Raw genomic sequence first — 213,043 nt, 5'->3', positions numbered from 1 at the left:
CATGCCAATGGCATTGCCCGGTAGCTAAATGCGGAAAAGATAAGTGCTGAAAGCATCTAAGCACGAAACTTGCCCCGAGATGAGTTCTCCCTGACTCCTTGAGAGTCCTGAAGGAACGTTGAAGACTACGACGTTGATAGGCTGGGTGTGTAAGTGCAGCGATGTATTGAGCTAACCAGTACTAATGAACCGTGAGGCTTAACCTTACAACGCCGAAGATGTTTTGGCGAAGCAGAGACAGTCGATTTTCAGCTGATACAGATTAATTAATGCGCAGAGATGCGTGTTGATACAGAATTTGCCTGGCGGCTTTAGCGCGGTGGTCCCACCTGACCCCATGCCGAACTCAGAAGTGAAACGCCGTAGCGCCGATGGTAGTGTGGGGTCTCCCCATGTGAGAGTAGGGAACTGCCAGGCATCAAATTTAGCGTGCTGATATGGCTCAGTTGGTAGAGCGCACCCTTGGTAAGGGTGAGGTCCCCAGTTCGACTCTGGGTATCAGCACCACTTTATACGTGGTTGAAGTTCGGCAATAGTAAAAGAATTTGTCTGGCGGCTTTAGCGCGGTGGTCCCACCTGACCCCATGCCGAACTCAGAAGTGAAACGCCGTAGCGCCGATGGTAGTGTGGGGTCTCCCCATGTGAGAGTAGGGAACTGCCAGACATCAAATAAGTGAAAAGGCCATCCGCAAGGATGGCCTTTTTGCGTTTATACATCGAAATATCAGACGAGAACGTTGCCAGACAACTTTTGCCCGGCAACCAAATGCCACCGGGCAACTATCATTGATTAATGAATCACCTGGGACAGAAATGCTCGCGTTCTTTCAGATTTCGGATGGGCAAAAAACTCTTCCGGTGCAGCCTGTTCGACAATTTCCCCGCGATCCATGAAGATCACCCTGTCTGCCACTGTTCTGGCAAAGCCCATTTCATGCGTGACACAGAGCATTGTCATTCCCGATTGTGCCAGACCAATCATCGTATCCAGCACCTCTTTAACCATCTCTGGATCGAGCGCTGAAGTCGGTTCATCGAACAGCATAATTTTAGGTTTCATGCACAAGGATCGCGCGATAGCGACACGCTGCTGCTGCCCCCCCGATATCTGTCCGGGGAACTTATTCGCATGTTCAGCAATGCGCACCCGTTCCAGATAATGCATCGCCAGCGCCTCAGCTTCTTTTTTAGGCATCTTTCTAACCCAAATAGGCGCCAGTGTGCAATTCTGTAATACCGTCAAATGGGGGAACAGATTGAAATGCTGGAATACCATACCCACTTCCTGGCGGACTCGTTCGATATTGCGAATATCTTCATCCAGCTCAATTCCATCAACAACGATGCGCCCTTGTTGATGCTCTTCAAGATGGTTAATACAGCGAATCGTCGTAGATTTACCTGAACCTGACGGGCCGCACAGGACGATACGTTCACCTTGCTTTACCTTCAGATTGATATCTTTCAGAACATGAAACTGCCCGTACCATTTATTAACGTTTTCCAGCGTAATCATCGCGTCAGCGGGGGTCATCGTTATTTTGCTCATAAATTCCTCAATGCGGCGTACGCCCGGTATTAAAGCGCTTTTCCAGATGCTGGCTATAGCGCGACATACTGAAACAGAAAATCCAGTAAACAAGTGCAGCGAAAACATAGCCTTCGGTAGACATTCCCAGCCAGGCCGGGTCGACTGTGGCCTGCTGAACACTACTGAAAAGATCAAACAATCCAATGATGATCACGAGGCTGGTATCTTTAAACAGGGCGATAATAGTGTTCACCAGCCCCGGAATAACCAGCTTGAGCGCCTGGGGTAAGATCACGAGTCCCTGGGTTTTCCAGTAACCAAGTGCCAGCGATTCAGCAGCCTCATACTGACCTTTTGGCAGCGCCTGAAGCCCGCCGCGAACCACTTCTGCAACATATGCTGACTGGAATAACACCACCCCCACCAGGGCGCGGATCAGTTTGTCGATCGTGGTGCCTTCCGCCATAAACAGCGGCAGCATCACCGAGGACATAAACAGAACGGTAATCAGCGGTACACCGCGCCAGAACTCGATAAAGATCACCGACAGAATGCGTACCACTGGCATCGTTGAACGACGGCCAAGTGCCAGCAAAATACCCAACGGCAGCGCCCCGGCGATCCCAACAGAAGCGATGATCAGGGTTAACGTCAGCCCACCCCACTGGCGTGTCTCAACACGCTCCAGCCCTAGTATTCCCCCGTACAGTAGCAACCAGACAATCAGCGGATACACCACTGCCCAGCAGGCAATATAGCGACCACGACGCGGCAGACCTTTAAAGAACATCGGTGCGATCGACAGCAGGCCGATAACTAGCGCAAGATTGATGCGCCAGCGTTGATCGTGTGGATAGAGACCATACATAAACTGGCCGAAACGCTCATGGATAAACACCCAACAGGCACCGGCCTTGGTGCAGTCAGCTCGTGTTGAGCCTACCCAGTTTGCTTGTAAAAACGCCCAGTTCAGCAGGGGGGGAATCAGCTCCCAAATCAACCATAAACTGACGATCGTAAGGAGACTGTTACTCCATGAGGAGAACAGATTCTTGCGTGCCCAGGCGATGAAACGCCAGCTTCCGGCGCTGGACGGGCGCGAGGGCTGTGACAATACGGCTTTTGTCATCATGGTTCCTTAGCGCTCAACCAGGGCGATGCGACGGTTATAGATATTCATCAGCAGTGAGATCGTCAGGCTGATAATCAGATAGACGGACATGGTGATGGCGATAGTCTCGATAGCTTGCCCGGTCTGGTTAAGCACGGTTCCGGCGAAAAGGGAAACCATGTCGGGATAACCAATGGCAGCCGCCAGCGAGGAGTTTTTGGCAATATTAAGATACTGACTGGTCAGCGGCGGGATGATCACGCGCAAGGCTTGCGGGATGATCACCTGACGCAGTGTCACCGGATTTGGTAATCCGAGTGATCGCGCGGCTTCATGCTGCCCATAGGGTACTGCTTGGATACCAGAACGAATGATTTCGGCAATAAATGCGGAGGTATAAATCGACAGCGCCAGCGTCAGCGCCGCAAGCTCTGGGATCAGCACCATCCCACCCCGGAAATTAAAACCACGCAGCTGTGGAATATCCCAGTGCAACGCAGCACCGAAAGTCCAGTGTGCGAGCAGCGGTAATCCCACGATCAATGCAACGCCTGCTGGCCATGTTCTGCGAAGTTGCCCGGTTTTAATCTGAAGTGTGCGGTTGTAGCGAAACAGCCCAATCGTAATGGTGAGAGCAACAACAATGGCTGCCATGAACGCGTACAGCCCTTCGCCCGCCAGCGGCGAGGGAATATAGAGACCGCGATTACTCAGAAAAAACAGATCCCAGGCATCAACAGCCTGGCGCGGGCCGGGTAAATTGCGCAGTACGGCGAAATACCAGAAGAAGATCTGCAAGAGCGGCGGAATATTGCGAAACGTCTCAATATAAATCGTCGAGAGTTTGCGTAATAACCAGTTCTCCGAAAGGCGCGCAAGTCCGAGGAAAAAGCCCAGAAACGAAGCAAACACAATACACAGCGCAGAGACCAGAAGCGTGTTCAGCAGGCCGACCAGAAACACTCTTCCGTATGTGTCTCCTTCTTGATAATCAATCAAGTGCTGCACAATGCCAAAACCAGCGCTGCGATCCAGGAAGGCAAAGCCCGAAGTAATGCCGCGATTGCTCAGATTGGTAACAGTGTTATGAATTAAATAAATCGCGACGACCACGACGGCGACAACAGCAATTATCTGGAATAGCCAGGCGCGGACCGCGGGATGAGAAAAGGAAAGTTTTCCTTTTACGGCTAAGCGGCGATGGGACATAAAGAAACCTCGGTAACCATGACTCTGGACTGGGCACCACAGATGCGGTGCCCGTTACAGCTAAAAACTTAACGTACCGGCGGAGCGTACTGAATGCCGCCGTTGTTCCAGAGGTTGTTCTGGCCACGTTTGATCTTCAATGCACTTTCCGATCCCACGTTGCGCTCGAAGATCTCTGAATAGTTACCGACGTGTTTAATGATGTTATATGCCCACTTGTTATCCAGTTTTAGATCTTTACCGAAATCACCCTCTTTACCGAGAAGGTGCGCCATATCCGGCGTTGATGGATTAGCGGCTTTTTCATCGACATTTTTCGAGTCGATGCCCATCTCTTCGGCGTTCAGCATAGCGAACAGCGTCCAGCGAACGATGGAGAACCAGTCTTCATCGCCACGGCGTACGACCGGGCCGAGAGGTTCTTTCGAGATGACTTCTGGCAGAACAATCCATTCCGCCGGGTTGCTCAGCTTGATGCGCAGGGCATACAGCTGAGACTGGTCTGACGCCAGCGTATCGCAACGGCCAGACTCCAGCGCTTTAGCGGATTCATCAGAGCGGTCGAAGGTGACTGGCGTGTATTTCATGTTGTTGGCTTTGAAATAGTCGGCGACATTCAGCTCGGTGTCAGTGCCTGCCTGAATACAAACAGTCGCGCCGTCGAGCTCTTTGGCGCTCTTCAGTCCCGCCTTGTTGTGGGTCAGGAAGCCGATACCGTCATAATAGGTAACGCCGGTGAAGGACATTCCCATGCCTGCGTCACGCGATGAAGTCCAGGTGGTATTACGAGAAAGCATGTCCACTTCGCCCGACTGCAGAGCGGTAAAGCGCTCTTTCGCCGTCAGAGGGGTGTATTTTACTTTGGTGTCATCCCCGAAGAGGGCTGCTGCAACGCCACGGCATACATCGACATCAATACCGGTGAACTTTCCGTTCGCATCGGCATAAGAGAAGCCCGGTAACCCATCACTGATACCGCACTGTACAAAGCCTTTCTTTTTAACGGCATCCAGCGTTGTGCCGGCATGAGCTTGTCCCGCTACAGCAAACAACATGCCCGCTGCGGCCAGGCTGGCTAACATCGTCTTTTTCATAATGCATCCTGTGTGGCGAAATTTATCGTTATAGAAAGTCGTTTTAAAACGCTTTTACCTGTCTGTGGCGTTGGCCGACGTTTATAAAGCAAACGTAATGCCAGTTTTGCGTTCGGCTGAAAAAGAGAGAATTGAACGCATAATGCAGAGTGTAGACAGGGATAAATAAATCGAGCGCCCCGAAATGGTGCGAAATCACAACCTACGCCACAAATCAGAGCAAAAGTTGTTAGCTAGTGGGTTAATTCAGGATGGTAGTTTCTGGCGTGAATATTGGCAGGATAGTTAATGTAATTGAATTGTGAAAAGTATCACGCTGGGAAATGAAATTAAAAAGACGCGACAAAAAAGATGTGAGAAGAATCAGATATTAATAAGGAGAGGCAGTTGGAAAAGGGGAGTTTTTTTAACTTATCAGGAAATCATTGCACCGGTTTGAAGCAAAAGCGCGGATGCACCGCGCTTTTGCAGGAAAGCATTATTTCGTTAATGCGACGATACCCAGCGTCAGACCAGCGACAGCGGCGGCACCACCGGCGATTGCCCCTGCGGTTTCCCAGTTATCCTGGGTCGTGCCTTTCATACAGGTGTTGGTATGAACCAGACGGCCTTGATCGTCATACACCGGCACACACGGAGAGTCGTGCGCACAACCGGCAAGAAGCGCAGCGAGAGTTGCAACGCAAATGAATCTTTTCATGATGTTACCTCAGAATTAAAACTGGCTCGCTATAAAACCAATAGGGTATTTATCGAGCTGATGGTCATTTTACCACTACACCTATCCACAACAGCAGGGTGAATAATCTCAAATTATGTGGATTGTAAAAATCATGGAGAAAAAAACAGAACGGCATGAATTTATGGAGGAAGTATGGAACGAATAATAGATTTTACGCCGGGAGGAAGTTAACGATTATTCGCAGGCATAATAATACAATGATAATTTGCGTGCTAATGTTCTGTGTAAAAGAATAAGAAAAGGCGCCGGATGACGCCTTTATCTTTGTTTTACTTCTTGATTCGATTAAACCGTCGTCTGACGACCACGAAAAATACGGGAACGAAGAAGATAGCCAGAAGCGTTGCCGAGAGCATGCCGCCCATGACCCCTGTGCCCACGGCGTTTTGCGCGCCACTGCCCGCACCACGGCTAATTACCAGCGGCAGTACACCGAGAACAAACGCCAGTGACGTCATCAGGATGGGGCGCAAACGCATACGGGATGCCTCAAGGGTGGCTTCGATAACCCCTTTACCTTCTTTCTCCATCAGGTCTTTCGCGAACTCTACAATCAGAATGGCGTTCTTCGCGGAGAGCCCGATGGTGGTGAGAAGCCCAACCTGGAAATAGACGTCATTGTTCAGCCCGCTTAACGAGGCGCCAAGCAGCGCACCAATCACCCCCAGTGGCACGACTAACATAACGGAGAACGGAATCGACCAGCTCTCATAGAGCGCAGCCAGACACAGGAACACCACAATCAGCGAAATGGCGTATAGCGCAGGTGCCTGGTTGCCAGAGAGACGTTCCTGATATGACATTCCCGTCCAGTCGTAACCGATACCGGAAGGCAGTTTTTGCGCCATACTTTCCATCATCGCCATCGCTTCACCCGAGCTCTTACCCCGCACGGATTCACCCACAATTTCCATCGAAGGCATACCGTTGTAGCGCTCAAGGCGCGGTGAACCTGAAATCCAGCGCGAGGTGCTAAACGCGGAAAAAGGCACCATTTCGCCGTTGATGCTGCGAACGTACAGGTTATTGATATCACCCGGCAACATACGGAACGGAGCATCGGCCTGCGCATAGACTTTCTTCACACGCCCATGATCGATAAAGTCATTCACATAAGTCCCGCCGAGCGCGGTCGAAATCGTCTGGTTGATATCAGATAGACTGACTCCCAGCGCCTGCGCTTTCTCCTGGTCCACATCCAGTTTGAACTGCGGGGTATCTTCCAGCCCGTTAGGGCGCACACGTTCGAGCAGGTCTGGGTGCTCTTTCGCCATACCAAGCAGCTGATTACGCGCTTTTGTCAGCTCGATATGCCCAAGGTTTGCCTGATCGATAAGTTCGAAGTCAAACCCGGTAGCCGTGCCCAGTTCGATGATTGCAGGCAGGTTAAACGGGTAGACCATCCCATCCTTAATGTGACTGAAGGCTTTCGATGCGCGACCGACAATCGCGGCGACCCCGTTTTCAGCCCCCGGGCGTTCATCCCACGGTTTCAGGCTGATAAATGCCATGCCGGAGTTTTGCCCCTGGCCGCTGTAGCTAAAACCGTTAACCGTAAAGACCGATTCGACGTTGGCCTTCTCTTTGGTCAGATAGTACTGCTGCACCTGATCCAGTATCTGCTGCGTACGGGTTTGCGTGGCTCCCGCGGGCAGCTGGACCATGGTCATGAATACGCCCTGATCCTCGTCGGGTAAGAAGGAGGTTGGTAAACGTAGGAACAACACCGCCATACCAGCAACAATCAGCACATAAATCACCAGATAGCGCCCGGTTTTGCGTAAAATGCCGCTCACGCTGTTACTGTAATGATCCACGCTCTTATCGAAGACGTTATTGAACCAGCCAAAGAAACCGCCTTTCGCGTGGTGCTCTTCCGCTGCGGGTTTCAGGAGCGTGGCGCAGAGGGCAGGGGTCAGAATCAAGGCAACAAGGACGGAAAGCGCCATTGCCGAAACGATGGTCAGGGAGAACTGACGATAGATAGCACCGGTGGAACCACCAAAGAAGGCCATCGGCACGAACACCGCTGAAAGCACCATCGCGATACCAACCAGCGCGCCCTGAATCTGCTCCATCGACTTCTGCGTTGCTTCTTTCGGCGGCAGCTTATCTTCCGCCATCACGCGTTCGACGTTTTCCACGACGACGATGGCGTCATCGACCAGCAAACCTATTGCCAGCACCATGCCAAACATTGTCAGGGTATTGATGGAAAACCCAAATGCGCCCAACACCGCAAAGGTACCCAGCAACACCACCGGCACAGCAATGGTTGGGATCAGCGTGGCGCGCAGGTTCTGCAGGAACAGATACATCACCAGGAAGACGAGAATAATCGCTTCGAACAGTGTTTTGACCACTTCATGAATCGAGATTGTCACGAACGGCGTGGTGTCGTAAGGGTAGACAACCTTCAGCCCCTGCGGGAAGAAGGCCTGCAGTTCGGCCAGTTTTGATTTAATGGCAGCGGCAGTGTCCAGCGCGTTGGCGCCTGTCGCCAGCTTGATACCCAGACCAGTAGCCGCCTGGCCGTTAATCTTGGTCACCATATTGTAGTTTTCGCCGCCAAGCTCAATACGGGCCACATCTTTCAAATGCACCATTGAGCCGTCCTGGTTCACTTTCAGTGTAACCTTGCCAAACTCTTCCGGTGTTTTCAGGCGCGTTTGCGCAATGATGGAGGCGTTAAGCTGCTGGCCTGGAATCGACGGCGTTCCGCCTAACTGACCGGCCGCAATCTGGTTGTTCTGGGTTTTGAGCTGATTAATTACATCCAGCGGTGTCAGCTGATACTTATTCAGGGCATTGCTGTCGAGCCAGATACGCATCGCGTACTGTGCGCCAAACATCTGAACATCGCCCACACCGGAAGTTCGGCTGATGGTGTCTTTCACGTTAGACGCAACGTAATCGGAAATATCATCCTGGGTCAGGTTTTTGTTATCAGACACAAAACCCGCGACCAGAAGGAAGCTGCTGCTGGATTTTTTCACGCCGATCCCTTGCTGCTGAACTTCCTGCGGCAGCAGCGGCATCGCCAGCTGAAGTTTGTTCTGAACCTGTACCTGCGCGATATCAGGATCGGTGCCTGACTGGAAGGTCAGGGTAATCGTCACGTTTCCCGCGGAATCACTGGTGGAGGACATGTACATCAGATTATCGACACCGTTCATGTTCTGTTCGATAACCTGCGTCACCGTATCCTGCACCGTTTGTGCGTCCGCACCAGGGTAAACGGCTGTGACGGCAACAGCGGGTGGCGCAATCGTAGGATACTGTGCCACCGGCAGTTTGAGAATCGCCAGCCCACCCGCAATCATCAGAATGATGGCAAGCACCCAGGCGAAAATCGGCCTTTGAATAAAGAAGTTAGCCATTGATTATTCCCTTAACTGGCTTTCGTCGCGGCGGAATCAGGCGTGGCAACTACCGTGGCCCCAGGATGCACTTTTTGCAGGCCGCTGATGATGACGCGATCGCCCTCCTTCAACCCGTTCGTGATTAGCCAACGATCGCCAATGGCCTGAGGTGCCACCACGCTACGCGTTTCAACCTGTTCTTTGGCGTTCACGACCAGTACGGTGGCATCGCCACGAGGAGTACGCGTGACGCCTTGCTGTGGAACGAGAATGGCATTCGGCTGGACGCCTTCATCAATGCGGGCTCGCACAAACATGCCAGGTAGCAGCATATGTTTAGGATTCGGGAAAACCGCACGCAGGGTAATGGAGCCGGTGCTTTCGTCCACCGTGACATCAGAGAACTGCAGCGTACCTTTCTCGGCGTAAGGCTGGCCGTTTTCCATCAACAGCTGCACGCTGCTGGTGCCGTCACCTTTTTGCAGGCTGGACTGCTTCAGCTGCATAAAGTCATTGCTCGACTGGGTGACATCCACATAGATCGGATCGAGTTGCTGCACGGTTGCCAGTGCGGAAGCCTGGCCGTTTGTCACCAGAGCGCCTTCGGTGACGCTGGATTTCCCAATTCGTCCATTAATAGGGGATGACACTTTGGTATAGGCGAGATTGATACGTGCTGTTTCGACGCCCGCTTGCGCAGCCGTTACGCTGGCATCGGCCTGTCTGGCGTTGGCGACTGCCTGGTCATACTCTTGTCGGCTGACATATTGTGTGCCCACCAGAGGGACATAACGTTTCACGGTCAAATGGGCAATGTTTGCCGCCGCTTCAGCTTTCACCAGCTCGCCTTTCGCACTGTCATAGGCGGCCTGATAGGACGCCGGATCGATCTGATACAGGGAATCGCCCGCTTTCACATCGCTGCCTTCGACAAAGTTACGGCGCAAGATAATACCGCTCACCTGCGGGCGGACTTCAGCGACGCGAAACGCATCCGTGCGCCCTGGCAGCTCCGTGGTGACTGCCAGTGGCGCGCTTTTCACGACAAAGACAGTGACCTGGGGCACCTGCGCGCCTTGCTGCGCATTATCAGAACCATCACAGCCAGCAAGCAGTGCGGAGCAGACAATAAAACCGGATAAGGGTAAAAGCCTGAAGTGTTTCTTCATTACTGTTCCTTTAAAAACAATAAACTGATATTTGCCGTGAGGTTGTGAAAAGGATCGCGGGGCAAAGAGTCAGAAATCCAGCGCACATCATAATGAGGTACGTTGATGCTTTTTAATTTATAAGTGCGGCGAACAGGTTATTCAGATAAAAACCAGAGTCTGGCGTGGCGAATCAACGATATAGTAATGGTGCGAAGCACTCAGGTTTAAATATCATCCAGCGTTACTTATATAGTTTATGAATTTAATGATCTTAATTCATTCGTTGTAATTATTGATTAACGCAATTGACTTTTTTTGATCAGAATAAAATCCCCCGTTAGGGAATACTTCCGCGACGAGGTATTTCTGGTTACGTGGCAAACTGTTCAGGTAATGGGTAAGAGGCGATGGCGCGTAAAACGAAAGAAGATGCACAGAAAACGAGACAGCAGCTGATCGAAGCCGCCATTACCCAGTTTTCGACGCGCGGTGTGGCGAGCACCACGCTGACTGATATCGCAGATGCCGCAGGCGTAACCCGTGGCGCGGTTTACTGGCACTTCTCCAGCAAAGCGGAAATCTTCAATGCGGTCTGGGAGCAGCAAATACCCTTATGCGATTTAATTCATGATCAGCTTTCCTTGTCAGGGAATGACGACCCTTTATGTGTTCTGCGCGAAAAGTTTGTCGCGGCGTTGCAATATATTTCCCGAAGCCCCCGACAGCGTGCACTCTTACAAATTCTGTATCACAAATGTGAATTTAATAATGAAATGACATCAGAGTGCGAAATTCGTCAGCGCATTGGTTTTAATTATGAAAACGTCCGCGTGCTGCTGGAGAAAGGGATGGCGAATGGCATCATCTCTCCACTTATAAATATCGATATGACATTGATTGTTTTTCACGGTTTTTTTAGCGGATTAATTAAAAACTGGTTAATGAACAGTGAGAATTTCAATCTTTACCAGCAAGCTCCGGCGCTGGTGGACAATATTCTGGCGACACTCAATATGACTCGCACGTTACCGGAAAATTATTCTGTTGCCTCATGAAGGCAGGTAGTTTTTGACTTCATCGGCGTTGTTGCACAGATCCTCGACGGTCTGCGCCGTCACAGGTTTGCCTAACAGATATCCCTGAAGCGTATTACAGCCAAGCTCGGTGAGGAATTGCTGCTGGGCTTCCGTTTCCACGCCTTCAGCGACCACTTTCAGATTCAGCGTTTTCGCCAGCGCGACAATGGCGGAGACGATAGTGGCATCATCGCTTTTCCCGCTGAGATCTTTCACAAATGCGCGATCGATTTTCAGCTCGCAGGCGGGAAGCTGCTTCAGATAGAGCAGGCTCGAATAGCCGGTACCAAAATCATCGATAGAGGCTTTCACGCCTGCATTCGTCAGTTCCGTTAAGATCCTGACGCTCTCTTGCGGATTGTGCATCGCGGTGGTTTCTGTCACTTCCAGAATCAATGATTCTGGCGGCAAATGGTGCTGCGCCAGGCAGTCGAGCACGGTTTTAACCAGCGTGGGTTGTTCGAATTGAAGTGTAGACAGATTGACTGCCATAGACCACGCCTTATGCCCCTGAAGGTGCCACTCGCGCAGTTGACGGCAGGCTTCGTTGATCACCCAGTTTCCAATCGGGATGATAAGCCCGGTCTTTTCGGCCAGTGGCAGAAACATGTCGGGACTCAGCAGCCCCTGTTTCGGATGCTCCCAGCGCAGGAGGGCCTCAAAGCCCAGAATCGGCCCGGCCGGCGCGTGGAATTTCGGCTGATAGTGCAGGCGCAGCTCATCGCGATCGATCGCCAGCCACAGATCGTTCATCAGCTGTAAATGCGTCTGCGCCAGTGTGTTCATCGACGGCTGGAAAAAGTGATAACCGTTACGGCCCATATGTTTGGTGTGATACATCGCCGCGTCAGCGTTGAACATCAGCTCACGATCGGATTTTCCGTCGTGCGGATAGAGTGCAATACCGATACTGACGGTCACCACCAGCTCATAAGGATCGACGTTGAAAGGGCTGTCAATGGCGCGAACCAGCGCACTGGCAAGCGAAGCGGCATCATCCGGGCCACCGACTTCTGCGAGCAAAACAAACTCGTCGCCGCCGATGCGGGCGAGGGTGAACTGGCCTTTCAGCGGAAGCAGCAGCCGCTCGGTGACTGCGACTAATAGCTTATCACCCGTGTCATGGCCATAGGCATCGTTCACCGCTTTAAAACCATCCAGGTCCATAAACATCAGTGCGAAATGGGTCCCTTCGCGGTCGGCCTTGCTGATTGCCTGATCGAGACGGTCTTCCAGCAAAACGCGATTCGGTAAACGGGTCAGCGTATCGTGAAGCGCCAGTTGGGCCAGCTCACGATTGGCTTCTGCCAGGGATGAGGCCAGCAGAGCGGTTCGGGCCTGCAGGCGAGCATCGAGCATGGACACCAGCAACGTGATCCCAAGGATAGAGAGCGCAACTACGCTGACCAGCACGGCCAGCCAGCTGCCGTTTATTCCGTGGTGATGCATCTCAGTGGAGAGCGGGAATTGCGCCGCTTTCATTCCCGCGTAGTGCATACCCGCGATGGCAATGCCCATCGTTATCGCTGCACCCAGGCGCATCAGCGCGACCTGCGCGGCTTCATGGCGCAGCCGGAAGGTCAGCCACAGCGCCGCAAGTGAGGCCGCCAGCGCAATCACTACCGAGATCGCAATCCAGGTCTTGTCCCAGATAATGCCTGGGGTGACTTCCAGCGCGGCCATACCGGTGTAATGCATCGCCACGATGCCTGTGCCCATCACTAAAGCGCCCGGCAGCAGACGGCGTAACCGCAGCTGCTCGCCGCTGACCAGCCAAAGTGCAAACATCGACGAGCCGATAGCAATGAGCATTGAGAGCACCGTTAGCGTCGGGCTATAGCTCATGCGCATGGAGAGATCCATCGCCAGCATGCCAATGAAATGCATTGCCCACACGCCGATTCCCATCGCCACGCCGCCGCCCGCCAGCCACACGCGTGCAGCGATACCCTGGCTGCCCGCAACGCGTGCGGCCATGTTGAGCGCGGTATAGGCAGCAAGGATGGCAACAACGAAGGAGACGACAACGAGGATTTGGTTGTATTGGCTAACCAGCATGGTGGGTTTAACTCATTCTCAGTGAGAGGTTATGCGAAAGCGCCTGAAAGGGCAGTGACATTATCACCGGAACGGAATGACGAAAAGGGATTTAAATCCCCGTTTTTAATAGGTGATAAGGCGCTTTTTGATGATATTCGCAGCTTATTCCAGCTCTGAGCAGTTCACCAGTTTAAGCGGATTCACGGAATTCATATTGCGACACTTGTCGGTTTCGGTGCTCAGCAATTCGATCCACTGAATCAGCAGTGTATCAAAGAGGAAAACCGTGACAGCAAAGACAACCAGCCACCAGTATTTACGAATCATTGTGTCGTTCCGTGTTCAAGAAGAGGTCCAGTGAGGTGGGGGAAATATACACGAAAAGCGGGCGTTTAAAAGCGGGGTCACGCAAGGTTTACAAAGCCTTGACGGTTCAGATTGCGGCAATAAAAAAGGCGCATCCCCATGCCGAGTAGCGCCTTTTTAAACAAGCATTTAGCTAATCGAAATTAGTTCATGCCGTACTTTTTCAGCTTCTTACGAAGAGTACCACGGTTGATACCCATCATCAGGGCTGCGCGGGTTTGGTTACCGCGGGTGTATTGCATCACCATGTCCAACAGTGGCTGTTCAACTTCAGCCAATACCAGCTCATACAGATCATTAACATCTTGACCATTCAGTTGAGCAAAATAGTTCTTCAGTGCCTGTTTTACCGAGTCACGGAGGGGTTTTTGAGTTACCTGATCCTGAGAGTTAACGGTAGAAACGGTCAGTACGTCAGAATTTACGCGTTGTTCGAACATAGTTCTGTCAGCTCTTTATTTCTGTTTACGCAAAATTTTCGAAGTATGCCTCCAACGCCTCCAGCTGTACGCTGGCATCCTCTATGGCGTTGAATGTGCGCCGAAACTGGTCATTTGGAGCGTGCTCCTGGAGATACCAGGATACGTGTTTACGCGCAATTCGGTACCCTTTTGCCTGACCGTAAAAGTCATGCAGTTCCCGAATATGCGAACAAAGCAAGCGCTTAATCTCTGCCAGAGGCAGGGGAGCAAGCAACTCTCCAGTGTCCAGATAATGCTGGATTTCCCGAAAGATCCAGGGTCTTCCCTGAGCCGCACGTCCTATCATCAGAGCATCTGCCCCTGTATAGTCGAGCACAGCCCTGGCTTTAAGCGGGTCAGTTATGTCGCCATTCGCGATAATCGGAATGGAAACTTTCTGCTTAACTGCCCGAATGCTGTCATATTCCGCATTGCCGTTGAACAAACAGGCGCGAGTGCGTCCATGAATGGTCAGGGCCTGGATACCACAGTCTTCGGCCAGTTGGGCAATTTCTACACAGTTACGGTGTTCCGGCGCCCAACCAGTGCGAATTTTCAGCGTAACGGGAACGTCCACTGCGTTAACCACCCCCAACAAGATCGACTTCACCTGATCGGGGTATTGCAGAAGAGCTGAACCTGCCAGCTTGCGATTCACCTTCTTTGCCGGGCAACCCATATTGATATCAATAATTTGGGCGCCACTTTCAACGTTAATACGCGCGGCTTCCGCCATTTCTTCAGGATCGCTTCCGGCAATTTGCACGGTTCGAATACCTGGCTCGTCAATATGCACCATCCGAAGACGGGACTTGTCGCTTTCCCAAACCTGCGGGTTAGACGACATCATCTCGGAAACGGTTAATCCTGCTCCCATCTCGTAGCACAGCGTCCTGAAAGGCCGGTCAGTAATACCTGCCATAGGGGCTGCGATCAGGCGATTTCTAAGCTGGTAGTGTCCGATGCGCATGAGTTAAGAAATGACCATACTGTGACTGCAAGGCGGCGTATATTACGCATTTTTTGCACGAGATGAAAGGCCAAACTTTGAACAATCCGCTGTTACAGATCAAGGAATTGCTGCTCAGCAGGGTTGAAGGGAATTATTAATCATTTAAATCATTACGTTATGCCGTTACGGTTATTTTATGGGCGCTTACAATTTCCCGTAACTTCTCATCATTTCTGAATAAATGAATCACTTAATCGGGATAATCTGCTGTTTTAAGCAGCAGATTATCGGCCTTCTTTGCGATCTGCGTCTCATTTTAGAACATGATCGCAGTTTACCTGCAGAACATAATTTAACCGCAATGCGACCGTTGAGCGACTGTACCGGATGGGTATTTTCGTGATGCTCGTATGAGTGAACTTCAGCTACGTTGCTTAAGACGCCAGCAGGTGTGGTTCTTCGACAGAAGTTTATGCAGGTAAGTGTAGAAGCCCCATTTCACCGCTGACATGTCACCGGCTAACCACTGTAATGCTGGGGGGAGAGAGAGCGCAGAAACGGCGTGGGAAGAGACCCACGCCGGAAAGGCAGAATTACTTTTTGCTGCCAGTGATGCGGCACCACTCTTCTTTCTCGACGACAGGATCAAGAGTAAAGAGATCGGCGTAGGCTTCGCATACGCTTTCAGCCTGGCTTGCCAGAATACCGGACAGACCCAGCAGACCGCCCTCAACGGGCAGCACGCTGATTAACGGTGCCAGTTCACGTAACGGGCCTGCCAGGATGTTCGCGACCACCACATCGGCTTTCATGACCTCTGGCTGGCTATCCGGTAGATACAGCTCCAGACGATCGGAAACACCATTGCGCTGCGCGTTATCGCGGCTGGCCTGGATCGCCTGCGGATCGATGTCGATCCCGATAGCTTTGGCAGCGCCCAGCTTCAGTGCCGCAATCGCCAGGATCCCGGAGCCACAACCGAAGTCGATCACGGTTTTGCCTTCCAGATCCAGCCCATCAAGCCATTGCAGGCACAGGGAGGTGGTCGGGTGGGTGCCGGTACCAAACGCCAGGCCCGGGTCGAGCATTACGTTCACGGCGTTCGCGTCAGGCACATCGCGCCAGCTAGGGCAGATCCACAGACGTTTACCGAACTGCATCGGGTGGAAGTTATCCATCCACTCGCGCTCCCAGTCTTTATCTTCCAGCTGCTCGATTTTATGCACAAACCCAACGCCCAGCAGCGGGTGATTTTCCAGGATCGCCACGACCTCTTTCATGTCAGTTTCGGCATCGAACAGACCAATGACATCGGTATCGCCCCACAGACGGGTTTCGCCTGGCAGCGGCTCAAACACCGGCGTGTCATGCGTGTCCTGGAAAGTAATGGAAACTGAACCCGCTTCCATTAACGCGTCGCTCAGTTCTTCGGCATTGGCACCGGTTGTGTTCAGTTTTAGTTGGATCCACGGCATGGCAAAACTCTTTATTTATCAGTAGAAATGACGGCGGCCTGTGGGACGGGCTGACCAAAACGGTTCCCCACCACAAACGCCAGCAAACTTAACAGTAACGAAGGCACAATCGGATGGAAGCCCAGGTACTGAATCTTAAAGGTGGCGAGTACCGCGTAGAGTACGCCACCGACAATCATCCCGCTCAGCGCGCCCGCAGCATTCGCGCGCTCCCAGTACAAGCCCAGCACCAGCGGCCACAGGAACACCGCTTCCAGCCCGCCGAATGCCAGCAGGTTCAGCCAGATGATCATCTCCGGTGGACGCCAGGCGGCCAGCATCATCAGAATGCCGAGTACCAGCGTGGTCCAGGTCGAAATGCGCTTCAGGCGATGCTCATTACGCATTTTAGTCGGCGTCGCGCTGAGCCACAGATCTTTGATGATTGTTGCCGAGGCCTGCAGCAGGTGCGCATTAACGTTCGACATGATCGCTGCCATCGGCGCGGCAAGGAACAGCCCGGCAGCCCATGGCGGCAAGACCTGCACCATTAATGTCGGAATGACCTGATCCGGCACGGTCAGATGCGGAAGAATGGCGCGGCCTAAAGCCCCCGCCAGATGCATTCCCAGCATTAACAGCGACACCACGATTGTGCCGATTATAATCCCGCGATGCACCGCTTTGCTGTCTTTATAGGAGATACAACGCACCGCCGTGTGGGGCAGACCGATGACGCCAAAGCAGACCAGTACCCAGAACGAGGTCATAAACGCCGGGGTCAGAATATCGTCGGCCCCGTGCGGGCTGACCAGTTTAGGGTCAATCTGCTCCAGGGTTTCAACGGCATTGTGCAAACCGCCCGCTGCATAGATCACACCAACCAGCAGCACCAGGGTGCCAATCAGCATCACCATGCCTTGCATGGTGTCATTCAGCACGCTGGCACGGAAGCCGCCAAACGCGGTATAGAGCGCGATGGTAATTCCGAAGATCAACAGGCCATTTTCATATTTGATTCCCGCCGCCGTTTCCAGCAACCGCGCGCCGCCAATAAACTGCACGGCGATCGCACCGACGAAGGCGACCAGCAAACTGACGCTGGCGATCCAGACTACAGCCCGGTTCTGATACCGCGCCTGGAGCATATCATTGAGGGTAATGGCGTTATAGCGTCGGGCGAGAATGGCGAATTTCTTGCCCAGAATCCCGAGCGACAGCCAGATCGTCGGCACCTGAATCATCGCCAGCAGCACCCAGCCGAGACCATATTTGTACGCCGCACCTGGCCCGCCGATAAATGAGCTGGCACTGACATAGGTGGCGGTCAGCGTCATCGCCAGGACAAAACCGCCCATCGAGCGGCTTCCCAGGAAATATTCACTGAGGAACGAACCGGTGCTGCGCTTGCGCATGGCGTAGGCGGAGAGGCCAAACACAATAAAGAGATAGATAACCAGAACGGCGATGATTTCAGTTTGCATCGCTATCCTCCAGAGAGATATCGCGGAAGATAAAACGCACCATCAGCCAGCACAGCAGCGTAAATACCAGAGGCAACAGCAGACAGGCCATTTCAAACCAGTGCGGCAGGCCGGTAATTCCGGGAGCCGAACCAGGTAAGTAAGCAGTTACTAACCATGCAGCGAGATAGAGAAGGGTCAGCCACAGCGCCCAGCGCGCTTCTTTATGGGCTTGAACAAAACGCTTGTCCATTTTAAGTCCCTTGTGGATGAAGAAAGCGGGGATTGTACATGATGGGACACAGGCGATCCCCAGAAATAAAAAAGGCCGGAATATCCGGCCTTTTAACGCGTATGCGGTCTTACTTTTCGTGAAGGCCGAGTTTTTTCTCCAGATAGTGGATGTTCGTTCCACCATTCTGGAAGTTCTCGTCGTTCATGATACGAACCTGCAGATCAACGTTGGTTTTGATACCGTCGATGATCAGTTCCTGCAGGGCGTTCTTCATGCGGGCAATCGCCACGTCACGGTTTTCGCCGTAGCAGATCAGTTTGCCGATCATTGAGTCATAGTACGGCGGTACAGTGTAGCCCGCGTAGATATGAGATTCCCAACGCACACCAAAGCCACCCGGCGCGTGGAAACGCGTGATTTTACCCGGGCTCGGCAGGAAGGTGTTCGGGTCTTCGGCGTTAATACGGCACTCGACCGCATGGCCTTTCACCACAACTTCTTCCTGCTTAATGGACAGCGGTTGACCCGCAGCGATACGCAGCTGCTCTTTGATCAGGTCAACGCCGGTAATCATTTCGGTAACCGGGTGTTCAACCTGAATACGGGTGTTCATTTCGATGAAATAGAACTCGCCGTTTTCGAACAGGAATTCGAACGTACCTGCACCGCGATAGCCGATATCGACACACGCCTTGGCGCAACGCTCACCGATGTAGCGACGCAGTTCCGGAGTAATGCCCGGTGCTGGTGCTTCTTCGACGACTTTCTGGTGACGACGCTGCATGGAGCAGTCACGTTCAGCCAGATAGATTGCGTTACCCTGACCGTCAGCCAGCACCTGAATTTCGATGTGGCGTGGGTTTTCCAGGTATTTTTCCATGTAAACCATGTCATTGCTGAACGCAGCTTTCGCTTCAGCTTTGGTCATGGAGATGGATTGTGCCAGGTCTGCATCGCTGCGTACAACGCGCATACCACGACCGCCGCCGCCGCCGGACGCTTTGATGATAACCGGATAGCCAATGCGTTTAGCATGTGCACGGTTAGCATCCATATCGTCGCCCAGAGGGCCGTCGGAGCCTGGTACCGTTGGAACGCCTGCTTTCTTCATGGCGGTGATTGCGGACACTTTGTCGCCCATCAGGCGAATAGTGTCAGCTTTCGGGCCGATAAAGATAAAGCCAGAGCGCTCAACCTGCTCAGCAAAGTTGGCGTTCTCAGAGAGGAAGCCATAACCCGGATGGATTGCCACCGCGCCGGTGATTTCAGCGGCGCTGATGATTGCCGGGATATTCAGATAACTTTTTACGGACGGAGCCGGGCCAATACAGACCGTCTCATCCGCCAGTAATACGTGTTTTAAATCGCGATCCGCGCTTGAGTGCACAGCGACGGTCTTGATGCCCAGTTCTTTACAGGCACGAAGGATACGCAGTGCAATCTCGCCACGGTTGGCGATGACAATTTTATCCAGCATGTTCGCCTCGTTACTCGATGACGACCAGCGGCTCGTCAAATTCTACCGGCTGACCACTTTCGACCAGAATCGCTTTAACAACGCCTGACTTGTCGGCTTCGATCTGGTTCATCATTTTCATGGCTTCAACGATACACAGGGTATCGCCTGCATTGACTTTCTGACCCACTTCGCAGAACGCTTTAGCGTCCGGGCTTGGCGTGCGGTAGAAAGTACCAACCATCGGGGAACGTACGATGTGACCACTGATTTCTGCGGCTGCTGCAGCCGGCGCTTCTGCTGCCGGGGCAACTGCGTTAGACAGAGCAGGCTGCTGCTGCATCACAGGTGCAGCATAAGCCTGCTGCATGACCGGGAAGCTAGCGGCTGGCGCTGCACGGCTGATGCGTACAGACTCTTCGCCTTCAGAAATTTCCAGTTCGGAGATGCCTGATTCTTCAACCAGCTCGATCAGTTTTTTAATCTTACGAATATCCATGAGTGGGTTCCGTACTCTTGTTTAGTGTGATTGTGACAGGCGTTTTACCGCTGTCTGTAAAGCGTATGAATAACCGTCAGCACCCAGTCCGCAGATAACGCCAGCAGCGATATCCGACAGATACGAATGGTGGCGGAACGGCTCTCGGGCATGCACATTGCTCAGGTGGATCTCGATAAACGGGATGCTTACCGCAAGCAGTGCGTCGCGGATAGCAACACTGGTGTGCGTAAACGCGGCCGGATTAATCAGGATATAGTCCACAGTGTCTTTAGCCTGATGAATACGGTCGATGAGTGCGTACTCCGCATTAGACTGAAAATGGTCAAGACTCACGTTAAGCGCAGCTGCTTCCGTCCCAAGACGGTTAACAATTTCGCTTAATGTCAGCGTGCCGTACTTCTCGGGTTCGCGGGTACCGAGCATGTTCAGGTTCGGTCCGTTCAAAACTAAGATGTGCAACTTTCCAGTCATTGTGCCGCTATCTCCTGCGATTCTCGGGTAAAAAACAAAATATACCTTCGATGCGCAATTGTCACCCTTTCAGGGGATGAAAAACCCCTCCAGGAAAACCAAGGTCGCACATTATAACGATTTCGTAGCATTTAGCAGCTAAATACTGGTCTTATCAGGGAAGATTATCAACCGCAATTGATAAAAGAAGCGCGGTTGATAAGTAATCTGCGGGAATACGCACAGTTTCGCGAACTATCGCCACCACTGGCGGAACTTCTTGTAGCGCCATATCAGCAGCGCCAGAGCCAGCAGCGCGTAGATAATAGGCTGAGGGGATAAAATCTTCACCGACCACAGATAATGTATCGGGGCCAGGATCGCCACAAGATAGACGAAGTTATGCAAAAGTTGCCAGCGTCGACCCAGTTTTCGCTGTGCGTACTGCGTCGACGTGAGCGTCAGCGCCAGTAAAATCACCCAGCTGATAATCCCTAACGTCAGATACGGACGCGATACCAGCTCGCTGCCTAACAATGCCAGATTATTAATGCCCAGCTCCAGCAACGTGTAGCTGGTGAGATGGACCGTCGCCCAGGCAAAACACCATAGCCCCAAAAGGCGTCGTGTTCGTATCAATAATGGCTGTTTAGCGTAGCGCGCCAGTGGGGAAACCAGCAAGGTTGCCAGCAAAAATTTCAGAGCCATCCTACCGGTAAAGTGTTGAATATCTTTGGCCGGATCGGCGCTGAAATAGCCCTGACTGGCTGCCCAGAACAGCCATATAAAAGGAAGCAAACCGGCCAGATGCAACAGCACTTTTAGCCAGGTGATCTGTTTTACGGTTAAGCGCACTTAAAAATTCTCCCGCAAGTCCAGCCCGCGATAGAGTGAGGCCACTTCGTCGGCATAGCCATTGAACAGCAGCGTTGGCTGGCGTTTCACGTCCAGCGCGCCGCCGGAACCGATAAAGCGCTCGGTCGCTTGCGACCAGCGCGGATGATCGACGTGCGGGTTAACGTTCGCGAAAAAGCCATATTCGCCCGGCGCGGCAAGGTTCCAGGTGGTCGGCGGGCGCTCTTTGGTGAGCTTAATGCTGACAATCGATTTAATCCCTTTAAAGCCATATTTCCATGGCACCGTTAAACGGATGGGGGCACCGTTTTGCGGCGGCAGCGCTTTGCCATATACCCCGACGGTCAGCAGCGTCAGCGGATGCATGGCCTCGTCGAGGCGCAGCCCTTCAACATACGGATACTCCAGCCCGCCACCGATAAAGCGGTCTTTTTGCCCTGGCATTTGCTCTGGTGAGTAAAGCGTCTGGAAAGCGACATATTTGGCATCGCTAGTGGGCTCGGCCATCGCCAGCAGTTTGTGCAGCGGGAAACCGATCCACGGCACCACCATCGACCACGCCTCAACGCAACGCATCCGGTAAATGCGCTCCTCAAGGGGGAAACGGGTCGTGAGATCGTGATGGTCAAAAGTGAGCGGTTTGGCGACTTCGCCCTCAATTTTGAAGGTCCAGGGATCGGTTTTCATGCTCCCGGCATTGGCGGCGGGATCGGCTTTATCGAGGCCAAACTCATAGAAATTGTTATAGCCCGTCACTTTATCTTCCGGCGTCAGCGCGAGTTTATTCTGCCACTGTGCGGGTTTGGTAAAAGTTAGCGGCTGGCCAGAGGGGGCTTTTGGACGATCGTTACCCTTGAACCAGTCAAGCAGGTCGGCATGGGCGTTGGGGGTGAGGGTTAGGGCGGTAGCGCTGATACCGAGCATCTTCAGGATCTGGCGGCGCTGTAGCATAAAGACAGATTCGGCCGTTACATCGGCTTCCGTCAGTTTTCTGTTTTTCATGGCATCCTCCGGCATGCATTTTTCTAAGCATGACGGAGGAGTCGGGTTATCGCGAATATGTCACGAAAATTTGAAGATTAAGCAATTTTCACCAGCGCCCGGCCCTGGAAATGGTTGCTAATGATTTTTTCGGCATACTCCGGTGCCTGATCAAGCGTAATTTCGGTGGCGCTCTGGCTGAAGAAGGACTCCGGCAAATCACGCACCAGACGTTCCCATGCCTGCGTGCGGCGCGCCGCTGGCGTCATCACGGAATCCACGCCCTGCAGACGCACATTACGTAAAATAAATGGCATCACGGTTGTTGGCAGCGCAAAACCACCCGCCAGACCGCAGGCCGCCACGCATCCGCCGTAATTCATCTGTGCCAGCAGTTTTGCCAGCACTTTATCGCCCACGGTATCCACCGCACCCGCCCAGACCTGTTTTTCCAGTGGACGGGTTTCGCTGAACTCTTCGCGTCCCAGAATACGGTTTGCGCCCAGTGAACGCAGGTAATCATGTGTGCTTTCGCGCCCGGTAACAGCAGCAACCTGATATCCGAGTTTGTGCAGCAGGGTCACTGCGGTACTGCCCACGCCACCGCTGGCGCCGGTCACGACCACTTCACCGGAGTCCGGGCGAACGCCAGCCTCTTCCAGCGCCATCACGCACAGCATCGCGGTGAAACCGGCGGTGCCGATGATCATCGCTTTGCGGCCATCGAGACCTTTTGGCATCGGCACCAGCCAGTCGCCGTTGACGCGCGCCTGCGTGGAGAGGCCGCCCCAGTGGTTTTCCCCCACGCCCCAGCCGGTCAACAGCACCTGCTGTCCTGGGTGAAAGCGCGGATCTTCGCTGGAATGCACGTGGCCTGCGAAATCAATTCCCGGAATCATCGGAAAATTGCGGATAATTTTCCCGGTGCCCGTGATGGCGAGAGCATCCTTATAGTTCAGGCTGGACCAGTCGATATCCACAGTCACGTTCCCCTCCGGGAGACGGTTTTCCTCAACGGATTGAACCGACGCCAGAGTTTTGCCGTCTTGCTGTTCTAAGATCAAAGCCTGCATACAGATGTCCTCACTAAGCATGATGATTGGAAAATAATTTCTGAAGACTATACTCGCTCATTGAAACGCTATGCCGATTTAACGCAATAAATTGCCAGATAGACCAGGTTTGGTAGTATCCCCCTGCTAAACGCAAGTTAGCACTTACTTGCACTTTAACTGCCTCCCCATCAACCAACGGAGTGATCTCAAGGATGCGATTAACGACGAAATTTTCAGCTTTTATTACGCTGCTGACGGGGCTGACTATCTTCGTCACCCTGATGGGGTGCTCGCTAAGCTTTTATAATGCCATTCAGGACAAACTGACCAACCGCGTGCAGTCCGTGGCTTCGGTCATTGATTCGCGACTGGTCACGTCAACATTGCCCGCGCTGTCTCAGCAACTGGATGAGCTGATGGTGCCGGTGGATATTGTACACATCGACATTCTACAGGGTAGCAAAGTCCTCCTGAGCCACGCGCGTCAGAGCAGCTATCGCCCAGCCGGGACGCTGGCACAATACCGCGAGATGACGATTCACTCCCTGAAAAGCCCAGGTGTGACCATCAGGCTGGTCTATCAGGACCCGATGGCGAACTATTTCCGTTCGCTGATGACCACTGCACCGCTCACCGTTGCGGTGGGTTTTATTGTTGTGCTGATTTTTCTGGCGGTGCGCTGGCTTCGACGCCAGCTTTCCGGACAGGAACTCCTGGAATCGCGATCTGTACGTATTTTAAACGGTGAACGAGGTGCTAAGGTGCGCGGGTCTGTTTATGAATGGCCGTCGCGGACCAGCAGTGCGCTGGATGTGTTGCTTTCAGAAATCCAGTTCGCCAGCGATCAGCGCAGCCGTATGGATACGCTGATTCGGTCCTACGCCGCCCAGGACAATAAAACCGGGCTGAATAACCGCCTTTTCTTTGATAATCAACTGGCCACGCTGCTGGAAGATACCGAAAAGGTGGGTACTCACGGGGTGGTGATGGTTATCCGTCTGCCCGATTTCGATCTGTTACGCGATACCTGGGGCCGCTCGGTGGCGGAAGAGCATCTCTTTACGCTCATCAATTTGTTATCGACCTTTATTATGCGTTATCCCGGTGCGCTGCTGGCGCGCTACCACCGCAGTGATTTTGCCGTGTTGCTGCCGCACCGGACGCTGAAAGAATCGGAAAGCATCGCCAGTCAGTTGCTGAAAGCGGTCGATGCGCTGCCGCCAACCAAAATGCTCGACCGGGATGACATGGTTCATATCGGCATTTGCGCCTGGCGAGGCGGCCAGCAAACTCAACAGGTGATGGAACATGCCGAAGCGGCCACGCGTAACGCGGTGCTGCAGGGGGCGAATGGCTGGGCGGTTTACGATGATTCTCTGCCGGAAAAAGGGCGCGGCAACGTGCGCTGGCGTACGCTCATTGAACAGATGCTGAGCCGCGGCGGGCCACGAATTTATCAAAAACCTGCCGTGCTGCGTAACGGCCAGGTGCATCACCGCGAGTTACTTTGCCGTATCTTCGACGGCTCGGAAGAGGTTGTCTCCGCCGAATATCTGCCGATGGTGCTGCAGTTTGGTCTGTCGGAAGAGTACGACCGGCAGCAAATTACGCGTCTTATTCCATTTTTATCTTTCTGGCCGGAGGAAAATCTGGCATTACAGGTAACGGTAGAATCGCTGATTCGCCCGCGTTTTCAGCGCTGGCTGCGTGATGTGCTGATGCAATGTGAAAAATCGCAGCGGAAACGTATTATTTTTGAACTTGCAGAGGCAGATGTTTGTCAACATATCAGCCGTTTACAGCCGGTCGTCCGTTTGATGAATGCACTCGGTGCTCGCGTGGCAGTCACTCAGGCGGGTTTAACGCTGGTCAGTACCAGTTGGATCAAGGAGCTGGATGTGGAGCTGTTAAAGCTGCATCCGGGGCTGGTCAGGAATATTGAAAAGCGCACGGAAAACCAGCTGCTGGTACAGAGTCTGGTGGAAGCGTGCAAGGGAACGCAAACGCAAGTCTTCGCCACTGGCATACGTTCACGCAGCGAATGGCAGATGTTGACGGAGCGCGGTGTCGCGGGTGGTCAGGGGGATTTTATTGCTACCTCTCAGCCGCTTGACAGCAATGTGAAAAAATATTTGCAAAGATACTCTGTTTGACCTGCCGTTTAATTTGTTTTCACGTAGAATATCGCGCCTGTAGCTTTGAGTATGACGAGCAAAACGCCAGTCGTTTACCTGGACGGGTTACAAATGAAAGCGAGTGACGCAGCTGTTAACTCAGCCCTGATGGAGTCAGGAAATAAATTTGTAACATAAGGAAACGTGCTGCACTAATTTTCACCGTAGCAGATGATTTTTGCGCCTTGTCGCTGCTACGTGTGGTTGGTAAAGTAAGCGGATTTTAATTTTTCCGCCCCAGCTTTCAGGATTATCCCTTAGTATGTTGAAAAAATTTCGTGGCATGTTTTCCAATGACCTGTCCATTGACCTGGGTACCGCGAATACCCTGATTTATGTAAAAGGACAAGGCATCGTATTGAATGAGCCTTCCGTTGTGGCCATTCGTCAGGATCGTGCCGGCTCCCCGAAAAGCGTGGCAGCCGTAGGACACGATGCGAAGCAGATGCTGGGTCGTACCCCTGGCAACATCGCCGCGATCCGCCCAATGAAAGACGGCGTTATCGCTGACTTCTTCGTGACTGAAAAAATGCTTCAGCACTTCATCAAGCAGGTTCACAGCAACAGCTTCATGCGCCCAAGTCCGCGCGTGCTGGTCTGTGTGCCAGTCGGTGCAACTCAGGTTGAACGCCGTGCGATCCGTGAATCCGCTCAGGGCGCAGGTGCGCGCGAAGTCTTCCTGATCGAAGAGCCGATGGCTGCTGCAATTGGTGCGGGTCTGCCGGTTTCTGAAGCAACAGGTTCCATGGTGGTGGATATCGGTGGTGGTACCACTGAAGTGGCCGTCATCTCTCTGAACGGTGTGGTTTACTCCTCTTCCGTGCGTATCGGCGGTGACCGTTTTGATGAAGCCATCATTAATTATGTGCGCCGTAACTACGGCTCTCTGATCGGTGAAGCCACCGCAGAGCGTATTAAGCACGAGATCGGTTCTGCTTACCCTGGCGACGAAGTCCGCGAAATCGAAGTTCGTGGCCGTAACCTGGCTGAAGGCGTTCCGCGTGGCTTTACCCTGAACTCCAACGAAATCCTCGAAGCGCTGCAAGAGCCGCTGACCGGTATCGTGAGCGCGGTGATGGTTGCGCTGGAACAGTGCCCACCAGAACTGGCTTCCGACATCTCAGAGCGCGGTATGGTTCTGACCGGTGGTGGCGCGCTGCTGCGTAACCTCGACCGCCTGTTAATGGAAGAGACAGGTATTCCTGTCGTAGTTGCAGAAGATCCACTGACTTGCGTAGCCCGTGGTGGCGGCAAGGCGCTGGAAATGATCGACATGCACGGCGGCGACTTGTTCAGCGAAGAGTAGTCGGTTTGAGAGGGTAGCGAAGGCTACCCTTTCTCTCTGACACGAGAATACGCATAGCCTATGAAGCCAATTTTTAGCCGTGGCCCGTCGCTGCAGTTTCGCCTGATCCTGGGGGTGCTGGTAGCGCTTGGAGTCATCATCGCCGATAGCCGCCTCGGTATGTTCAGCCAGATCCGAACATACATGGATACCGCCGTCAGTCCTTTCTACTTTGTATCAAATGGTCCCCGTGAATTACTCGACAGTGTTTCTCAAACCTTGTCATCACGCGACCAACTCGAGCTTGAAAACCGTGCATTGCGCCAGGAATTGCTGCTGAAAAACAGCGAGCTGCTGATGCTGGGTCAGTATCGCCAGGAAAACGCCCGTCTGCGTGAGCTGCTGGGATCGCCGCTGCGTCAGGACGAGCAGAAAATGGTGACTCAGGTGATCTCCACCGTTAACGATCCGTACAGCGATCAGGTGGTCATCGACAAAGGCAGCGTGAACGGTGTTTACGAAGGCCAGCCGGTCATCAGTGATAAAGGCGTTGTGGGCCAGGTGGTTGCTGTTGCTAAGCTCACCAGCCGCGTTTTATTGATCTGTGATGCCACCCATGCGCTGCCGATTCAGGTACTGCGTAATGATATCCGTATTATTGCGGCCGGTAACGGCTGTACGGACGATTTGCAGCTGGAGCATCTGCCAGCCAACACCGATATTCGTGTGGGGGATGTTCTGGTCACCTCCGGTCTCGGCGGGCGTTTCCCTGAAGGTTACCCGGTGGCGGTTGTCTCGTCGGTGAAACTGGATACGCAACGTGCGTATACGGTGATTCAGGCTCGTCCAACTGCGGGCTTACAGCGTCTGCGCTATTTGCTGTTACTGTGGGGCGCCGATCGTAATGGTATCAACCCGATGACGCCAGAAGAGGTGCATCGCGTGGCCAATGAACGCTTAATGCAGATGATGCCGCAGGTTCTGCCTGCGCCGGATTCCATGGGGCCGCCTGCGCCAGTGCCTGCACCTGCTACGGGTTTAACGCAGCCTCCTCCGGATGCACCGCTGCCGCCACAAATCTCCTCGGGAGGGCAGTAGTGGCGAGCTATCGTAGCCAGGGACGCTGGGTAATCTGGCTCTCGTTCTTCATCGCGTTATTACTGCAAGTCATGCCCTGGCCGGACGACATTCTCGTTTTCCGGCCAAACTGGGTGCTGCTCATTTTACTCTACTGGACCCTCGCCCTGCCGCACCGCGTAAATGTGGGCACGGGTTTTGTGATGGGTGCCATACTGGATCTCATCAGTGGCTCAACGCTCGGCGTGCGCGCCCTGTCGATGAGTATTATTGCGTACCTCGTCGCACTGAAATTCCAGCTTTTCCGTAACCTCGCGCTCTGGCAACAGGCGTTGGTGGTGATGTTGTTATCCCTCGCCGCGGATATCATTGTTTTCTGGGCTGAGTTTTTAGTGATCAACGTCTCTTTCCGACCGGAAGTGTTCTGGAGTAGTGTAGTAAACGGTGTGCTCTGGCCGTGGCTGTTCCTGCTGATGCGTAAAGTTCGCCAGCAGTTTGCCGTGCAATAAAAGGTTTCTATGACGTCTTTATTTCTTGCCTCTGGTTCCCCGCGTCGTCAGGAGTTACTCACTCAACTGGGTGTCTCTTTTGAACGTATCGTCACCGGTATTGAAGAAAAACGGGGCGATGGCGAAAGCGCGCAGCAGTATGTGTCTCGTCTGGCCCGGGAAAAAGCCTTGGCTGGTGTGGCGCAAACCCCGCGTGATTTGCCGGTGCTGGGGGCAGATACCATCGTGATTCTCAACGGTGAAGTGCTCGAGAAACCGCGTGACGGTGAACATGCGGCGCAAATGCTGCGCAAATTATCCGGACAAACGCATCAGGTGATGACGGCGGTTGCACTGGCAGACAGCCAGCAGGTGCTGGATTGTCTGGTGGTCACGGATGTCACGTTCAGAGTGCTTACCGATGAGGAAATCGCCGGTTATATCGCCAGCGGTGAACCTATGGATAAAGCAGGTGCATACGGTATTCAGGGGCTGGGTGGCTGTTTCGTCAGGAAGATTAATGGCAGCTATCACGCCGTAGTCGGCTTACCGCTGGTGGAAACGTATGAGTTGCTGAGCAATTTTAACTCACTGCGTGAGGGAAGGGATAATTATGACGGCTGAATTGTTGGTAAACGTAACGCCATCGGAAACCCGAGTGGCCTATATTGATGGCGGCATTCTTCAGGAAATTCATATTGAGCGCGAAGCGCGACGCGGAATAGTAGGCAATATCTACAAAGGTCGTGTCAGTCGTGTACTACCGGGTATGCAGGCGGCATTTGTAGATATTGGCCTTGATAAAGCAGCGTTCTTGCACGCCTCGGATATCATGCCGCACACCGAATGTGTCGCGGGTGAAGAGCAAAAGCAGTTTACCGTTCGCGACATCTCCGAGCTGGTTCGCCAGGGGCAGGATTTGATGGTCCAGGTGGTGAAAGATCCCCTCGGTACCAAAGGCGCCCGTCTGACGACCGACATCACTTTACCTTCTCGCTACCTGGTCTTTATGCCGGGCGCTTCACACGTCGGCGTTTCTCAGCGTATCGAAAGTGAAAGCGAGCGCGAACGCCTGAAAAAGGTGGTTGGCGCTTACTGCGACGAGCAGGGCGGTTTTATTATCCGTACCGCGGCAGAAGGGATCAGCGAAGACGATCTGGCCTCCGATGCGGCGTACCTGAAACGCGTCTGGACCAAAGTCATGGAGCGTAAAAAACGCAACCAGACCCGCTATCAACTGTACGGCGAGCTGGCACTGGCCCAGCGCGTGTTGCGCGATTTCGCTGATGCGCAGCTCGATCGCATCCGCGTGGATTCGCGTCTGACCTACGACGCGCTGCTGGAATTCACCGCCGAATACATCCCAGAGATGCCTGGCCTGCTGGAGCATTACACCGGCCGCCAGCCGATCTTTGATCTCTTTGACGTCGAGAACGAAATCCAGCGCGCGCTGGAGCGCAAAGTGGAGCTGAAATCCGGCGGCTATCTGATCATCGATCAGACGGAAGCGATGACCACAGTGGATATCAACACGGGGGCATTTGTCGGTCACCGCAATCTCGACGACACCATCTTTAACACCAACATCGAAGCGACGCAGGCCATCGCGCGTCAGCTGCGTCTGCGCAATCTTGGCGGCATTATCATCATCGATTTTATCGATATGAATAATGAAGATCACCGCCGCCGCGTGCTGCACTCTCTGGAGCAGGCGCTAAGCAAAGATCGGGTGAAAACCAGTATCAACGGTTTCTCTCAGCTCGGCCTGGTGGAGATGACCCGCAAGCGCACGCGCGAAAGCGTTGAACATGTGCTGTGCAACGAATGCCCAACCTGCCACGGACGCGGCACGGTAAAGTCCGTGGAGACGGTGTGCTACGAAATCATGCGTGAAATTGTCCGCGTCCATCACGCCTACGACTCCGACCGTTTTCTGGTCTATGCTTCCCCTGCGGTGGCAGAAGCACTGAAAGGCGAAGAGTCGCACGCGCTGGCGGAAGTGGAAATCTTTGTCGGCAAACAGGTAAAAGTACAAATCGAACCACTCTATAACCAGCAGCAGTTTGACGTGGTGATGATGTAAGAGGCAGCAATGCTGCAAGAGAACGGCTGACAAGGAGAGATGCGTGAGGCGATTGCCAGGAATTTTACTGCTTACAGGGGCAACGCTTGTCGTCATTGTCGCGTTGCTCGTGAGCGGGCTGCGCCTCGTGTTACCGCATCTCGACAGCTGGCGCCCGCAGGTGCTGGCAAAGATCGAAAGCGCCACCGGCATTCCCGTTGACGTCAGCCAGCTGAGTGCCAGCTGGCAAAATTTCGGCCCAACGCTGGATGTCCGCGATATCAACGCGAGCCTGAAAGACGGCGGTCATCTCAAAATCAAACGCGTGACGCTGGCGCTGGATGTCTGGCAAAGTTTGCTGCACATGCGCTGGCAGTTTCGCGATCTCACCTTCTGGCAGCTTCAGTTTCTGACCAACACGCCTCTAAACCAGGGCGATAACAGCAAAGGCATCGAGACCAACCGCTTCAGCGATCTTTTTCTGCGCCAGTTCGATCATTTCGATCTGCGCGACAGTGAAATCAGTTTCATTACCCTCTCCGGCCAACGGGCCGAACTGGCGATTCCGCAGCTCACCTGGCTTAACGGCAAAGATCGCCATCGCGCGGAAGGGCAGGTGAATCTCTCCAGCCTGAACGGGCAGCACGGCATCATGCAGGTGCGCATGGATCTGCGCGACGACAACGGCCTGCTGAACAAAGGCAAAGTCTGGCTGCAGGCCGACGATGTGGATGTCAAACCCTGGCTGGGCAAATGGATGCAGGATAACGTGGCGCTGCAAAGGGCGCGCTTTAGTCTTGAAGGCTGGCTGACGCTGGCCGACGGTGATATCTCCGCAGGGGATGTGTGGCTGAAGCAGGGCGGCGCGGCGTGGAAAGGGGATACGCAATCCCATGATATGTCAGTCGATAACCTGACGGCACACGTCACCCGTCAGGGCGACAGCTGGCAATTCTCCATTCCCGATACCCGTATCACTATGGACGGCAAAGCCTGGCCGCGCGGCGCATTAACGATGGCGTGGGTGCCTGAGCAGGAAGTGGGCGGCGTGAACAACAAGCGCAGCGATGAGCTGCGTATCCGCGCCAGCAACCTCGATCTGGCAAGTCTCGACGGTTTACGGCCTATCGCGAACCGCATATCAACTGCGCTCGGCGAAGTCTGGGAAGCCACACAGCCGAGCGGCCAGATCGACACCCTGGCGCTGGATATCCCTCTGCAGGCCACAGAAAAAACCCGTTTCCAGGCCTCGTGGAAAGCGCTCTCCTGGAAGCAGTGGAAGCTGCTGCCCGGTGCCGAACACTTTGGCGGAAAGCTTGAGGGCAGCGTCGAAAACGGCAGACTGACGGCGGAAATGAATGACGCCAAAATGCCATACGAAACGGTTTTCCGTGCGCCGCTGGAAATTGAAAAAGGCACTGCCATTCTTAACTGGCTGAATAACGAGAAAGGTTTTCAGCTTGATGGCCGTGATATCGACGTAAAAGCCACCGGCGTTCACGCGCGCGGTAATTTCCGCTATCTGCAGCCGGAAGGTGATGAGCCATGGCTGGGGATTCTGGCCGGTATCAGCACTGACGATGGCGGCCAGGCCTGGCGCTATTTCCCGGAAAACCTGATGGGAAAAGCGCTGGTGGACTACCTGAGCGGCGCGATTCAGGGCGGTCAGGCCGATAATGCCACGCTGGTTTATGGCGGCAATCCGCACCTGTTCCCGTACAAACACAACGAAGGCCAGTTCCAGGTTCTGGTGCCGCTGCGCAATGCGACTTTCGCCTTCCAGCCCGACTGGCCAGCGCTGAAAAACCTCAATATCGAACTGAATTTCCTGAACGACGGGCTGTGGATGAAATCTGACAGCGTCGCGCTGGGCGGCGTAACCGCCAGTAATTTGAGAGCGGTGATTCCGGATTACTCGAAAGAGAAGCTGCTGATCGACGCGGACATTAACGGGCCGGGCAAAGCCGTCGGGCCTTATTTCGAAGAGACACCGCTGGATGATTCGCTGGGCGCTGCGCTGCAAGAGCTGCAAATCGATGGCGATGTGAATGCCCGTTTGCATCTCGACATCCCGCTCGATGGCGAGATGACCACCGCCGAAGGCGATGTGGTGCTGAACAACAACAGCCTGTTCATCAAGCCGCTAGATAGTACGCTCAAGAACCTGAGCGGCAAATTCAGCTTTGTGAATGGCAATCTGAAAAGCGGGCCGCTGAAAGCCAACTGGTTTAATCAACCGATTAACGTGGATTTCAGCACCACCGAAGGTGAAAAAGCCTATCAGGTCGCCGTCAATATGGATGCTAACTGGCAGCCCGCGCGGATGGACGTGCTGCCAAAGCCGGTGGCCGAATCTATCGACGGAACGGTTGCCTGGAACGGTAAAGTGGCCATCGACCTGCCTTATCGTGGAAGTGCGCACTATAAAGTCGACGTGACCGGCGATCTGAAGAATGTAAGCAGTCACTTACCTGCACCGCTGGATAAGAAAGCCGGTCAGCCACTGCCGATGAACATCAATGTGCAGGGCGATCTAAACAACTTCGCTCTCACTGGTAATGCGAATGGTACAAATCACTTTAACAGCCGCTGGTTGCTCAGTCGCAAACTGACCCTCGACCGGGCCATCTGGACCACGGACAGCCGCACCATTCCGCCACTCCCTGAGCAGCCAGGCGTTGAGCTGAACCTGCCCGCGATGGACGGCGCCGAGTGGCTGGCGATGTTTAACAAGGGTGTTGGGCAAAATGTGGATGAAGCTGCCCAGTTCCCGCAGCGCGTGACCGTCCGTACGCCGTCGCTGACGCTGGGCGGACAGCAGTGGAATAACCTCAGCATTGTCTCTGAGCCAACCCTCAACGGGTCGACGGTGGAAGCGCAGGGCCGTGAGATTAACGCCACGCTGACGATGCGTGACAACGCGCCATGGCAGGCGGCGATTCGTTATCTTTACTACAACCCGACGACGGCCACGAAAGGGCAAACGGGAGCGGCTTCGCCGTTAGCCGAGGTTTCAAAAGTGGATTTCAGCGGCTGGCCGGATTTACAACTGCGCTGCGCGGAGTGCTGGCTGTGGGGTCAGAAATATGGCCGCATCGACGGTGATTTTGCCGTGAAGGGCAACACCCTGAGCCTCGCGGGCGGCCTGATTGACACCGGCTTTGGGCGTCTGACGGCGGACGGAGAGTGGGTGAATGGCGCGGGCGAACAGCGCACCTCCCTGAAAGGTAGAATCAAGGGCAACAAGCTGGATGCGGCGGCGAATTTCTTTGGCGTCAGCACACCGCTGCGCGGCTCTTCCTTCGATGTTAATTACGATCTGCACTGGCGCGCCGAGCCGTGGAAACCGGACGAAGCTACGCTGAACGGCATCCTTAAAACCAATCTGGGCAAAGGCGAAATCGCCGACGTCAGCACTGGCCACGCCGGGCAGCTTTTACGTTTACTGAGCTTTGACGCGCTGCTGCGCAAACTGCGTTTTGACTTCAGCGATACCTTCAGCGAAGGGTTCTATTACGACTCTATTCGCAGTACGGCGTGGATCAAAGACGGCATTCTGCACACGGATGACACGCTGGTGGATGGCCTGGAGGCCGACATCGCCATGAAAGGCTCGGTAAATCTGGTGCGTCGCGAACTGGATATGGAAGCGGTCGTTGCGCCGGAGATCTCGGCGACCGTCGGTGTCGCTGCCGCATTCGTGGTCAACCCGATTGTGGGCGCCGCGGTGTTTGCCGCCAGTAAGGTGCTGGGGCCGCTGTGGAGTAAGGTCTCAATCCTGCGCTATCGCATTACCGGCCCGGTCGATAAGCCGCAGATTAATGAGGTGCTCCGTCAGGCGCGCAAAGATGCACAGCAATGATTTGACGCGGGCGAGTAATTGCCCCACTCTCATAAATAATGAATTTTTTTACCGCCCTCGGGCGGCAACGAACGAGTAGCAAAACGATGAGTCTGAACCTGGTAAGTGAACATTTGCTCGCAGCGAACGGCCTGAGTCATCAGGACCTGTTTTCCATTCTTGCCCAACTAACCGAGCGTCGCCTCGATTACGGCGATCTCTATTTCCAGTCGAGCTACCACGAATCCTGGGTTTTAGAAGACAGCATCATTAAAGATGGCTCTTACAACATCGACCAGGGCGTCGGTGTTCGCGCCGTAAGCGGTGAGAAAACCGGCTTTGCCTATGCCGATCAGATTAGCCTGACTGCGCTGGAGCAGAGCGCCCAGGCAGCGCGCACTATCGTGCGTGAAGCGGGCGATGGTCGTGTGAAAACCCTCGGCGAAGTGCAGCATTCTGCGCTCTATACCAGCATCGATCCGCTGCAAAGCATGACCCGCGAGGAGAAGCTGGATATCCTGCGCCGCGTGGACAAAGTGGCTCGCGCGACGGATAAACGCGTTCAAGAAGTGTCAGCCAGCCTGAGCGGTGTGTATGAACTCATTCTGGTGGCTGCTACCGACGGTACGCTGGCCGCTGATGTGCGCCCGCTGGTACGTCTGTCTGTCAGCGTGCAGGTGGAAGATGACGGTAAACGCGAACGCGGATCCAGCGGTGGCGGCGGTCGTTTTGGTTATGACTGGTTCCTGGCCGATGAAGACGGCGATGTTCGCGCAGATGCGTGGGCGAAAGAAGCCGTACGCATGGCGCTGGTGAATCTCAATGCGGTAGCGGCCCCAGCCGGTACGCTGCCGGTGGTACTGGGCGCAGGCTGGCCTGGCGTGCTGCTGCACGAAGCGGTCGGTCACGGCCTGGAAGGCGATTTCAACCGTCGCGGCACCTCCGTATTCAGCGGTCAGATGGGCGAGCTGGTGGCCTCGGAACTGTGTACCGTTGTGGATGATGGCACCATGACCGATCGTCGTGGGTCAATCTCTATCGATGATGAAGGGACGCCGGGGCAGTACAACGTGCTGATCGAAAACGGCATTCTGAAAGGCTACATGCAGGACAAACTCAACGCGCGTCTGATGGGCGTTGCGCCAACCGGGAACGGGCGTCGCGAATCCTACGCACATCTGCCGATGCCGCGTATGACCAACACCTATATGCTCGCAGGCAAATCGACGCCGCAGGAGATCATCGAATCCGTGGATTACGGGATCTTCGCGCCAAACTTCGGCGGTGGCCAGGTGGATATCACCTCCGGCAAGTTTGTCTTCTCGACGTCCGAAGCCTATCTGATTGAAAAAGGCAAAGTCACCAAAGCGGTGAAAGGCGCTACGCTGATAGGCTCCGGTATCGAGGCGATGCAGCAGATTTCGATGGTGGGTAACGATCTGAAGCTGGATAAAGGCGTGGGCGTCTGCGGTAAAGAAGGCCAGAGCCTGCCGGTAGGCGTCGGTCAGCCGACGCTGAAAGTGGATAATCTGACCGTCGGCGGTACCGCCTGACCTGAAGTCTTATTGAAAAAATGGCGCGTCTGAAAAGGCGCGCCATTTTTTTTGCGACGCTTATCGCGCGCTGTTTAGCGGCACCTCAGGATCGGGCTCGCGAGTGATGCGGTTACGTAAATCACGACGGATAATTTCAATCGACCAGAACCAGATCAGGTGACCCACTATCTCGGAAACGTGCTCGTACCACGGAAGATCAAACAGTGGCGGTGTCAGCCCCATCAGCGGGAACGAAATCATATGAACAAATAGCTGCGCTAATGCCCCGGCGAATAAACCCTGCCAGAGCTTTATTTTCGGAAAGACTTCCGCAACAACGCAATAGCCTACGGCGAACACGATTGAGAAAATAATATGTGTCACGCCAACCCAGTTGAATATATGTCCGGCAAATGTATAAACCGCAGCGTTAGGGTCGACGACGCCCAGCCAGTCGCGGAGAAATACATAGGGTGGATTCAGGAAATTACGTGAGCAATCAATTTGGCTGGCGGCTCTGATTAATTGCTCTGGCCCGCATGCGGCGCTGAATAAATCGGTTGGACTGCGCGGAGGAAGAGGAACTTCGGCGCCCCATTTGACAAAGGCGGAGACAATCCCGGCGATCAGCCCAATGAACGCGGCGAGTCCGTAGCGCCTGCGTGAAGGCGGTGTTTGTTCGAATAGATTCATATTTATTCCTTGTTTAAACAAAATCCTGAGAAACGTTATTTTTATGAAGTATTTATTTAACAACTCTATAACCGTCTGATATTTGCATAGAACAGGTTTCAGACAATGAGTACGATAAAGGTCACAAGGCAAATATGTCAATTCGCCATTATTAATAGAACTCAGTGGAATATCTTAATTGCGCCGGAACGGACTGGGGGGGTATTTATCTCTGACAGGAGGGCAGGGGCCAAATTCCAATAATCATTTGACCTCTCTGCATTTACGGGGCGGCTTACTCTTTTCTTCTGCCCCGCATTCCCTGATAAAGCTCCGCCACTTCCACAAAATAGTCCGTCAGATAGTTAATACAGACCTGGACCTTGAGCGGCAGTTTGTCCTTTTCCGTATAGAGGGCATACACCGGACGGGGATCGGACTGGTAGCGCGGGAAGAGGATCTCCAGCTCACCGCTGTTGATCTCATTGATCACCCACATCAACGGCACGTAGGCGATGCCTGCCCCGGCGACCAGCCAGCGGGAGATGGTCATAGGATCGTTCGTCACGAACCGCCCCTGCGGCAGCAGTTTGGTCGACAGCCCTTCCGGGGCAATCAGCTCAAACTCGTTGTCCGGACGCACGCTGTACTCCAGCCAGGAGTGATTGCTCAAATCGGCTGGTTTTTCCGGCACGCCAAACTGCGCCAGATAGTTTTTAGAGGCGCAGACGACCATCGGCATACTGCCCAGGCGACGGGAGAAGAGGCTGGAATCCTGCAGCGCACCGACGCGGATCACGACGTCCAGACCGTCGGCGATCAGGTCTGGCGCAGGGATGCCGGTGACCAAATTTACCGCCAAACCTGGATACTCTTTGAGCATTTCCGCCGTCATACTGGCGAGGACATTTTGTGCCATAGTTGAAGAACACCCGATCCGCAGCGTGCCGATGGGGGTGTTATTGAAGGCATAGAGTTGCTCGTGCACGTCCTGGACTTCGTGCAACATCCGACGACAGCCCTGGTAATAGATTTTTCCCGCCTCCGTCAGCCCAATGCTGCGGGTGCTGCGGTTGAGCAGCTTGACCTGAAGCTCATCTTCCAGTTTCGACACCGTCTGGCTGATGGATGAAACACTCATCTGAAGCTGTCGGGCAGCGGCGGTAAAGGAGCCAAATTCGACGACTTTGGCAAACACAGACATGCGCTTTAAACGTTCCATTGTTCACTCTGGCTTAAAAGTGATTTAGATCACATATTATAGATAACAGCATAACAGTTACGTTAATATATTATTACTGACATAACAGCTTCACCATTCCCGCCCGGCTTTTCTTGCCCTTCTGCGATGGTGTGAGCTAAACAAAAACTGTCGCCTGCACGCGTTCAAATCAAGGTCAACATGAGTCTGTTTCCCGTTATCGTGGTATTCGGTTTATCGTTCCCACCGATTTTCTTCGAACTAATTTTATCACTGGCGATTTTCTGGCTGGTGCGCAAGGTGCTGGTTCCGACCGGCATCTACGATTTTGTCTGGCACCCTGCACTGTTTAATACCGCGCTGTATTGCTGCCTGTTCTGGCTTGTATCGCGCATGTTTGTCTGAGGTAGATGTGAAAACACTAACAAGAAATATCTCCCGTACCGCCATCACCGTAGCGCTGGTGGTCCTGGCGTTCATCGCAATTTTCCGCGCCTGGGTGTTTTACACCGAGTCACCCTGGACGCGTGACGCGCGTTTCAGCGCGGATGTGGTGGCCATTGCCCCTGACGTCGCCGGGCTTATTACCGCGGTTAACGTGCGTGATAACGAACTGGTGAAAAAAGATCAGGTGCTTTTCACCATCGATCAGCCTCGCTACCAGAAAGCCCTCGAAGAGGCTGAAGCAGACGTCGCCTACTATCGGGCGCTGGCCACGGAAAAACGCCGTGAAGCCGGACGACGTAACCAGCTGGGCGTACAGGCCATGTCTCGTGAAGAGATTGACCAGTCTAACAACGTATTGCAAACCGTTCTGCATCAGCAGGCAAAAGCCGAAGCGACGCGCGACCTGGCGAAACTGGATCTGGAACGTACGGTGATCCGTGCGCCGTCTGACGGCTGGGTGACCAACCTCAACGTCTATACCGGTGAATTTATCACTCGCGGCTCCACCGCCGTGGCGCTGGTGAAACAGCACTCTTTCTATATTCTCGCCTACATGGAAGAGACCAAACTGGAAGGGGTACGTCCAGGCTATCGCGCCGAAATCACGCCGCTGGGCAGCAACCGCGTGCTTAAAGGCACGGTCGACAGCGTAGCCGCAGGCGTCACCAACTCCAGTGCCACCCGCGATACCAAAGGGATGGCAACGGTTGATTCTAACCTTGAGTGGGTTCGTCTAGCGCAACGTGTGCCGGTGCGTATTCGTCTCGATGACGAGCAGGGTAACCTGTGGCCGGCCGGCACCACGGCGACGGTGGTGATCACCGGTGAGAAAGACCGTAACGGCAACAACGACTCCCTGTTCCGTAAAATCGCGCATCGTCTGCGTGAGATTGGTTAATTGTGATGGGTATTTTCACCATCGCCACCCAGCACGTTCGCTTCGCCATTAAGCTGGCGTGCGCCATCGTGCTGGCGCTGTTTGTCGGTTTTCACTTCCAACTGGAAACTCCGCGTTGGGCGGTACTGACAGCGGCGATTGTTGCTGCGGGCCCGGCCTTCGCGGCGGGCGGCGAACCTTACTCGGGTGCCATCCGTTATCGCGGGATGCTGCGTATCGCCGGAACGTTTATCGGCTGTATCGCGGCACTGACGATCATTATCACCATGATTCGCTCTCCGCTAATGATGCTGATGGTGTGCTGTATCTGGGCGGGTTTTTGTACCTGGGTTTCCTCGCTGGTGAAGGTGGAGAACTCCTACGCCTGGGGCTTATCCGGTTATACCGCGCTGATCATTGTGATCACCATTCAGAGTGAACCCCTGCTTGCGCCGCAGTTTGCTCTTGAGCGTTGCAGTGAGATTGTCATTGGGATTGTCTGTGCGATCGTTGCCGATCTGCTTTTCTCGCCGCGCTCCATCAAGCAGGAAGTCGATCGCGAGCTGGATGCGCTGATTGTTGCCCAATATCAACTGATGCAGCTGTGTATTAAACACGGCGACAGTGAAGAGGTGGACAACGCCTGGAGCGCGCTAGTGCGTCGCAGCACGGCGCTGGAAGGAATGCGCAGCAACCTGAATATGGAATCCTCCCGCTGGGCGCGCGCTAACCGACGCCTTAAAGCGATCAACACGGTCTCCCTGACGCTGATCACCCAGGCCTGCGAAACCTACCTGATTCAAAATACCCGTCCCGAGGCGGTCACGGATACCTTCCGTGAGCTGTTCGCAGAACCCGTCGAAACGGTGCAGGATGTGCGCAAACAGCTGAAGAGAATGCGACGAGTCATTGTCTGGACCGGTGAGCGCGACACGCCTGTCACCATTTACAGTTGGGTAGGTGCGGCGACGCGCTATCTGCTCCTCAAACGCGGCGTGATCAGTAATACCAAAATCAGCGCTATTGAAGAGGAGATTCTACGAAGCGAAGTGGTCATCAAAGCCGAGTCGGCAGAGCGCCACCATGCGATGGTGAACTTCTGGCGTACGACTATCGCGTGTGTGCTCGGCACGCTCTTCTGGCTGTGGACGGGCTGGACGTCGGGTGCGAGCGCGATGGTAATGATTGCAGTGGTGACTTCGCTGGCGATGCGTCTGCCAAATCCACGTATGGTGGCGGTCGATTTTCTGTATGGCGCGCTAGCGGCGCTCCCCATCGGGGCGTTCTATTTCCTCGTGGTGCTGCCCTCCACCCAGCAAAGTATGCTGCTGCTGTGTATCAGTCTTGCGGTGCTGGCGTTCTTTATCGGGATTGAAGTGCAGAAGCGTCGTCTCGGATCTTTGGGCGCACTCGCCAGTACGATCAACATTCTGGTGCTGGATAACCCGATGACCTTCCACTTCAGCCAGTTCCTCGACAGCGCGTTAGGCCAGCTGGTGGGGTGTTTCCTGGCGATGATGGTCATCCTGCTGGTGCGTGATAACTCCCATGCGCGTACCGGACGTGTGCTGCTGAACCAGTTTGTCTCGGCGGCGGTATCTGCGATGACCACCAACACCGCGCGTCGCAAAGAGAACCATCTGCCGGCCCTGTATCAGCAGCTGTTTTTATTGCTGACGAAATTCCCTGGCGATATTGCCAAGTTCCGCCTGGCGCTGACGATGATCATCGCGCACCAGCGTCTGCGCAATGCACCGATTCCGATCAACGATGATCTGTCGGCATTTCACCGCCAGCTGCGTCGCACGGCGGATCATGTGATTTCGGCCTCGTCGGACGATAAGCGCCGCCGCTACTTTGGCCAGTTACTGGAAGAGCTAAACATCTACCAGGAGAAACTACGGCTATGGGAAGCACCGCGGCAAGTGACGGAACCGGTACAGCGACTGACGGATGTGCTGCATCGTTATCAGAATACACTTACCGACAGCTAGTTGGCTCTGCACAGCCGACAAACACACCGTAAAAACCGACGCCAAAAGCGTCGGTTTTTTTGTGGCTATACTTATTCTGGCAGGCTCTTAAACCCAGATCAGGAGGACACATGACCACCCAGGCACTCCAGGACAATGCGCTTTTTCAAACCGGATATCTGGTAGACGGCATATGGAAAACGCTGGATACCACTTTTGATGTGCTCAACCCGGCCACGGGCGATGTCGTCGCGAAAGTCGCAAAAGCAGGTAAAAAAGAGACCGAAGAGGCTATCGCGGCAGCCAGTCGCGCCTTCCCGGCGTGGCGAGCGAAAACGGCGAAAGAGCGTTCGGCGATCCTGTACCGCTGGTACGAACTGATCATTGAGAACAAAAGCTGGCTTGGACGGCTGATGACCACCGAACAAGGTAAACCGCTAAAAGAGGCGGAAGGTGAAGTCGAGTACGCCGCCAGCTTTATCCAGTGGTTTGCCGAGCAGGCGAAACGCGCTAACGGCGAAATCATCCCCCCCATCAAACCCGGCTCACGCATTCTGGCCACCCGCGAACCCATCGGCGTGGTGGCGGCGATCACGCCGTGGAATTTCCCGATGGCGATGCTGACCCGCAAACTCGGCCCGGCGTTGGCCGCAGGCTGCACCGGCGTCATTAAACCCGCTAACAACACACCGCTCAGCGCTTTTGCGCTGCTGACGCTGGCGAAAAAAGCCGGTGTCCCTGATGGCGTGCTCAACGCCGTCGCCGGGAACACCCACGAGATCAGCGATGCCATCATGGCCAGCCACGAGGTGCGGAAAATCTCGTTTACCGGTTCGACTGCCGTGGGCAAAACGCTGGTGCGTAATGCCGCAGAAACCATGAAAAAAGTCTCCATGGAGCTGGGCGGTAATGCGCCGTATATCGTCTTTGACGATGCTGATATTGAAGCCGCCGTGAAAGGGGCGATTGCCAATAAATTCCGTAACGCCGGGCAGGTGTGTGTCAGCGTGAACCGGTTCTATATTCAGGAATCCGTCTACGACGCCTTTGTGACCAAACTCGCTGATGCGGTAAACGCTCTGAAAGTGGGGAACGGCCTGGAAGAGGGCGTGGTGGTGGGGCCACTGATTGAACCTAATGCGGTGAATAAAGTGCGCGAACACGTTGAGGATGCGGTCGCAAAAGGTGCAACGGTGCTGGCAGGCGGTAAAGCGCATTCGCTCGGCGGTAATTTCTGGCAGCCAACCGTGTTGGGCGAGTGTCATGAAGGGATGAAACTGGCTGAGGAAGAGACCTTTGGCCCGGTTGCCGCCTGTTTCCGCTTTACCTCAGAAGAAGAGGTGATCCAGCGTGCGAACAACACGCCGTTTGGCCTGGCGGCTTACTTCTATACGCAAAATCTTTCGCGCGTTTTCCGCGTATCGCAGGCGATTGAGAGCGGCATGATTGGCATTAACGAATGTGCGGTCTCGACCGAGCTCGGCCCATTCGGCGGTGTGAAAGAGTCGGGACTGGGTCGGGAAGGATCGGTTCTTGGGCTGGAAGAGTTTCTGGAAGTTAAAACCCTGCATATCGGGGGATTATAATTATCGTCAGGGCGGCGCAGGCCGCCTTTCTGGACGGGGTGGCGGGCAATGAATATCTATACGTTTGATTTTGATGAAATCGACAGTCAGGAAGACTTTTACCGCGAATTTTGTCGCACATTTGGATTAGAACAGGCAAAGGTAACGGATCTGGATTCGCTGTGGGACGTGGTGATTGGCGATGTCTTACCCATGCCGCTGGAGCTGGAGTTTATCCACCTGCCGGATAAGCTACGCCGACGCTTTGGCGCACTGGTTCTGCTGTTTGACGAGGCGGAAGAGGAGCTGGAAGGGCAACTACGCTTTAACGTTCGTCACTGATTTCAGACATAAAAAAGCCCCTGACAAAGCGTCAGGGGCAAGTCGTATGATGAGATACGACGAGGGTTTATTTGTACAGCTCAGCCGTTGCATGCCAGTGGTCACCCTGATTTAGCTCGGTGACACGATAGCTGCTTGCGCCTGCTTTTTCAGCTTTAGCCGCCAGCTCCTGGCGGATATCCATCGGAGAACCCGCGACGGAAGATACGGATACACTACCCATTGATTGCAGATTTTGCGCTTGCTCAGCATTCACCTGATGCACAGCTGCGCTGGCACCGAAAGAGAGAACGGAAGCTAAGCCTAGGGTTGCGATGATTAATTTGGTGTTCATAGTCGTACTCCTGAATGTGTTTCCTCGACGGCGAGAAGGGTTATACCGCTATTTTTATGCCTGGTGCCGTTGAGTCGATAATGTCGTTACTACTTACTATTGATAAAACTTATTTGTACAGCTCAGCCGTTGCGTGCCAGTGGTCACCAGAACGCGCTTCGATGATGCGATAAGAAGACGCACCCTGCTCTTCGGCTTTCTTATTCAGCATTTCGTGCATGTCCATCGGAGACGTACCGATTGCACCTACAGATACGGTGCCGATGGCCTGGCGAGATTGTGCCTGATCAGCGTTGATAGAGTCGGCAGCAAATGCACCGAATGACAGGACAGACAGGACGCTCAGAGCCGCTACAGTTGTTTTGATTTTCATGATTGTTTACCTCGTCGAATTTATTGGGGTCTTTCGTTTCGTGACCCTCATCACAAAATCAAGTATACACTAATCACGCTAAATATTAATACCACGCTAATTGTTTCATGGGTAATTACGTGTTAACTGGTCACGTTTTTATAACTAAATTGCATAGAATTGACCGTTTTTTGGTCACAAAGATAGTCGATATATAAGTAAATCATAGGCATAACGAACTTTGATTTTTTGTGCGATCTGTTGATAGATCATTCGCTGGATGAATGAAAAGAGGCAGGTAAAAGCACTATTTGCAAAAGTAAGCACAACAGAATGGGGACGTAAACAAGGCGGGGGGCAGAACATTCCCCGCTGCCTGAGCAGCAGGGAAGGGGATTACAGCTCCTGTTCGAACAGCATCAGGATAGCTTCGTAGAGATCTTTAACGGAAAAACCGTTCGCTGGCGTAGTAAAGATGGTGTCATCCCCCGCGATGGTGCCGAGGATCCCTTCCGCTTTACCCAGTGAATCGAGCAGGCGGGCGATTAACTGCGCCGCACCCGGGCTTGTGTGGATCACGACCACCGCGTCGTTGTAATCAATATCCAGCACCAGGTTCTTCAGCGGGCTGGAGGTGGTCGGCACACCCAGTTCGGCGGGCAGGCAGTAAACCATTTCCATTTTGGCGTTGCGAGTACGCACCGCGCCAAACTTGGTGAGCATACGGGAGACTTTCGACTGATTAATGTTCTCGAAACCTTGTTCCTGTAAAGCCAGAACAATCTCTCCCTGAGAACTGAATTTCTCTTCTTTGAGCAGCGCTTTAAACGCTTTCACTAATTCTTCTTGTTTTGACGAGCTTCGCATAAGTCACCCGGAATATGACGATAGAAACAACATTATTATGCATGTGGATGAATTTTTATGCAAATATTCTGCCCTGAACCAGGCTGAAATAATGTTATGAAAGGGAGTGATTTTATCAAATTTCGTTATCAGAAAACATGCCTACATCACGGCGCGTAAATAACCTTAAAAGTAAACTAAATGTTATCAAAATGATGTTGTTTTGCTGGCGAGTGAGGGTGTATTGTAACCACCGTCTTGATTGGCTACTTCGTTGCCGCAGTTTGCTGGAAGCATTCTGGCAAAGGTGAAAGACGCGTGACCTCAAATTCTTTAGCTACGAAAATTGTAATTATTTACCTGCTGAATTAATGTCGCCGCAACGGAGTAACAGATATTAAAGTTAACCATAATAAGGAGTTTAGGATGAAAGTTGCAGTCCTCGGCGCTGCTGGTGGTATCGGCCAGGCGCTTGCCCTACTACTGAAAACCCAACTGCCTTCAGGCTCAGAACTCTCTCTGTATGATATTGCTCCGGTAACCCCAGGTGTGGCGGTTGACCTGAGCCACATCCCAACAGCTGTGAAAATCAAAGGCTTCTCCGGTGAAAACGCACGTCCGGCGCTCGAAGGCGCAGACGTCGTGCTGATCTCCGCGGGTGTTGCACGTAAGCCTGGTATGGACCGTTCCGATCTGTTCAACGTCAACGCCGGTATCGTGAAGAACCTGGTCCAGCAGATCGCAGAAACCTGCCCGAAAGCCTGTATCGGTATCATCACTAACCCGGTCAACACTACGGTTGCTATCGCAGCAGAAGTGCTGAAAAAAGCCGGCGTTTACGATAAGAACAAACTGTTTGGCGTGACCACGCTGGACATCATCCGTTCCAATACCTTCGTGGCTGAACTGAAAGGCAAACAGCCTTCCGACATCGAAGTGCCGGTTATCGGTGGTCACTCTGGCGTGACAATCCTGCCACTGCTGTCCCAGATCCCAGGCGTGAGCTTCTCCGAGCAGGAAGTGGCTGACCTGACCAAACGCATCCAGAACGCGGGCACCGAAGTGGTGGAAGCGAAGGCGGGTGGCGGTTCTGCAACCCTGTCTATGGGCCAGGCGGCTGCACGTTTTGGTCTGTCTCTGGTTCGCGCGCTGCAAGGCGAGAAAGGCGTAGTGGAATGTGCGTATGTGGAAGGTGACGGCGAGCACGCCCGCTTCTTCTCACAGCCACTGCTGCTGGGTAAAAACGGCGTTGAAGAACGTCAGTCAATCGGCAAGCTGAGCGCGTTTGAACAACAGGCGATGGAAGGCATGCTTGATACGCTGAAGAAAGATATCACCCTGGGCGAAGAGTTCGTTAACAAGTAAGCGAATGCCAGGCGATAAAAAACCGGAGCCATGGCTCCGGTTTTTTTATGCCGCTTAGTTGGTGGACGGATATTCCTGAATAGTGACCTGAATGGTCAGCTTCTTATCATTACGCATGACTTCCACCGGAATGATAGAACCCGGGCGAATCTCTGCCACCTGGTCCATTGTCTCCAGCGCGGATACTGCCGGGATACCGTTCACCGACACAATCACGTCATTAACCTGCAGTCCTGCCGCCGCAGCCGGGCCACCTGGGGTGACTTCGTTCACGACGATGCCCTGAATCTGATCGATGCCGCCACCCTGCGTATGCAGCGGCGCGATTTCACGTCCACCAATCCCAATGTAGCCACGGATCACGCGACCGTCGCGGATGAGCTTGTCCATGATTTTGGTTGCCAGCTGGAAGGGGATCGCAAAACCGATGCCTTCCGGCGTTTCACCATCGTTGCTCTTATCAAAGGAGAGGGTGTTGATGCCCATCAGTTCGCCGAGGGAGTTCACCAGCGCGCCGCCCGAGTTACCGTGGTTGATGGAGGCATCCGTCTGCAGGAAATTCTGCCGTCCTGACGGATTCAGGCCAATACGACCGGTGGCACTGATAATCCCCTGGGTAATGGTCTGGCCCAGGTTATAGGGGTTACCGATTGCCATCACCACGTCGCCGATATGCGGCGTGCGCTTGCGGTTAATCGGAATCACCGGTAAGCCACCGCTGGCGGTAATTTTCAGCACCGCCAGATCCGTCAGGCTATCCGAACCGACCAGCAGGGCTTCAAAAACGCGGCCATCCTGCAACGCCACAATAATTTGATCGGCGTCGTTGATAACGTGCTTATTGGTAATGATGTAGCCGCGCTCGTCCATAATTACGCCGGATCCTAGGGTGCGGATCTCGAGCTGATTATTGGCGGAACTGTTGAGGCCGCGGTTATAGACGTTCACCACGGCGGGTGCCGCCCGGCGAACGGCCTGGTTGTAACTCACTGGCGTCTCATCCGTACTGTCGAACTGAGGCGCCGCCAGCTTATTGAACTGACGTAATGAGGGCATTGCAGCCAGTAATAAACCGCCAACGACCAATCCGATGGCGACGGAGCGAAATAGCTTAAGAACCATGATGCGGGCGTCGTTAATTGAGAAACGGTTGCAGCATAACATGACTTAATCCGGACATCACACGCAGCGGTGATGTCCGGGGTCAGTGCTTAGCGTAATAAGATGTAAAGCGTGTCGTTGCCGCGAACAATTTGCAGCGCAATCACCGTCGGTTTGCTCTCCAGCACTTTGCGCATTTCTGCTATCGACTGCACGCGGTTGCGGTTCACCCCAATGATCACGTCATCCTGATGCAAGCCAGCCTGTGCGGCCGGGCTGCTCTTCTCGACGCTTTCAATGGTGATGCCTTTGGTGCCATCTTTGAGCTGCCCGTCACTCAGCGCCGCGCCTTGCAGTGCAGGGGCGATCAGCTCGGCGCTGGCCGATGCAGAGGTGCTCTTATCCAGCGTGACTTCCACGTCGAGCGGTTTACCGTCGCGCAGCAGGCCGAGTTTCACTTTGGTGCCTGGCTCTGTGGTGGCGATGCGCGAGCGCAGCTCCGCAAAGCTGTTCAGCGGCTTACCGTTCAGGCTTACAATCACATCGCCCGATTTCACGCCCGCCTTCGCCGAGCCGGAATTGGCCAGCACTTCGCTGACGAACGCCCCGCGCTGGACGTTAAGATTGAACGCTTTCGCAATATCAGCGCTCATCTCCATGCCTTTGATACCCAACAGCCCGCGTTTGATTTCGCCGGACTCAATCAGCTGTTGCGCCAGGGTTTTCGCCATATTGCTGGGGATAGCGAAACCGATGCCGATGCTGCCGCCGCCCGGTGCGAGGATCGCGGTGTTAATCCCGATCAGCTCGCCGTTCAGGTTCAGCAGGGCACCGCCGGAGTTGCCGCGGTTAATGGAGGCGTCGGTCTGGATAAAGTTCTCCAGCCCTTCAAGGTTCAGCCCGCTGCGGCCAAGCGCCGAGACAATCCCGGAGGTCGCGGTCTGGCCTAAGCCAAACGGGTTACCGACGGCCACGGCAAAATCGCCAACGCGCAGTTTATCGGAGTCGGCGATCACAATTTGCGTCAGATTGCTGGGATTTTGTATTTGCAGCAGCGCGATGTCGCTCTGGTCATCGCCGCCAATCAGTTTGGCGTCAAACTCACGACCATCGTTCATCTGCACGCTGATTTTGTCGGCCTGGCTGATGACGTGGTTGTTGGTCAACACGTAGCCTTTCGCCGCGTCGATCACCACGCCGGAGCCAAGCCCTTCAAAAGGTTGCGCTGGCTGGTCCGGGCCTTCTTCGCCAAAGTATTTTTTTAGCTCTTCCGGCACGCGCTGGCTTTGCGCGGCGGTGCCTTCCACCTTCACGCTCACCACCGCAGGCAGCACTTTTTCAAGCATCGGCGCCAGGCTCGGAATGGCTGCCGCACCAGGCACTTGCGAAGGAAGCGCCGCGGCCGCAGGCCAGGACGCCGTCAAAGATAACCCGACACTTAACGCTATCGCGCTTAACAGCTGGTTTTTTTTCTTCATTGATGCTGGCTCTCGTTGCCTGGAGTAAAGGAAAATCGGCCCAAAAACAGTCTGATGTTATTGAATTTCAAACCACTGAACAATGAGGTAATTGACTAAATAATAGCTGGGAAGGGAAAGAAAGGACGGGCGCGAGGTGTGCGCCCGTGAAATAAATTGTAGATGTGCGATTAATCGCGTTTTACGCCACCGCGCAGCAGGCCGGATGCACCGTCAGAGTAATCACGCGGCATTTGAATCGGTGCCTGATCGTTACCGGCTTCAGACTCCGCCAGACGGTTGCGGAACGGGTTGGTGTCACCGCTCAGTTCCGGCAGCAGGCTGCTGGAGCTTTTGGCCATGTGCTGATACAGCTGACGGTAATCGGTCGCCATATTGTCCAGCAGTTCGGCGCTACGGGCAAAGTGGCTGACCAGCTCTTCACGATACTCTTCCAGCTCAGCTTTGTTCTTTTCCAGTTCATACTGCAGCGACTGTTGCTGACGCAATTTGCGATTACCAAAACGCATGGCCACGGCACCGATGGCGATACCGACGACTAAACCAATTAGCGCATATTCCCAGGTCATGAACTTCTCCCGTTGTCTTGTTGTTCCGTAGGGTAGTGGCTCGGCTCCTGCCTGTGCCTGATTATGCCACTATAACCGCTATTTCTTCAGAAGTGGAATCCTGACGCATCATCGCGTACTGTAGAACGGCCTTTTTTTCGCCAGTCGCGCCCACTGGTGAGGTTTAATTGAAGGAATAACAACAAGATTATGCAAAATCTGTCCCCCACATCGCGTTACAAACAGGCCCTTGATGAGGGCACTCATCAGCCCGACGACGTTCAGCGTGAAGCCGTTAATCGCCTGAATGTGATTTACCAGGAATTGACTCAGCAGATGCCCGCCCCCGCACAGAGCGGCGGACTGAAAGCGGCATTTGGCCGATTGTTGGGAAAAAAAGAGCCACAGACCGCAGCGCCCGTTCGCGGCTTATATATGTGGGGCGGCGTGGGCCGGGGGAAAACCTGGCTGATGGACATGTTTTATCAGAGCCTGCCAGGCACGCGTAAACAGCGTCTGCACTTCCACCGCTTTATGCTGCGCGTCCACGAAGAGCTTAACGCGCTGCAAGGTCATACCGATCCGCTGGATATCATCGCCGAGCGTTTTAAAGCCGAAACCGACGTTTTATGTTTCGATGAGTTTTTCGTCTCGGATATCACAGACGCCATGCTATTGGGCGGCCTGATGAAAGCGCTGTTTGCGCGGGGCATTACGCTGGTGGCGACGTCTAACATTCCGCCGGACGATCTCTATCGCAACGGTTTGCAGCGCGCGCGTTTCCTGCCGGCCATCGAGGCAATCAAAGAACACTGCGACATTATGAATGTCGATGCGGGCGTAGATTATCGTCTGCGCACGCTGACCCAGGCGCATCTGTGGCTCTCACCCTTAGATGAAGAGACGCGCGGTAAGATGGACAATCTCTGGCTGGCTCTGGCGGGCGCCAGGCGCGATACAGCCCCAGAACTGGAAATTAATCATCGTCCTCTGCCAACCCTGGGGGTCGAAAACCAGACGCTGGCGGTTTCGTTTGCCACGCTGTGCATCGATGCCCGCAGCCAGCACGACTACATCGCGCTCTCGCGTCTGTTTCATACGGTAATGCTGTTTGATGTGCCGGTGATGACGCCGCTGATGGAGAGTGAAGCCCGCCGCTTTATCGCGCTGGTAGATGAGTTTTACGAACGCCATGTGAAGCTGGTGGTGAGCGCCGCCGTGCCGCTCTATGAGATCTACCAGGGCGAGCGGCTGAAGTTTGAATTCCAGCGTTGTTTGTCCCGTTTGCAGGAAATGCAGAGCGAAGAGTATTTGAAACGCGCGCACATGCCGTAAATGCCGCACCGTGCCGCAGGCCGGGGAAGGCGTACTCGCCACCCGGCAATTCCCCAGCGAAAACCTTGCGACTAATCACATTTAAGGGTCGATCTTTGACCTCGACTTCTCTATAATCTTGCGACCCCACGTTACGAGAAGGTTTTTTTCCCAAAACTTTCTATGTGCTGGCACAGGCTATTCGAAGGGGTAGGTTTGCCGGACTTTGTCGTGTGAGCCTCAACTGACTAAACGTTTGGGTGTTCACCAACGTGTAACTTATTATTTGGGTAAGCTTTTAATGAAAACTTTTACAGCTAAACCAGAAACCGTAAAACGCGACTGGTATGTTGTTGACGCGACCGGTAAAACTCTGGGTCGTCTTGCTTCCGAATTGGCTCGTCGCCTGCGCGGTAAGCACAAAGCGGAATACACTCCGCACGTTGATACTGGTGATTACATCATCGTTCTGAACGCAGAAAAAGTTGCTGTAACCGGCAACAAGCGCGAAGACAAAATGTATTACCACCACACCGGCCACATCGGTGGTATCAAAGAAGCGACCTTTGAAGAGATGATTGCCCGCCGTCCTGAGCGTGTGATTGAAATCGCGGTTAAAGGCATGCTGCCAAAAGGCCCGCTGGGTCGTGCTATGTACCGTAAACTGAAAGTTTACGCAGGCAACGAGCACAACCACGCGGCACAGCAACCGCAAGTTCTTGACATCTAATCGGGATTATAGGCAATGGCTGAAAATCAATACTACGGCACTGGTCGCCGCAAAAGCTCCGCCGCTCGCGTGTTCATCAAACCGGGCAGTGGTAAAATCGTAATCAACCAACGTTCTCTGGAACAGTACTTCGGTCGTGAAACTGCCCGCATGGTAGTTCGTCAGCCGCTGGAACTGGTTGATATGGTTGAGAAATTCGATCTGTACATCACCGTTAAAGGTGGTGGTACTTCTGGTCAGGCTGGTGCGATCCGTCACGGTATCACCCGCGCTCTGATGGAGTACGACGAGTCCCTGCGTGGCGAACTGCGTAAAGCTGGCTTCGTTACTCGTGATGCTCGTGAAGTTGAACGTAAGAAAGTCGGCCTGCGTAAAGCACGTCGTCGTCCTCAGTTCTCCAAACGTTAATCTATTTTCTGCTTCGGCAGAAAGATTGGCGAAAAACCCGCTTCGGCGGGTTTTTTTTATGGATAATCCGACGTTTATCCACAGTATTTATTTGATTATCAGCTCTTTTTCAGCATTTCCAGAATCCCCTCACCACAAACCCTGCAAAATCTGGTAAACTATCATCCAATTTTCTGCCCAAATGTCAGTGAATACACCACTTTTGTTCGATTTTTGAGCGATTGAGTTTGTTCCTGGGATGGGTAACAAATCATCTGGCTGGCCCACGGGCCGGTAGCAGTAATATTCTGAATATACCTGGAGGTTTTCATGGCTGTCGCTGCCAACAAACGTTCGGTAATGACGCTGTTTTCTGGTCCTACTGACATTTATAGCCATCAGGTTCGTATCGTGCTGGCCGAGAAAGGTGTCAGTTTTGAGATCGAGCATGTGGAAAAGGATAACCCACCTCAGGATCTGATCGATCTCAACCCGAACCAGAGCGTACCAACGCTGGTGGATCGCGAGCTGACCCTGTGGGAATCCCGCATCATTATGGAATATCTGGATGAGCGATTCCCTCATCCGCCGCTGATGCCGGTTTATCCGGTTGCGCGTGGTGAAAGCCGCCTGTACATGCAGCGTATCGAGAAAGACTGGTACACCCTGATGAACGTCATTGTGAACGGTTCATCCTCAGAAGCAGACGCTGCCCGTAAGCAACTGCGTGAAGAACTGCTGGCCATTGCGCCGGTATTCGGTCAAAAGCCGTTCTTCCTGAGCGACGAGTTCAGTCTGGTAGATTGCTACCTGGCTCCGCTGCTGTGGCGTCTGCAGGCTCTGGGCGTAGAGTTCAGCGGTCCTGGCGCGAAAGAGCTGAAAGGCTACATGACTCGCGTATTTGAGCGCGACTCTTTCCTTGCTTCTCTGACAGAACCGGAACGCGAAATGCGTCTTGGTCGAGGTTAACGATTGTGGAAATGTCACAGCTATCTCCACGCCGTCCGTATCTGCTGCGTGCCTTCTATGAATGGCTGCTGGACAACCAGCTTACGCCGCACCTGGTAGTGGATGTGACGTTGCCGGGCGTGAGCGTTCCGATGGAATACGCGCGTGATGGTCAGATCGTTTTGAACATCGCGCCACGCGCGGTGGGTAATCTTGAGCTGGCAAACGACGAAGTGCGCTTCAACGCGCGTTTCGGCGGCGTACCACGTCAGGTCTCTGTTCCGCTCGCTGCCGTGCTGGCAGTCTATGCGCGTGAAAACGGTGCAGGTACGATGTTTGAGCCGGAAGCGGCGTATGACGAAGATGTCGCCAGCCTCAACGATGAAGACGGTTCTACCGCCAGCGAAAGCGAAACGGTGATGTCCATTATCGACGGCGACAAGCCCGATCACGACAATGACAACGACCCTGATGACGATCCGCCGCCGCGCGGTGGCCGTCCAGCGTTACGCGTTGTGAAATAATTGAACAGGCCCGATGGGCCTGTTTTGCTATTCAGGGCTTTTCGCCCAGCCAAAAATCCTGTGTTATGATGAGTCGTTGTCACTGATTGTCACTCTTCTGACCCGAGTCTTTATGAAACCATTTGATCTTCAGGCGGAAAATTCAACCGAAACCCTTGGTCGCAGTTTGCGTCGTCGCCCGCTGGCGCGTAAAAAACTTTCCGATATGGTGGAAGAAGAGCTGGAGCAGATGATCCGTCGTCAGGAGTTTGCCCAGGGCGAACAACTTCCTTCCGAGCGTGAGCTGATGGAGTTCTTCAACGTGGGCCGCCCATCGGTACGTGAAGCACTGGCCGCCCTGAAGCGAAAAGGCCTGGTGCAAATCAACAACGGCGAACGCGCCCGCGTCTCGATGCCTTCGGCCGATACCATCATTAGCGAACTCTCCGGCATGGCGAAGGATTTCCTCACCCAGCCGGGTGGCATTACCCACTTTGAACAGCTGCGTCTGTTTTTCGAATCCAGCCTGGTGCGTTACGCGGCAGAATACGCCACGGACGAACAGGTTGAGCGCCTGTCGAAAGCGCTGGAAATTAACAGCCAGTCCCTCAGCGATAACGCGCTTTTCATCCGCTCGGATGTCGATTTCCACCGCGTGCTGGCGGAGATCCCCGGCAACCCAATCTTTATGGCGATACACGTCGCGCTGCTCGACTGGCTGATAGCGGCTCGTCCGAAAGTCTCCGACGCTGAGCTATACCAGCACAACGATGTCAGCTATCAGCAGCATATTGCTATTGTTGACGCCATCCGCCGCCGCGATCCTGATGAAGCCGATCGCGCGCTGCAAACCCATCTCAACAGCGTTTCCGCCACCTGGCACGCCTTCGGCCAGGGATCCAAAAAGAAAAAATAACGATCCTTTAGTGAAGCAGATCGCAATATAAGCGTTCTGTATGGGGTGCTGCTTATTTGATCTGGTATAACAGGTATAAAGGTATATCAAAAAGCAGATCAATAACCACTTGAGGTATCTATGGCAAAGCAATTACGTGGCGTGATGGCCGCACTCCTGACTCCGTTTAATTCACAGCAGGCGCTGGACAAAGAGAGCCTGCGCCGCCTGGTGCAGTTCAACATTCAACAAGGAATCGACGGTCTGTATGTCGGCGGCTCAACGGGCGAAGCCTTCGTGCAAAGCCTCGCCGAGCGCGAGCAGGTAATGGAGATCGTGGCGGAAGAGGCGAAGGGCAAAGTGACGCTGATCGCCCATGTCGGCTGCGTCAGCACCGCAGAAAGCCAGCAGCTCGCGACGGCGGCAAGCCGGATCGGCTTCGATGCTGTGTCGGCGGTCACACCCTTCTACTATCCCTTCAGCTTCGAAGAACATTGTGACCACTACCGTGCAATCATTGATTCATCGGATGGTTTGCCGATGGTGGTGTACAACATCCCGGCGCTGAGCGGCGTGAAGTTATCCCTCGATCAAATCAATACGCTGGTGACGCTGCCGGGTGTAGGTGCCCTGAAACAGACCTCCGGCGATCTCTTCCAGATGGAGCAGATCCGCCGGGCGCATCCGGATCTGGTGCTTTATAACGGTTACGACGAGATCTTCGCCTCCGGTTTGCTGGCAGGCGCGGACGGCGGAATCGGCAGTACTTACAACATCATGGGCGCGCGCTATCAGGCGATCGGCAAAGCGATCCGCGAAGGGGACAACGCAACCGCGCAGCATCTGCAAAGCGAGTGCAACAAGGTTATCGATTTGCTGATTAAAGTCGGCGTGTTCCGTGGCCTGAAAACCGTCCTGCACTACATGGAAGTGGTCTCCGTTCCGCTATGCCGTAAGCCTTTTGCTCCGGTGGCAGAGCAGTATCTGCCGGAGCTGAAAGCCCTCGCAGAAAAGCTGCTGGCTGAGAAACGCTAATGCATTGCCGGATAAGCGAAGCGCATCCGGCAAAGACAAAACACGATATGTAAGCCGGATGGTGAACCCGCCATCCGGCAATACGACAAAAAATCGTCGGGAGAGTGTTATGAGTATTTCTACCCAAAGCATCCCGTGGTACCGCCATTTGACCCGCCCACAGTGGCGCGCATTCTCCGCCGCCTGGCTGGGATATTTGCTTGATGGCTTTGATTTTGTATTGATGGCGTTGGTATTAACAGAAGTCAAAAGTGAATTTGGTTTAACGACGGTCGAAGCAGCCAGCCTGATTTCGGCCGCCTTTATCTCGCGCTGGTTTGGCGGCTTGCTGCTGGGCGCAATGGGCGATCGCTACGGTCGCAAACTGGCCATGATCACCAGTATCGTCCTCTTCTCCTGCGGCACGCTGGCGTGCGGATTTGCGCCAGGCTACGTCACCATGTTTATTGCCCGTATGGTGATCGGCATGGGTATGGCGGGCGAATACGGCTCCAGTGCAACCTATGTGATTGAAAGCTGGCCGAAGCATCTGCGTAATAAAGCCAGCGGCTTTTTAATCTCAGGTTTTTCTGTCGGTGCCGTGGTTGCGGCGCAGGTTTACAGCGTGGTTGTTCCCGCATGGGGCTGGCGAGCGCTGTTCCTTATCGGTATTTTGCCAATCATTTTTGCCCTATGGCTACGTAAAAATATCCCGGAAGCGGAAGACTGGAAAGCGAAGCACGAAGGCAAAGCGCCGGTACGCACGATGGTCGACATTCTCTATCGCGGCAAGCACCGCCTGATCAATATCGTCATGACGCTGTTTGCTGGCATCGCGCTGTGGTTCTGCTTTGCCGGTGAGCTAAACAACGCCGGGCTGGTGGTGATTCTTGGGCTGTTATGCGCCTGCGTCTTTATCAGCTTTATGGTGCAAAGCAGCGGTAAGCGCTGGCCGACGGGTGTCACCCTGATGGTCGTGGTGCTCTTTGCATTCCTCTACTCGTGGCCTATTCAGGCGCTGCTGCCCACTTATCTGAAAACGGATCTGGCGTACGATCCGATGACGGTCGCCCATGTGCTGTTCTTTAGCGGCTTTGGTGCGGCGGTGGGCTGCTGCGTCGGCGGCTTCCTCGGCGACTGGCTGGGCACCCGCAGAGCATACGTTTGCAGCCTGCTGGCCTCGCAGCTGCTGATTATTCCGGTGTTCGCCATCGGCGGGTCAAATATTTGGGTGCTGGGCCTGCTGCTCTTCTTCCAGCAGATGCTGGGGCAGGGGATTTCCGGGATTTTACCGAAGCTGATTGGTGGCTATTTCGATACGGATCAGCGTGCCGCCGGGCTGGGCTTTACCTACAACGTCGGCGCCCTGGGCGGCGCGATCGCCCCGATTATCGGCGCTCTGCTGGCACAGCGGCTTGAGCTGGGTACCGCGCTGGGAACCCTGTCATTCGGCCTGACGTTTGTGGTGATCCTGTTGATTGGTCTTGATATGCCATCCCGCGTACAGCGCTGGATCCGTCCGGAGGCCCTGCGTACTCACGATGCTATCGACGGTAAACCTTTCAGCGGCGCCGTTCCATTTGGCAGTATTAAAAACGAGCGTGAGGCGGTGAAATGACGACGCTGGCGATCGATATTGGCGGCACCAAACTGGCCGCTGCGCTGATCGACGATGACTTTCAGATCCGTGAGCGGCGCGAACAGCCGACACCTGCCAGCAAAACGCCGGACGCCCTGCGCGCAGCGCTAAAATCGCTGGTGGAACCGGTAATGTCAGCGGCGCAGCGGGTGGCAATCGCCTCGACGGGGATAATCCGCGAAGGCACGTTGCTGTCGATTAATCCTCACAATCTTGGCGGCCTGCTGCATTTCCCGCTGGTACAGACGCTGGAGTCGATAACCGGACTGCCCGCAATGGCGGTGAACGATGCGCAAGCTGCGGCGTGGGCGGAGTACCATGCGCCTGGCATCAATGCGCCGGATATGGTTTTCATCACCGTCTCTACGGGGGTCGGCGGGGGCGTGGTACTTAATGGCAAGTTGCAGACGGGGGCGGGCGGGCTTGCCGGGCATCTGGGGCATACGCTGGCCGATCCGCAAGGGCCCATTTGCGGCTGCGGTCGTAGGGGGTGTGTGGAAGCGATTGCCTCTGGTCGGGCGATTGCTGCCCGGGCGCAGGGCGAGCTGGCGGGTCTCGATGCGAAAGCGATCTTCGACCATGCGCAGCGCGGTCATCAGCCCGCCCGCGCGCTGGTCGCTCATTCGGCCCAAACGCTGGCGCGACTCATCGCCGATGTCAAAGCAGTAACGGATTGTCAGACCGTCGTTGTCGGCGGCAGCGTCGGGCTGGCTGAGGGATATTTATCGAAGGTGGCTGAGTTTCTTGCGCAGGAGCCTGCGGTCTATCACGTCGAACTTCGCCCGGCGTATTACCGCCACGATGCCGGTTTACTGGGCGCGGCAAGACTGGCTACAGGAGCAACATTATGATGATGGGCAAAGCGAGCGCGCTGTCGGGATTACATCCCGTGCTGGCGGAGGCGCTGACGCAGGCCATCGCGGCCTGGCCGCAGGACAAAGCGCCGGGGCGTTATGAACTGCAGGGCGACGATATCTTTATGAACGTGATGACGTTCGCCACGCAGGAACCAGAGCAGAAAAAAGCGGAGCTGCACGAGCAGTACATCGATATCCAGCTGTTGCTGGCGGGCAATGAGCGCATCCTGTACGGCGTAGCTGGCTCTGCGCGACAGTGCGAGGAAAGGCATATTAAGGAGGATTATCAGCTGTGTAGCGCCATTGAAGGTGTGCAGCAGCTTGATCTGAAACCCGGCATGTACGCCATCTTTATGCCCGGCGAACCGCATAAACCAGGATGTAGAGTGAAGGAAATTGAAGAGATTAAGAAAGTGGTGGTGAAAGTGCGCGCCAGTTTGGTCGGCGCATAAAAAAAACCGGATGGCATCGCCATCCGGTTCGCTTTTACACTTCCAGGTAGTTCATGATCCCATCTGCCGCTTTCCGGCCTTCGGCAATCGCTGTTACCACCAGATCGGAACCGCGAACGATATCGCCGCCGGCGAAGATTTTCGGGTTGCTGGTCTGGAAAGCGTTTTCGCTACCTTCTGGCGCAATCACGCGGCCCTGGGAATCCAGCTCAACGCTGTGTTTCGCCAGCCACTCCATGCTGTGAGGGCGGAAACCAAATGCCATCACGACCGCATCTGCCGGAACAACATGCTCGGAACCTGCCACGATTTCTGCGCGACGACGGCCTTTGGCATCCGGTGCACCCATTTCGGTACGCGCCATCTTCACGCCGCTGACTTTGCCGTTTGCATTCACTTCGATGCCCAATGGCTGAACGTTGAACTGGAACTCAACGCCCTCTTCACGCGCGTTTTTCACTTCGCGTTTGGAGCCAGGCATGTTCTCTTCGTCACGACGGTAGGCACAGATAACGTGCGTCGCGTTCTGACGGATTGAGGTACGCACGCAGTCCATCGCGGTATCACCGCCGCCCAGCACCACCACGCGTTTGCCTTCCATCGTGACGTACGGCTCAGCAGGGGTTTCACCGAAGCCCATCATCTGCTTGGTGTTGGCAATCAGGAACGGCAGGGCGTCAAACACGCCCGGAGCGTCTTCATTTTCCAGCCCACCGCGCATCGACTGATAGGTGCCGACGCCGAGGAACACGGCATCGTAATCCTTCAGCAGATCGTCGATCTGGATATCACGGCCGACTTCGACGTTCAGTTTGAACTCAATACCCATGTCGGTGAAGATTTCGCGACGGCGGGTCATGACCTCTTTTTCCAGCTTAAAGGCCGGAATACCGAAGGTCAGCAGGCCGCCGATCTCCGGATGACGATCGAACACTACGGCTTTGACGCCGTTGCGGGTCAGCACGTCGGCACATGCCAGACCTGCCGGACCTGCGCCGATGATCGCCACGCGTTTGTCCGTTTGACGCACGCCGGTCATGTCCGGACGCCAGCCCATCTCAAACGCTTTATCGTTGATATAGCGCTCGATGTTACCGATGGTCACCGCGCCAAACTCGTCGTTCAGCGTACAAGAACCTTCGCACAGACGATCCTGCGGACACACGCGGCCACATACTTCCGGCAGGGTGTTGGTCTGGTGCGACAGCTCGGCGGCCTCGAAAATACGCCCTTCGTTGGCCAGCTTCAGCCAGTTCGGAATGTAGTTGTGGACCGGGCATTTCCATTCGCAGTACGGGTTGCCGCAGGACAGGCAGCGATCTGCCTGCGCCTTGGCCTGGCCTTCTGAAAACGGCTCGTAAATTTCAACAAATTCAATTTTACGGATCTTCAGCGGTTTCTTTGGCGGATCAACGCGCTGCAGGTCGATAAACTGGTATACGTTCTGGCTCATTGCTACCCCTTACTGCGCCTGCACACGCAGCTCTGCTGCGCTACGACTACGGTGACCCAACAGTGCTTTAACATCGCTGGACTTCGGTTTAACCAACGCGAATTTCGCCGAGAATGCTGGCCAGTTCGCCAGGATCTCTTCGCCGCGCGAAGAACCGGTATGCTGCACATGCTCGGTAATCAGACCGCGCAGATGTTCCTCGTGGATCGCCAGTGTTTCAACGTCCAGCACTTCTACCAGTTCCGGGTTAACGCGTTTACGGAACTCACCGTCTTCGTCCAGGACATAGGCGAAACCGCCCGTCATGCCTGCGCCGAAGTTCACGCCGGTTTTGCCCATTACGCAGACAATCCCGCCGGTCATGTATTCACAGCCGTTATCGCCGATACCTTCAACCACCGTGATGGCACCGGAGTTACGTACTGCAAAGCGCTCGCCCGCACGGCCTGCGGCAAACAGACGTCCGCCCGTCGCGCCGTACAGACAGGTGTTACCGATGATGCTCGCTTCGTGGCTGCGGAACGCAGAACCAACCGGAGGACGCACCGCCAGCAGACCGCCCGCCATGCCTTTGCCGACGTAGTCATTGGCATCGCCGGTCAGGTACAGCTCAACGCCGCCGGCGTTCCAGACGCCGAAGCTCTGACCCGCCGTACCGCTGAAGTGCGCGGTAATGGGATCGGCTGCTAGCCCCTGATCGCCATGGGTTTGCGCGATATAGCCAGAGAGGGTAGCGCCTACGGAGCGGTCGGTGTTGCGGATATCAAACCAGAACGTTTTGCTCTGTTTGTCATCAACATACGATTTCGCCTGCTGCAGCAGCTGCGCGTTCAGCACGCCATTGTCGAACGGCGGGTTGTTCTCGGTGCAGTAAACGGCTTTGCCTGCGTGCGGCTCGGCGGTTTCCAGCAGACGGGACAGCTCCAGTTTCTGCTGCTTGGCGGTAAACCCTTCCAGCTCTTTCAGCAGGTCGGTACGGCCAATAAGATCGACCAGACGCTTCACACCCAGCTGTGCCATCAGCTCGCGAGTTTCGCGGGCGATGAATTCAAAGTAGTTAGTCACTTTGAACGGCAGACCGTGGTAATGGTTCTTACGCAGTTTTTCGTCCTGAGTTGCCACACCCGTTGCGCAGTTGTTCAGGTGGCAAATACGCAGGTATTTACAGCCCAGCGCCACCATTGGCCCGGTGCCAAAGCCGAAGCTTTCTGCGCCGAGAATCGCGGCTTTGATGATGTCGAGACCGGTTTTCAGGCCGCCATCCACCTGCAGACGGATCTTGTGACGCAGGCCGTTAGCCACCAGCGCCTGTTGTGTTTCCACAAGGCCCAGCTCCCACGGACAGCCCGCGTATTTCACGGAGGAGAGTGGGCTTGCGCCTGTCCCGCCGTCATAACCTGCGATAGTGATCAAATCCGCGTAGGCTTTTGCCACACCGGTGGCGATCGTGCCCACGCCCGGTTCGGAAACCAGCTTCACGGAGATCATCGCTTTCGGGTTGACCTGTTTCAGGTCGAAAATCAGCTGTGCCAAATCCTCGATAGAGTAAATATCGTGGTGCGGCGGAGGGGAGATCAACGTTACGCCCGGCACGGAGTAGCGCAGTTTGGCGATGTACGGCGTGACTTTATCACCCGGTAACTGACCGCCTTCGCCCGGCTTCGCACCCTGCGCGACTTTAATCTGAATCACGTCGGCGTTGACCAGGTACGCAGGCGTCACGCCAAAGCGACCAGAAGCCACCTGCTTAATGCGCGACACTTTGTTGGTGCCGTAGCGCGCAGGATCTTCACCGCCTTCGCCGGAGTTCGAGTTACCGCCGATGCTGTTCATCGCTTCGGCCAGCGCTTCGTGGGCTTCCGGGCTGAGTGCGCCAATGGACATCGCCGCAGTATCAAAGCGTTTATACAGTTCGCTGGCCGGTTCAACGTTATCAATGCTGACGGTTTCGCCGTTTGGATTCACCGCCAGCAGATCGCGCAGCGTAGCCGCCGGGCGCTCATTTACCAGACTGGAATACTGCTGGTAATCGCTGTATTCGCCGCTCTGAACCGCCTGTTGCAGGGTGCGCACCACGTCCGGATTGTAGGCGTGGTATTCGCCGCCGTGGACGTATTTCAGCAGACCGCCTTGATCCAGCGGTTTACGCGCCAGCCATGCGCGTTTTGACAGGTTCAGCAGGTCCTGCTGGAAGTCAGAGAATCCGGCACCGCCGATACGGCTGATCACGCCCTGGAAGCAGAGATCTGCGACATCATCGTGCAGACCAACCGCTTCGAACAGTTTCGAGCAGCGGTAAGAGGCGATGGTCGAGATGCCCATTTTGGACATGATCTTGTACAGACCTTTGTTGATGCCGTTACGGTAGTTCAGCATCACGGTACGGTAATCTTTCTCGATGGCATGGCCGTCGACCAGTTTCGCCAGCGTTTCGTAAGCCAGGTACGGATAGATAGCCGTCGCACCGAAGCCCAGCAGCACGGCGAAGTGGTGCGGGTCGCGGGCGCTTGCCGTTTCAACAATGATGTTGGCGTCGCAGCGCAGGCTCTTATCCACCAGGCGGGTCTGAATGGCGCCCACCGCCATCGGAGCCGGAACCGGCAGGCGGTTTTTGGCGATGTTGCGGTCAGACAGCACCAGCAGAACGGTGCCGTTACGGACCATCTGCTCGGCCTTATCACACAGGGCTTTCACCGTCTCTTCGAGGCTCGCTTCGGTCACGTCGAAGGTAATATCGAGCGTGTCGGCGCGGTAGTGCTCCTCTGTCATGGTGGTGAGCTGTTTGAAATCGGAGTACAGCAGAATCGGCGACTTAAAGCTCAGGCGGTGTGCCTGGCCTTCGGCTTCGCAGAAGACGTTCATCTCGCGACCGATGCTGGTGGCCAGCGACATCACGTGCGCTTCGCGCAGCGGATCGATTGGCGGGTTGGTCACCTGCGCAAACTGCTGACGGAAATAATCGTAAATGATGCGTGGCTGGCTGGAGAGCACGGCAAACGGGGTATCATCACCCATTGAGCCGACCGCTTCCTGGCCATTTTCGCCGAGGACGCGGATAACAGAATCCAGCTCTTCGGCGCTGTAGTTAAACTGTTTCTGGTAGCTGGCGAGGGTGTCGTCGTCCAGCTCGCGGCTGCCGACTTCTTCGTTCGACAGATCTTCAAACGGCACCAGACGGCGGACGTTTGTCTCCATCCACTCTTTGTACGGATGGCGGCTTTTCAGATCGTCATCGGTTTCCGCCGAGTGCAGAATGCGCCCGCTGCGGGTGTCGATGACCATCAGTTCGCCTGGGCCGACGCGGCCTTTTTCGACCACTTCGTCAGGCTGGTAATCCCAGATCCCCACTTCGGACGCGCAGGTGATCAGCTTGTCTTTGGTGATGACGTAGCGCGCCGGGCGCAGACCGTTACGGTCGAGGTTACAGGCGGCGTAGCGCCCATCGGACATAACGATGCCTGCCGGGCCGTCCCACGGCTCCATGTGCATGGAGTTAAAGTCGAAGAACGCGCGCAGGTCCGGGTCCATATCCGGGTTGTTCTGCCAGGCTGGCGGAACAAGCAGACGCATTGCACGTACGATATCCATCCCGCCTGCCAGCAGCAGTTCGAGCATGTTATCCATCGAGCTGGAGTCAGAGCCGGTTTCGTTGACGAACGGGGCGGCGTCATGCAGATCCGGGATCAGCGGAGTCTGGAATTTATAGGTACGCGCGCGCGCCCACTGGCGGTTACCGGTGATGGTGTTGATCTCACCGTTGTGCGCCAGGTAGCGGAAAGGCTGAGCCAGCGGCCAGCGTGGAACGGTGTTGGTGGAGAAGCGCTGGTGGAAGAGGCAAATGGCCGATTCCAGACGCAGGTCCGCGAGGTCCAGGTAGAAGCGCGGCAGGTCAGCCGGCATACACAGACCTTTATAGATGTTCACCAGGTTCGAGAGGCTACAGACGTAGAACTCTTTATCGTCCTGCAAACGTTTTTCGATGCGGCGACGGGCAATAAACAGGCGGCGTTCCATATCGCGCGGACGCCAGCCCGCAGGCGCATTCACAAAAATCTGTTCGATACGTGGCAGCGAGGAGAGGGCGATTTCACCGAGCACCCCTTCGTTGGTTGGCACATTGCGCCAGCCGACAATCGACAGGGTTTCGCGTTGAAGTTCTTCTTCGACGATGCGGCGTGAGGCGGCAGCTTTTTCAGGATCCTGATTCAGGAACAGCATGCCGACAGCGTAGTTTTTGGCTAAACGCCAGCCGCGCTCTTGCGCAACGATCCGGAAGAAACGATCCGGTTTTTGTAGCAGCAAGCCACAACCATCGCCGGTTTTACCATCAGCGAGGATTGCACCACGGTGCTGCATACGGGCCAGTGCGTGTATAGCGGTACGCACTACCTTGTGGCTAGGTTCGCCTTCTATGTGGGCGATCAGGCCGAAACCACAGTTATCCTTCTCAAGGGATTTATCGTACAACATATCAGTGAACCTCCCCAGGCTCTTCGGGACTCCCCACTGAACCGTGGCGCACAGGCACAGAAAGAGCGCGGCGACGGGGTTTGCGTTTCATACGCGCACCTCGCATTCGCCCTCTTCATTTCCTTTTCGCACAGGTCAAACAAGTTTGAGGACTTGCTTCAGAGGGAATCTCAATTACTGCATAAATATGATAAGCAGGCTGCTTATCCAGAAAGCTTCCAGCGGATTTCCAACTTATCGGGAATTGATACACAGGTCAAATGGCAATCTTATTTATACAAAAATGTGCTAAAGGTGGGTTATTGCATTGAATATAAAAGAGATTTAATCGGTTTTGCAGCCACAAAAGAGAGAGGGAAGGCGCGAGGGAGTGTGATCTGACTCACTATATGAAAGCGGTATTATCCCTTTGCCGTGCTGAATGGCGGGTTTTTTGCAGGATAATAATCTGGTACGGGCGATCAAGTTGCATAATCGCACTGTTTTACTACCAGGGGGCGATAAGTGAAAAAATCCCCGCGAACATAAGGAAAAGTAATTGCCAGGGTGATGAATGAAATTGCAGTAATAGTGAGTTTTTATTCAAATGAATAATAGCCGTCCTGGGCGATTGATCCAGGTCATCGCCGACAGAGGCTAAAAATGGCAGGCTTGTCCCCTTTCTCCGGGACGGTCTATCAGATTATGCAGTTACAGAAATTAGTCAACATGTTTGGTGGGGATCTTTCACGCCGCTACGGACAAAAGGTTCACAAGCTCACGCTGCACGGCGGTTTTAGCTGCCCCAATCGCGATGGCACCATCGGGCGTGGCGGCTGTACTTTCTGTAATGTGGCCTCTTTTGCCGATGAGGCGCAGCAGCATAACTCTATCGCCGAGCAGCTTTCCCATCAGGCGAGTCTGGTTAACCGCGCAAAACAGTATCTGGCCTACTTCCAGGCCTACACCAGCACCTTTGCAGAAGTGCAGGTGCTGCGATCCATGTATCAGCAGGCCGTAAGCCAGGCGAATATCGTCGGGCTTTGTGTCGGTACGCGCCCGGACTGCGTACCTGAAGCTGTACTGGATTTACTGAGCGAATATAAAGATCTGGGCTACGAAATCTGGCTGGAGCTGGGATTGCAGACCGCGCATGACAAAACCCTGCATCGGATCAATCGTGGTCATGATTTTGCCTGTTACCAGAAAACCACCCGGCTGGCGCGGGAGCGCGGTTTAAAGGTCTGTTCACATCTGATTGTCGGTCTGCCGGGAGAAGGGCAGCAGCACGGTCTGGAAACCCTGGAAAGAGTTGTAGAGACGGGCGTGGATGGCATTAAGCTACACCCGCTGCATATTGTAACCGGAAGCACCATGGCGAAAGCCTGGGAAGCCGGGCGGTTGAATGGCATTGCGCTGGACGAGTACACCGTGACGGCAGGGGAGATGATCCGCCACACGCCGCCGGAGGTGATTTACCACCGCATCTCTGCCAGCGCACGCCGCCCAACGCTTCTCGCGCCCTTGTGGTGCGAGAACCGCTGGACAGGGATGGTCGAACTGGATCGTTATCTGAACCAGCACGGTGTGCAAGGCTCGGCGTTGGGTACGCCGTGGATCTCCCCGCTACCGACGTCGTCCACCCAGTAAACTCCCCAGCATGCCGCGCACAATCTGATTCGTCACCTGCCGCGCGGCGCTTTTAGCCATCGTCTGCACCACACCATCGCGTTTGCCGCCGCGTGGGCCGGTGCTGCCAAACAGAATATCTTTCAGCCCGCCGAGAATGCCGTCGTCAACGGCAACGTCACTCCCTTTAGCCGCTGGAGCTTGCTGCTTCTCGGTACTTGTCTGAACCCCTTTTTGCAGCATCTCAAACGCGGACTCACGATCCACTTCCTCCTCGTATTTGCCGTAAACCGGCGAGTGGTTGATCAGCGCGTTACGCTCGTCGTCCGTCACTGGCCCCATTCGAGAGAATGGCGCGATAACCATTGCGCGTTCGACGACGGACGGACTGCCTTTGGCATCAAGGAAGGAGATGAGCGCTTCCCCGGTGCCGAGCGCCTGAATCGCCTCTTCCGTATCAAACGCAGGATTCGCGCGCATAGTTTGCGCCGCCGCTTTAACCGCTTTTTGATCTTTCGGAGTAAAAGCACGCAGCGCGTGCTGCACGCGATTCCCGAGCTGGCCCAGCACGTTATCGGGAATGTCGGAAGGGTTCTGCGAGACAAAATAGACGCCCACACCTTTAGAACGGATCAGACGAATCACCTGTTCGATTTTATCCAGTAGAACCTGTGGGGCGTCGCTGAACAGCAGATGCGCTTCGTCAAAGAAGAACACAATCTTCGGTTTCTCCAGATCGCCCGCTTCCGGTAGCTGTTCATAGAGTTCAGAAAGCATCCACAGCAGACTGGCGGCGTAGAGTTTCGGCATCTGGTAGAGCTTTTCGGCGCTCAGGATGTTGATGATCCCTCTGCCGTTACTGTCGGTACGCATCCAGTCTTTGATATCCAGCATGGGTTCGCCGAAGAAATGCTCTGCGCCCTGCTGTTCTAGGGTAAGCAATCCGCGCTGAATAGCGCCCACTGATGCGGGGCTGATATTTCCGTACTGGTTCTGAAAGGATTTGGCGTTATCGCCAATGTACTGGGTAATCGCGCGCAGATCTTTAAAATCAAGCAGCAGCAAGCCCTGATCGTCGGCAATGCGGAAAATGATATTCAACACGCCGGACTGGACATCGTTAAGATTAAGAAGCCGCGCCAGCAGCAGCGGGCCGAGATCCGAGACAGTCGCGCGCACGGGATGGCCTCTCTCACCGAAAATATCCCACACCACAACAGGATTCGCCTGCGGCTGCCAGTCGGTCACGCCGATGTTTTTCAGCCGCTCAAGCAGTTTTTCTGACGCTGTCCCCTCCTGGGCGATGCCGGTTAAATCGCCTTTCACGTCAGCCATAAAGACCGGCACGCCAATACTGGAAAAAGACTCCGCCAGTTTTTGCAGAGTCACGGTTTTCCCCGTCCCGGTGGCGCCGGTAATCAGCCCGTGGCGGTTCGCCATTCCGGGCAACAGGAACAACTCTTTATCCAGCGTCCGGGCAATCAGCAGTGGTGTACTCATGGTGCGCTTCCTCTCTTTGTCCTGCGTCGAGTATAGGCAACCTGACGGCAATTTGACTCAGTAAATTCCTGACTTTGCGGCGCATTACCCAGCGCGGACTATGCTTTTGCATACGATTCACAAAAAGTTGGAAAGCTATGTCCAGATTCTTTTTTAATGACCGCAAACAGCTGGTCAATGATGCCATTGAAGGCATACTGATCTCCGCGCCACACGGCAATTTGGTCAAACTCGATATCGATCCGGCCATCCGCGTGGTCGCGCGCAGTGACTGGGATAAGAGCCGGGTGGCGGTGATTTCCGGTGGGGGCTCCGGCCACGAACCGGCGCACGCCGGATTTGTCGGCAAAGGGATGTTAACCGCTGCGGTGTGCGGGGATCTGTTTGCGTCCCCGAGCGTTGACGCGGTGCTGAATGCGATCGTGGCGGTGACGGGCGATCGTGGTTGCCTGCTGATCGTTAAAAATTACACCGGCGATCGTCTGAACTTCGGCCTCGCAGCGGAAAAGGCCAAACGCTACGGACTGAAAGTCGAGATGGTGATTGTGGCCGATGACATCGCGCTTCCGGACAACAAACAGCCGCGCGGCATTGCGGGTACCGCGCTGGTCCACAAAATTGCAGGTTTTGCGGCCGAAAAAGGGAAATCGCTGAGTGAGGTCCGGGATATTGCGCAACAGGCCTGCGAAAACCTGTGGAGCTTGGGTGTGGCAATGCAGACCTGCAACCTGCCGGGAAGCGATGACGAAGAGGGACGCATTAAGCAAGGGCATGTCGAGCTGGGCCTGGGCATTCACGGCGAGCCGGGGGCGTCGGTGCTGGATACGCAAAACAGTAAAGCCATTATCGACAAGCTGATCGCGCCGCTCAAAGAGAAGGCGGGTGACGGACGTTTTGCGGTGCTGATTAACAATCTCGGCGGCGTGTCTGCGCTGGAAATGGCGCTGCTGACGAAAGAGCTGGCGCATTCGGCGCTACAGGATCAGATTGCGTATCTCATCGGCCCCGCACCGCTGGTGAGCTCGCTGGACATGAAGGGCTTTTCTCTGTCGCTGCTCAGGCTAAACGAGACCTTTGAACGGGCGATTAATGAGCCTGTCGAGACCATCGGCTGGCAAAAACCAGTGGCGTTTGCGCCGCTGCGCACGTTGCCGCATACGGCTATACAGGATCGCGTGGACTATGCGCCTTCTGACAACGCGCAGGTGGCGGCTTTGGTTGGGGCGGCGACGCAAACGCTGGTCGATCTGGAGAATCGCCTGAATGCGCTGGATGCAAAAGTGGGTGACGGCGATACGGGTTCGACCTTTGCGCAAGGCGCGCGGGACATTGCGCAGTTATTGCAAGAGAAGCAGCTGCCGCTGAACGACGTCCCGAAACTGCTGCTGCTGACGGGCGAGCGACTGGCAACGGTGATGGGCGGATCGAGCGGGGTGTTGATGTCGATCTTCTTTACTGCTGCCGGGCAAGCGCTTCACGACGGCAAAACGCTGGCGGATGCTCTCCTCAGTGGGCTTGCGCAAATGAAGCAGTACGGCGGAGCGGATCTCGGCGATCGCACATTGATCGATGCGCTGCAACCGGCGCTGGAAGCGTTGCAGAAGAGCGACATCCAGGCTGCTGCACAGGCGGCGAAGAAAGGGGCCGACGCGACGGCCAGTATGCAAAAGGCTGGCGCGGGGCGTTCGTCGTATGTAAATAAAGAGAATCTGGACGGGGTGACGGATCCAGGGGCGGTGGCTGTTGCGGAAGTTTTTGCGGCGCTCGCGCGATAATGTGAAATGTGCCGGGTGGCGACTGCCTCACCCGGCCAGCGATTGAGTGTTGTCGCCCGGTAAGCAAAACGCTACCGGGCCATTAATGTCCGAAGTCCGCTTTCAACACCACGCGATAACGGGCTTTACCGTCACGCACATGCTGGATGGCTTCGTTGATTTTCGACATCGGGTAGAGTTCGGTAGTTGGCGCTACTTTGGTGCGTCCGGCGAACTTCATCAGTTTGCGCAATTCAAACGGGGTACCGGTCGCAGAGCCGGAAATGCTGCGATCGCCGCCAATCAGGGTGAACGCCGGAACCGGAAGCGGCTTCAGCACCGCACCGACGGTGTGGAAATTCCCGCCGTATGCCAGCGCTTCAAAGTACGGCTGCCAGTCGAGATCGACATTGACGGTGTTGATGATCAGATCGAACTGACCGGCCAGCGCTTTCAGCAGTTCTGGATCGCGGCTGTTGACCACTTTATCCGCCCCCATCGCCAGCACTTCTTTCTCTTTCGCCGGATTGGAGCTAAAGGCAGTCACTTCGCAGCCCATCGCGTGCAGTAATTTGATGGCGATATGGCCTAAACCGCCGATGCCAATGACGCCGACGCGGCTGGTGGCAGTGACGTGATGCATCAGAAGTGGTTTGAAAACGGTGATACCGCCGCACAGTAGCGGGCCGGCGGATTCGATATCAATGCTGTCGGGCAACGGGATAACCCACTGCCAGTCGGCGCGAAGTTTGTCGGCGAAACCGCCTTTATTGAGGATGGTAGGAACTGCGCCTTCCAGACAGTTGATCTGGTTGCCGCTAATACAGGCATCGCAATGGCCGCAGCTACGAGCGGTCCAGCCAATGCCGACGCGCTGGCCGACTTTCAGCCCTTTGTCCTGCGCTGCTGTACCCAGTGCCACCACGCGACCAATCACTTCGTGACCGGCAACCAGCGGATAGCTTGAAATGCCCCATTCATTGTCGATCATCGACAGGTCTGAGTGGCAGATCCCGCAATAATCGACCTGGACTTCGACGTCTTCTGCTTTCAGCTCGCCCGCATCGTATTCGTACAGTTCAAGGTCTGCACCTGCCTGCGGCGCGGCATAGCTTTTTATCTTCGACATCGTCTTTCCCCCGTTTTGGTGTGAACTGAGAGTGTAGAGCATTCAGTTTACAGCTGCTTAACAGAAGAGGGCGGGAAGGAGATTTACAGATTTTTCAGCATCCTGACTTCGCAATCGACATGCCCGGTACAGCCCAGCGGCGCATCGATATGTTCAAAACCCAGGTGCTCATATAAGCCGATGGCTTCTTTGAGGAAGGCGGTCGTTTCGAGGTAGCAACGTTTAAAACCTTGCGCGCGCGCGTGATCGAGAGCAAGCAGCGCCAGCTTTTTCGCCAGGCCTTGTCCGCGCACGTTCGACAGGAAATACATCTTTTGCAGCTCGCAGATATCTGGCTCGCTGCAGCTCAGTGGCGCAACACCGCCTCCACCGACGACTTTGCCGTTCTGTTCAATCACCCAGTAGGCATGGCCCGGCTGGCTGTAAAGCTGAAACAGCTCGTCCAGGTTGGGGTCGGCGACGGTATAGCCTTTATCGGCCGTCAGGCCGTACTCCGCCGACACTTCACGGATAACCGCAGCGATCCCGGCGTTGTCTTGCTCAGTGATCCGGCGCATAGCCGCTGCGACGGGGGTAATCACGCTCATAGCATTACTCATGACAAAAATTGACACACAGTTGCAGTTAATAGCACCACAGAAAGGGGAGTGCAAGCGAGGATAATTCATTTATGAGAGTTTTTTCTACAAAGATATCAGAGTTATTTATCTAATTATTATTATTTGCTAAATTTCCTCTTGTTTAATTTATTGTTTAAAACGAAATAAATAGTGTCAATGTACAACTATGTTTTTATTCATTAGGATGATGAATCATGCATTTAGATATGTATTTGTCAACGGAATTTCCGAAAGTCATCTTCTCAACTTTTCATCGGTTTTTAAGTTATCATATTAGCTGTAAATATTTCTTTCTTTATAATTTATTTTTGTTGGGTTTCTTTATTTTAAGGTGCCAAATATTTTTGGTTTTTGTTGGGGGAGTATCATTATTTAACCCTGCGAAGATGTTATGTTTTGTCCGCTTCGAGTTTATCTACAAACCGTTTATGAATAATTTTAGTGCCCATATTAATATCAGCGGTGGAGTTTAGCAATGAGATACTCAAAATGTAAAATATTCTTTATTGGGTTAATGGTTATGATATGTGTCTGCATGTTATGGACTATGCGGCCTGTAAAAATTATTCGTGCCGGAATCCGGTTTGAGTATGATTCTCAATTTAAGCAGGGGCTTTTAATAGGGAGTCTGCGTGGTTTTACGGATAATGAAAGTTACGATGTCATTGTTGATCATATGCCGCTAACAGAGTGGGGACGGATCCACTGGTATCTTGACCATAAAGATGAACTCAAGGGAAAATATAATATACCTACGTCATCATCATACCATATTGCTTTTTGGGATGTAGGCGATGGTTTTATTGACGGTGAAAAGTCCGGTGATGGCGATTTAGTCTGTTTCAATAAAGTGGATGGTTCAAATCAAAATTGTCTTGAGAAGGATCTTCTACTCAGCGTGGATTTAGATAAAGGGGAACAAGAGGAATACACCTTTAAACACTGCTGCAATTACTGGTCCTATATGCCGAATGGACGCCTTGCGTGGTTTAATGGGTATAGATAAAAATGCAGACTCAATCACAGGCAATTTTTGTATTTCCACTTTGTAGTGATAGTACCGTTGCGTCACGCTGACTTTCTTCGGCATCGTCTCGAAAGTCGGCTTTATCCAATCATAAAAAAAGCCGGATGGTTATCCGGCTTTTCAATGACACATCTGAATTACAGCGCGGCGATAACGGCCTGCTGCTCGATCAGTTTCGCTTTTGCATCGGCGAAGGCGACCAGACGTTCACGCTCTTTCGCGATAACCGCTTCAGGGGCGCGTGCGACAAAGCCTTCGTTAGCCAGCTTGCTCTCGATTTTTCCGATTTCCAGTTCGACTTTGGCCACTTCTTTTGCCAGACGAGCCAGTTCGGTCTCTTTATCGATCAGACCCGCCATCGGAATCAGCAGCTCGGCGCCTTCGATGATTTTAGTCACGGAGACCGGACCTTTGTCATCGGCTGGCAGCACGGTGATGCTTTCCAGACGCGCCATGTTTTGCAGGAAGCTACTGTTCTCGGTCACACGACGAATCGCCGTCTCGCTGCAACCGCGCAGCAGCAGTTCCAGTGGTTTGCCTGGAGAGATGTTCATCTCTGCGCGAATGTTACGGATTGCCACAATCGCCAGTTTCAGCCATTCGGTATCGGAAGCGGCTGCTTCATCCACCTGCGCCGCGTCGAATTCCGGGAACGGCTGCAGCATGATAGTGTCGGCAGTGATGCCTTTGATGACCTTCACACGCTGCCAGATGGTCTCGGTGATGAACGGGATGATTGGGTGCGCGAGGCGCAGCAAACCTTCCAGAACGGTAATCAGCGTATTACGCGTGCCGCGCAGTTCCGCTTCATTGCCGCCATTCATTACTGGCTTGGTCAACTCCAGATACCAGTCGCAGAACTGGTTCCAGGTGAACTCATACAGAATGCCTGCTGCGATATCAAAGCGATAGGTATCCAGCGCTTCACGGTACGCTTTGATGGTCTGGTTGAATTCCGCCAGAATCCAGCGATCCGCCAGAGACAGGGTCATTTCACCGCCGTTGAAGCCGCAATCCTGATCTTCGGTGTTCATCAGCACGAAGCGGCTGGCGTTCCACAGCTTGTTACAGAAGTTGCGGTAACCTTCCAGACGTTTCATGTCCCAGTTGATATCGCGACCAGTAGAGGCCAGCGCTGCCAGGGTGAAACGCAGGGCGTCGGTGCCGTGCGGCTCGATGCCGTCCGGGAATTGCTTCTCGGTGCGCTTGCGAATTTTCTCTGCCAGCTGCGGCTGCATCATGTTGCCGGTACGTTTCTCCAGCAGATCTGCCAGCGAAATCCCGTCAACCATATCCAGTGGGTCAATAACGTTACCCTTGGATTTGGACATCTTCTGGCCTTCGTCGTCACGAATCAGACCGGTCATGTAGACGGTATGGAACGGAACCTGCGGCTTGCCGTTTTCATCTTTAATGAAGTGCATGGTCATCATGATCATGCGGGCAATCCAGAAGAAGATGATGTCGAAGCCGGAGACCATCACGCTGGTCGGGTGGAACTGACGCAGGGCGTCGGTGTTTTCCGGCCAGCCGAGAGTGGAGAAGGTCCACAGGGCGGAGGAGAACCACGTGTCCAGAACGTCTTCGTCCTGGCGCAGGGCCACGTCAGCGCCCAGATTATTTTCCTGACGCACTTCTTCTTCGGTGCGGCCAACGAACACGTTGCCGTCGTTGTCATACCAGGCCGGGATACGGTGACCCCACCACAGCTGACGAGAGATACACCAGTCCTGAATATCGCGCATCCAGGAGAAGTACATGTTTTCATACTGTTTTGGTACGAACTGGATATCACCGTTCTCAACCGCTTCGACAGCCGGTTTCGCCAGGATATCGGCACGCACGTACCACTGGTCGGTCAGCATCGGCTCGATGACCACGCCACCACGGTCACCGTAAGGAACGGTCAGATCGTGAGGTTTGATCTCTTCCAGCAGGCCGAGCGCGTCAATGGCCGCAACCACCGCTTTACGCGCAGCAAAACGTTCCAGTTTCTGGAATTCAGCCGGGATTTCAGAGGAGTAAACGTCAGACTCTTCGCCTTTGGTGTCATACACTTCCGCGCTTTCACGGATATCGCCGTCAAAGGTCAGAATGTTAATCATCGGCAGGGCGTGACGACGGCCAACTTCATAGTCGTTGAAATCGTGTGCCGGGGTGATTTTCACACAGCCGGTGCCTTTTTCCATGTCGGCGTGCTCGTCGCCAAGGATTGGAATACGGCGGTTCACCAGCGGCAGAACCACAAATTTACCGATCAGATCTTTGTAGCGCGGATCTTCCGGGTTAACGGCCACGCCGGTATCGCCCAGCAGGGTTTCTGGACGCGTCGTCGCAACCACCAGGTAATCTTTACCGTCTGCGGTTTTTGCGCCATCGGCCAGCGGATAGCGGATGTGCCACATGGAGCCTTTAGACTCGCGGTTTTCCACTTCCAGATCGGAGATCGCAGTGCGCAGTTTCGGGTCCCAGTTCACCAGGCGTTTGCCACGGTAAATCAGGTCCTCTTTGTACAGACGGACGAAAACTTCTTTCACGGCGTTGGAAAGGCCTTCATCCATGGTGAAGCGCTCGCGCTCCCAGTCCACGGAGTTGCCGAGACGACGCATCTGACGGGTGATGGTGCCGCCAGATTCGGCTTTCCACTGCCAGATTTTGTCGATGAACGCGTCGCGACCGTAGTCGTGGCGGGTTTTACCTTCTTCAGCGGCAATCTTACGCTCAACCACCATTTGGGTCGCAATGCCCGCGTGGTCAGTCCCAGCCTGCCACAGGGTGTTTTTGCCCTGCATGCGCTGGTAACGGATCATGGTATCCATGATGGTTTGCTGGAAGGCATGACCCATATGCAAACTGCCGGTGACGTTCGGCGGCGGGATCATGATGCAGAAGGACTCTTTGCTTTCATCGCCGTTAGGCTTGAAATAGCCCTGCTCTTCCCAGTGCTCGTAAAGCGGCTGTTCGATATCTCGTGGGTTGTATGTCTTTTCCATTATTTCCAGGTTGCCGTATTCAGGTTAAAACCGGCCAGGCGGTACGCTTTGTAGCGTTCGCGCGCCAGTTGTTTCAGAGAATCTTCGTGAGGGACAAAGTCTACCACTTCTGTGAAAGCGGTGGCAAAATCTGCAAAGCCGATACGCAGGCTGATCAGAATATCGCGCGCGCTGCTGTTACGCTTTTGTGGCCAGGCAATCTCCACCGGCGCGCCACCGCGCGGCCCTTCTCCCGACAAATTATGCGGAACAAAACCTTCGGGTGGCCTTGCCCACAGCGCTTCGTCAAGACGAATCGCCTGCGCTTCATCTTCACAGGCAATCAGGACGCGTTTACCGCTGCGCCAACGTTCTGCGGCAATTTCACACACCAGTTGCTCAACGGCGCTTAAGCCATCGACGGTGTTATCGTTGTCCAGAAGGTAGAACGTCGCATTCTTCATAATATGGGGCTTCTTTGGGTGGATTTAAACGCAAAGCCGGGGGTTACCCGGCCAGCGTACACCTTGTAGGTCCGGCAAGCCTGACGCCGCCGGACAACGGCGTGCAACTACTCTTCGCCGTTAAAACCGGCGCGGTTGAGCAGGAACTGCGACAGCAGGGCAACTGGACGACCGGTGGCGCCTTTGGCTTTACCGGAGCGCCATGCGGTACCCGCGATATCCAGGTGAGCCCAGTTGTACTTGCGGGTAAAGCGTGCCAGGAAGCAGCCTGCGGTAATCGCCCCGCCAGGACGGCCGCCAATGTTGGCCATGTCTGCGAAGTTAGACTCTAACTGCTCCTGATACTCATCGCCCAACGGCAGACGCCATGCGCGGTCGCCCGCTTGCTCGGATGCGCCGATCAGCTCATGGGCCAGCGGATTGTGGTTCGACATCAGGCCGGTGATGTGATGGCCGAGGGCAATCACACAGGCGCCGGTCAACGTCGCCACGTCGATGACCGCTTCAGGCTCAAAGCGCTCCACGTAGGTCAGCACGTCGCACAGCACCAGACGGCCTTCGGCGTCGGTGTTCAGCACTTCAACGGTCTGGCCGGACATGGTGGTCAGAACATCGCCTGGGCGGTACGCGCGACCACCTGGCATGTTTTCACAGCCCGCCAGTACGCCGATGACGTTAATCGGCAACTGCAGTTCGGCGACCATACGCATCACGCCGTACACTGCCGCTGCACCGCACATATCGTACTTCATCTCATCCATGCCTTCGGCAGGCTTGATGGAGATACCGCCGGAGTCGAAGGTGAGGCCTTTGCCAACCAGCACGATAGGGCGCGCGTCTTCGGACGGATTGCCTTTGTACTCGATGACCGACATCAGCGATTCGTTTTGCGAACCGTTTCCGACCGCAAGGTACGAGTGCATTCCCAGCTCTTTCATCTGCTGTTCGCCGATGACGCGGGTGACGACATTTTTGCTGTAGGAATCAGCCAGCTGACGCGCCTGAGAGGCCAGGTAACCGGCGTTGCAGATGTTTGGCGGCATATTGCCGAGATCTTTCGCCGCTTTGATACCGGCGGCAATCGCCAGACCGTGCTGAATGGCGCGCTCGCCGCTGGTCAGCTCGCGACGGGTTGGGACGTTAAAGACCATTTTACGCAGCGGACGACGCGGTTCGCTTTTGTTGGTCTTCAACTGATCAAAACTGTAGAGGCTCTCTTTCGCGGTCTCAACGGCCTGACGCACTTTCCAGTAGGTGTTGCGACCTTTCACGTGCAGTTCGGTCAGGAAGCAGACGGCTTCCATTGAGCCGGTATCATTCAGGGTATTGATAGTTTTCTGAATGACCTGCTTGTACTGGCGTTCATCAAGCTCGCGCTCTTTACCGCAACCAATCAGCAGAATGCGCTCGGACAGCACGTTGGGAACATGGTGCAGTAACAGCGTCTGCCCAGGTTTGCCTTCGAGTTCGCCACGGCGCAGCAGGGCGCTGATATAGCCGTCACTGATTTTATCGAGTTGTTCGGCGATCGGGGAGAGTCGGCGTGGTTCAAAGACGCCCACAACGATGCAGGCACTCCGCTGTTTCTCCGGGCTACCGCTTTTTACACTGAACTCCATGCACTACGCTCCTGAATCTTAAAGACAACGACGGCTGCTACGGATAGAATTGAAACCTTTCGTAACTCATGTCCGCTGTTGTGGTGACTTCGTGTTAATCTTACGTTACTACGGTTTCGACACGTCAAAAAATATCCTGAAGCGCGACACCGCCGGGTTTTTTAATCTTAGCGATGTTTTCGACGACTCAAGAGAATAAATGACGTTTAAGCCATGAAACAAGCAATTTTCCAGCAAAGAGACGGGTTTTTACGGGCGTATTTAAAGTGATAATCATAAGATATCTGGTGCGGGAGACGCTCAAAAGCCAGCTGGCGATCCTTTTCATCTTACTTCTGATCTTTTTCTGTCAGAAGTTAGTCAGGATCCTCGGCGCGGCGGTAGACGGCGAAATCCCAACAAATCTGGTGCTTTCTCTGCTCGGATTAGGCGTGCCCGAAATGGCGCAGCTTATTCTGCCGCTAAGCCTTTTCCTCGGCCTGCTCATGACGCTGGGAAAACTCTATACCGAAAGTGAAATCACCGTCATGCACGCCTGCGGCCTAAGCAAAGCCGTACTGGTGAAAGCCGCGATGGTGCTGGCACTGTTCACCGGTATCGTGGCGGCGGTAAACGTGATGTGGGCTGGCCCCTGGTCTTCCCGACATCAGGATGAAGTGCTGGCCGAAGCCAAAGCCAACCCTGGCATGGCGGCGCTCGCGCAGGGCCAGTTCCAGCAGGCCACAGACGGCAGCTCCGTCCTCTTTATTGAAAGCGTTGACGGCAGTCGATTCAACGACGTGTTCCTCGCGCAAATCCGTACCAAAGGCAACGCCCGCCCTTCCGTGGTGGTCGCGGATTCCGGACAGCTCTCGCAGCGTAAAGACGGCTCTCAGGTGGTGACGCTGAACAAAGGCACCCGCTTTGAAGGCACCGCGCTGCTGCGCGACTTCCGTATTACCGATTTCCAGAACTATCAGGCGATTGTCGGCCATCAGAACGTGGCGCTCGATCCAACGGATACCGAGCAGATGGACATGCGCACCCTGATAAACACCGATACCAATCGCGCGAGAGCGGAACTGCACTGGCGTCTGACGCTGGTATTCACCGTGTTTATGATGGCGTTGATGGTTGTGCCACTGAGCGTGGTTAACCCGCGTCAGGGTCGTGTGCTCTCGATGCTGCCAGCGATGCTGCTCTATCTGGTGTTCTTCCTGCTGCAAACGTCTATTAAGTCGAATGGCGGCAAGGGCAAGATCGACCCGATGATCTGGATGTGGGTGGTCAATGGCCTGTACCTGCTGCTGGCAGTAGTATTAAACCTGTGGGATAGCGTGCCGATGCGCCGCATACGTGCCCGCTTTGTACGTAAAGGAGCGGTGTGATGCAGGCTTTCCGCGTTCTTGACCGCTATATCGGTAAAACCATTTTCACCACCATCATGATGACGTTGTTCATGCTGGTGTCGCTCTCGGGCATCATCAAGTTTGTCGACCAGCTTAAAAAAGCCGGGCAGGGGAGTTACGACGCACTGGGCGCCGGGATGTATACCATTCTCAGCGTGCCAAAAGATGTGCAAATCTTCTTCCCGATGGCCGCGCTGTTAGGCGCGTTGCTGGGGCTGGGGATGCTGGCCCAGCGCAGTGAGCTGGTTGTAATGCAGGCTTCGGGCTTCACCCGTATGCAGGTAGCGCTGTCGGTGATGAAAACGGCTATTCCACTGGTCCTGCTGACGATGGCAATCGGTGAATGGGTCGCTCCGCAGGGCGAGCAGATGGCGCGTAACTATCGTGCGCAGGCCATGTACGGCGGCTCTTTGCTCTCAACTCAACAAGGCCTGTGGGCGAAAGACGGTAACAACTTCGTCTATATCGAACGCGTTAAGGGTGATGATGAGCTGGGCGGTGTGAGTATTTACGCCTTCAACGATCATCGCCGTTTACAGTCCGTGCGTTACGCAACCACGGCGAAATTCGATCCGGCGCAGAAGCTCTGGCGCCTGTCGCAGGTGGATGAATCGAACCTGCAAGATCCGAAACAAATCACCGGTGCTCAGACCGTTTCGGGCACCTGGAAGACCAACCTGACGCCTGACAAACTGGGCGTGGTGGCGCTGGACCCGGATGCGCTCTCTATCAGCGGCCTGCACAATTATGTGAAGTACCTGAAGTCGAGCGGCCAGGATGCCGGGCGTTATCAGCTCAACATGTGGAGCAAAATCTTCCAGCCAATGTCCGTGGCGGTAATGATGCTGATGGCGCTGTCGTTCATCTTCGGGCCGCTGCGTAGCGTGCCGATGGGCGTGCGTGTGGTCACCGGTATCAGCTTTGGCTTTGTTTTCTACGTGCTGGACCAGATCTTTGGCCCGCTGACGCTGGTCTACGGTATTCCACCGCTGATCGGTGCGCTGCTGCCAAGCGCGTCGTTCTTCCTGATCAGCCTCTGGCTGCTTCTCAGACGCTCCTGATCGCACCTCTTCCTCACTCCCGAATCGCCGGGAGTGAGGCTAATCTCCTGATTCACGCCGCACTTTTTCACACAACCTTCAACGCCTTGCCCGGAATTTGAGTATTATTGAGCGATGAAGTCGTGAAGGGATCCCCTATGAAGCAAATTCGTATGCTTGCGCAGTACTACGTCGACCTGATGATGAAGCTCGGCCTGGTGCGTTTCTCATTGCTGTTGGCTCTGGCGCTGGTGGTGCTGGCGATTGTCGTGCAGATGGCGGTAACCATGGTGCTGCACGGCCAGGTCGAAAGTATCGACGTTATCCGCTCGATCTTCTTCGGCCTGCTGATCACTCCGTGGGCGGTCTATTTTCTCTCGGTGGTGGTGGAACAGCTGGAAGAGTCACGCCAGCGGCTCTCCCGTCTGGTGCAGAAACTGGAGGAGATGCGCGAGCGTGACCTCAAGCTTAACGTCCAGCTAAAAGACAACATTGCGCAGCTGAACCAGGAGATTTCGGATCGTGAAAAAGCGGAAGCCGAACGTCAGGCGACCCTTGAGCAGCTGAAGGTTGAGATGAAAGAGCGTGAAGTCACGCAGATTCAGCTGGAGCAGCAATCTTCCTTCCTGCGCTCGTTCCTCGACGCTTCACCGGATCTGGTTTTCTATCGTAACGAAGATAAAGAGTTCTCCGGCTGTAACCGGGCGATGGAGCTGCTGACGGGAAAAAGTGAGAAACAGCTGATTCACCTTAAACCGCAGGATGTCTACTCGGAAGAGGCGGCGGCCAAGGTTATTGAAACCGACGAGAAGGTGTTCCGCCATAATGTCTCTCTCACCTACGAGCAGTGGCTGGATTACCCCGACGGGCGCAAAGCCTGCTTTGAAATTCGTAAAGTGCCTTATTACGACCGCGTGGGCAAACGCCACGGCCTGATGGGCTTTGGCCGCGATATTACCGAGCGTAAGCGTTATCAGGACGCGCTAGAGCGTGCCAGCCGCGACAAGACCACCTTCATCTCGACCATCAGCCATGAGCTGCGTACGCCGTTGAACGGCATCGTGGGGCTTAGCCGTATTCTGCTGGACACGGAACTGACCGGCGAACAGGAAAAATACCTCAAAACTATCCACGTTTCCGCCGTGACCCTCGGCAATATCTTCAACGATATTATTGATATGGATAAGATGGAACGCCGAAAAGTCCAGCTGGATAATCAGCCTGTCGATTTCACCGGATTCCTGGCGGATCTGGAGAATCTCTCCGGTCTGCAGGCGCAGCAGAAAGGGCTGCGCTTTGTGCTGGAGCCTTCACTGCCGCTGCCGCATAAAGTGGTGACGGACGGTACGCGTCTGCGCCAGATCCTGTGGAACCTCATCAGCAACGCCGTCAAGTTCACCCAGAAAGGGGAAGTGGTAGTGCGTATTCGCTTCGATGCAGGCGATATGTTGCACTTTGAGGTGGAAGACTCCGGCATCGGCATTCCGCAGGAGGAGCAGGACAAAATCTTCGCCATGTATTATCAGGTGAAAGACAGCCACGGCGGGAAACCGGCAACGGGCACCGGGATTGGCCTGGCCGTTTCGCGCCGTCTGGCGAAGAGCATGGGCGGGGATATCACCGTCTCCAGCCAGCAGGGGAAAGGCTCTGTCTTTACGTTGACGGTACATGCCCCTGCGGTTGCTGAAGAGGTGGAAGATACCTTCGAGAACGATGAACTGCCGCTGCCCGCCCTTCATGTTCTACTGGTTGAAGATATTGAGCTGAACGTGATTGTCGCCCGGTCGGTGCTCGAAAAACTGGGTAACAGCGTCGATGTGGCGATGACCGGCACTGCCGCGCTGGAGATGTTTACGCCGGGTGAGTATGACCTCGTGCTGCTGGATATTCAGCTCCCGGATATGACCGGGCTGGACATCTCCCGCGAGCTGACGCGTCGTTTCGCTCGCGATGAATTACCGCCGCTGGTGGCCCTGACCGCTAACGTCCTGAAGGACAAAAAAGAGTACCTCGATGCCGGTATGGACGATGTGCTCAGCAAACCGCTGGCGGTGCCAGCCCTGACCGCTATGATCAAAAAATTCTGGGATACCTGTGATGAAGAGGAGAGCACGATGACGCCTGTAGAGAGCGAAAAAGCACAATCACTTCTGGATATCGCCATGCTGGAGCAGTACATCGATCTGGTCGGGCCGAAACTGATCACCGACGGTGTGGCAGTGTTCGAGAAAATGATGCCGGGCTATTTAAGCGTGCTGGAGTCCAATCTGACGGCGCGCGACCAGAAAGGCATCGTCGAAGAGGGGCACAAAATTAAAGGCGCTGCCGGATCGGTCGGGTTACGCCATTTGCAGCAGTTGGGTCAGCAGATCCAGTCTCCAGATTTACCGGCGTGGTGGGATAACGTAGGTGAATGGGTTGAGGAGATGAAACAAGAGTGGCAGAACGATGTGGATGTGTTGAAAGCGTGGGTGGAAAATACCAAAAAATGACCCCGGCTAAACCGGGGTGCGCGAATACTGCGCCAACACCAGGGAAATCTTGGCAGCGCCTGTTTTTTTAGTATTGTGACTGCATGGACGCTGCCCGAAAATTTAGGCCGCACGCAGTTAAGATAGCAAATCTTAAATGATTTGTTACAGGAATCAGTGAAATGTGTGAAGCATAGCGTTTTAATCAGAATTTTTAATGTGCTTCAGAGAGTTGGAGAGAAGGGACGGCGAAATGAAAAAGGTAGGTGTTGTACTGAGCGGCTGCGGCGTTTACGACGGCGCAGAGATTCATGAGTCAGTTCTGACGCTGCTCGCACTGGCGAAACAGGGTGCAGAAGCGGTCTGTTTTGCGCCGGATAAAAGCCAGACGGATGTTATCAATCATTTATCTGGTGAATTAATGCCGGAAACCCGCAATGTGCTGATTGAAGCGGCGCGCATTGCCCGTGGCAATATCCAGCCGCTGGCACAGGCCAATGCCGAGGAGCTGGATGCCCTGATCGTGCCAGGTGGTTTTGGTGCCGCCAAAAATTTGAGTAATTTCGCCAGTCAGGGCAGCGAGTGTCGGGTCGATGATGCGCTGAAAGCGCTGGCGCAGCGCATGCACGCCGCAGGAAAACCGCTGGGCTTTATGTGCATCGCCCCTGCGATGCTGCCTAAGATTTTTGATTTCCCGCTGCGCCTGACCATCGGCACTGACATCGATACCGCTGAAGTGATCGAAGAGATGGGCGGCGAGCATGTACCGTGCCCGGTGGAAGATATCGTGGTCGACGAGGACAATAAAATCGTGACTACACCCGCCTATATGCTGGCGCAGACTATCGCTGAAGCTGCCGTCGGTATTGAGAAACTGGTCGAACGCGTGCTGGTGCTGTCCCGGTGAGTAAAAATCGCTCTCCTGTCGCCTGGGTGAAACGCATTGTGCTGCGCGCGCTGCTGGCGCTTGCGGTGTTCTGGGGCGGTGGCATCGCGCTCTTCAGCATTGTGCCAGTGCCGTTTTCTGCGGTCATGGTTGAGCGCCAGCTCGGCGCATGGCTAACGGGTGATTTTAGCTATGTGGCACACTCGGACTGGGTGAGCATGGACGAAATCTCCCCGTGGATGGGACTGGCGGTTATCGCGGCGGAAGATCAGAAATTCCCGGAACACTGGGGCTTTGACGTCTCGGCGATTGAAAAAGCGCTGGCGCACAATGAACGGAATGAAAATCGCGTGCGCGGTGCCTCGACGCTCTCTCAGCAGACGGCGAAAAACCTGTTTTTATGGGATGGCAGAAGCTGGGTGCGCAAAGGGCTGGAGGCGGGTCTGACGCTGGGCATGGAGACCGTCTGGAGTAAAAAACGCATTCTGACGGTGTATCTCAATATCGCTGAGTTTGGTGATGGGGTGTTTGGCGTGGAGGCGGCGGCACAACGCTATTTCCACAAACCCGCCAGCCGTCTGACCCAAGCCGAGGCCGCACTGCTGGCCGCGGTGTTACCTAACCCGATTCGCTATAAAGCGGATGCCCCGTCCGGGTATGTCCGCAACCGTCAGGCGTGGATCATGCGCCAGATGCGACAGTTGGGCGGGGAAGGGTTTATGACCAGGAATAAATTGTACAGATGAGGACTTAATCCTCATCAAATCCGGCGTTGAACAGCGCGACGACCGCAGCCAGTGCTTCGACTTCCTGCGGACCGGTCGCTTCCACTTCAATCTGTCGGCCCTTTGCGGAATCCAGCATCAGCAGCGCAATCACGCTGTTGGCTTCTGCTTCTGTGCCTTCATCGTTACGCAGCAGCACTTCCGCATCAAATCCTTGCATCAGTTCAAACAGTTTCATCGCCGGGCGTGCATGCATGCCCAGCTTGTTGGTGATTTCAACGGTATGTTTTACGGTCATGTTTTACGTTTTTCCAGCGTGCGATGACGAGACTGAACGTTTTTACCGCGTGAGCGGAAGTAATCAGCCAGCTGTTCGGCAATATACACCGAACGATGTTTACCGCCGGTACAACCAATTGCGACCGTCAGGTAGCTACGATTGTTGGTTTCCAGCATAGGTAACCATAGCTCAAGGTAGCTTCGCGTCTGGTAGATAAAATTGTGAACTTCTGTGTGACGATCGAGGAATGCTGCCACGGGCTTGTCCAGACCGGTCATTGGACGCAGTTTCGGGTCCCAGTGCGGGTTCGGCAGGAATCGTACGTCGAATACATAATCCGCATCGATTGGAATACCGTGTTTGAAGCCAAAGGATTCGAACACCATGGTCAGCTCGCGCTCGCGTTTACCCAGCAGGCGGGTACGCAGCATTTCTGCCAGCTCATGCACGGACATTTCAGAGGTATCGACGATCAGATCCGCACGGGAACGCAGCGGTTCCAGCAGATCGCTCTCTTCGTCGATGGCACTTTCAAGCGACAGATTCTTGCTGGAAAGGGGGTGTAAACGACGGGTGTCACTGTAGCGACGGATTAGCGTGTTACGGTCAGCGTCAAGGAACAGCAGCTGCGGCGTGAAGTTATCCGGCAGGCTGTTCATCGCCTCTTCAAAGATTTCCGGGGATTCCGGCATGTTGCGCACGTCGATACTGACCGCCGCAGAGATCTGCCGGTCAGCAAGCGTTCGCGCCAGGTCGGGCAGCAGGACAACCGGAAGGTTGTCGACGCAGTAAAATCCCATATCTTCGAGCGCTCGCAGGGCCACGGATTTCCCCGAGCCTGAACGACCGCTGACGATCATCAGCACCATGTTCCGTTTCTCCTCACGACTGCAGATGTGAAGGCCATCTCCTGGTTACGCATCATCCTGATTGCCTTCCGCTTCGGTGATAATTTGGTACAGCTCTTCATCACTTTGGGCTGCGCGCAGACGGCGGCAAATTGTTTTATCCGCCAGACGTTTTGCGACCAGAGAAAGCGTATGCAAATGGGTTTTCGTCTGGTCAGCAGGCACCAGCAGAGCGAAAAGCAAATCAACCGGCTGGTTATCAATCGCATCAAAAGCGATAGGCGTTTCAAGCTGCACAAAAACGCCCACGGCGCGTAATGTGTCTTCTTCCAGTTTGCCATGCGGAATGGCGATGCCATTGCCGATGCCGGTACTGCCCATTTTTTCACGGGTCAGAATGGCCTCGAATACCACCTGAGGCGGCAGGCTTAACTGTTTTGCAGCCAGTTCACTGATAATTTCCAGAGCCCGTTTTTTGCTCTGACAGTGAACGCCACTGCGGGTACATTCCTGGTTAAGGACATTACTCAATTGAAGCGAGGAATCGTTGTTCATCATAATTTCACCTAAGCGCTAACTGTACAAATGGCCTGTTGTGTTTGACAACAGGCCGCCCTGCACCCGTTAACTGCCCGGACAATTAGTGTTGTTTCAGTTTATCTTTATGTTTATTAAGCTGTCGTGCCAGCTTGTCAATCAAGCCGTCGATAGCCGCATACATGTCTTGCCCTTCCGCACTGGCATGGATTTCGCCCCCGTTGACATGCAGGGTTGCGTCCGAGATATGAGTCACTTTCTCCACTTTTAACACAATGTAGACCTGATTGATCCTCTCGAAATACTGCTCCAGTTTGGCGAATTTTGTATTCACAAAATCACGCAAGGCTTCAGTGATCTCGACATTCTGTCCTGTGATGTTGAGCTGCATAGTGTCTTCCTTATCGGTTGTGTCAAACCAGTTGTTTACGCTGGTTAGACGGCGGAATGGATAAAGACTCTCGATACTTCGCAACAGTACGACGTGCCACCATAATACCCTGGTCGGACAGCATGGTGGTTAACTTACTGTCACTCAGTGGCTTCGCGGGGTTTTCCGCGGCGATCAACTTCTTCACCAGTGCGCGAATGGCCGTTGACGAGGCTTCGCCACCGCCTTCGGTATTCACATGGCTGGAGAAGAAATACTTAAGCTCAAAAATACCGCGCGGGCTGTGCAGATATTTCTGCGTAGTCACACGCGAAATGGTCGATTCGTGCATCTCGACGGCCTGGGCGATATCCGCCAGCACCATCGGTTTCATAAACTCTTCGCCCTGATCGAAAAACGCCTGCTGCTGTTCGACGATGCAACGACTCACCCGTAGCAGCGTATCATTTCGGCTTTCGAGGCTTTTGATCAGCCAGCGCGCTTCCTGAAGATTGCTACGAATATATTGATTGTCGGAGTCGTTGCGCACGCTGGTGCACATGGAGGCGTATTGCTGATTGATTTGCAGGCGAGGAATGCTGTCGGAATTCAGTTCAACGGCCCAGCGGCCATTGTGTTTGCGTACCAGAACGTCAGGAATGACGTACTCGGGTTCGCTGGTCTGGATCGACTGTCCGGGGCGTGGATCGAGGGACTGAATCAGATTCACCGCCTCTTTCAGCACATCTTCTTTCAGACGAGTGACGCGCATCAGCGAGCGGAAGTCGTGATTCGCCAGCAGATCGAGGTGATCGCTGATGATCAATCGCGCTTCGTCGATCCACGGCGTCTCTTTCGCAAACTGCGACAGCTGGATCAACAGGCAATCACGCAGGTCTTTCGCCGCCACGCCGACCGGGTCAAAGCGCTGGATGCGTTTTAGCACCGCTTCGATCTCATCGAGATCGATATCGCCGTTTCCGATGCTCTCCAGAATATCTTCCAGAGAAACGGTCAAATAGCCAGTGTCATCCACGGCATCGACAATCGAGGTAGCAATCGCGCGATCGGTTTCGGTGAATGGCGTCAGCTCCACCTGCCACATCAGATAATCCTGCAGGGACTGGGTGGTTTCACCCTGATAGACCGGTAGCTCGTCATCCTGGTAATCTGCACGCGTCCCGGAAGGGGTTCCGGCGGTGTAGATTTCATCCCAGCTGGCGTCTAGCGGTAGCTCGTCCGGCATCTCTTTTTGCTCAAGAGCGTCTGCGGTATCAAGCGATTCGGTGTCCTGCTTTTCTTGGGTATCAACCTCGTCATGAAGATCGGTTTGCTCCAGCAGGGGGTTACTGTCCAGCGCCTGCTGGAGTTCCTGCTGAAGTTCTAACGTGGACAGCTGCAACAGACGAATCGCCTGTTGTAGCTGTGGCGTCATCGCCAGTTGCTGGCTGAGCCGTAATTGCAAACCTTGCTTCATGTTCAGAGCGTTTTTCCCCGCTTTGGCGTGACTTAACCTCTACCCTATCAGAGTCTGAAGTCTTCCCCAAGGTACACACGCTTCACATGCTCGTCTTCGAGGATTTCGAGTGGCGTGCCGTGGGCGATTAAATGGCCCTGGCTGACGATATAAGCGCGTTCACAAACTGCCAGCGTTTCACGTACGTTGTGGTCCGTGATGAGCACACCGAGGCCGCTGTCGCGCAAATGCTCGATAATACGTTTGATGTCGATGACGGAGATAGGGTCAACGCCCGCAAAAGGTTCATCCAGCAGGATAAATTTTGGATTCGCGGCAAGCGCACGGGCGATTTCCACGCGGCGGCGTTCACCACCGGACAGCGCCTGGCCGAGGCTGTCACGCAGATGTTCGATGTGGAACTCTTCCATCAGCTCGTTGGCACGATCCTGACGCTGCTCGGAGGTCAAATCGTCACGGATTTGCAGCACAGCCATCAGGTTGTCGAACACGCTCAGACGACGGAAAATCGACGCTTCCTGCGGCAGATAGCCAATACCACGACGTGCGCGCGCATGCAGTGGCAGCAGGCTGATGTCTTCATCATCAATGATAATGTTGCCCGCATCGCGTGAAACGATGCCGACCACCATGTAAAAGGTGGTGGTTTTGCCCGCACCGTTTGGGCCTAACAGGCCCACGATTTCGCCGGAGTTTACGGTCAGACTGACATCTTCCACGACGCGGCGGCCTTTATAGGCTTTGGCGAGGTTCTTTGCAGTTAATGTTGCCATAACGAATTAGTTACTCTTTTTCTGTGCCGGGGCCTGGTCTTTGTTCTTGTCCTGCAGCTGAGACGGAACCAGAACGGTAGTGACGCGCTTACCTTTTTCGCTGAAAGCCTGCATTTTCTGCTCTTTCACCAGATAAGTGATCTTATCGCCTGTGATGTTGCTATCCAGCTGTTCCAGATAGGCATTGCCGGTCAGGATGACGAGATCTTTAGCCAGCTCGTAGTGCATATGAGAGGCGCGGCCTTTCACCGGCTTGCCGTTATCCTGCATCTGATAGAAGGTGGCCGGATTACCGTAGCCATCAATAATCTCTTTGCCCTGCTCGCCGCCCGGACGGGTGACAACCACTTTGTCGGCATTGATTTTGATTGTGCCCTGGGTCATGACGACGTTGCCGGTAAAGGTCACGACGTTACCCTGCATATCAAGCGACTGAGTGTCAGATTCGATATGGATAGGCTGCTCAGTGTCGCCCGTAACAGCAAGCGCGGGGAGACTGGCGGCCAGCAGCGCGCTGGCAATGATAAAGTTAAGGCTGAGTTTGTTTGTTTTGAATTTCATAGGAGGTTCTAACCTTTTCAATCAGCTCGGCGTTTTTGCTGCGTAAGTTCCCGCGCATTCTTAGACCGCTGGAATTAAATGTTGTGCCGTATAACGTCACCAGATCCTGAGACGTGACATCCTGGGTGACCAGGTTGATCTGGGCATTATCCGTAGTAATTTTGCGCAGTTGAGAATCTGGCGTCAGGGCGTTGACTTCAACATGACCATACAAATAAAGCATACGGTCATTCGTCAATTTTGCTCTGTCAGATTTAATCGACCACGTTGGAATTTTGTTGGTATCAAATGTGGTCATCACCGGCCGGGTGAACCACGAGATGCCATCATCGGAAAAATACTCTACATGCTGCGCAATCAGGCGATAGTTCAGGGCGCCTTCAGGGCTGTAAACCACGGTGTCGCTGTGGTCGCTTTTGTAGGTTGGATCATTGGTGCTGACCACTTCATCCGGCGTGTCGTCCTGGTCGGCGAGATTCACGCCAATCAGAACCAGTACGGCCAGTGAAAGCAGAATGATAACCCAACGTCTGGTTTTACTCATATCGATTGCCCTTTGGCCTCATCAAGCTTGCCCTGCGCCAGCAGTAACAAATCGCAGACTTCACGAACGGCGCCGCGACCGCCGTTGATCCGGGTGACATAGTCAGCGCGCGGAATCAGCAAAGGATGGGCATCCGCCACGGCGATGCTCAACCCGACTTCAGCCATGACCGGCCAGTCGATCAGATCGTCTCCAACGTAGGCGACGTTTTCAGGGGCGATGGCAAGCTTCGCCAGCAAATCCCGGAACGCGACCATTTTGTCGGATTGCCCCTGATACAAATGGGTAATGCCTAATGTTTCGCAGCGATCTTCTACCAGTTTAGCCTTACGCCCGGTGATGATAGCAACTTCGATGCCGGATGTGATCGCACAGCGAATTCCGTAGCCGTCGCGCACGTTGAATGCCTTCAGCTCTTCGCCGTTATTGCCCATAAAAATTAAGCCATCGGACAGCACACCATCCACATCCAGAATAAGCAGACGGATGTTTTCCGCCTTTGCCATCATCTGCGTACTGACCGGGCCATAACAGGTTGCAAGGGATGCACCCGCATTACTCATTGTCTTATCCTTCATTACACTACGCCTGCGCGCAGAAGATCATGCATATGTACCACACCCAGCAGTTGGTCGCCATCGGCAACCATGGCTGAGGTAATATGACGGGACTGCATCAGGTTCAAAACTTCCACCGCCAGCGTACCAGGCCGGACCCGAATTCCGCCGGGAGTCATTACATCTGCAATGCCCAGCGTGCGCACGTCAACGCCCATATCGAAGACGCGACGCAAATCACCGTCGGTGAAGATCCCTTCGATCTTCATCAGGTCGTCGCAAATGACCGTCATTCCGAGATTTTTACGGGTGATTTCCAGCAGCGCATCACGCAGCGAGGCATCTTTGCTGACGTGCGGGATTTCCGCGCCGGTGTGCATAATATCATTCACGCGCAGCAGAAGTTTACGTCCGAGCGCGCCGCCTGGGTGAGAGAGGGCAAAATCTTCGGGGGTAAAGCCACGTGCTTCGAGCAGCGCCACGGCGAGGGCATCGCCCATCACCAGCGCCGCAGTGGTGCTGGATGTCGGCGCCAGGCCGAGCGGGCAGGCCTCTTGCGGGACTTTCACGCACAGGTGAATATCCGCCGCGCGCGCCATGCTGCTCTCCGGGCGACTGGTCATGCAAATGAGGGGAACGTGCAGGCGCTTGAGCACCGGGATCAGCGCCAGGATTTCGTTGGATTCACCGGAGTTAGACAGCGCAATCACCACGTCCTGCGGCGTGACCATTCCGAGATCGCCATGGGCGGCTTCACCCGGATGGACGAAGAAGGACGACGTGCCGGTACTGGCGAAGGTCGCGGCCATTTTACGACCGATGTGACCGGATTTGCCCATTCCCATCACCACGACTTTACCGGTGCAGGCGGCAATTTGCTCACATGCCTGGCTAAAGTCTTGATTTATGTATTGATCTAACTGCGCCAGACCTTCACGTTCAATCTCCAGAACTTTTTTGCCTGCTTTCTGAAAGTCAAAACCCGGCTGCAATTCTATTTGCGACATAATGCGTTTCCGTTTACCCAGAGAGAAGAGGCGACAGCCAGTACAGCATCGCCATCCATACGATAAAACCACCTGTCAGCAAGGCACCCGCCCCTTTGCCTATTTGCTGCTTCCGCCGCCAGCAGAGCAGGGCGAAAATCACGCTGACGAACAGCATCACACCGTAATCGCGGGAGAAGGCCAGCGGATTAAATGCCCCTGGCGCAATCAGCGCGGGTAAACCCATAACGATAGCGATGTTGAAGATATTCGAGCCAATGATATTGCCAATTGCGATATCACCTTCGCCTTTCCGTGCGCCCGCGATCGCCGTGGCCAGTTCTGGCAGGCTGGTACCGATCGCAATTACCGTCAGGCCAATCGTCAGTTCGCTAATCGCGAAGTAGTTGGCCAGTACTGTGGCGTTGTCGACGACCATGCGGGTGGCCATCGGCATAATAATCAGCGCCACGCCGAGCCACAGCAAGGCAACGGGCAGGGTGCCTTCACGCGGAAGTTCAGCCACCTGCTCACGCGTCAGGCTATCATTCCCCTGTTTTTCCGCCAGCCGGGCAATCTTGACGATATAGAGCAGCCAGATGATCGCCAGCGCCAGCAGTAAAATACCGTCGTCGAAGGTCAGTTGCCCATCATAAAGCACATAGCCTGCCAGCAGGCTGACAATTAACATTAGCGGCAATTCGCGGCGCAGAACATCAGAATCCACGCGAAATGGATGCAGCAGTGCGGCAAGGCCAAGGATCAATAAAATATTAACGATATTCGAGCCGATCGCGGTACCAATGGCGAGATCGACCTGGCCATGGAGCGACGCGGAAACAGAGACAATAATTTCCGGAAGCGATGTGCCGACGCTCACCACCGTCATGCCAATAATCAGCGGCGGTATCCCAAAGAGTCTGCACAGGATGGATGCGGCGAAAACCAAACGGTCAGCACTGTAGACCACCAGAAGTAAACCAATTATTAACAGTGCCGTTGCTAAAAGCATCAAAAATCCTTTATTCAGGTATACTCGCCGGTCCACTGAGAATGAATCTCTGGCGCCGCATGCAGTCTGTAGACGTAACGAATTCCTAATTTTGACTTTATGCGCCGGAAAAGTAAAACAAATGCCAGCTTTCGCTAACCTGAGCGGATAATTATCTGCAAAAATGTCGGGTTTAAGGCTGAATTAAGCGCCATGCTTAACCTTGATGGGAAAGAAAGGAACGTTAAATGAGCCAAACGATGGCGAATTTAGTCGACGTCCGTGACGTCAGCTTCTCGCGCGCTAACCGATTGATATTCGAAAACATCACGCTGACGGTGCCGCGGGGTAAGATCACCGCGATCATGGGGCCATCCGGTATCGGCAAAACCACACTGCTGCGTCTGATTGGTGGTCAGATCCCACCGGACCGCGGTGAAATTCTTTTCGACGGTGAAAATGTTCCGCAGATGTCGCGCTCACGCCTGTATACCGTCCGTAAACGGATGAGCATGCTGTTTCAGTCTGGCGCGCTATTCACCGACATGAACGTCTTTGATAACGTCGCCTATCCGTTGCGCGAGCATACGCGTCTCTCCCCGGAACTGTTGAAAACGACGGTGATGATGAAGCTGGAAGCCGTGGGATTGCGCGGGGCGGCCAAACTGATGCCATCAGAGCTGTCCGGCGGGATGGCGCGTCGTGCCGCACTGGCGCGTGCGATTGCGCTCGAACCCGATTTAATCATGTTCGATGAACCTTTCGTCGGCCAGGACCCGATTACCATGGGCGTGCTGGTGAAATTGATTTCAGAACTGAACAGCTCGCTGGGTGTCACATGCATTGTGGTATCACACGATGTGCCAGAGGTACTGAGCATCGCGGATTACGCCTATATTGTGGCGGATAAAAAGATCGTCGCCCACGGCGGTGCTCAGGCGCTGCAGAACAACAGTGACCCGCGCGTTCGCCAGTTCCTCGACGGGATAGCGGATGGTCCTGTGCCGTTCCGTTATCCGGCGGGTGACTATCATCACGATTTACTGGGAATAGGGAGTTAAGCCGCTGATGCTGTTAAATGCGTTGGCCGCCCTTGGACACCGTGGCATAAAAACCATCAGGACGTTCGGGCGTGCCGGGTTGATGTTGTTCAATGCGCTGGTGGGTAAGCCGGAATTCCGCAAACACTCCCCGTTGCTGATTCGTCAGCTCTATAATGTCGGCGTACTGTCGATGCTGATTATCATCGTGTCGGGTCTGTTTATCGGCATGGTGCTGGGGCTGCAGGGCTATCTGGTGCTGACCACCTACAGTGCAGAAACCAGTCTCGGTATGCTGGTGGCGCTTTCGCTCCTGCGTGAGCTTGGCCCGGTGGTGGCGGCACTGTTATTCGCCGGCCGCGCCGGTTCCGCGTTAACCGCCGAAATTGGCCTGATGCGCGCGACGGAACAGCTCTCCAGTATGGAGATGATGGCGGTCGACCCGCTGCGCCGCGTGATCTCGCCGCGTTTCTGGGCGGGGGTGATCTCTCTGCCGCTGCTGACCATACTGTTTGTCGCCGTCGGTATCTGGGGCGGTTCATTAGTTGGCGTGCAGTGGAAAGGGATTGATGCTGGTTTCTTCTGGTCTGCAATGCAGGATGCCGTCGATCTGCGCATGGACCTGGTGAACTGCCTGATTAAGAGCGCGGTATTCGCCGTGACTGTGACCTGGATTGCGTTGTTCAACGGATATGACGCGATACCAACTTCTGAGGGCATCAGTCGCGCGACAACGCGTACTGTGGTTCATTCGTCGCTGGCCGTTCTTGGCCTGGATTTTGTGCTCACCGCACTGATGTTTGGGAATTGAGTTCATGCAAACAAGAAAAAGTGAAATTTGGGTAGGTGTGTTTCTGCTGCTGGCGCTTCTGGCTGCGCTGTTTATCTGTCTCAGAGCGGCGGATATCACCTCCATTCGGACTGAACCCACTTATCGTCTCTATGCGACCTTCGATAATATCGGTGGTCTGAAAGCCCGTTCGCCGGTGCGCATCGGCGGTGTGGTGATTGGCCGCGTTTCAGACATCACGCTGGATGAAAAGACCTATCTGCCACGCGTCGAAATGGATATCGAAGAGCGCTACAACCACATTCCGGACACCAGTTCGCTGTCTATTCGCACGTCCGGTCTGCTGGGCGAGCAATACCTGGCGCTGAACGTCGGCTTTGAAGATCCTGAGCTGGGAACGTCTATTCTTAAAGACGGCGGCGTGATTCAGGATACGAAGTCAGCCATGGTGCTTGAAGATATGATTGGTCAGTTCCTTTACAGCGGTAAAGGAGATGATAAGAAATCAGACGATACCTCTGCACAGAGTGAAGGCCAAACTGACGTCGCGCCGACCCCTGGCACGACGAATTCATCTCAGGAGAAGTAATTCATGATTAAACGACTGTTAATGGTTGCCATGCTGGTGATTGCCCCGTTGAGTGCAGCTGTTGCTGCGGATCAGAGCAACCCCTATAAACTGATGGATGAGGCGGCGCAGAAGACCTTTGATCGCCTGAAAAACGAGCAACCTAAAATTCGTGCAAACCCGGATTACCTGCGTGATGTGGTGGATCAGGAATTGCTGCCGTATGTGCAGGTGAAATATGCGGGGGCGCTGGTGCTGGGCCGCTATTACAAAGATGCGACTCCTGCGCAGCGCGATGCTTACTTTGCCGCTTTCCGTGAATACCTGAAACAGGCGTACGGCCAGGCGCTGGCAATGTACCACGGCCAGACCTATCAAATTGCTCCGGAACAACCGCTGGGTGACGCGACCATCGTACCGATTCGTGTGACCATTATCGATCCGAACGGCCGTCCTCCGGTGCGCCTGGATTTCCAGTGGCGTAAAAACTCCCAGACGGGCAACTGGCAGGCCTATGACATGATCGCCGAAGGGGTGAGCATGATCACGACCAAACAGAACGAGTGGAGCGATCTGCTGCGTACTAAAGGTATTGATGGCCTGACCGCACAGCTGAAATCGATCTCCAGCCAGAAAATTTCTCTGGACGAGAAAAAGTAATGACGCAGCCATTTAGCTGGTCGCGTGAAGGCGACAAACTCGCGCTGTCCGGTGAACTTGACCAGGATTTGCTGAACCCCCTGTGGGATGTGCGTCGTGACATCATGCAGGGCGTTAAGCTTATCGATTTAACCCACGTTACCCGCGTGGATACGGCAGGCGTTGCGCTGCTGGTCCATCTGGTGGCTGAAGGTAAAAAGCTGGGCCAGGCGGTCACGTTAAGCGGGGTCAGCGAAAAGGTGCTGACGCTGGTGCAGCTCTATAATCTGCCCGAAGACGTTTTACCTCGTTAATATTTTCAGTGCGTTACTTCTGAAAGCCTCGACTGTTTCATCGTCGGGGCTTTTTGCCTGTTTAAGCCTGCGTCACTTTGCTCTAAGATGTTGGGCTTGTTTCACTACCCGATGATTTAGAACCCATGGAAAATCATGAAATCCAGACAGTGCTGATGAACGCACTCTCCCTTCAGGAAGTCCACGTCACTGGCGATGGCAGTCACTTTCAGGTTATTGCTGTGGGTGAGATTTTCGACGGCATGAGCCGTGTGAAAAAACAGCAGGCTGTCTACGCGCCGCTGATGGAATACATTGCAGATAATCGCATTCACGCTCTGTCGATCAAAGCGTATACCCCGCAAGAGTGGGAACGCGATCGCAAGCTAAACGGTTTTTGAGCTGAGGGTCTCTAGCCCGCAGCACGGTTGAATTCATAAGAGAGCACATCATGGACAAATTTCGTGTACAGGGACCTACGCGTCTCCAGGGCGAAGTCACAATTTCCGGCGCGAAAAACGCTGCGCTGCCGATCCTCTTCGCCGCACTGCTTGCGGAAGAGCCGGTAGAAATCCAGAACGTACCGAAACTGAAAGATATCGACACCACCATGAAGTTGCTCACTCAGCTGGGCACCAAAGTGGAGCGCAATGGTTCCGTGTGGATCGATGCCAGCAACGTCAATAACTTCTCCGCACCATACGATCTGGTAAAAACCATGCGTGCATCCATCTGGGCGCTTGGCCCGCTGGTGGCTCGTTTTGGTCAGGGCCAGGTGTCTCTGCCGGGCGGCTGTGCTATCGGTGCACGTCCTGTTGACCTGCACATCTTTGGTCTGGAAAAACTGGGCGCAGAGATCAAGCTGGAAGAAGGGTACGTGAAAGCGTCCGTCAATGGCCGTCTGAAAGGCGCGCACATTGTGATGGATAAAGTGAGCGTTGGCGCGACCGTCACCATCATGTCTGCGGCGACGCTGGCTGAAGGAACTACGGTTATCGAAAACGCCGCGCGTGAGCCGGAAATCGTGGATACCGCGAACTTCCTCGTGGCGCTGGGCGCGAAGATCACCGGGCAGGGTACCGATCGCATTACCATCGAAGGCGTTGAGCGCCTGGGCGGCGGTGTGTACCGTGTTCTGCCAGACCGTATCGAGACCGGTACTTTCCTGGTTGCAGCTGCCATTTCTGGCGGCAAAATCATCTGCCGCAACGCGCAGCCGGACACGCTGGATGCGGTTCTGGCAAAACTGCGTGACGCAGGTGCGGATATCGAAATCGGGGAAGACTGGATCAGCCTGGATATGCACGGCAACCGTCCAAAAGCGGTGAACGTGCGTACGGCACCACACCCGGCTTTCCCGACGGATATGCAGGCGCAATTCACGCTGCTGAACCTGGTGGCGGAAGGGACTGGCTTCATCACTGAAACCATTTTCGAAAACCGCTTCATGCACGTACCGGAACTGATCCGTATGGGTGCACACGCAGAAATCGAGAGCAATACAGTTATCTGCCACGGTGTAGAAACGTTGTCTGGTGCGCAGGTGATGGCAACGGATTTACGTGCCTCTGCGAGCCTGGTGCTGGCGGGTTGTATTGCGGAAGGGACGACGATTGTGGATCGTATCTATCATATCGATCGCGGCTACGAGCGTATTGAAGACAAACTGCGCGCGCTGGGTGCAAATATCGAGCGTGTGAAGGGCGAGTAATCGTTCCCGCAGCCCCCTGCCAATATTGACCGGGGGGTTGCTGTTCCTGTCTGAGTCAAAGCGTCAGTTCTGGCGCTCTTTTCCCTCTGTCTTCTTGCGCATCATGCGTGTTCTGTCGATAAATTCGTGGGTAATGGGATCGTGGTAACGCGAGGGCCAGATAATCCAAGGCTGCGTTTCCAGCGCACTGGCAATGATCAACTCTCCCTTGGGCCACGGACGGGTTAACGCGTTAGCCAGCGTAGAAGAACTTAATCCACTTCGTCGCGATTCGGCTGCCAGCGATGTCCCTTTTTTGCGCAATGCGGCAATTATGTCGGCCGAATGCCAGTCGATAAATTTCTTATCCATATCCTGTCCTCTGGTTCAAATACGTCCACGTCATTTCGGCTGAACTGACATGGCGATTATACCTTCTTCGAACGGTCGTTCTAAAAAGTTCGAATAACAGGATGCAACATTCAGAATATATCAAGGCTTTATACACACGGCATGTTAGCCGAATGTGTAACGTTAGATTGGGTGTTTTTGGAACTTATTGAAACTCCCCGCGAATGCCGCGGGGAGAAAAAGGAACTTAACGATCGCGCTGAACGGCGATGTGTGCCAGCCCGATTAGCGCATCTCGCCATGGGCTGTCTGGGATAACCTGAATAGCGGCAATGGCTTTGTCGGCTTCTTCTTCTGCGCGCTGACGCGTCCAGTCCAGCGATCCACAGATCGCCATTGTTTCCAGTACGGGTTCCAGAAGATGTCTTCCGTTTCCTTGCTCGATCGCTTCGCGGATAAGCTTTGCCTGCTCTGGCGTGCCGTTACGCATTGCGTGCAGCAGCGGCAGGGTCGGTTTACCTTCGTTCAGGTCGTCTCCGACGTTTTTGCCCAGCGTTTCGCCATCGGCGCTGTAGTCGAGCAGATCGTCAATCAGCTGGAACGCGGTGCCCAGGTAGCGGCCATAATCCTGCAGACCCCGCTCCTGAGCCTCGGTGCAGCCCGCAAGAATACCGGAGCACTGAGCCGCAGCTTCAAACAGGCGCGCAGTTTTACTGTAGATGACGCGCATGTAGTTTTCTTCAGTGATGTCCGGGTCGTTGACGTTCATCAACTGGAGCACTTCGCCTTCAGCGATGACGTTCACGGCTTCAGACATCACCTCCAGCACTTTGAGCGAGCCGAGACGCGTCATCATCTGGAAGGCGCGGGTATAGATAAAATCGCCGACCAGGACGCTGGCGGCGTTGCCAAAGGCGGCGTTCGCGGTGGCTTTACCGCGACGCATATCGGATTCATCTACCACGTCATCATGCAGCAGCGTGGCTGTGTGGATAAACTCAATCAGGGCCGCGATATTGACGTGATCATTTCCCTGATAGCCAATGGCTCTCGCGGCCAGGATGGCGATCATCGGGCGAATACGTTTACCGCCGCCACTGACAATGTAATAACCCAACTGATTGATGAGTTGAACATCAGAGTTGAGTTGCTCCAGGATTGCTGCATTCACACCCGCCATATCTTGCGCGGTTAACTCGTTGATTTTTTCTAAATTCATCGCAAAAGCCGGGCTTCTTATTCTGTTTAGCGCATGACTACTGGGCTAATGAAGGTTTCGGTTTATCAATAGTATTGCTGATTGTACTGAAAAAACGGCTCAGATAAACGTTAGCGTACGCGTTGTGTTTTTTTTCTTCATGTATTGATGGTAGCACTTGTCAAAGGCTCGCGTTTTGCGTAATATTCGCGCCCTATTGTGAATATTTATAGCGCACTCTGAATCACACGAGGATGTGCGCGGAAGCGGAGTTCTATATGTACGCGGTTTTCCAAAGTGGTGGTAAACAACACCGAGTAAGCGAAGGTCAGACCATTCGCCTGGAAAAGCTGGACATCGCAACTGGCGAAGCTGTTGAGTTCGCTGAAGTTCTGATGATCGCAAACGGTGAAGAAGTCAAAATCGGCGTTCCTTTCGTTGATGGCGGCGTGATTAAAGCTGAAGTTGTTGCTCATGGTCGTGGCGAGAAAGTTAAAATCGTTAAGTTTCGTCGTCGTAAACACTACCGTAAGCAGCAGGGCCACCGTCAGTGGTTCACTGATGTGAAAATTACTGGCATCAGCGCCTAAGACCTGAGGAGAGATTTAAATGGCACATAAAAAGGCTGGCGGCTCAACTCGTAACGGTCGCGACTCAGAAGCTAAACGTCTTGGCGTTAAGCGTTTCGGTGGCGAATCTGTTCTGGCGGGTAGCATCATCGTTCGTCAACGTGGTACTAAATTCCACGCTGGCAACAACGTAGGTTGCGGTCGTGACCACACTCTGTTTGCTAAAGCAGACGGTAAAGTGAAATTTGAAGTTAAAGGCCCGAACAACCGTAAATACATCAGCATCGTTGCTGAGTAAGTTTTTCGTGGTCCGGTAACGGATTAAAGCCCCGCAACGTGTTGCGGGGCTTTTTACATTGAAAACCCGGAAAATTTTCTGCAGGGAAAACCGGCATGAAACAGCAGGCTGGCATCGGCATTCTTCTGGCACTCACTACAGCGGTGTGCTGGGGGGCGTTGCCAATTGCTATGAAGCAGGTCCTGGAAGTGATGGAACCGCCGACAGTGGTGTTTTATCGCTTTCTGATGGCCAGTATCGGCCTTGGCGCGATTCTGGCGATAAAAGGCAAACTGCCGCCGCTGCGGATTTTCCGTAAACCACGCTGGCTGGTGCTTCTGGCTATTGCGACGGGTGGTCTGTTCGGTAACTTCATTCTGTTCAGCTCTTCCTTGCAGTATTTAAGTCCCACCGCGTCTCAGGTGATTGGTCAGCTTTCACCGGTTGGCATGATGGTGGCCAGCGTCTTTATCCTCAAGGAAAAGATGCGCGGCACACAGATCATCGGGGCAATCATGTTGCTGTGTGGTCTGGTGATGTTCTTTAACACCAGCCTGATTGAGATCTTTACCCGACTGACAGATTACACCTGGGGTGTGATTTTTGGCGTCGGGGCAGCAACGGTCTGGGTGAGCTACGGCGTCGCGCAAAAGGTGTTATTGCGCAGACTTGCCTCACAGCAGATCCTCTTTTTGCTGTACACTTTGTGTACGATAGCACTACTGCCGTTGGCGAAACCGGGTGTCATTACTCAGTTAAGCGACTGGCAACTGGCGTGCCTCATTTTTTGTGGGCTTAACACGCTGGTCGGTTATGGCGCGCTGGCCGAAGCGATGGCGCGCTGGCAGGCAGCACAAGTGAGTGCCCTGATTACACTCACGCCGCTGTTTACGCTGTTATTTTCAGATTTGTTATCAATGGCCTGGCCCGATTTCTTCGTCAAACCGATGTTAAACCTGTTGGGTTATCTCGGTGCGTTTGTCGTGGTTGCGGGCGCGATGTATTCCGCCATTGGTCATCGTCTTTGGGGGCGTTGGCGCAAAAGTGAAGCGGTTGTAGTTGTCCCCCGCTCAGGCGAATGATTTACGGAGAGTAAGATGAAGTTTGTTGATGAAGCAACGATCCTGGTTGTTGCAGGTGATGGCGGTAATGGTTGCGTTAGCTTCCGCCGTGAAAAATACATTCCTCGTGGCGGCCCTGACGGCGGCGACGGTGGAGATGGTGGTGACGTGTGGTTAGAGGCGGATGAAAACCTCAACACGCTGATCGACTACCGCTTTGAAAAATCTTTCCGCGCGGAGCGTGGGCAGAATGGTCAGAGCCGCGACTGTACCGGTAAACGCGGCAAAGACGTCACCATTAAAGTGCCTGTCGGTACGCGTGTTATCGATCAGGGGACGGGCGAAACCATGGGTGACATGACCAAACACGGTCAGCGTCTGATGGTGGCAAAAGGTGGCTGGCACGGTCTGGGTAACAGCCGTTTCAAATCGTCTGTGAACCGTACTCCGCGTCAAAAAACGATGGGTACGCCGGGCGATAAACGCGATCTGCAGCTGGAACTGATGCTGCTGGCGGATGTGGGTATGCTGGGCATGCCAAACGCCGGTAAATCGACGTTCATTCGTGCGGTCTCTGCGGCGAAACCAAAAGTGGCGGATTATCCGTTTACGACCCTGGTACCAAGCCTCGGCGTTGTCCGTATGGATAACGAAAAGAGCTTTGTAGTCGCCGATATCCCTGGTCTGATTGCGGGTGCGGCTGAAGGCGCAGGCCTTGGTATTCGCTTCCTGAAACACCTTGAGCGTTGTCGTGTTCTGTTGCACCTCATCGATATCGATCCGATCGACGGTTCTGATCCGGTTGAGAATGCGCGCATCATCATCGGTGAGCTGGAGAAATACAGCGATAAGCTGGCCGCGAAACCGCGCTGGCTGGTCTTTAACAAGATCGACCTGATGGACAAAGCCGAAGCAGAAGCGAAAGCGAAAGCCATCGCTGAAGCTATGGGTTGGGAAGACAAATACTACCTGATCTCTGCGGCAAGCCAGATGGGCGTGAAAGATCTTTGCTGGGATGTGATGACGTTTATCATCGAAAACCCAGTTGCTCAGGCAGAAGAAGTGAAAGGGCCTGAGAAAGTTGAGTTTATGTGGGATGACTATCATCGCCAGCAGCTCGAAGAACAAGAAGTTGACGTCGAAGATGACGAAGACTGGGATGATGACTGGGACGAAGACGACGAAGAAGGTGTCGAATTCATCTACAAGCACTAATCCGCTAAGAAGCCCCCTCTCGAAGGGGGCTTTTTTTTAGCTCAGCGTGGAGGGCAGCCAGCAACTGGCGATTAACCCGCCCTCAGGCGCATTCTCCAGCGTCAGATTGCCGCGATGCAACTGCACGATACGCTGGACAATACTCAGCCCCAGCCCACTGCCACCAAAACGTTGGTCGAGACGACGGAACGGCTCGGTAATCGAGTGGCGATGCGCCTCGTCAATGCCTGGCCCCTGATCGATGACGCTGACCTGGGTGCCCTCGTCGTGCTCCGTTAGCGTGACGGTGATAGTCGTACCCGCCGGGCTATAGCGCGCCGCATTCTCCAGCAGATTGCGCAGCATCAATCTCAGAAGTACCGGATCGCCCTGAACGGTCAGAGAGCTTTGAAGCGGCCAAATGACGCTGTGCTCTTTCGCCTCATGCTCTAACGCCAGCGGCGCGATAATATGCTCACTCCAGTTGACCGTATCATAATGGCCGCTGGCCATTGCCTGCCCCGCTCGCGCGAGCATCAACAGCTGTTCGACGGTATGCATCAGCTGATCGATGCGATGAATCAGCGTCGCAGCCTGTGGTGAGCCTGACTGAGACATGAGTTCCAGATGAAGCCGGATGCCAGCCAGTGGCGTACGCAGCTCATGGGCCGCGTCAGCCGTGAATAAGCGCTCCTGCTTGATGGTGTGGTCCAGACGGGCAAGCAGCTGATTCAGCGACGTAGTCACCGCTCCAATCTCTTCCATATCGGAAAAAAGAGGCAGGGGAGTGAGATTATCCGCCGAGCGGTTGGCGAGACTGACGCGCAGTTTGTTTAGCGGGCGCGTAATCCAGGTGATGGCCCAGAAGGAGAAGAGCAGGGTAAAACCGACCATGACCAGCGAAGGCACCAGCAGCGAGGCTATGGCTTCGCGGATCTCCTTCTCGACATGTTGGTTGCGTGATTTTGCCGACAGGGTTTCACTCACCAGAAAGCCAATTTGCTCGCGGCTTTCGTGCCACAGCCAAATCACGCTAATCAACTGGAAAAATAACAGAATGACCGCCAGCAAAACCATCAATCGCCGACGCATGCTGTTCATTTTTGACTCTCCAGGCGATAGCCCACGCCGCGAACGGTTTTGATGCGGTCTTTACCGAGCTTGCGCCGCAGATTGTGAATATGGACCTCAAGGGTGTTTGATCCCGGATCGTCCTGCCAGGAATAGATATCCTGCTGGAGAGTTTCGCGGTGCACGGTTTGTCCGGTGCGCATAATCAGCCGCGTGAGCAGAGCGAACTCTTTCGGAGTGACTTCGACCGCCTGCGAATGACGCATCACCTGTTGGGTTTGCAAATTCAGCGTCAGATCGCCATCTGTCACCAGATTGTCACTGTGCCCCTGATAGCGACGAATCAGCGCGCGAACGCGAGCCTGTAGCTCTGCCAGGGCAAAGGGTTTCACCAGATAATCATCGGCGCCGGAGTCGAGACCATTGATTCGGTCTGCGAGGGCATCGCGCGCTGTCAGGATCAGTACCGGATTTTCAACGCCGCGGCGACGCCACAGGCTCAGCAACGTAGCGCCGTCTTTATCGGGCAGCCCTAAATCCAGGATCACCAGGCTGTACTCGCCGCTTTGAATCAGCGAGTCAGCTTCTGCCGCAGTGGCAGCACAATCAAGCGCATATCCTTCGTTGGCCAGTGCCAGCGCCAGACCTTCCTGTAATAACAGGTCGTCTTCAACAATGAGTAATTTCATCGCTAGTTATTCTGGTAGATGTCCTTGTAAAGCCTGCTTTCGAAACGTACCAGAGGGATACGGCGATTACGCTGGTCGCTCGGTTCGACGGCATAGCCGGAAAGATACTGCACAAACGCCATGCGTTGTCCGCTGGCAGTCGTAATAAAGCCTGCCAGGTTATACACCCCTTGCAGTGAACCCGTTTTGGCGGAAACTTTGCCGTCTACGCCAGCAGCGTGCAGACCCGCACGGTATTGAAGAGAACCATCGTAACCCGCGAGAGGGAGCATCGAGATAAAGTTTAGCTCAGTGTCGTGCTGCGCAATGTACTGAAGAACCTGCATCATTGTTGCAGGTGAGATCAAATTATGGCGCGAAAGGCCGGAGCCATCGACCGCAATAGTGTTACCAAGATCGATCCCCGCCTGCTGGCGCAGGATCTGGCGAACGGCATCGGAACCTGCCCGCCACGTACCGGGAACGCCAAATCGGGCATGACCGATCATGCGGAACACCGTATCGGCGATCATGTTGTCGGACTTTTTCAGCATAATCTTAAGCAGATCGTGCAGCGGCGCGGACTGTTTGCTGGCAATTACCGTGCCGGGTTCATTGGATTGCGTCTGGCGCAGTAGCGTCCCGGAATAGCTGATATTGGCCTGTTTCAGCTCATCTTTCAGAATGGCACCGGCGTAGCTGGCACCATCCTGAATAGCGAACGCCAGCGGCAGCGGGTCGGCACGCTGCGTCAGGCATCCGGTCAGGGTAAAGCGGTTCAGATCGCCAGGCACCACATCCAGCTCGCAATACTGTGCATCAGGCGAGCCTTTCGCCAGCGTGCGTACCTGGCTGAACATGGTGACGGGGTAGTAGGACGCCACGCGAATAAAGGCTAAATCATTGGCCTTAGGCGCGCTGTACAGCGAGACGGAGAAGCAGTTACGGTCGACGATTGCCGCAGATGGCGGGGCGCTAAAGCACTGAGTCATGTCGTTCCACGGCCAGCCGGGGGCTTTGTCGTGGCTGGCAAAAATGGAGGTATCGATCAGCACATTGCCGTCGATTTTCTGCACCCCGGACTTTTTCAGCACCGCGACCATATTGCGGATATCCTGGCGCTTAAAAGTCGGATCGCCGCCAAAACGGGCGATTAAATCGCCTTTCAGGACGCCGTCATCCACGCTGCCTTTGCTTTCCAGCGTGGTGGTGAAGCGGAAATCGGGCCCCAGCTGCAAGAGCGCAGCCAGAGCTGTAATCACTTTCTGTGTACTGGCGGGGAGTGCCATTTGCTGGCTGTGATAGTCAATCTCCGGCGCCTGGGCACCCACTTTTTGCACCATCAGCGCAAGGTTAGCGCCAGCTGGGAGTTGATTAATATACTCATCCACATTCGCTGCCTGGACAGTGAACGCCACACTGGTAGTCAATCCGATGATAAATCTGGAAAATCGCATAATCTCGCGCTAACAACCCGTAAACAAACCGTCATACTACGGTGCAACGCCCTGTAAAGTAAACGATGACCCATAGTGAACTTCGCGGTAAAATGCGCATCAAATTGAAAAATTGCTGCTGACCTGGAACTTTGCTTCCGGGCAGTTTTCTTTTGCTCCCGACCTGTGACACGCTTTGACGCCTGCGAGGCCGGAAGTCGGAGTGAGTGAGTCGCTCCCAACAGGAATGTTTAAGAGGTATAACAAATGCAAGCTATTCCGATGACCTTACGTGGTGCCGAAAAACTGCGCGAAGAACTGGATTTTCTGAAATCTGTTCGCCGTCCTGAAATCATCGCCGCAATCGCGGATGCGCGCGAGCATGGCGACCTGAAAGAGAACGCGGAGTATCACGCCGCGCGCGAACAGCAAGGCTTTTGTGAAGGCCGTATCAAAGATATTGAAGCGAAACTGTCGAATGCACAGGTGATCGATATCAGCAAAATCCCGAACAATGGCCGCGTGATTTTTGGTTCCACCGTGACGGTGCTGAACCTGGACAATGACGAAGAGCAGGCTTACCGCATTGTGGGCGATGACGAGGCAGACTTTAAACAGAACCTCATCTCCGTTAACTCGCCGATTGCCCGTGGTCTGATTGGCAAAGAGCAGGACGATGTGGTGGTTATCCGCACGCCAGGCGGCGAAGTAGAGTACGAAATTATTAAGGTCGAATACCTGTAATTCGCATCTCACCGCAGTTGTTGATACATTGTAAAGAAAGGAAAAAGGCCGCATAGCGGCCTTTTATCAACTCACGGAGCATGGCATTTTGCTCACCTGCTATTGGAAATCCCTCGTTTTACACTGAAAAAGTGTTCGATTCAGGATATTCTTAGCGTGGCAGCGAGATTTTACGCTCTTTAGACGGGCGGTAGAGCACCAGCGTTTTACCGATAACCTGTACATTACAGGCACCGGTATTGCGCACGATAGCTTCCACGATCAGGGTTTTCGTGTCTCTGTCTTCAGAGGCAATTTTCACCTTAATCAGCTCGTGGTGCTCCAGCGCTTGTTCGATCTCGGCAAGCACCCCTTCGGTCAAACCATTGTTGCCAAGCATGACTACAGGCTTGAGTGGATGTGCCAGACCTTTAAGGTGCTGTTTTTGTTTAGTACTCAGATTCATCGTATATTTTTGCTTACGTTGGGATTGAAAACGGTTCATTCTACCGCCATCTCCCTTATATCGCCAAATAGCTGCGTAGAAATTTACGTCAAAGGCAGGTTACGATGAACCAGGACGGAAAGTTAAATGACAGGTAAAAAGCGTTCTGCCAGCTCCAGCCGCTGGCTCCAGGAACACTTTAGCGATAAATATGTTCTTCAGGCACAGAAAAAGGGGTTACGTTCCCGTGCCTGGTTTAAACTTGATGAAATACAGCAAAGTGACAAACTCTTTAAACCGGGAATGACGATTGTTGACCTCGGTGCGGCACCTGGCGGATGGTCACAGTACGCTGTGACACAAATTGGTGGCCAGGGGCGAATCATCGCATGCGATCTTTTACCAATGGATCCGATTGTCGGTGTTGACTTCCTTCAGGGCGATTTTCGTGATGAATTAGTCCTGAAAGCATTACTCGAACGTGTAGGTGACAGTAAAGTTCAGGTTGTCATGTCTGATATGGCGCCAAATATGTGCGGAACACCGGCGGTGGATATTCCCCGTTCCATGTATCTGGTTGAACTTGCGTTAGAAATGTGTCGTGATGTTCTAGCGCCTGGTGGTAGTTTTGTAGTGAAGGTGTTCCAGGGCGAAGGTTTCGAGGAGTATCTTAAGGAAATTCGCTCCCTGTTTGCGAAGGTGAAAGTTCGTAAGCCGGACTCTTCCCGTGCTCGTTCACGTGAAGTGTATATTGTAGCGACCGGGCGGAAATGATAACCGGCTGACTTCGGACGAACGTTCGAAAGACACTGGATAGAGAGTCTCCTGACGCTGTTTTTAACACAGTTGTAATATGAGGTTAATCCCTTGAGTGACATGGCGAAAAACCTAATACTCTGGCTGGTCATTGCCGTTGTGCTGATGTCAGTGTTCCAGAGCTTTGGGCCCAGCGAGTCGAATGGCCGCAAGGTGGATTATTCTACCTTCCTGCAAGAGGTCAATCAGGACCAGGTTCGCGAAGCGCGTATCAACGGACGTGAGATCAACGTTACCAAGAAAGATAGTAACCGTTACACGACTTACATCCCGGTGAACGATCCTAAGCTGCTTGATAACCTTCTGACTAAAAACGTCAAGGTGGTAGGTGAGCCGCCTGAAGAGCCAAGCCTGCTGGCTTCTATCTTCATTTCCTGGTTCCCGATGCTGCTGCTTATCGGTGTCTGGATCTTCTTCATGCGCCAAATGCAGGGCGGCGGTGGCAAAGGCGCCATGTCGTTCGGTAAGAGCAAAGCGCGTATGCTTACGGAAGATCAGATCAAGACCACGTTTGCCGACGTCGCAGGTTGTGACGAAGCAAAAGAAGAAGTGGCGGAACTGGTTGAATACCTGCGTGAGCCGAGCCGTTTCCAGAAACTGGGCGGTAAGATCCCGAAAGGCGTTCTGATGGTTGGTCCTCCGGGTACCGGTAAAACCCTGCTGGCGAAAGCCATTGCGGGTGAAGCGAAAGTCCCGTTCTTTACCATTTCAGGTTCTGACTTCGTTGAAATGTTCGTGGGTGTCGGTGCATCTCGTGTGCGTGACATGTTCGAGCAGGCTAAGAAGGCAGCACCGTGCATTATCTTCATCGATGAAATCGATGCCGTAGGCCGCCAGCGTGGCGCGGGTCTGGGCGGCGGTCATGATGAACGTGAACAGACTCTGAACCAGATGTTGGTTGAGATGGACGGCTTCGAAGGTAACGAAGGTATCATCGTTATCGCGGCGACTAACCGTCCAGACGTACTTGACCCTGCGCTGCTGCGTCCGGGCCGTTTCGACCGTCAGGTTGTGGTCGGTCTGCCGGATGTTCGTGGTCGTGAACAGATCCTTAAAGTCCACATGCGTCGCGTACCGCTGTCTCCGGACATCGATGCGGCAATCATCGCACGTGGTACGCCGGGCTTCTCCGGTGCTGACCTGGCAAACCTGGTCAACGAAGCAGCGCTGTTTGCCGCTCGCGGTAACAAACGCGTCGTGTCGATGGTGGAGTTCGAGAAAGCGAAAGACAAAATCATGATGGGTGCGGAACGTCGCTCCATGGTGATGACTGAAGCGCAGAAAGAGTCCACGGCATACCACGAAGCGGGCCATGCGATTATTGGTCGTCTGGTACCGGAACACGATCCGGTGCATAAAGTGACCATTATCCCGCGCGGTCGCGCACTGGGTGTGACCTTCTTCCTGCCGGAAGGCGATGCGATTAGCGCCAGCCGTCAGAAACTGGAAAGCCAAATTTCGACCCTGTACGGCGGTCGTCTGGCTGAAGAGATTATCTACGGTGTGGAGCATGTTTCTACCGGTGCGTCTAACGACATCAAAGTCGCGACTAACCTGGCACGTAACATGGTTACTCAGTGGGGCTTCTCCGACAAACTCGGTCCGCTGCTGTACGCGGAAGAGGAAGGCGAAGTGTTCCTGGGCCGCTCTGTAGCGAAAGCGAAACACATGTCCGATGAAACCGCGCGTATCATCGATCAGGAAGTGAAGGCACTGGTTGAACGTAACTATGGCCGCGCACGTGAAATCCTGAATGACAACCTGGACATTCTGCACTCAATGAAAGATGCGCTCATGAAATATGAGACCATTGATGCTCCGCAGATTGACGACCTGATGGCTCGCCGCGAAGTGCGTCCACCAGCAGGCTGGGAAGATCCAGGCGCTTCCAATAATTCTGACAACAATGGCACCCCGCGTGCACCGCGTCCGGTCGATGAACCGCGTACGCCAAATCCGGGCAATACCATGTCAGAACAGTTAGGCGACAAATAAGTCACCGCTGAAGATGTATTTATCTTCACCTGAAACCCTGGAGCTTGCTCCGGGGTTTTTCTTATCTGCATAACTCAAAATACCAGGGATTTAGCCATGAAACTTTTCGCCCAGGACACGACTCTCGATCTCTCACATCCCCATGTGATGGGCATCCTGAACGTTACCCCTGACTCCTTTTCCGACGGCGGCACGCATAACACGCTTATTGACGCGGTGAAGCATGCCAATCTGATGATCAATGCAGGCGCAACGATTATTGATATCGGCGGCGAATCGACGCGCCCCGGTGCGGCGGACGTGAGTGTGGAAGAAGAGTTATCACGCGTGATCCCGGTGGTTGAGGCTATCGCCCAGCGCTTTGAAGTCTGGATCTCCGTCGACACCTCTAAGCCGGAAGTTATTCGTGAATCGGCGAGAGTGGGTGCTCACATCATTAATGATATTCGCTCTCTGTCTGAGCCTGGTGCTCTTGAGGCTGCCGCAGAAACCGGTTTGCCGGTCTGCCTGATGCACATGCAGGGCCAGCCAAAAACGATGCAGGAAGCTCCAAAATATTCTGATGTGTTCGCGGACGTGAATCGCTACTTTATTGAGCAAATCGCGCGCTGTGAGCGTGCCGGTATCGCAAAAGAGAAATTGCTGCTCGACCCGGGATTCGGTTTCGGTAAAAATCTCTCCCATAACTATGAGCTGCTTGCACGCTTATCGGAATTTCACCATTTTGGCTTGCCGTTGCTGGTCGGGATGTCGCGAAAAACCATGGTCGGGCAATTGCTGAATGTTGGCCCGAGCGAACGTCTGAGCGGCAGCCTTGCGTGCGCGGTGATCGCGGCTATGCAAGGTGCTCACATTATTCGCGTCCATGACGTCAAAGAGACAGTAGAAGCTATGCGTGTGGTTGAAGCCACATTGTCAGCGAAGGAAAACAAACGCTATGAGTAATCGTAAATATTTTGGCACCGATGGTATCCGTGGGCGCGTGGGTGATGCACCTATTACTCCTGAATTTGTGCTTAAGTTGGGTTGGGCGGCAGGTAAGGTATTGGCGCGTCATGGCTCGCGTAAGATCATCATCGGTAAAGACACCCGTATTTCTGGCTATATGCTGGAGTCGGCATTAGAGGCGGGGCTTTCAGCCGCCGGGCTTTCCGCTTCCTTTACCGGTCCAATGCCAACCCCTGCGGTGGCTTACCTGACGCGCACCTTCCGCGCTGAAGCCGGTATTGTGATTTCAGCCTCCCATAACCCGTTCTACGACAACGGCATCAAATTCTTCTCCATCGATGGTACCAAACTGCCGGATGAAGTCGAAGAAGCCATCGAAGCAGAAATGGAAAAAGAGCTGACCTGCGTTGACTCCTCTGAGCTGGGCAAAGCCAGCCGTATTGTGGATGCTGCGGGCCGTTACATCGAATTCTGTAAAGGCACCTTCCCGAACGAACTGAGCCTGAGCCACCTCAAAATTGTGGTCGATTGTGCCAATGGCGCGACCTACCATATTGCTCCAAACGTGTTCCGTGAACTCGGCGCTAAAGTGATTGCTATCGGCTGTGAGCCAGACGGCGTCAACATCAACGAAGAAGTGGGCGCCACTGACGTGCGCGCGCTGCAGGCCCGCGTTCTGGCTGAAAAAGCCGACCTGGGGATTGCGTTCGACGGTGATGGCGACCGCGTCATCATGGTGGATCACGAAGGCAATAAGGTCGATGGCGATCAGATCCTCTATATCATCGCCCGTGAAGGACTGCGTCAAGGCCAGCTTCGCGGTGGCGCGGTAGGTACGCTGATGAGCAACATGGGTCTCGAGCTGGCGCTGAAGCAGCTGGGTATTCCATTTGCGCGTGCTAAAGTGGGCGATCGCTATGTGCTGGAAAAATTGCAGGAAAAAGGCTGGCGCATTGGGGCTGAAAACTCCGGCCACGTGATCCTGCTCGACAAAACCACTACGGGTGACGGTATCGTCGCCAGTCTGCAGGTGGTTGCCGCGATGGTGCGTAACCATATGAGCCTGCACGATCTCTGCACCGGCATGAAAATGTTCCCGCAGATTCTGGTGAATGTTCGCTTTACCGCGGGTAAAGGCGATCCGCTAGAAAATGAGAACGTGAAAACGGTGATGGCGGAAGTCGAAGCTGCCCTCGGGAATCGTGGCCGCGTGCTGCTGCGTAAATCCGGAACTGAGCCGCTTATCCGCGTGATGGTTGAAGGTGAAGACGAGCAGCAGGTCACTGAGTTTGCTCATCGAATCGCCGATGCGGTGAAAGCTGCATAACTTTGCACAGTAAGTGTTTAAAAAGGCGACGCTTGTCGCCTTTATTTTGCCCGGTAGATGCGCTTTTGCTGTTTTTTTCCGCAGTTGATACAATGCGCTGAAATTGCCCTTGCGAAGGTCATTCGCTTTGGTTAGTATTCACACCCGCTTCAGTGGGAAACACAATTCCTGCTAAATTGGTCGAAGCATTGGTATGCGGCAACTCCGCAAGGAACAGGTTGATTATGTACGAAGCTCTTTTAGTTGTTTTCCTTATTGTAGCCATCGCTCTTGTAGCGCTGATCATGCTGCAGCAAGGTAAAGGCGCTGATATGGGAGCCTCCTTCGGAGCAGGCGCTTCCGGTACGCTGTTTGGTTCAAGTGGTTCTGCGAACTTCATGACCCGTACAACGGCTATTCTGGCTACGCTGTTCTTCATCATCAGTCTGGCGCTTGGCAATATCAATAGCAACAAGACCACAAAAGGAAGCGAGTGGGACAATCTAAGTGCTCCGTCTAAAACTGAGCAAACTCAGCCAGCTGAACCGGCTAAGCCGACCAGCGATATCCCGCACTAAGTACTCAGTACCGAGGTGGTGGAATTGGTAGACACGCTACCTTGAGGTGGTAGTGCCCTAACGGGCTTGTGGGTTCGAGTCCCATCCTCGGTACCAATATTCCAGAAAAAAGACGTCGAAAGACGTCTTTTTTTCGTCTGTATCTTTTGAGTCTCTGTTTCACAGACCCGGTAAACGCAGTACCACTGGCCATAACGAGCTTTTGGCAGTGCGTTTACCCGCCCGACAAAAGCACATCAGACCCACAAAAAAGGCGCCCTAAGGCGCCTTTTGCATATCTTCATTAAGAATTACTTCTTGTCGCTGTGTTCCAGGTTCTCAACCTGCGGCAGGCCATTGCCGGAAGAGGCAGAGAGCAGACCGGTTTCGATGTAGTTGAACAGCTTCTCACGGGTGTCGGTGATATCCAGGTTACGCATGGTTAACTGACCGATACGATCGTCCGGGGAGAACACGGAATCACCTTTCTCCATCGTCAGACGCTCTGCTTTATAGGTCAGGTTGTCAGACACGGTGTTCAGGATGGAGTAATCGTTACCACGACGCAGTTCCAGAGTCACTTCACCGGTGATAGCGCTTGCAACCCAACGCTGCAGAGCATCACGCAGCATCAGTGCCTGTGGATCAAACCAGCGGCCCTGGTACAGCAGTTTACCCAACTGACGACCGTGGGAGTGATACTGCTCAATGGTGTCTTCGTTGTGAATACCGGTCAGCAGACGCTCGTAAGCGATATGCAGCAGTGCCATCCCCGGGGCTTCATAGATGCCACGGCTTTTAGCTTCGATAATACGGTTTTCAATCTGATCGCTCATGCCTAAGCCGTGGCGACCACCGATGCGGTTTGCTTCCAGCATCAGCTCGACGTCATCAGCGAACGTTTGACCATTCAGGGCAACCGGGTGGCCACGCTCAAAACGTACCGTTACTTCTTCAGCCTGGATTTTGACGTTTTCGTCCCAGAACTTCACGCCCATGATCGGGTTAACGATCTTCACGCTGGAGTTCAGAAATTCCAGGTCTTTCGCTTCGTGCGTCGCACCCAGCATATTGGAGTCGGTGGAGTAGGCTTTCTCAACTGACATTTTGTAGTCGAAGCCGCAGGCGATCATGAACTCGGACATCTCATGGCGGCCGCCCAGCTCGTCAATAAAGTCGGTATCCAGCCACGGTTTATAAATCTGCAGCTCGGCGTTTGTCAGCAGACCATAGCGATAGAAACGCTCAATGTCGTTGCCTTTATAGGTGCTACCATCGCCCCAGATGTTCACGCCATCGTCTTTCATGGCGGCAACCAGCATCGTGCCCGTCACCGCACGACCCAGCGGTGTGGTGTTGAAATAGGTCAGACCGCCCGTGGTGTTATGGAATGCGCCGCACTGAATCGCAGCGATGCCTTCCGCAACCAGCTGCTTACGGCAGTCAATCAGACGTGCGTTCTCTGCGCCATATTCCATGGCACGACGAGGGATCGCATCATAATCTTCCTCATCCGGCTGACCCAAGTTCGCAGTATAAGCATAAGGAACCGCTCCCTTTTGGCGCATCCACAGCAGTGCAGCGCTGGTATCCAGGCCGCCAGAAAAAGCGATGCCAATACGTTGTCCTACCGGAAGATGCTTGAGAATCGTCGTCATAAAATAAAACCCTGCTTGATTGACTGATTAGAGACCGCTTTCGCTCTCATTGCATGTTTATGCAAAATAAGTGAGTTTTCATTTAATCATCTTTTGTCGATGACCGGAAGAGATTCGTGCATTTTTTGTGAAAAATCCTGTGCTGCTGCCTGTTGCGAGGCAAACAGGAAAAAAGACACAAGCCTTTAACGTTATTCAGCGTAGCGCATGGAAACCAGAGTTGACAGCGGAATGCTCTAACCAATATAATGCATGCAGATTTTACGTCCCGTCCTCGGTACCAAATCCCAGCATTATTTGCATTTTTTACCCAAAACGAGTAAAATTTGCCACGTTTCAGGCGCGGGGTGGAGCAGCCTGGTAGCTCGTCGGGCTCATAACCCGAAGGTCGTCGGTTCAAATCCGGCCCCCGCAACCACTTTCCTATAAAGTTCTTTTTCAAATATACTGTGAAGACTTAGAGCCTTCGTAGCTGGATTTGAAAAAATTCTTTCAGAAAGTGCTCCAGGCCGCAGTTGCGGCTATAGGGTTCAGTTATCTAAAGCCCCGATTTATCGGGGTTTTTTGTTATCTGACTACAGAATAACTGGGCTTTAGGCCCTTTTTTTATGTCTTGGGGGTGGGCTTGTCCACATTAGAGCAAAAATTAACAGAGATGATTAAGGCACCAGTCGAAGCACTGGGCTACGAACTGGTCGGCATCGAATTTATTCGCAGCCGCACATCCACGCTGCGCATCTATATTGATAGTGAAGATGGCATCAATGTTGATGATTGTGCTGATGTCAGCCACCAGGTTAGTGCAGTTCTTGACGTTGAAGATCCTATTACTGTTGCCTATAACCTGGAAGTTTCCTCGCCTGGTCTCCACCGTCCGATGTTCACCGCTGAGCACTACACGCGGTATCTCGGTGAAGAAGTGACTGTCGTTCTGCGTATGGCTGTGCAAAACCGCCGTAAATGGCAGGGCATTATTAAGGCCGTTGATGGTGAGATGATCACGGTGACAGTCGAAGGCAAAGATGAAGTGTTCGCGCTGAGTAATATCCAGAAGGCGAACCTGGTTCCCCACTTTTAACAGTCTGGATTGAGGTGAAAAGCCCGCGATGAACAAAGAAATTTTGGCTGTTGTTGAAGCCGTCTCTAACGAGAAATCACTGCCGCGTGAGAAGATTTTCGAAGCGCTGGAAAGTGCACTGGCTACAGCAACCAAGAAAAAATACGAACAAGAGATCGATGTTCGCGTAGAAATCGATCGTAAAAGTGGTGACTTCGATACCTTCCGCCGTTGGGTGATCGTCGAAGAAGTGACCCAACCAACCAAAGAAATCACGCTTGAAGCGGCTCGTTATGAAGACGAAAGCTTCAACGTTGGCGAATATGTTGAAGATCAGATCGAATCTGTCACCTTCGACCGTATCACCACCCAGACCGCTAAGCAGGTTATCGTACAGAAAGTACGTGAAGCTGAGCGCGCGATGGTGGTTGATCAGTTCCGCGAACACGAAGGTGAAATCATCACCGGTGTGGTGAAGAAAGTGAACCGTGACAACATCTCTCTGGATCTGGGCAGCAACGCTGAAGCCGTGATCCTGCGTGAAGACATGTTGCCGCGTGAGAACTTCCGTCCAGGCGACCGTATCCGCGGCGTTCTGTACGCAGTGCGTCCGGAAGCGCGTGGTGCGCAGCTCTTCGTCACTCGCTCTAAGCCAGAAATGCTGATCGAACTATTCCGCATTGAGGTGCCAGAAATCGGTGAAGAAGTTATCGAGATCAAAGCAGCGGCCCGCGATCCGGGTTCTCGCGCTAAGATCGCGGTAAAAACCAACGATAAGCGTATCGACCCGGTCGGTGCTTGCGTTGGTATGCGTGGCGCACGTGTCCAGGCTGTTTCTACTGAACTGGGCGGCGAGCGCATTGATATCGTGCTTTGGGACGACAACCCGGCACAATTCGTGATTAACGCTATGGCTCCGGCTGACGTGTCTTCTATCGTTGTCGACGAAGACAAGCACACCATGGATATCGCCGTTGAAGCAGGTAACCTGGCACAGGCTATCGGTCGTAACGGTCAGAACGTGCGTCTGGCGTCTCAGCTGAGCGGCTGGGATCTGAACGTAATGACGGTTGATGACCTGCAGGCTAAGCATCAGGCTGAAGCCCATGCAGCGATCGATAACTTTACGAAGTACCTGGACATCGACGAAGATTTCGCCACTGTCCTGGTCGAAGAAGGTTTCTCTTCGCTTGAAGAACTGGCCTATGTGCCAATTAAAGAACTGCTGGAAATTGACGGCCTGGATGAAGCAACCGTTGAAGCCCTGCGTGAACGCGCTAAAAACGCACTGACCACCCTGGCGCTGGCTCAGGAAGAAAGCCTTGGTGATAACAAGCCGGCTGATGACCTGCTGAATTTGGAAGGTCTTGATCGTGCGATTGCGTTCAAGCTGGCTGCCCGTGGTGTTTGTACGCTGGAAGATCTCGCTGAGCAAGGCGTTGATGACCTGGCTGATATCGAAGGTTTAACCGACGAGAAAGCCGGCGAACTCATCATGGCCGCACGTAATATTTGCTGGTTCGGCGACGAAGCGTAATAAACTGTAGCAGGAAGGAACAGCATGACTGATGTAACTGTAAAATCGCTGGCTGCTGAGATTCAGACCCCTGTGGACCGCCTGGTACAGCAATTTGCTGATGCAGGGATCCCAAAGGCTGCTGATGACTCAGTAACTGCACAAGAAAAACAAACTTTGTTAGCGCACCTGAACCGTGAACACGGTTCAACGCCTGACAAACTGACGTTGCAGCGTAAAACGCGCAGCACGTTAAATGTTCCAGGTACCGGTGGAAAAAGCAAATCGGTACAAATCGAAGTCCGCAAGACACGCACCTTTGTAAAACGTGATCCGCAAGAGGCCGAGCGCCTTGCAGCGGAAGAGCAGGCGCAGCGTGAAGCGGAAGAGCAAGCCCATCGTGAGGCAGAAGAAACAGCCAAGCGTGAGGCAGTATTAAAAGCTGAACGTGAGGCCGCTGAAAAAGCGAAACGCGATGCCAGTGATAAAGCAAAGCGTGAAGCTGCGGAAAAAGACAAAGTGAGCAATCAACAAACTGACGAAATGACCAAAACCGCCCAGGCAGAAAAAGCCCGTCGTGAAACCGAAGCAGCCGACCTGAAGCGTAAAGCGGAAGAAGAAGCACGTCGCAAGCTCGAAGAAGATGCGCGTCGCGTGGCTGAAGAAGCACGTCGTATGGCGGAAGAAAATGCCGGTGTTTGGGCTGAGCAAGAAAAAGAGAAAGGTGAAGAGGATAAGAGCGATTATCACGTCACGACTTCTCAGCATGCTCGCCAGGCCGAAGATGAGAACGATCGTGAAGTTGAAGGCGGCCGTGGCCGTACTCGCACGACCAAAGCGGCTCGTCCTCAGAAGAAAGGCAACAAGCACTCCGAATCCAAAGCTGACCGTGAAGAAGCGCGCGCCGCTGTTCGCGGTGGTAAAGGTGGCAAGCGTAAAGGTTCCTCTTTACAGCAGGGCTTCCAAAAACCTGCTCAGGCCGTTAACCGCGACGTTGTGATTGGCGAAACCATCACCGTGGGCGACCTGGCAAACAAAATGGCTGTTAAAGGCTCTCAGGTCATCAAAGCGATGATGAAACTGGGTGCAATGGCAACCATTAACCAGGTTATCGATCAGGAAACCGCGCAGCTGGTTGCTGAAGAGATGGGCCACAAAGTTATCCTGCGTCGTGAAAACGAGCTGGAAGAAGCGGTAATGAGCGACCGTGACACCGGCGCTGCGGCAGAATCCCGCGCACCCGTTGTGACCATCATGGGTCACGTTGACCACGGTAAAACCTCTCTGCTGGACTACATTCGTTCAACGAAAGTGGCCTCTGGCGAAGCGGGCGGCATTACCCAGCACATCGGTGCTTACCACGTTGAAACTGACAACGGTATGATCACCTTCCTGGATACCCCAGGTCACGCCGCGTTTACCTCTATGCGTGCTCGTGGTGCACAGGCAACGGATATCGTTGTTCTGGTTGTAGCAGCAGACGATGGCGTGATGCCACAGACAATCGAAGCAATCCAGCACGCGAAAGCGGCGCAGGTGCCAGTGGTTGTTGCTGTGAACAAGATCGATAAGCCAGAAGCTGACATGGATCGCGTTAAAAACGAACTGTCCCAGTACGGCGTTATGCCGGAAGAGTGGGGCGGTGAGTCTCAGTTCATCCCAGTATCTGCAAAAGCGGGTACCGGTATTGATGACCTGCTGAACGCAATCCTGCTGCAGGCTGAAGTTCTGGAGCTGAAAGCCGTTCGTAAAGGCATGGCAAGCGGTGCTGTTATCGAATCCTTCCTGGATAAAGGTCGTGGTCCGGTTGCAACGGTTCTGGTCCGTGAAGGTACGCTGAACAAAGGCGACATCGTACTGTGTGGCTTCGAATACGGTCGTGTTCGTGCGATGCGTAACGAACTGGGTCAGGAAGTTCTGGAAGCAGGTCCATCCATTCCTGTGGAAATCCTGGGTCTGTCCGGTGTTCCGGCTGCCGGTGATGAAGTGACCGTTGTTCGTGACGAGAAGAAAGCGCGTGAAGTTGCACTGTATCGTCAGGGCAAATTCCGTGAAGTTAAACTGGCTCGTCAGCAGAAATCTAAACTCGAGAACATGTTCGCTAACATGACTGAAGGCGAAGTTCACGAAGTGAACGTCGTACTGAAAGCGGACGTTCAGGGTTCTGTGGAAGCGATCTCCGACTCTTTACTGAAACTGTCTACCGACGAAGTGAAAGTGAAGATCATCGGTTCTGGTGTCGGTGGTATCACCGAAACCGACGCAACCCTGGCTGCGGCGTCCAACGCGATTCTGGTTGGCTTCAACGTTCGTGCTGATGCGTCTGCGCGTAAAGTTATCGATTCAGAAAGCCTGGATCTGCGCTACTACTCCGTCATCTACCATCTGATCGACGAAGTGAAAGCAGCGATGAGCGGCATGCTGTCTCCAGAACTGAAACAGCAGATCATCGGTCTGGCTGAAGTTCGTGACGTGTTCAAATCACCGAAATTTGGTGCGATCGCGGGTTGTATGGTTACCGAAGGTACCATCAAACGTCATAACCCAATCCGCGTTCTGCGTGACAACGTGGTTATCTACGAAGGCGAGCTGGAATCCCTGCGCCGCTTCAAAGATGACGTTAACGAAGTCCGTAACGGCATGGAATGTGGTATCGGCGTTAAGAACTACAACGATGTTCGCGTTGGCGATATGATCGAAGTGTTCGAAATCATCGAAATCCAGCGTAGCATTGCTTAATCCCCGAAAGGATTAAGAAAATTGTAAGCCGGGTAAGCGAAGCGCCACCCGGCATGAAATATCAAAAGGGGCTTATGGCCCCTTTTTTGTCTGGAGAATTTATTATGGCGAAAGAATTTGGTCGCCCACAGCGCGTGGCTCAGGAGATGCAGAAAGAGATCGCACTCATCCTGCAACGCGAAATCAAAGACCCACGCGTGGGTATGATGACCACTGTTTCGGGCGTTGAGATGTCCCGTGATCTGGCCTATGCCAAAGTGTTCGTCACGTTCCTGAACGACAAAGACGAAGCCGCTGTTAAGAACGGCATTAAAGCATTGCAGGAAGCCTCTGGTTTTATCCGCTCTCTGCTCGGTAAAGCGATGCGTCTGCGTATCGTGCCGGAGCTGACTTTCTTCTACGATAACTCGCTGGTAGAAGGTATGCGGATGTCCAACCTGGTGACCAGCGTGGTTAAACATGACGATGAGCGTCGTGTGAACCCGGACGACAGCAAGGAGGACTGATGAGTCGTCCTCGTCGTCGCGGTCGCGACGTGCACGGCGTGCTGCTGCTGGATAAACCTCAGGGTGCATCCAGCAATGACGTGCTGCAAAAAGTGAAGCGTCTTTATAACGCTAACCGCGCCGGGCATACCGGTGCGCTGGACCCATTGGCGACAGGCATGCTGCCGGTCTGTCTGGGCGAAGCAACCAAGTTTTCCCAGTACCTGCTCGATTCCGATAAGCGCTATCGCGTGATCGCGAAGCTTGGTCAGCGTACGGACACCTCCGACGCAGACGGTCAGGTTGTCGAAGAGCGTCCGGTTACCTTCAGTGCCGAGCAGCTTCAGGCCGCGCTGGAAAGCTTCCGTGGCGATACCCTGCAGGTGCCGTCCATGTATTCGGCACTGAAGTATCAGGGCAAAAAGCTCTACGAATATGCCCGCCAGGGGATTGAAGTCCCGCGTGAAGCGCGCCCGATCACCGTCTACGAACTGCTGTTCATTCGCCACGAAGGTGACGAGCTGGAGCTGGAAGTTCACTGCTCGAAAGGCACGTACATTCGCACCATCATTGACGATCTGGGTGAAAAACTGGGCTGCGGCGCGCATGTGATTTACCTGCGTCGTCTTGCGGTCAGTAAATATCCGGTTGAACGTATGGTGACGCTTGAGCATCTTCGTGCGCTGGTCGATCAGGCAGAAGAGCAGGGGATCTCCCCGGCCGATTTGCTTGACCCGCTGCTGATGCCGATGGACAGTCCGGCTGCTGATTTCCCGATTGTGAATTTGCCCCTGACTTCATCCGTTTACTTTAAAAACGGCAATCCGGTTCGCACGACAGATACCCCGCATACTGGGCTGGTCCGCGTTACCGAAGGCGAAGAAAACAAGTTTATCGGAATGGGTGAAATCGACGACGAAGGCCGCGTAGCACCGCGTCGCCTGGTTGTTGAATATCCCCTCTAAGCGATTTACTTGCCTTGCGATAAGCAGGGGAGACGGGTAGAATATCGCCGCTTAACGTCGGGCAAATTGTTTAACAATCTGCGCGGCGTAAACTGGGGTTGCTGAATTAGAGATCGGCACCCTTTCATTCTTTATTTTTTGGAGTTCATCATGTCTCTAAGCGTTGAAGCTAAAGCTAAAATCGTTTCCGAGTTCGGTCGTGGTACTAACGACAGCGGTTCTACCGAAGTTCAGGTTGCCCTGCTGACTGCACAGATTAACCACCTGCAGGGTCACTTTGCAGAGCACAAAAAAGATCACCACAGCCGTCGTGGTCTGCTGCGTATGGTTTCTCAGCGTCGTAAACTGCTCGACTACCTGAAACGTAAAGATGTTGCACGCTACACCGCGCTGATCGAGCGTCTGGGTCTGCGTCGCTAAGTCTTGCGAGTTTCAGAAAAAGGGGCCTAATGGCCCCTTTTTTCAACCAGACGGCAGCAATTCACTGGAAACTATTGTATTGTTGCTATAAATGATCTTCATTGCAGAGGTTCGCGCGGCTAATGAGAGGCTTCACCCATGGGGGTGTCGGTTGTCATTAGTCGCGAGGATGCGAAGAAGGTCGGGTTAAATCGACAGCACACCGAAGGTGTGCTGTCATTCATTAAGAAAGGACAGAATTTTGCTGAATCCGATCGTTCGTAAATTCCAGTATGGTCAGCATACCGTCACGCTGGAAACCGGCATGATGGCGCGTCAGGCTACTGCTGCCGTTATGGTAAGCATGGATGACACCGCTGTATTCGTGACCGTTGTAGGCCAGAAAAAAGCAAAACCAGGTCAGGACTTCTTCCCTCTGACCGTGAACTATCAGGAGCGTACTTACGCTGCTGGTAAAATCCCGGGTGGTTTCTTCCGTCGTGAAGGCCGTCCAAGCGAAGGCGAAACCCTGATTGCGCGTCTGATTGACCGCCCGGTTCGTCCGCTGTTCCCGGAAGGCTTCGTAAACGAAGTTCAGGTTATCGCGACCGTTGTTTCCGTTAACCCACAGGTTAACCCGGACATCGTGGCGATGATCGGTGCATCCGCTGCACTGTCCCTGTCAGGCATTCCATTCAACGGTCCTATCGGTTCTGCTCGCGTTGGTTATATCAACGACCAGTACGTACTGAACCCGACTCAGGATGAGCTGAAAGAAAGTAAGCTGGATCTGGTTGTTGCCGGTACCGAAGCGGCCGTACTGATGGTTGAATCCGAAGCAGAACTGCTGAGCGAAGACCAGATGCTGGGCGCCGTGGTATTTGGCCACGAGCAGCAGCAGATTGTTATCCAGAACATCAACGATCTGGTGAAAGAAGCCGGTAAACCACGTTGGGACTGGCAGCCAGAAGCCGTTAACGAAGCGCTGAACGCGCGCGTTGCAGCCCTGGCAGAAGCGCGTCTGAGCGATGCATACCGCATCACTGACAAACAAGAGCGTTACGCGCAGATTGATGTCATCAAATCTGAAACCATCGCTACGCTGGTTGCAGAAGATGAATCCCTGGACGCGAACGAGCTGAGCGAAATCCTGCACGCTATCGAGAAAAATGCTGTACGTAGCCGCGTTCTGGCAGGCGAACCGCGTATCGATGGCCGCGAAAAAGACATGATCCGTGGTCTGGATGTGCGTACTGGCGTTCTGCCACGTACTCACGGTTCCGCACTGTTCACCCGTGGCGAAACTCAGGCGCTGGTAACCGCGACTCTGGGTACTGCACGCGACGCACAGAACATCGACGAACTGATGGGCGAGCGCACTGACAGCTTCCTGTTCCACTATAACTTCCCTCCGTACTCCGTAGGTGAAACCGGTATGGTTGGCTCGCCTAAGCGTCGTGAAATTGGTCACGGTCGTCTGGCGAAGCGCGGCGTGCTGGCAGTTATGCCGGAAGCTGACAAATTCCCGTACACCGTTCGTGTGGTTTCTGAAATCACCGAATCTAACGGTTCTTCTTCCATGGCTTCCGTGTGTGGCGCTTCCCTGGCTCTGATGGATGCAGGCGTGCCAATCAAAGCTGCTGTTGCGGGTATCGCAATGGGCCTGGTGAAAGAAGGCGACAACTTTGTTGTTCTGTCTGACATTCTGGGCGACGAAGATCACCTGGGCGATATGGACTTCAAAGTAGCGGGTTCCCGCGAAGGTATCTCTGCACTGCAGATGGATATCAAAATTGAAGGTATCACCAAAGAGATCATGCAGGTTGCACTGAACCAGGCTAAAGGTGCGCGTCTGCACATCCTGGGCGTGATGGAGCAGGCGATCAACGCGCCACGCGGCGACATTTCTCAGTTCGCACCGCGTATCCACACCATTAAGATCAGCCCAGACAAGATCAAAGACGTGATCGGTAAAGGTGGTTCTGTTATCCGTGCTCTGACTGAAGAGACCGGCACCACTATCGAAATCGAAGATGACGGTACTGTGAAGATCGCAGCGACCGACGGCGAAAAAGCGAAATTCGCGATTCGTCGTATCGAAGAGATCACTGCAGAAATCGAAGTGGGTCGCATCTACAATGGTAAAGTGACCCGTATCGTTGACTTTGGCGCGTTCGTTGCCATCGGTGGCGGTAAAGAAGGTCTGGTACACATCTCTCAGATCGCTGACAAGCGCGTTGAGAAAGTGACCGACTACCTGCAGATGAACCAGGAAGTCCCGGTTAAAGTTCTGGAAGTTGACCGCCAGGGCCGTATCCGTCTGAGCATTAAAGAAGCGACCGAGCAGTCTCAGCCTGCTGCCGCGCCGGAAGCCCCGGCCGCAGAACAAGGCGAGTAAGGTTGCATTTGCCCTCCGCTTCGGCGGGGGGCGTATTATCAGGCAGGACGCCTTGTTAGCAGCCGGGGGACAGGACGTTCATCCAATAGTTGTCTTCGGGAGTGGGAAATGAAGCCTTTTTTGCGCTGGTGTTTCGTTGCGACAGCTTTAACGCTGGCAGGATGCAGCAACTCTGCCTGGCGTAAGAGCGAAGTCCTCGCAGTGCCATTGCAACCGACTTTGCAGCAGGAAGTGATTCTGGCACGCATGGAACAAATTCTTGCCAGTCGGGCTTTAACCGATGATGAACGCGCACAGCTTTTATATGAGCGCGGAGTGTTGTATGATAGTCTCGGTCTGAGGGCACTAGCGCGCAATGATTTTTCACAAGCGCTGGCAATCCGACCTGATATGCCTGAAGTATTCAATTACTTAGGTATATATTTAACGCAGGCAGGCAATTTTGATGCTGCCTATGAAGCGTTTGATTCTGTACTTGAGCTTGATCCAACTTACAACTACGCGCACTTGAATCGCGGTATCGCATTGTATTACGGCGGTCGTGACAAGTTAGCGCAAGATGATCTGCTGGCGTTTTATCAAGACGATCCTAATGATCCTTTCCGCGTCCTGTGGCTTTACATCGTTGAGCAGAAGCTCAATGAGAAGCAGGCGAAAGAGGCGTTAAAACAACGCTTCGAGAAATCGGACAAGGAACAATGGGGATGGAACATTGTCGAGTTCTACCTGGGCAACATTAGCGAAGCAACGCTGATGGATAGGCTCAAGGCGGACGCAACGGATAACACCTCGCTCGCTGAGCATCTCAGTGAAACCAACTTCTATTTAGGTAAGTACTACCTAAGTCTGGGGGATATGGACAGCGCTACGGCACTGTTCAAATTAGCGGTTGCTAACAACGTCCACAACTTCGTTGAGCACCGTTATGCATTGTTGGAATTATCGCTCTTGGGCCAGGAGCAAGACGACCTGGCAGAATCGGACCAGCAATAGCTGACGTCACCACATCAGCCCGTAATCATTTTTTGATTGCCATCACCTTAACTGGTGAGGGCGTTGTTGTTCGTCAATACACCTACTTTGAGCCGGTTCACACTTTTCAATGAAAATTGCTAATCATTTTCACGACGAGTTATGTAGACTGGCCGCCATTAATATCGAGGCACTTGTACTACATGGCTGAATTCGAAACCACTTTTGCAGATCTGGGCCTGAAGGCCACTATCCTTGAAGCCCTTAACGATCTGGGTTACGAAAAACCATCTCCGATCCAGGCTGAATGCATCCCGCATCTGCTCTCTGGTCGTGACGTGCTGGGCATGGCCCAGACTGGTAGCGGTAAAACCGCAGCGTTCTCGCTGCCACTGCTGCACAACATTGATCCGGAACTGCGTGCACCGCAGATCCTCGTACTCGCTCCGACCCGTGAACTGGCTGTTCAGGTAGCGGAAGCGATGACTGAATTCTCTAAACACATGCGCGGCGTGAACGTGGTAGCCCTTTACGGCGGCCAGCGTTATGACGTGCAGTTACGCGCCCTGCGTCAGGGTCCACAGATTGTTGTCGGTACACCTGGCCGTCTGCTGGATCACCTGAAACGCGGTACTCTGGATCTCTCTAAACTGAGTGGTCTGGTACTGGATGAAGCTGACGAAATGCTGCGCATGGGCTTCATCGAAGACGTAGAAACCATTATGGCGCAGATCCCAGAAGGTCATCAGACCGCTCTGTTCTCTGCAACGATGCCAGAAGCGATCCGTCGTATTACTCGTCGCTTCATGAAAGATCCGCAGGAAGTGCGTATCCAATCCAGCGTAACCACTCGCCCGGACATCAGCCAGAGCTACTGGTCTGTATACGGTATGCGTAAAAACGAAGCGCTGGTGCGTTTCCTGGAAGCAGAAGATTTTGATGCGGCGATTATCTTCGTTCGTACCAAAAACGCGACCCTGGAAGTGGCTGAAGCCCTGGAACGTAGCGGCTATAACAGCGCAGCGCTGAACGGCGACATGAACCAGTCCCTGCGTGAGCAGACTCTGGAGCGTCTGAAAGACGGTCGTCTGGATATCCTGATTGCAACCGACGTGGCAGCACGTGGTCTGGACGTTGAACGTATCAGCCTGGTTGTGAACTACGACATCCCTATGGATTCCGAGTCTTACGTTCACCGTATCGGTCGTACCGGTCGTGCGGGTCGTGCTGGCCGTGCTCTGCTGTTCGTTGAGAACCGCGAGCGTCGTCTGCTGCGTAACATCGAACGCACCATGAAGCTGACCATTCCAGAAGCAGAACTGCCAAACGCAGACCTGCTGGGCAAACGCCGCCTGGAAAAATTCGCCGCGAAAGTACAGCAGCAGCTGGAAAGCAGCGATCTGGATCAGTACCGTGCTCTGCTGGCGCAAATCCAGCCGACTGTGGAAGGCGAAGAGCTGGACATCGAAACTCTGGCTGCAGCGCTGCTGAAAATGGCGCAGGGCGAACGTGCTCTGATCGTGCCACCTGATGCACCGATGCGTCCTAAGCGTGAATTCCGTGAGCGCGATGAGCGTTTCGAGCGTCGCGGTAACGATCGTAATGACCGTGGTCCACGTGGCGACCGTCCAGAGCGTAGCGGTGAAGACCGTCCACGTCGTGAGCGTCGTGACGCAGGCGATATGGAACTGTACCGCATTGAAGTTGGCCGTGATGATGGTGTTGAAGTTCGTCATATCGTTGGCGCTATCGCGAACGAAGGCGACATCAGCAGCCGTTACATCGGTAACATCAAGCTGTTCGGTACGCACTCTACGATCGAACTGCCAAAAGGCATGCCGGGCGAAGTTCTGCAGCACTTTACTCGCACCCGCATCCTGAACAAACCGATGAACATGCAGCTGATGGGCGATGCCCAGCCGCGTCCTGATCGTGGTCCTCGCCGCGAAGGTGATCGTCCAGCGGGCGAGCGTCGTTTCGGTGGCGGTGAGCGTCGTGAAGGCGGTCGTGGTCCTCGTCGTGATGGCGCAGCACCAGCCGGTGCAGGTCGCTTCAGCGGTGAGCGTCGCGAAAACCGCGGCCCACGTCGCGATGAAGGCACTGCCCGTCGTCGTGACGCGTAATTGCCGCGCCTGATAGCGTAAAGTAATCATTACAGCCCCGATATTTTTTATCGGGGTTTTTTTTATTCCATTTGTACTATCGTACTGGTACAGTGCGACACATTAAAATGCAGTAGCAAAATGTTTAACTGGAGAAACGGCTGTATGGCGACACTAACCACCACACAAACTTCACCTTCGCTGCTCGGCGGCGTGGTGATTATCGGCGGGACGATAATCGGTGCAGGGATGTTTTCCCTGCCGGTGGTTATGTCCGGCGCGTGGTTCTTCTGGTCGCTGGCAGCGCTGGTGTTTACCTGGTTCTGCATGCTGCATTCCGGGCTGATGATCCTTGAGGCGAACCTGAACTACCGCATCGGGTCGAGCTTCGACACCATCACTAAAGACCTGCTGGGGAAAGGCTGGAACCTGGTAAACGGCATCTCGATTGCTTTCGTGCTGTATATCCTGACCTATGCCTACATTTCGGCGAGCGGTTCGATACTGCACCACACGTTTTCTGAAATGTCGCTGAATGTCCCGGCGCGTGTGGCGGGTCTGATCTTCGCGCTGGCCGTGGCGTTTATCGTCTGGATGAGCACCAAAGCGGTGAGCCGCATGACCGCCATCGTTCTCGGGGCAAAAGTTATCACTTTCTTCCTGACCTTCGGCAGCCTGCTGGGTCATGTCACGCCCGCTACGCTGTTTAACGTTGCCGAAAGCCACGCGTCGTACTCGCCGTACCTGCTCATGACCTTGCCATTCTGCCTGGCGTCATTTGGCTACCACGGTAACGTCCCGAGCCTGATGAAGTATTACGGCAAAGATCCTCGCACCATCATTCGCTGCCTGGTTTACGGCACGCTGCTGGCGCTGGGGCTTTATGTGATTTGGCTGCTGGGGACGATGGGTAACATCCCGCGTCCGGAATTTATTGGCATTGCGCAGAAGGGCGGCAACATCGATGTGCTGGTGCAGGCGCTGAGTGGCGTGCTGAACAGCCGCAGTCTGGATCTGCTGCTGGTAGTGTTCTCGAACTTTGCCGTGGCGAGTTCGTTCCTCGGGGTGACGCTGGGGCTGTTTGACTATCTGGCGGATCTGTTTGGCTTTGACGATTCCGCGTTGGGTCGTCTCAAAACCGCGTTGCTGACCTTCCTGCCGCCGATTGTCGGTGGCCTGCTGTGGCCGAACGGGTTCCTGTATGCTATCGGCTATGCCGGTTTAGCGGCCACCATCTGGGCGGCGATCGTTCCGGCGCTGCTGGCCCGCAAATCACGTAAACGCTTCGGCAGCCCAAAATTCCGCGTCTGGGGCGGCAAGCCGATGATTGCGCTGATTCTGATCTTTGGTGTCGGAAACGCGCTGGTACATGTGCTGTCGAGCTTTGATGTGTTGCCGGTGTATCAGTAAGACGATTGCCGGATGGCGGCTGCGCCTTATCCGGCATAAAAATTTGTAGGTCCGGCAGGCGTATTGCCACCGGGCACAAACGCTATCCTAACAACTCTTCTTTCACCTGCATGGCCAGATCAAACGAGTGCAAACGCGCCTGGTGATCGAAAATCTGCCCGTTAACCATAATCTCGTCGGCCTGCGTTTCTCGTAGCACCACCTCCAGACCGTGACGCACTTTCGCTTTATCGCCCACCAGCGACATACTGAGTGCCTGCTGCACACCGTACTGTTCCGACGCTGACCACAGCTGATGCATATTCTCCACCGGCGGCGGCAGCTGTCCGCTTTCGCCACGGCGCAGCTTCGCAAACGCCTGCTGCATGGAGGTAAAGAGGAATTCCGCATCGCGGTTGCTGTCGGCGGCGATAATGTTGATACACACCATCGCGTGCGGTTTTTCCAGCCGTTCGGACGGTTTGAACTGAGTGCGATAGAGATGCAGCGCCTGATGCAGCATATCCGGGGCAAAGTGGGAGGCAAACGCAAACGGCAGACCGAGCTGCGCCGCCAGCTGTGCGCTATACAGGCTCGAACCGAGCAGCCACACGGGGATCTTCTCGCCGTAACCGGGTACCGGGCGCACCTGCGGATGAGGATCGCGCGCATCAAACCAGTCCACCAGCTCTGCCACATCGCGCGGGAAGTTATCAATATCACCGCCCATATGACGACGCAGCGCGCGCATAGTTGGCTGATCGCTGCCTGGCGCACGACCAAGCCCTAAATCAATTCGCCCGGGATAGAGCGTATTCAGGGTGCCAAACTGTTCGGCAATCACCAGCGGGGAGTGATTCGGCAACATTACGCCGCCCGAGCCGAGATGCAGAGTCGTGGTGTTTGCCGCCAGATAGCCAATCAGCACTGAGGTCGCCGCGCTGGCGATGCCCACCATGTTGTGATGTTCTGCCAGCCAGTAGCGATGATAGCCACGCTGTTCCGCGAGACGGGCAAGATCCAGAGAGTGAGAAAAAGCTTCTCGTGCCGAGGAGCCTTCTGGGATCGGCGCCAGATCGAGCACCGAAAAAGGAATGGATTTATCAGTCATAACAGCTCACTTTGTCGACGGTGAATCTTTTAATAGTGCATTAAAAATTAATAACCGTTGTTAACAAAGTGAGCTTTTACACTTCATCCTGCAAACTGCCTGTGCGTTGGCTTGATCTGTTTATCCCGACACTGACTTGAGTATGCTTACGCGGATTTCCAGACTGGCCGCTTTCATGCAGCTTAAAAGATGTCTACATTTAGGCCTGCAGCTCCAGCCCGGCCACACGTTTCCAGTAACCGTTGCAGTCGCTGTTTGCCTTCAGCGGCAGGGGTGCGGTGCCATTTTCGTTAGCGCGAAACGCATCCAGCATCGCAAATACGTTAGTGTCCAGCGGTGACAGGCGCACCATATCCACCACTCCCTGCATCGACGTCAGCTCGTTGCCGAGATTGTAAACATAGCCGCTCATGGTCTGAATGCCGTTAAGGACAAATACCTGCTGGTTCTCCTGCGACAGCATATTGCGTCCGTTGGGATACTTGATGCAGCAGGTTTCGCATTCGTCTTTCGGGCGGTCTTCGGAGCGGGCAGTGAAGCAGCGCGCGGAATACGCCAGCGGCAGATGCCCGTAGCTCAACACTTCCACTTCAAACTGATTGCGGATACCCAGATCTTCACACTGATTCAGCAGGTTGACCAGCCAGTCGCGGGAGAGTTCCACTGGCATACACCAGCGCGTCATCCCCTGTTTCAGCAGCAGGCGCAGGGTCACGGCGTTATAGCAGTTGAGCGCATGTCCGGCGACAAACGGTAGCTTGCGTTCAGCGCACATGTTCACCACGCCGAGATCGCTCGCTTCCAGCAGGAAATCACCGTTCTCGACGTAGCGTTTAATCTCGCCCAGCTCCGATGAGGCCTGCACCAGCGCAAGCGTCGACAGCACCACCTGCTTGCCGCTGCCAGCGAGGTTTTTCGCCATATCCAGCCAGTCGCCCACTTTGGTTGCACGACGTTTGCTGCAGACGGACTCCCCGAGATAAATCGTATCGGCGCTACTGCCCGCCGCCTGCTGGTAAAAATCTTCCAGCGTCTCTTTTGACCAGTAGTAGAGCACGGGTCCTAATGAATATTTCATGGATTATCTCACTGCCATTTACGGTGATACGCGCCAAGCGTGGTTTGCGTGCCTTCGGACATCGCGCCCAGGGTGTCCATCCAGGCCGGTTGTGGGGCGTAATTCTGCGGATCGGCCATGCAGCGATCGATCGCCTGCCGCCACACTTTCGCCACCTGGCTGACGTACGCCGGGCTGCGCTGACGACCTTCGATTTTCACCGAGGCAATGTTCGCCGCCAGCAGTTCCGGCAGCAGTTCCAGCGTGTTCAGGCTGGTGGGTTCTTCCAGGGCGTGATAGCGCTCGCCGTCGACCAGATAACGGCCTTTGCACAGCGTCGGATATCCGGCGTTTTCCCCGTCCTGATAGCGGTCGATCAGTACGTCATTCAGACGCGACTCCAGTCCCTGTGGTGTCTGCTGCCAGCGCACAAAGCGGGCAGGGGAGCAGGCCCCGACGGTGTTCGGTGATTCGCCGGTCAGATAGGACGAGAGATAGCAGCGGCCTTCAGCCATGATGCACAGGCTGCCGAACGCAAAAACTTCCAGTGGAACTGGCGAGACCCGCGCCAGTTGCTTAACCTGATGAATAGACAGCACGCGCGGCAACACCACGCGGGCGACGTCAAAGTGACGATGATAAAAGCGCACGGCCTCTTCGTTGGTGGCCGAGGCCTGAACAGAGACATGGCGCTCAATATGCGGATAGCGTTCTGCGGCATACTCCAGCATAGCGAGGTCAGCGAGGATCAACGCGTCTGCCCCGAGCTGTGCCGCCATATCCACCGCGCGCTGCCAGCGTACATAACCATCGGGATGCGCAAAGGTGTTGATGGCGATATGTAACTTGCGGCGGTGCTGGTGAACGAAATTGACCGCTTCCTGGAGCTTCTTCTCCGTGAAGTTCAGACCAGCAAAGTGGCGGGCGTTGGTGTCATCTTTCAGCCCGATATAGACTGCATCGGCGCCGTTTTCGATGGCCGCTTTAAGTGCCGGAAGGTTTCCGGCTGGACAGAGCAGCTCCATAATTTATCCTGACGTTCGCTGCCCCAGAGGGCACAAAATTGTTAACGAACGGGGAGTTTAATTAACCTCCACGCGACAATTTTTGATTTAAGGCAGTTAATGGCGTATTGATGACACCAATAATCAATCATGCCGCAATACGGTTTGTTGATTTACGCCGCTACGATGGCTGCCGGATATGGCAAAATAACAGGATTATCGACATCAGGGAGTAAAGCTCGTGCTGGAAAAACTGCGTTCACGCCTCGTACAATTTGGTCCATCTCTGCTAAGCGTGCCGGTCAAACTCACGCCGTTCGCTCTTAAACGCCAGGTGATTCAGCAGGTGCTGAGCTGGCAGTTCCGCCAGGCGCTGGAAGAGGGCGAGCTGGAGTTTCTCGACGGGCGCTGGCTACGTATCGAGGTGCGTGACATCGGACTGTGCTGGTTTACCTCCGTCGAGAACGGCAAGCTGATGGTCAGTGATTCTGCCCCGGCGGATGTCAGTTTCAGCGCGAATGCCAGCGATCTGCTGATGATCGCCGCGCGTAAGCAGGACCCGGATACCCTCTTCTTCCAGCGTCGTCTGGTGATTGAAGGGGATACCGAGCTTGGCCTGTACGTCAAAAATTTAATGGATGCCATTGAGCTGGATCAGATGCCGAAGGCGCTGCGCACGGTGCTGATGCAAATGGCCGATTTCGTTGAGGCGGGGCTGAAAACCCCGCCCGAAAGTAAACACACTTCAGTAGGTGAGCCATGCTGATTCGAGTTGAAATTGGGATTGATGCCCCTGGCATTGATTCATTATTACGTCGGTCATTCCCGGAAGACGCCGAGGCCCGACTGGTCCACGATCTGCGTGAAGACGGGCTGGTGACGCTCGGCCTGGTTGCGACGGATGACGAAGGACAGGTTGTGGGTTATGTGGCGTTCAGCCCGGTCGCCGTTCAGGGCGAAGATCTTCAGTGGGTCGGAATGGCACCGTTGGCTGTCGACGAAAACTATCGCGGTCAGGGGCTGGCGCGCCAGCTGGTCTATGAAGGGCTGGATTCTCTGAATGAGTTCGGATACGCGGCGGTGGTCACGCTGGGCGACCCGGCGTTCTATGGCCGTTTAGGTTTTGAGCCTGCCGCGCCTTACGATTTGCACTGCCGCTGGCCGGGTACTGAGACCGCCTTCCAGGTGCATCGTCTGGCAGATGACGCGCTGAACGGCGTCAGCGGTCTGGTTGAGTATCACGACCACTTCAATCGTCTTTAATCGATGCGTTTTGCAGGCTCTCGCGTAGCGCCTCAAACGAATCATCCCCGGCGACGAGGCGCTCTTTCTGGCGCTTCGTCAGCTGCTTAATGCGGTACTCCATCTTCAGTGCCAGCGAGCGCTCACCGACATGCGCCGAAAAGGCCAGCGTCAGCTCACCTTTCCCCCGCAGCGCTTTGGCGCCTTTCCCCGTTTGATGTTCAAGGAAACGCCGCGCTACATCGGTGGTAATCCCGGTGTAGAGTGCATTATTGGCCGTTCGGACAAGATAGAGAAACCAGCACACAGTTTGCAGATTCAGTATGTTAAGGTGAACGCACCATAGCATGAGAGAGCGCGAAAATGGAAACTCTGGCCGCTATCAGCCGTTGGCTGGCAAAGCAGCACGTCGTCACCTGGTGTGTCCATCAGGAGGGCGAGCTGTGGTGTGCGAATGCGTTTTACCTTTACGATCCCGAACGCGTCGCGTTTTACCTCTTAAGCGAAGATAAAACCCGTCATGCGCAGATGTCCGGGCCACAAGCACCTGTCGCCGGCACTGTTAACGGCCAGCCGAAAAATGTCGCGCTGATTCGTGGCGTGCAGTTTAAAGGCGAGATCCGCCGTCTGGAAGGGGAAGAGAGCGACGCGATGCGCAAGCGCTATACACGTCGCTTCCCGGTTGCGCTTGCTTTGTCAGCACCCGTCTGGGAAATTCGCCTCGATGAGCTGAAGTTCACAGACAACACGCTGGGCTTTGGCAAAAAGCTTCACTGGCTACGAGCCGAGCAGGCGTAACGCTTCGCGATTAAAGGCGGGCAGATCGTCCGGCGTACGGCTGGTCACCAGCTGATTGTTATCGACGACCACTTCCTGATCGTAAAAATCAGCGCCCGCGTTTTTAAGATCGATAACGATCGGTTTAACCGCTGTCAGCTTGCGCCCACGCACCACTTCGGCGCTGATCAGCAGCTGTGGCCCATGGCAGATCGCGAAGACAGGCTTGCCGCTGGAGACAAAATCGCGCGTGAACGTCACAAAGCGCTCGTCACCGCGCAGCGTATCCGGGGAGTGACCGCCAGGCAGCAGCAGGGCGTCGAAATCCGCCGGACGCACCTCATCAATGGCTTTGTCGATGGTGACGCTGGCCTCGCCTTTATGGCCTTTCACCGTTTTTCCGGCCTGCTTGTCGATGGTGATGACCTCATGTCCCGCTTTGCGGAACGCCTCTGCAGGAGAGGTGAACTCTGAATCTTCAAACTCATCGGTGATCAAGACGGCTATTTTCTTGCTCATGCTTCCTCCGTTGTTTTGGCTTCAGACAGATTTTTTGCCGTTTGTGGTAAATACTTACCCGTAACAGACTTTTAAGTGTGGCTAAGCAGACTGAAATCGCAAACGGACTAATCTGCAAAGGAGACAAAATGAGCCAGGTATTAATCACAGGTACCACCGGGCTGGTGGGCGGACACTTGTTGCGAATGCTGATCCAGCAGCCCTGGATCAACTACATTGCCGCGCCGACGCGACGCCCACTGGCGGATATTTCCGGCGTCTTTAACCCCCACGATCCGCAGCTAACAGATGCACTCGGCCAGGTGCAGGACCCGATTGATATCGCCTTCTGCTGCCTGGGCACGACCCGCCGCGAAGCCGGGAGCAAAGAGGCTTTTATCCACGCCGACTACACGCTGGTGGTGGACACGGCGCTAACGGCTAAACGGTTGGGCGCAAAGCATTTTCTGGTGGTCAGCTCAATGGGGGCCAATGCCAGCTCGCCGTTCTTTTACAACAAAGTGAAAGGCAAAATGGAAGATGCGCTGATTGCACAGAACTGGGAGCGGCTCACGATTGTGCGACCGTCAATGTTGCTGGGCGATCGCGAAAAGCAGCGTTTTAATGAGTCCATTTTTGCGCCCCTGTTCCAGCTTTTTCCGGGTAACTGGAAATCTATTCAGGCACGTGATGTGGCGAGCGCTATGCTGCACGAAGCACGTTCTCCCTCAAAAGAGGGCGTCAATATTATCCCCTCGGCTAAACTGCGTGAAATCGCCAAAGGTGAGGCGTAAACTCCCCGGGCTAAATTAATTACACTCCCCGGGGAATGCTATGACTGGTCAGTCTTCATCTCAGGCGGCAACGCCATTTCAGTGGTGGAAGCCCGCACTCTTTTTTCTCGTCGTAATTATTGGTCTTTGGTATGTGAAATGGCAGCCCTATTACGGCAAAGCGTTCACCGCCGCGGAAACCCACAGCATCGGTAAATCCATACTGGCGCAGGCAGAAACCAGCCCGCTGCAGGCGGCATGGGATTATGCGATGGTCTACTTCCTGGCGGTCTGGAAAGCGGCAGTGCTGGGTGTGCTGCTCGGTTCCCTGATTCAGGTGCTGATTCCGCGCCACTGGCTGATGCGTACGCTTGGACAGCCACGCTTTCAGGGGACGCTGCTTGGCACGATCTTCTCTCTGCCTGGAATGATGTGTTCCTGCTGCGCGGCGCCCGTGACGGCGGGGATGCGGCGCCAGAATGTGTCAATGGGCGGGGCGCTGGCTTTCTGGATGGGAAATCCGGTGCTTAGCCCGGCGACGCTGGTCTTTATGGGCTTTGTGCTGGGCTGGCATTTCGCGCTGATCCGTCTGGTGGCCGGGGTGATCATGGTGCTGGTCGTTGCTTCACTGGTGCAGTATCTGGTGAAAGATCGGCTCGTGCAGCCTGTCTCCATCGACGTTGCCACGCCTGAACCGCAAGGGACGTTTTTCTCCCGCTGGGGCAAGGCGCTGTGGCAGCTCTTCTGGAGCACTATCCCGGTCTATATTCTGGCGGTGCTGGTCCTTGGCGCGGCGCGTGTCTGGTTGTTCCCTCATGCGGACGGGGCGATCGATAACACGCTGCTATGGGTGATTGCGATGGCGGTTGCCGGATGCCTGTTTGTCATCCCGACGGCAGCAGAAATCCCGATTGTGCAGACCATGATGCTCGCGGGGATGGGCGCTGCACCTGCGCTGGCGCTTTTGATGACGCTTCCGGCGGTCAGCCTGCCGTCACTGATTATGCTGCGCAAATCATTCCCGGCAAAAGCCCTGTGGCTGACGGGACTGCTGGTGGCGATAGGCGGGGTTATCACGGGCAGCATTGCGCTGCTGTAAGACATAAAAAACCCGGCAATCGCCGGGTTTTTTAATTATTTGATGAAGGTAAAGGCCGTCGTGACTTTCTTCACACCGCTCACGCGGCTGGCAATATCCGCTGCCGCTTTGCCTTCACGATCCGTGACCAAACCGAGCAGGAACACTTCGCCATTCTCGGTGGTGACTTTCACGTTGGACGATTTCACCTGATCGCTAGCCAACAGCTGGGAGCGCACTTTGGTGGTGATCCAGGTATCCGACGACGCAGTGCCCAGACCAATCGGCTGGCCCTGACGCACTTCGTTAAACACCTCGGTGGTGCCTTCTACGCCCATGGCAATCTGTTTCGCACGGGATGCGACATCCAGATTCGGCGCCTGGCCTGCCAGCAGCACTTTGCCCTGATAGGCGGTAACGTTGATACGCGCTTCTTTCTTAATTTGTTCGTCTTTCGACAGGGCGCTGTTCACGCGCAGTTCCAGCGTACCGTCGTCCACCTGAGTTCCCACAGAGCGCGGGTCGGTTGCGGCTTTGGTGCCAACAGCCGCAGTACCCACAACGGCCGCCGCGATGCATCCCTGAAGCAGCAGCGCAGAAATAAGGACTGCGAGGGGCGTTAATGCCTTCATTAGTACTCCTTAATCATCCTGGTGAGGGAAAAGCGTGTTATCGATCAGATCGCATAAGCAGTTCACCGTCAGCATGTGCATTTCCTGAATGCGCGCGCTGCGATGCGAAGGAATGCGGATTTCCACATCCTGCGGCCCTAAAAGACCCGCCAGTTCGCCACCGTCATAGCCCGTCAGCGCGACGATAGTCATATCGCGCGTCACGGCCGCTTCAACGGCTTTGACGATATCGCGGCTATTACCGCGCGTGGAAATCGCCAGCAGAACATCCCCGGCATGCCCTAAGGCGCGTACCTGTTTTGCGTATATTTCGTCATGCAGACGATCGTTGGCAATCGCCGTTAAGACCACATTATCGGTATTAAGTGCAATGGCGGGTAAACTTGGGCGTTCTGTTTCAAAACGATTGATCATGCTGGCAGCAAAATGCTGTGCGTTGGCGGCCGATGTGCCATTGCCACAACAGAGGATTTTGTTGCCATTAAGCAGGGACTGCACCAGCGTCATCGCGGCACGAGAAATAGCATCCGGGAGGGCTTCCGCCGCTGCAATCTGAGTTTGAATGCTTTCTGTGAAACAAACCTTAATTCTTTCGAGCACGTTATCCCTTTAAAACTTTGTTTTAGACGTCTTCGCCAAAGGCGTTTTTAAGCCATTCTACGTCGTTTCCGGTGAAGGCTACCACATCGAACCGGCAATCCACAGTATCAAAACTCCCATTATGGCGGGCGAGCCACAAGTGGGCAGTTTGTAATAATTTACGTTGTTTGGCGAGCGTCACGCTGGCGGCAGCGCCACCAAAGCGGGGCGACTGTCGGAAACGGACTTCAATAAACACGGTGACCTGACCCTCTTTCATGATCAGATCAATTTCGCCGCCCCGTCCACGAACGTTGGCGGCGATAAAGCGCAGTCCTTTGCCTTCCAGCCAGCGACGCGCTGTTAACTCCCACGCGTCGCCCGTCTGTTTACGGCTTAACTCGCCGGGACGATCTGCCCCTGCTGGTATTTGAGCCATGATAACTTCCTGTTAATCACGCAATCCTGGGTCGCGGTGAGATCGCCGGTGTTGCCGTTAAGCTCAAAGCCTGGCACCTGACGCATCTGGATAAAGTGGTTCGCCAGCGCCCACGCATCCACGCCCATCGCGTAAAGACGTGCGAGGGAGTAATCGTTACGCACGCTGCTCAGCGCCTGCTGCATCAGGGCCGGATTGCTGCCCGCCAGCATTGGAATTTCGCTGTACTGCAGGCCGTCCATCTCCAGACGGAAATCCGGGCCAGCCGTCCCTTGCGCGCTACGTGAGCTGGCATACAAGGTTACACCGCTCTGGCTACCGTTACGCATCGCAATCATCGGTTTGATAAAGGCAATCTCTTCTGGCGTAGCGACAATGTACGCCGCGTCCACTTTACCGCCACCGCTGATTTGCGCATCAGTCGGCGGAGCCGGGATGGTCAGGCCGCCGATGGTGACGCTCTGCTGCTGAGGCAGGCTGGCCGAAATCGGGCTGCCGGTCAGGGCGATACCGGAACCGCCGTTGACGCCTGCACGCAGTTCAGATGTTGAACCGAATTTCTGCTGCAGTACCACGCTGCCGCCCAGCTGTTGCCACTCCTGAGCAAACGCATTCGCCACGCGATCGCCGAGAGCGCTACGTGGCGTCAGCAGCAGTGGAGCCTGTTTCCCCTGTTCGTGGATATGACGTGCAGCGTCACGCGCCTCATCTTCCGGCGAAAGTGCGAAATAGCAAATGTTCGCGCGGTTTTGCACTTGCTCAGGTTGATTGAGGGCCAGCACGTTCAGCGTGGTGTTGCTCTTCATAAGCTCTTCAACGTTATTCTTCAGCAGCGGGCCGACCACAATGCTGGCACCGTCCTGCTGAACCTGCGCCAGAACCTGATCGAGCGGCTGTGAACTGGTGTCGTAAATCTTCAGCTCTGCACCTGGATTTGCGGTGGTGGCCGCAACGGCCTGTGGCTGAGCGGCAGGCTGCTGTTCCGGTGCGGTGGTTTGCGGGGCAGTGACAGCGGCATCGGTTGCCGGGGCTGCTGGCGCTTGCGCCGGAGTCTGTTCCTGCGCTTCTGGTGCTGGCGCAGCCACCGGAGGCGTGGTTGGCGCCGTGACTGGATTCTGCATCGTGCCCTGAGCAGGCGCTTGCGAGGTCGTTAAATCACTGGTTTCCGCCGCAGAGGGGCTGATCACGTCATTGACATTGGCGGCCTGCGCAGCCTGTGCCGGGACGGCGTTCCCCGCAACGGCGGTGGTGCCGTTTTTCGCCGCTTCAAAGCCCTGCTGAATGGTACGACCAAACACCGCCGCCTGACCGTTCAGGGGCAGTAACAGGGCGATTTTATTGACGGAAGCCGGTTTGAAGTTTTGCACGTTCACCAGCTGCGTTGGCAGCATTTTCGCGCCTGGATTTTGCGGATAACGAGTCTGCCAGTCGGTGATCCCGGCTTTGAGCATTTTCGGATCGCTGCGGTTGTTGAACCACATCTGCTGCAAATCCAGCCAGCCCTGGAGTACGTTTTCGTCGGCGTTGATCACCAGCGTTTGCGCCTGTTCCGGCGTCATCGCGGAAAGCGCCTGCCAGGTGGCATCGATATTTTTCTGCTTAGCATCGCCGCTCAGCAACGGCTCCTGCGCAATCAGCGCGCGGAGCAGGGCCAGCGAAGGGCGGCCCTGTTCGGCGGCGATGGTCGCCTGCCAGTAGCGTGCCTGTTGGTTGTTATCCAGCGCTTTCACGTCGATATCAGCGAGGATTTTTTTTGCCGCCGCGTAATCTTTCTGCGCGGTTTTCACTTCGGCCGACAGCAGAGTCTGTTCGCGGTGCTGGGTATCGTTCAGTTCCTGCGGCAGCTGGTTATACAGATCGACCGCCTGCTGCGTTTTGCCTTCTTTCAGCAGTGAACGAATGGCAAGTAATTGCCAGTTGGTCTTGGTATCATCTGAGCTTTGCGACATTTGTTGCAGATAATAGCCAGAATCAGCCTGCGCAGTACCCTGCATATGGGCAGCAGTCTGATCGGGCGCCTGAGTGCCACAGCCTGCGAAAATCAGCGCTGCCAGCACAATGGGCAGGCTGCGCGAAGCTTTTGTTCGAAGAAACGTTAAGGGTACCATACTGTATCCAGTGATATTTTTTAGGCAATGCTCAATATTAAATCGGCAATACGGACTAAACAATGAAACAACACGAAACGGCAGATAATTCTCAAGGCCAGCTTTATATTGTACCTACTCCTATCGGGAATTTGTCTGATATTACCCAACGTGCGCTCACCGTTTTACAAGCTGTTGATTTAATTGCCGCTGAAGATACCCGCCATACTGGCCTGCTGCTGCAACATTTCGCGATCAGCGCCAAAATGTTTGCCTTGCACGATCACAATGAGCAACAAAAAGCCGAAACGCTGGTGGCTAAACTGAAAGAAGGGATGACTATCGCGCTGGTGTCCGATGCAGGGACGCCGCTGATCAACGATCCGGGCTATCACCTGGTGCGTACCTGCCGCGAAGCGGGTATCCGCGTGGTGCCGCTGCCGGGTCCGTGCGCAGCGATTGCCGCTTTAAGCGCGGCGGGCCTGCCATCCGACCGCTTCTGTTACGAAGGTTTCTTACCGGCAAAATCCAAAGGCCGTCGCGACGTCCTGAAGGATCTCGAAGCCGAACCGCGCACGCTGATTTTCTATGAATCAACCCACCGTCTGCTGGACAGTTTAGAAGATATGGTTGCCGTCTGGGGGGAGTCTCGCTACGTGGTGCTGGCCCGCGAGCTGACCAAAACCTGGGAAAACATCCACGGCGCACCGGTCGGTGAACTGCTGGCGTGGGTGAAAGAGGACGAGAACCGCCGCAAAGGGGAGATGGTGCTAATTGTCGAAGGCCATAAAGCGCAAGAAGAGGCGCTACCTGCCGAAGCGCTGCGCACTCTGGCGCTTCTGCAAACGGAACTGCCGCTGAAAAAAGCCGCCGCCCTCGCCGCCGAAATCCACGGCGTGAAAAAGAATGCGCTGTATAAGCATGCCCTGGAGCAGCAGGGGGAATAATCTATGAGCCGCTACCAGCCTCCTTTCTCCATTACTCCAACCATCCTCAATCAGGTTGTGGAAATTGGCGAACTGCTGGGACATTGGGCGGCTCAGTCTGGACGCGCGTCACCACTGCTTCGTAAAAAAAATCGCATTCGTACCATTCAGGCATCGCTGGCGATTGAGCATAACTCGCTGACGACTGGACAGGTGACGGCGATCATGGAAGGCAAGAGAGTGCTTGCGCCTGAAAAGGATATTCAGGAGGTGCGAAACGCAATTCTCGCCTATGAGAAAATGCCTGACTGGAAAGCGTGGCAGCTTAGCGATCTCCTGAACGCTCACCGCCTGTTAATGACCGGACTCGTTGATAGCCCCGGGAGAGTGCGGTCTGGTGATGTGGGTGTTTATCGTGGTAACGCGCTGGTGCATATGGCTCCTCCCGCTTCGCAGGTGCCTCGCCTCGTTGATGAACTGCTGGACTGGCTTAAGAAGACAGAGCTCCATCCCCTGATTGCCAGCTCAATTTTTCACTATGAGTTTGAATTTATTCATCCGTTTGCCGACGGAAATGGCCGCATGGGTCGTTTGTGGCAAACCTTGATTCTGAGTCAATGGCGCAATGAACTGGCGTGGTTACCCGTCCATTATCAACAGGCCGATTACTACCAGATTCTGGGTCAGTGTGATAAAGCGAGCGATTGCACAGCTTTCATCGAATTTATGCTCAGGAATATAGCTGACGCGCTTCGGGAGGGCATATCGCAGTCCCCATCCGTGTCGGAAGAAATGTCGGAAAAAGTGTCGGAAGAAAATGCGGCACATCTAACAGACGGTGAACGCCACATTCTTAAACTCTTGAAGGATCATCCGAAGATGTCGGCAGCTATGCTGGCGGAACAAATCGGTGTCACGTCGCGAACAATTGAACGTTATCTCAAACAGTTACAGGAAAAATCCCTGCTACAGCGCATCGGGCCAAAAAAAGGCGGTCACTGGCAGGTGAATTCAGTGTCCCTTGCCGGGCAAGCATAGCTATGCCCGGCACGCTCATAGTTACAAAATCCCCAATCCCGACCCCGCAATCGCCAGCACAAAAGTGACGGCAATCAGCATTACCGGATGCGCTTTCTTGACCCGCAGCAGGTAGTACATCAGCAGGGTATAGCCCATCGGCAAAATGTTCGGGAACACCTTGTCAAAGAAGTCCTTCTGCAGCGCCACGCTGTGAGTGGCGTCGATGGTAAAGCTGGTGACAACGTTGATATGCACGTACGAGGCTATCAGCCCGCCGATCACCGTGATCCCAAGAATGGTTGCCGACCGGGCGATCATCTGTGAATTTTCTCGCACCTTATCGATCGCTTTGATCCCCACCGTATACCCAACATGCGTCCAGCCTACACGCAGGAAGAAGATCGCAAGGTAAACGGCGAAGAACATTATCGGTCCCAGCAGGTTGCCCTGGCTGGCAAACGACGAACAAATCCCGGCCATGATCGGCAGCAGCGTAAACCAGAAAATCGCGTCGCCAATTCCGGCGATAGGACCAAACAGCGCCACTTTCAACCCTTTAATGGTGCTGCGGTTTTCGCCTTTCTCCTCCATGGAGATCAACAGGCCCATCAGGAACCCCACCAGATTCGGGTGAGTGTTGATAAATTCCAGATGATCCTTCATCGCCGCGCTTAACCCTTCTTTGTCGCCTTTGTAGATCTTTTTCAGGATCGGCAACATCGCCCAGGTAAAACCGCCCGCCTGCATGCGTTCGTAGTTAAAGCTCGCCTGCAGCAGAGAGGAGCGAAAGCCAAGGCGGGTAATGTCTTTTTTACTGATTTCAGATCCCATTACTGTAATCCTCTTCATCTTTTTTCGCAGCAGTGACAGCGGGCTGCGCGGCGTTTTTGGCTTTAGCATTAAAGAACTCATACACCGCAAATCCGGCCCCCAGCACGGCCACCGGAAGTAGGTTGCTCACCTGGATATAACAGACGAACAAGAACCCGGCGATGAGATACGGAATGTACTGCGCCTTGAACATCACGCGCAGCAGCAGGCCGAAGCCGACCGCAGGCAGAATGCCGCCCGCGACTTCAAAGCCGTGGGTAAGCCAGGCAGGCATCGCTTTGACCAGCGCCTGCATGGCTCCTTGCGCCAGATAAGTGCAGAGGAAGGTAATGACGGCGTAAGTGCAGGCGACAATCAGCGTCGTTGTCCAGTTCAGACGGGCGAAAGCGGCGGTGTTGGTCTCTTTCGCGTACTTATCGGCCTTCGACATAAACAGCGAGAACGCTGAATAGAAAAACAGAATCACATACTGCATCAGCAGGCTAAACGGCAGCCCTAGACCGATAGCGGTTTTGGCATCGACCCCGGTGGACCAGGCAATGACGGTGGTCATCACCCCGGCCATAATCGGGTTCGGCGGCTGCACACCGCCAGCAGGGGTTAAACCGGCGAACGCCAGCTCCGTCAAACCGCCGGTAATTAAGCCGATGTGGATATCGCCCAGAATCGCCCCGGTGAGGGTACAAACGATGATGGGGCGAAACAGAAACAGTGCTTCCAGCCAGAAATCTATCCCTAGAAAAAATACTAAAGCCGCCAGGGATATCCCCTGAATCAATGTTATTTCGTGCATTTTTTTGCCTCGTAATGATGACTTCAGCTATTTGAATGTCGAGACACTGCCACTAATCGGGGATGCCCTCTTTCGCATCACCGGGAACATCCTGGATAAAAAGATTCACGCCGCTGTGCTTGATAAAGCGCAGATCGTCGAGATCCTGTTCGTCGACATACACTTTGCTGCTGATCTGCCGTTTCCCCTCTGAGAAGTGCATATTGCCGACGTTGACATCCTTCAGTGGCACGCCGCCTTCAATCAGTTTCCTGACGATGTCCGGCGTGCGGCAAATCAGGAAAATTTTCTGGTGCGGCGCGGCTTTTTCAATGATGGCGATAGTCTTCTCGATGGAGAAAAAGCGGATACCAAATCCATAGGTATCGGCGGTAATGCCCATCAGTTTTTGCTGGATCTCGTCTTTGGCGACCTCATCGTCAACGACGATCAACAAATTGGCTCCGATGGTCGACGTCCATGTCACACCAACCTGACCATGCACCAGACGATTATCGATACGTGTCAATAAGATATTGGGACTGCTCATAGTCTTCCTTCCTGCCGATGTTGAGTTGTGAGTGTCGTTGTCTTTATCAAACGGTGGCGGAATCGAGCACCAGCTTGTTGGCCGATCCGCAGACGTTTATTTTGTTTTTTACCACCTCTTTCATGGCGTCCATACCCACTCGCATGTAGTAACGCGGATCGTTACCCTGCGGATTTTCGCGAAACCACTCTTTGACCGCCGCGGAAAACGCGATTTTCAGTTCCGTTGCCACATTCACTTTGCATACGCCAAGCTCAATAGTGCGACGCACATATTCATCCGGCACATCGCTCGCGCCGTGCAAGACCAGCGGAATATCCACCACGTCGCGGATTTCACCGAGGCGTTTGAAATCAATTTTCGGCGTTTTGGTATACAGCCCATGCGCCGTGCCGATCGCCACTGCGAGGCTGTCGACGCCGGTCAGTTCGACAAAGCGTTTCGCTTCCTGCGGGTCCGTCAGAAATGCGCTCTCTGCGTCCACGCTCATGTCGTCTTCCACACCGCCCAGCCGCCCCAGCTCTGCCTCGACGCTGCAATCATTCAGATGGCAGAAATCCACCACCGATTTCACCAGCTTCACGTTCTGCTCAAACGGGTAATGACTGCCGTCAATCATCGCGCTGCGCACCCCCGCATTGACCTTGCGACGAATATCGTCCAGTGATTCGTGGTGATCGAGGTGCAGTGCCAGCGGCATGTCGTAGCTAATGGAGTAGGCGCTGCACAGGGCGTAGATCTCTTCGAAGGCGATATGTTTATAAGTGCCGGGCGTTCCGGCGAGGATCACCGGCGATCGCATTTCGCTGCACACTTCGAGGATCGCCTGGATCGTCTCGGCGTTATGGATGTTAAACGCAGGCACTGCATACCCTTTTGCCTGGGCATCCTGAAGAAGATATTTGGTGGAGATAATGCTCATGATGCGCTCCTTGGGGCTGACCACGGGTGAATCACAACGCCTTGCACTACGCGGTTGACGGTACCGCTGGCGGATGGGGTGTCCGGGGTATTGCCGACGCTAATCGACTGGGTCAGGGCAAAGACCTGGGCGTAGATCAGGAAACAAAAGGCCAGTTCCACGTCGATAAAGTCACGCGAGGCGGGCAGCAGAATGTGAGGGCCAGCGTCGATCACCGGATCGCGATCGGCGGCGATGGCGACCACATGCATGGCCTGGCCGTCGCGGCGCAGTTCTTCGAGCAGATCAAGATCGTACTGGCGCGTATACGGATGGCTGGAAATAAACAGCACCACCAGCGTTTCGTTATCGACCAGCGATTTCGGGCCGTGACGGAACCCGGTCGGCGAGTCGTAAAACGCGACCACTTTCCCGGCGGTAAGCTCCAGCACTTTGAGCGCCGATTCCCGAGCCGCCGCCTGTAATCCGCCGCTGCCGAGATAGACGATGCGCTTCCAGGGCTTATCACCGAACACGCCGTGACTGAAATCGGTTAGCGAGGCGAGGATCGACTGGCAGCGATCCGCCACGTCCTGGAAGGTGTGACAGTTGATCGTATCCGGTGCGAACACCGCGAGGCAGCTCGCCATCATGGTGGTGATGCTGCTGGTCATGGCGAATCCGCGATCGTGCGTTTCAGCAGGCATCAGCAGGGCAAAGGCGTTGTCGCTGGCGACGGCGGTTTGGTACAGGCTACCGGCTTCGTTGCAGGTGATCGTCAGGTGATAGCACGCAGGGACGAACTGGTTTGCCAGCTCGACGGCGGCCACGCTTTCCGGGCTGTTGCCGGAACGGGCGAACGAGACCAGCAGTAAAGGATGCGCAGGATTCAGATAATCCATGGGATTCGTCACCAGATCGGTGGTGGGAATCGCCGTAAAATTTTTTCCGGTGTGGCGCGAAAGCCACGGGGCGATAATGTCGCCGATAAATGCGGATGTTCCCGCTCCCGTCAGAACGATACGCAGATCGTCTTTTTGCAGCAACGGCGTGAGGAAGCGATCGAGAGTCTGTCGGATATTGGCGATATTTTTAAGGGAACGGCTCCAGCAGTCGGGTTGCTGACGGATCTCTTTTTCCGTCCAGGTGCCGGTGGCGGTTTGGCTTTCTGACATAACGCAGTCCTTAGTAAGGTGAAACCCACGTCAGACGCCAGTGCAGTCACTATTGCCTTTCGTTTCGTTTCACTTGTTCGATTGATTAAAATCTATCGAAAGGAAAGCGAAAGATCAACAAACAAAAAGAAATAAAACGAAAAGTGTGATCGAAGATACACGCAATTTCACCCATTACATTGATACATAAGTAATATTTTAAAAGTAAATGTCCTGCGCGATATGATGACGAAAGGAAAAGAAAGGCCTTGCGGATCTACACCGAAGGCCAAGGTAATACACAATGAAAGGGCTAAGGGGGAGAGCCTGCCCTGAATGAAATGAAAAAGTTGGCGTTAGATCCCTTCCTCAACGGGCTTTTCATCCCGACAGCGCCCCAGCTCATCCACCAGACTCGTCAGGCCGCGATGCCCGCACTCCAGCGCCTGTAAGCGAAAGGCTTCGCTACTCAGGCCGTCGCGCTCCATCACCATCTCCAGCAGCAGCTGTAAATTGGTGCCAGTGATCACTTCCCATCCCGGCTTTTCCATCGCCATGGTGGAGGCCACGCGGAAAGGCGTACCGCCCAGCAGATCGGTCAGAAAGACGATATCTTCCGCATCACCCAAATCGGCGATCGCCCGTTCCAGCTGCGAGGTCAGCAGGGCAGTGGTGGAGGTGTCGGGAAAGTCGATGGCGACAAACTGCTCCTGTTCACCGAGGATCTGCTTCATCGCTTTTTCCAGCCCGCTGGCAAACCCACCGTGGCCCGTCAAAATAATGCTTAACATCTAAGACCTCTTTGTATTCACAGGAAGTGACAGAATTTACCTACCACGCCAAGCACCACCGTAATGCCGATGAGGCGTAACGGGCTCCAGCCACGGCGGATCAGCCAGAACATGGTCAGGGTGTAGACCAGCGGCAGAAACGCAGGCATCAGCTTGTCGATCACGTCGGTTTGCAGTTTCACCACCGCGTCCCCTGCGGTGATCTCAAGCGTGGTATTCAGGCGCACATAGGTGGCAACCAGCGCACCAATTACGGTCATCCCGACGATGGAAGCCGCGTGGCCGACCTTTTTGGTGTTGGCCTTAATCAGTGGAATGGCGGCAACGCCCATACGATAAGCATAGTGTGCCAGACCAAAACGCAGACCCAGGTGTACCACGTTGAACATCACAATAAACACGACTGCGCCAAGAATTGAGCCTTGCAGCGCAAGACTGGCGCCGATACCGCCGCAAATCGGCAGCAGCGTCAGCCAGAACATGGCATCACCAATCCCGCCGAGCGGCGCGCCCACCGCAATCTTGGTGCTCTGAATGCTGTTCACGTCCTGCTTCGAGCGCTCCATCGCGAGAATAATGCCGATCACAAAGGTCACCAGGAACGGATGGGTGTTGAAGAACCCCATATGGCCCTTCATGGCGCGCGCCAGATCGCGTTTGTTGCTGTGGATTTTTTTCAGCGCCGGAAGCAGGCCGTACAGCCAGCCTGAGGCCTGCATACGCTCGTAGTTGAACGATGCCTGCAGCAGCATCGAACGCCAGGCCACACGATTGATATCCTTTTTCGTCAGCTCCGCACCGATAGTCTGATCTTCATAGATATTTTCGTTCACGCCGGACAGAAGCGTCTCGTCGGTTTCGGAGACGGTCGGCAGGGTGGTTTGATTAGATACCATCTTCGAATTCCTCTTTCTGGGCGACCGGCGCGGCCGGTTCAGGTGATTTACGCAGAAAATCGATCAGCGCCATCGCCAGTGCTGCCGCAGCAATGGCCAGCACCGGCAGTTTGAGCCAGGCGGCGGCGACAAAACCGAGGATGAAATAGGGAATGTAGACGTTTTTCATCATGATTTTCAGTAGCACGGCAAAACCAATCGCAGGCATGATGCCGCCTGCCACGCCGAGACCGTCAATCAGACGGGCAGGCAGAACATCAATGGCCGTTTTCGCGTGCTCTGCCCCGAAGTAAATCGGCAGGAATGCGCAAAGAAAATAGAAGATCCCCAGTGCCAGGAGTGCGAGATAGTTCACCCGCTCGATCCCGGTGGTGTCGGCGTTCGCCGCCATCCGGTCGCAGCGCACCATCACGCCGGACATGACCGAGAACAGGAAAGTAATCCCCATCTGAACCGCAACAGCGAACGGCACCGCCACACCCACCGCGACTTCCGGTTTTACGCCCGTGGTGATGGCGAACGTCGTCCCGACAATAGTACCGATAATGACGTTCGGCGGCTGCGCGCCCGCCAGCGGTGCCAGCCCCATCCACACTAATTCCAGCGTCCCGCCGGTCAGAATACCCGTATGCAGATCGCCCAGAATCAGGCCCACCAGCGGCCCAAGCACCACCGGGCGGTGCATATGCGTTAAGCCGTTGAACATATCCAGGCCCGCGATAAAGGCGAGAATGCCCAACGCAAAGGCCTGCAACAGACTGATTTCCATTGTGAATCCCTCAGAGTAGTTTAAAGAGATCCAAAGCGGGTTCTGTCGGGACGCCCTGCACGAAGCATTCCACCCCGGCGGCTTTCAGGCCGCTAAATGCCGCAATATCACCGGCGTCGACAGAGACCGTTTTGGCAATTTGTTGTTTGCCATTGGCGTAGTGCATGTTTCCTACATTGATACGTTTCACGGGCACGCCGCCCTCAACGAGGGTCAGGAAATCGGCCGGTGACTTGCAGACCAGCAGGATTTTCTGCCGGTCGGCGGCGCGCTGAATGTTGTCGATCACTTTTTGCAGGGACCAGAAACGCACCGCGATCCCCTCCGCCAGCACCATTTCCATCAGGTTTTGCTGGACCGAATCCTCAGCGACGTCATCATTAGCGACCAGCACCAGATTCGCGCCTGCGAACCCCACCCACTGAACGCCTACCTGGCCGTGGATTAACCGTTCATCGATGCGGCATAAGACAATGTTTGGCATGGCATTATCCTCTTCGTTGTTATGCGTTATGGGACGACGCGCCCTGACAGGCTGCGTGATACTGGCGCAGTATGTCCTGAATGTGGTCGATAATGAGTTCCCGTGGCGTCGCCTTGAGAGCCTCCTCGCGAACTTTTCGATATTGCAGCGGCAGGTACTGGCTCACGAGCGGAAGGGGAATCGGCTCATCCGCCAGATTGCGCACCAGCCGTTCGAAGGCGTCGTCGATCTGACTGTCCGGCCAGTAGTAACGAACGCGATCCGAATAGCTGTAGCCGCGCGCCAGCCGACGGGCGTTGCCGTCGCCGTGGTAGTGGCTTTGCCAGTATTCCGGGCGGTCGAGCATCACGCTTTCAAGCACCTGACGCAGGCCCGAGCTGGCTTTGGCCGGCAGCAGCTCTTCTTCAATAGCAGCGAGTGAGAACAGCGCTTCGCGCAGGGCGAAGGTGAGAGCCGGGCCGACTTTCAAAATCGCAAAGTGATCTTTTACCAGCTGGCGCAGCGCCTGTGGCGTCTGGTAGTCGGTGGAGTGCGCTTCAAAGACCAGTGAATCCCAGGATTTTGCCATTTCACTGAGCGCAACGGCGTTTTCCGGGCGATAGTCGATCACATGGGTATGGTCGAACTCAACGCCAGGTTGCACCACCAGCCCGATAATGCGTGGCCAGACTGCGCTCAGCCCCTGTTTTTCAAAGGCGTGGCGATGGGCTTCCAGCGTGGCACGAGCGGCCTGGGGTGTGGTCACTTCCAGTTCGGTTAGCGTCTCGTGAGCACCGCCGGGAACCGGCACTTCTGTGCCAATCACGTACACCAGGTCTGACTCACCAAAGCGCTCGCGGCAGGTCTGCTCGGCGATCTTCGCCAGCCGTGCGGCGCGCTCGGCGACGATGGCGTCCGTGAGCGGCACCGGATCGTCCTCGCATGACATGCTGCAATCGAGGTGGATCTTTGTGAACCCGGCGGCCACGTAGCTTTTGATCAGATCGTCGGCGTTGGCCATCGCTTCACTGGCGGTGAGGTTTTGCCAGCGATTAGGGCCGAGATGATCGCCACCTAAAATCAACTGCGACAGGGGGAAATTCAGCCCGCTGGCAAGCTGGCTGACAAAAGCATGAAAATCGGCGGGTGTCATACCCGTGTAGCCGCCAAACTGATCCACCTGGTTGGAGGTGGCCTCAACCAGCAGGGCGGTGTGGTGATCGCGAGCGAAGCGAATCGCGGCTTCAAGTACCAGTGGATGTGCGGAACAGACTGCGTAAATTCCGTTGTCTGCCCCTGCCTTGTGCAATTCCACCATTTCAATAAGATGTTTCACTTTCCTCTCCACGTTGGATGGTTTGAGTGCTAATCTTTCGTTTTATTTCACTTTATACTGCGTGATGGTCCTATAAAAATAAAACGAAAGATAATAGTTTTCCGATCTGTTTCACAAAAGAAACATAATGAAAGGTTTCAGCACGGGAAGAATAGGGTGTCGGAAGCGGGATGGGGCTTGCATTCCCCTAAAAGAAAGGCGTTAATAGATAAAACGAAATGAAACGAAAGATTTTCTTAAAGGAGCTCGCATGAGCAGCACCGAATCCTCCACGGAGAAACGTGTGACCGGCACCAGCGAAAGGCGTGAACAAATTATCCAGAGGTTGCGGCAGCAGGGTAGCGTGCAGGTGAACGATCTTTCGCTGCTGTATGGCGTATCAACGGTGACGATCCGCAACGATCTCGCTTTCCTGGAAAAACAGGGTATCGCCGTTCGTGCCTACGGCGGCGCGCTGATCTGCGATGGCAACACGCCGGGGCTGGAGCCTTCCGTCGAAGATAAAAGCTCACTCAATACGGCGGTCAAACGCAGCATCGCCCAGGCGGCAGCCAATCTGATCAAACCAGGTCACCGCATCATTCTCGACTCCGGCACCACGACCTATGAAATTGCGCGCATGTTACGCCAGCATACGGACGTGATCGCTATGACCAACGGCATGAACGTGGCGAATGCGCTGCTGGAAGCGGAAGGCGTCGAGCTGCTGATGACCGGCGGGCATCTGCGTCGTCAGTCGCAGTCGTTCTACGGCGATCAGGCTGAGCAGTCGCTGCAAAACTACCATTTCGATCTGCTGTTCCTGGGGGTGGATGCTATAGATACGGACCGTGGCGTCAGTACACACAATGAAGATGAAGCCCGACTGAACCGTAAGATGTGCGAAGTGGCGGAGCGGATAATCGTGGTGACCGATTCCAGCAAGTTCAATCGCTCAAGCCTGCATAAAATCATCGATACCCCGCGTATCGATATGATCATCACCGACGAAGGTATTCCGGCTGAGAGCTTACAGGAGCTTCAGCGTTCGGGGATTGAAGTGGTGCGGGTAAAAGAGTGAGCGCAAATCTGGCCGGGTGGCAATTGCGCCTTCCCGGCCTATAAAAGTTTTGTGCCCGGTAAGCGTATCGCTACCGGGCACAGGCATCAGGTCACTGGAGCCGGGTTAAACACCGCCAGCTGGTTGTGTAATCCCCATTGGTCGGAGAAGGTTTTTTTACGGCCACTCGCGACATCCAGAATAAAGTGGAACAGCTTCCAGCCCACGTCCTCAATCGTCTCTTCACCCGTCGCAATGGTCCCGGCGTTGATGTCCATTAAGTCATACCAGCGGTTTGCAAGCTCTGTGCGGGTCGCCATTTTGATCACCGGAACCGCCATCAGTCCATACGGCGTGCCGCGCCCGGTAGTGAACACTTGCACCGTAATCCCCGATGCCACCTGCTGCGTGCCGCAGACAAAATCGCTGGCAGGCGTAGCGGCATAAATCAGGCCGCGTTTGGTCGGGCGCTGACCCGGAGATAGTACTTCGGAGATGGCGCTCTGGCCAGATTTCGCAATCGAGCCAAGGGCTTTTTCGACGACGTTCGCCAGCCCGCCTTTTTTGTTACCCGGCGACGGGTTCGCGCTGCGGTCAGTCTGTCCCATATCGAGATAGTTGTCGTACCAGGCCATCTCTTCCAGCAGGCGCTTGCCCACCTCTTCGTTGATGGCGCGCGGGGTGAGAAGATGAATTGCATCGCGCACTTCGGTCACTTCCGAGAACATGACCGTAGCGCCGCAGCGCACAAACAGGTCGGATGCGTAGCCGACCGCCGGGTTGGCGGTCACACCGGAGAAAGCATCGCTGCCGCCGCACTGGGTGCCCACCACCAGTTCGGACGCCGGGCAGGTTTCGCGCTGGCGTTTATTCAGTTTTTCCAGGTGACGCACGGCGACCTGGAGAATATCGTCGACCATGGATTTAAAGCCAACGTGGTGCTCATCCTGCAGACGCACAATGCTGGCGTCATCCACGGCAATCGCCTGGACATCGTCAGTGCCTTGCAGCAGGCGCTCTGGCTGAAGTTTTTCGCAGCCCAGGCCAATCACCATGACCTCGCCGCCAAAATTGGGGTTGAGGGAGATATTATGGATGGTGCGAATGGGTACCACGGCGGCCGGGGCGTTGATCGCCACGCCGCAGCCGTACAGGTGGTTCAGACCCACCACGCCGTCGACGTTCGGGTATTTCGGCAGCAGATCGCGTTCGATGATTTTCACCACATAATCCACTACACCCGCCACGCAATGCACGCTGGTGGTAATGCCGAGCAGGTTTTTAGTGCCAACGCTGCCATCTTTGTTGCGATAACCTTCGAAGGTGTAGCCTTCCAGCGGCGGCAGCGGTTCCGGTACGCGCGTTGCCAGCGGCAGAGTATTCAGCGGCGGGGCTTTCGGCAGCTCAACGAGTGACTCCTCAATCCAGCTGCCCTGCGGAATCGCCCGCACGGCGTAGCCGATGATCTCCCCGTAACGGACGATTTCGCCGTGGGCAGGGATATCGACCAGCGCGACTTTATGGCCCTGGGGAATATGTTCGATGAGTTCAAGGCCATCGGGGAAGCGTGTTCCTGCTCTCAGGCCATTGTCGTTAACAATAATCGCCACGTTATCCGTGTCGTGTACCTTTATATAGAACGCCGTCGGCGACTTTTGTCGAATTTCGATGTCGGCCATTGCTCATTATTCTCCAGTAAAACTTTAGATATTAAATGCAGTTAAGAGAGTGTTTATTTTCTTATTGTCAGAAATAAAGACGCTGCCTTCTTGAATAAAGAATGTCAGGAGTCGAAAGATAAAAATGTGACCGAGATCACTCCGCGAAACCTGCACCCGCGCCAGCTGGCAGGCAATGCGTAAATCTGTGCATCAGCGCCCATGCGATTGTGCATATGCTCAAAATAACGTTCTAGAATACGGTGATAATTGAGCGATGCGACAATGTGCAGGGGCGGATGGATGTTTATACTTAATCACGATTTCATTGCATCTGGTTAATTAACGGATATTGCCTGCTATCGATAAATAATCAGTAAAGACTTTTCCAAAATAATAAAAATACCAAGATCGATGTGCCTGAGGAAATAAACATGTCACTGGAAACAGCTGTAGAAACAAAAAAGGGTATTCATACCCGCCATTTAATATTACTGATTATATTTATTGTGACGGCAGTGAACTACGCTGACCGCGCCACGCTGTCGATTGCCGGGACAGAAGTGGCAAAAGAGCTGCAGCTCAGCGCCGTATCCATGGGGTACATCTTCTCCGCGTTTGGCTGGGCGTATCTGCTGATGCAAATCCCCGGCGGCTGGCTGCTGGACAAATTTGGCTCGAAAAAGGTCTACACCTATAGCCTGTTTTTCTGGTCGCTGTTTACCTTCCTGCAGGGCTTTGTCGATCTCTTCCCGCTGGCGTGGGCCGGTATCTCCATGTTCTGTATGCGCTTTATGCTCGGTTTTTCCGAAGCACCGTCGTTCCCGGCTAACGCCCGTATTGTGGCGGCCTGGTTCCCGACCAAAGAGCGCGGCACCGCCTCGGCGATTTTTAACTCCGCGCAGTATTTCTCGCTGGCACTTTTCTCTCCGCTGCTCGGCTGGCTGACCTTCGCGTGGGGCTGGGAACATGTCTTCACCGTGATGGGTGTCATTGGTTTCATCCTGACGGCGATGTGGGTGAAGTTCATCCATAACCCCACCGATCACCCGCGTATGTCTGCCGAGGAGCTGAAGTTTATCTCTGACGGTGGCGCGGTGGTCGATATGGATCATAAAAAGCCGGGCGATAAAGCGGCGAGTGGTCCAAAGCTGCATTACATCAAACAGTTATTGACCAACCGCATGATGCTGGGCGTATTTTTTGGTCAATACTTTATCAACACCATTACCTGGTTCTTCCTCACCTGGTTCCCGATTTATCTGGTGCAGGAAAAAGGTATGTCGATTCTGAAAGTCGGCATCGTGGCCTCCATCCCGGCGTTGTGTGGTTTTGCAGGTGGCGTGCTGGGCGGTGTGTTCTCGGATCACCTGATTAAAACCGGCAAGTCGATCACCCTGGCGCGTAAGCTGCCGATTGTGCTCGGTATGCTGCTGGCGTCCTCCATTATCCTGTGCAACTACACCAATAACACGGTGCTGGTCGTTGCGCTGATGGCGCTGGCGTTCTTCGGAAAAGGCTTTGGTGCGCTGGGCTGGCCGGTGATTTCCGATACCGCGCCAAAAGAGATTGTGGGCCTGTGTGGTGGCGTGTTCAACGTCTTTGGTAACGTGGCGTCGATTGTCACCCCGCTGGTGATTGGTTATCTGGTGAGTGAACTGCATTCATTCAATGCGGCGCTGGTCTTCGTTGGCTGCTCTGCGCTGATGGCGATGTTCTGCTACCTGTTCGTAGTGGGTGACATCAAGCGTATGGAATTGCAGAAATAAGCGCCTCAACATCACGAATCATTGAAGGTAAAAGCGATGAGTAACGATATTTTCCCGAACAAGTTTAAAGCGGCCCTGGCGGCGAAAGAGATTCAGATTGGCTGCTGGTCTGCGCTGGCAAGCCCAATCAGCACCGAGGTTTTAGGTCTGGCAGGTTTTGACTGGCTGGTGCTCGACGGTGAACATGCGCCGAACGATATCAGCACCTTTATTCCACAGCTGATGGCGCTGAAGGGCAGCCACAGCGCGCCGGTGGTGCGTGTGCCGACCAACGAACCGGTGATTATTAAGCGCCTGCTGGATATCGGCTTCTATAACTTCCTGATCCCGTTTGTGGAAAATGTGGAAGAGGCGGTGCAGGCCGTGGCGTCGACCCGCTATCCGCCGGAAGGCATTCGCGGTGTGTCCGTTTCCCATCGCGCCAACATGTTTGGCACCGTGCCGGACTACTTTGCGCAGTCCAACCAGAACATCACCATTCTGGTTCAGATTGAGAGCCAGCATGGCGTGGACAATGTGGATGCCATCGCTGCCACCGACGGCGTGGACGGCATCTTTGTCGGCCCAAGCGATCTGGCTGCGGCGTTGGGCCACCTCGGCAATGCCAACCACCCGGACGTGCAGCGCGCCATTCAGCACATTTTCGCTCGAGCCAAAGCTCACAACAAACCGTGCGGCATTCTGGCACCGGTCGAGGCCGATGCCCGCCGTTATCTGGAGTGGGGCGCCACCTTTGTGGCCGTCGGCAGCGATCTCGGCGTCTTCCGCTCTGCAACGCAGAAATTAGCTGATTCCTTTAAAAAATAACCACCATCGACACGTGAGAGAGAGAACGTTATGACAATGAAAGTTGGTTTTATTGGCCTGGGTATCATGGGTAAACCAATGAGTAAAAACCTCATCAAAGCAGGTTACTCGTTGGTGGTTTCTGACCGTAATCCAGAAGTCATTGCGGAGCTGATTGCCGCCGGTGCCGAAACGGCGCTTACGGCAAAAGCGATTGCCGAGCAGTGCGATGTGGTTATCACCATGCTGCCGAACTCACCCCATGTGCAGGAAGTGGCGCTGGGTGAAAACGGCCTGATCGAAGGCGCGAAGCCGGGCCTGGTACTGATCGACATGAGCTCTATCGCCCCGCTGGCAAGCCGCGAAATCAGCGAAGCGCTGAAAGCGAAAGGCGTGGATATGCTGGACGCGCCGGTGAGCGGCGGCGAGCCAAAAGCCATCGACGGCACCCTGTCGGTGATGGTGGGTGGTGACAAAGCGATTTTCGACAAATATTACGATCTGATGAAAGCGATGGCCGGTTCCGTGGTGCATACGGGTGAAATCGGTGCAGGTAACGTCACCAAGCTGGCGAACCAGGTGATCGTCGCGCTGAACATTGCCGCGATGTCTGAAGCGCTGACGCTGGCGACCAAAGCGGGCGTGAACCCGGATCTGGTGTATCAGGCCATTCGCGGCGGTCTGGCGGGCAGCACCGTGCTGGATGCTAAAGCGCCGATGGTGATGGATCGCAACTTCAAGCCGGGCTTCCGCATTGATCTGCACATTAAAGATCTGGCTAACGCGCTGGACACCTCCCATGGCGTCGGCGCACAGCTGCCGCTGACCGCAGCGGTAATGGAGATGATGCAGGCCCTGCGCGCCGATGGTCTGGGAACGGCGGACCATAGCGCCATTGCCTGCTACTACGAAAAACTGGCGAAAGTGGAAGTCACTCGCTAATGACGTTCTGCCCGGATAGCGCACAGCGATCCGGGCCTACCCTGTAGGCCGGATAAGTGAAACGCCATCCGGCGTTGTGCAGTAACAGGCTACAACTATGAAAATCGTAATCGCCCCTGACTCTTATAAAGAAAGCCTTTCTGCCTCCGAGGTAGCTCAGGCGATAGAAAAAGGTTTTCGGGAAATTTTTCCGGATGCTCAGTATGTGTCTGTGCCGGTCGCTGATGGCGGAGAAGGCACGGTCGAAGCGATGATTGCCGCCACCCAGGGCACTGAGCAACACGCCATTGTCACGGGTCCACTGGGCGAAAAAGTGAATGCCTGCTGGGGAATGTCCGGCGATGGCGCAACGGCGATTATCGAAATGGCCGCAGCCAGCGGCCTGGCGCTGGTGCCACTGGCGCAGCGTAATCCGCTGATTACCACCTCTCGCGGCACGGGCGAACTGATTCTGAATGCGCTGGATAAAGGCGCGCGCAACATTATTATCGGCATTGGCGGCAGCGCGACCAACGACGGAGGTGCCGGTATGGTGCAGGCTCTGGGCGCGAAGCTGTGTGATGCCAACGGCACGGAGATCGGCTACGGCGGCGGCAGCCTGATGGCGCTGAACAGTATCGACATTTCCGGTCTGGACCCGCGCTTAAAAGGCTGCACGATTCGCGTGGCCTGTGACGTCACCAATCCGCTGATCGGTGAGAATGGCGCATCACGCATTTTTGGTCCGCAAAAAGGGGCCGATGAGGCGAAGATCGTCGAACTCGATCGCAATCTCAGCCATTTTGCTGACGTGATTAAGAAGTCCCTGTCGATTGACGTTAAAAATGTCCCAGGCTCCGGCGCGGCAGGGGGGATGGGCGCGGCGCTGATGGCGTTTCTCGGCGCGGAGTTGCGCAGTGGGATTGAGATTGTCACCCAGGCGCTGAACCTCGAAGAACATATCCATGACTGCACCCTGGTGCTCACCGGCGAAGGGCGGCTCGACAGCCAGAGCATTCACGGCAAAGTGCCGGTTGGCGTGGCGAACGTCGCCAAAAAATACCATAAACCGGTGATCGGCATTGCAGGCTGTTTGACCAGCGACGTCGGTGTGGTGCATCAGTACGGTATCGATGCGGTGTTCAGCGTGCTGAACAGCATTGGCTCGCTGGAAGAGGCCTTCCGTGGGGCGTTTGATAACATTTATCGCTCGTCACGCAACATCGCAGCGACTTTGCAGGTGGGGATGCGCACGCAAGGGTGACAGCGGCGCCTAAACCCTCTATACTTCGCGCCGAAGCTGACCAGACAGTCGCCGCTTCGTCGTCGTCCCCTTTCGGGGGGAGACGGGCGGAGGGGAGGAAAGTCCGGGCTCCATAGGGCAGGGTGCCAGGTAACGCCTGGGGGGGAAACCCACGACCAGTGCAACAGAGAGCAAACCGCCGATGGCCCGCGCAAGCGGGATCAGGTAAGGGTGAAAGGGTGCGGTAAGAGCGCACCGCGCGGCTGGCAACAGTCCGTGGCACGGTAAACTCCACCCGGAGCAAGGCCAAATAGGGGTTCACAAGGTACGGCCCGTACTGAACCCGGGTAGGCTGCTTGAGCCAGTGAGCGATTGCTGGCCTAGATGAATGACTGTCCACGACAGAACCCGGCTTATCGGTCAGCTTCAACTATTAAGAAAACCCCGCTTCGGCGGGGTTTTTGCTTTTTGCTCCTCACCACCGCCTTCGTGAAACCGAACGAATTCCCATTTTTGCGACAATAAGCACATTTCACTGCTTTTGAGTGGAATGATGTTTTTTTACCGAGATTAGAGATCGCATTCACAAAATTACGCGCTAAAAAATCGCCATTTCGCAGTGTTGACTTGATGTTTCTGTTGTTGCTGAAATGTGTCTACTTTATGGCGTATAAATTAATGAAATCTTTACTTTCAATACATTTGCCCTGTGAATGTGTGATGCCCTCGACGCTTTTTCCCCTGCGGGCAAATATTTATTAACTTATTTGATAATATACAAAAATGTTTAAAGCAAATAACGTCTATTTATTCGCCTTTAATTGACTGAAATATCACCTTTATTCCCTCTTGTTTATTGCCATAAATAGATCGTGGTTATCGCCATAAAATTAATTTATCTCCCTGAGATTTATTGATCAATATCAGGCGTTTTATTGATAAGGTAAATGGTAACATTATGATTTATATGAATTAATCAGTGTTTTTGTGAGGGTGTGAATGGTATGAAAAAGTAATCTGTGAGTAACAGCACATACCCTCGTCATCAATAATGGGTAGAATCCTGCCACGGATAAGGAAATAAGAGCAGAATATGATGAGCACTATTATTCTACCGAAAACACAACATTTAGTTGTATTTCAGGAAGTCATTAAAAGTGGATCTATTGGTTCTGCCGCCCGTCAACTTGGCCTGACTCAACCGGCCGTCAGCAAAATCATTAACGATATCGAATCCTACTTTGGTGTCGAACTGATTGTGCGCAAGAACACCGGCGTGAAGCTGACCAGCGCAGGGCAAACGTTGCTCGCGTACTCCGAGTCCATCACCCGCGAAATGAAGAATATGGTCAGTGAGATGAACAACCTGAGCTTCAGCACCGTCATCGACGTCTCGTTCGGCTATCCATCGCTGATCGGTTTTACGTTCCTCTCCAGCATGATCAAAAAATTCAAAGAAGTGTTCCCGAAAGCGCGAGTCTCGATGTTTGAAGCACAGCTCTCCTCGTTCCTGCCTGCCATCCGCGATGGGCGACTGGATTTCGCCATCGGCACCCTGAGTGATGAAATGCTGTTACAGGATCTGCACGTTGAGCCACTGTTTGAATCGGAATTTGTGCTGGTGGCCAGTAAAACGCGAACGTGCACCGGAACGACGACACTGGCATCGCTCACCAACGAGCAGTGGGTGATGCCGCAAACCGATATGGGCTACTACAAAGAATTATTAACCACTCTCCAGAACAACCACATCAGCATCGAAAACATCGTCCAGACCGATTCCGTCGTCACCATCTATAACCTGGTTCTCAACGCCGATTATCTCACCGTGATCCCAAGAGACATGATTACGCCATTCGGTTCCGACCAGTTTGTCGTACTGCCCGTGGAAGATGAATTACCCATTGCACGTTATGCCGCCGTCTGGTCAAAAAATTATCGTATTAAAAAATCCGCTTCGGTATTAGTGGAGTTGGCGAAGCAATATTCCGCGCAAAACAGTGAAAGGCGAAAACAGCTCACCATAACTGAACAATGAATTGAGACGTACCATTTTAAAACACCCGGTGAGGGAATTCCCTCGCTGACACCCAGACTTTGCTTACAGAATATGAATTATTATAAAGAGGATTATATGCACATTACTTACGATCTTCCGGTAACGATTGAAGAAATACAAGATGCCCGCAAACGACTGGCTGGTAAAATTTATAAAACCGGCATGCCGCGTTCTAATTATCTGAGCGAGCGCTGCAAAGGCGAAATTTTCCTGAAGTTTGAAAATATGCAGCGCACCGGTTCGTTTAAAATTCGCGGTGCTTTTAACAAATTAAGTTCCTTAACCGAAGCAGAACGTCGCAAAGGTGTGGTGGCGTGTTCCGCCGGTAACCATGCTCAGGGTGTGTCGCTCTCCTGCGCCATGCTCGGTATTGACGGCAAAGTTGTTATGCCGATGGGCGCCCCAAAATCGAAAGTGGCGGCCACGCGTGATTACTCCGCTGAAGTGGTACTGCACGGTGAGAACTTTAACGACACCATCGCCAAAGTCAGTGAAATCGTCGAGCAGGAAGGGCGCATCTTTATTCCGCCGTATGACGACGTAAAAGTCATTGCCGGACAGGGCACCATTGGTCTTGAAATTCTCGAAGACTTATATGATGTCGATAATGTGATTGTCCCTATCGGCGGCGGCGGATTAATCGCTGGGATCGCCACGGCCATTAAATCCATCAACCCGACCATTAATATTATCGGCGTGCAGTCTGAAAACGTGCACGGTATGGCGGCGTCTTACTACGCTGGGGAAATTATGAATCACCGTACCACCGGCACATTAGCCGACGGCTGCGATGTTTCTCGTCCAGGTAATTTAACCTTCGAAATTGTTCGTGAATTAGTCGACGACATCGTGTTGGTGAGCGAAGACGATATTCGTAACAGCATGGTCGCACTGATCCAACGAAATAAAGTGGTGACAGAAGGGGCTGGCGCGCTGGCAACGGCTGCATTATTAAGCGGAAAACTGGATCATTATATTCAGGGGCGCAAAACGGTTAGTATTATTTCCGGCGGCAATATCGACCTTTCCCGCGTTTCCCAAATTACCGGCCTCGTTGATGCATAAATAAGGATAAATTATGAGCAACTCTGAAACTATCATTGCCAGTCAGACAAAAACGTCTTCCTGGCGAAAATCAGATACCACCTGGACACTGGGGCTGTTCGGTACGGCAATCGGCGCGGGTGTGCTGTTCTTCCCGATTCGTGCGGGCTTTGGCGGGCTGATACCGATTCTGCTGATGCTGCTGCTGGCCTATCCTATTGCCTTCTATTGCCACCGCGCGCTGGCGCGTCTGTGCCTGTCCGGCAGCAATCCGTCCGGCAACATTACCGAGACGGTGGAAGAGCATTTTGGTAAGACTGGCGGGGTGGTGATCACCTTCCTCTACTTCTTTGCGATTTGCCCGCTGCTGTGGATTTACGGCGTCACCATTACAAACACCTTTATGACCTTCTGGGAAAACCAGCTTCAGCTTCCCGCACTGAACCGTGGCTTTGTGGCCCTGTTCCTGCTGCTGCTGATGGCATTCGTTATCTGGTTTGGTAAAGACCTGATGGTGAAAGTGATGAGCTTCCTGGTCTTCCCGTTCATCGCCAGCCTGGTGCTGATCTCCCTGTCCCTGATCCCTTACTGGAACTCGGCGGTTATTGACCAGGTTAACCTGAGCGACATCTCCTTCACCGGGCACGATGGCATTCTGGTCACCGTCTGGCTGGGAATTTCCATCATGGTCTTCTCCTTCAACTTCTCGCCAATTGTCTCCTCATTCGTGGTGTCGAAACGTGAGGAGTACGAAGGCGAATTCGGTAAAGAGTTCACCGAGCAGAAATGTTCCAAAATCATCGGTCGCGCCAGCATGCTGATGGTGGCGGTGGTGATGTTCTTCGCCTTTAGCTGCCTGTTCACGCTCTCTCCGCAGAACATGGCAGAAGCCAAAGCGCAGAACATTCCGGTGCTTTCTTACTTGGCCAACCACTTTGCTTCGCTCTCCGGGACCAAATCGACCTTCGCCACCGTGCTGGAGTACGGCGCGTCGATCATCGCTCTGGTTGCCATTTTCAAATCCTTCTTCGGCCACTACCTGGGCACGCTGGAAGGGCTGAACGGCCTGGTCCTGAAGTTTGGTTACAAAGGCGATAAGAAGAAAGTTTCCGTCGGCAAACTGAACACCATCAGCATGATCTTCATCATGGGCTCCACCTGGGTCGTGGCGTACGCCAACCCGAACATTCTGGACCTGATTGAAGCGATGGGTGCGCCGATTATCGCCTCTCTGCTGTGCCTGCTGCCGATGTATGCCATCCGTAAAACGCCAGCGCTGGCGAAATACAAAGGCAGAACCGAGAACATCTTTGTGACGGCGATTGGCCTGCTGACCATTCTGAATATCGTATACAAACTTTTCTGATTCAAAGCTCAGGATGAGCGGAGTGAAGACATGAATGAATTTCCGGTTGTATTGGTCATTAACTGTGGATCGTCATCTGTGAAGTTTTCGGTGCTGGACGCAGCGAGCTGTGACGCGCTGATGACCGGTATTGCAGATGGTGTGAACACTGAAAGTGCCTTTATATCCGTGAACGGGAGCGAGCCAGTCACCCTGGCTCGCAAGGACTACGAAGGGGCGCTGGCTGCCATCGCCCTGGAGCTGGAAAAGCGCGATTTGATGAGCAGCGTGGCCTTAATTGGCCACCGCATCGCTCACGGTGGCAGCCTGTTCAGCGAGTCCACCCTGATCACCGATAAGGTCATCGATCAGATTCGTCAGGTTTCGCCTCTGGCCCCGCTGCACAACTACGCCAATCTCAGCGGCGTGGAAGCGGCTCAACAGCTGTTCCCCGGCGTGCAGCAGGTCGCGGTGTTTGATACCAGCTTCCACCAGACGCTCGCGCCCGAGGCCTATCTTTACGGCCTGCCGTATCGCTTCTTCGAAGAGCTGGGCGTGCGCCGCTACGGGTTCCACGGCACATCGCATCGCTATGTTTCGCAACAGGCGTATTCGCTGCTGAATATTGCCGAAGCCGATAGCGGACTGGTGATTGCACACCTGGGCAACGGGGCGTCGATTTGCGCGGTCCGTAACGGGCGCAGCGTGGATACCTCCATGGGCATGACGCCGCTGGAAGGGCTGGTGATGGGGACGCGCTGCGGCGACGTCGATTTTGGCGCGATGGCGTGGATTGCACAGCAAACCGGGCAAACGCTGGAGGATCTTGAGCGCGTGGTGAATAAAGAGTCAGGATTGCTGGGGCTTTCTGGCCTCTCGTCTGATTTACGCACGCTGGAAAAAGCCTGGCACGAGGGTCACGAGCGCGCCCGCCTCGCGATTGAGACTTTTGTTCATCGCATCGCTCGCCATATCGCCGGTCACGCCGCCTCCCTGCACCGTCTGGACGGCGTGATCTTTACGGGAGGAATTGGTGAAAACTCCAGACTGATACGCCAGCTGGTGGCCGATCGCCTGAAGGTTTTCGGTATCGAGCTGGATGAGCAGAAAAATGCCCTGCCTGGTAGCGAGGGTGAGCGCATCATCTCCGCTGACACCTCCCGCGTGCCGTGCGCCGTGATCCCAACCAACGAAGAAAAAATGATCGCACTGGATGCCCTCCGTCTTGGAAAGGTCCGTCTGGCTGCGGAAATCGCCTGACACAGAGAGAAACTCATGAAGGTAAATATCGATATTCGTGTCGCTCCCTACAGCGACGCGTGGGCCGGCTTTTGCGGAAATGACTGGCAGGAAAGCATTAATGTGCGGGATTTTATCCAGCAAAACTACACCCCGTACGAGGGCGATGAGCACTTTTTAGCGCCTGCCACGCCAGCCACCACGGCGTTGTGGCAGAAGGTAATGGAGGGGATTCGTCAGGAGAACGCCACCCACGCTCCCGTTGATTTCGACACCAACGTCGCGACCACCATTACCGCTCACGGGCCGGGCTATATTGAGAAAGAGCTGGAAACGATCGTCGGCCTGCAAACGGATCGCCCGCTCAAACGCGCCCTGCATCCGTATGGCGGGATCAACATGATCCGCAGCTCGTTTGAAGCCTACGGACGCGAGATGGACCCGCAGTTCGAGTATCTTTTCACCCATCTGCGCAAAACCCATAACCAGGGCGTGTTTGACGTCTACTCGCCGGAGATGATGCGTTGCCGTAAATCCGGCGTGCTTACCGGTCTGCCGGATGGATACGGGCGCGGACGCATTATTGGCGACTATCGCCGCGTGGCGCTGTACGGCATCAGCTATCTGGTGCGCGAACGTGAACTGCAGTTTGCCGATCTGCAGCCGAAAATGGAGCGCGGTGAAGAGCTGGAGGCGACCATTCGCCTGCGCGAGGAGTTGTCTGAGCACCGCCGCGCACTGCTGCAAATCCAGGAGATGGCGGCGAAATACGGGTGTGATATCTCACGTCCAGCCATGAACGCTCAGGAAGCGGTGCAGTGGATCTACTTTGCCTATCTGGCGGCGGTGAAATCGCAGAACGGCGGGGCGATGTCCCTGGGCCGCACTGCGACCTTCCTTGATATCTATATCGAACGTGACATGAAGGCCGGGCGCCTGAATGAGCAACAGGCTCAGGAGCTGATCGACCATTTCATCATGAAGATCCGCATGGTGCGCTTCCTGCGTACCCCGGAATTCGACACTCTTTTCTCGGGCGATCCGATCTGGGCCACGGAAGTGATCGGCGGGATGGGGCTGGATGGGCGTACGCTGGTCAGTAAATCCTCCTTCCGCTATCTGCACACGCTCAATACCATGGGGCCTGCCCCGGAGCCAAACCTGACGATTCTGTGGTCAGAACAGCTGCCGATTGCCTTCAAAAAATATGCCGCGCAGATGTCGATCGCCACCTCCTCATTGCAGTACGAAAACGACGATCTGATGCGCGCCGATTTCGACAGTGATGACTACGCCATTGCCTGCTGCGTCAGCCCGATGGTGATTGGTAAGCAGATGCAGTTCTTTGGTGCGCGCGCCAACCTCGCCAAAACGCTGCTGTACGCAATCAACGGCGGGGTGGATGAGAAGCTGAAAATCCAGGTCGGACCTAAAACCGAGCCGCTGTTGGATGACGTGCTGGATTACGACACCGTGATGGCGAGCCTTGACCACTTTATGGACTGGCTGGCGGTGCAGTACATCAGCGCCCTGAACCTTATCCACTTTATGCACGACAAATACAGCTACGAAGCCTCGCTGATGGCCCTGCACGACCGCGATGTGCATCGTACGATGGCCTGCGGGATCGCGGGCCTGTCGGTGGCAGCGGATTCCCTGGCGGCGATCAAGTACGCCACGGTGAAACCGGTGCGCGACCATACGGGCCTGGCCGTCGACTTCGTGATTGAAGGGGAGTATCCGCAGTACGGTAACAACGACGATCGTGTGGACAGCATCGCCTGCGATTTGGTTGAGCGCTTTATGAAGAAAATTCAGGCGCTGCCAACCTATCGTAACGCCGTGCCGACTCAGTCGATTCTGACCATTACCTCAAACGTGGTGTACGGCCAGAAAACGGGTAACACCCCGGACGGACGTCGCGGCGGAACACCGTTTGCGCCGGGCGCGAACCCGATGCACGGACGCGATCGCAAAGGGGCGGTAGCGTCGTTAACGTCTGTTGCGAAATTGCCCTTCACCTACGCCAAGGACGGGATCTCTTACACCTTCTCGATTGTGCCGCAGGCGCTGGGCAAAGACGAAGGGGTACGTAAAACCAACCTTGTCGGCCTGCTGGACGGGTATTTCCACCACGAGGCGGCCATCGAAGGCGGGCAGCATCTGAACGTCAACGTCATGAACCGGGAAATGCTGATGGATGCCATTGAACATCCGGAGAATTATCCGAACCTGACGATCCGCGTTTCGGGCTATGCGGTACGCTTTAATGCCCTGACGCGCGAGCAGCAGCAGGACGTTATTTCACGAACCTTTACCCAGGCCATTTAAGCCAACACCACTGACCACGCCCCCTTCGCTGAAGGGGGCTTTTTTTTGCCCGCTGCACATACAAATTTGTTTATATAATTGATCACACATCTTCATCCGGTCTTGAAAAACAATGCACCTGCTTTTCCCTCTCCCAATTTAAGGACAGTAAGATGATGAAAATGACCCGTATCGCTCTGCTCGCGCTTTCACTGGCGTGTGGTAGTTTTGCAGCGCAGGCGGCAAACGTTGAAGCCGCACCGTCCCCCTCACAAGATCCCCTTGTTCAGCATCTGAAGCTCAGCAACGATCAGGTGAAGAAAATTGAAGATCTGCATCAGAAACTGGAAGACAACGTCAGCAAAATCCCGATGACCGGCGTAAAAGATGGCGCGCTGGTGGATATGTTCCAGGCAGGAAAATGGGATGAAAGCGTGGTGAAAAACCAGCTCGCGGCCTTCAGCAAGGTGGAAGAGCAGGCGCGTTATTACCGCGTGAAATACTACTTCGATGTCAGCCAGGTGCTCACGCCGGAACAGCGTAAGCAGATCAAAACGGATATGGCGAACGCGCTGAGCGAATAATTCGATGCCCGCGTTTGTCGCGGGCGTTTATGGGATGTTTGCTGATGATTTATTCTTTTGGACTGATTAAAAGAGCGTGTTAATTCACCAGGATAACGCAAAAGAAATAGCCAATATCACACCGGCAAATCAATCAACAGCGCGCGCAGGGGAGTGTCGGCGACCAGCGTGATGTTCGTTTCATCGCGGATAAACGCGCCATCGCCGCAGGTGAGCGCTTCTTTCTCTTCCGTATGCGTCAGGGCATGCACCGTGCCGTGGATGGATTGCAGGTAGGCACGTGGCCCGTGGAGCTGGAAGCTTGCCTGTTCACCTTTTTTCAGCTCGATATGGTGCAGCCACACCTGCTGGCGCAGTTGCAGACTGCCCTGGCTGCCATCCGGGGACGCAATCAGCTGTTGCTTGTCGCCGCTCAGGTTGAGCTTTTGCACCAGTGGATTTTCCCGTTCCGGGCAGGCGTCCAGCCACAGCTGCATACGCGTCAGCGTCTTATCTTTGCTGAGATTATGTTCGCTATAGCTAATGCCTGGCTGCGTTGATATCAGCAACGCTTCGCCCGCCTTCGCCTGGACATGGTTGCCCTCGCTATCGCGATATTCTGCTTCACCTTCCAGTATCAGATTCAGGATATCCACTTTCGGGTACGTGCGTGGCTGGAAGGAAGCGCCCGGTGCGAGAACTTCCTGATTCAGCACGCGCAGTGAGGCGTAACCGAGCAGTTTTGGGTCAAAGTAGTGTCCAAAGGAAAAGGTGTAGCGGGCCTGCAGCCAACCAAAATCGGCTTGTCCGCACTGTTTTGCTGTTCTTGTCGTAATCATAAAACTGACCTCTCTTTACACTAAAACAATGGTAAAGGTATGGACGCTTCATTGTTAGCCAGATATTCTGCCCGGTATGTTCAAATTTCCTGAATGAGAACGAGATGGCAAAAGAGAGAGCATTGACGCTTGAGGCGCTACGCGTCATGGACGCGATAGACCGGCGTGGCAGCTTTGCCGCTGCGGCAGACGAGCTGGGGCGGGTTCCGTCGGCCCTGAGTTACACCATGCAAAAGCTGGAAGAAGAGCTGGATGTGGTGCTTTTCGACCGTTCCGGTCACCGAACAAAATTCACGAATGTCGGGCGTATGCTGCTGGAGCGAGGACGCGTTCTGCTGGAGGCCGCCGATAAACTGACCACCGACGCCGAAGCGCTGGCACGCGGCTGGGAAACGCACCTGACGCTGGTCACCGAGGCGCTGGTGCCGACATCGGCCCTGTTCCCACTGGTCGAGCGCCTCGCTGCCAAAGCCAATACGCAGCTCTCTGTCATTACCGAAGTGCTGGCAGGCGCGTGGGAGCGGCTGGAGACGGGCAGGGCGGACATTGTGATCGCCCCCGATATGCACTTTCGCTCCTCGTCCGAAATCAACTCGCGCAAGCTCTACAGCGTGATGAACGTGTATGTGGCTGCACCGGATCACCCGATTCATCAGGAGCCGGAGCCACTATCCGAAGTGACGCGTGTGAAATATCGCGGCGTGGCGGTGGCGGATACCGCACGTGAGCGCCCTGTGCTCACGGTGCAGCTGTTGGACAAACAGCCGCGTCTGACGGTGACCTCTCTGGAAGACAAGCGCCAGGCGCTGTTAGCGGGCCTCGGGGTGGCGACAATGCCTTATCCGTTTGTGGAAAAAGATATCGCCGAAGGGCGCTTGCGCGTGGTCAGCCCGGAATACACCAACGAGGTGGATATCATCATGGCATGGCGCCGTGACAGCATGGGCGAGGCCAAGTCCTGGTGCTTACGCGAAATCCCAAAACTGTTCGCGCATAATAAGTAGTGCAATGTGCAGGCCCGGATCGCGATGCGTCACCGGGCAATGCTCACGGCTGTAATTTTGGATCTGATCCAAAGCGGTTTTCGCCCGGTGTACCGGCCTGGCAGTTAAAGGCGAGAATGATCAACCAGCCCACGATCGGGATCAAAATCAGCAGCAGCCACCACGCCGAACGATCCGTGTCGTGGAGCCTGCGGAACAGTACCGCCAGCGACGGCAAAAAGACCAGGAGTGCGTAGATTGTGGTGAGAATGCCTTCGCCACCTGCGCGGTCCCACCCCAGAATTTTATCGACGATACCCAGCACCAGGGTGAGGATGAAGTTCACCAGAACGAACATCCAGTACTCTTTGCGGCGAGCGCGACCACTAAACCCAACGTAATTTCTCAGTACTTTTAGATACCAGTCCATTTGTATGCCTCGATATTCAGACAATCTCTTGTTTTTTAAGCGATCGAGGTAAGGATAGTCGCAGATAGTGAAATAAAAAAGGGCATCCATGGATGCCCTTAAAATTTAGCGAAAACGTGTATCGCGACCGTGCGGTTCGTCCAGATCCTGCCACGGCCCGATGGAGATAATCCCCGTCGGGTTAATCGTTTTGTGGCTGCGATAGTAGTGGGTGCGGATGTGGTTAAAATCGACGGTTTCCGCGATGCCATCCATCTGGTAAATGTCCCGCAGGAAACCATACAGATTCAGATAGTCGCTGATGCGGTGTTTGTCGCATTTGAAGTGGGTGACGTACACCGGATCGAAACGCACCAGCGTGGTCCACAGGCGAATGTCGGCTTCTGTCAGGCGGTCGCCCGTCAGATAGCGGTGCTGACCGAGAATTTGTTCCAGACGCGCCAGGGATTCAAACACCTTGCTGACCGCTTCGTCGTAGGCTTCCTGACTGGTCGCGAAACCGGCCTTATAGACGCCGTTATTGACGTTGTCGTAAATCCAGCTGTTCAGTTCATCGATCTTATCGCGCAGTTCTGGCGGATAATAATCACCCGCCCGCGCACCGTACGCGTCAAACGCCGTATTGAACATGCGAATGATCTCGGCGGATTCATTGCTGACGATAGTCTGGTTTTTCTTATCCCACAGAACAGGGACGGTGACGCGTCCGGTGTAGTGCGGGTCTGCGCGCAGATAGAGCTGGTAGAGAAAATCGTGGTGGTAAATGTCGTCGCCGGTGGCCGCCGGGAAATTACTGTCGAAGGTCCAGCCGTTTTCCAGCATCAGCGGATTCACCACGGAAACCGGAATTAACGCGTCCAGCCCTTTGAGTTTGCGCACGATAAGCGTTCTGTGCGCCCACGGACAGGCGAGGGAAACATACAGATGATAGCGATCTTTCTCCGCCGCAAAGCCACCTTCACCGCTAGGGCCGGGGGCGCCATCGGCGGTGAGCCAGTTACGGAAGGCCGAAACAGAGCGCTTGAAGCGTCCTCCAGTGGATTTGGTGTCATACCAGATATCCTGCCAGATGCCGTCGACTAATTGTCCCATTGATTCCTCCGTCTTTATTCCGTCTTCAAATAGCAAAAGCGAGGAGATATCTCCTCGCTTTTTTATTCAGTATAGCGTGCTTACCACTTCTTATTCAGAACACGATCGATGCTGAATGCGCCAGGACCGGTGATAGCCAGCAGCAGGAAACCGCCTGCGATGGTCAGGTTTTTCATGAACATCAGGGAGTTCATGCCTTCCGCAAAGTTGCTGTGGAAGATGAACGCGGTCAGCAGGGTGAAGCCTGCGGTGAACAGCGCCGTGGTACGCGTCAGGAAGCCGAACAGAACCGCCAGGCCGCCGCCAAACTCAAGCAGGATGGTCAGTGGCAGCAGGAATCCTGGGACGCCCATGGCTTCCATGTACTGTTGCGTACCGGCATAACCGGTGATTTTGCCCCAGCCCGCGGTGATAAACAGAATTGGCATCAGAATGCGTGCAACCAGTAAACCAACATCTTCTAATTTTTTCATTTTACTCTCCAGAAAACCACTTACGCGGCTGACGATTTTTTGTGTGCAAATCCGGGTAGATACCGCGTGTTTGCTGTCGATGGAGAGGATAATAAACGTGACGAATGACAATTGTTAGCAAGGAAAACTGTCAATCTTCTTCAAAGATATTGAGTGAGAGTTGCGAATGAAGGGAAGGGGGGAAATATAAGCCGGGTAAGACGGAATCGCCACCCGGCATAAAGAGCAGTGGTGTCAGGAACGTAACTGCTGCTGACGTAGCGTTGATTTGACCAGACGCCATGCACTCCAGGCGCCAAAGCCACGTCTGGCCCAGCGGACCAGCATGCTGGGGTGACGAACGGACCAGACGGCCATCACGCTACTGCCTACCAGCACCCAGGAGCGCAAGCTCAGTAACGTGTTCCAGCCATGATCGTACGAACGGGTCACTTCCAGCCAGTCGCGACGGCAGGCAGTCAGATCCAGCCGTTGCTGCTGGATCTGGCTTAGCAGATACGCTTTGCGCTTGCGACGCTCTGTTGTGCTACTCACGGCTTGTCATCCTCCAGCAGTGCGCGATCGTTGGCCAGCTCCTGACGGGTATGACGCAGCAGCGTAGAACTGCGCGCTTTATACATCGTCCAGATCCCGCCAATCAGTGCGGCCACCAACAGCACAACCGTTGTGGCGATCATAGCGTTGAGGCGATACTGCGGATCGATCGCCCAGATGATTAACACCATCAGGCTCATCAGCCCAAATGCGGCGAAGAGCATGGTGAGCCCCAGCATCAGCAGCATCTGGAAGAGATTGGCTTTCTCCTCTTCCAGCTCCACCACTGCCAGTCGAACTCGCGTTTCGGCAATCCCAACCAGCGTCGTCAAAATACGCTGGCCGATGCCGAGGACGTTTTTAGCCGGCCCTTGTGCGTGACGTGGATCGTCCATGATTAACGACGCGTCAGCAGAACGCCCAGAACCACGCCCACCGCCGCGCCGATACCTACGCCGGTCCATGGGTTATCGCGCACATACTCGTCAGCCTTCGCAGCGGCTTCACGGGTCTGTTTAGCCAGCGCATCACCGGTTTCACCCAGGCGATGACGGCTCTCTTTCAGCGCGCTTTCCGCTTTAGAGCGCAGCTTGCTCAGCTCTTCTTTGGATTTGTCCGTTGAAGAGTTCAGTACCTCTTCCAGGGTATCCGCCAGGGATTTCAACTCAGCGCGCAGATGTTCTGAAGTAGTATCTTTAGACATGATTTTCTCCTGTTGAGATTTCCGTTAACTCAATAATCGCGAGCTTCAAGGGCTTTCAGTTCTTCCTCGGCCTCTTTCAGCTTATCTTCACGCTTAGCAATCTTCTCCGCATCCCCTTTCTCTTTCGCTTCTTTCAGGTCTTGACGGCGTTCAGCAATCTCGTCCTTCTGTTCAGCGATTTTCTTTTGGTGATCGGCACGCAGCTTGCTATCCGAGCAGTTGGCTTTCACTTCGCTCAGCGCTTTTTTCAGACCGTCGATACGGTGCTGGTTGTTATGCTTTTCGGCATAACTGATTTCGCGCTGGATGTCCTTTTCTTTCTCCTGACAGAGAGTGTTCGCAAAGGACGCGGTGCTCAAAGACAAAAGGGCCAAAGCCAGAGTGATGCGGTATTTCATTGTAGAAACCTTCCATTGTGTTACGGCAGTCCGAAGAGTATGCCGCGTTTCCAGTGTCATGCGGAGAACATCTGAGGGGTGCTCCGCGTACTTAAGCATAGTAAGTAAACGGGGTTATCACCAAAGTGAGTGAAAAGATTCAGAATCCTGGTAATTATCCAAACCGGTGCGAGGTGTCTCGCAGGCGCGTTAACCACAATGCGGTCTGACTCTCATCGTCCTGCAGTGCAACGATATAACCCCGCGGCAGGGAGCGGTCGAGCACCTCTTTCGCGGCGGCGCTTTGAGCGCTGGAGTCAAACTTAATCAGCAAAACGTCGTCCTGCGGCGTAATGCTTTTAAAACGAATTCCGTTGGCATCAAGGTGGTGCCAGACAGAAAAACCGTCCGGCACGCTGGCACCCTGGTTCATCGGGCGAATGGCCAGCGTCGATTCCTGATGCTGAACCGCCGTCCAGATGAGCACCATCGCGCTGAGGATCATCAGCGCGATCAGGGCGTAGGACAACCGGCGCAGGGAATGCGGCGAGATGACCATATTAATCCCTGGCCCCGTATTTTTTCTTCAGCAGCACGTATACCGAACCGAGCAGACCAAAGACCAGCAGCACCACCGGCAGCAGCATCAGGCAGGACATCAGCTGATCTTCATATTTCAGAAACACCGGCGTTTTGCCCAGTAGGTAGCCGAGGGTCGTCAGAATCAGCACCCACAGCAGGCCGCTCATCCAGTTGAAGAACTGGAAACGGGTGCTGCTCAGGCCAGAAAGCCCCGCGATGGTCGGCAAAAGGGTACGGACGAAAGCGATGAAACGCGCAATCAGCAGCGCGGAGAGGCCATGCTTATGGAACAGATGGTGCGCACGTTGGTGATAGTGGGCCGGCAGATGAGATAGCCAGTTCTGAACGATCCGCGTATTGCCAAGCCAGCGTCCTTGAATGTAACTCAGCCAGCAGCCAAGGCTGGCAGCGATAGTGAGCAGTAACACCGTTTGCGGAAATGCCATGGCCCCTTTGGCGCATAACACGCCGACCAGCACCAGAAGGCTGTCACCCGGCAGAAAGGCGGCAGGCAGCAGTCCGTTCTCAAGGAACAGAATCATAAACAAGACGAAATAGAGCATGCCTATCATGGACGGATTGGCCAGGGTTTCGAAATCCTGAGCCCATAAGGCGTTCAGTAATTGGGTCAAAAGTTCCATTCAGTGTTCCTGGAAATCGGTTAACGTCTCGCCTGTTATTCGGGGTAAACAGCTCAGCGACATCGTTTATGATTTCATTATGGTCGCTCGCGGACACATTGTGGTGGCCAGAACTGATCCCTGTTTAATGGCTAGGTAAGCAAGCACTAACTAAAAAATGCAATTTGCATCCAATTGTAACAAAGCCCAACGTAATACGTCACAGATTTTGCGATCGGCCGGGGAAATGATTTTGGCCTATGGAGAGGAAGTGACGCGAGGGTATTTACACAGGCTGACACTATATATGTTTACTGACTCACAGCGAGCCGGAAGGCGCAGCGGTGCGCCTGCCAGCGATAAGGAGAACTATTTTGCCTGACTGGTTGCGGTATCGAGATGAACTACCGGATTATCGGCAAAAAGATAGCGGTCGGCGTTGAATTCAAAGTCGTCGCTGGTTTCGTTGAACAGCATCAGCTTGGTGTTTTCCAGATGCTGCCACATCGCCAGTTTCGCCGCATGCGGGTCTTTACGAATCAGCGCTTTAAGGATCTGATCGTGATCGTCACACCAGTTGTCGACGGTACGGGAATCAATGTGATCGTGTAATTTCTTCCAGTACGGGTTGTGAACGCGCTGAGTCCACATTTTTTCGACGATTGCTGCGAGGGCGGTATTTTGCGTCGCCAACGCCACCTGAACGTGGAACTGCAGGTCCCATTCGGAGTCGCGGAAACATTTTTCTTTGCGCGCCTGATCCTGGATTTCCATCAGTTTCATGATGTCCTGCTTGGTCACCTGGGTCGCGGCAAATTCTGCAATGTTGCTTTCGATCAGCTGACGGGCCTGAAGCAGTTCAAACGGACCGTAGCTGGCGAATTCCAGACTTTCATCCGGCACCGGTGAATGTTTTGGCAAATTGGAAATCACATGAATGCCGGAGCCTTTGCGCACCTCAACGTAACCTTCTACCTCGAGCATGATGATCGCTTCACGCACCACGGTGCGGCTGACGCTCTTTTCATCAGCAATAAAGCGTTCGGCTGGCAGTTTATCACCGACGAGATAGACACCTTGCTCGATGCGATCTTTCAGCTCGGCAGCAAGTTGCTGATACAAACGACGTGATTCGGTGATTTCCATATGCGCTCCAGGCAGGGTACGGCGGATGATTTGTTATACCACTTTTGCGAGCCAGTCTCCAGATTTCCCCATGAAAAAGCCGCCCGGAGGCGGCTTTAGTTGATCTCAGATCAAACCCTAACTTTGTTCGGCGGGTCCACCCACCGAGCTATTGAGTAGCTCCTCGGCAGACTGGTTCTTCAGCACCGTCCAGATCACCACTGCACCCATCAGGTCGAAGATAGCCAGCACGGCGAACAGCGGGCTGAAGCCGATGGTGTCAGCCAGTGCACCGACCACCAGAGCAAACAGGGTGCTCGCAGTCCAGGCGGCCATCCCGGTCAGGCCGTTGGCGGTCGCCACTTCGTTACGTCCAAAGACGTCAGAAGAGAGGGTAATCAGTGCGCCAGACAGAGACTGGTGCGCAAAACCACCGATACACAGAAGGCCGATTGCCACGTATGGGCTGGTGAACAAGCCGATCATACCTGGGCCAATCATCAGCAGTGCGCCCATGGTCACCACCATTTTGCGGGACACGATCAGGTTCACGCCGAACCAACGCTGGAACAGCGGTGGCAGGTAGCCGCCGACGATACAGCCGAGGTCAGCAAACAGCATTGGCATCCAGGCGAACATCGCGATTTCTTTCAGGTTAAAGCCGTAGACTTTAAACATGAACAGCGGGATCCAGGCGTTAAATGTGCCCCAGGCCGGTTCTGCCAGGAAGCGCGGCAGGGCGATACCCCAGAACTGACGGGTACCCAGAATCTGCCAGACGGACATTTTTTTACCGTTGTTGGTCTGGTGATGGGATTCCTGACCACCAATGATGTAGTCGCGTTCTTCGTCAGACAGTTTCTTCTGATCGCGCGGGTGTTTGTAGAAGATCAGCCACGCCATCGCCCAGGCAAAGCTCAGCACACCGGAGATAATGAACGCTAACTGCCAGCTGTGCATCACAATCGCCCACACGACCAGCGGCGGAGCAATCATCGCACCGATAGAGGAACCGACGTTGAAGTAGCCTACAGCGATAGAACGCTCTTTTGCCGGGAACCACTCAGAGCTGGCTTTCAGACCCGCAGGGATCATTGCCGCTTCTGCCGCACCGACCGCACCACGCGCCAGTGCCAGTCCACCCCAGCTACCCGCCAGCGCTGTCGCGCCGCAGAAGATAGCCCAGGTCACGGCGAAGAAGGCGTAGCCCACTTTGGTACCGAGGATATCGAGAAGGTAGCCCGCAACTGGCTGCATGATGGTATAAGCCGCGGAGTAGGCCGCGATAATGTAGGAATACTGCTGAGTGGAGATGTGCAGCTCTTCCATTAGCGTTGGCGCAGCCGCCGCTATGGTGTTACGCGTCAGGTAACCCAGCACGGTGCCGAGCGTCACCAGTGCAATCATGTACCAACGTAACCCTTTAATTTTACGCATGTAAAACCTCATCGTTATAGTATTGCCGCGCCGGGGCACGGTACATCTCGACCGTTGCCGGGAGCTGTCTTGTAACGGGAGGGCGTAACCGGGAGTGACTCCCGGAACGGCCCGAACCTTGCCAGTTGTAATCGTGCATAAGTCGGTATCCGTACCGCTAATTCCGATGATTTCACACCGGTAATGCATTCCGTCGGCTTATATGTTGCGACGGCAAAAAGATAACTTGTCATACAACTTTAAAAGGTGAGTGACATCACAAAAGTGTGAATCTTTGTAGGGTCATTATTCACCCCACACAAAGCCAGGAGTGGCGCGGGTTACGACGGGGTTTGCTCCTTTAGGGGTAATTTATTTGTCGACGTTTATTGATCTAACTCACGAAAAAAACATCGGCCTCTGGAAATTGGTGTGATAACTTTGCAGCATCTGAACATAAGCAATAGCTTTCTGACGCTCTCGTTATAGAGGAAGACGATAATGACGCCGTTTATGACCGAAGATTTCCTGTTAGATACCGAATTTGCCCGCCGTCTGTACCATGACTACGCAAAAGATCAGCCGATTTTCGACTACCACTGCCATTTACCGCCGCAGCAGGTTGCCGAAAATTACCGTTTCAAAAACCTGTATGACATCTGGCTGAAGGGTGACCACTACAAATGGCGCGCGATGCGCACCAACGGCGTGGCCGAGCGCCTGTGTACCGGCGACGCGTCGGACCGCGAGAAGTTTGACGCCTGGGCCGCGACCGTGCCGCACACTATCGGCAACCCTCTCTACCACTGGACCCATCTGGAATTGCGTCGTCCGTTCGGTATCACCGGCAAACTACTTTCGCCTTCTACTGCTGACGAGATCTGGAACCAGTGCAACGAGCTGCTGGCGCAGGATAAATTCTCCGCGCGCGGCATCATGAAGCAGATGAACGTGAAAATGGTCGGTACCACTGACGATCCGATTGATACGCTGGAACATCACGCGGTTGTCGCCAAAGACACCTCTTTTGATGTCAAAGTGCTGCCAAGCTGGCGCCCGGATAAGGCATTCAACATTGAACAGGCGACCTTTGGTGACTACATGGCGAAGCTTGCCGAAGTGTCTGACACCGATATCCGTCGTTTCACCGATCTGCAAACGGCGCTCACCAAACGTCTGGACCACTTTGCGGCTCACGGCTGTAAAGTTTCTGACCATGCGCTCGACGTCGTGCTGTTTGCGGAAGCGAATGAATCCGAGCTGGACAGTATCCTGGCGCGTCGTCTGGCGGGTGAGTCCCTGAACGAACACGAAGTGGCTCAGTTCAAAACGGCCGTGCTGGTCTTCCTCGGCGCGGAATACGCGCGTCGCGGCTGGGTGCAGCAGTATCACATCGGTGCACTGCGCAACAACAACCAGCGCCAGTTCAAACTGCTGGGTGCAGACGTGGGCTTTGACTCCATCAACGACCGCCCGATGGCGGAAGAGCTGTCAAAACTGCTGAGCAAACAGAACGAACAAAACCTGCTGCCAAAAACCATTCTTTACTGCCTGAACCCGCGCGACAACGAAGTGCTGGGCACCATGATCGGTAACTTCCAGGGTGAAGGGATGCCAGGCAAGATGCAGTTCGGTTCCGGCTGGTGGTTCAACGATCAGAAAGATGGCATGGAGCGTCAGATGACGCAGCTGGCGCAGTTGGGCCTGTTGAGCCGTTTCGTGGGGATGCTGACCGACAGCCGTAGTTTCCTCTCTTATACCCGCCATGAATATTTCCGCCGCATTCTGTGCCAGATGATTGGCCGCTGGGTAGCTGCGGGTGAAGCGCCAGCCGATATCCAGCTGCTGGGCGAAATGGTGAAAAACATCTGCTTTAACAATGCGCGCGACTACTTCGCCATTGAACTGAACTAAGGCCGTTTGAGGTTGATATGCAATACATCAAGATCCATTCGCTGGATAACGTTGCCGTAGCGCTGGCGGATCTGACCGAAGGCGCGGAAGTTACCGTGGAAAACCAGACCATCACCCTGCGTCAGGCGATTGTCCGCGGGCATAAATTTGCCGTGTTCCCCATCGCGAAAGGCGAAAATGTGGTGAAGTATGGTCTGCCGATCGGTCATGCGCTGGCGGATATTGCGCCGGGTGAACATATTCATTCCCACAATACCCGCACCAATCTCAGCGATCTGGACGAGTACAGCTATCAACCTGATTTTCAGCCTGAAGAAGGGCAGGGGGAGGATCGCGATGTTCAGATCTACCGCCGCGCCAGCGGAGAAGTCGGGATCCGCAACGAACTGTGGATCCTGCCAACCGTCGGCTGCGTAAATGGGATCGCGCGTCAAATTCAGAATCGTTTTCTGAAAGAGACTAACAATGCCGAAGGCACCGACGGCGTGTTCCTGTTCAGCCACACCTACGGCTGCTCGCAGCTGGGCGACGACCACATTAACACCCGCACCATGCTGCAAAACATGGTGCGCCACCCGAATGCGGGCGCGGTGCTGGTGATTGGCCTTGGATGTGAAAACAACCAGGTCGACGCTTTCCGTGAAACGCTGGGGGATTTCGACCCTGAGCGCGTGCACTTTATGGTGTGCCAGCATCAGGACGACGAAGTGGAGGCGGGTCTCGAACAACTGCATCAGCTGTATGAGGTGATGCGTCACGACACGCGCGAGCCGGGCAAACTGAGCGAGCTGAAGTTCGGTCTGGAGTGCGGCGGGTCCGACGGTCTGTCGGGCATCACCGCCAACCCGATGCTGGGCCGCTTCTCGGATTACATGATCACCAACGGTGGGACCACCGTGCTGACCGAAGTGCCGGAAATGTTCGGCGCAGAACGCATTCTGATGAGCCACTGCCGCGACGAAGCGACGTTTGAAAAAACCGTCACCATGGTGAACGACTTCAAACAGTATTTCATCGCGCACAATCAGCCGATTTACGAAAACCCATCACCGGGCAACAAAGCGGGCGGCATTACCACGCTCGAGGAGAAATCCCTCGGCTGTACGCAAAAAGCCGGTGCCAGCCAGGTTGTGGACGTGCTGCGCTATGGTGAACGCCTGAAAACGCACGGTCTGAATCTGCTCAGCGCGCCGGGGAACGACGCCGTCGCGACCAGTGCGCTTGCGGGTGCGGGCTGTCATATGGTGCTGTTCAGCACCGGACGCGGCACGCCGTACGGCGGTTTTGTGCCAACGGTGAAAATTGCCACCAACAGCGAGCTGGCGGCGAAGAAAAAGCACTGGATCGATTTTGACGCCGGGCAGCTGATTCACGGTAAAGCCATGCCGCAGCTGCTGAATGAGTTCATCGACACCATCGTGGAGTTTGCCAACGGCAAGCAGACCTGCAACGAGCGTAACGATTTCCGCGAGCTGGCGATTTTCAAAAGCGGCGTGACGCTGTAAGTCCATTAGCGTTAGCATAAGAAACGGCGCTTTCACTCTGAGGCGCCGTTTGTTTTTGTCTTAACAGGAAATTTTCATGACCACGTATTGGCTTGCCCAGGGCGTTGGGGTCATCGCCTTTCTGGTGGGAATCACCACCTTCATCAACCGCGACGAGCGGAAATTCAAAAAACAGCTTTCGGTCTACAGCGCCATTATCGGCGTGCATTTCTTTTTGATGGGTGCGTTTCCGGCCGGATCGAGCGCAATGCTCAACGCGGTACGAACGCTCATCACTCTGCGCACGCGCAGCCTGTGGGTCATGGCGATTTTTATCGTTCTGACCGCCGGACTGGGGCTGGCGAAATTCCATCACCCCATCGAACTGCTGCCGGTGGCCGGCACGCTGGTGAGCACCTGGGCGCTGTTTCGCTGTAAAGGCCTGACCATGCGCTGCGTCATCTGGTGTTCCACCTGCTGTTGGGTGATCCACAATTTCTGGCTAGGCTCGATTGGCGGAACATTGATTGAGGGAAGTTTTTTGCTGATGAACGGCCTGAATATTATCCGCTTCTGGCGGATGCAGCGGCGGGGAATCGATCCGTTTAAAGTGGAAAAAGCGGTGCAGGAAGAGAGCCCCTCCGTCCGCTGACGGAAGGGCGAGGGCGCACTTACTGCGCCTGTTGTTTCTTATCGTTCTGGTGGTTAACCCAGGCGTTAATGATCAGCGTCAGCGCCAGAATACCAAATACCACGCCCAGCGAGACGGCGATCGGGATATGGTAGAAATCGACGATCAGCATCTTGATACCGATAAACACCAGGATGATCGACAGCCCGTATTTCAGCATCGAGAAGCGCTCCGCCACACCGGCCAGCAGGAAGTACATCGCACGCAGACCGAGGATCGCAAACAGGTTAGACGTCAACACGATGAACGGGTCGGTGGTCACCGCGAAGATAGCCGGAATACTGTCGACCGCGAAGATCACGTCGCTCAGTTCAACCAGAATCAGCACCAGCAGCAGCGGCGTGGCAAACAGCAGGCCGTTCTTACGCACGAAGAAGTGCTCGTTGTCGATGGTGTCGGTCATGCGCAGATGCCCACGGATCCATTTCACCAGCGGCTTCTCGCCAATCCCCGTTTCATCCTCTTTCGCCAGCGCCATTTTCACACCGGTGAAGAGCAGGAACGCCCCGAAGACATACAGCAGCCATTCGAACTGCGTAATCAGCCAGCTACCGGCAAAGATCATCACCGTACGCAGAATAATCGCGCCCAGCACGCCGTAGACCAGCACGCGACGCTGCAACGCAGCAGGCACCGCAAAATAGCTGAACAGCATCAGCCAGACAAAGACGTTATCAACGGCGAGGGCTTTTTCAATCAGATAGCCCGTGAGGAAGGCCAGCGCCTGCGGGTCGGCCACCGCGCGGCCTTCCGTTGACGCCAGATACCACCAGAACGCGGCGCAGAACAGCAAAGAGAGCGTTACCCACACCAGCGACCAGGCCGCGGCCTGTTTCATGGTCATGCCATGTGCGCCGCGACGGCCCTGTAAAAAGAGGTCGATCGCCAGCATGATGACCACCACGACTGCGAAACCGCCCCATAACATTGGAGTGCCGACAGAGTGCATAGAGATTTTTCCTTCCATAAAAACAAAAACGGCCAACGTCAGAAGACGATAGCCGTTGCGTTATTTATGCAGGGACCTCGCCTTCCGGCAAGGTCTCACTTACAACCAAAAAGAACACGTTTCGTGACTCTTTTTCGTTGCCCGGCGACCGGATGCGGTATTGCACGCATCGTAATGACGACCCACCGGCAATGAAGTTACTCCCCTTTGCAGGTAACAAAATATGTCAGGACACGGTTTTCGTCAATGCCCTTAACGATTCTATTACACAGCTTTACGCGAGCGCTGTCGTGCTCACGTCATCCGCAGGGAACACCACGCCGGTTTGACGGCGGATTTCGGTCTGCAGTTTCGCCGTCGTGCGGCTCACGGCAAGCCCTGGGTGGTTCACTTCATTGGTCTCTACCAGACGTGCGAACACCTCTGCCTCATACAGCATAGTGTTAATATGCTGAGGTTGCGTCAGCTCCTGAGCCTTACCGCCACGCGGAATAAAGCTGACTTTCTGACACTCCGAGATCTTCTCAACCACCAGTGCGCCATTTTCGCCCTGAATCTCACTCGGCAGCACAGAATCACTGACTTTGGAGTGCTGAAGCGTGACGCTGAAATCGCCGTAATCCAGTACCACGACGCCATGAGCATCGACACCGCTGTCGAGCAGGCTGGCGGTCGCAATCACGCCGTGCGGTTCGCCCCACAGGGCCACCGCAGAGGCCAGACAGTAAAAGCCAATATCCATAATCGAGCCGTTCGAGAAGGTCGGATTAAAGGTATTAGGGTTTTCGCCGTCCAGATAGCGCTGGTAGCGCGAGGAGTACTGGCAGTAATTGATAAAGGCTTTGCGCACTTTGCCAAGCTTCGGCAATGATTGCTGCAACAGCAGGAAGTTCGGCAGGCTGGCGGTTTTAAACGCTTCGAACAGCACCACCTGGTTTTCCCGCGCCAGCTGAATGGCAGCTTCCACTTCCTGAATATTGGACGCCAGAGGCTTCTCGCAAATCACATGTTTTTTGTGGGCGAGGAACTGCAGCGTTTGCGGGGAGTGAAGCGAATTCGGGCTGGCGATATACACCGCGTCAATGGCATCGCTCTGCGCCATCTCCTCAAGGGAGGTAAACAGATGCTCGACAGGATAATCGTTAGCAAAAGTCTGCGCCTGTTCAAGGCTGCGGGAATAGACGGCGGTGAGTTTGAATTTGCCGGTTTCATGGGCGGCGTCGACGAACTGGCGCGTGATCCAGTTCGTGCCTATAACTGCGAAACGTATCATAAACGTTCACGTACTCCGTAACGGGGAACCTTTTGTCACTTTAGCACGCACACATGACAAAACCAGTGCGTTAACCCTCATTACTCTTTAACGATAAATGCGTAAGCCACAGGCGCGTATCAAACTCCAGCTGGTGGTATTGCGGTTCCATGTGGCAGCACAAGGCGTAGAAGGCTTTGTCGTGCTCTTTTTCTTTCAGATGCGCCAGTTCATGCACCACGATCATCCGCAAAAAAGCCTCCGGCGCATTGCGAAACACGGTGGCGACGCGGATTTCCGCTTTGGCCTTCAGCTTTCCGCCCTGTACGCGGGACACGGCGGTGTGCAAACCCAGCGCGTTTTTCAGCACGTGGATCTTGTTGTCATACATCACTTTATTGATGGGCGGGGCGTTACGCAGAAACTGACTTTTCAGATCCTGGGTGTACTGCCAAAGCGCTTTATCCGTCGCGAAGCTGTGTGTTCCTGGATAACGTTTTTCAAGAACGCTGCCCAGGCGCTGTTCGGCAATTAAGGTGCGGACCTGGGAAAGTAAATTCTCCGGATATCCCTGGAGATAACTAAGATTGCTCATCAACGCTCCACCAGAATAATAAAAAGGGTATACTCACGCACCCTTTTCAGGGATAACGCCAAATTTTACCACTCAGGAGGGCCGATGAGCCACTTAGACAACGGTTTCCGTTCACTCAATCTTAAACGTTTCCCGGAAACGGACGACGTTAACCCGCTTCAGGCGTGGGAAGCGGCGGATGAATATCTGCTGCAACAGTTGGATGACACTGAAATTGTCGGCCCGGTTCTGATCCTGAATGACACCTTTGGTGCGCTGGGTTGCGCGCTGGCCGAACACACGCCTTACAGCATCGGCGATTCCTATTTGAGCGAGCTTGCGACGCGTGAAAACCTGCGTCACAACGAGATTGCGGAATCGAGCGTTAAGTTCCTCGACAGCACGGCGGAGTACCCGCAAGCACCGGGCGTTGTGCTGATCAAGATCCCTAAAACGTTGGCGCTGCTGGAGCAGCAGCTGCGCGCGCTGCGTCATGTGGTGACACCGGAAACGCGGATTATTGCGGGCGCCAAAGCGCGTGATATTCACAACTCGACTCTTGAGCTGTTCGAAAAGGTTCTGGGTCCTACCACGACGACGCTGGCGTGGAAAAAAGCCCGTCTGATTAACTGCACATTCAACAATCCTGAGCTGAAAGACGCGCCAGAAACCCTGAGCTGGAAGCTGGAAGGAACGAACTGGACCATTCACAACCATGCGAACGTCTTCTCGCGCACGGGGCTGGATATCGGCGCGCGCTTCTTCCTGGAACATCTGCCGGACAATCTGGAAGGCGAGATTGTCGATCTCGGCTGTGGTAACGGTGTTGTCGGCCTGACCCTGCTTGAGAAAAACCCGGAAGCCAGCGTTATCTTCACCGATGAATCGCCAATGGCCGTGGCCTCAAGCCGCCTGAACGTTGAAACCAACATGCCGGAAGCGCTGGACCGCTGCGAGTTTATGATCAACAACGCGCTATCGGGCGTAGAGCCATTCCGCTTTAACGCGGTGGTGTGCAACCCGCCGTTTCACCAGAAACATGCCCTGACGGATAACGTGGCCTGGGAAATGTTCCACCACGCACGTCGCTGCCTGAAAATTAACGGTGAGCTGTATATCGTGGCGAACCGCCACCTCGACTACTTCCACAAGCTGAAGAAGATCTTCGGTAACTGCTCTACGGTCGCCACCAATAACAAATTTGTGGTGCTGAAGGCCGTGAAACTGGGGCGTCGTCGCTAAGCTGGCTCTGCTGCGACGGTTATGCCCGGTAGCGCTATGTTTACCGGGCGTACATGACCTAGATTTCCAGCGCCAGACGGGTTCCCTGCGCAATCGCGCGCCGGGCGTCCAGCTCCATCGCCACATCGCACCCGCCAATCAAATGCACCGTTTTCCCGGCCTCGCGCAGCGGATCGGCCAGATCGCGTTTCGGCTCCTGCCCGGCACATAAAATCACATGATCCACGCGTAGCACCTGCGGTTCACCGGCAAGAGTGATATGCAGCCCTTCATCGTCGATCTTCTGATAACTCACCGCCGGGATCATCTTCACGCCGCGAGAAAGCAGCGTCGCGCGATGGATCCAGCCGGTAGTTTTCCCCAGCCCATCGCCCGGTTTGCTGGCTTTGCGCTGGAGCATCACAATCTGGCGCGGGCTTTTCGGCAGCTGCGGCCCTTCCGGTCGCAGGCCGCCGGACTGTTTCAGGCTGGTGTCGATACCCCATTCCACGCAAAACTCGGCGATGTTCTGGCTGGTCGCTTCGCCCGGCTGGCTTAAATACATGGCCGTATCAAAGCCGATGCCGCCGCAGCCGATAATTGCCACCCGTTCGCCGACCGGAACCTTGTCGCGCAGCACGTCGAGATAACTCAACACTTTTGGATGATCGACCCCTTCGATCGCGGGTGTGCGTGGGGCGATCCCGCTGGCGAGGATCACTTCGTCATACGCCGCCAGATCCTCCGCGCGGACAAACTGATTGAGCCGCAGATCCACGCCCGTCAGGGCGATCATTCGGCGGTAATAGCGCAGGGTTTCATAAAACTCCTCTTTGCCGGGGATCTGTTTGGCGATATTAAACTGCCCGCCAATCTCCGCCAGCGCGTCAAAAAGCGTCACCGAATGGCCGCGCGACGCGGCATTTACCGCGAACGCCAGTCCCGCAGGGCCTGCGCCGACCACGGCCAGTCGTTTGGTTTTCACCGCAGGCACAATCGGCATTTTGGTTTCATGACAGGCGCGCGGATTGACGAGGCACGAGGTGACTTTACCGACGAAGATCTGATCCAGGCACGCCTGGTTACAGCCGATACAGGTATTGATCTCATCCGCGCGGCCGCTCTGCGCTTTGGAAAGCAGCTCGGCATCGGCGAGAAACGGACGTGCCATCGACACCATATCCGCATCGCCTTTTGCCAGCACATCATCTGCAACCTGCGGATCATTAATACGGTTGGTGGTGACCAGCGGGATCGACACCTTGCCCTTCAGCTTGCGTGTTACCCAGCTAAACGCTGCGCGCGGGACCGGCGTGGCAATCGTAGGGATACGCGCCTCGTGCCAGCCGATGCCAGTATTGATGATGGTCGCGCCTGCCGCTTCGATGGCCTGCGCCAGCTGGAGTGTCTCCTCGAATGTGCCACCGCCTTCGACCAGATCGAGCATCGACAGGCGGAACACGATAATAAAATCAGCCCCGGCGCGCTCGCGCACCGCACGCACCACTTCCACGGCAAACCGCATCCGACGCGGATAATCGCCGCCCCATTCGTCGTCGCGCTGGTTCGTGCGGGCGGCCAGAAACTCGTTAATCAGATAGCCTTCGGAGCCCATGATCTCTACGCCGTCGTAGCCTGCTTCACGCGCCAGCGCGGCGCAGCGGGCGAAGTCATCGATCAAGGCGAGGATCTCTTCGTGGGTGAGGGCGTGCGGCTTAAAGCGGTTAATCGGCGCCTGTATGGCGGAAGGGGCCACCAGATGTGGCTGATAGCTGTAGCGCCCGGTGTGCAGGATCTGCAGGGCGATTTTACCGCCCTCTTTATGCACCGCATCGGTGACAAGCCGGTGATGGGGCAACTGGCTGGCATCGTTCAACACCGCACCGCCTTCCATGCCAACACCCGAGGGGGCAGGGGCGACACCGCCGGTGACAATCAGCGCCACGCCGTGACGCGCGCGCTCGGCGTAAAACGCCGCCAGACGCTCTGCGCCGTCAGGATGTTCCTCCAGCCCGGTATGCATAGAGCCCATCAACACGCGGTTTTTGAGCGTAGTAAACCCCAGATCGAGGGGGGCAAAAAGCGACGGATAGCGGCTCATAATCTCTTCCAGTGTAAAATTATTGTTATGTGGTCGGATGAGTTACTAATTTAGCCACTCGCGGGCAAAAGAGGAAAAGAGGCGTGTGATGATTGTGATGGGATTCAAAGATTAGGAGTGCTGTTACTCATTCGGAAGTATTGTAACAACATACAAATGCACATTAAGAATGTGAGATTGGGTACTTTTTTTAGAAAAACGTGATTAAATGCACTTCATTTAATAGTGATAACTTGTTGTTATTCAAGGAGGAAATCATAATGGAGTATCCATCAAAATTATCAATAGATTGTCCCTGTACTCTGTTTAAAACGATCAACCCATTTAATGATTATTCTGCGGATGATATGAAATGTGGGGATATGAATGAGCAGCAGTTAAGATCACTTGGGTTGCACGATATCTCAGGCCAGGTGGACCCCTATCGGCTAATTTGCTACGACGTTCCGAACGTACCAACGATATTTGGTGGGTACATAACCCCCTCCGATGGAAGAAAAGTGTCTCACGAAGAATGCGTTAATATTTTATTCAATGAAATGACTGAACTTTCAAATGAATTTTCGCGCATAGGAGAATATCAGCATCTAATTAAAGAGATGATCTCTCATTTTAGATATGGTGATGGAAAACATTTTTATAGCACATCTCTTAATGTTGCGTTCGAAAAACGTGTGGATGACCCAAAACCTAACAGTTCAATATCAATAATAAAGAGCACCATTGAGGATAAAACTGGTGCTGGTTTTTTCTGGAATGCATATACACCACTCGAGGATAGTATTGCATTAGCACTTCATGATTCAATTTTACCAAAATTCAATCAAGTTCAAGACAACATTAATGGTCTTGGAATAACGGTGCATGATATCCATGCTCAGAAGATAACGCTTCTATTCATTGAAAAATATGCAATAGGATGGGAGGCTGAAATCCTCTTTGAGGCACAGGACCACTTTGGTCTTGATTGTATTGATATTAAAAGTGAATTTTATAGCCAGTTCCGTTTTTTTCGCATCTGGTTCTTTCTTCAACGGCACAAAGATTTCGCCTTTCGACCTTTCTTTACGAATTTTTCAGCGTTTGCAAGAATTGGAAGTTATCAATGAAAAACAAAAAAAAACGATTTATTGGCATTTTTATTATTATTGCAATGTGTAACCTTTGGTCGCTTCGACCAGTTAAAATATTACATGTTTATTCTGACTTCAATTCTTCTGTCTTCGTTGTAGTTGATCATTTACCATGGGCTGACAGTGATAAAATTGGTTGGTTTTTATCACGAAGGCAAAAATTAATTAATGATTATCCCTTAATCGATGGTATTCCTCATTCTTATTATATTATGGATGTAGGTGAAGGGTTTACAAATTATAAAGAGAACCCGAAGGAAGATCTGTTGTGTTTTTCAATGGGAAAGAATGAGCATAATTGTATTATTAAAAATTATCCGATGGTTATGAGTGAACGGCCCTATGAAAATATTCATTTTCAGATATCTTCTGAATGGGCAGTTTATAATTATGAATTAACTCAAGAAGGCAAAATTGAATATAGCCATAGAGAGAGGTAGGCCGGATAAGCGCATCGCCATCCGGCCCGTTTTTATGGTGCAACAGCCCGCACAAGCCCCGGGGCCTGCCACATCGACGTGGTCAGCCCGCTGTCGACCAGCCCTAGCTGGTCGGCGTACACCGCCTGCCATTTCTGCATCATGCCGTCGTACAGTTCGCGGTGTTCTGGGTTGGGGGTAAATTCCCGGCTCCAGCGCACCAGTTTTTCCCCCGTCGATGCCATATCGGCATACAACCCGGCACCAGTGCCTGCTGCAATGGCGCAGCCCAGCGCGGTCGCCTCTTTGACTTCCGGCACGCGCACCGGCAGCCCGGTGACGTCGCTTAAAATCTGGCTCCAGAGCGCGCCTTTTGCGCCGCCGCCTGCAAACACCAGGCTCTCAAACGTTACGCCGGAAAAGTGCGAAATCTGTGCCAGATTACAGGCGGAGACAATCGCCGCATTCTCTTCCAGCGCGCGGAACAGCGTGGCTTTATTGCATTTTTCCGGATCGATGGAGAGATTAATAAACGACGGTGCGGCGTGGTACCACTGTTTAAAATGCATCGCATCGGAAAAGATCGGCATCACGCCGTGCGATCCCGCCGGAACGCGGGCTGCCATCTCTTCAAGCAGGGCGTAAGTGTCCATCCCCATCCGCTCGGCAATGAGCTTCTCTTCGGCGCAAAACGCGTCGCGGAACCAGCGCATCGTCAGCCCGGTGAAGAAGCTAATGGATTCCGCCTGCGCCATACCGGGTATCACGTGCGGATTAACGCGAATATTCATCTCCGGATCGGTACGCACCTGCGGCAAATTCACCACCTGCTGCCAGAAGGTCCCGCCCAGTACCGCGGTTTGCCCGGCGCGGACCACACCCAGCCCCAGACAGCCCAGTTGCACGTCGCCACCGCCCATTACCACCGGCGTGCCTTCGCGCAGCCCACTCTGTTGTGCGGCCTCACGGGTCACCGCTCCCAGCACCGTGCCCGTCTCTTTAACAGGGGAGAGAATATCGGCCCGCAGCCCGGCCATATCCAGCAGAGCAGGGCGCCAGTCTCGGCTGAAGAGATCGAGCATCCCGGTAGTGCCTGCATTGGAAGGGTCCACCGCCAGCTCGCCCGAAAGCTTCGCCGCCAGCCAGTCGCTGATCATGGTGATGGTCGCCGCTTTGCGATAGATATCCGGACGATGGTGCGCCAGCCACAGCAGGCGCGGCATGGCGCTCAGGGCCAGCGTCTGGCCGGAGACGTCATACACTTCGGATTCAAAACGGTAGTCGTGGATCTCTTTGAGTTCAGCCACTTCCCGGCTGGCGCGGGCATCGACGTTAGCGCAGGCCCAGATGGCATCGCCGTTGCGGTCGTAGAGCACGATCCCCTCGCGCATCGAACAGCAGGCGACGGACTGGATATCCGCTGCGCTCAGGTGCGCGCGCTCCAGCGCCTGATGAATGCACTGGCAGGCCAGCCGCCAGTTGGTGTCGAGATCGAACTCCATCGAGCCTGGCACGTTCTCCACGCTCAGGTGTTTCCACTCCGCCTGGCCGACGGCGACCTGGTTGCCCTGCAAATCAAATACAACGGCGCGAACGCTTCCCGTCCCTGCATCTAACGCTAAAAGGTAACTCATGAGCTTGCCTCGTGTTGGCACGGGGCAAGTGGCTTATTTCGCCAGGGCAAGCACCGCGCGGGCTGTCGTCTCTTCCGTCACCAGGCCATTAATAAGGCGACCTTTCAGTGCGGCGTAAATCGCATCTGCTTTCTCTTCCCCTCCTGCCACGCCGACGATGGTTGGCAACTGCGCCAGTTCCTCGAGCGTGACGCCGAGCAATTCCTGATGAATCTCCAGGTCGGGCACCCGTTCGCCTGCGGCATTGAGGAAATAGCCGAGGATGTCGCCGACCGCACCTTTGCGCGCATACATGAGCTGCTCGCCTTCGCTGATATAGCCCGAGCGCAAAATGGTGGCGTCACGGCGCTGATTCACGGAGCCAATACCCACCACGGCGGCGTCGGCGGCGGTGGCGGCGAGGATCACGTCCCGCACGCTGGCTTCTCGTTTTAAAATGCCGGCAACGTCTGCCGATGAAACCCGCAGCGGAGCCGGAATCATGCTGATGCTACAGGCCGCATCCAGCTGACCGATGCCGGTCATATAAGGGCCCACGCCGCCGGAAAGCGTCACCAGCCGCACCTGCTGTGAGCTAATAAAGCCGCTTAAGTGCTGAATGCAGCTCATGGTCGCTTCACCAAATCCCACCGCCAGCAGCTGTCCCGGTTCCAGTAACCCCATCAGCGACTGCGCTGCGCCAATCCCCAGCCGCACGTTCATCGGCGCAGTATTCAGGGCTGGCACCACGCGAACCATTTTCAGGTTAAAGCGCTGCTGCAGCTCAGTCTCCAGCGCCAGACACCCCTCATAGCGGGAATTTATCTGTACGCGGATCACCCCGGACTGACGCCCTTTTTCCAGTAAACGGGAGATCTTCAGGCGCGGCAGCCCTAAGCGCTCGCCAATATCGTTCTGCGTCAGGCCGTCGTGGTAGTAACACCACGCCACCCTGGCGACCAGTTCTTCCTCTGCCAGCGCCAGCCCGGCAAACCGACTATCTTCGGCAGTGCGTTTATCGCCCATATTTGAACTCTTATAAAAATTTAGATCATATGTTCGCTCAGACGCGGGCAGAAAGTGTGAGCCACGCGGCAAAACGGATCTTTAAAGAAACAACGCAGAGTTATCAGGATCTGAATCGATAAAACTGTGATCCCTGCACGGTTGTAAATATAGTTCACCGTCTACGCTTTTGAACATTATTAAATCAAAAAATCATTTGTTCAATGGCGGAGCGATGATGACAGTCCTGATCGAAGCGCGTGATATCCACAAGCAGTTCTCCGGCGTACCGGTGCTGAAAGGCATTGATTTCACGCTGCTATCCGGTCAGGTCCATGCTCTGATGGGCGGCAACGGCGCGGGAAAATCGACGCTGATGAAAATTATCGCCGGGGTGGAATCGCCCGACGGCGGTGAACTTTATGTTGAAGGCAAGCCATTTGCGCGCCTCAAGCCCGGCCAGGCACACCAGTTGGGGATCTACCTGGTGCCGCAGGAGCCGATGCTGTTTCCCAATCTCACCGTGCGCGAAAACATCCTCTTTCGTCTGCCGCGCGGAACGCAACACGAAAAACGCCTCGCCGATAAACTCCAGCAGCTGCAGTGTCAGCTGAATCTCGACGCCGCTGCCAGCACCCTCGAAGTAGCGGATCAGCAGATGGTGGAGATCCTGCGCGGATTAATGCGCGAGGCGAAGATCCTGATCCTCGATGAACCGACCGCTTCACTCACGCCGGGGGAGACGGAACGCCTGTTCCGCCAGATCCGCGCATTGCAGGATCTCGGGGTCGGCATCGTGTTTATCTCTCATAAATTGCCGGAGATCCGCCAGCTCGCCAGCCACATCTCGGTGATGCGTGACGGGGCGGTAGTGTTGAGCGGCGAAACCTCGGCCTATGACGACAGCGCCTTAATCGCCGCCATGACGCCAGTCAGCCGCGAGCACGCCTTAAGCGACACGCAAAAACTGTGGCTGGCGCTGCCGGGCAATCGCCGCACGCAGGCGCAGGATTTCCCGGTGCTGCGGGTGGAAGATCTGACGGGCGAAGGCTTTATCGATCTCAATGTCGAGATCTACGCCGGGGAGATCGTCGGCCTCGCCGGGCTGGTGGGATCCGGGCGCACCGAGTTCGCGGAGACGCTCTACGGGCTGCGACCCGCACGCGGCGGGCGGATCTGGCTGGAGAACCAGGAGATCGGCGGCGATTCCGTCCTGTCGCGTCTCGCCAAAGGGCTGGTCTATCTCCCGGAGGACAGGCAGGTTTCCGGATTGTTTCTCGATGCGCCCATCCGCTGGAACACCGTGGCGCTGAATGAGCCGTCCCTCTGGCAGCAGCGCAAGCGCGAAGCGGCGGTGGTGGAGCGTTACCACCGGGCGCTTGGGATCAAGCTCAACCACCCGGATCAAACTGTGCGCACGCTCTCCGGCGGCAATCAGCAGAAGGTGCTGCTGGCCCGCTGTCTGGAAGCCAATCCGCTGCTGCTGATCGTGGATGAGCCGACGCGCGGCGTCGATGTTTCGGCGCGCGCGGACATCTACCAGCTGATCAAAAGCGTGGCGGCGCAGAACGTGGCGGTGCTGATGATCTCCAGCGATCTCGATGAATTTCCGGGTCTCGCCGACCGCGTGCTGGTGATGCATCAGGGCGTGCTCAGCGGTGAACTGCCGCGCCACGCCGTCAGCCTCGACCGGATGATGGCGCTGGCCTTTGGAGGACAATCATGAAGACGTTACTGAAGAACCGCGAGCTGAGCGCCTTTCTCGCCATTCTGGCGCTGTTCGGCGTGCTGGTGGCGCTTAATCCGGTGTATTTGAGCTTTCAGACGCTGGGGATGATTTTCGCCAGTTCGCAAATCCTGATCCTGCTGGCCCTCGGCGCGACTCTGGTGATGCTGACGCGCAACATTGATGTGTCGGTTGGCTCGACGGTCGGGCTGTGTGCGATCGCCGTCGGCGTGGCGCTTAACAACGGCTACAGCCTGCCGGTATCGATGCTTTTTGCGGTCGCCATTGGCGCGCTGGCCGGGGCCTTTAACGGCCTGCTGGTGGTTGGGCTGCGTATTCCGGCGATTGTCGCCACTCTCGGCACGCTGGGGCTATATCGCGGGGCGATGCTGCTGTGGACCGGCGGGAAGTGGATCGAAGGATTACCGTCGAGCCTGAAAGCCCTGTCGGAACCCGTCGCTGTCGGTGTTTCGCCGCTGGGTATGGTGGTGCTGTTTCTGGCGCTGATTGGCGCGTGGACGTTGTCGCGCACCGCGTCTGGCCGTGATTTTTACGCCGTGGGCGATAACCTGGCCGCCGCGCGTCAGCTCGGCGTGGCGGTGAACCGCACCCGGATGATCGCGTTTACCCTCAATGGCGTGTTGGCCGCCTGCGCCGGGATCGTCTTTGCGTCGCAGATCGGTTTTGTGCCGAACCAGACCGGCAGCGGGCTGGAAATGAAAGCCATCGCCGCGTGCGTGCTGGGCGGAATCTCCCTTCTCGGCGGCACCGGCACCCTGATTGGCGCGTTTCTCGGCGCCTTCTTCCTCACACAAATCGACACCGTGCTGGTGCTGTTCAAGCTCCCGGCCTGGTGGAATGACTTTATCGCCGGGCTGGTCTTGCTCGGTGTGCTGGTCCTCGACGGGCGTCTGCGTCAGGCGCTGGCGCGTCATCAGCGCGCGCTGAAGTACAGCCGTTTCCAGCCCGGCAACAAAGGGGGAAAGCACGTCACCCCGTTTCCGAAACGCAAAAAAGAGGTGGCGTAAATGAAGCTTAACTGGGAAAGCGCGCTGCTGATTTTACTGGTGCTGGAGATCCTGCTGTTCGGGGCCATCAACCCACGGATGCTGGATATCAACATGCTGCTGTTCAGCACCAGCGATTTCATCTGCATCGGTATTGTGGCGCTGCCGCTGACGCTGGTGATCATCAGCGGCGGGATTGATATTTCGCTCGGATCGACCATTGGCCTGTGCGCGATTGCGCTGGGCGTGATGATGCAGGCCGGCTGGCCCATGACGCTGGCGATACCGCTCACGCTGGTGCTCGGCCTGCTGTGTGGCCTGTTTAACGCGGCGCTGATCCACTACACCGGCATCAGCCCGCTGGTGATTACCCTCGGTACGCTCTACCTCTACGGCGGCGGGGCGCTGCTGCTCTCCGGCATGGCGGGCGCGACCGGCTACGAAGGCATCGGCGGCTTCCCGGACAGCTTTACCGCCTTCGCCAATCTGACGCTGTTCGGCCTGCCGATCCCGCTGGTGTTGTTCGTGGTGATTACCTTCTTCTTCTGGCTGATCACCCATCGCGGGCGCTTTGGTCGGCACCTGTTTTTGATTGGGCAAAACCCGCGTGCGGCACGCTACGCCGCCCTGTCGGTGAACGGGATGCCGTATGCGTTGTACGGGCTGGTGGGCGTAGCGTCGGCGATCGCCGCGCTGGTGATGGTCTCCTATTTCGGCTCGGCGCGCTCCGATCTGGGGCGCGATTTGCTGATGCCCGCGCTCACGGCGGCGGTGCTCGGTGGGGCGAATATTTATGGCGGTTCAGGTTCGGTTGTGGGTACAGCGCTGGCGGCATTGCTGGTGGGGTATCTGCAGCAGGGTTTACAGATGGTCGGCATCCCCAACCAGGTGTCGAGCGCGCTGTCAGGGGCGCTGTTGGTTGTGGTGGTGATGGGACGTTCGCTGAGTCTGCACCGTGAATGGCTGCACACTCTTCTCACAAAAAATACCCGGAGCGTAAGATGAAAACAAAACTGATAGTCCTGGCGATGGCGTTAAGCTTTGCCTCGGCGCAGGCCGCCGAACGAATTGCGTTCATTCCTAAACTGGTAGGCGTCGGCTTCTTTACCAGCGGCGGGAACGGCGCCAAAGAGGCGGGTAAAGATTTGGGCGTGGATGTCACCTACGATGGCCCGACCGAACCGAGCGTCTCCGGCCAGGTGCAGCTCATCAACAACTTCGTTAACCAGGGCTTCAACGCCATTATCGTCTCCGCCGTATCGCCGGACGGACTCTGCCCGGCGCTGAAACGCGCGATGCAGCGCGGCGTGAAAGTGCTGACCTGGGATTCCGACACCAAACCTGAATGCCGCAGCATCTATATCAACCAGGGTACGCCGGAGCAGCTCGGCAGCCTGCTGGTGGATATGGCCGGAAAACAGGTCACGAAACCGGACGCCAAAGTCGCGTTCTTCTACTCCAGCCCAACCGTGACGGACCAGAACCAATGGGTGAAAGAGGCGAAGGCCAAAATCGAGAAAGACCACCCGCAGTGGCAAATCGTCACCACCCAGTTTGGCTATAACGACGCGACCAAATCCCTGCAAACCGCCGAGGGGATCTTAAAAGCCTACCCGGATCTGGATGCGATCATCGCGCCGGATGCTAACGCGCTGCCAGCGGCGGCGCAGGCGGCGGAGAATCTCAAGCGCGAAGGGGTGGCGATTGTCGGTTTTAGTACGCCGAACGTTATGCGTCCGTACGTCGAGCGCGGCACGGTAAAAGCCTTCGGCCTGTGGGATGTGGTCCAGCAGGGCAAAATTGCGGTCAATGTCGCCGATCATTTGCTGAAAAAAGGCGATCTTAACGTGGGCGACAGCGTGGATGTCAAAGGCATCGGCGTGCTGAAAGTCGAGCCTAACAGCGTGCAGGGTTATCAGTATGAGGCGAAGGGGAACGGCATCGTGCTGCTGCCGGAGCGCGTGGTGTTCACTAAAGAGAACATTAATAAATACGACTTCTGACGGGGGAAAACATGGCTGATTTAGATGACATCAAAGACGGAAAAGATTTCGGCATCGGCACGCCGCAGCAGAACGTGCCCTTTACCCTGAAGGGCTGCGGCGCGCTGGACTGGGGGATGCAATCCCGGCTTGCGCGCATCTTCAACCCGAAAAGCAACCGCACCGTAATGCTCGCCTTCGACCACGGCTATTTCCAGGGACCGACCACCGGGCTTGAGCGTATCGACCTGTCGATTGCTCCGCTGTTTGCCGAAACCGACGTGCTGATGTGTACCCGCGGAATTTTGCGAAGCACCGTTCCGCCAGCCACCAACAAACCGGTGGTGCTGCGCGCGTCGGGCGGTAACTCGATTCTGGGCGAGCTGTCGAACGAGTGCGTGGCGGTGGCAATGGAGGATGCGCTGCGCCTGAATGTCTGCGCGGTGGCGGCGCAGGTGTATATCGGCAGCGAGTTTGAGCACCAGTCCATCAACAACATTATCAAGCTGGTGGATGCGGGCAATCGCTACGGCATTCCGACCCTGGCAGTGACCGGCGTCGGGAAAGAGATGGCCCGTGACGCGCGCTATTTCTCGCTCGCCAGCCGTATTGCCGCCGAAATTGGCGCGCAGTTCGTCAAAACCTATTTCGTGGAAGAGGGCTTCGAAAAAGTCACCGCCAGCTGTCCGGTGCCGATTGTGATCGCCGGGGGGAAAAAACTGCCCGAACACGAAGCGCTGGAGATGTGTTTCCGCGCCATCGATCAGGGGGCGTCGGGCGTGGATATGGGGCGCAACATCTTCCAGTCCAGCGCGCCGCTCGCGATGCTGAAGGCAGTGAAGAAAGTGGTTCACGAGAACATGAGCGCCCGCGAGGCGTTCCAGTTCTGGCAGGAAGAGAAACAGGGAGAGGTGAAATGAATGTGACGTTAGTGGAAATCAATATTAAACCGGAGCGCGTGGATGAGTTTCTGGAGGTGTTTCGCGCCAATCATGAGGGCGCGATTCAGGAGCCGGGAAATCTGCGTTTTGACGTGCTGCAGGACCCGCGAGTGAAAACCCGGTTCTTCATCTACGAGGCATACAAAGACGAAGAAGCGGTGTTGGCGCATAAGAAGACGCCGCACTATCTGGCCTGCGTGGAGAAACTCGAAGCGCTGATGTCGGAGCCGAGGAAGAAGCGGAGTTTTATCGGGTTAATGCCGGCGTAAAAATCGCCGGAAGCACTGCGATTTACCCGGCCTACCGATTGCGTAGTCCGGGTAAGTGCAGCGCTATCCGGCGAGAGAGTGGTCGTTACGCCTCTTCCACACTCACCCTCATGGCCGCCAGCGCCTTGCGGGCCGCTTTTAATACGGCTTCGCACTGCTCAATGGTCAGCGTCAGCGGGGGTTCGATACGGATGGTTTTCGAGTTGTTCAACGTCCCGGCCACTAGCACGCGCTGGCGGAACATCTCGCTTGCGAAGTTGTAGCCGATTTCGTTATCCACAAACTCGATGGCCATCAGCATCCCTTTGCCGCGTGCATCCTGCACCAGATCCGGGTACTCACGCCCTAACTGCAGGAAACCGTCCAGCAACATATCGCCTTTCTGCTCCGCCTGCGCGGGCAGGTTCTGCTCCAGCAGCACGTTGATGGTGGCCAGCGCGGCCGCACAGGCCAGCGGGTTACCGCCAAAGGTGGTGGTATGCAGGAACGGATTATCGAACAGCACCGAGAACACCTCTTCGGTGGCAACGGTGGCACCAATCGGCATCACGCCGCCGCCGAGGGCTTTCGCCAGGCACAGGATGTCCGGCTGCACGTTCTCATGCTCGCAGGCAAACATCTTGCCGGTGCGCCCCATTCCGGTCTGCACTTCATCCAGAATCAGCAGCGCGCCAAACTCGTCGCACAGCTTACGTACCGCAGGAAGATAGCCCTGCGGTGGCAGGATCACTCCGCCTTCGCCCTGAATCGGCTCGAGGATCACCGCAGCCACGTCGTCGCCGGTTTTACGGCACTCGGAGAGCACGGTGCGCATCGCGTTGATATCACCGAACGGCACGTGGCGGAAGCCCGGCAGCAGCGGCATAAAGGGTTTGCGGAACGTCGATTTTGCCGTTGCCGACAGTGCACCCAGCGACTTGCCGTGGAACGCGCCCGTGGTCGCGATAAAGGTAAATTTCCCGCGCGGCGACTGGTACGCTTTGGCGAGTTTCAGCGCCGCTTCGACCGACTCCGTGCCGCTATTGCAGAAGAAGCTGTATTTCAGTTTACCGGGCGTTAACGCTGCCAGCGTTTTCGCAAGCATGGCGCGAAGCGGGTCGAGCAGCTCCTGGCTGTGAAGGGGTTGTTTCTCGAGTTGATTCTGTACGGCGGAAACCACAGTTGGATTACGGTGCCCCACGTTGAAAATTCCAAAACCACCCAGGCAATCTATAAACTCCTGTCCCTGGGTGTCGACAAGCGTATTCAGACTTCCCGCTTGCCACTCTACGGCTCCGTAATCCCCGCCAGCGGTAACAGATTTTCGGTACTCTAAAAATCCCGGATTCACATGTTCTTTAAAGTAATCAATCACCTCTCGATTAAGTTGTTTCATCTCCTCATGGTCAAGCGTTCGCTTTTCGATGAGATTCAGTGCGTGCGCGGTACAGGCGAGAGCCGAGGCGCTGGAAGGTAACCTGTTCAAAATGAGCTCCGGGGGATCGCGTATCACATGATACTGAATTAATTATTGCAGGGATTACGCCACTTCCCGTGACTTAACGAAAATCGGGATAAATGCCAGGTCAAAATAATATTGTGCAAAATTTAATCGTGCCGGAAGGAAAGATACGCGCTTTGCCGCTGGGCTATCTGGCCTGGCGAGTGCCCTGGAATTCGTCAATTGCACCCTTGTAGTGCATGGTTTGCCACTTAAGGAGGCGTTAACGGGTGTGCCTTTGTGGGTAATTTCTTTGCGAAAGTATTTGAAATCAATCAATTAGAAATGCGTACAAAAAGTGCGGTTTAACTGCAATTTGCGATCTCGATCGGATTTAACAACTAAAGATAAATTATTTACCGCCGAAAAAAGATAAACCCACAAAATTAACATTCAAATAACCTGCAAGGGATGCCCATCATGTCCGCTCAACCGTATGTCACTCAGAATGAATATCCTCTGAACGACGATACCACCCTCATGTCCACCACCGATCTCAACAGCCACATGACCCACACCAACGACACCTTCGTGAAAGTGAGCGGCTACCAACTGGATGAACTTCTGGGCCAGCCGCACAATCTGGTGCGCCACCCGGATATGCCTAAAGCGGCCTTTGCCGATATGTGGTACACGCTGAAACAGGGCGAGCCGTGGAGTGGAATTGTGAAAAACCGCCGTAAGAATGGCGACCACTACTGGGTGCGCGCCAATGCCGTACCGATGGTGCGCGGCGGAGAGGTGACGGGCTACATGTCGATTCGCACCCGAGCCACGGCGGAGGAGATCGCCGCAGTCGAACCGCTGTATAAAGCCCTGAACGAAGGGCGCTGCAATAAACGTGTACATAAAGGGCTGGTGGTGAGTAAGGGCTGGCGCGGGAAATTACCGGCGATGCCGCTGCGCTGGCGGGTACGTGGCGTGATGGCTGGTCTGTTTGTGGCACTGGCTGCCACGCTTATCGCCACCCATGCGAGCTGGGCGGCACTGGGCGCGAGCGCGCTGGTGATGCTGCTCGGCACTCTCCTGTTCGAGCAGCAAATCGTGCGCCCGGTAGAGAATGTGGCGCGTCAGGCGCTCAAAGTGGCGACCGGCGAACGTAACAGCGTTGACCATCTGAACCGCAGCGACGAGCTGGGGCTGACCCTGCGCGCGGTCGGACAGCTGGGGCTGATGTGCCGCTGGCTGATCAATGATGTATCCAGCCAGGTGGTAAGTGTGCGCGATGGCAGCGACCGACTGGCGAAGGGCAATGAAGATCTCAACGATCGCACCCGCCAGACGGTCGAGAATGTGCAGCAGACCGTGACGACGATGAATCAGATGGCGGCGTCGGTGCAGAGCAACTCTGAAACCGCAGCGGCGGCCGATAAACTGTCGATAGTGGCGAGCGACGCGGCAGCGGAAGGGGGTCACGCGATGCAGACCGTGGTGAAAACCATGGATGATATTGCCGACAGCACCCAGCGCATTGGCTCCATCACCAAGCTAATCAACGATATTGCCTTCCAGACCAATATCCTGGCGCTGAATGCGGCGGTTGAAGCGGCGCGTGCGGGCGAGCAGGGTAAAGGCTTTGCCGTGGTGGCCGGAGAGGTGCGTCATCTGGCTAGCCGTAGCGCCAGCGCCGCCAACGATATTCGCAAGCTGATTGATGCCAGCGCCAGCAAGGTGCAATCGGGGTCCGATCAGGTTCACGCCGCCGGGCGCACCATGGATGACATCGTGGAGCAGGTGCAAAACGTGACGCGCCTGATTGCTCAGATCAGCCACTCGACCTCCGAGCAGGCGACCGGTCTGTCTGATCTGACCCGTGCGGTAGCCGAACTGGATGACATCACGCAGAAAAACGCCGATCTGGTGGAAGAGAGCGCCCGCGTCTCGGCGATGGTGAAGCACCGCGCCGGACGTCTGGAAGATGCGGTCACGGTTCTTCATTGATTCAGTAACGTTCAAGAAAAAGCCCGCTTGTTTCAGCTGAAATAAGCGGGCTTTTTTATTCCCGGCGTTGTAATTATATTTGCGCTGAAATGTTAATTTTATATTAAATAACTAAAGTAATTGGCTCAGTTATTTATCCCCACCTAACTCAATTTACCCCAACGCTATTTCAAAAACCGCCTGTCTGACGGTTAAGTAACGATCGATGGCGCGTTATTAATAGATTCAGCCTATCCATTGCAGCGGTTATGAAATATAAAAACGATCAAAGTCATAAAGTTAGCGTGAAAGTTACCGATAACGCTGATCGTCTGAGAAATAATCACATCGATGGAGTATATATGTTCTTACATGACGTAAAGATCGGCACAAAATTATTTCTGGCCTTTGGATTCTTAATTGTTCTGATGGTGGTGAGTGCCAGCCTGTCGCTCCTGAGCCTTAATCGGGCAAATAACGGGATGCAAACCATCATTACCCACGATTACCCGACGACGGTAAAAGCCAATCAGTTGATTGATAACTTCCAGGAATTTGTTAGCACTCAACAGCTCATGCTGCTGGATGAGCAGGGTAAGTATGCTGCCCAGTCGCAGCAGCGGCTGAAAGCGATCAGCGAACAGATTACCGTCATTCTGACTGACCTGAATAACTCCCTGAAAGACGCAAAATCGCAACAGATCCTGACCGGCATCCGCGACGTGCGTCAGCAGTATCTCGACTCCCGCTATCGGATTTTGCAGGCCGTGCAGAACAACGACCGCGCGGGGGCGATCCAGGAGATGATGACACACACCGTGGATCTGCAACAGGCTTACAAGGCCAAAGTGCAGGAGCTGATCGCGGTGCAAAACAGCGAAATGCAAAGCGCCGGAAAGCAGGTGGACGGCGATTTCAACACCAACCGCTTGCTGCTGGTGATCCTCACCGCGTTTAGCGTGCTGATCGGCAGTACGATTGGCTGGTTTATCGTGCGATCCATCACCCGTCCGCTGGGCGAGGCGGTGGCGTTTGCTGAAGCCATTGCTGAAGGCGATTTAACCCGCAACATCACCACCCGCACGAAAGACGAAACAGGCTTGCTGCTGCAGGCCCTGATGGAGATGAAAACCCGACTACTGGAAATTGTGCAGCAGGTGCAGTCCGGTTCGGAAAATATCTCCAGCGCGGCGGCGCAAATTGTGGCAGGGAACCAGGATCTGGCGGCGCGTACCGAAGAGCAGGCCAGTTCCGTAGAACAAACTGCGGCCTCGATGGAGCAGATCACCGCTACGGTGAAAAATACTGCGGCCCATACGGGTGAGGCGACGAACCTCTCCGCTGATGCGGCGAGCGTGGTGAAAAACAACGGCGAGATGATGAAGCAGGTGACGCAGAAAATGCGCCTGATAAACGAAACCTCTAACCGCATGTCGGATATCATCAACCTGATCGATGCTATTGCCTTCCAGACGAATATTCTGGCGCTGAACGCGGCGGTTGAGGCGGCGCGTGCCGGTGAGCATGGGCGCGGTTTTGCGGTGGTGGCCGGTGAAGTGCGCCAGCTGGCGCAGAAAAGCGCTTCGTCGGCCAGCGAGATCCGCCAGTTGATCGAAAGCTCAACCAGTCAGACCCAGGACGGGATGAACCTGGTGGAAAAAGCGAGCGGGCTGATTAACGGCATGGTCGGGAACGTGGAGGAGATGGACGTCATTCTGCGTGAGATCCGTCAGGCGAGCCATGAGCAGACGGAAGGCATCTCGCAAATTAACAGCGCGATTGGCCTCATTGACTCCACCACCCAGCAGAACTCTGCCCTGGTGGAGGAGTCGGTTGCGGCAGCGGCCTCGCTTAACGATCAGGCGATGCACCTGAAAGAGCTGGTAAAAGTGTTCCGCGTGCGCGAGGACGCGCTGGCTTAATCCAACTGGGAGATCTCCAGCGCCGCGCGGTCGATCACGCCGATGATCTGTTTGAGCTGCGCGTCGCTGATCTCCCCCTGATTCACTCTCAGGTCGAGAACCGCTTTGAAATTATCCAGCGCCCGCTTCATCTGCGGGTTTTTACGCAGCTGGAAGCCCACGCAGCGCGCTTTAATACGTGCCTGAATGTGTTCCAGATGTTCCTGATTTTCGTCAAGCCACTGCTGCCCGGCTACGGTGATCGCAATCTTCCTGCGCCCGCCTTCCTCTTCCGAAATAGTAATAAATGCCTGATCCTGCAAGAAATCGAGGGTCGGATAGATCACGCCCGGGCTGGGGGTGTAATTCCCCTGGGTCATGCTCTCAATCTCTTTAATCAGTTCGTAGCCGTGGCTGGCGTTACGGGTCAGAATCTCCAGAATCACCAGGCGTAGCTCGCCGTGGCCGAAGAAGCGCTGACGGCGTCCACCGCCGCCGCCGTGATGGTCGGTGCCGCGGCCATGATGGTGATGGTCTCTGTCGAAATCGTCGTGGGAATGTCGCATCGGTTTTCTCCTTAATTTGATATATCTAATTTATATCTAAAGTTATCGGATTAGCAATGTTGTTTTCTGTGTTTGTGATATATATATGAATTTATAGAATTTAATTGTGAATTGGTGTAGCGAGAAATACTTGTGATAGCTATATCAAAAAAAGACTTGCAATCCCTTTTGTTAGCAATCATTATCATTTAAAATTTATTTAGATATATCGTATTCACTTCACGAAGGCAGAAACATGACATCGACCCGCTACCCACAACGTGTACGCAATGAACTGCGCTTTCGCGAGCTGACCGTGCTCCGCGTTGAGCGTATAAGCGCTGGCTTTCAACGCATCGTCTTAGGCGGCGACGCGCTGGAGGGCTTTAGCTCAAAGGGTTTTGACGACCACACCAAAGTCTTTTTCCCGGCACCAGGCGCGACCTTTGTCCCGCCGGTAGTCACTGACGAAGGCATCGACTGGGGCGACGGCGTGCGTCCTATGGCGCGTGACTACACGCCGCTGTACGACGAAGCACGCCACGAACTGGTGCTCGATTTCTTCGTGCACGATGGCGGTGTCGCCAGCAACTGGGCGGTGCAGGCACAAGAGGGCGATAAACTGACGATCGGCGGCCCGCGCGGATCGCTGGTTGTGCCCGAAGATTACGCCTGGCAGCTGTACGTGTGTGATGAGTCCGGAATGCCTGCGCTACGTCGCCGTCTGGAGGCTATCGCACAGCTACCGGTTCGCCCGGAGATTCACGCAGTGGTGACCGTGGGTGACGAAGCGTATAAGGACTATCTGGCGCATCTGAGTGATTTCATCATCACCTGGATTGTCGGGCACAGCGAGAAGGCGGTGGCGGATCGGCTGGCGACGTTGAGCGTGCCTGCCGGGGATTACTTTATCTGGCTGACCGGGGAAGGGAAGGTGGTGAAAAACCTGAGCCGCCAGTTTGAGACCGACGCGATTGATCCACAGTTGGTGCGTGCCAGCGCGTACTGGCACGCAAAGTAATCAGGCCACTTCGTCGAGCTGCGCTGCGTTCACCTGATGTTCAAGCGCGGCGCGCACGTCGTGCAGCGCTTTCTCCTGCTGGGCAAAATAGGTCTCCATATTGCTCAGCGAGGAGACCAGCAGCCAGGACTCTTCTTTTTCCAGCTCTGCCAGTTCGTTCACTAATGTGTCGATTTGTTCGCGTACCTGCGCCATTTTTTTGCGAATACGTTCCAGATCGTTCAGGCGGTCGCTTGCCATTAGCGGCTCAAAACCCTGCTGCAGACGCGCAACCAGCGAACGAATGGCCTTCACATCGCCGCGCTGTTTGGCCTGGTTGAGCTGCACCATCATGGTGTTGGCTTCTTCTTTCAGATCGTCCGCCACCAGATCCGGGTGGCAGAGCTTACTGGCCTGGCGCCAGAGCCGTTTCAGCTCGTTCTGATCCTCTTCCGACAGATCTTTGCCTTTGCGCAGACGCACTTCAGCATCGTGGTGCTGCTCGCGGTATTTCTCGTACTCTTCGTTGGCCTCGTCCCGCGCCTGACGCGCTGGCTCCTCTTCGCGCGTTAAGCCCATTTCCAGCTCTTGCGCCTCGGCCAGCAGATTGGCAATCAGATCGCTTTGCTGCTGCAGATGCTTACGCGCTTCGGCGGCCTGCACGGAGTCGGCGGGCAGGGCGCGCCAGCGCTGAGTCAGCGTCGCCAGCACTTCTACGGCCTGCGCCATATATTGCTGGCAGCGGCGATAATCCTCTTCGCGACGACGCGCCTCCGCCTGCTGGCGGCGCAGGTTCAGCTCCGCCAGGGTTTTGCGCAGTTGCAGGATTTGTGACATCAGCGGGCCAAGGCGGGAGAAATAGAGATCGTTGAACTCGTCGAGCTGCTGCACGCGGGCGTTGCGGCGGTCAATCAGATCGCGCAGACGCTCTTCTAATGCTCTCAGTTCGAGTTTGCTGGCAGCCACCTGCGGGTCGCGCCACTGGGTCAGTGAGCGCTGACTCTGCAACCAGGCAGTGATGGCAGCCATCGCTGCCGTGTAGTTCTTATTCTCAAGCGCCGCGACGATCGCCTGTAGCTCATCGTCAAACGCTTCACTTTTCAGCCGTGCCAGCTGACTGTAAATGATGTCGTCATCTTCCAGTTCAATGGCATTTTTTATGATTTCTAGCCGCTTGATCGGTGTGCTCATGATGCCTTTCGCTTTAGCGCTTAAGTATTTGAGTTAAGGATAGTTGTGGTAAGAGCTACAGGAAATAATACACACGGATGATGATCGGCGCGACGAGGGATTTCTTTAGTTTTAGATGTTTGTGAGGGGGTTAATGGTTCGGGTGTGTGGATTGTGCAATGCTTTATGAATGTACCGGAACGCTCAAGGGTTAGAGAGGGTTTCCGGTGCCGTGACAATCTCTTTGAATTTCCGATCAATTTCAGGCCCTGGTAAAGCGTAGTTACCAGATGGTTAATTTTAAGGATAAGAGTATGCCAACAGTCATTGAGAAAGCATTGGATTTCATTGGTGGTATGGACACTTCCGCGTCAGTGCCGCAGTCGATGGACGAGAGTACCGCGAAGGGAATATTCAAGTATTTGAAAGAGTTGGGTACACCAGCTAGCGCCGCTGATGTGATGGCGCGCGGCAGCCAGGAGGGATGGGATCCGGACTTCACCAAAAAAGTCGCCGGATGGGCTGAGAAAATTAACTCAACTGACCACGTCGTTATCAAGAACCCTGAATACTTTTCTGCGTATATGCAGGAGCAACTCCGGGAGCTCGTGTGAGTTATCCACGCCGCTGATTCATGAATCCTGAAAAAACTAAGGGCTTACGTTTTGGCGTAAGCCCTTTATGTTTGGTGGCCCCTGCAGGGCATGAACAGCGACCAAGCGATTATGAGAACCATGCAAGACACTTAAAAAACATGTATTTACTTATAAAACAATATTTTGTAAGTTCAATATGGTCCAATATGGCCCAATATAACTTATCTTCAGCGACACTTTTGCGACACTATTTTGGTTGTATCAAAGATTCCATTGTTAAAGGTATGTCATCAAAACCTGGCCATTTTTTGAGCCATTTTGCTGCACTTGAGGAATGTGCTTTTGCGTATTGCATCAACCAGAATCTTTCCTCCGAGGACAAAAGGCCCAAGATAACCATGACGGATAAAACGTACTCTTCCTCATTAGTTATATGTGTAACGCGATAGAATAATTCTTCAAAAATGACGATTTCGTTTGCAAACAATGTTTTATTATTTTTCATCAATTTGATAGCTTCGGACTTCAAAGAAATATTATCAGGCTGATGATATTTCACGAGTGCCTTTTTCATGAAAGTTTTAAGATGGTCGTAAAACTCGCGTCTCCCATGCACATATTCTGAGTTATTATCAAGTGTCTTTCTCAGTAGTTCAGATAGCCATCGAAGATTATCAATGACTTGTTGTTTGTTTTGATATTCAAACATTCTAGTATTACTGGCTTGCATTTCTTTAAGGGTGATAATCAGTACAATGACGCTAATAAGAGTTGCAATCGGTCCATATACCCCTCCGATGTATGTCCCAAAAGTACTCCATGCTTGAGCGTCTTTCGATAATACACCATGAAATATGAAAAAATATAATGCTAAGGGCATTAGTGAAATCAGCGCGATTACCGCAAGTATAGAATTTCGCAAGGTTAAACATTTCATTATTTCGTCACCAAAGGGTTCATCCGTAGGACTTCTTCGAGATGATCAGGCGCAAAATGAGCATAACGCATGGTCATTTTAATGTCCGTATGTCCGAGCACTTTTTGTAAAACAAGGATATTGCCACCATTCATCATAAAATGACTAGCAAATGTATGACGTAGGACGTGTGTGAGCTGGCCTGAAGGGAGTTCTATCTCTGCTCTATCTAATGCATTTCTAAATGCGTAATAACACGGAGTAAAAAGATTGCCTGCTTTATTGGGCAACTCTGCGACTAAGGTAGGGTCAATAGGTATTGTTCGATTACGTTTGCCTTTTGTCTTAACGAAAGTCACTTTTCCCGCTGAAATCTGAGAACGCCTTAATTTTTCGGCCTCTCCCCATCGTGCACCAGTAGACAGGCAAATCTTAGCGATCACTTCCAAATCTTTAGCAGAGCTATTTCGGCACTCTACTAACAGCCGTTCAATCTGGTCGCCAGTTAGATAAGCCATTTCAATTTCATCAGTTCGAAACTGCCGAACGTTTTCCAAAGGATTTGGTGCTTTCCATTCGCCAAGTCTTTTCAGCTCGTTGAATACTGCTAGGAAATACGCATGCTCCAGATTCATGGTGCGAGGGGAAACTTTTGATACGCGTTTAGTCCTAGCAAATTCACCTTCAAGTCTTTTGGCTCGATACGCAGTAAATAATTGAGCATTAAACTCCGTAGCTAATGGCGATCCCATACACTCCGCAGCCCAAAGCATTGAGCTTTTGCGCTTCTCACCATCATTCAAAGTGATGCCATGACGATCAAACCAAAGATGAACTAAATCAGACAAGCGACGAGAGTCTTTACCTTCCCCAAGCCAAGGGGAATCTTCAATCTTTTGTAGTGTATAATTTTCGAAAGCAAGCGCTTCCCCTTTGGTGGAGAACTTCTTGCGGATGCGCTTGCCATCTTTGCCATTGGCGCGGTCTACAGTATAAAAATCAGCAATCCATTGGCCATCAGCTAGTTTTCTTACAGGCATAACTTAACCGTTTAGAATTCGTTGTTTTTGCTGTTGGAATTCTTCATCACTCAGAATTCCCTTTTCTTTGAGTGCGGCTAAGCGCTCCATTTGAGAGATAAAATCATCTGCCTGTGATTTAGCTTGCTCAACCTGTTGCGGTGCGCCGTTTTGAGCGTTGCGGGTAGAATTGATAAGGTTTGTGAAAGGAATAACCGATGCTTTCATGACATTTTTGATGGTGTATGTCTGACCGCTTGTGGAGATCATAATCTCACCAAGAATCAGCCCAGTTTTCCCACCAACACTTACAATGTTTTTAAGGTTAACATCAACCTGTTTCACGCCAAAAACCATGCCCTTATCTAGGAAGATGACTCGCTGGTTTGTGAGCGTTATTAGCCAAGTGTTTCCGTCCATCGCCCCGCTTGCAACTGCCAGCGGTTGCTCATCTGAATTGAGGATATTGGGTAAGTGGAAAAATTCTTTTTTTGTGCCAAACGTTGAATCAGATACGACCTTTGCAAGGCGTGTGAATTCTTGTTTTAGCTGATCTTTTGATGCTGTTTTATAGTCAATCATTATGAAGTCCCTATCTTATTTTACAGTTAGCACAACCCTGCCAATAATTTTGATGTCATCGATGGCGCAATCAAATGCCATGCCTACACCGCTAATGCGCACCTTACCAACAGGGATGCGGGTGAGTGTGCGAATACTCGTTTTTCCTTCCACTTCGACCAACCAGTCATCGTCATAAACTTCGGAGAAAGACTGGTCAACGATGTACTGCATGAAACCATCAATGATGCACATTGGTTTCTGTGGCAGTGGCTTACCCGGCAAGAATGCCACTTTGTCCAGCATTAGCACGCCAGCCTCGTAGAGTTGACCATCAACAATCTTTCGGCGTGGAACCTTGAGGATATCTAATTCATCGTCGTCAAACTTCGGGCCTCGGCCAGTCGCAAGCCACTCTAAATTTGCACCTGTTTCAGCAGCACATCTCACGACGATATCAGCAGGAAAAATTCCACGCTTATAGCGCGAGGAGAGGGAGCTCGCAGCCATGTCCAGATGTTCCGCGAGCTGTAACTTCTGCGTAAAGCCGTAAGCCTCAATCACCCTATCCAGAATAGGGGTGCTATCTACATCAAGGTTAATTTTGAATTTGCTCATAAAGAATTGACGATTTCAAAATCGAGAATGCAAAGTTGACACTTCTCGAAATTCGAATTAGTCTGACTCCGTAGTTTGAATGTTGCCTTATATAACCCTGTATTGCCGTACAGGTTAACAGACGGAGTTTGCACTATGCGCCCCAACATTACAATCATCATCCCAGAGCCATACTTGCCATTAGATGAGTATTGCCGCCGCACTGGCACCAACAAAGAAACCGCTAGAAACCTGATTGAATACGGAAAATTGCCAATTAAACCGAAAGGAAAGCAAAAGAAAGGTTTGGTTGAGATCAACATGGCCGCTCTTACCATTCAGGCATTAAGCGAATGTGATATTTCGCTTAATGCGTAAAGAATCCTATCGATTAGTTAAAGGCAAATCATGTTTGATTTTCAGGTTTCCAAACATCCCCACTACGACGAAGCGTGCCGGGCTTTCGCACAGCGTCACAACATGGCGAAGCTGTCAGAGCGTGCGGGGATGAATGTTCAAACGTTACGTAACAAACTCAACCCTGAACAACCTCACCAGTTCACACCACCTGAATTATGGCTACTGACTGATCTGACCGAAGACTCGACTCTCGTCGATGGTTTTCTGGCTCAGATCCATTGTCTGCCTTGCGTGCCGGTTAACGAAATGGCGAAAGACAAATTGCAGTCCTACGTCATGCGAGCCATGAGTGAACTCGGCGAACTGGCAAGCGGCGCAGTTTCAACAGAAGGCCTGACCCTGGCTCGTAAGAGCAACATGATTGAGAGCGTTAATGCCGGTATTCGTATGCTCTCGCTTTCGGCCCTTGCTTTACAGGCTCGCCTCCAGGCTAACCCTGCAATGGCAAGTGCAGTTGATACCGTAAGCGGCATTGGCGCGTCATTCGGTCTAATGTGAGGTGGCTATGTTGAAAAATGAACCGTCATTCGCCTCTCTTCTCATTAATCAAAGCCCGGCCATGCACTGCGGTCACGGCTGGATCATGGGGAAAGATGGCAAGCGCTGGCACCCGAGCCGATCACAGGCCGATTTACTGGCTGGTCTATCTTCCCGCTATAAGGGGGATTCATGGCTATCGAAGCTGTGCCTCAAGCTGCGCCGTTAATGGCCGGTGAGCGCCTGGCCGGTCTCAACTACGTTGCAGAGCTGCGAGCGAAACACTGGGGTGATAGCGGTAAAGAGCTTGAGCGCTTTATTGCTGATATGCGTGATAAGCGCGATCCGCTGTTTGAAGAAAATAGCCGTGCTTTGTCCGCCATTTTCTATCTGGCAAAAATCCCGAATGCTCGCCATGAGCTCAAATTAAGTGAGCTGACTACTGAGGAGAAAAAAGCGCTTATTACCGCGATGAATCATTTTCGCGCAGTAGTGAGCTTATTTCCCAAACGGCTAACAATGCCGAATTAATCCAGACATAAAAATTAATGGCGTAAACCCGCCGGGCATTTTATTGCCCGAAATCAGGAGAGTTATTTATGCGTAATACCCAATCCCTTAGTTTTAAAACTGACAGCGATGCACTGGCCGTATTGCTGACAGATGCCAGAAAAGAAGAACGCAAAGACCGCGCCCTCGCTGTTTCAATCCGTCTTGAGGCGCTGGCTATGCACATCACCAAAGAGGGCATGAACGGCACAGAAGCTGCCGAATTGCTGCGCCGGGAAGCCTGTCGCTTTGAGAACGAATCACAGGAGCTGCACTAATGGCCGACGCAATGGATTTAGCACAACAGCGTGAGCAGGAAGACCGCGAACGCCACATCAGCAATGCTCGCAGCCGTAATGCAGCACCGTCTCGCCTGCTGTGCGAAGAGTGTGACGCACCAATTCCTGAGGCTCGACGTGTAGCGATATCGGGTGTGATCTTTTGCGTTACCTGCCAGCAAATCACAGAGCTTAAATTAAAGCATTATCGGGGGTTATGAATTGGCTATTCAGTTTGCTTACCCGTGGAACACTCCGGGGTCTGCATTAGCCAGCCCATATCTCACCTATGAGCAACAGCATCGCCGCGACAGAATGTTCGCGGCTTTGCTGCATGCGCGAAAGGCGCTTGCCCATCAGCCAGAGTGCGTGCGATTTGAGGTTAACCGCACGGCAGCCGTACTGGAGCAAATGCAGGGCAGTGAACGAGCCAATGCCTTTTTAATTAGTTTTTGCAAAAAGGCATTGCCGCGTCTCGAACTGGTCACCAAAAAATATGAATGTACCAGCATCAAAAGCGACGTTTCTGCAGCTGTTTTCGGTGGTCATTTTGATACTCAGTTAATGCAATATCTGGCGTCACGTATGGTGAATATGATTGCCAGATTTAACCGTCTCCCGGATATGGCGCGCGCGGATATCGATCTGCTGGCCGGTGACATTGCTAACTTCATCCGCTCAGAGCTGGCTAATATCGACGACGCCAGCGCTGGTGAGTTCAAAACGCTTTATACCTGGTACATGCACGCCGGTTTTATCACTCAACAATTCAATGTCACCCCTCCTCACTGGGAGCGAGTGACAAAGAAATTTTTCGACAAAAATGACATTGCTCCCGCTGTGATCCGCATGTTTACCGAAACATGGTGGCGTGGCCGTTTGCGTCGTGTTGCGTCTGCGTGGCGCGAGCATCTGCAAATTGCTGTCGGTAATGTCAGTAAGAAAAAACATGTCTATGCGAGCAAAAACTGCGTATCAGACTGGCGCGAACAAAAGCGACGGACGCGTGAGTTTCTCAAGGGGCTGGAACTTGAGGATGAAGAAGGCAACCGGATTAGCCTGATTGAGAAATATGACGGCTCGGTCGCCAACCCTGCGATCCGCCGTTGCGAGCTCATGACGCGTATTCGCGGTTTCGAAAATATCTGCAATGACCTCGGCTATGTCGGCGAATTTTACACCCTCACTGCGCCATCCAAATATCACGCCACAACCAAAGCGGGATACCGTAACAGTAAATGGAAAGGCGCCAGCCCGTCTGATACTCAGGGTTATCTTACCCGTCTTTGGGCACGTATCAGAGCAAAACTGCATCGGGAAGACATTCGCATTTTCGGCATCCGTGTCGCCGAACCGCATCACGACGCGACCCCTCACTGGCACATGCTTATGTTTATGTTGCCGGAGGATGTCGAACGTGTGCGTTGCGTCATTCGTGATTACGCCTGGCAGGAAGATAGTCATGAGCTGAAAAGCGACAAAGCCAGAAAAGCACGCTTTCACGCCGAAGCTATTGACCCGGAGAAAGGCAGTGCGACCGGGTATGTCGCTAAATACATCTCAAAAAATATCGACGGTTACGCTCTTGATGGCGAGACCGATGACGAAAGCGGTGAGTTACTCAAAGAGACTGCACCCGCTGTTTCAGCGTGGGCGGCTCGCTGGCATATCCGTCAGTTTCAGTTTGTCGGCGGTGCGCCGGTGACGGTTTATCGTGAGCTGCGTCGCCTCGCTGATACAGAGACCGCGCACGGCCTGAGCGTGGAGTTTGCAGCTGTGCATGATGCCGCTGATGCTGGCGATTGGGCCGGTTATGTTAATTCTCAGGGTGGCCCGTTTGTTCGCCGTGACGAACTGCAGGTGCGCACGCTGTACGAACCGCGTGATGAGTTTAACCAGTATGGAGAGGAAACGGTTTGCATCCGTGGTGTTTACGATTCTGAGGTCGGAGCTGGTACTCCTATTTTGACCCGTTTGACGCAATGGAAGATTGTTCCGAAGCGTGCCGTTGATTTGGCCGTTGACGTTAAGGGCGCAACTGCGCCCTCTCGGAGTTCTGTCAATAACTGTACGGGGTACGAAAGTGATCTGCCTGAGGTGAATTTATCCAAACCTCTGAGCAGGCATGAAAGGCGGCTGTTAACCAATCGCCTGAGAGAGCAAAAGCTCACAGTAGGGCGGCGATATGCTCATGGAAAAGTGGAGCAGCAGGCCATAATTGACAGAACTATTGACGAAGTACATTTAAACACCGGCATCACGATCAGCCGGGGCGAGGCTCTGCACCTTATGGCTGGCGGGAAAAGTTGTTTTAACGGTAAATGGTGCAGAGGTTCGTCCACTGGAGAGGTATTTTCTGCATCACCATCCTTCCAATCTCAAGCGCAGAAAATAATGAAACGCGTTGCAGAACTGGCAAGCTTGTCTAAAATATAATCACTTAATTCACATCTATATCATGCACATACAGCGTGAATGTTTCTTTTTTTACTTCCATAGTTTTATCATTGCGTGATACTGTATGTTTATACAGTATCTCGTGACGGAGGATGTGTGGAAAGAGAACTGAGCGAGCTAGTTATGCTTGAGCGAGTAGAAATGATTGCCCGACTTACGGCAGATGGTGTCTGTCAGGAAAGGGATCGTGAAATTGCATTAAATTTGATTGCTGAAATTGCGCGGGGAAACCTTCTCAAAAACCGTTCCTTTTCCGTTGTGTTTGCGGAACAGCCTCTTAAAAAACGATTAAAAAAAGAGGGGGAGGTACGAATCAATATCACTTTGGATAAAGGTCAGCAGGTCGCGCAGCAGGTCGTGGATGCCTTTCAGGATGAGCTCACTCGAAGAGTGAAAAACGTTTTCCCTGTCAGCCGCGTCATAGTAAAAAAAGGGGCCACGACAGGAGTCGAGCTGATGGGTTTTGAAAAAGACTCTGATCGGGAGTTGCTCGACAGCATTCTGCAAGAAGTTTGGGAAGATGAGAGTTGGCGCTAGTTTCTGAAAAAAATGTAAAAACCAAGCCTCATGTTTGATAGCATGGGGTTGTTTTTTATGGGAATTACTAAAAAAGGAATGTAATGGATACCTTAATTGCAATACTTTCTCTGGTGCTGTTTCTGGCCTTCATTACCGGTCTGATTAAACCCTCGCTGGTAAAAATGCCGAACCGAAAGAAATCTAGTCTTATTTATCTCGGCGGAGCAATTGTGCTTTCGACCATTGGCTCGACGCTTTACCCAACAGAACCGGTTGCGACTGCAAGTAAAGTCTCAGCTCCTGTCGAAGCGCCAAAGCCTAAAAAGTTTGAGTTTGCTGACTTAAGTTTGGGCGATTATCGTGGGAAGCCTCAGGAGAAACGTCACACAATTATCAGTAGTTATGCAGAATTCAAGGCGATGCCACAATCTTCGGTTGAAGGGGTGTATGCCTGCATGAGTCAAAATGCGTTTACAAAAGATCGTGAGCTAAAATTAAATGATGTTTTGGGCTGGTGTTATGCAGTGTATGAAAGCAAACCGGATGAGCTTGCAGCCACGATAAATATTGATCCTTTTACAAGTAATTTTAGCGGTTGGGATGGTGCTTATCGACCACTTGAAAAACTTATCAAAGAAAACATGAACGATGATGGATCTTATAAGCATGTTGAAACTCACATCACTCAATTAGATTTAACGAAAGATCCCCATGCAATAATAAAAACAACTTTCAAAGGTAAAAACGCTTTTGGTGGGGTAATGAAAGAGACTGTCATCGCTCGTGTGAGTGTGAAGACTGGTGAGATAGAAAAGATTCTTCAAGAGCAATAATAAGCACACTAGCCAGTGCTGGAACTCTTTCTCAGCACTGGCGGTTATGAGAGCAGAACGATATGTCACGCTAGTATTTTAAATGCAAGAGGACAGAAATGAGAGAAAGCACACATTGTGTATATTGTGGAGTCCTCATGAATAGGATTGTAAATGATCTACATTGCAGAACTGTCGAGCATATGATTCCACAAGTTTCTGTTTCTCTTAAACGCACTAATGGAGAGGGTGATTTTCACGTATGTAAGAAGTGTAATAGTGATAAAAGTAGGTCGGATGAAGTATTGGGAGTAATTTGCCGTATGGTTGGAGAACATCCACAAGGCAGTTTTGAGGCAATTAATAAGTTTCATAAAGCACTTGCTAGAAAGGACTCTAAATTTATTAAGGCATACAAAAGTGTTAAGCATGGAGAGAATGGTGCGTCAATATTTTTACCATTAACAGCAAAAGAATTTCATCGTTATGGTACGTGGTTAGGGAAAGGTGTCTATTTTATTCAGAATGGAGAATTATTGCCTGAGGACTTATTGATTTTGGTTGAACTTGTTAGTCAAGAAGAAGTTAATTACATAAAAGACCAATACAAGCGTCAGCATGGTTCAGAGGCTTTTGATGATTTGTCCCTAAACGGCAGCATTCCTAATGTCAATCGCGAGTCTTTTTTGATTGCTGGAAACGACTCAAGAGTGATGTTTGTGTGCTTTAACAGAGTAATGATGTTTCATATAAAAATTCTAGATAGAACATTTATTAACCAAAAAAAATGCAAAAAAGCGTTTCGTAATCTTGAAAAAAGAATTGGTAAGTAGAAAAAATTGAGTGCATCCATTAGGTGCATGAGTTTGCATTTAAGTTTCAGGGCGTGATTTTCCAGCGAGCTCCAGCGCTGGCACGGCTCAAGGCTGCTGATGCAACTGCATTAAAAGCGACCCATGAAGCGGGCAGGCGTGGCGGGGAAAGCATTGCGCGCCAATGGTGGTGACAGCATTTAATTTTATGCCTCTGTGGGCGTCGTGGCGGCGCTGTCGCTTCGCTTGTCTGCGATGATGTTCTGTCGATGGTTGCGAGGCGTGTGGGGCGTCTGAGGCGATCGGTGGTGATGCCGCCCGGAGGCGGCATTTTTTGGGGTTTTATTCTGAATCGAGGCTGTAATCTTTAAAGCGGATCACCTCCATCCCGAGCCAGTCATTAATCTCTTTAAATCGCTCCTGCAGTGGCGTCAGCTCGTTACGCACAAACACCCGCGCCACCTTCTCGACATCCCCTAATGAGCCGATATTCTCGGGCTTTCCGCCCATCAGCTGAAACGGCACGCGGTGCGCATCGAGCAGGTCAGCGGCGCTCACCTTTTTGATATTGAAAAAATCATCTTTCGTGGCGACCTCGCTCAGCGGTACGATCTTAATCCCGTCCGGTTTTCCGTTGGGTGCATAGAAAAACAGATTTTTAAAATTCCCGAGCCCTTTCGAATCGCGCATTGCGGAGCGCAGTGATTCAACGTCGGTGCTACTTTGCGCGGCATCGGTCACATACATGATGTAGCCCGCGTGCGCGCCATTCTGATAATACTTGCGACGAAACAGCGTGGCGGATTCATTCAGCCAGGCAGAGTTGAGTGCGCTCAGATATTCCGGCATCCCGTAAAGCTCCTGATTGATATCAGGCTCAAGCAAATGGAACACCGAGCCGGGTGCAAATTCGTGCGGCTGGGCATAGTTCGACACGTACCAGTAAACGCCATCCTCGACACCACGGCGGGTGTATTTGGCCGGGGAGGTTTCCAGTTTAAAAAGCTGGCCGGTGACGCTCATTCGCTTCTCAAGATAGCCATTGGCAAAGACCAGATAATCGAGCACAAGGCGGCTAAAGTCCTGACGCGACAGCAACGGGTGCGGGATGTAGGTGCTTGTGAGAATGTTACGTTTGACGTAAATCGGCGAGCTGTGGTGAACGGCGGCGCGCAGGCTTTTCGCCAGCCCCGAGAAATTGACCGGCGGCTCGTACCACTTTCCGTTATGGATACACTCGACGTAGTCGAGGATGTCGCGGCGATCCAGAACGGGGGAGGGCTCCCCAAACGTGAACGCCTCCATTTTTTGGGGCGCACTGGCGGTCATGGTTACTGGTTTCTTCCGTTGTTTTTTCATCTCAGTAAATTTCCAGAATTGAATTTGAGTGCATCCCGCTCCCGGCGGAAAGCGGTTCGTTTAACAGGGCGTGCATGGTCGCCCACGCGATATCCGCGTGGCTGGCTTCCTCGCTGCGACTCGCTTCATAGGTCGAGCTGCGACCGCTGCTGGTCATGGTTTTACGGATAGCCATAAATGACTGCGTGATATCTGTCGCACCGGCGTCATATTCCAGACACCCGCGTCGGATGGTGTCTTTTGCTTTCAGCACCATCGCGGTCTTCATTTCCGGTGTGTAGCGGATGGCGCGCGCCGCCGGGAAGAATGAGCGCACGAGCTGGTA

At 54.2% G+C, this 213,043-nt stretch carries 206 protein-coding genes, 3 tRNA genes, 3 rRNA genes, 1 other RNA gene and 1 pseudogene; 113 read left to right on the top strand and 101 right to left on the bottom strand.

Translation table 11 applies throughout. The annotated features are described in order from the left end of the window. The 4 genes from ABIE11_RS19155 to rrf (ABIE11_RS19140) all read left to right on the top strand — a co-directional run. Positions 1-206 (top strand): 23S ribosomal RNA (locus tag ABIE11_RS19155); the annotation flags it as partial. Between the two features lie 95 nt (positions 207-301). Next, a 5S ribosomal RNA gene (gene rrf / locus ABIE11_RS19150) occupies positions 302-417 on the top strand. A gap of 14 nt (positions 418-431) precedes the next feature. Further along, positions 432-507, top strand: a tRNA-Thr gene (locus ABIE11_RS19145). 41 nt (positions 508-548) lie between these two features. Next, positions 549-664: ribosomal RNA gene (gene rrf / locus ABIE11_RS19140) — 5S ribosomal RNA — on the top strand. 126 nt (positions 665-790) lie between these two features. Here the strand turns inward: rrf (ABIE11_RS19140) and ABIE11_RS19135 are convergent. The 7 genes from ABIE11_RS19135 to ABIE11_RS19105 all read right to left on the bottom strand — a co-directional run bounded on the left by ABIE11_RS19135 (position 791) and on the right by ABIE11_RS19105 (position 10,218). Continuing rightward, positions 791-1,549, bottom strand: coding sequence for an amino acid ABC transporter ATP-binding protein (locus tag ABIE11_RS19135; RefSeq protein WP_100778666.1), 759 nt, complete (start codon positions 1,547-1,549; stop codon positions 791-793). Between the two features lie 7 nt (positions 1,550-1,556). After that, complete coding sequence (locus tag ABIE11_RS19130) at positions 1,557-2,660, bottom strand: amino acid ABC transporter permease (protein WP_248860311.1); 1,104 nt, start codon at positions 2,658-2,660, stop codon at positions 1,557-1,559. Positions 2,661-2,669: 9 nt separating this feature from the next. Further along, positions 2,670-3,851 (bottom strand): amino acid ABC transporter permease, encoded by a 1,182-nt coding sequence (locus ABIE11_RS19125; protein ID WP_429185142.1) that lies wholly within the window; start codon positions 3,849-3,851, stop codon positions 2,670-2,672. 68 nt (positions 3,852-3,919) lie between these two features. Beyond that, positions 3,920-4,945, bottom strand: coding sequence for an amino acid ABC transporter substrate-binding protein (locus ABIE11_RS19120; RefSeq protein WP_429185140.1), 1,026 nt, complete (start codon positions 4,943-4,945; stop codon positions 3,920-3,922). 478 nt (positions 4,946-5,423) lie between these two features. Continuing rightward, positions 5,424-5,645 carry a lipoprotein gene (locus tag ABIE11_RS19115; RefSeq protein ID WP_015960684.1) on the bottom strand — a complete coding sequence of 74 codons (222 nt, stop codon included), beginning with the start codon at positions 5,643-5,645 and terminating at the stop codon, positions 5,424-5,426. Positions 5,646-5,956: 311 nt separating this feature from the next. After that, positions 5,957-9,067, bottom strand: coding sequence for an efflux RND transporter permease subunit (locus ABIE11_RS19110; RefSeq protein ID WP_429185139.1), 3,111 nt, complete (start codon positions 9,065-9,067; stop codon positions 5,957-5,959). A gap of 11 nt (positions 9,068-9,078) precedes the next feature. Beyond that, entirely contained in the window at positions 9,079-10,218 is a 1,140-nt protein-coding gene (locus ABIE11_RS19105) for an efflux RND transporter periplasmic adaptor subunit (protein ID WP_429185138.1), read from the bottom strand. A gap of 389 nt (positions 10,219-10,607) precedes the next feature. On the opposite strand from ABIE11_RS19105, the gene envR reads away from it, so the two are divergent. After that, positions 10,608-11,255, top strand: coding sequence for an acrEF/envCD operon transcriptional regulator (envR, locus tag ABIE11_RS19100; protein WP_429185137.1), 648 nt, complete (start codon positions 10,608-10,610; stop codon positions 11,253-11,255). Here the strand turns inward: envR and ABIE11_RS19095 are convergent. The 13 genes from ABIE11_RS19095 to ABIE11_RS19035 form a co-directional block, all read right to left on the bottom strand. Next, positions 11,250-13,334 carry a putative bifunctional diguanylate cyclase/phosphodiesterase gene (locus tag ABIE11_RS19095; RefSeq protein WP_429185135.1) on the bottom strand — a complete coding sequence of 695 codons (2,085 nt, stop codon included), beginning with the start codon at positions 13,332-13,334 and terminating at the stop codon, positions 11,250-11,252. The genes envR and ABIE11_RS19095 overlap by 6 nt on opposite strands. A 144-nt stretch (positions 13,335-13,478) precedes the next feature. Continuing rightward, a complete protein-coding gene (locus ABIE11_RS19090) occupies positions 13,479-13,643 on the bottom strand; it encodes a DUF2556 family protein (protein ID WP_100778674.1) in 165 nt (54 codons plus the stop codon). 182 nt (positions 13,644-13,825) lie between these two features. Continuing rightward, positions 13,826-14,122 carry a DNA-binding transcriptional regulator Fis gene (gene fis, locus ABIE11_RS19085; protein ID WP_000462905.1) on the bottom strand — a complete coding sequence of 99 codons (297 nt, stop codon included), beginning with the start codon at positions 14,120-14,122 and terminating at the stop codon, positions 13,826-13,828. Positions 14,123-14,147: 25 nt separating this feature from the next. Further along, on the bottom strand, positions 14,148-15,113 hold the full coding sequence (gene dusB / locus ABIE11_RS19080) for a tRNA dihydrouridine synthase DusB (protein WP_100778675.1): 966 nt from the start codon (positions 15,111-15,113) through the stop codon (positions 14,148-14,150). Between the two features lie 575 nt (positions 15,114-15,688). Continuing rightward, positions 15,689-16,570: a 50S ribosomal protein L11 methyltransferase gene (gene prmA / locus ABIE11_RS19075; RefSeq protein WP_100778676.1), complete on the bottom strand. Its 882-nt coding sequence runs from the start codon at positions 16,568-16,570 to the stop codon at positions 15,689-15,691. 11 nt (positions 16,571-16,581) lie between these two features. Continuing rightward, positions 16,582-18,033 (bottom strand): sodium/pantothenate symporter, encoded by a 1,452-nt coding sequence (gene panF, locus ABIE11_RS19070; RefSeq protein ID WP_100778677.1) that lies wholly within the window; start codon positions 18,031-18,033, stop codon positions 16,582-16,584. Beyond that, positions 18,023-18,265: a YhdT family protein gene (locus tag ABIE11_RS19065; protein WP_102105524.1), complete on the bottom strand. Its 243-nt coding sequence runs from the start codon at positions 18,263-18,265 to the stop codon at positions 18,023-18,025. Before ABIE11_RS19065 ends, panF begins: the two co-directional genes overlap by 11 nt. Positions 18,266-18,374: 109 nt before the next feature. After that, positions 18,375-19,724: an acetyl-CoA carboxylase biotin carboxylase subunit gene (gene accC / locus ABIE11_RS19060; RefSeq protein WP_100778679.1), complete on the bottom strand. Its 1,350-nt coding sequence runs from the start codon at positions 19,722-19,724 to the stop codon at positions 18,375-18,377. 10 nt (positions 19,725-19,734) lie between these two features. Beyond that, the gene (gene accB, locus ABIE11_RS19055; RefSeq protein ID WP_100778680.1) at positions 19,735-20,202 is read right to left on the bottom strand and encodes an acetyl-CoA carboxylase biotin carboxyl carrier protein; all 468 of its coding nucleotides are present in this window, start codon (positions 20,200-20,202) and stop codon (positions 19,735-19,737) included. Between the two features lie 21 nt (positions 20,203-20,223). Beyond that, positions 20,224-20,676, bottom strand: a complete 453-nt coding sequence (gene aroQ, locus ABIE11_RS19050; RefSeq protein ID WP_100778681.1) for a type II 3-dehydroquinate dehydratase — start codon at positions 20,674-20,676, stop codon at positions 20,224-20,226. Between the two features lie 234 nt (positions 20,677-20,910). Then, positions 20,911-21,510 (bottom strand): protein-methionine-sulfoxide reductase heme-binding subunit MsrQ, encoded by a 600-nt coding sequence (msrQ, locus tag ABIE11_RS19045; protein ID WP_100778682.1) that lies wholly within the window; start codon positions 21,508-21,510, stop codon positions 20,911-20,913. Continuing rightward, positions 21,511-22,512: a protein-methionine-sulfoxide reductase catalytic subunit MsrP gene (gene msrP, locus ABIE11_RS19040; protein WP_429185134.1), complete on the bottom strand. Its 1,002-nt coding sequence runs from the start codon at positions 22,510-22,512 to the stop codon at positions 21,511-21,513. It lies immediately after the preceding gene. A gap of 77 nt (positions 22,513-22,589) precedes the next feature. Beyond that, entirely contained in the window at positions 22,590-23,564 is a 975-nt protein-coding gene (locus ABIE11_RS19035; protein WP_129036306.1) for an MDR family oxidoreductase, read from the bottom strand. Positions 23,565-23,758: 194 nt separating this feature from the next. On the opposite strand from ABIE11_RS19035, the gene csrD reads away from it, so the two are divergent. The 8 genes from csrD to tldD all read left to right on the top strand — a co-directional run bounded on the left by csrD (position 23,759) and on the right by tldD (position 36,026). Continuing rightward, a complete protein-coding gene (gene csrD / locus ABIE11_RS19030) occupies positions 23,759-25,699 on the top strand; it encodes an RNase E specificity factor CsrD (protein WP_102105519.1) in 1,941 nt (646 codons plus the stop codon). 283 nt (positions 25,700-25,982) lie between these two features. Then, complete coding sequence (mreB, locus tag ABIE11_RS19025) at positions 25,983-27,026, top strand: rod shape-determining protein MreB (protein ID WP_000913396.1); 1,044 nt, start codon at positions 25,983-25,985, stop codon at positions 27,024-27,026. Positions 27,027-27,086: 60 nt separating this feature from the next. Continuing rightward, entirely contained in the window at positions 27,087-28,103 is a 1,017-nt protein-coding gene (gene mreC / locus ABIE11_RS19020) for a rod shape-determining protein MreC (RefSeq protein ID WP_100778686.1), read from the top strand. After that, on the top strand, positions 28,103-28,591 hold the full coding sequence (mreD, locus tag ABIE11_RS19015) for a rod shape-determining protein MreD (protein WP_095283628.1): 489 nt from the start codon (positions 28,103-28,105) through the stop codon (positions 28,589-28,591). The genes mreC and mreD overlap by 1 nt, the downstream gene beginning before the upstream one ends. 9 nt (positions 28,592-28,600) lie before the next feature. Continuing rightward, complete coding sequence (locus tag ABIE11_RS19010; RefSeq protein WP_102105518.1) at positions 28,601-29,194, top strand: Maf family protein; 594 nt, start codon at positions 28,601-28,603, stop codon at positions 29,192-29,194. Next, positions 29,184-30,653, top strand: a complete 1,470-nt coding sequence (rng, locus tag ABIE11_RS19005) for a ribonuclease G (RefSeq protein ID WP_100778688.1) — start codon at positions 29,184-29,186, stop codon at positions 30,651-30,653. The genes ABIE11_RS19010 and rng overlap by 11 nt, the downstream gene beginning before the upstream one ends. Positions 30,654-30,696: 43 nt before the next feature. Next, positions 30,697-34,494: an AsmA2 domain-containing protein YhdP gene (gene yhdP / locus ABIE11_RS19000; RefSeq protein WP_429185130.1), complete on the top strand. Its 3,798-nt coding sequence runs from the start codon at positions 30,697-30,699 to the stop codon at positions 34,492-34,494. Between the two features lie 86 nt (positions 34,495-34,580). Continuing rightward, positions 34,581-36,026, top strand: a complete 1,446-nt coding sequence (gene tldD, locus ABIE11_RS18995) for a metalloprotease TldD (protein WP_100778690.1) — start codon at positions 34,581-34,583, stop codon at positions 36,024-36,026. Positions 36,027-36,086: 60 nt separating this feature from the next. On the opposite strand, the gene ABIE11_RS18990 is transcribed toward tldD, so the two are convergent. Continuing rightward, positions 36,087-36,701, bottom strand: a complete 615-nt coding sequence (locus ABIE11_RS18990) for a YagU family protein (protein ID WP_102105516.1) — start codon at positions 36,699-36,701, stop codon at positions 36,087-36,089. A gap of 274 nt (positions 36,702-36,975) precedes the next feature. Further along, on the bottom strand, positions 36,976-37,902 hold the full coding sequence (gene aaeR / locus ABIE11_RS18985; protein WP_095283622.1) for an HTH-type transcriptional activator AaeR: 927 nt from the start codon (positions 37,900-37,902) through the stop codon (positions 36,976-36,978). A gap of 180 nt (positions 37,903-38,082) precedes the next feature. Between aaeR and aaeX the strand changes: the two genes are divergently transcribed. From aaeX to ABIE11_RS18960, 5 genes are all read left to right on the top strand, one after another. Continuing rightward, positions 38,083-38,286, top strand: coding sequence for a p-hydroxybenzoic acid efflux pump operon protein AaeX (gene aaeX, locus ABIE11_RS18980; RefSeq protein WP_102105515.1), 204 nt, complete (start codon positions 38,083-38,085; stop codon positions 38,284-38,286). 7 nt (positions 38,287-38,293) lie between these two features. Beyond that, positions 38,294-39,226 (top strand): p-hydroxybenzoic acid efflux pump subunit AaeA, encoded by a 933-nt coding sequence (gene aaeA / locus ABIE11_RS18975; RefSeq protein WP_102105514.1) that lies wholly within the window; start codon positions 38,294-38,296, stop codon positions 39,224-39,226. A gap of 5 nt (positions 39,227-39,231) precedes the next feature. Beyond that, positions 39,232-41,199: a p-hydroxybenzoic acid efflux pump subunit AaeB gene (aaeB, locus tag ABIE11_RS18970; protein WP_420171754.1), complete on the top strand. Its 1,968-nt coding sequence runs from the start codon at positions 39,232-39,234 to the stop codon at positions 41,197-41,199. Positions 41,200-41,309: 110 nt separating this feature from the next. Further along, positions 41,310-42,764 (top strand): NAD-dependent succinate-semialdehyde dehydrogenase, encoded by a 1,455-nt coding sequence (locus tag ABIE11_RS18965; RefSeq protein ID WP_100778695.1) that lies wholly within the window; start codon positions 41,310-41,312, stop codon positions 42,762-42,764. Positions 42,765-42,812: 48 nt separating this feature from the next. Beyond that, positions 42,813-43,085 carry a barstar family protein gene (locus ABIE11_RS18960; protein ID WP_100778696.1) on the top strand — a complete coding sequence of 91 codons (273 nt, stop codon included), beginning with the start codon at positions 42,813-42,815 and terminating at the stop codon, positions 43,083-43,085. A gap of 67 nt (positions 43,086-43,152) precedes the next feature. Here ABIE11_RS18960 and yhcN (ABIE11_RS18955) read toward each other — a convergent pair whose 3' ends face one another. From yhcN (ABIE11_RS18955) to argR, 3 genes are all read right to left on the bottom strand, one after another. Beyond that, positions 43,153-43,419, bottom strand: coding sequence for a peroxide/acid stress response protein YhcN (yhcN, locus tag ABIE11_RS18955; RefSeq protein ID WP_100778697.1), 267 nt, complete (start codon positions 43,417-43,419; stop codon positions 43,153-43,155). 109 nt (positions 43,420-43,528) lie between these two features. After that, on the bottom strand, positions 43,529-43,792 hold the full coding sequence (gene yhcN, locus ABIE11_RS18950) for a peroxide/acid stress response protein YhcN (RefSeq protein ID WP_047347671.1): 264 nt from the start codon (positions 43,790-43,792) through the stop codon (positions 43,529-43,531). Between the two features lie 375 nt (positions 43,793-44,167). Then, positions 44,168-44,638 carry a transcriptional regulator ArgR gene (gene argR, locus ABIE11_RS18945; protein WP_100778698.1) on the bottom strand — a complete coding sequence of 157 codons (471 nt, stop codon included), beginning with the start codon at positions 44,636-44,638 and terminating at the stop codon, positions 44,168-44,170. Positions 44,639-45,043: 405 nt separating this feature from the next. On the opposite strand from argR, the gene mdh reads away from it, so the two are divergent. Beyond that, entirely contained in the window at positions 45,044-45,982 is a 939-nt protein-coding gene (gene mdh / locus ABIE11_RS18940) for a malate dehydrogenase (RefSeq protein WP_100778699.1), read from the top strand. 54 nt (positions 45,983-46,036) lie between these two features. On the opposite strand, the gene degS is transcribed toward mdh, so the two are convergent. From degS to zapG, 3 genes are all read right to left on the bottom strand, one after another. Then, positions 46,037-47,104, bottom strand: coding sequence for an outer membrane-stress sensor serine endopeptidase DegS (gene degS, locus ABIE11_RS18935; RefSeq protein WP_100780807.1), 1,068 nt, complete (start codon positions 47,102-47,104; stop codon positions 46,037-46,039). A gap of 89 nt (positions 47,105-47,193) precedes the next feature. Beyond that, positions 47,194-48,561 (bottom strand): serine endoprotease DegQ, encoded by a 1,368-nt coding sequence (gene degQ, locus ABIE11_RS18930; protein WP_107702752.1) that lies wholly within the window; start codon positions 48,559-48,561, stop codon positions 47,194-47,196. Between the two features lie 170 nt (positions 48,562-48,731). Then, entirely contained in the window at positions 48,732-49,130 is a 399-nt protein-coding gene (gene zapG, locus ABIE11_RS18925; RefSeq protein WP_100778701.1) for a Z-ring associated protein ZapG, read from the bottom strand. A gap of 189 nt (positions 49,131-49,319) precedes the next feature. On the opposite strand from zapG, the gene zapE reads away from it, so the two are divergent. The 10 genes from zapE (at position 49,320) to nanQ (ending at position 57,848) form a co-directional block, all read left to right on the top strand. After that, the gene (gene zapE / locus ABIE11_RS18920; RefSeq protein WP_429185129.1) at positions 49,320-50,444 is read left to right on the top strand and encodes a cell division protein ZapE; all 1,125 of its coding nucleotides are present in this window, start codon (positions 49,320-49,322) and stop codon (positions 50,442-50,444) included. A 280-nt stretch (positions 50,445-50,724) separates the two neighbouring features. Beyond that, positions 50,725-51,153: a 50S ribosomal protein L13 gene (rplM, locus tag ABIE11_RS18915; RefSeq protein WP_004868222.1), complete on the top strand. Its 429-nt coding sequence runs from the start codon at positions 50,725-50,727 to the stop codon at positions 51,151-51,153. Positions 51,154-51,168: 15 nt separating this feature from the next. Next, positions 51,169-51,561: a 30S ribosomal protein S9 gene (rpsI, locus tag ABIE11_RS18910; RefSeq protein ID WP_064543072.1), complete on the top strand. Its 393-nt coding sequence runs from the start codon at positions 51,169-51,171 to the stop codon at positions 51,559-51,561. 309 nt (positions 51,562-51,870) lie between these two features. Next, a complete protein-coding gene (gene sspA, locus ABIE11_RS18905; RefSeq protein WP_100778703.1) occupies positions 51,871-52,509 on the top strand; it encodes a stringent starvation protein SspA in 639 nt (212 codons plus the stop codon). A 5-nt stretch (positions 52,510-52,514) separates the two neighbouring features. Then, positions 52,515-53,012 (top strand): ClpXP protease specificity-enhancing factor, encoded by a 498-nt coding sequence (gene sspB / locus ABIE11_RS18900; RefSeq protein ID WP_100778704.1) that lies wholly within the window; start codon positions 52,515-52,517, stop codon positions 53,010-53,012. A gap of 112 nt (positions 53,013-53,124) precedes the next feature. Beyond that, positions 53,125-53,907 (top strand): transcriptional regulator NanR, encoded by a 783-nt coding sequence (gene nanR / locus ABIE11_RS18895; protein WP_102105534.1) that lies wholly within the window; start codon positions 53,125-53,127, stop codon positions 53,905-53,907. A 120-nt stretch (positions 53,908-54,027) separates the two neighbouring features. Then, complete coding sequence (gene nanA / locus ABIE11_RS18890; RefSeq protein WP_429185128.1) at positions 54,028-54,921, top strand: N-acetylneuraminate lyase; 894 nt, start codon at positions 54,028-54,030, stop codon at positions 54,919-54,921. Positions 54,922-55,030: 109 nt separating this feature from the next. Next, entirely contained in the window at positions 55,031-56,518 is a 1,488-nt protein-coding gene (locus ABIE11_RS18885; RefSeq protein WP_100778706.1) for an MFS transporter, read from the top strand. Next, entirely contained in the window at positions 56,515-57,390 is an 876-nt protein-coding gene (gene nanK / locus ABIE11_RS18880; RefSeq protein ID WP_429185127.1) for an N-acetylmannosamine kinase, read from the top strand. The genes ABIE11_RS18885 and nanK overlap by 4 nt, the downstream gene beginning before the upstream one ends. Next, positions 57,387-57,848 carry an N-acetylneuraminate anomerase gene (gene nanQ / locus ABIE11_RS18875; protein ID WP_429185126.1) on the top strand — a complete coding sequence of 154 codons (462 nt, stop codon included), beginning with the start codon at positions 57,387-57,389 and terminating at the stop codon, positions 57,846-57,848. Before nanK ends, nanQ begins: the two co-directional genes overlap by 4 nt. A 34-nt stretch (positions 57,849-57,882) precedes the next feature. Here the strand turns inward: nanQ and ABIE11_RS18870 are convergent, their stop codons facing one another. Next, positions 57,883-59,301 carry a glutamate synthase small subunit gene (locus tag ABIE11_RS18870; protein ID WP_420171718.1) on the bottom strand — a complete coding sequence of 473 codons (1,419 nt, stop codon included), beginning with the start codon at positions 59,299-59,301 and terminating at the stop codon, positions 57,883-57,885. Between the two features lie 9 nt (positions 59,302-59,310). Continuing rightward, on the bottom strand, positions 59,311-63,771 hold the full coding sequence (gltB, locus tag ABIE11_RS18865) for a glutamate synthase large subunit (protein WP_429185125.1): 4,461 nt from the start codon (positions 63,769-63,771) through the stop codon (positions 59,311-59,313). A gap of 684 nt (positions 63,772-64,455) precedes the next feature. On the opposite strand from gltB, the gene ABIE11_RS18860 reads away from it, so the two are divergent. Further along, positions 64,456-65,400, top strand: coding sequence for a TIGR01212 family radical SAM protein (locus ABIE11_RS18860; protein WP_102105533.1), 945 nt, complete (start codon positions 64,456-64,458; stop codon positions 65,398-65,400). Here ABIE11_RS18860 and ABIE11_RS18855 read toward each other — a convergent pair. After that, a complete protein-coding gene (locus ABIE11_RS18855) occupies positions 65,377-66,879 on the bottom strand; it encodes a helicase HerA-like C-terminal domain-containing protein (RefSeq protein WP_429185124.1) in 1,503 nt (500 codons plus the stop codon). The genes ABIE11_RS18860 and ABIE11_RS18855 overlap by 24 nt on opposite strands. Positions 66,880-67,016: 137 nt before the next feature. Here ABIE11_RS18855 and ABIE11_RS18850 point away from each other — a divergent pair, with 137 nt between their 5' ends. Then, entirely contained in the window at positions 67,017-68,654 is a 1,638-nt protein-coding gene (locus ABIE11_RS18850) for a dihydroxyacetone kinase subunit DhaK (protein ID WP_429185123.1), read from the top strand. A gap of 82 nt (positions 68,655-68,736) precedes the next feature. On the opposite strand, the gene ahr is transcribed toward ABIE11_RS18850, so the two are convergent. Beyond that, positions 68,737-69,762: an NADPH-dependent aldehyde reductase Ahr gene (gene ahr / locus ABIE11_RS18845; RefSeq protein ID WP_429185121.1), complete on the bottom strand. Its 1,026-nt coding sequence runs from the start codon at positions 69,760-69,762 to the stop codon at positions 68,737-68,739. Positions 69,763-69,845: 83 nt separating this feature from the next. Then, the gene (locus tag ABIE11_RS18840) at positions 69,846-70,349 is read right to left on the bottom strand and encodes a GNAT family N-acetyltransferase (protein WP_429185120.1); all 504 of its coding nucleotides are present in this window, start codon (positions 70,347-70,349) and stop codon (positions 69,846-69,848) included. A gap of 508 nt (positions 70,350-70,857) precedes the next feature. Between ABIE11_RS18840 and ABIE11_RS18835 the strand changes: the two genes are divergently transcribed. Further along, complete coding sequence (locus ABIE11_RS18835; RefSeq protein ID WP_429185118.1) at positions 70,858-71,388, top strand: DUF943 family protein; 531 nt, start codon at positions 70,858-70,860, stop codon at positions 71,386-71,388. A gap of 158 nt (positions 71,389-71,546) precedes the next feature. On the opposite strand, the gene ABIE11_RS18830 is transcribed toward ABIE11_RS18835, so the two are convergent. The 3 genes from ABIE11_RS18830 to pepA all read right to left on the bottom strand — a co-directional run bounded on the left by ABIE11_RS18830 (position 71,547) and on the right by pepA (position 76,464). Then, the gene (locus ABIE11_RS18830; RefSeq protein WP_102105497.1) at positions 71,547-74,402 is read right to left on the bottom strand and encodes a valine--tRNA ligase; all 2,856 of its coding nucleotides are present in this window, start codon (positions 74,400-74,402) and stop codon (positions 71,547-71,549) included. Next, positions 74,402-74,845 (bottom strand): DNA polymerase III subunit chi, encoded by a 444-nt coding sequence (gene holC / locus ABIE11_RS18825; protein ID WP_100778716.1) that lies wholly within the window; start codon positions 74,843-74,845, stop codon positions 74,402-74,404. The genes ABIE11_RS18830 and holC overlap by 1 nt, the downstream gene beginning before the upstream one ends. A 107-nt stretch (positions 74,846-74,952) precedes the next feature. Next, the gene (pepA, locus tag ABIE11_RS18820) at positions 74,953-76,464 is read right to left on the bottom strand and encodes a leucyl aminopeptidase (RefSeq protein WP_100778717.1); all 1,512 of its coding nucleotides are present in this window, start codon (positions 76,462-76,464) and stop codon (positions 74,953-74,955) included. A 266-nt stretch (positions 76,465-76,730) separates the two neighbouring features. Between pepA and lptF the strand changes: the two genes are divergently transcribed. The 5 genes from lptF to mtgA all read left to right on the top strand — a co-directional run bounded on the left by lptF (position 76,731) and on the right by mtgA (position 82,995). Further along, positions 76,731-77,831: an LPS export ABC transporter permease LptF gene (gene lptF, locus ABIE11_RS18815; protein WP_100778718.1), complete on the top strand. Its 1,101-nt coding sequence runs from the start codon at positions 76,731-76,733 to the stop codon at positions 77,829-77,831. Beyond that, positions 77,831-78,913, top strand: coding sequence for an LPS export ABC transporter permease LptG (lptG, locus tag ABIE11_RS18810; RefSeq protein ID WP_129036293.1), 1,083 nt, complete (start codon positions 77,831-77,833; stop codon positions 78,911-78,913). Before lptF ends, lptG begins: the two co-directional genes overlap by 1 nt. 137 nt (positions 78,914-79,050) lie before the next feature. Next, positions 79,051-81,384: an aerobic respiration two-component sensor histidine kinase ArcB gene (gene arcB, locus ABIE11_RS18805; RefSeq protein ID WP_429185115.1), complete on the top strand. Its 2,334-nt coding sequence runs from the start codon at positions 79,051-79,053 to the stop codon at positions 81,382-81,384. Between the two features lie 232 nt (positions 81,385-81,616). Next, positions 81,617-82,270, top strand: coding sequence for an isoprenoid biosynthesis glyoxalase ElbB (gene elbB / locus ABIE11_RS18800; protein ID WP_268194843.1), 654 nt, complete (start codon positions 81,617-81,619; stop codon positions 82,268-82,270). Continuing rightward, positions 82,267-82,995 (top strand): monofunctional biosynthetic peptidoglycan transglycosylase, encoded by a 729-nt coding sequence (mtgA, locus tag ABIE11_RS18795; RefSeq protein WP_107702762.1) that lies wholly within the window; start codon positions 82,267-82,269, stop codon positions 82,993-82,995. The genes elbB and mtgA overlap by 4 nt, the downstream gene beginning before the upstream one ends. Before the next feature lie 4 nt (positions 82,996-82,999). Here mtgA and npr read toward each other — a convergent pair whose 3' ends face one another. The 11 genes from npr to ABIE11_RS18740 form a co-directional block, all read right to left on the bottom strand. Continuing rightward, a complete protein-coding gene (gene npr / locus ABIE11_RS18790; RefSeq protein ID WP_095283587.1) occupies positions 83,000-83,272 on the bottom strand; it encodes a PTS phosphocarrier protein NPr in 273 nt (90 codons plus the stop codon). Next, positions 83,269-84,123, bottom strand: coding sequence for an RNase adapter RapZ (gene rapZ / locus ABIE11_RS18785; RefSeq protein WP_100778723.1), 855 nt, complete (start codon positions 84,121-84,123; stop codon positions 83,269-83,271). The genes npr and rapZ overlap by 4 nt, the downstream gene beginning before the upstream one ends. Positions 84,124-84,168: 45 nt before the next feature. Next, entirely contained in the window at positions 84,169-84,660 is a 492-nt protein-coding gene (gene ptsN / locus ABIE11_RS18780; protein ID WP_100778724.1) for a PTS IIA-like nitrogen regulatory protein PtsN, read from the bottom strand. An 82-nt stretch (positions 84,661-84,742) separates the two neighbouring features. Then, positions 84,743-85,030 carry a ribosome hibernation promoting factor gene (gene hpf / locus ABIE11_RS18775; protein WP_100778725.1) on the bottom strand — a complete coding sequence of 96 codons (288 nt, stop codon included), beginning with the start codon at positions 85,028-85,030 and terminating at the stop codon, positions 84,743-84,745. 22 nt (positions 85,031-85,052) lie between these two features. Further along, the gene (gene rpoN / locus ABIE11_RS18770) at positions 85,053-86,486 is read right to left on the bottom strand and encodes an RNA polymerase factor sigma-54 (protein WP_102105493.1); all 1,434 of its coding nucleotides are present in this window, start codon (positions 86,484-86,486) and stop codon (positions 85,053-85,055) included. A gap of 47 nt (positions 86,487-86,533) precedes the next feature. Next, on the bottom strand, positions 86,534-87,259 hold the full coding sequence (gene lptB / locus ABIE11_RS18765; protein WP_100778727.1) for an LPS export ABC transporter ATP-binding protein: 726 nt from the start codon (positions 87,257-87,259) through the stop codon (positions 86,534-86,536). A gap of 6 nt (positions 87,260-87,265) precedes the next feature. After that, on the bottom strand, positions 87,266-87,820 hold the full coding sequence (lptA, locus tag ABIE11_RS18760; protein WP_100778728.1) for a lipopolysaccharide ABC transporter substrate-binding protein LptA: 555 nt from the start codon (positions 87,818-87,820) through the stop codon (positions 87,266-87,268). After that, the gene (gene lptC / locus ABIE11_RS18755) at positions 87,789-88,364 is read right to left on the bottom strand and encodes an LPS export ABC transporter periplasmic protein LptC (protein ID WP_100778729.1); all 576 of its coding nucleotides are present in this window, start codon (positions 88,362-88,364) and stop codon (positions 87,789-87,791) included. The genes lptA and lptC overlap by 32 nt, the downstream gene beginning before the upstream one ends. Further along, the gene (gene kdsC / locus ABIE11_RS18750; RefSeq protein WP_102105492.1) at positions 88,361-88,927 is read right to left on the bottom strand and encodes a 3-deoxy-manno-octulosonate-8-phosphatase KdsC; all 567 of its coding nucleotides are present in this window, start codon (positions 88,925-88,927) and stop codon (positions 88,361-88,363) included. The genes lptC and kdsC overlap by 4 nt, the downstream gene beginning before the upstream one ends. Before the next feature lie 14 nt (positions 88,928-88,941). Then, the gene (kdsD, locus tag ABIE11_RS18745; protein ID WP_100778731.1) at positions 88,942-89,928 is read right to left on the bottom strand and encodes an arabinose-5-phosphate isomerase KdsD; all 987 of its coding nucleotides are present in this window, start codon (positions 89,926-89,928) and stop codon (positions 88,942-88,944) included. Between the two features lie 13 nt (positions 89,929-89,941). Beyond that, positions 89,942-90,919 (bottom strand): calcium/sodium antiporter, encoded by a 978-nt coding sequence (locus tag ABIE11_RS18740; protein WP_102105490.1) that lies wholly within the window; start codon positions 90,917-90,919, stop codon positions 89,942-89,944. Positions 90,920-91,146: 227 nt separating this feature from the next. On the opposite strand from ABIE11_RS18740, the gene mlaF reads away from it, so the two are divergent. The 7 genes from mlaF to murA all read left to right on the top strand — a co-directional run bounded on the left by mlaF (position 91,147) and on the right by murA (position 95,939). Continuing rightward, positions 91,147-91,959, top strand: coding sequence for a phospholipid ABC transporter ATP-binding protein MlaF (gene mlaF, locus ABIE11_RS18735; protein ID WP_100778733.1), 813 nt, complete (start codon positions 91,147-91,149; stop codon positions 91,957-91,959). A 7-nt stretch (positions 91,960-91,966) separates the two neighbouring features. Next, complete coding sequence (gene mlaE, locus ABIE11_RS18730) at positions 91,967-92,749, top strand: lipid asymmetry maintenance ABC transporter permease subunit MlaE (RefSeq protein WP_100778734.1); 783 nt, start codon at positions 91,967-91,969, stop codon at positions 92,747-92,749. A 4-nt stretch (positions 92,750-92,753) separates the two neighbouring features. Next, the gene (gene mlaD / locus ABIE11_RS18725) at positions 92,754-93,317 is read left to right on the top strand and encodes an outer membrane lipid asymmetry maintenance protein MlaD (RefSeq protein ID WP_100780811.1); all 564 of its coding nucleotides are present in this window, start codon (positions 92,754-92,756) and stop codon (positions 93,315-93,317) included. 3 nt (positions 93,318-93,320) lie between these two features. Then, positions 93,321-93,956, top strand: a complete 636-nt coding sequence (gene mlaC / locus ABIE11_RS18720) for a phospholipid-binding protein MlaC (protein ID WP_100778735.1) — start codon at positions 93,321-93,323, stop codon at positions 93,954-93,956. After that, positions 93,956-94,249, top strand: a complete 294-nt coding sequence (mlaB, locus tag ABIE11_RS18715) for a lipid asymmetry maintenance protein MlaB (RefSeq protein WP_107702763.1) — start codon at positions 93,956-93,958, stop codon at positions 94,247-94,249. The genes mlaC and mlaB overlap by 1 nt, the downstream gene beginning before the upstream one ends. Positions 94,250-94,374: 125 nt before the next feature. Further along, a complete protein-coding gene (gene ibaG / locus ABIE11_RS18710) occupies positions 94,375-94,629 on the top strand; it encodes a BolA family iron metabolism protein IbaG (RefSeq protein WP_100778737.1) in 255 nt (84 codons plus the stop codon). Between the two features lie 50 nt (positions 94,630-94,679). Then, positions 94,680-95,939 (top strand): UDP-N-acetylglucosamine 1-carboxyvinyltransferase, encoded by a 1,260-nt coding sequence (gene murA / locus ABIE11_RS18705; protein ID WP_107702764.1) that lies wholly within the window; start codon positions 94,680-94,682, stop codon positions 95,937-95,939. Between the two features lie 63 nt (positions 95,940-96,002). Here the strand turns inward: murA and sfsB are convergent, their stop codons facing one another. Then, positions 96,003-96,290 carry a DNA-binding transcriptional regulator SfsB gene (sfsB, locus tag ABIE11_RS18700; protein WP_100778739.1) on the bottom strand — a complete coding sequence of 96 codons (288 nt, stop codon included), beginning with the start codon at positions 96,288-96,290 and terminating at the stop codon, positions 96,003-96,005. Positions 96,291-96,516: 226 nt separating this feature from the next. Further along, positions 96,517-97,488: an octaprenyl diphosphate synthase gene (ispB, locus tag ABIE11_RS18695; protein ID WP_102105489.1), complete on the bottom strand. Its 972-nt coding sequence runs from the start codon at positions 97,486-97,488 to the stop codon at positions 96,517-96,519. Between the two features lie 257 nt (positions 97,489-97,745). Here ispB and rplU point away from each other — a divergent pair, with 257 nt between their 5' ends. The 4 genes from rplU (at position 97,746) to cgtA (ending at position 100,589) form a co-directional block, all read left to right on the top strand. After that, positions 97,746-98,057 (top strand): 50S ribosomal protein L21, encoded by a 312-nt coding sequence (rplU, locus tag ABIE11_RS18690; protein WP_095284390.1) that lies wholly within the window; start codon positions 97,746-97,748, stop codon positions 98,055-98,057. 19 nt (positions 98,058-98,076) lie between these two features. Next, complete coding sequence (gene rpmA / locus ABIE11_RS18685; RefSeq protein ID WP_004385076.1) at positions 98,077-98,334, top strand: 50S ribosomal protein L27; 258 nt, start codon at positions 98,077-98,079, stop codon at positions 98,332-98,334. A gap of 95 nt (positions 98,335-98,429) precedes the next feature. Then, positions 98,430-99,395 carry a DMT family transporter gene (locus ABIE11_RS18680; protein WP_100778741.1) on the top strand — a complete coding sequence of 322 codons (966 nt, stop codon included), beginning with the start codon at positions 98,430-98,432 and terminating at the stop codon, positions 99,393-99,395. A gap of 15 nt (positions 99,396-99,410) precedes the next feature. Then, positions 99,411-100,589 (top strand): Obg family GTPase CgtA, encoded by a 1,179-nt coding sequence (gene cgtA, locus ABIE11_RS18675; RefSeq protein WP_100778742.1) that lies wholly within the window; start codon positions 99,411-99,413, stop codon positions 100,587-100,589. Positions 100,590-100,625: 36 nt separating this feature from the next. On the opposite strand, the gene pmrB is transcribed toward cgtA, so the two are convergent. Genes pmrB through dacB form a run of 3 tightly spaced genes read right to left on the bottom strand, consistent with a single transcriptional unit; the run spans position 100,626 to position 103,764 of the window. Next, positions 100,626-101,669 carry a two-component system sensor histidine kinase PmrB gene (gene pmrB / locus ABIE11_RS18670; RefSeq protein WP_371973316.1) on the bottom strand — a complete coding sequence of 348 codons (1,044 nt, stop codon included), beginning with the start codon at positions 101,667-101,669 and terminating at the stop codon, positions 100,626-100,628. After that, on the bottom strand, positions 101,666-102,328 hold the full coding sequence (gene pmrA / locus ABIE11_RS18665; protein ID WP_429185108.1) for a two-component system response regulator PmrA: 663 nt from the start codon (positions 102,326-102,328) through the stop codon (positions 101,666-101,668). Before pmrA ends, pmrB begins: the two co-directional genes overlap by 4 nt. A gap of 2 nt (positions 102,329-102,330) precedes the next feature. Continuing rightward, positions 102,331-103,764 (bottom strand): serine-type D-Ala-D-Ala carboxypeptidase, encoded by a 1,434-nt coding sequence (gene dacB, locus ABIE11_RS18660; protein WP_100778745.1) that lies wholly within the window; start codon positions 103,762-103,764, stop codon positions 102,331-102,333. Between the two features lie 246 nt (positions 103,765-104,010). On the opposite strand from dacB, the gene greA reads away from it, so the two are divergent. After that, on the top strand, positions 104,011-104,487 hold the full coding sequence (greA, locus tag ABIE11_RS18655; protein WP_100778746.1) for a transcription elongation factor GreA: 477 nt from the start codon (positions 104,011-104,013) through the stop codon (positions 104,485-104,487). Positions 104,488-104,638: 151 nt separating this feature from the next. On the opposite strand, the gene yhbY is transcribed toward greA, so the two are convergent. After that, positions 104,639-104,932, bottom strand: coding sequence for a ribosome assembly RNA-binding protein YhbY (gene yhbY, locus ABIE11_RS18650; protein ID WP_095283563.1), 294 nt, complete (start codon positions 104,930-104,932; stop codon positions 104,639-104,641). 126 nt (positions 104,933-105,058) lie between these two features. Here yhbY and rlmE point away from each other — a divergent pair, with 126 nt between their 5' ends. From rlmE to ABIE11_RS18620, 6 genes are all read left to right on the top strand, one after another. Further along, on the top strand, positions 105,059-105,685 hold the full coding sequence (rlmE, locus tag ABIE11_RS18645) for a 23S rRNA (uridine(2552)-2'-O)-methyltransferase RlmE (RefSeq protein ID WP_100778747.1): 627 nt from the start codon (positions 105,059-105,061) through the stop codon (positions 105,683-105,685). A gap of 102 nt (positions 105,686-105,787) precedes the next feature. Then, positions 105,788-107,722 (top strand): ATP-dependent zinc metalloprotease FtsH, encoded by a 1,935-nt coding sequence (ftsH, locus tag ABIE11_RS18640; protein WP_100778748.1) that lies wholly within the window; start codon positions 105,788-105,790, stop codon positions 107,720-107,722. 96 nt (positions 107,723-107,818) lie between these two features. Next, the gene (gene folP / locus ABIE11_RS18635) at positions 107,819-108,667 is read left to right on the top strand and encodes a dihydropteroate synthase (protein WP_100778749.1); all 849 of its coding nucleotides are present in this window, start codon (positions 107,819-107,821) and stop codon (positions 108,665-108,667) included. Continuing rightward, positions 108,660-109,997, top strand: a complete 1,338-nt coding sequence (gene glmM, locus ABIE11_RS18630; protein WP_100778750.1) for a phosphoglucosamine mutase — start codon at positions 108,660-108,662, stop codon at positions 109,995-109,997. The genes folP and glmM overlap by 8 nt, the downstream gene beginning before the upstream one ends. A gap of 224 nt (positions 109,998-110,221) precedes the next feature. After that, positions 110,222-110,554 carry a preprotein translocase subunit SecG gene (secG, locus tag ABIE11_RS18625; RefSeq protein ID WP_100778751.1) on the top strand — a complete coding sequence of 111 codons (333 nt, stop codon included), beginning with the start codon at positions 110,222-110,224 and terminating at the stop codon, positions 110,552-110,554. A gap of 9 nt (positions 110,555-110,563) precedes the next feature. After that, positions 110,564-110,650: transfer RNA gene (locus ABIE11_RS18620), tRNA-Leu, on the top strand. A 194-nt stretch (positions 110,651-110,844) separates the two neighbouring features. On the opposite strand, the gene argG is transcribed toward ABIE11_RS18620, so the two are convergent. Then, a complete protein-coding gene (argG, locus tag ABIE11_RS18615) occupies positions 110,845-112,191 on the bottom strand; it encodes an argininosuccinate synthase (RefSeq protein ID WP_100778752.1) in 1,347 nt (448 codons plus the stop codon). Between the two features lie 341 nt (positions 112,192-112,532). Between argG and ABIE11_RS18610 the strand changes: the two genes are divergently transcribed. From ABIE11_RS18610 to mtr, 12 genes are all read left to right on the top strand, one after another. Next, positions 112,533-112,609 (top strand) — tRNA-Met (locus tag ABIE11_RS18610). A 207-nt stretch (positions 112,610-112,816) separates the two neighbouring features. Then, entirely contained in the window at positions 112,817-113,269 is a 453-nt protein-coding gene (rimP, locus tag ABIE11_RS18605; protein ID WP_142503648.1) for a ribosome maturation factor RimP, read from the top strand. A gap of 28 nt (positions 113,270-113,297) precedes the next feature. Next, positions 113,298-114,785 carry a transcription termination factor NusA gene (gene nusA, locus ABIE11_RS18600; protein ID WP_100778754.1) on the top strand — a complete coding sequence of 496 codons (1,488 nt, stop codon included), beginning with the start codon at positions 113,298-113,300 and terminating at the stop codon, positions 114,783-114,785. A gap of 24 nt (positions 114,786-114,809) precedes the next feature. Beyond that, on the top strand, positions 114,810-117,503 hold the full coding sequence (gene infB, locus ABIE11_RS18595; RefSeq protein WP_100778755.1) for a translation initiation factor IF-2: 2,694 nt from the start codon (positions 114,810-114,812) through the stop codon (positions 117,501-117,503). A gap of 104 nt (positions 117,504-117,607) precedes the next feature. Then, positions 117,608-118,009 (top strand): 30S ribosome-binding factor RbfA, encoded by a 402-nt coding sequence (rbfA, locus tag ABIE11_RS18590; RefSeq protein WP_100778756.1) that lies wholly within the window; start codon positions 117,608-117,610, stop codon positions 118,007-118,009. Further along, the gene (gene truB, locus ABIE11_RS18585) at positions 118,009-118,953 is read left to right on the top strand and encodes a tRNA pseudouridine(55) synthase TruB (RefSeq protein WP_248859223.1); all 945 of its coding nucleotides are present in this window, start codon (positions 118,009-118,011) and stop codon (positions 118,951-118,953) included. The genes rbfA and truB overlap by 1 nt, the downstream gene beginning before the upstream one ends. Positions 118,954-119,103: 150 nt before the next feature. After that, positions 119,104-119,373: a 30S ribosomal protein S15 gene (gene rpsO, locus ABIE11_RS18580; protein ID WP_003861789.1), complete on the top strand. Its 270-nt coding sequence runs from the start codon at positions 119,104-119,106 to the stop codon at positions 119,371-119,373. A 241-nt stretch (positions 119,374-119,614) separates the two neighbouring features. Then, a complete protein-coding gene (pnp, locus tag ABIE11_RS18575) occupies positions 119,615-121,750 on the top strand; it encodes a polyribonucleotide nucleotidyltransferase (RefSeq protein ID WP_095283551.1) in 2,136 nt (711 codons plus the stop codon). Positions 121,751-121,858: 108 nt separating this feature from the next. Further along, positions 121,859-122,743: a lipoprotein NlpI gene (gene nlpI, locus ABIE11_RS18570; RefSeq protein ID WP_100778758.1), complete on the top strand. Its 885-nt coding sequence runs from the start codon at positions 121,859-121,861 to the stop codon at positions 122,741-122,743. A gap of 109 nt (positions 122,744-122,852) precedes the next feature. Then, positions 122,853-122,933, top strand: a complete 81-nt coding sequence (gene yrbN / locus ABIE11_RS18565; protein WP_097919743.1) for a protein YrbN — start codon at positions 122,853-122,855, stop codon at positions 122,931-122,933. Continuing rightward, a complete protein-coding gene (locus ABIE11_RS18560) occupies positions 122,926-124,845 on the top strand; it encodes a DEAD/DEAH family ATP-dependent RNA helicase (RefSeq protein WP_100778759.1) in 1,920 nt (639 codons plus the stop codon). The genes yrbN and ABIE11_RS18560 overlap by 8 nt, the downstream gene beginning before the upstream one ends. Before the next feature lie 144 nt (positions 124,846-124,989). After that, on the top strand, positions 124,990-126,234 hold the full coding sequence (gene mtr / locus ABIE11_RS18555; protein WP_100778760.1) for a tryptophan permease: 1,245 nt from the start codon (positions 124,990-124,992) through the stop codon (positions 126,232-126,234). An 82-nt stretch (positions 126,235-126,316) separates the two neighbouring features. Here mtr and ABIE11_RS18550 read toward each other — a convergent pair whose 3' ends face one another. The 3 genes from ABIE11_RS18550 to ubiU form a co-directional block, all read right to left on the bottom strand. After that, positions 126,317-127,324, bottom strand: a complete 1,008-nt coding sequence (locus tag ABIE11_RS18550) for a luciferase-like monooxygenase (RefSeq protein ID WP_429185105.1) — start codon at positions 127,322-127,324, stop codon at positions 126,317-126,319. A 199-nt stretch (positions 127,325-127,523) separates the two neighbouring features. Beyond that, a complete protein-coding gene (locus ABIE11_RS18545; protein WP_312154965.1) occupies positions 127,524-128,402 on the bottom strand; it encodes a U32 family peptidase in 879 nt (292 codons plus the stop codon). Positions 128,403-128,410: 8 nt separating this feature from the next. After that, positions 128,411-129,406, bottom strand: coding sequence for a ubiquinone anaerobic biosynthesis protein UbiU (gene ubiU / locus ABIE11_RS18540; RefSeq protein ID WP_100778763.1), 996 nt, complete (start codon positions 129,404-129,406; stop codon positions 128,411-128,413). 220 nt (positions 129,407-129,626) lie between these two features. Between ubiU and ubiT the strand changes: the two genes are divergently transcribed. Both ubiT and ABIE11_RS18530 read left to right on the top strand, forming a co-directional pair. Continuing rightward, positions 129,627-130,151, top strand: a complete 525-nt coding sequence (gene ubiT, locus ABIE11_RS18535; protein WP_181826910.1) for a ubiquinone anaerobic biosynthesis accessory factor UbiT — start codon at positions 129,627-129,629, stop codon at positions 130,149-130,151. Next, on the top strand, positions 130,145-130,648 hold the full coding sequence (locus ABIE11_RS18530; protein ID WP_102105478.1) for a GNAT family N-acetyltransferase: 504 nt from the start codon (positions 130,145-130,147) through the stop codon (positions 130,646-130,648). The genes ubiT and ABIE11_RS18530 overlap by 7 nt, the downstream gene beginning before the upstream one ends. Here the strand turns inward: ABIE11_RS18530 and ABIE11_RS18525 are convergent. Then, on the bottom strand, positions 130,635-130,976 hold the full coding sequence (locus ABIE11_RS18525; protein ID WP_429185103.1) for a GIY-YIG nuclease family protein: 342 nt from the start codon (positions 130,974-130,976) through the stop codon (positions 130,635-130,637). The two genes, ABIE11_RS18530 and ABIE11_RS18525, sit on opposite strands and share 14 nt — an antisense overlap. 14 nt (positions 130,977-130,990) lie before the next feature. Between ABIE11_RS18525 and ABIE11_RS18520 the strand changes: the two genes are divergently transcribed. Then, a complete protein-coding gene (locus tag ABIE11_RS18520) occupies positions 130,991-131,425 on the top strand; it encodes a YhbP family protein (RefSeq protein ID WP_102105476.1) in 435 nt (144 codons plus the stop codon). Here the strand turns inward: ABIE11_RS18520 and ABIE11_RS18515 are convergent. Beyond that, a complete protein-coding gene (locus ABIE11_RS18515) occupies positions 131,405-131,923 on the bottom strand; it encodes a type 1 glutamine amidotransferase domain-containing protein (RefSeq protein WP_100778768.1) in 519 nt (172 codons plus the stop codon). The two genes, ABIE11_RS18520 and ABIE11_RS18515, sit on opposite strands and share 21 nt — an antisense overlap. Positions 131,924-132,051: 128 nt before the next feature. Here ABIE11_RS18515 and ABIE11_RS18510 point away from each other — a divergent pair, with 128 nt between their 5' ends. Together ABIE11_RS18510 and ABIE11_RS18505 are read left to right on the top strand one after the other, a co-directional pair. Further along, on the top strand, positions 132,052-132,696 hold the full coding sequence (locus ABIE11_RS18510) for an NAD(P)H-binding protein (RefSeq protein ID WP_142503649.1): 645 nt from the start codon (positions 132,052-132,054) through the stop codon (positions 132,694-132,696). A 40-nt stretch (positions 132,697-132,736) separates the two neighbouring features. Beyond that, entirely contained in the window at positions 132,737-133,774 is a 1,038-nt protein-coding gene (locus ABIE11_RS18505; RefSeq protein WP_429185102.1) for a permease, read from the top strand. Between the two features lie 35 nt (positions 133,775-133,809). On the opposite strand, the gene dolP is transcribed toward ABIE11_RS18505, so the two are convergent. Genes dolP through ABIE11_RS18485 form a run of 4 tightly spaced genes read right to left on the bottom strand, consistent with a single transcriptional unit; the run spans position 133,810 to position 137,511 of the window. Continuing rightward, a complete protein-coding gene (dolP, locus tag ABIE11_RS18500) occupies positions 133,810-134,385 on the bottom strand; it encodes a division/outer membrane stress-associated lipid-binding lipoprotein (RefSeq protein ID WP_429185100.1) in 576 nt (191 codons plus the stop codon). 9 nt (positions 134,386-134,394) lie between these two features. Further along, positions 134,395-134,985: a DnaA initiator-associating protein DiaA gene (gene diaA / locus ABIE11_RS18495; RefSeq protein WP_003861754.1), complete on the bottom strand. Its 591-nt coding sequence runs from the start codon at positions 134,983-134,985 to the stop codon at positions 134,395-134,397. Between the two features lie 22 nt (positions 134,986-135,007). Further along, complete coding sequence (locus ABIE11_RS18490; RefSeq protein ID WP_429185098.1) at positions 135,008-135,403, bottom strand: YraN family protein; 396 nt, start codon at positions 135,401-135,403, stop codon at positions 135,008-135,010. After that, a complete protein-coding gene (locus ABIE11_RS18485) occupies positions 135,361-137,511 on the bottom strand; it encodes a penicillin-binding protein activator (RefSeq protein ID WP_429185096.1) in 2,151 nt (716 codons plus the stop codon). The genes ABIE11_RS18490 and ABIE11_RS18485 overlap by 43 nt, the downstream gene beginning before the upstream one ends. Before the next feature lie 62 nt (positions 137,512-137,573). Here ABIE11_RS18485 and rsmI point away from each other — a divergent pair, with 62 nt between their 5' ends. Both rsmI and ABIE11_RS18475 read left to right on the top strand, forming a co-directional pair. Further along, positions 137,574-138,437 carry a 16S rRNA (cytidine(1402)-2'-O)-methyltransferase gene (gene rsmI / locus ABIE11_RS18480; RefSeq protein WP_181826908.1) on the top strand — a complete coding sequence of 288 codons (864 nt, stop codon included), beginning with the start codon at positions 137,574-137,576 and terminating at the stop codon, positions 138,435-138,437. Between the two features lie 3 nt (positions 138,438-138,440). Continuing rightward, positions 138,441-139,454, top strand: a complete 1,014-nt coding sequence (locus tag ABIE11_RS18475) for a Fic family protein (protein ID WP_429185095.1) — start codon at positions 138,441-138,443, stop codon at positions 139,452-139,454. A 21-nt stretch (positions 139,455-139,475) separates the two neighbouring features. Here the strand turns inward: ABIE11_RS18475 and agaD are convergent, their stop codons facing one another. From agaD to kbaZ, 10 genes are all read right to left on the bottom strand, one after another. Beyond that, positions 139,476-140,267, bottom strand: coding sequence for a PTS galactosamine transporter subunit IID (gene agaD / locus ABIE11_RS18470; protein WP_429185094.1), 792 nt, complete (start codon positions 140,265-140,267; stop codon positions 139,476-139,478). Next, on the bottom strand, positions 140,257-141,060 hold the full coding sequence (gene agaC, locus ABIE11_RS18465) for a PTS galactosamine transporter subunit IIC (RefSeq protein ID WP_100778776.1): 804 nt from the start codon (positions 141,058-141,060) through the stop codon (positions 140,257-140,259). Before agaC ends, agaD begins: the two co-directional genes overlap by 11 nt. Before the next feature lie 52 nt (positions 141,061-141,112). Then, positions 141,113-141,589 carry a PTS galactosamine transporter subunit IIB gene (gene agaB / locus ABIE11_RS18460; RefSeq protein WP_100778777.1) on the bottom strand — a complete coding sequence of 159 codons (477 nt, stop codon included), beginning with the start codon at positions 141,587-141,589 and terminating at the stop codon, positions 141,113-141,115. Between the two features lie 46 nt (positions 141,590-141,635). Next, a complete protein-coding gene (kbaY, locus tag ABIE11_RS18455; RefSeq protein WP_102105470.1) occupies positions 141,636-142,511 on the bottom strand; it encodes a tagatose-bisphosphate aldolase subunit KbaY in 876 nt (291 codons plus the stop codon). Next, positions 142,508-143,665, bottom strand: a complete 1,158-nt coding sequence (locus tag ABIE11_RS18450) for an SIS domain-containing protein (protein WP_429185093.1) — start codon at positions 143,663-143,665, stop codon at positions 142,508-142,510. The genes kbaY and ABIE11_RS18450 overlap by 4 nt, the downstream gene beginning before the upstream one ends. A 335-nt stretch (positions 143,666-144,000) precedes the next feature. After that, positions 144,001-144,435: a PTS galactosamine/N-acetylgalactosamine transporter subunit IIA gene (gene agaF / locus ABIE11_RS18445; protein WP_123428272.1), complete on the bottom strand. Its 435-nt coding sequence runs from the start codon at positions 144,433-144,435 to the stop codon at positions 144,001-144,003. Positions 144,436-144,452: 17 nt separating this feature from the next. Beyond that, positions 144,453-145,331 carry a PTS N-acetylgalactosamine transporter subunit IID gene (agaE, locus tag ABIE11_RS18440; RefSeq protein ID WP_429185091.1) on the bottom strand — a complete coding sequence of 293 codons (879 nt, stop codon included), beginning with the start codon at positions 145,329-145,331 and terminating at the stop codon, positions 144,453-144,455. After that, complete coding sequence (gene agaW / locus ABIE11_RS18435) at positions 145,321-146,100, bottom strand: PTS N-acetylgalactosamine transporter subunit IIC (RefSeq protein ID WP_429185090.1); 780 nt, start codon at positions 146,098-146,100, stop codon at positions 145,321-145,323. Before agaW ends, agaE begins: the two co-directional genes overlap by 11 nt. Positions 146,101-146,110: 10 nt before the next feature. Next, positions 146,111-146,584 (bottom strand): PTS N-acetylgalactosamine transporter subunit IIB, encoded by a 474-nt coding sequence (gene agaV / locus ABIE11_RS18430; RefSeq protein ID WP_429185088.1) that lies wholly within the window; start codon positions 146,582-146,584, stop codon positions 146,111-146,113. 19 nt (positions 146,585-146,603) lie between these two features. After that, entirely contained in the window at positions 146,604-147,899 is a 1,296-nt protein-coding gene (gene kbaZ / locus ABIE11_RS18425) for a tagatose-bisphosphate aldolase subunit KbaZ (RefSeq protein ID WP_231275520.1), read from the bottom strand. 250 nt (positions 147,900-148,149) lie between these two features. On the opposite strand from kbaZ, the gene ABIE11_RS18420 reads away from it, so the two are divergent. Next, positions 148,150-148,959: a DeoR family transcriptional regulator gene (locus ABIE11_RS18420; RefSeq protein ID WP_100778785.1), complete on the top strand. Its 810-nt coding sequence runs from the start codon at positions 148,150-148,152 to the stop codon at positions 148,957-148,959. Positions 148,960-149,045: 86 nt separating this feature from the next. Here ABIE11_RS18420 and garD read toward each other — a convergent pair whose 3' ends face one another. Beyond that, a complete protein-coding gene (gene garD, locus ABIE11_RS18415; protein ID WP_102105464.1) occupies positions 149,046-150,617 on the bottom strand; it encodes a galactarate dehydratase in 1,572 nt (523 codons plus the stop codon). Between the two features lie 413 nt (positions 150,618-151,030). Between garD and ABIE11_RS18410 the strand changes: the two genes are divergently transcribed. The 11 genes from ABIE11_RS18410 to ABIE11_RS18360 all read left to right on the top strand — a co-directional run bounded on the left by ABIE11_RS18410 (position 151,031) and on the right by ABIE11_RS18360 (position 163,896). After that, positions 151,031-152,365: an MFS transporter gene (locus tag ABIE11_RS18410; RefSeq protein ID WP_100778793.1), complete on the top strand. Its 1,335-nt coding sequence runs from the start codon at positions 151,031-151,033 to the stop codon at positions 152,363-152,365. A gap of 36 nt (positions 152,366-152,401) precedes the next feature. After that, positions 152,402-153,172 carry a 2-dehydro-3-deoxyglucarate aldolase gene (garL, locus tag ABIE11_RS18405; RefSeq protein ID WP_107702782.1) on the top strand — a complete coding sequence of 257 codons (771 nt, stop codon included), beginning with the start codon at positions 152,402-152,404 and terminating at the stop codon, positions 153,170-153,172. A 30-nt stretch (positions 153,173-153,202) separates the two neighbouring features. Continuing rightward, entirely contained in the window at positions 153,203-154,093 is an 891-nt protein-coding gene (gene garR / locus ABIE11_RS18400; protein ID WP_100778795.1) for a 2-hydroxy-3-oxopropionate reductase, read from the top strand. Between the two features lie 97 nt (positions 154,094-154,190). After that, positions 154,191-155,336 carry a glycerate 2-kinase gene (gene garK, locus ABIE11_RS18395; RefSeq protein WP_100778796.1) on the top strand — a complete coding sequence of 382 codons (1,146 nt, stop codon included), beginning with the start codon at positions 154,191-154,193 and terminating at the stop codon, positions 155,334-155,336. Between the two features lie 32 nt (positions 155,337-155,368). Beyond that, an RNA gene (rnpB, locus tag ABIE11_RS18390) (RNase P RNA component class A) lies at positions 155,369-155,747 on the top strand. A gap of 664 nt (positions 155,748-156,411) precedes the next feature. Then, a complete protein-coding gene (tdcA, locus tag ABIE11_RS18385; RefSeq protein WP_100780813.1) occupies positions 156,412-157,353 on the top strand; it encodes a transcriptional regulator TdcA in 942 nt (313 codons plus the stop codon). 96 nt (positions 157,354-157,449) lie between these two features. Then, a complete protein-coding gene (gene tdcB / locus ABIE11_RS18380) occupies positions 157,450-158,439 on the top strand; it encodes a bifunctional threonine ammonia-lyase/L-serine ammonia-lyase TdcB (protein ID WP_100780814.1) in 990 nt (329 codons plus the stop codon). 13 nt (positions 158,440-158,452) lie between these two features. Beyond that, complete coding sequence (tdcC, locus tag ABIE11_RS18375; protein WP_100778797.1) at positions 158,453-159,784, top strand: threonine/serine transporter TdcC; 1,332 nt, start codon at positions 158,453-158,455, stop codon at positions 159,782-159,784. Between the two features lie 30 nt (positions 159,785-159,814). Further along, complete coding sequence (tdcD, locus tag ABIE11_RS18370) at positions 159,815-161,023, top strand: propionate kinase (protein WP_429185087.1); 1,209 nt, start codon at positions 159,815-159,817, stop codon at positions 161,021-161,023. Between the two features lie 15 nt (positions 161,024-161,038). Then, the gene (gene pflB / locus ABIE11_RS18365) at positions 161,039-163,333 is read left to right on the top strand and encodes a formate C-acetyltransferase (protein WP_429185085.1); all 2,295 of its coding nucleotides are present in this window, start codon (positions 161,039-161,041) and stop codon (positions 163,331-163,333) included. A gap of 152 nt (positions 163,334-163,485) precedes the next feature. Then, entirely contained in the window at positions 163,486-163,896 is a 411-nt protein-coding gene (locus ABIE11_RS18360; RefSeq protein ID WP_429185083.1) for a Spy/CpxP family protein refolding chaperone, read from the top strand. 116 nt (positions 163,897-164,012) lie between these two features. On the opposite strand, the gene ABIE11_RS18355 is transcribed toward ABIE11_RS18360, so the two are convergent. Beyond that, positions 164,013-164,714 carry a pirin family protein gene (locus ABIE11_RS18355; RefSeq protein ID WP_102104847.1) on the bottom strand — a complete coding sequence of 234 codons (702 nt, stop codon included), beginning with the start codon at positions 164,712-164,714 and terminating at the stop codon, positions 164,013-164,015. A 104-nt stretch (positions 164,715-164,818) separates the two neighbouring features. Here ABIE11_RS18355 and ABIE11_RS18350 point away from each other — a divergent pair, with 104 nt between their 5' ends. Beyond that, entirely contained in the window at positions 164,819-165,718 is a 900-nt protein-coding gene (locus ABIE11_RS18350) for a LysR family transcriptional regulator (RefSeq protein ID WP_100778803.1), read from the top strand. A 43-nt stretch (positions 165,719-165,761) separates the two neighbouring features. On the opposite strand, the gene ABIE11_RS18345 is transcribed toward ABIE11_RS18350, so the two are convergent. From ABIE11_RS18345 to ABIE11_RS18295, 11 genes are all read right to left on the bottom strand, one after another. Beyond that, positions 165,762-166,127 (bottom strand): DUF805 domain-containing protein, encoded by a 366-nt coding sequence (locus ABIE11_RS18345; protein ID WP_429185081.1) that lies wholly within the window; start codon positions 166,125-166,127, stop codon positions 165,762-165,764. Positions 166,128-166,232: 105 nt separating this feature from the next. Next, on the bottom strand, positions 166,233-167,219 hold the full coding sequence (locus ABIE11_RS18340; protein WP_429185079.1) for a glutathione S-transferase family protein: 987 nt from the start codon (positions 167,217-167,219) through the stop codon (positions 166,233-166,235). Between the two features lie 80 nt (positions 167,220-167,299). Beyond that, complete coding sequence (locus ABIE11_RS18335) at positions 167,300-167,692, bottom strand: DoxX family protein (protein WP_184957379.1); 393 nt, start codon at positions 167,690-167,692, stop codon at positions 167,300-167,302. Between the two features lie 234 nt (positions 167,693-167,926). Continuing rightward, positions 167,927-168,226: a YqjK-like family protein gene (locus ABIE11_RS18330; RefSeq protein ID WP_100778806.1), complete on the bottom strand. Its 300-nt coding sequence runs from the start codon at positions 168,224-168,226 to the stop codon at positions 167,927-167,929. Next, positions 168,223-168,621: a phage holin family protein gene (locus ABIE11_RS18325; RefSeq protein ID WP_123428289.1), complete on the bottom strand. Its 399-nt coding sequence runs from the start codon at positions 168,619-168,621 to the stop codon at positions 168,223-168,225. The genes ABIE11_RS18330 and ABIE11_RS18325 overlap by 4 nt, the downstream gene beginning before the upstream one ends. A 2-nt stretch (positions 168,622-168,623) precedes the next feature. Continuing rightward, complete coding sequence (locus ABIE11_RS18320) at positions 168,624-168,929, bottom strand: DUF883 family protein (protein ID WP_100778808.1); 306 nt, start codon at positions 168,927-168,929, stop codon at positions 168,624-168,626. A 29-nt stretch (positions 168,930-168,958) separates the two neighbouring features. Beyond that, positions 168,959-169,327, bottom strand: coding sequence for a DUF1090 domain-containing protein (locus ABIE11_RS18315; RefSeq protein WP_100778809.1), 369 nt, complete (start codon positions 169,325-169,327; stop codon positions 168,959-168,961). 154 nt (positions 169,328-169,481) lie between these two features. Then, positions 169,482-169,865 (bottom strand): EnvZ/OmpR regulon moderator MzrA, encoded by a 384-nt coding sequence (gene mzrA / locus ABIE11_RS18310; RefSeq protein ID WP_100778810.1) that lies wholly within the window; start codon positions 169,863-169,865, stop codon positions 169,482-169,484. A 1-nt stretch (position 169,866) separates the two neighbouring features. Then, positions 169,867-170,529 carry a DedA family general envelope maintenance protein YqjA gene (yqjA, locus tag ABIE11_RS18305; RefSeq protein WP_100778811.1) on the bottom strand — a complete coding sequence of 221 codons (663 nt, stop codon included), beginning with the start codon at positions 170,527-170,529 and terminating at the stop codon, positions 169,867-169,869. Between the two features lie 348 nt (positions 170,530-170,877). Beyond that, on the bottom strand, positions 170,878-171,654 hold the full coding sequence (exuR, locus tag ABIE11_RS18300; RefSeq protein WP_100778812.1) for a transcriptional regulator ExuR: 777 nt from the start codon (positions 171,652-171,654) through the stop codon (positions 170,878-170,880). Between the two features lie 117 nt (positions 171,655-171,771). Beyond that, positions 171,772-173,070: an MFS transporter gene (locus ABIE11_RS18295; protein WP_100778813.1), complete on the bottom strand. Its 1,299-nt coding sequence runs from the start codon at positions 173,068-173,070 to the stop codon at positions 171,772-171,774. A gap of 480 nt (positions 173,071-173,550) precedes the next feature. Between ABIE11_RS18295 and uxaC the strand changes: the two genes are divergently transcribed. The 3 genes from uxaC (at position 173,551) to ABIE11_RS18280 (ending at position 177,099) form a co-directional block, all read left to right on the top strand. Then, positions 173,551-174,963 (top strand): glucuronate isomerase, encoded by a 1,413-nt coding sequence (uxaC, locus tag ABIE11_RS18290; RefSeq protein ID WP_102104844.1) that lies wholly within the window; start codon positions 173,551-173,553, stop codon positions 174,961-174,963. 17 nt (positions 174,964-174,980) lie between these two features. Beyond that, complete coding sequence (locus tag ABIE11_RS18285) at positions 174,981-176,468, top strand: UxaA family hydrolase (protein ID WP_429185077.1); 1,488 nt, start codon at positions 174,981-174,983, stop codon at positions 176,466-176,468. 76 nt (positions 176,469-176,544) lie between these two features. Beyond that, on the top strand, positions 176,545-177,099 hold the full coding sequence (locus ABIE11_RS18280; protein WP_102104842.1) for a YgjV family protein: 555 nt from the start codon (positions 176,545-176,547) through the stop codon (positions 177,097-177,099). A 19-nt stretch (positions 177,100-177,118) separates the two neighbouring features. Here the strand turns inward: ABIE11_RS18280 and ABIE11_RS18275 are convergent, their stop codons facing one another. The 3 genes from ABIE11_RS18275 to ABIE11_RS18265 form a co-directional block, all read right to left on the bottom strand. Continuing rightward, positions 177,119-178,087 (bottom strand): TerC family protein, encoded by a 969-nt coding sequence (locus tag ABIE11_RS18275; RefSeq protein WP_100778817.1) that lies wholly within the window; start codon positions 178,085-178,087, stop codon positions 177,119-177,121. Between the two features lie 274 nt (positions 178,088-178,361). Continuing rightward, complete coding sequence (locus tag ABIE11_RS18270) at positions 178,362-179,360, bottom strand: Gfo/Idh/MocA family protein (protein WP_100778818.1); 999 nt, start codon at positions 179,358-179,360, stop codon at positions 178,362-178,364. A gap of 70 nt (positions 179,361-179,430) precedes the next feature. Next, on the bottom strand, positions 179,431-179,934 hold the full coding sequence (locus ABIE11_RS18265; protein ID WP_107702789.1) for a M48 metallopeptidase family protein: 504 nt from the start codon (positions 179,932-179,934) through the stop codon (positions 179,431-179,433). Positions 179,935-180,018: 84 nt separating this feature from the next. Between ABIE11_RS18265 and rlmG the strand changes: the two genes are divergently transcribed. Next, positions 180,019-181,155 carry a 23S rRNA (guanine(1835)-N(2))-methyltransferase RlmG gene (gene rlmG, locus ABIE11_RS18260; protein ID WP_429185076.1) on the top strand — a complete coding sequence of 379 codons (1,137 nt, stop codon included), beginning with the start codon at positions 180,019-180,021 and terminating at the stop codon, positions 181,153-181,155. A gap of 58 nt (positions 181,156-181,213) precedes the next feature. Here the strand turns inward: rlmG and ABIE11_RS18255 are convergent, their stop codons facing one another. After that, positions 181,214-183,235 carry an NADPH-dependent 2,4-dienoyl-CoA reductase gene (locus tag ABIE11_RS18255; protein WP_107702791.1) on the bottom strand — a complete coding sequence of 674 codons (2,022 nt, stop codon included), beginning with the start codon at positions 183,233-183,235 and terminating at the stop codon, positions 181,214-181,216. A gap of 260 nt (positions 183,236-183,495) precedes the next feature. Here ABIE11_RS18255 and ABIE11_RS18250 point away from each other — a divergent pair, with 260 nt between their 5' ends. Together ABIE11_RS18250 and ABIE11_RS18245 are read left to right on the top strand one after the other, a co-directional pair. Continuing rightward, positions 183,496-184,344 carry a YPO3983 family protein gene (locus ABIE11_RS18250; RefSeq protein WP_429185075.1) on the top strand — a complete coding sequence of 283 codons (849 nt, stop codon included), beginning with the start codon at positions 183,496-183,498 and terminating at the stop codon, positions 184,342-184,344. After that, a complete protein-coding gene (locus tag ABIE11_RS18245) occupies positions 184,341-184,808 on the top strand; it encodes a DUF943 family protein (protein ID WP_429185073.1) in 468 nt (155 codons plus the stop codon). Before ABIE11_RS18250 ends, ABIE11_RS18245 begins: the two co-directional genes overlap by 4 nt. A 32-nt stretch (positions 184,809-184,840) precedes the next feature. On the opposite strand, the gene lsrK is transcribed toward ABIE11_RS18245, so the two are convergent. Beyond that, positions 184,841-186,421, bottom strand: a complete 1,581-nt coding sequence (gene lsrK, locus ABIE11_RS18240) for an autoinducer-2 kinase (protein WP_102104836.1) — start codon at positions 186,419-186,421, stop codon at positions 184,841-184,843. A 33-nt stretch (positions 186,422-186,454) separates the two neighbouring features. Continuing rightward, positions 186,455-187,426, bottom strand: a complete 972-nt coding sequence (gene lsrR / locus ABIE11_RS18235) for a transcriptional regulator LsrR (RefSeq protein WP_429185072.1) — start codon at positions 187,424-187,426, stop codon at positions 186,455-186,457. 217 nt (positions 187,427-187,643) lie between these two features. Here lsrR and lsrA point away from each other — a divergent pair, with 217 nt between their 5' ends. The 6 genes from lsrA to lsrG are packed head-to-tail and all read left to right on the top strand — an operon-like array spanning position 187,644 to position 193,330. Beyond that, a complete protein-coding gene (gene lsrA, locus ABIE11_RS18230) occupies positions 187,644-189,131 on the top strand; it encodes an autoinducer 2 ABC transporter ATP-binding protein LsrA (RefSeq protein WP_429185144.1) in 1,488 nt (495 codons plus the stop codon). Continuing rightward, positions 189,128-190,159: an autoinducer 2 ABC transporter permease LsrC gene (gene lsrC, locus ABIE11_RS18225; protein ID WP_429185070.1), complete on the top strand. Its 1,032-nt coding sequence runs from the start codon at positions 189,128-189,130 to the stop codon at positions 190,157-190,159. Before lsrA ends, lsrC begins: the two co-directional genes overlap by 4 nt. Beyond that, on the top strand, positions 190,160-191,143 hold the full coding sequence (lsrD, locus tag ABIE11_RS18220) for an autoinducer 2 ABC transporter permease LsrD (RefSeq protein WP_429185069.1): 984 nt from the start codon (positions 190,160-190,162) through the stop codon (positions 191,141-191,143). Beyond that, entirely contained in the window at positions 191,140-192,141 is a 1,002-nt protein-coding gene (gene lsrB / locus ABIE11_RS18215) for an autoinducer 2 ABC transporter substrate-binding protein LsrB (protein ID WP_429185068.1), read from the top strand. Before lsrD ends, lsrB begins: the two co-directional genes overlap by 4 nt. Positions 192,142-192,152: 11 nt before the next feature. Further along, the gene (lsrF, locus tag ABIE11_RS18210; RefSeq protein ID WP_100778830.1) at positions 192,153-193,040 is read left to right on the top strand and encodes a 3-hydroxy-5-phosphonooxypentane-2,4-dione thiolase; all 888 of its coding nucleotides are present in this window, start codon (positions 192,153-192,155) and stop codon (positions 193,038-193,040) included. Further along, complete coding sequence (lsrG, locus tag ABIE11_RS18205; protein WP_231275953.1) at positions 193,037-193,330, top strand: (4S)-4-hydroxy-5-phosphonooxypentane-2,3-dione isomerase; 294 nt, start codon at positions 193,037-193,039, stop codon at positions 193,328-193,330. Before lsrF ends, lsrG begins: the two co-directional genes overlap by 4 nt. Positions 193,331-193,415: 85 nt before the next feature. Here the strand turns inward: lsrG and ygjG are convergent, their stop codons facing one another. Beyond that, entirely contained in the window at positions 193,416-194,795 is a 1,380-nt protein-coding gene (ygjG, locus tag ABIE11_RS18200) for a putrescine aminotransferase (protein ID WP_181826894.1), read from the bottom strand. A gap of 435 nt (positions 194,796-195,230) precedes the next feature. On the opposite strand from ygjG, the gene ABIE11_RS18195 reads away from it, so the two are divergent. Together ABIE11_RS18195 and ABIE11_RS18190 are read left to right on the top strand one after the other, a co-directional pair. Beyond that, a complete protein-coding gene (locus tag ABIE11_RS18195) occupies positions 195,231-196,751 on the top strand; it encodes a methyl-accepting chemotaxis protein (protein WP_429185066.1) in 1,521 nt (506 codons plus the stop codon). A 341-nt stretch (positions 196,752-197,092) separates the two neighbouring features. Beyond that, on the top strand, positions 197,093-198,652 hold the full coding sequence (locus ABIE11_RS18190; RefSeq protein ID WP_100780816.1) for a methyl-accepting chemotaxis protein: 1,560 nt from the start codon (positions 197,093-197,095) through the stop codon (positions 198,650-198,652). On the opposite strand, the gene ABIE11_RS18185 is transcribed toward ABIE11_RS18190, so the two are convergent. Further along, positions 198,649-199,197 carry a PadR family transcriptional regulator gene (locus ABIE11_RS18185; protein WP_100778834.1) on the bottom strand — a complete coding sequence of 183 codons (549 nt, stop codon included), beginning with the start codon at positions 199,195-199,197 and terminating at the stop codon, positions 198,649-198,651. The genes ABIE11_RS18190 and ABIE11_RS18185 overlap by 4 nt on opposite strands. A 235-nt stretch (positions 199,198-199,432) precedes the next feature. Here ABIE11_RS18185 and ABIE11_RS18180 point away from each other — a divergent pair, with 235 nt between their 5' ends. Next, complete coding sequence (locus ABIE11_RS18180) at positions 199,433-200,197, top strand: siderophore-interacting protein (protein ID WP_429185064.1); 765 nt, start codon at positions 199,433-199,435, stop codon at positions 200,195-200,197. On the opposite strand, the gene ABIE11_RS18175 is transcribed toward ABIE11_RS18180, so the two are convergent. Further along, positions 200,198-201,367, bottom strand: coding sequence for a DNA repair protein (locus ABIE11_RS18175; protein ID WP_123428314.1), 1,170 nt, complete (start codon positions 201,365-201,367; stop codon positions 200,198-200,200). Positions 201,368-201,636: 269 nt separating this feature from the next. Here ABIE11_RS18175 and ABIE11_RS18170 point away from each other — a divergent pair, with 269 nt between their 5' ends. Continuing rightward, positions 201,637-201,960, top strand: a complete 324-nt coding sequence (locus ABIE11_RS18170; protein WP_100778837.1) for a DUF1889 family protein — start codon at positions 201,637-201,639, stop codon at positions 201,958-201,960. 229 nt (positions 201,961-202,189) lie between these two features. Here ABIE11_RS18170 and ABIE11_RS18165 read toward each other — a convergent pair whose 3' ends face one another. Genes ABIE11_RS18165 through ABIE11_RS18150 form a run of 4 tightly spaced genes read right to left on the bottom strand, consistent with a single transcriptional unit; the run spans position 202,190 to position 205,056 of the window. Then, complete coding sequence (locus ABIE11_RS18165) at positions 202,190-202,879, bottom strand: hypothetical protein (protein WP_429185063.1); 690 nt, start codon at positions 202,877-202,879, stop codon at positions 202,190-202,192. Next, positions 202,879-203,898, bottom strand: a complete 1,020-nt coding sequence (locus ABIE11_RS18160; protein WP_429185061.1) for a phage integrase — start codon at positions 203,896-203,898, stop codon at positions 202,879-202,881. The genes ABIE11_RS18165 and ABIE11_RS18160 overlap by 1 nt, the downstream gene beginning before the upstream one ends. 3 nt (positions 203,899-203,901) lie before the next feature. Then, complete coding sequence (locus ABIE11_RS18155; protein WP_429185060.1) at positions 203,902-204,459, bottom strand: PH domain-containing protein; 558 nt, start codon at positions 204,457-204,459, stop codon at positions 203,902-203,904. Positions 204,460-204,474: 15 nt separating this feature from the next. Beyond that, a complete protein-coding gene (locus tag ABIE11_RS18150; RefSeq protein WP_429185059.1) occupies positions 204,475-205,056 on the bottom strand; it encodes a phage repressor protein CI in 582 nt (193 codons plus the stop codon). A gap of 135 nt (positions 205,057-205,191) precedes the next feature. Between ABIE11_RS18150 and ABIE11_RS18145 the strand changes: the two genes are divergently transcribed. The 10 genes from ABIE11_RS18145 (at position 205,192) to ABIE11_RS18100 (ending at position 211,380) form a co-directional block, all read left to right on the top strand. After that, positions 205,192-205,413 carry a regulator gene (locus ABIE11_RS18145; protein WP_139883480.1) on the top strand — a complete coding sequence of 74 codons (222 nt, stop codon included), beginning with the start codon at positions 205,192-205,194 and terminating at the stop codon, positions 205,411-205,413. Between the two features lie 30 nt (positions 205,414-205,443). Beyond that, complete coding sequence (locus ABIE11_RS18140) at positions 205,444-205,953, top strand: phage regulatory CII family protein (protein WP_429185057.1); 510 nt, start codon at positions 205,444-205,446, stop codon at positions 205,951-205,953. Between the two features lie 7 nt (positions 205,954-205,960). After that, positions 205,961-206,161 (top strand): phage filamentation protein Fil family protein, encoded by a 201-nt coding sequence (locus tag ABIE11_RS18135; RefSeq protein ID WP_429185056.1) that lies wholly within the window; start codon positions 205,961-205,963, stop codon positions 206,159-206,161. Further along, complete coding sequence (locus tag ABIE11_RS18130) at positions 206,125-206,463, top strand: DUF5347 domain-containing protein (RefSeq protein ID WP_429185055.1); 339 nt, start codon at positions 206,125-206,127, stop codon at positions 206,461-206,463. The genes ABIE11_RS18135 and ABIE11_RS18130 overlap by 37 nt, the downstream gene beginning before the upstream one ends. Positions 206,464-206,531: 68 nt before the next feature. Then, complete coding sequence (locus ABIE11_RS18125; RefSeq protein WP_411500635.1) at positions 206,532-206,759, top strand: DUF2732 domain-containing protein; 228 nt, start codon at positions 206,532-206,534, stop codon at positions 206,757-206,759. After that, a complete protein-coding gene (locus tag ABIE11_RS18120; protein ID WP_429185054.1) occupies positions 206,759-206,980 on the top strand; it encodes a TraR/DksA family transcriptional regulator in 222 nt (73 codons plus the stop codon). Before ABIE11_RS18125 ends, ABIE11_RS18120 begins: the two co-directional genes overlap by 1 nt. Before the next feature lies 1 nt (position 206,981). Then, entirely contained in the window at positions 206,982-209,195 is a 2,214-nt protein-coding gene (locus tag ABIE11_RS18115; RefSeq protein ID WP_429185053.1) for a replication endonuclease, read from the top strand. Between the two features lie 117 nt (positions 209,196-209,312). Continuing rightward, on the top strand, positions 209,313-209,753 hold the full coding sequence (locus tag ABIE11_RS18110; protein ID WP_429185052.1) for a DinI-like family protein: 441 nt from the start codon (positions 209,313-209,315) through the stop codon (positions 209,751-209,753). Positions 209,754-209,836: 83 nt separating this feature from the next. After that, the gene (locus ABIE11_RS18105) at positions 209,837-210,568 is read left to right on the top strand and encodes a hypothetical protein (protein WP_429185051.1); all 732 of its coding nucleotides are present in this window, start codon (positions 209,837-209,839) and stop codon (positions 210,566-210,568) included. A gap of 137 nt (positions 210,569-210,705) precedes the next feature. After that, on the top strand, positions 210,706-211,380 hold the full coding sequence (locus ABIE11_RS18100) for a hypothetical protein (RefSeq protein ID WP_429185050.1): 675 nt from the start codon (positions 210,706-210,708) through the stop codon (positions 211,378-211,380). A 321-nt stretch (positions 211,381-211,701) separates the two neighbouring features. Here the strand turns inward: ABIE11_RS18100 and ABIE11_RS18095 are convergent, their stop codons facing one another. Together ABIE11_RS18095 and ABIE11_RS18090 are read right to left on the bottom strand one after the other, a co-directional pair. Next, entirely contained in the window at positions 211,702-212,718 is a 1,017-nt protein-coding gene (locus ABIE11_RS18095) for a phage portal protein (protein ID WP_429185049.1), read from the bottom strand. Position 212,719: 1 nt separating this feature from the next. Then, positions 212,720-213,043 (bottom strand): annotated as a pseudogene (locus ABIE11_RS18090) (oxidoreductase); the annotation flags it as partial.

Source organism: Lelliottia sp. 489, from assembly GCF_050435885.1.
GTDB classification, from domain to species: Bacteria; Pseudomonadota; Gammaproteobacteria; order Enterobacterales; family Enterobacteriaceae; genus Enterobacter; species Enterobacter nimipressuralis.
This window is presented reverse-complemented; position numbering and strand designations above follow the sequence as displayed.

Excerpts from the sequence above, each read along its gene's own strand:
- ABIE11_RS19135 (WP_100778666.1), bottom strand. The coding sequence starts at position 1,549 with ATGAGCAAAATAACGATGACCCCCGCTGACGCGATGATTACGCTGGAA.
- ABIE11_RS19130 (WP_248860311.1), bottom strand. The coding sequence starts at position 2,660 with ATGACAAAAGCCGTATTGTCACAGCCCTCGCGCCCGTCCAGCGCCGGA.
- ABIE11_RS19125 (WP_429185142.1), bottom strand. The coding sequence starts at position 3,851 with ATGTCCCATCGCCGCTTAGCCGTAAAAGGAAAACTTTCCTTTTCTCAT.
- ABIE11_RS19120 (WP_429185140.1), bottom strand. The coding sequence starts at position 4,945 with ATGAAAAAGACGATGTTAGCCAGCCTGGCCGCAGCGGGCATGTTGTTT.
- ABIE11_RS19115 (WP_015960684.1), bottom strand. The coding sequence starts at position 5,645 with ATGAAAAGATTCATTTGCGTTGCAACTCTCGCTGCGCTTCTTGCCGGT.
- ABIE11_RS19110 (WP_429185139.1), bottom strand. The coding sequence starts at position 9,067 with ATGGCTAACTTCTTTATTCAAAGGCCGATTTTCGCCTGGGTGCTTGCC.
- ABIE11_RS19105 (WP_429185138.1), bottom strand. The coding sequence starts at position 10,218 with ATGAAGAAACACTTCAGGCTTTTACCCTTATCCGGTTTTATTGTCTGC.
- envR (WP_429185137.1), top strand. The coding sequence starts at position 10,608 with ATGGCGCGTAAAACGAAAGAAGATGCACAGAAAACGAGACAGCAGCTG.
- ABIE11_RS19095 (WP_429185135.1), bottom strand. The coding sequence starts at position 13,334 with ATGCTGGTTAGCCAATACAACCAAATCCTCGTTGTCGTCTCCTTCGTT.
- ABIE11_RS19090 (WP_100778674.1), bottom strand. The coding sequence starts at position 13,643 with ATGATTCGTAAATACTGGTGGCTGGTTGTCTTTGCTGTCACGGTTTTC.
- fis (WP_000462905.1), bottom strand. The coding sequence starts at position 14,122 with ATGTTCGAACAACGCGTAAATTCTGACGTACTGACCGTTTCTACCGTT.
- dusB (WP_100778675.1), bottom strand. The coding sequence starts at position 15,113 with ATGCGCATCGGACACTACCAGCTTAGAAATCGCCTGATCGCAGCCCCT.
- prmA (WP_100778676.1), bottom strand. The coding sequence starts at position 16,570 with ATGCCGTGGATCCAACTAAAACTGAACACAACCGGTGCCAATGCCGAA.
- panF (WP_100778677.1), bottom strand. The coding sequence starts at position 18,033 with ATGCAAACTGAAATCATCGCCGTTCTGGTTATCTATCTCTTTATTGTG.
- ABIE11_RS19065 (WP_102105524.1), bottom strand. The coding sequence starts at position 18,265 with ATGGACAAGCGTTTTGTTCAAGCCCATAAAGAAGCGCGCTGGGCGCTG.
- accC (WP_100778679.1), bottom strand. The coding sequence starts at position 19,724 with ATGCTGGATAAAATTGTCATCGCCAACCGTGGCGAGATTGCACTGCGT.
- accB (WP_100778680.1), bottom strand. The coding sequence starts at position 20,202 with ATGGATATTCGTAAGATTAAAAAACTGATCGAGCTGGTTGAAGAATCA.
- aroQ (WP_100778681.1), bottom strand. The coding sequence starts at position 20,676 with ATGACTGGAAAGTTGCACATCTTAGTTTTGAACGGACCGAACCTGAAC.
- msrP (WP_429185134.1), bottom strand. The coding sequence starts at position 22,512 with ATGAAAAACAGAAAACTGACGGAAGCCGATGTAACGGCCGAATCTGTC.
- ABIE11_RS19035 (WP_129036306.1), bottom strand. The coding sequence starts at position 23,564 with ATGCAGGCTTTGATCTTAGAACAGCAAGACGGCAAAACTCTGGCGTCG.
- csrD (WP_102105519.1), top strand. The coding sequence starts at position 23,759 with ATGCGATTAACGACGAAATTTTCAGCTTTTATTACGCTGCTGACGGGG.
- mreB (WP_000913396.1), top strand. The coding sequence starts at position 25,983 with ATGTTGAAAAAATTTCGTGGCATGTTTTCCAATGACCTGTCCATTGAC.
- mreC (WP_100778686.1), top strand. The coding sequence starts at position 27,087 with ATGAAGCCAATTTTTAGCCGTGGCCCGTCGCTGCAGTTTCGCCTGATC.
- ABIE11_RS19010 (WP_102105518.1), top strand. The coding sequence starts at position 28,601 with ATGACGTCTTTATTTCTTGCCTCTGGTTCCCCGCGTCGTCAGGAGTTA.
- rng (WP_100778688.1), top strand. The coding sequence starts at position 29,184 with ATGACGGCTGAATTGTTGGTAAACGTAACGCCATCGGAAACCCGAGTG.
- tldD (WP_100778690.1), top strand. The coding sequence starts at position 34,581 with ATGAGTCTGAACCTGGTAAGTGAACATTTGCTCGCAGCGAACGGCCTG.
- ABIE11_RS18990 (WP_102105516.1), bottom strand. The coding sequence starts at position 36,701 with ATGAATCTATTCGAACAAACACCGCCTTCACGCAGGCGCTACGGACTC.
- aaeR (WP_095283622.1), bottom strand. The coding sequence starts at position 37,902 with ATGGAACGTTTAAAGCGCATGTCTGTGTTTGCCAAAGTCGTCGAATTT.
- aaeX (WP_102105515.1), top strand. The coding sequence starts at position 38,083 with ATGAGTCTGTTTCCCGTTATCGTGGTATTCGGTTTATCGTTCCCACCG.
- aaeB (WP_420171754.1), top strand. The coding sequence starts at position 39,232 with ATGGGTATTTTCACCATCGCCACCCAGCACGTTCGCTTCGCCATTAAG.
- ABIE11_RS18965 (WP_100778695.1), top strand. The coding sequence starts at position 41,310 with ATGACCACCCAGGCACTCCAGGACAATGCGCTTTTTCAAACCGGATAT.
- ABIE11_RS18960 (WP_100778696.1), top strand. The coding sequence starts at position 42,813 with ATGAATATCTATACGTTTGATTTTGATGAAATCGACAGTCAGGAAGAC.
- yhcN (WP_100778697.1), bottom strand. The coding sequence starts at position 43,419 with ATGAACACCAAATTAATCATCGCAACCCTAGGCTTAGCTTCCGTTCTC.
- yhcN (WP_047347671.1), bottom strand. The coding sequence starts at position 43,792 with ATGAAAATCAAAACAACTGTAGCGGCTCTGAGCGTCCTGTCTGTCCTG.
- argR (WP_100778698.1), bottom strand. The coding sequence starts at position 44,638 with ATGCGAAGCTCGTCAAAACAAGAAGAATTAGTGAAAGCGTTTAAAGCG.
- mdh (WP_100778699.1), top strand. The coding sequence starts at position 45,044 with ATGAAAGTTGCAGTCCTCGGCGCTGCTGGTGGTATCGGCCAGGCGCTT.
- degS (WP_100780807.1), bottom strand. The coding sequence starts at position 47,104 with ATGGTTCTTAAGCTATTTCGCTCCGTCGCCATCGGATTGGTCGTTGGC.
- degQ (WP_107702752.1), bottom strand. The coding sequence starts at position 48,561 with ATGAAGAAAAAAAACCAGCTGTTAAGCGCGATAGCGTTAAGTGTCGGG.
- zapG (WP_100778701.1), bottom strand. The coding sequence starts at position 49,130 with ATGACCTGGGAATATGCGCTAATTGGTTTAGTCGTCGGTATCGCCATC.
- zapE (WP_429185129.1), top strand. The coding sequence starts at position 49,320 with ATGCAAAATCTGTCCCCCACATCGCGTTACAAACAGGCCCTTGATGAG.
- rplM (WP_004868222.1), top strand. The coding sequence starts at position 50,725 with ATGAAAACTTTTACAGCTAAACCAGAAACCGTAAAACGCGACTGGTAT.
- rpsI (WP_064543072.1), top strand. The coding sequence starts at position 51,169 with ATGGCTGAAAATCAATACTACGGCACTGGTCGCCGCAAAAGCTCCGCC.
- sspA (WP_100778703.1), top strand. The coding sequence starts at position 51,871 with ATGGCTGTCGCTGCCAACAAACGTTCGGTAATGACGCTGTTTTCTGGT.
- nanR (WP_102105534.1), top strand. The coding sequence starts at position 53,125 with ATGAAACCATTTGATCTTCAGGCGGAAAATTCAACCGAAACCCTTGGT.
- nanA (WP_429185128.1), top strand. The coding sequence starts at position 54,028 with ATGGCAAAGCAATTACGTGGCGTGATGGCCGCACTCCTGACTCCGTTT.
- ABIE11_RS18885 (WP_100778706.1), top strand. The coding sequence starts at position 55,031 with ATGAGTATTTCTACCCAAAGCATCCCGTGGTACCGCCATTTGACCCGC.
- nanK (WP_429185127.1), top strand. The coding sequence starts at position 56,515 with ATGACGACGCTGGCGATCGATATTGGCGGCACCAAACTGGCCGCTGCG.
- nanQ (WP_429185126.1), top strand. The coding sequence starts at position 57,387 with ATGATGATGGGCAAAGCGAGCGCGCTGTCGGGATTACATCCCGTGCTG.
- ABIE11_RS18870 (WP_420171718.1), bottom strand. The coding sequence starts at position 59,301 with ATGAGCCAGAACGTATACCAGTTTATCGACCTGCAGCGCGTTGATCCG.
- gltB (WP_429185125.1), bottom strand. The coding sequence starts at position 63,771 with ATGTTGTACGATAAATCCCTTGAGAAGGATAACTGTGGTTTCGGCCTG.
- ABIE11_RS18860 (WP_102105533.1), top strand. The coding sequence starts at position 64,456 with ATGCAGTTACAGAAATTAGTCAACATGTTTGGTGGGGATCTTTCACGC.
- ABIE11_RS18855 (WP_429185124.1), bottom strand. The coding sequence starts at position 66,879 with ATGAGTACACCACTGCTGATTGCCCGGACGCTGGATAAAGAGTTGTTC.
- ABIE11_RS18850 (WP_429185123.1), top strand. The coding sequence starts at position 67,017 with ATGTCCAGATTCTTTTTTAATGACCGCAAACAGCTGGTCAATGATGCC.
- ahr (WP_429185121.1), bottom strand. The coding sequence starts at position 69,762 with ATGTCGAAGATAAAAAGCTATGCCGCGCCGCAGGCAGGTGCAGACCTT.
- ABIE11_RS18840 (WP_429185120.1), bottom strand. The coding sequence starts at position 70,349 with ATGAGCGTGATTACCCCCGTCGCAGCGGCTATGCGCCGGATCACTGAG.
- ABIE11_RS18835 (WP_429185118.1), top strand. The coding sequence starts at position 70,858 with ATGAGATACTCAAAATGTAAAATATTCTTTATTGGGTTAATGGTTATG.
- ABIE11_RS18830 (WP_102105497.1), bottom strand. The coding sequence starts at position 74,402 with ATGGAAAAGACATACAACCCACGAGATATCGAACAGCCGCTTTACGAG.
- holC (WP_100778716.1), bottom strand. The coding sequence starts at position 74,845 with ATGAAGAATGCGACGTTCTACCTTCTGGACAACGATAACACCGTCGAT.
- pepA (WP_100778717.1), bottom strand. The coding sequence starts at position 76,464 with ATGGAGTTCAGTGTAAAAAGCGGTAGCCCGGAGAAACAGCGGAGTGCC.
- lptG (WP_129036293.1), top strand. The coding sequence starts at position 77,831 with ATGCAGGCTTTCCGCGTTCTTGACCGCTATATCGGTAAAACCATTTTC.
- arcB (WP_429185115.1), top strand. The coding sequence starts at position 79,051 with ATGAAGCAAATTCGTATGCTTGCGCAGTACTACGTCGACCTGATGATG.
- elbB (WP_268194843.1), top strand. The coding sequence starts at position 81,617 with ATGAAAAAGGTAGGTGTTGTACTGAGCGGCTGCGGCGTTTACGACGGC.
- npr (WP_095283587.1), bottom strand. The coding sequence starts at position 83,272 with ATGACCGTAAAACATACCGTTGAAATCACCAACAAGCTGGGCATGCAT.
- rapZ (WP_100778723.1), bottom strand. The coding sequence starts at position 84,123 with ATGGTGCTGATGATCGTCAGCGGTCGTTCAGGCTCGGGGAAATCCGTG.
- ptsN (WP_100778724.1), bottom strand. The coding sequence starts at position 84,660 with ATGATGAACAACGATTCCTCGCTTCAATTGAGTAATGTCCTTAACCAG.
- hpf (WP_100778725.1), bottom strand. The coding sequence starts at position 85,030 with ATGCAGCTCAACATCACAGGACAGAATGTCGAGATCACTGAAGCCTTG.
- rpoN (WP_102105493.1), bottom strand. The coding sequence starts at position 86,486 with ATGAAGCAAGGTTTGCAATTACGGCTCAGCCAGCAACTGGCGATGACG.
- lptB (WP_100778727.1), bottom strand. The coding sequence starts at position 87,259 with ATGGCAACATTAACTGCAAAGAACCTCGCCAAAGCCTATAAAGGCCGC.
- lptA (WP_100778728.1), bottom strand. The coding sequence starts at position 87,820 with ATGAAATTCAAAACAAACAAACTCAGCCTTAACTTTATCATTGCCAGC.
- lptC (WP_100778729.1), bottom strand. The coding sequence starts at position 88,364 with ATGAGTAAAACCAGACGTTGGGTTATCATTCTGCTTTCACTGGCCGTA.
- kdsC (WP_102105492.1), bottom strand. The coding sequence starts at position 88,927 with ATGAGTAATGCGGGTGCATCCCTTGCAACCTGTTATGGCCCGGTCAGT.
- kdsD (WP_100778731.1), bottom strand. The coding sequence starts at position 89,928 with ATGTCGCAAATAGAATTGCAGCCGGGTTTTGACTTTCAGAAAGCAGGC.
- ABIE11_RS18740 (WP_102105490.1), bottom strand. The coding sequence starts at position 90,919 with ATGCTTTTAGCAACGGCACTGTTAATAATTGGTTTACTTCTGGTGGTC.
- mlaF (WP_100778733.1), top strand. The coding sequence starts at position 91,147 with ATGAGCCAAACGATGGCGAATTTAGTCGACGTCCGTGACGTCAGCTTC.
- mlaE (WP_100778734.1), top strand. The coding sequence starts at position 91,967 with ATGCTGTTAAATGCGTTGGCCGCCCTTGGACACCGTGGCATAAAAACC.
- mlaD (WP_100780811.1), top strand. The coding sequence starts at position 92,754 with ATGCAAACAAGAAAAAGTGAAATTTGGGTAGGTGTGTTTCTGCTGCTG.
- mlaC (WP_100778735.1), top strand. The coding sequence starts at position 93,321 with ATGATTAAACGACTGTTAATGGTTGCCATGCTGGTGATTGCCCCGTTG.
- mlaB (WP_107702763.1), top strand. The coding sequence starts at position 93,956 with ATGACGCAGCCATTTAGCTGGTCGCGTGAAGGCGACAAACTCGCGCTG.
- ibaG (WP_100778737.1), top strand. The coding sequence starts at position 94,375 with ATGGAAAATCATGAAATCCAGACAGTGCTGATGAACGCACTCTCCCTT.
- murA (WP_107702764.1), top strand. The coding sequence starts at position 94,680 with ATGGACAAATTTCGTGTACAGGGACCTACGCGTCTCCAGGGCGAAGTC.
- sfsB (WP_100778739.1), bottom strand. The coding sequence starts at position 96,290 with ATGGATAAGAAATTTATCGACTGGCATTCGGCCGACATAATTGCCGCA.
- ispB (WP_102105489.1), bottom strand. The coding sequence starts at position 97,488 with ATGAATTTAGAAAAAATCAACGAGTTAACCGCGCAAGATATGGCGGGT.
- rplU (WP_095284390.1), top strand. The coding sequence starts at position 97,746 with ATGTACGCGGTTTTCCAAAGTGGTGGTAAACAACACCGAGTAAGCGAA.
- rpmA (WP_004385076.1), top strand. The coding sequence starts at position 98,077 with ATGGCACATAAAAAGGCTGGCGGCTCAACTCGTAACGGTCGCGACTCA.
- ABIE11_RS18680 (WP_100778741.1), top strand. The coding sequence starts at position 98,430 with ATGAAACAGCAGGCTGGCATCGGCATTCTTCTGGCACTCACTACAGCG.
- cgtA (WP_100778742.1), top strand. The coding sequence starts at position 99,411 with ATGAAGTTTGTTGATGAAGCAACGATCCTGGTTGTTGCAGGTGATGGC.
- pmrB (WP_371973316.1), bottom strand. The coding sequence starts at position 101,669 with ATGAACAGCATGCGTCGGCGATTGATGGTTTTGCTGGCGGTCATTCTG.
- pmrA (WP_429185108.1), bottom strand. The coding sequence starts at position 102,328 with ATGAAATTACTCATTGTTGAAGACGACCTGTTATTACAGGAAGGTCTG.
- dacB (WP_100778745.1), bottom strand. The coding sequence starts at position 103,764 with ATGCGATTTTCCAGATTTATCATCGGATTGACTACCAGTGTGGCGTTC.
- greA (WP_100778746.1), top strand. The coding sequence starts at position 104,011 with ATGCAAGCTATTCCGATGACCTTACGTGGTGCCGAAAAACTGCGCGAA.
- yhbY (WP_095283563.1), bottom strand. The coding sequence starts at position 104,932 with ATGAATCTGAGTACTAAACAAAAACAGCACCTTAAAGGTCTGGCACAT.
- rlmE (WP_100778747.1), top strand. The coding sequence starts at position 105,059 with ATGACAGGTAAAAAGCGTTCTGCCAGCTCCAGCCGCTGGCTCCAGGAA.
- ftsH (WP_100778748.1), top strand. The coding sequence starts at position 105,788 with ATGGCGAAAAACCTAATACTCTGGCTGGTCATTGCCGTTGTGCTGATG.
- folP (WP_100778749.1), top strand. The coding sequence starts at position 107,819 with ATGAAACTTTTCGCCCAGGACACGACTCTCGATCTCTCACATCCCCAT.
- glmM (WP_100778750.1), top strand. The coding sequence starts at position 108,660 with ATGAGTAATCGTAAATATTTTGGCACCGATGGTATCCGTGGGCGCGTG.
- secG (WP_100778751.1), top strand. The coding sequence starts at position 110,222 with ATGTACGAAGCTCTTTTAGTTGTTTTCCTTATTGTAGCCATCGCTCTT.
- argG (WP_100778752.1), bottom strand. The coding sequence starts at position 112,191 with ATGACGACGATTCTCAAGCATCTTCCGGTAGGACAACGTATTGGCATC.
- nusA (WP_100778754.1), top strand. The coding sequence starts at position 113,298 with ATGAACAAAGAAATTTTGGCTGTTGTTGAAGCCGTCTCTAACGAGAAA.
- infB (WP_100778755.1), top strand. The coding sequence starts at position 114,810 with ATGACTGATGTAACTGTAAAATCGCTGGCTGCTGAGATTCAGACCCCT.
- rbfA (WP_100778756.1), top strand. The coding sequence starts at position 117,608 with ATGGCGAAAGAATTTGGTCGCCCACAGCGCGTGGCTCAGGAGATGCAG.
- truB (WP_248859223.1), top strand. The coding sequence starts at position 118,009 with ATGAGTCGTCCTCGTCGTCGCGGTCGCGACGTGCACGGCGTGCTGCTG.
- rpsO (WP_003861789.1), top strand. The coding sequence starts at position 119,104 with ATGTCTCTAAGCGTTGAAGCTAAAGCTAAAATCGTTTCCGAGTTCGGT.
- nlpI (WP_100778758.1), top strand. The coding sequence starts at position 121,859 with ATGAAGCCTTTTTTGCGCTGGTGTTTCGTTGCGACAGCTTTAACGCTG.
- yrbN (WP_097919743.1), top strand. The coding sequence starts at position 122,853 with ATGAAAATTGCTAATCATTTTCACGACGAGTTATGTAGACTGGCCGCC.
- ABIE11_RS18560 (WP_100778759.1), top strand. The coding sequence starts at position 122,926 with ATGGCTGAATTCGAAACCACTTTTGCAGATCTGGGCCTGAAGGCCACT.
- mtr (WP_100778760.1), top strand. The coding sequence starts at position 124,990 with ATGGCGACACTAACCACCACACAAACTTCACCTTCGCTGCTCGGCGGC.
- ABIE11_RS18550 (WP_429185105.1), bottom strand. The coding sequence starts at position 127,324 with ATGACTGATAAATCCATTCCTTTTTCGGTGCTCGATCTGGCGCCGATC.
- ABIE11_RS18545 (WP_312154965.1), bottom strand. The coding sequence starts at position 128,402 with ATGAAATATTCATTAGGACCCGTGCTCTACTACTGGTCAAAAGAGACG.
- ubiU (WP_100778763.1), bottom strand. The coding sequence starts at position 129,406 with ATGGAGCTGCTCTGTCCAGCCGGAAACCTTCCGGCACTTAAAGCGGCC.
- ABIE11_RS18530 (WP_102105478.1), top strand. The coding sequence starts at position 130,145 with ATGCTGATTCGAGTTGAAATTGGGATTGATGCCCCTGGCATTGATTCA.
- ABIE11_RS18525 (WP_429185103.1), bottom strand. The coding sequence starts at position 130,976 with ATGCTATGGTGCGTTCACCTTAACATACTGAATCTGCAAACTGTGTGC.
- ABIE11_RS18520 (WP_102105476.1), top strand. The coding sequence starts at position 130,991 with ATGGAAACTCTGGCCGCTATCAGCCGTTGGCTGGCAAAGCAGCACGTC.
- ABIE11_RS18515 (WP_100778768.1), bottom strand. The coding sequence starts at position 131,923 with ATGAGCAAGAAAATAGCCGTCTTGATCACCGATGAGTTTGAAGATTCA.
- ABIE11_RS18510 (WP_142503649.1), top strand. The coding sequence starts at position 132,052 with ATGAGCCAGGTATTAATCACAGGTACCACCGGGCTGGTGGGCGGACAC.
- ABIE11_RS18505 (WP_429185102.1), top strand. The coding sequence starts at position 132,737 with ATGACTGGTCAGTCTTCATCTCAGGCGGCAACGCCATTTCAGTGGTGG.
- dolP (WP_429185100.1), bottom strand. The coding sequence starts at position 134,385 with ATGAAGGCATTAACGCCCCTCGCAGTCCTTATTTCTGCGCTGCTGCTT.
- ABIE11_RS18490 (WP_429185098.1), bottom strand. The coding sequence starts at position 135,403 with ATGGCTCAAATACCAGCAGGGGCAGATCGTCCCGGCGAGTTAAGCCGT.
- ABIE11_RS18485 (WP_429185096.1), bottom strand. The coding sequence starts at position 137,511 with ATGGTACCCTTAACGTTTCTTCGAACAAAAGCTTCGCGCAGCCTGCCC.
- rsmI (WP_181826908.1), top strand. The coding sequence starts at position 137,574 with ATGAAACAACACGAAACGGCAGATAATTCTCAAGGCCAGCTTTATATT.
- ABIE11_RS18475 (WP_429185095.1), top strand. The coding sequence starts at position 138,441 with ATGAGCCGCTACCAGCCTCCTTTCTCCATTACTCCAACCATCCTCAAT.
- agaD (WP_429185094.1), bottom strand. The coding sequence starts at position 140,267 with ATGGGATCTGAAATCAGTAAAAAAGACATTACCCGCCTTGGCTTTCGC.
- agaC (WP_100778776.1), bottom strand. The coding sequence starts at position 141,060 with ATGCACGAAATAACATTGATTCAGGGGATATCCCTGGCGGCTTTAGTA.
- agaB (WP_100778777.1), bottom strand. The coding sequence starts at position 141,589 with ATGAGCAGTCCCAATATCTTATTGACACGTATCGATAATCGTCTGGTG.
- kbaY (WP_102105470.1), bottom strand. The coding sequence starts at position 142,511 with ATGAGCATTATCTCCACCAAATATCTTCTTCAGGATGCCCAGGCAAAA.
- ABIE11_RS18450 (WP_429185093.1), bottom strand. The coding sequence starts at position 143,665 with ATGTCAGAAAGCCAAACCGCCACCGGCACCTGGACGGAAAAAGAGATC.
- agaF (WP_123428272.1), bottom strand. The coding sequence starts at position 144,435 with ATGTTAAGCATTATTTTGACGGGCCACGGTGGGTTTGCCAGCGGGCTG.
- agaE (WP_429185091.1), bottom strand. The coding sequence starts at position 145,331 with ATGGTATCTAATCAAACCACCCTGCCGACCGTCTCCGAAACCGACGAG.
- agaW (WP_429185090.1), bottom strand. The coding sequence starts at position 146,100 with ATGGAAATCAGTCTGTTGCAGGCCTTTGCGTTGGGCATTCTCGCCTTT.
- agaV (WP_429185088.1), bottom strand. The coding sequence starts at position 146,584 with ATGCCAAACATTGTCTTATGCCGCATCGATGAACGGTTAATCCACGGC.
- ABIE11_RS18420 (WP_100778785.1), top strand. The coding sequence starts at position 148,150 with ATGAGCAGCACCGAATCCTCCACGGAGAAACGTGTGACCGGCACCAGC.
- garD (WP_102105464.1), bottom strand. The coding sequence starts at position 150,617 with ATGGCCGACATCGAAATTCGACAAAAGTCGCCGACGGCGTTCTATATA.
- ABIE11_RS18410 (WP_100778793.1), top strand. The coding sequence starts at position 151,031 with ATGTCACTGGAAACAGCTGTAGAAACAAAAAAGGGTATTCATACCCGC.
- garL (WP_107702782.1), top strand. The coding sequence starts at position 152,402 with ATGAGTAACGATATTTTCCCGAACAAGTTTAAAGCGGCCCTGGCGGCG.
- garR (WP_100778795.1), top strand. The coding sequence starts at position 153,203 with ATGACAATGAAAGTTGGTTTTATTGGCCTGGGTATCATGGGTAAACCA.
- garK (WP_100778796.1), top strand. The coding sequence starts at position 154,191 with ATGAAAATCGTAATCGCCCCTGACTCTTATAAAGAAAGCCTTTCTGCC.
- tdcA (WP_100780813.1), top strand. The coding sequence starts at position 156,412 with ATGAGCACTATTATTCTACCGAAAACACAACATTTAGTTGTATTTCAG.
- tdcB (WP_100780814.1), top strand. The coding sequence starts at position 157,450 with ATGCACATTACTTACGATCTTCCGGTAACGATTGAAGAAATACAAGAT.
- tdcC (WP_100778797.1), top strand. The coding sequence starts at position 158,453 with ATGAGCAACTCTGAAACTATCATTGCCAGTCAGACAAAAACGTCTTCC.
- tdcD (WP_429185087.1), top strand. The coding sequence starts at position 159,815 with ATGAATGAATTTCCGGTTGTATTGGTCATTAACTGTGGATCGTCATCT.
- pflB (WP_429185085.1), top strand. The coding sequence starts at position 161,039 with ATGAAGGTAAATATCGATATTCGTGTCGCTCCCTACAGCGACGCGTGG.
- ABIE11_RS18360 (WP_429185083.1), top strand. The coding sequence starts at position 163,486 with ATGATGAAAATGACCCGTATCGCTCTGCTCGCGCTTTCACTGGCGTGT.
- ABIE11_RS18355 (WP_102104847.1), bottom strand. The coding sequence starts at position 164,714 with ATGATTACGACAAGAACAGCAAAACAGTGCGGACAAGCCGATTTTGGT.
- ABIE11_RS18350 (WP_100778803.1), top strand. The coding sequence starts at position 164,819 with ATGGCAAAAGAGAGAGCATTGACGCTTGAGGCGCTACGCGTCATGGAC.
- ABIE11_RS18345 (WP_429185081.1), bottom strand. The coding sequence starts at position 166,127 with ATGGACTGGTATCTAAAAGTACTGAGAAATTACGTTGGGTTTAGTGGT.
- ABIE11_RS18340 (WP_429185079.1), bottom strand. The coding sequence starts at position 167,219 with ATGGGACAATTAGTCGACGGCATCTGGCAGGATATCTGGTATGACACC.
- ABIE11_RS18335 (WP_184957379.1), bottom strand. The coding sequence starts at position 167,692 with ATGAAAAAATTAGAAGATGTTGGTTTACTGGTTGCACGCATTCTGATG.
- ABIE11_RS18325 (WP_123428289.1), bottom strand. The coding sequence starts at position 168,621 with ATGGACGATCCACGTCACGCACAAGGGCCGGCTAAAAACGTCCTCGGC.
- ABIE11_RS18320 (WP_100778808.1), bottom strand. The coding sequence starts at position 168,929 with ATGTCTAAAGATACTACTTCAGAACATCTGCGCGCTGAGTTGAAATCC.
- ABIE11_RS18315 (WP_100778809.1), bottom strand. The coding sequence starts at position 169,327 with ATGAAATACCGCATCACTCTGGCTTTGGCCCTTTTGTCTTTGAGCACC.
- mzrA (WP_100778810.1), bottom strand. The coding sequence starts at position 169,865 with ATGGTCATCTCGCCGCATTCCCTGCGCCGGTTGTCCTACGCCCTGATC.
- yqjA (WP_100778811.1), bottom strand. The coding sequence starts at position 170,529 with ATGGAACTTTTGACCCAATTACTGAACGCCTTATGGGCTCAGGATTTC.
- exuR (WP_100778812.1), bottom strand. The coding sequence starts at position 171,654 with ATGGAAATCACCGAATCACGTCGTTTGTATCAGCAACTTGCTGCCGAG.
- ABIE11_RS18295 (WP_100778813.1), bottom strand. The coding sequence starts at position 173,070 with ATGCGTAAAATTAAAGGGTTACGTTGGTACATGATTGCACTGGTGACG.
- uxaC (WP_102104844.1), top strand. The coding sequence starts at position 173,551 with ATGACGCCGTTTATGACCGAAGATTTCCTGTTAGATACCGAATTTGCC.
- ABIE11_RS18285 (WP_429185077.1), top strand. The coding sequence starts at position 174,981 with ATGCAATACATCAAGATCCATTCGCTGGATAACGTTGCCGTAGCGCTG.
- ABIE11_RS18280 (WP_102104842.1), top strand. The coding sequence starts at position 176,545 with ATGACCACGTATTGGCTTGCCCAGGGCGTTGGGGTCATCGCCTTTCTG.
- ABIE11_RS18275 (WP_100778817.1), bottom strand. The coding sequence starts at position 178,087 with ATGCACTCTGTCGGCACTCCAATGTTATGGGGCGGTTTCGCAGTCGTG.
- ABIE11_RS18270 (WP_100778818.1), bottom strand. The coding sequence starts at position 179,360 with ATGATACGTTTCGCAGTTATAGGCACGAACTGGATCACGCGCCAGTTC.
- ABIE11_RS18265 (WP_107702789.1), bottom strand. The coding sequence starts at position 179,934 with ATGAGCAATCTTAGTTATCTCCAGGGATATCCGGAGAATTTACTTTCC.
- rlmG (WP_429185076.1), top strand. The coding sequence starts at position 180,019 with ATGAGCCACTTAGACAACGGTTTCCGTTCACTCAATCTTAAACGTTTC.
- ABIE11_RS18255 (WP_107702791.1), bottom strand. The coding sequence starts at position 183,235 with ATGAGCCGCTATCCGTCGCTTTTTGCCCCCCTCGATCTGGGGTTTACT.
- ABIE11_RS18250 (WP_429185075.1), top strand. The coding sequence starts at position 183,496 with ATGGAGTATCCATCAAAATTATCAATAGATTGTCCCTGTACTCTGTTT.
- ABIE11_RS18245 (WP_429185073.1), top strand. The coding sequence starts at position 184,341 with ATGAAAAACAAAAAAAAACGATTTATTGGCATTTTTATTATTATTGCA.
- lsrK (WP_102104836.1), bottom strand. The coding sequence starts at position 186,421 with ATGAGTTACCTTTTAGCGTTAGATGCAGGGACGGGAAGCGTTCGCGCC.
- lsrR (WP_429185072.1), bottom strand. The coding sequence starts at position 187,426 with ATGGGCGATAAACGCACTGCCGAAGATAGTCGGTTTGCCGGGCTGGCG.
- lsrA (WP_429185144.1), top strand. The coding sequence starts at position 187,644 with ATGACAGTCCTGATCGAAGCGCGTGATATCCACAAGCAGTTCTCCGGC.
- lsrC (WP_429185070.1), top strand. The coding sequence starts at position 189,128 with ATGAAGACGTTACTGAAGAACCGCGAGCTGAGCGCCTTTCTCGCCATT.
- lsrD (WP_429185069.1), top strand. The coding sequence starts at position 190,160 with ATGAAGCTTAACTGGGAAAGCGCGCTGCTGATTTTACTGGTGCTGGAG.
- lsrB (WP_429185068.1), top strand. The coding sequence starts at position 191,140 with ATGAAAACAAAACTGATAGTCCTGGCGATGGCGTTAAGCTTTGCCTCG.
- lsrF (WP_100778830.1), top strand. The coding sequence starts at position 192,153 with ATGGCTGATTTAGATGACATCAAAGACGGAAAAGATTTCGGCATCGGC.
- lsrG (WP_231275953.1), top strand. The coding sequence starts at position 193,037 with ATGAATGTGACGTTAGTGGAAATCAATATTAAACCGGAGCGCGTGGAT.
- ABIE11_RS18195 (WP_429185066.1), top strand. The coding sequence starts at position 195,231 with ATGTCCGCTCAACCGTATGTCACTCAGAATGAATATCCTCTGAACGAC.
- ABIE11_RS18190 (WP_100780816.1), top strand. The coding sequence starts at position 197,093 with ATGTTCTTACATGACGTAAAGATCGGCACAAAATTATTTCTGGCCTTT.
- ABIE11_RS18185 (WP_100778834.1), bottom strand. The coding sequence starts at position 199,197 with ATGCGACATTCCCACGACGATTTCGACAGAGACCATCACCATCATGGC.
- ABIE11_RS18180 (WP_429185064.1), top strand. The coding sequence starts at position 199,433 with ATGACATCGACCCGCTACCCACAACGTGTACGCAATGAACTGCGCTTT.
- ABIE11_RS18175 (WP_123428314.1), bottom strand. The coding sequence starts at position 201,367 with ATGAGCACACCGATCAAGCGGCTAGAAATCATAAAAAATGCCATTGAA.
- ABIE11_RS18170 (WP_100778837.1), top strand. The coding sequence starts at position 201,637 with ATGGTTAATTTTAAGGATAAGAGTATGCCAACAGTCATTGAGAAAGCA.
- ABIE11_RS18165 (WP_429185063.1), bottom strand. The coding sequence starts at position 202,879 with ATGAAATGTTTAACCTTGCGAAATTCTATACTTGCGGTAATCGCGCTG.
- ABIE11_RS18160 (WP_429185061.1), bottom strand. The coding sequence starts at position 203,898 with ATGCCTGTAAGAAAACTAGCTGATGGCCAATGGATTGCTGATTTTTAT.
- ABIE11_RS18155 (WP_429185060.1), bottom strand. The coding sequence starts at position 204,459 with ATGATTGACTATAAAACAGCATCAAAAGATCAGCTAAAACAAGAATTC.
- ABIE11_RS18150 (WP_429185059.1), bottom strand. The coding sequence starts at position 205,056 with ATGAGCAAATTCAAAATTAACCTTGATGTAGATAGCACCCCTATTCTG.
- ABIE11_RS18145 (WP_139883480.1), top strand. The coding sequence starts at position 205,192 with ATGCGCCCCAACATTACAATCATCATCCCAGAGCCATACTTGCCATTA.
- ABIE11_RS18140 (WP_429185057.1), top strand. The coding sequence starts at position 205,444 with ATGTTTGATTTTCAGGTTTCCAAACATCCCCACTACGACGAAGCGTGC.
- ABIE11_RS18135 (WP_429185056.1), top strand. The coding sequence starts at position 205,961 with ATGTTGAAAAATGAACCGTCATTCGCCTCTCTTCTCATTAATCAAAGC.
- ABIE11_RS18130 (WP_429185055.1), top strand. The coding sequence starts at position 206,125 with ATGGCTATCGAAGCTGTGCCTCAAGCTGCGCCGTTAATGGCCGGTGAG.
- ABIE11_RS18125 (WP_411500635.1), top strand. The coding sequence starts at position 206,532 with ATGCGTAATACCCAATCCCTTAGTTTTAAAACTGACAGCGATGCACTG.
- ABIE11_RS18120 (WP_429185054.1), top strand. The coding sequence starts at position 206,759 with ATGGCCGACGCAATGGATTTAGCACAACAGCGTGAGCAGGAAGACCGC.
- ABIE11_RS18105 (WP_429185051.1), top strand. The coding sequence starts at position 209,837 with ATGGATACCTTAATTGCAATACTTTCTCTGGTGCTGTTTCTGGCCTTC.
- ABIE11_RS18100 (WP_429185050.1), top strand. The coding sequence starts at position 210,706 with ATGAATAGGATTGTAAATGATCTACATTGCAGAACTGTCGAGCATATG.
- ABIE11_RS18095 (WP_429185049.1), bottom strand. The coding sequence starts at position 212,718 with ATGAAAAAACAACGGAAGAAACCAGTAACCATGACCGCCAGTGCGCCC.